Below are 225,980 nucleotides of genomic sequence, written 5' to 3'. Positions count from 1 at the left end.
CCGCGCCCTCGACGACGCCTTCCTGCGCCATGGCCGCTTCGACTACGTCATCCCGATCGGGCTGCCGGATGCCGCGGCGCGGGCGGCGATCTGGTCGCGGTACATCCCCGACTCGGTCGAAGGCGAGGTCGACCTCGCGCAGCTCGTGGCGAGCAGCGACGGCTACTCGCCGGCCGACATCGAGTTCGCGGCGCGATCGGCCTCGCAGGCGGCACTCGAGCAGTCGGTCTTCGGGGCACCGGGTGCGGGCATCCGCGGCCCCTCGACCGACGACTACCTCACGGCGATCGCCCGCACGCGCGCGACCGTGTCGCCCGAGGTCGCGAGCGAGTTCCGCGAGGACATCGCGGCCCTCGCCCGCACCTAGTCGCGGGCTCCGAGCTGCTCGTGCTCGCCTGGCTTCACGAACAGCATGAGAACGAGGCCGATGGCGATAATCACGACGATGCCCAGCACGCCGAAGATGGTGCCGCCGAACCAGGCGATGAAGCCGGCCCAGAGAAGCGGTGAGAGCGGGCTGGCGGCTCGGCCGGTTGTCGCGTAGAGGCCGAAGATCTCGGCCTCGCGCCCGGCGGGCGTGACACGTGCCAGCAGTGAGCGACTCGCCGCCTGGACAGGGCCGACGAAAGCGGTTAACGCGAGCCCGAAGATCCAGAACACGATCTTGCCCTGCTCGGAAAGCAGGAACACCGCCACGCCCGAGACCACGAGCCCGGCCAGCGCGAAGATGATGACGGCCCGCGCACCGAACCGGTCGTCGAATCGACCCGCGATGATGGTCGAGACTCCGGCGATGAGGTTCGCCCCGATGCCGAAGGCAACGACCTCGAGGAACTCGAACCCGAAAGCCACGCTCGCGAGCACTGCTCCGAACGTGAACACCCCAGCCAGGCCGTCGCGGTACACCGCCGACGCGAGCAAGAACCAGAACGTCTGGCGGCTGTCGCGGAAGATACGGCCGATCTGCTTGGCGACCTCGACGTACGCGCGGAAGAACCCGACGCGCACGCGGCCGGGCAGCGGTGGCACCTCAGGCACGTTGCGGAAGATGGCGATCGAGAACACGACCGTCCAGAGCGCGCACCCCAACGCCACGACGCGGAAGGGCAGGCCGCCGTCTTCCGGAAGCCCGAACCACTCGAAGAAGTAGGCGATCACGACGATGATGAGCGCGACGATTCCGCCCAGGTAGCCGAAGCCCCACCCGAGGCCGCTGACGCGTCCGATCGTCTTGGGGGTCGAGACCTGCACGAGCATCGCGTTGTAGTTGACGCCGGCGATCTCGCTGAAGATCGAGCCGATCGCGATCAGCGAGACCCCCAGCCAGAAGAAGCCGGGGTCGGCCTCGACGAAGAAGAGCAGCGCCGTGCAGGCAACGAGCAGGGCCGTTGAGATTCCGAGCCAGAGCTTGCGCCGCCCAGTCGCGTCACTGATCTGGCCGAGTACGGGAGCGACGAGCGCGATCGCGATTCCCGCAAACCCGAGGCCGAGTCCCAGGCCAGCGCTCAAGCCGTCGAGTGCGGCGATGAACGCGGGATCATCCTCGCCGAGCGCCACGATGTCTGCGGGAAGGAACGCTTCGGTGGTCAAGTACAGGGCCGTGAAGATGAAAGTGACGATGACCGTGTTGAACGGCTGCGTCGCCCAGTCCCACAGCGCCCACGACCACACCTGCTTGCGCGGCACGACCTTCTCAGCGAGCTCGACTCCCGCTGCGGCAACGGCCCCTGTTCGCGCGATGGTCGGTGGTGCCTGCACTCCGAGTTCATCGACGTGCGGGTGCTCAGGAGTGGATCCGACTCCGTTGTCGGACGGGTTCTCTGTCATGCGCTCACGCTACCCCGCAGGGGTAAACACGAGGTAGCGCGAAACGGCGTCGGTTTCGCTGGTGCGGATGACGGGGGTGCGGGCGAGCCCGCACCCCCGTTGGTGCTGTGCTACTCGGCCGACGTCTCGTCACGCACCATGTGCACCACGACAAGGGTCAGGATCGCGAGCACCGCGTTCTGCAAGGCCGGGTCGAGGCCGTTCCAGTCGACCGAGCGCCACATGTTGAACCACTCGCCGCCGACCGTGATGAAGGCCGTGAAGAAGACCAGGATCACGAGGATCAGACCGAGGGTCGCGAGCGAGCGAGCCGCGGCGAACGAGACCGAGCCGCGCATCGCGCGCACCCAGGCGACGACAGCGATCAGCAGCACGATGCCGGCGAGCGCCTCGGCGATGATCAGGCCGATGTAGCCGACGTTGGCCAGCACGGGGTTGTCGATGGCGCGCCACATGATGTCGGGGTCGAGATTGACGTCTTGGCCCTGACCGAAGTTCGTGGTGTCCATCGCGAGCACTCGTTCGACGAAGGCGTAGTTGGTGTCGTAATCGGTGATGTTCCCGAAGGCGACGAGCAGCATGTACAGCCCGTTGGTGGCCACGAGCACGAGTGCGGCGACCGAGAGCGAGCCGAGGCGCTGCCACCATGGGGTCGTGGCGCCGGTCGTGGCGGGGGTGGATGGGGTGGTCATCGGTGACTCCTTTCGTGAGGCATCGTTGCCTCCGCTCCACCGTACCGAGAAACCGATCCTGAGAGTTGAGCCAGAGCGACGCAGGTTTGCCCCGCTCGACTTGACAGCGGGCATCCCGAATCTCAAACTTGATACATCGCGACTCAACCTTTCGCGCCTGCAGACTTCGCAGTACTGAACCAGAAGGAGCACCACCATGGCTCGTGCCGTCGGCATCGACCTCGGAACCACCAACTCCGTCGTCTCCGTTCTCGAGGGTGGAGAACCCACCGTCATCGCCAACGCGGAAGGCTTCCGCACGACCCCCTCGGTCGTGGCCTTCACGAAGGATGGCGAGGTGCTCGTCGGCGAGACCGCGAAGCGCCAGGCCGTCACCAACGTCGACCGCACCATCGCGAGCGTCAAGCGCCACATGGGCACCGACTGGAAGCAGGAGATCGACGAAAGGAAGTACACCCCGCAGGAGATCAGCGCGCGCATTCTGGCGAAGCTGAAGCGGGATGCGGAGCAGTACCTGGGCGAGAGCGTCACCGACGCCGTCATCACGGTGCCCGCCTACTTCAACGACGCCGAGCGCCAGGCCACGAAGGAGGCCGGCGAGATCGCGGGCCTGAACGTGCTGCGCATCATCAACGAGCCCACCGCGGCCGCGCTCGCCTACGGTCTCGACAAGGGCAAGGAGGACGAGCTCATCCTCGTCTTCGACCTCGGTGGCGGCACGTTCGACGTCAGCCTGCTCGAGGTGGGCAAAGACGACGACTTCAGCACCATCCAGGTGCGCTCGACCGCCGGCGACAACCGTCTCGGTGGCGACGACTGGGATGCTCGCGTGGTCGACTACCTCGCCAAGCGCTTCAAGGAGTCGACGGGCGTCGACGTCAGCAACGACAAGATCGCCAAGCAGCGCCTCAAGGAGGCCGCCGAGCAGGCGAAGAAGGAGCTGTCGAGCTCGACGAGCACGAACATCCAGCTGCCGTACCTCTCGCTCACCGAGAACGGCCCCGCCAACCTCGACGAGTCGCTCACGCGCGCCAAGTTCGAAGAGCTGACGAGCGACCTGCTCGACCGCACGAAGAAGCCCTTCGAAGACGTCATCCGCGAGGCGGGCGTCAAGGTCGGCGACATCGCGCACGTCGTGCTCGTCGGCGGCTCGACCCGCATGCCCGCCGTCACCGAACTCGTCAAGAAGCTCACGGGCGGCCGTGAGCCCAACAAGGGCGTCAACCCTGACGAGGTCGTCGCCGTGGGCGCGGCCCTCCAGGCCGGCGTGCTGAAGGGCGAGCGCAAGGATGTTCTGCTCATCGACGTCACCCCCCTGAGCCTCGGCATCGAGACCAAGGGCGGCATCATGACCAAGCTCATCGAGCGCAACACGGCGATTCCGACCAAGCGCAGCGAGACCTTCACGACGGCCGATGACAACCAGCCGTCCGTCGCCATCCAGGTCTTCCAGGGCGAGCGCGAGTTCACGCGCGACAACAAGAACCTCGGCACGTTCGAGCTCACGGGCATCGCTCCCGCTCCGCGCGGCATCCCGCAGATCGAGGTCACCTTCGACATCGACGCGAACGGCATCGTGCACGTCTCGGCGAAGGACAAGGGCACCGGCAAGGAGCAGTCGATGACCATCACGGGCGGCTCGTCGCTCGCGAAGGAAGACATCGAGCGCATGGTGCGCGAGGCCGAGGAGCACGCTGCCGAGGACAAGGAGCGCCGCGAGAAGGCCGAGGTGCGCAACAACTCCGAGCAGCTCGTCTACTCGATCGAGAAGCTCATCAAGGAGAACGAGGACAAGCTTCCTGACGACGTCAAGGGTGAAGTGCAGGGCGATGTGGATGCTCTCAAGACGGCGCTCGCCGGCGACGACGACGCGGCCGTGAAGACGGCGTTCGACGCCCTCAACGCCTCGCAGACGAAGCTCGGCGAAGCCATCTACGCCGCGTCGCAGATGGAGCCGACGCCCTCGGACGACCAGGAGACCCCGGTCTCGAACGACGAGGACGTGGTCGACGCCGAGATCGTCGACGACGAGGACGACAAGAGCGCTGACGGCGGCAAGGACCAGAAGTAGTCATGGCGGCCAAGAAGCGCGACGACAGCCCGGAGGAGTTCGACGAGCAGGCCGAGCCGCTCGCCGAGGACGGCGCCGTGACCGATGCGGAGTCGGCCGACGACCTCGTCGCGGCGGAGGACGCCGACGTGGAGGTGTCGGAGAGCGGCAACTCGCTCGACGCCGACATCGACCACATCCTCTCCGAGGCCGGGCAGCGCGAGATCGAGGAGTATCGCGATCGCGCCGCCCGCGCCGAGGCTGAACTGGCGAACTTCCGCACCCGGGTGGAGCGCGACCGCGCTGCCAACCGTGAGGCGGTCATTGCCGACGTCATCCGCTCGCTGCTGCCCGCCATCGATGATCTCGATCGCGCGGCCGCGCACGGCGACCTCGAGGGCAGCCCCCTCGAGCTCGTCGCGCAGAAGCTGCGACAGTCGTTCGAGCGCTACGGCCTGCGATCGGTCGGTGTGGTCGGCGAGCCGTTCGACCCGGCGTTCCACGAGGCCATCGTGCAGCTACCGAGCGCCGAGGCGACCACGCAGACCGTTGCCGACGTCATCGAGGGCGGCTACGCCCTCGGCGACCGACTCGTGCGGCCGGCGAAGGTGGCCGTCTCCGTCCCCCAGGGCTAGGTGATCCATGGCCAGTCAGGACTGGTTCGACAAGGACTTCTACGCCGTGCTGGGGGTGACGAAGGACGTCACCGATGCTGAGCTCAAGAAGGCATATCGCAAGCTCGCGCGGCAGCACCACCCCGACTCCAACCCGGGGAACGCAGCCGCCGAGGCGCGGTTCAAGGAGATCAGCGAGGCTCACTCGGTGCTGAGCGACCCCGCGCAGCGCGCGGAGTACGACCAGATGCGGGCCATGGGCTCGGGCGCACGCTTCACGGCAGGCGGCGCGCCCGGCGGCTTCGACGACGTGTTCGGCGGCATGTTCGGGGGCCCCGGCGGGCGCCGCACGGCTCCCGGCGGGTTCGAGGACATCTTCGGAGGGCTGTTCGGCAACGGCGCGCCCGGTGCGGCCGGGGCCGGCCGGCGGTATGGCGCGCCCACGAAGGGCCGCGATCACACCGCGAGCGTCGGGCTCGAGTTCGCCACGGCGGTGCATGGCGACACCGTCACGCTCGAGCGGCCCGGCGGGGGCACACCGATCCAGGTCAAGATCCCCGCAGGGGTCGCCGACGGGCAGAAGATCCGCTTGCGCGGCAAGGGCGAGCCGAGCCGCGACGGCGGCGAGGCCGGTGATCTGGTGCTGACGGTGCAGGTGCGCCCGCATCCGGTGTTCAGTCGCGACGGTCTGAATCTGCGAGTGGATGTTCCCGTCACGTTCGTCGAAGCGGCCCTCGGTGCCACGATCGAGGTGCCGACGCTCGGCGGCGACCCCGTCAAGCTGCGTGTCGCGGCCGGCACCCCGAGCGGGCGCGTGCTGCGCGTCAAGGGCCGAGGGCTGACGACGCCCAAGGGCACGGGCGATCTGCTCGCGACCGTGCAGGTCGCTGTGCCCTCGCACCTGTCGGCCGAGGCGGCGAAACGCCTCGAGCAGTTCGCCGCGGCGCTGCCGCCCGAGAACCCGCGTGACGAGCTCATCGCCCGCGCTCGCGGGTGACGACGGGTGGTGATCGGAGGACAATGACCGTCATGGACGAGCACAGCCCGATCTTCGCGATCGCCGTGGCCGCTGAGCTCGCGGGGATGCACCCGCAGACCCTGCGACAGTACGACCGGCTCGGCCTCGTCTCGCCCACGCGCACGGCCGGGCAGAGCCGCCGCTACTCGATGCGTGACGTCGTGCAGCTGCGAGAGATCGCCCGGCTCAGCGCCGAGGGGCTCAACCTCGAGGGAATCCGCCGCATTCTCGACCTCGAGAACGAGGTCGTCGCCCTGCGGGCCCGCGTGCACGAGCTCGAGGCGGCGCTCGCCGACGAGCTGCTCGCCCGCCCCGGTCGGCGCGTCTTCGCCGCCGGCGTCGAGGGCGAGGTCGTGTCGATCAAGGCCGGCACGCGCGCCCAGAAGTCGAACCAGCTCGTCGTCTGGCGGCCGCTGCGGCGCAGCTAGACAGCAGTTAGACCGCAGCGGGCGCGGCGGTCGCGCTCGACTCGATCGTCTCCGCAGACCGCGGTAGCGTCACGATCATGCGCGCGCCCCCGAGTGACGAGCGCTCGATGTCGATGCGCCCCTCGAGCAGCTCGACGAGCGATTTCACGATCGAGAGCCCGAGACCCGTGCCGGGCGTCTGACGCTTGGCCGGGTCGGCGCTGCGGAAGAACCGCTCGAACACCCTCGGGCGGTCGTCGTCACTGATTCCGGGGCCGGAGTCATCGATGACGAGCAGCACCGTCGAGCCGTCGCACGCCGTCGTCACGCGCACAACGCCCCCCGCGGGCGTGAACTTGATGGCGTTCGCGAGCAGGTTCGTGGCGATGCGCCCGAGCGCGTTCGCGTTGCCCATGACGAAGGTCGGCGAGGGGCACAGGTCGGTCTCGACCGCGACGTGGGCGTCGCGCGCCGTCGCCGCCTGGTCGGCGATGGCATCGCCGACGACCGCGGTCAGATCGATGCTGCTCGACTCGCGCACGGGGTTCGGCGCGGTCATGCGACCGAGCTCGAGCAGCTCTTCGACCATCTCCGTCAGTCGGGATGCGTTGCGCAGAATGATCTCCGAGGCCTGCCGCTGCTCGGCGGCGGCGGTCTCGTGCAGCTCTTCGGCGAAGCCCACGATGCTCGTGATCGGCGTCCGCAGCTCGTGGCTCACCGCCGACACGAAGTCGTCCTTCTGCTGCGAGATGGCGCGCAGCTCGTCGGCGACGCGACGCTCGCGCTCGACCGCCGAGGCCATCGCCCGCTGCGCGGCGACGAAGTCGCTGATGTCGACGAGCTGCAGCCCCAGCACGGTGTCACCGTCGGCAGTGGGCACGCGGCGGCCGTGCACCTGCACCGTGCGGTCGTCGGCGAGCAGCACCTCGGTCGTCAGATCGTCGGTGCCGCTCACGATCCACGCGTCGATGAACGGATCGAACCACGCGGCCTCGACCAGTTCGGCCGCGACGTCGTTGATCTCGAGGATGCTCGGGCTCGCGCCCGCCGTCGCGCGCACGAACATCGACCCGACCTGCGAGCCGACGAAGCCGCCGCGCAGCATCGTCGCGCGCCGTTCGTTCTCCGCTCGCAGCTCGGCGCGCTCGCTGCGCACGACCATGATGAACAGGATCGTGAGCGCCATCGAGAGCAGGTAGATCTGCACGAGCAACGTGGCCGACACTCCCGCCTCGAGCCCCGCATAGGGACCACCGCCGAGCACGGTGAGCACCGAGGCGACGGCGCCGAGGAGCACGAGCTCGACCGTCGCGACGATCGGTTGGAAGCGCACCGCGGCCCAGCCGAAGAAGGGGAAGAGCAGGGCGCCGATGGCCTCGTTCTGGAACGGTGCGAACACGGTGAGGGTGACGAGGGTCGTCAGTGCGACTTGCACGACAAGCTCGATGCGCTGCCGCGCGGCGGGTTTCGGCAGGGGCACGAGAGCGATCGGCACGATGAGCAGCAGCGCTGACACGTGCGAGGGCACGAGTGCGATGAAGCTCGCAAGGGGGTCGGCACCGACGAGCAGGGTGAATGAGACCATGCCGATGAGCCCGACAACGACCGAGGCCGAGACGACCGCGGCGATGAAGCGCAGCAGGCCGCGCGAGCTGGCGAGCATGGCCGATCGGCCCTGGGGGCCGAGCACGGCGGTGAAGACGAGCAGCTCGACGACGACGACGACGACCGCCCAGGCGGCGAACTCGAGCGGACGCCCGATGAGGACGTTCGAGAGGGCGGCGACGGCGCCGACGAGCGCGAGCACCTGCCAGCGGGGTCCGCGGTAGAGCAGATACAGCAGGGCGCTCGTGCCCGCCGCGGGCCACCAGATCGCGGCGTTGCTGCCTGCGGGGGTGAGGTACAGCGCCGCGAATCCGAGGCCGAAGGTCAGCAGAGCGAGCGCCGCGATGAGGGCGATGTAGGCGGGCCGCGAGAGATCTCGAGAACGCTGGATCAAGCCGACGGCGCCGAGCAGCGCGGCGTCCTGCTGCTGCAGGTCGCGGGGGCGAAGGGGTCTCACACGGCTGACACTAACCCCCACGGGGAGAATTGGGGTTGCGGCGATGGCACGAGTTCTGATAAGCAAGGATCAGCCAGATATTCTCTGCTGATCGAGCGGCGGCTCGCGCGAGACGGGCGCGACCCGCGTGCTCCTGCTGACGGCGCGGGCGCAGGATTCGAACGCGGCATGCCCCCGACAGACGGACAGGCCCTAGGGTGGCGGGCGTGACCGCCGACACCGCTTCCGCCCTGGACGCCCTGCTGGGCGGACTGCGCCGGCGCCCCGATGTCGAGGCCGCCGAACTGCGGGCGTGGGACGCCGCCGACCGGTACCTTCTCGACACCGCAGCGCCGCTGCTGGCCGACGCCCCCGCCGCGGTCGTCGTCGTGGACGATACGCACGGCGCGCTCTCGCTTGGCGCGCGCACGCTCGGCGCCGCGCGCGTGCGCGTGCACCAGGACTCGCTCGTCGCGCAGCACGCGCTCGAGGCGAACGCCGTCGCTGCGGGCGTCGTCGCGATCGAGCAGCATTCCCTCGAGACGGTCATGTCGCCGGATGCGCCGCTCGCGCTGCTGCGCCTGCCGCGCTCGCTCGACCGCCTCGATGCGGTCGCCCGGCACCTGGCCGCGCACGCGCATCCCGATGCCGTGCTCATCGCGGGCAACATGCTCAAGCACATGACCCCCGCGCAGAACGATGTTCTGCGGGCGAGCTGGCAGCACGTCGACGTCTCGCTCGCGCGCGGCAAAGCGCGCCTGCTCACCGCGCGGGGGCCGCGTCGGCTCGAGCCTCCCGCACCCGCGCGCGGGTACGCGCCCGAGCACGAGCTGCACATCGTGGCGCTGCCGGGCGTCTTCGCTTCCCGCTCCCTCGATATCGGCACGCGCGCCCTGCTCGACGCGGCCGACCGCCTACCGCCCTTCGCGACCGCGATCGACCTGGCGTGCGGCTCGGGCGTACTCGCCGCGTTCCTGGCGCGGCGGGAGCCGGGGGCGCGCGTCATCGCGAGCGACGTGTCGGCGGTCGCCGTGCAGAGCGCTGCGCTCACGGCTGCCGCGAACGGTGCCCGCATCGAGCCCGTGCACGACGACGGGCTCTCGCAGCAGCCCGACGCGAGCGCCGATCTCATCGTGCTCAACCCGCCCTTCCACGTGGGAGCGGCGGTGCACACGGGCGTCGCGCTGCGGCTGTTCGCCGAGGCCGACCGGGTGCTGCGTCCGGGCGGCGAGCTCTGGGCCGTCTGGAACAGCCACCTCGCCTATGCACCCGCGCTCGAGCGGGCCGTCGGTGCGACTCGGCAGGTGGCGCGCACCCCGAAGTTCACCGTGACCGCTTCGCGACGGCGCTGAGCGCTACTGGTCGCGGTAGCGCCGCGCCTCGGCGAGCTTCTCGGTGAGCTCGGCGGCCGTGAACCGCGGTCCGTAGCCAGGCATGTCGCGCTGGATGCGCCAGCTCTCGGCGAGCCCGCCGCCGGGCACGGCATCGAAGCCGAGCTCGTCGATGAGCGCACGCACCCGCTCGACCGCCGCCGCATCCTCGCCGTAGACCATGAGCGCGCGCCGGTCGGGCGTGCCCGCTGCCTGCGCGTGCTCGGCGATGTGCAGGGCGGGAATGTGATTGAAGGCCTTGACGACCGTGGCCCCCGCGAAGTGCCGGGCCACGTACTCGGCCGTCGTGAGGCTCTCGTCGTCGAGCTCGGCGATGTGCCCGTCGCGCGCCGGGTAGTAGTTGTTCGTGTCGATGACGATGCGGCCCTCGAGCAGCGTGCTCGGGATGCCCGTGACGGCCCCCAGCGGAATCGTCACGACGACGAGGTCGCCGGCCTGCGCCGCCTGCTCGACGGTGCCCGCGGTGGCGAGCTCGCCGAGCTCGGCGACGAGCGGCGCGAGCGAGGCGGGGCCGCGCGAGTTGGCGATCACGACGGGGTGCCCCGCCGCCGTGAGAACGCGCGCGAGCGCGCTGCCGATGTTGCCCGAACCGATGATGCCGATCGTGGAGGTCATGTCGGGCTCAAGCCGTGCGGCGCACTCGGTATTCCCTCGATCGCCGCGGGGTAGCGTTCGCCAGGGGCGCACGCGCTCGTGCCCGCGGACCTGGCGCCTCGGCCCCGCTCGGCGTAAACTTGAGTCGTTACGACTCAGGTTTGTCGTCACCGACCTCTCAGGAGAGCACACGATGGCCAACATGCAGGGCGCCCCCTCCAGCCAGGAGCAGCAGAAGTCTGCCCTCGAGCAGTACGGCGTCAACCTCACCGAGATCGCCCGCTCGGGCAAGCTCGACCCCGTCATCGGGCGCGACGCCGAGATCCGCCGCGTCAGCCAGGTGCTCAGCCGCCGCACGAAGAACAACCCCGTGCTCATCGGCGAGCCCGGTGTCGGCAAGACGGCCGTCGTCGAAGGCCTCGCGCAGCGCATCGTCGCGGGCGACGTGCCCGACTCGCTCAAGGACAAGCAGCTCGTCGGCCTCGACCTCGCCGCCCTCGTAGCCGGCGCGAAGTACCGCGGCGAATTCGAAGAGCGCCTCAAGGCCGTGCTGAAGGAGATCGACGAGTCGAACGGCCAGGTCATCACCTTCATCGACGAACTGCACACCCTCATGGGCGCGGGCGGTGGAGAGGGCTCGGTGGCGGCCGCCAACATGCTCAAGCCGATGCTCGCGCGCGGCGAACTGCGCATGATCGGCGCGACGACGCTCAACGAGTATCGCGAGTACATCGAGAAGGACGCCGCGCTCGAGCGCCGATTCCAGCAGGTCTTCGTCGGCGAGCCGAGCGTGGAGGACACGGTCGCCATCTTGCGCGGCCTGAAGGAGCGCTACGAGGCCCACCACAAGGTCTCGATCGCCGACAGCGCGCTCGTCGCCGCGGCATCCCTCAGCAATCGCTACATCACGAGCCGTCAGCTGCCCGACAAGGCCATCGACCTCGTCGACGAGGCCGCCAGCCGGCTGAAGATGGAGATCGAGTCGAGCCCCGTCGAGCTCGACGAGCTCAAGCGCGCCGTGACGCGCCTCGAGATCGAAGAGCTGGCCCTCAAGAAGGAGAAGGACGAGGCCTCGAAGGCCCGCCTCGCGAAACTGCGCGACGAGCTGAAGGAGAAGACCGCCCAGCGGGATGCCCTGCAGCAGCGCTGGACCATCGAGAAGTCGGGCCTCACCGCCGTCGGCGAGCTGAAGACGCGCCTCAACGACGCGCGCATCGCGCTCGACAAGGCCATGCGCGAGGGCGAGTACCAGCAGGCCTCGAAGCTCAACTACGAGATTATCCCGGGCATCGAGCGGCAGCTCGCCGAGGCCGAGAGCGTCGAGACCGGCCCGCGCATGGTCAACGACCAGGTGACCGACGACGACATCGCCGCGGTCGTGGCGGCCTGGACGGGCATCCCCGTCGACAAGCTGACGCAGGGCGAGACCGAGAAGCTGCTGACGCTCGAGGCCGAGCTCGGCAAGCGCATCATCGGGCAGAAGGATGCCGTGGCCGCCGTGAGCGAAGCCGTGCGCCGCACGCGCGCGGGCATCAGCGACCCCGATCGGCCGACCGGCTCCTTCCTGTTCCTCGGCCCGACCGGCGTGGGCAAGACCGAGCTCGCGAAGGCGCTCGCCGACTACCTGTTCGACGACGAGAAGTCGATGGTGCGCATCGACATGAGCGAGTACGGCGAGAAGTTCAGCGTCTCGCGGCTCATCGGCGCCCCTCCCGGTTACGTCGGCTATGAGCAGGGCGGCCAGCTCACCGAGGCCGTTCGCCGTCGCCCCTACTCGGTCATCCTGCTCGACGAGGTCGAGAAGGCGCACCCCGAGGTCTTCGACCTGCTGCTGCAGGTGCTCGACGACGGCCGCCTCACCGATGGCCAGGGCCGAACGGTCGACTTCCGCAACACGATCCTCATCCTCACCTCGAACCTCGGCTCGCAGCTGCTCATCGACCCTTCGCTCGACTGGCCCGCGAAGGTCGCCGGGGTCAACGACATCGTGCGCCAGGCGTTCAAGCCCGAGTTCGTCAACCGGCTCGACGACATCGTCGTCTTCTCGCCGTTGTCGACCGACGATCTCGGCCAGATCGTCTCGCTGCAGGTCGACCGTCTCGAACGGCGCCTCACCGAGCGGCGCCTGCAGCTGGCGGTGACGCCGGATGCCCGCACCTGGCTCGCCGAGCGCGGCTACGACCCCGTGTATGGCGCGCGGCCGCTGCGCCGGCTCATGCAGCACGAGATCGACGACGCGCTCGCCCGCGCCATCCTCTCGGGCACGATCAGCGACGGCGACGTCGTGCGCGTCGACGTGTCGCCCACGGGCGACGACCTCGTGGTGGCCCGCATGGAGGACGCGCCCCTGCCCGGTGCCTAGGCTGGCCTGATGCGCGCCACGATCATCCACGGACCTCGCGACATCCGCCTCGATGAGGTCGACGACGTCGTCCTTGCCTCCGGTATCGGTGAGGGAGGGCAGCCGGCCAGCGGCCGTGACGCGATCGTGCGGATCGTCGCGGCGTGCGTGTGCGGGAGCGACCTCTGGCCCTATCGCGGGGTGACCGAGACGAAAGAGCCCCGGCCGATCGGCCACGAGTTCGTCGGCGTGGTCGAGCAGATCGGTGCTGCCGTCGCGCACGTGGCCATCGGTGACTTCGTGATCGCGCCTTTCTACGACTGCGACATGACCTGCGTGAACTGCCGCAACGGCGTGAGCGCATCGTGCCTCGACGGCAACTGGTGGGGCAGGCCCGACCGCGAGGGCTTCGCCACCGGGGCGGCGCAGGCTGAGCGCATCCGGGTGCCGCACGCCGACGGCTCGCTCGTCACCGTGCCCGGTCCGGTCGACGACGCGATGGTGCCGCACCTGCTCGCCCTGAGCGACGTCATGGGCACCGGCCACCACGCGGCCGTCTCGGCTGGGGTCGGCCCGGGTTCGACCGTGGCCGTCGTGGGCGATGGCGCCGTCGGCCTGTGCGCCGTCATCGCGGCGAAGCGACTGGGAGCCACGCGCATCGTCATGATGTCGCGGCACCCCGATCGCCAGGCCCTCGCCACCCGATTCGGTGCGACCGACATCGTCGAGCAGCGCGGCGACGAGGGCGTCGCTGCCGTGAAGGCGCTGTTCGGCGGCATCGGTCCGGATGCCGTGCTCGAGTGCGTCGGCACCGCCGAGTCGATGGATCAGGCGATCCGCAGCGCCCGCCCCGGCGGCATGGTCGGCTACGTCGGGGTGCCCAACGGTGGAGCAGAACTGCCGATTCGCACGCTGTTCGGCTCCAACGTCGGAGTGAACGGGGGAGTCGCCCCCGTGCGCAACTACGTGGACGCACTGCTGCCCGACGTGCTCGACGGCACGATCGAGCCGGGTCTCGTCTTCGATCTCGAGCTGCCGCTCGCCCAGGTGGCCGAGGCGTACGCGGCCATGGACGAGCGCCGCGCGACGAAAGTGCTCCTCCGGCCGTAGTCGGGCCCGTCGAGTCAGGGGGTGAGCGCGGCGCGCACCGCCAGGGCGATGACGAGCGCCCCGCCGACGAGAGCCGTGACGCGCGCGCCGATGGGCCCGGTCAGCACCCGGCCGACGAGCGACCCCGCCGTCGTGAGCAGCAGCTGCCAGCTGAGCGATGCGGCGAACGCGGCGAGCACGAACACGACGCGCTCGGGCACCCCTGCATCGACCGCGAGCGTCGAGCTGCCGACGAGCGCGGCGAAGTAGACGACCGTGACGGGGTTGACGAGGGTCAGCGCGCCAACCGTCACGAACAGGCGGCGGAACGTCGTGGGGCGCACGTGCGGCCCCGGCTCCGCATCCCCGCTCTCGATCGATGCCGCGGCGACGGGGCCCGTGCGCGGACGCAGACCTGGAAGAGCGAGCACGACGCCGAGCACGAGCAGCACGGCGACCGAGATCCAGCGCAGGGGCTCGGCGATCTGCGCGATGAGCGGTGCGATGACCGCCCCCGCTGTCACGGCGACGGTCGCGTAGACGCCGTCGACCGTCGCGGCGCCGAACGCCCCGCCCGCGGCGATGCGGGCTCCGTGCTGCGCGCCGAGCGTGATGAGCAGGGCCGCAATGGCCCCCACGGGCACCGCGATGGCGTAGCCGGCGATGACGCCTGCGACCAGCGCATCCAGCACGGTGCCCCTCTCGATCGACGGCCCGCAGGCCGGATCGTCGAGACTACAACAGCGCTGGCATGACCTCGTTCTCGAACAGCTCGATGCCGCTCGTGTCGTAGGCGGCCTCCGCGAAGTAGGTGATCGCGTAGGTCATGCCGAGCGCCTGCATCTGCTGCAGACGCTCGATGAGCTGCTCGGGCGTGCCCGCGAGGCCCGTGCCGTTGCGCAGGTCGGCGACGGCCTTCGTCGCCCGTTCGGCGCCGATGAAGCGCTCGAGGCGCGCCTCGATCGCGGCAATGCGATCGGCCACCTCGGCCTCGTCGCGGCCGATGACGGTGTTGTAGTTCGACGAGCGCGTGATGGCCTCGAAGCTCGTGCCGAGGCGCTCGCAGTGCCCGCGGAGGATCTCGCTCTTCGCCGTGAACTCCTCGGGGCTGCCCCCGAAGTTGGTGTACTGCCCGTACTGCGCGGCGATGCGCAGCGTCACCTTCTCGCCACCACCGGCGATCCAGAGCGGGATGCCCTCCTTCTGCACCGGCAGCGGCCGCACGATCGCGCCGTCGACCTGGAAGTAGCGGCCGTCGAGGGTCGCCGTGCCCTCTGACCAGGCCTGCCGCATGATCTGCACGCCCTCGTCGAGTGCGCGCAAGCGATCGCCGATCTCGGGGAAGCCGTAGCCGTAGGCCTTCCACTCGTGCTCGTACCAGCCGCCACCGATGCCCATCTCGACGCGCCCGCCCGAGACGTGGTCGACCGTGGCCGCGACCTTCGCGAGGTACGCGGGGTTGCGGTAGCCCATGCACGTGCACATCTGGCCGAGGCGCACACGCTCGGTCACGGCGCCGAAGGCCGACATGAGCGTCCAGGCCTCGTGCGTGGCCTCGTCGCTCGGCACGGGCACGGTGTGGAAGTGGTCGTAGACCCAGATCGACTCCCACTGGCCGGCATCGGCGTGCAACGAAAGTTTCTTCATCACCGACCACTGCTCGGTCGGGTCGATGTCGACGAGATCGTGGCGCCAGCCTTGGGGAATGAAGAGTCCGAATCGCATGAGCCCCACGCTACGCCTGCCGGGCATCCTTTCGGGCGTCGCGTTTCGCCTTCGCGACCTTCGCTGCGGCTCCTGCTCGCTTCGCGAGGTCGACGCCCTGTTGGTTGAGCTTCTTCGCCCGCTCGCTCTCTGTGCCGAGAATGGCAAGGCCGCCGAGAGCGATGAGCGTGCCGGGGCCGGGCAGCGGCATGAGCACGACGCCGAGCCCGACGGTGGTGCCGCCGACGACCTTGACGCCCGTGCGATAGGCCTGGTCGAGTTTGGGGCGACGACGGATCGCTTCGCGTGCCGACGCGGCGGCCGAGCGCGCGCCGGTGATGCGCGGCGCGGCACCCGCGGCCTCGTATCCGGCGTCGCCGGGCTGCAGGATGCGCGGGTCGGTCACGCCGTCGGAGGTCACCTTCTCAGTGTGAGGAGCGGTGCTATGAGGTCGCTGTGGTCTCCAGCCCCACTGCTACCATCGCTTCATGCTCACGTGGATTCGGTTGCGCCGCCGCTAACGGCGAGCACGCGACCTCACCTCTCTCTGACGACCTCGGCCGATGCCGAGGGTGATCGCTCTGCTCGACCGTTCTCACGGTCCTCGCCGCGGTGGCCTCTGTGCGCTGCCGGGCACCCTCTCAGCAGTGGAGCATCCATGTCTCGTCGTCACCGTTCTTCGTCACCAACCCAGCGGTCCAACCGTGAAACGCCACGGGCCGGTCACCCTCCCCGACGCCAGCACGACCTCGGTCAGAACGACCTCGTCGATCGACGAGCGATCGCGGCTGTCGTCGAGCAGGTGGTGTCGACAACCGGCCCTATCGTCGAGCTCGCCGCAGGAGCCGGTCGACTCACTGTGCCCCTCGCGGCGCTCGGCCGCCCCCTCACCGCCATCGAGATCGACCCTCGTCGAGTGGTCGCGCTACGGGCGAGACTCCCTTCGCGGGTGCGAGTTATCGAGGGTGATCTTCTGCGCAAGCCGTTGCCCGCATCACCGCATGTCATCGTCGGCAACCTGCCCTTCCATCTGTCGACGGCAACGCTTCGACGGCTGCTCGCTGCAGAAGGCTGGACCTCGGCCGCCTTGATTCTGCAGTGGGAGGCGGCGCGTCGACGTGCCGGCATCGGCGGCGGCAGTCAGCTGACCGCGCAGTCTGCGCCGTGGTTCGAGTTTCGACTCGTCAGCCGTATTCCTTCCACGGCTTTCCGCCCACGCCCCGCGGTAGACGCCGCGCTCTTGGTGATTGAGCGACGCACTCAGCCGCTCGTACCGAGTCGCGACCGAGCGGCCTATCAGCGCTGGGTTGCGTCCGTCTTCGCCGTGCCCGGTAGTGCGTGCTCGGCACTCGCGCGCGCCGATCGCCTGTCTCGCCGAGCCAGCCGCGCGCGTTGCGCTCGTGCAGGGGTCGATGCAGAGAAACCGGTCTCGCGCATCACTGCGGAGGGTTGGGCGGCGCTGTGGCGCGACTCTCGACCGCGCTGAGGAGGTCTGCCGAGTCGATCACCGAGGCGAGGGGTCCGTCGAGGCGGACGAGAATGACGTGCCGAAGCTCGCGGTCGTCGCCGGTCTGCATCTGCGCACCAGGAACGACTGTGACGTGCGGCTGGAACCCCGTTCGCCAGAACTCGGGCTCGCGAGCGGCGAAGCCCTCCATCGACATGAGGAGGTCGGCCAGCGCGTCATGGAGCACAGCCACCTGCTCGGAAGACACGAGCAGCACGGGAACACTCTGGTCCGATCCGAACAGTGCGGGCGACCCAAGAGTCACCGGTATGGGCCTGGTGCCCGCCAGCTGTTCGCGGACCACCCGTCGCAGCTCTGGTTCCTGCGCAGCTGTCGTGAAGTTGGAGGCCAGCGTCAGATGCGGCGGCCATTGTGAGCGCAAGAAACTCGTGCCCGCGCCGATCGGTGTGAAGAGCGCGACAACGGCATAGAGAGACTCTGACGACTCGCGCGCTGCCGGCGTGGCTTCGAGGTTCGACACGAAGCGCACCCGGTCAGTGGTTGAGCTCTTGGCGCACGACCTGCAGGAAGCCGTCGATGTCGGCCTCGGTCGTGTCGAACGCGCACATCCAGCGCACCTCGCCACGCGCGCGGTCCCAGTCGTAGAAGCGCACGCGTTCGCGGATCCGGTCGGCGGCGTCGTTTGCCAGGAGTGCGAAGACGGCATTGGCCTGGGTCTGCTGGCTGAAGCCGAGCGACCCGGCGGGCACCGAGCCGTCGGCGAGCATCCCCTCAAGGCCTGCCCGCAGCCGTGCCGCCATGGCGTTCGCGTGCATCGCCGAGCGGATGCCCAGACCCTCGTCGAAGAGGGTCAGCAGCTGCGCCGAGATGAAGCGCATCTTGCTCGCGAGCTGCATGTTCATCTTGCGCAGGTAGATGAGCCCGTCGACGCGCGCGGGGTCGATGACGACGATCGCCTCGGCGCCCATGAGGCCGTTCTTCGTGCCGCCGAGCGACAGGATGTCGACGCCGGCGTCGGCGGTGAAGGCGTGCAGGCTCGTGCCGAGGGCGGCGGCGGCGTTCCAGACCCGGGCGCCGTCGAGGTGCAGGGCCATGCCGTGGGCGTGCGCGTGATCGGCGAGGGCACGCACCTCGGCGGGCGTGTAGACCGTGCCGACCTCGGTGGTGTTGGTGATGCTCACGGCGAGGGGCTGCGCACGGTGCTCGTCGCCCCAGCCGAAGGCCTCGGTGTCGACGAGCTCGGGGGTGAGCTTGCCGTCGGGGGTCGGCACGGTGAAGAGCTTGAGGCCGCTCACGCGCTCGGGCGCGCCGCCCTCGTCGGTGTGGATGTGCGCCGTGCCGCTCGCGATGACGGCGCCCCAGCGCGGCATGAGCGCCGTGAGCGCGAGCACGTTGGCGCCGGTGCCGTTGAAGACGGGGAAGACCTCGGCCTGCTCGCCGAACTCGGCCTTCACCACCTCTGCGAGGCGGGCCGTGTACTGGTCTTCGCCGTAGGCGATCTGGTGGCCGCCGTTGGCCTCGGCGAGGGCCGCGAGCACTTCGGGGTGCACGCCGGCGTAGTTGTCGCTCGCGAAGCCGCGGTAGCTGGTGTCGTGGATGCGCATCACGCCTCCATCCTCCCACCCACCGCGGCCGCGCGAGCGCGTCGCCTCAGCCTTTCAGCCCCGCAGGGGCTCAGCCCTTGAGCGCCTCGGCGAGCGTGACCCGGCCGCCCGTGCGCAGCAGGGAGTTCTCGTAGATGCGCGCGCCGATGCCGACGATCAGGGCGGCGCTCGCCGCGAGCACGGCGAGCGAGAGATACGGCTCCCACCACTGGGCCTGCTCGAGGAAGATGCGCATCGGCATGCCGACGGGCGAGGAGAAGGGCACGTACGACATGATGCCGACGACGAGCTCGTTGTCGTTGAAGAAGATGATGAGGAAGTACGGCAGCATCACGAGCCAGGTGACGGGCTGCAGCACGGTTCCCGTGTCTTCCATGCGCGAGACGAGCGACGCCGAGGCGGCGAACATCGAGGCGAGCAGCACGAAGCCGACGGCGAAGAACACCAGGAACCAGATCGCGGCCGGCCCGATGTCGCTCAGCAGCACGTCCTGCCCCGTCAGCATGAGCGAGAGCGCCGCCGTGACGGCGATGAGCACGATTTGGCCGAGCGCGAGCGCCGAGTTGCCGACGACCTTGCCGGCCAGCAGCGCCCGGGCCGGAACGGCCGTGAGCAGGATCTCGACGATGCGCGTCTGCTTCTCCTCCACCACGCTCTGCGCGATGGTGCCGCCGAAGGTGATGGCGGCGGTGAAGAAGACGATGCCGAACGCGAAGGCGATGAGGAAGGCGAGCCCCGAGTCGACGGGCGCCTCCTCGAGCAGTCGTACCTCGGGGGCGATCGACAGCGCCTGCACGAGGGAGACGGGCGTCGCGTCGAGCGCGATGACCTCGATCGCGGGCGTGCCGGCCGGCGCGTCGTCGATCGGGACGACGGCGGCCTCGACATCGCCGTCGCGCACGAGCTGCTCGGCCTCGGCGATGGTGGCCACCGGTTCGACCTCGAGACCGTCGATCTCGTCGATCACCTCGGCGACGGAGCCAACGGCGGCGACCGAGGTCGGGCCGCTCGTGCTCGAGACGAGGTTCGAGATGATGATGCCCGCCGCGACGATCACGACGAGGATCGCGGTCGAGATGATGAACGACTTCGATCGCACGCGCGAGGTGATCTCGCGGGACGCGACGAGGCCGATGGCCGCGCGCGTCGAGAGTGCGGTGTGGGGGGTGGGGCTGGCGGTGGTCATCACTGCACGACCTCTCGGAAGATCTCGGTCAGGGTGGGTCGGCGGGGTGCGAACCGTTGCACCTCGCCGCGCTGGGCGGCCTGCTGCAGCACGAGCTGGGCGCCGTGCGCGTCGGCCTCGAAAAGCACGTAGCCGCCGTCGAACTCGATGACGTCGACCTCGGCGAGGGCTCGCACCCACGCGGCGTCGTCGCCGACCTGCAGCTCCCACTGCGAGCCCGCGTTGGCCTCGCGCAGGGCATCCCGCGTGCCGGCCGCGCGGATGCGGCCGTCGGCGATCACGACGATGTCGTCGCAGAGACGCTCGACGACGTCGAGCTGGTGGCTCGAGAACAGCACGGGCACCCCGCGCGCCGCGCGCTCGCTGAGCACGCCGAGCACCGTCTCGACGGCCATCGGGTCGAGGCCCGAGAACGGTTCGTCGAGCACGAGCACCTCGGGCTCGTGCACGAGCGCGGCCGCGATCTGCGCACGCTGCTGGTTGCCGAGCGAGAGCTTCTCGATGGGTTCGTCGCGCCGCTCGTGCAGCTCGAGCCGTTCGAGCAGCTCATCGGCCTTCGCGGCCGCGACGCCCGCGCGCATGCCGCGCAGCCGGGCGAGGTACACGAGCTGCTCGTGCACCTTCATCTTCGGATACAGCCCCCGCTCTTCGGGCATGTAGCCGAAGCGGCGCCGGCCCTCGCGCGTGAGGGGGCTGCCGTCGAGCGACACCTCGCCCGCGTCGGCCCCGAGCACGCCGAGGATGATGCGCATGGTCGTGGTCTTGCCGGCGCCGTTGCCACCGACGAAACCGGTGAGCCGGCCCCGGCCGACCTCGAACGACACCTCGTCGAGCACGCGGCGCTCGCCGTAGTGCTTGGTCACGTTGCTGATCGTGAGCATGGATGCCCCTTCCGTCGCTCTTCACGCTAGGCACCGCTGCGCGGCGCGGCATCCCCCGTGCGACGGGTGCGCATCCCCCGCGCGGGTGACTACGCGGTGTCGCCCCGCACGGCGACACCGTTCTCGTAGGCGAACACGACGGCGTGCACGCGGTCGCGCAGGCTGAGCTTGAGCAGCACCTTCGACACGTGGGTCTTGACGGTCGCCTCGCCGAGCCACAGCTCACGGGCGATCTCGGCGTTGCTGAGGCCCCGCGCGAGCAGGCGCAGCACCTCGGTCTCGCGCTCGGTGAGGTCATCGAGTCGTGCGTCGCGCGCGGCCGACGGCTCGCGCACGACGGCGGCGCGCTCGATCACGCGCCGCGTCACATCGGGCGCCAGCAGCGCATCGCCCTGGGCGACGACGAGCACGGCTTCGACGAGCTTCTCGGGACTCGCGTTCTTGAGCAGAAAACCGCTCGCCCCGGCGTCGAGCGCCGAGAACAGGTAGTCGTCGCGATCGAAGGTCGTCAGCACGAGCACGCCGACGGCAGGCCCCGGCCGGGCATCCCGCGCCGCGATGATGCGCCGCGTCGCCTCGAGGCCGTCCATGCCCGGCATCTGCACGTCCATGCACACGACATCGGGGTGCAGGGCGGCGACCTGCTCGATCGCCTCCGCGCCGTCGCGCGCTTCGCCGACGACCTCGATGCCCGGTTCGGACTCCAGGATCGTGCGGAATCCGGTGCGCACGAGGTCGTGATCGTCGACGAGCAGCACGCGCACGTTCACGCGGTGCCCTCCTCGAGATTGCTCTCCTTGACGCCGCGCTCCTCCACCACGAGCGGCACGGATGCCCGCACGAGGTATCCCCCACGGCTGCGTGGCCCGGCCTCGAGCGTGCCGCCGACGGCCGCGAGCCGCTCGCGCATGCCGACCTGCCCGAGCCCGCCGCCGGGCGCTGCGGAGCCGCGGGCGACCGCGCGCGCGCCGACTCCCGAGTCGGAGACCTCGAGCTCGACGACCTCCGGGGTGAAGCGCAGCCGCACCTCGAGCGCCGCGCTCGCCCCGGCGTGCTTGAGGCTGTTTGTCACGGCTTCGCGCGCCACCCGGTAGAGCGTGGTGTCGACCAGGGGGCCGAGCGGCACCGGTTCGCCGACGATCGTGAGGGTCGCCGGGCGCCCGGTGCCGCGCACTTCGTCGACCAGGGCGGGCAGATGGGCGGTCGTGCGTGTGCTCGGCCCGTCGGCGGCCTCGGTATCGCCGTCGGCGGTCGACCGCAGGGTCGACACGAGCCGGTGCAGCTCGTCGACCGCCTGCCGGGCGGACTGCTCGATCGCGGCGAGCGATTCCGCGGCCGCCGCGGCCGCGTCCGGTCGGTCGCCGCCGAGGGCGCGGCGCGCGGCGCCGGCCTGGATTCCCATGACCGAGACGTGGTGGGCGACGACGTCGTGCAGCTCGCGACCGATGCGCACGCGGTCGAGGGCGACGGCCTGCTCGGCCGTGCGCTCGCGTTCGCGGGCGAGTTCCTCGGTGCGCGCCTGCAGCTGCGCGCGCTCGCGGGCTGCCGCCCATGCACGGTCGCCGAAGGCCCAGGCGCCCGCGAAGTACAGGATGTTCGTGATGACGGTGATGAGCCCGACGGCGACGCCGGGCGCGATGAGCCCGACCCCGGCGTCGTCGGGCGCGAGGGAGGTGTCGAAGGCGGCGCGCGTCAGCTCCCAGAACAGCCAGAGGAACATGCCGCCGACGATGAGGACGCGCGCAATGAACGCTCGCCGCCGCGACGTCGACCAGGCGCCGATCGAGTACATGCCCGCGAAGATCGCGATATTGCTGAACAGCACCTCGGGCACGGCGTTGTAGACGCCGATGATGTAGACCGCTGAGACGATGACGGTGACGGTGACCGGGTAGCGCCGCCGCCACACGAGCGGGCCCGAGATGCCGAGCACCATGAGCACGGCCTTCCACGGCTCGGTCGGCTCGTCGAAGAACTCGGCAACCGAGTAGAGGGTGACCGTCGCCGAGGCGCCGATCGCGATCACGAGCGCGACGATCGCGTCGGTGCGCAGGCCGGCGCGGCCGGGTGCGGGGCGCATCCAGTGCCCGTCGGCGTCGACGGGCAGCACGGCGGGGGCGGTCGCGGTCACTCCAGCACGCTAGCCGCCGGCGACCGCCGCGGCATCCGTCGCGCGACGGATTCGCTCAGGGGGGTGAGGTCAGCGTGCTGAGGTCAGGGCGGTGAGGTCAGGACGCCGGAGTGAGTTCGACGAGCGCGCCGTTGAGCTGCTCGTGGTCGACCGACCAGAGCGCGGCGCAGGCGGCCGCGAGGTCGTCGACGGCGCCGAGCTCGTCGAGCGCTCCGACCACGAAGGTCACGGCCGCCGTCGGCGTGCCCTTCGCCCGCCAGCCGCTCGCAAGCGCCTGCACCCACGTCTCGGCCGCCGATTTGAGGGTGACGTAGTTGGCCATGCCCCACTTCGGCTGGGCGACGGATGCGGAGCTCACGATCGCCAGACGCCCAGCGCTCGACGCGCCGAGGTCGTCGCGCAGCTCGCGGCTGGCGACCCGCAGGGTCGTGAGCACCCGGCGCTCGAGCCAGTCGAAGTCGTCGGGCGCCGAGCCGCCGCGCCAGCCGCCCACGAGGTGCAGCAGGCCGTCGATGCTCGAGCGGCGGTCGCGCAGCTCGGCCGCCCACGCGGCGACGGCCACCGGGTCGGCGAGGTCGACGACCGCGGTCTCGGCCGCATCCACGTCGGCCAGCGACTCGGCTCGCGAGCCGACCGCCACGACGTGCGCGCCTGCCGCGGTGAGGGCGGCGCACACGGCCCGGCCGCCGATGCCGCCCGCTCCGGCGACGACGACCGTGCGGTCGGCGAGGGTGCGGTCGGCGAGCGGGGCGGTCACGCGGTGCGGCCGATGATGCCCGCCGTCGACTCGATGACCTGCGCCATCTTCTTGTGCAGGGCCTCGTAGAACATCGAGAGCGGGAACTCGTCGTCGAGCACGAGATCGGTGTAGCCCTTGAGCGGGCCGGCGAGCACCTCGTCGCTCAGGCCGCGCGCCCAGACCGAGGCCGGGTGCGGGGTGAGCGTGCTCGAGACGAGCTCGTACGCCTTGAGCCAGTGCACCGCCTTGGGCCGGTCGATCGAGGCCCAGTACAGGTCGTTGATGGCGTCCGAGAGCGCCACGACGACGTCGGGAACGGCGTCCCAGTCGATCGTGAGCTGGGTGTCGGTCCAGTGCAGCACGCCCTTCTGGTGCATCCACGCGAAGAGCAGCTGGCCGCCGACGCCGTCGTAGTTGCGCACGCGCGTGCCGGTGATCGCGAAGCGGAAGATGCGGTCGAAGATGACGGCGTACTGCACGAGGCGCGCGTGCTGGCGCGTCACCTCGTCGGTGCCCTCGGCACGCCACAGCGCGACGGCCTCGCGGAAGGCCGTGAGGTCGCAGCGCAGCTCTTCGAGCGTGTAGAGGAAGAACGGCATGCGCTGCTTGATCATGAACGGGTCGAACGGCAGGTCGCCGCGCATGTGCGCCCGGTCGTGGATCATGTCCCACATCACGAAGGTGCGCTCGGCGAGCGCCTGGTCGTCGAGCAGCGCGAGCGCGTCGTCGGGCAGGTCGAGCTTCGTGATCTCGGCGGCGGCACGCACGACGCGGCGGTAGCGCGCGGCCTCGCGGTCGGCGAAGATCGCGCCCCACGTGAAGACGGGCAGCTGGGCCGGCGTGCCCTCGGGAGCCCCCGCCGGCACGCGCGGCGTGACGGCGACCGATTCGGGGAACAGCACGGCCGAGTTGGTGTCGTAGCCGGGCGTGAAGTCGGCGAATCGCAGCCCGAGGTACAGGGCGTTGCCGTAGGCGCTCGCCTCGAGCTCGGCGATGAAGTCGGGCCAGATGACGTCGAAGACGACGGCCTCGACGAGGCGGTCGGCCGAACCGTTCTGGGTGTACATCGGGAACACGACGAGGTGAGCGACACCGTCGCGGCGCTCATCGGCCGGGCGGAACGCGTCGAGCGCGTCGAAGAAGTCGGGCACGGCGAAGCCGCCGTCGGCCCAGCGCTCGAAGTCGACGGCGCAGGCCTCGAGGTAGGCGGTGTCGTACGGGATCAGCGGGGCGAAGTGGCGCAGCGCCGCGACGATCTCGGCGACGTGCTGCGCGGCCTCGGCGTGGTGATCCGACTCGGGGATGCTGCCGTCGTGCACCTGCAGCGGGCGCAGGGCCTCGGCGGCGTGCTTGAGGCGCGACCAGGCAAGGTCGGCGACGATCTGCGCGCTCGTGAGCGCAGCATCCGCACCCCGCACGCCGAGGGCGTCTTCGACGACCTCGGGCTCTCCGATGATGCTGCTGCTGCGCGTAGCGGTGGTGTCGGTCATGGGGTTCCCTCCTTCGTCGAGCTCGTGCGGGCGCGTTCCCTCTCGAGCCTAGGCACGGGATCGCCGCACGTGGTTGTGATCGACGCACGAAACGTGCGCAGACGCCCGGAATCGCGCGTGCAATCGGTGTGGCGGGGGCGCGGGGGCGCAGGATGCTCGCCTGAGAATGCGCGCGACGACGCGTGTTAGCGTGACCGAGCGGGAGCCGGGCACTGCTCGCCCCGCATCGACGACGGTGCGCACGCGAGGAGACGCGGGATGGGGACGTGGCCGATCGTCGCGCGCGCCGCGATGCTCGACGAGCTCGTTGACGGCCTCACGCGCACGCCGCCACGCTCGCAGCTGCTGCGCGGTCCGAGCGGTGTCGGCAAGACCACGCTCGCCGCGGGTGTTGCGGCGGCGCTCGCCGCGCGAGGCCGCACGATCGTGCCCGTCGTGGCTCTCGACGAACTGCGCGACGTGCCGCTCGGTGCGCTCGCGCCGTTGCTCGCCTCGTCGAGCATCGGCGAGCACGACGATGTCGCCGCGCGGCTGAGCGAGCTCGTGGCGCTCGTCGGGCGGCACGCCGACTCGTACCTGCTCGTCGTCGACGACGCCCCGCTGCTCGACCCGGCCTCGGCCGCCGCGCTCTACCAGCTCGTGCGCGTGTTCGCCGTGCCCACGCTGCTGACGGCGCGCGACGAGCACCCGCTCACGGGCGCTGTCGCGCGCCTGCTGCACGAAGACCTGCTCACGGTGACCGAGCTGGCGGGCCTGTCGCTCGACGAGACGCGCACGGTGCTGCGGCGACACCTCGGGGCCGATCCCCGACCGGAGTCGCTGCAGCGCCTGCACGGTGCCACCGCGGGCAACCCTCTCTTCTTGCGCGAGCTCACGCTCGCCGCCCAGCGCGGCGATCGCGTGCGGCCCGGCCCCTATGGCATCGAGATCGACCCCGTGCGACTGCCCGACCACGTGCTCGAGACCGTGGCCGGTCGCCTCGCCGATCTGCGCCCCGCCGAGCGCCGGCTCGCCGAGCTCATCGCGGTGGCGCAGCCGTGGCCGCCCGCGGCGACCCTGCCCGACGAGCGCGCGATCGTGAGCGACCTGCTCGACGCCGGCGTGCTCATGCCCGCCGAGCCCGTCGACGCCGGGTATCTGCACCTTGCGCATCCCGTCTACGCCGAGGCCCTGCTCGCGGGGCTGCGCGCCGACGACCGCGCCGAGCGCCGCCGCGCCGCCGCCGAGCGGCTGCTCGCGCTCGACGATGAGCCGCTTCGGTTCACCGCGCTGTGCCTGCTCAGCGACGGCGGCGGCGACCTCACCCCCGCCGAACTCGTCTGGGCGGCCGAGTTCGCGCACCGCGCGGGCGACCACGAGCGCGCCGCGCAGGCCGCCGAGCGCGCACTCGGCCTCGCGCCGGATGCTCCCGCCGCGCTCGTGCGCGCGAGCGCCCTGAGCGCGCTCGGGGGCGACGCGGCCGAGGTGGATGCCGCGTTCACGCTGGCCGCCGACCTCGCGCCCGATGCGGAGGCGCGCGCCCGCGTCGAGGTGCGCTGGGGCCAGCACACCGCGCTGCGCGCGCACGACCCCGCGCGCGCGGTGCAGCGAGCTCTCGCCCTGCTGCCCGAGCTCGGCGACGCGAGCGCGCTGCTGACTCCCGACCTCGCCAAGTGGCGCCTCATGGCGGGCGACGCGAGCGCGCTCGACGAGCCCCTGGTGGCGCAGGCCGAGGCCGACTCGGCGGCGGCGCTCAACGCGGCGATCGGCATGGCCATGATGGCGACGATGGCCGGACGGGTCGACGAGGCGCGGCAGGCGGTCGACGCCGGCCGGCCGCTCGCCGATCGCTTCGCCGCCGTGCAACCGTTCGCGGGCGGACTGCTCGACCTCTCTGCCTTCCTCGTGCTCGTCGCGGAGGGGCGCATCGCCGAGGCGCGTGAGCACGCCGAGCAGCGCCGACTGCAGCCCTTCGCCGACTCGGCCGGAGTGTGGTCGTACGCCCTCGCCCTCGTGCACCTGCACGCGGGGCGGCTGCGCGACGCCCTGCCGCTCGCCCTGCTCGCGATCGAGCAGCTGCGCTGGCGCGACTTCACGGGCCTCGTCGGGGCGGCGACGGCGCTCGGAGCGACCGTGCACGCCCAGCTCGGCGAGGCCGAGCCGGCGCGCGCTCTGCTCGACGCGCTGCAGCCGGCACACCGCGACGACGTGAAGGTCGTGCTGCAGGCGGCCGAGGCCGAAGCCTGGCTCGCGGTCGTCGCCGACGAGCCCGATCGGGCGGCGGGGATGCTCGTTCCCGCGATCGCGCGCGGCGTCGAGTTGGGTCACCTGCTGCTCGTCGCCCTCACGGCCTCGGTGGCCGTGCGGCTCGGGGCGGCGGCCGAGGTGCGCGGGCCGCTCGCGGCGGCGGCCTCGGCATCCGGATCGCCGCTCGTGACGGCGGTGGCGGCGCTCGCCGCCGCGGCGGCCGACCGCGACGCGACCGCGATCGTGGAGCTCGCGCCCGACCTCGAGCGGGCCGGTCTCGTCGCGACGGCGCAGGCGATGCTCGAGCGCGCGGCCGAGTGGGCGGGGGACGACCGCATGCTCGAGCGCCGGGCCCGCGTGCGGGCGGCCGAGCTCGGGCTCACGATCGTGCCGGTGCGGACGGCCCGCTCGGCCCGTTCCGAGACGGGGCTGACCGAGCGCGAGTGGGTCATCGCGCAGGCGGCTGCGCGCCGCGAACGCAGTCGCGAGATCGCCGACCGCCTCGGGGTCTCGGTGCGCACCGTCGACAACCACCTGGCGAGCGTCTATCGCAAGCTCGGCATCAGCGGTCGATCTGAGCTCGAGAGCGAGCTGCGCGGGCGACTCTGACGGGTGTCGTCGTCGCCCGCGCCCCCGGGTCGGAAGAGCGCTTGTCGCTGGTGGGGAGCGGGCGCTACTGCGTGATCGGCGTGATCGTGTACTGCACCTGGCCCGTGCCGTCGGCGTTCGCGGCGACGACGACGTTCACCGTCCACGTGCTGTTCTCAAAGGTTCGCGACGAGGCGTCATCGCTCACCTGGAACTCCGCGACCTGCGTGAATCCCGCGTCGAGCAGGTCGGTGTACGCGGCCTCTCCGGCGGCGACGCTCGGGGTCTCGATCGCGGCGGTGTAGATGTCCGCCGTGGCGGCGGAGAACTGCACGGTGCCGCCGACCGTCGGCACGTCGGCGGGCCAGCTGTCGGGCAGGCTCGCGCCCGTGCCGTCGACGTCGACGTCGACCCCGGTCTGGTCTTCGATGATCTGCTCGACGCCGCCCTCGACGAGGCCCTCGGTGAGCTGGTCGAGCGGATTGGCGAAGCAGCCGCTGAGCGTGAGGGCGAGACCGAGGCTCAGGGCGGTGATGGCGGGAACGGTGCGACGCATAGTGGACTCCAGTCGTTCGGAATGCTGTGTGCGTCCAGTGTGCTCCTCTTGCGCGCGCGATTCCATGAGTAGTCCCTACTTGCGAGACACTGTCCCTATGGCTGGTGTGCTCATCGGATTCGCGATCATCGGAGCGGTGATCGCCGTGGGCTACCTCGTCGGCCGCCTGGGCATCCTGGGCCCGCACGCGGAGTTCGTGCTCGGGCGCTTCGCGTTCTTCGTGCTCTCGCCCGCCCTGCTCTTCACCGTGCTCGCCGAGGCCGATGCGCGGCAGCTGTTCTCGGCGCTGCTGCCCGTCTCGGCGATCGCCGCCCTCACCTGCATGGCCGTGTTCGCTCTCGTCGCCCGGCTCGTGTGGCGACGGGCCGTGCCCGAGACGACGATCGGCTCGCTCGCCTCGGGCTACGCCAACGCGAACAACATCGGGCTGCCGATCGCCGCCTACGTGCTCGGCGATCCGGCCTTCGCCGCGCCAATCATCCTGCTGCAGCTCGTCATCCTCACGCCCATCGCGCTCACGATCCTCGACGTCACGACGAGCGGCACCCTCTCGGTCGGGCGCGTGCTGAGCCAGCCCATCCGCAACCCGCTCATCATCGGTTCGGCGCTCGGCCTGCTGCTCTCGGTGACCGGGGTCGAGCTGCCCGAGGCGGTCATGGAGCCCTTCCACCTCATCGGGGCCGCCGCGGTGCCGACCGTGCTGCTGCTCTTCGGCATGTCGCTGCACGGCCGGCGCATCCTCGAACCCGGATCGGGGCGCCGCGACATCCTGCTCGCGGTGAGCCTCAAGATCGTCGCGATGCCCACCATCGCGTGGGCGATCGGCGCGTTCGTCATCGGGCTCGATGGCCTGCCGCTGTTCGCGGTCGTCGTGCTCGCGGCGCTGCCGACCGCGCAGAACGTCTTCAACTACGCGGTGCGGTTCGAGCGCGCGGTGCCCGTGGCGCGGGATGCTGTGCTCATCACCACCGTGCTCTCGGTACCGGCGCTCATCGTGATCGCCGCGCTGCTCGCGCCGCGCTAGGGCTGCGGGGGCGTCGGCGCCTCGTCCTCGGCCCGGCGTCGGCGAACGAGCCGCACGACGCGCCACGCGATGAAGGCGACCACGACGATGATCGCGATCACGAGCACCGCCCGGCTGTACCGCGAGGCGATGTCTTCGACGACCACCCAGTTCTCCCCGAGCACGAAGCCCAGCACCACGAAGAGCGTGTTCCAGATGCCGCTGCCGATCGCCGTGAGCAGCAGGAACAGCCACAGCCGCATGCGATCGATACCCGCGGGGATCGAGATCAGGCTGCGCACGATAGGGATGAAGCGTCCGATGAGCACGGCCACGGGGCCGAAGCGATGGAACCACCCCATCGTCTTCGTCACGTCGGCACCGCTCATGAACGGGATGCGGTTCGCGAGGTGCACGAGACGCTCTTCGCCGATCGCGCGGCCGAGGTAGTAGAGCACGACGGCGCCCACCAGCGAGCCGATCGTCGTCGCGATGATGACGCTCACGAGGTCGAACGAGCCACGGCTCGCGGTGAAGCCCGCGAGTGGCAGGATCAGCTCGCTGGGGATCGGCGGGAAGAGGCTCTCGATCGCGACCAGCAGCGCGGCCCCGAACACGCCGAGAGTCTCCATGACGCTGATGGCCCACTGGTCGATGCTCACGGGTGTCGACCTTACCGGCCGTGGCCGAGCGGGGCGCGTCTAGAAGATCATCGGGCGATCGTCGTCGTCGTCATCGCCGACGAGATCGACCAGCACGGGCACGTGATCGCTGGGGGCGTCGCCCTTGCGCTGCTCGCGCTCGATGCGCGCATCCGCCACCCGGTCGGCGAGGCCCGGCGAGCCGAGGATGAAGTCGATGCGCATGCCCTCGTCGCGCGGGAACCGCAGTTGCTTGTAGTCCCAGAAGGTGTAGCCGGTCGGCACGAGCGGCCGCACGACGTCGGTCAGTCCCGCCTGCTCGAGGGTCGCGAAGGCCTCGCGCTCGGCGGGCGAGATGTGGGTCGACAGTCCGGGCACGAAACTCGGATCGCCCATGTCGGCGTCGGTCGGGGCCACATTGAAGTCGCCCATGAGCGCGAGCGCGCCGCCCGGGTTCGCACCGAGCCACCGCGCGCTGTCGTCGGCGAGCGCGCGCAGGAAGCGCAGCTTGTAGTCCATGTGCGGGTCGTCGAGCCCGCGGCCGTTCGGCACGTAGAGGCTCCACAGCCGCACGTCGTCGACCGTCGCGCCGATCGCGCGGGCCTCGAGCGGAGCATCCTGACCCGAATCAGGATCGTGGCCCTTCGCGAAACCGGGCTGGCCGCTGAAGCCGATCTCGATGTCGGTCATCGGCAGGCGGCTCGCGATCGCGACGCCGTTCCACTGGTTGAGGCCGTGCAGCACGACCTCGTAGCCCGCGGCCTCAAAGGGCTCGAGGGGAAACTGCGCGGGCGTGCACTTGATCTCCTGCATCGCGAGCACATCGACATCGGCGTTCACGAGCCAGTCGACGACGCGGCCGTGGCGGGTACGGATGGAGTTGACGTTCCAGGTGGCGATGCGCATGGGCCCAGCCTACGAACTACAGTGAACGGTGTGACCGAGGCCCGCGATCAGCTCATCCAGTACATCCGTGATGAGGCCGTGTTCCACGGCGAGTTCACGCTCACGAGCGGTGCGACCGCGTCGTACTACATCGACCTGCGCACGGTGAGCCTCGACCACCGGGTGGCGCCGCTCATCGGGCAGGTCATGACCGACCTGATCGCCGACATCCCCGACATCGCCGCCGTCGGCGGGCTCACCATGGGCGCCGACCCGGTCGCCTCGGCTGTGCTGCACCAGGCCGCCGCTCGCGGGCTCGCCTACGACGCCTTCGTCGTGCGCAAGGCCCCGAAAGATCACGGCCGGGGCAAGCAGGTCGAGGGCCCCGCCGTCGCGGGCAAGCGCGTCATCGTGCTTGAAGACACGTCGACGACGGGCGGTTCACCGCTCACGGCGGCCCGCGCCCTCGAAGCCGCCGGAGCGACCGTCGTGGCCGTTGCCGTCGTCGTCGATCGAGCGACGGATGCGCGGCGCGTGATCGAGGAGGCGGGCTACGAGTACCGTGCCGCGATCGGCCTGACCGACCTGGGGCTCGCATGACCGACGAGCGCGACCGCGACGACGAGACGGGCGCCTTCGACGCCGACGAGTGGTTCCGCATGCAGTTCGGGGGCGGGGCGGAGGAGAAACCCGCGCCCGAGCCCGTGGTGCCGCCGGTGGCGCCGCCGCCCGTGTTGCCGCCGGTCGCGCCGCCGCCCGCGGCCCCGCCCGTGGCCCCGCCAGTCGCGCCACCCGTCGTTCCGTCGGCTTTCCCTCCCCCGCCGCAGAACCCGCCGCCGCAGGCCCCGGCACCGCTCCCCCCGAGCCCGCTGACCCCACCGCCGCTGACCCCGCCGCAGTTCACGCCGGACCCGCTGACCCCGCCGCCGCTCGTCGAGCCCGCCGCGTTCCCGCCGCCGACCGCCATGCAGCCCTCGTTCCCCGACCCGGGCGCGACGCAGCCCATCGTCGAGCCCGAGCCGACCCAGCCCGCCGAAATCGTGCCGCCCGTCGGCGATGCCGCGACCGAGCTGCTGCGTGAGCCCGAGCAGGGCGGCGCTCTCGACGAACTGTTCGGGGTCGAGAGCTTCCAGGAGTACGACGAGGCCCTGATCCCCGCGGCGCCGCGCGCGACGCGTCGCGCCGACGGCGAGGCAACGGCGGATGCGCCGCGCGCGCCGCTCGGCCGCACCCAGAAGATTCTGCTGTGGGTCGCGGGGTCTCTCGTGGCGGTGCTCGCCCTCGTGGCGATCTTCGCGCTCGGTACGCGCATCCCGCTGCTGCTGGGCCCTGCCCCCGGTGCCCTGCCCTCGCCGACACCGAGCCCGACCCCCGTCGAGACCGACATCGCCGCGCCCGTCGGACCTGTCGCGCCGGGAGAGTACCGCTGGGACGAGCTGCTGGGCGGCGAGTGCCTCGAGCCCTACGTCGACGCCTGGCAGGAGACGTACACGGTCGTCGACTGCACCGTGCCGCATACGGCGCAGCTGGTGGTGCGTGCGGCGTTCCCGATCGCAGAGGGCGCCGTCGACCAGGGGCCGTTCCCGGGGGAGGAGGCCCTCGCGGCCCAGATCCCCATCCTGTGCAGCGCCGAGGGCGTGCTCGACCTCGCGATCGCGGGCAACGTGACCGACCTGCAGGTGCAAGGCGCGTTCCCCGTCACGGCCGAGCAGTGGGATGCGGGCGAGCGCGACTACTTCTGCTTCGCGAGCCGCGCCTCGGGCGAGCTGCTCGGGCGCTCGATCGCGGGCCCCGGCATCGCGGGCTGACCCGGGGGCTGACGCCCGCGGGCTACAGCTCGGTCTCGATCGGCCGCGGGTCGACGAGCTCGTGCACGCCCTGCAGAATCTCGTCGGGGCGGAACGGGTAGCGCGCGATCTCGGCGTCGTCGCTGATGCCCGTGAGCACGAGCACGGTGTGCAGGCCGGCCTCGATGCCCGCGACGATGTCGGTGTCCATGCGGTCGCCGATCATGGCGGTGTTCTCGCTGTGGGCGCCGATGCGGTTCATCGCCGAACGGAACATCATGGGGTTCGGCTTGCCGACGACGTAGGGGTCTTTGCCCGTGGCCTTGGTGATGAGCGCCGAGATCGCGCCCGTCGCGGGCATCGGTCCGTCGGCGCTCGGACCGGTCGCGTCGGGGTTGGTGGCGATGAAGCGCGCACCCTGGCCGATGAGGCGGATCGCCTTCGTGATGGCGTCGAAGGAATAGTTGCGCGTCTCGCCGACGACGACGTAGTCGGGGTCGGTCTCGGTCATGATGAAGCCGGCCTCGTGCAGCGCCGTCGTGAGGCCCGCCTCGCCGATGACGTAGGCGCGGCCGCCCGGAATCTGGCTCGCGCAGAAGTCGGCGGTCGCCAGGGCGCTCGTCCAGATCGACTCCTCGGGCACGTCGAGCCCGCTCGCCCGCAGCCGCGCCGCGAGATCGCGCGGCGTGAAGATCGAGTTGTTCGTGAGCACGAGAAACGGCGTTCCCGTGTCGCGCCACTGCGCGATGAGCTCGACGGCGCCCGGCAGGGGAGTGTTCTCGTGCACGAGCACGCCGTCCATATCGGTCAGCCAGCACTCGATCTCGCGGCGGTCGCTCATGCGCGTCAGCCTACTGGCAGCGCTTAGATATGATCATTGCTGTGGATGCTGCGCACACCGTCAGCACGCAGCGCGCGATCGATCTCGTCGCGATGGCGCACGACGCGAGCCATTACCTGTTGCGCCCGCACACGGTCGCGACCCCCGCCACGATCGAGCAGGTCGCCGCGGTGCTCGCCGAGGCGAGCCGCACGGGAAGCCCGCTGACGTTCCGCTCGGGCGGCACGAGCCTCTCGGGCCAGGCCGTCACCGACCAGTTGCTCGTCGACACGCGCGCGGAGTTCCGCGGCATCGAGGTGCTCGACGGCGGTGAGCGCGTGCGCGTGCAGCCCGGCGCGACCGTGCGCCAGGTCAACGCCCGACTCGCGCGGCACGGCCGCCGTCTCGGCCCCGACCCGGCGAGCGAGATCGCCTGCACGATCGGCGGCGTCATCGCCAACAACTCGAGCGGCATGGCGTGCGGAACCGAGCAGAACACCTACCAAACGCTTGAGTCGATGACCCTCGTGCTCGCGAGCGGCGCCGTGATCGATTCCGCTGCCGCCGATGCGGACGAGCAGCTACGGGCCGCCGCCCCCGAGCTCTGGGCCGGGCTATCGGCCCTGCGGGCGCGGGTGCTCGCCGACGAGCAGTCGGTGGCGAGCATCCGTCGCCTGTTCGCGATGAAGAACACGATGGGCTACGGCCTCAACAGCCTGCTCGACCACGAGCGGCCCATCGACCTGCTCGTGCGCCTCATGGTCGGTAGCGAGGGCACGCTCGGCTGGGTGGGCGAGGCGGTGTTCCGCACGGTGCCGGTCGCGCCGCTCGTCGCGACGGGGCTGCTCGTCTTCCCGACCCTGGCGGCCGCGACCGCCGCGCTGCCCGCCCTCGTCGCCGTGGGTCTCGCGACGATCGAGCTCATGGACGCCACGTCGCTGCGCGTCGCGCAGACCCTCTCGGACGCGCCCGCGGCGATCACGCGGCTCGAAATCGACCGGCATGCGGCGCTGCTCATCGAGGTGCACGCGGCCACGGATGCGGAGCTCACGAGCGGCCTCGCCCGCGCCGAGGCGGCCGTCGCCGGACTGCCGCTCGCCGCCGAGTTCGCGTTCTCGCGCGAGCCCGCCGAGCGGGCTGCGCTGTGGCACGTGCGCAAGGGCCTGTACCCCGCCGTGGCCGGAGCGCGCCCGAGCGGCACCACGGCGCTGCTCGAAGACGTCGCCGTGCCGGTCGCGAACCTGCTGCCCACGTGCGAGGCGCTCGAGGCGATGTTCGCTCGGCACGGCTACGAGAGCGCCGTGATCTTCGGGCACGCGAAGGACGGCAACATCCACTTCCTGCTCACCGAGCGCTTCGACTCGCCCGAGGGCGTCGCGCGCTACGCCGCCGTGACGGAGGAGATCGTCGAGCTCGTGCTCGCACAGGGGGGCACGCTCAAGGCCGAGCACGGCACGGGCCGCATCATGGCGCCGTTCGTCGAGCGGCAGTACGGGCCCGAGCTCATGGCGGTCATGCGCGAGCTCAAGCGGCTGTGCGACCCGGCGGGCGTGCTCAACCCGGGCGTCATCATCACCGATGACCCGCAGGCGCACCTCAAGCACCTCAAGACCACGCCGACCGTCGAGGTCGAGGTCGACCGCTGCGTCGAGTGCGGCTACTGCGAGCCGACCTGCCCGAGCCGCTCGCTCACCCTGACGCCGCGGCAACGCATCGTCGTGCGGCGTGAGCTCGCGGCGGCCGAGGCGCGCGGCGACGCCGCGCTCGTCGAGGCGCTGCGCGTGGACGAGCCCTACGAGAGCGTGCAGACGTGCGCCGTCGACGGGCTGTGCGGCATCGCCTGCCCGGTCTCGATCAACACGGGTGACCTCGTGCGACGCCTGCGCGCGGAGTCCCGTGCGCCCGGCCGCGGCGTGTGGAACGCCGCCGCCGAGCGCTGGGACGCCACGACTCGCACGGCCTCCGTCGCCCTGACGGTGGCGGATGCGTTGCCGACCCCGCTCGTGCGCGCGGCGAGCTCGGCCGCCCGCGCGGTGCTCGGCACCGACGTCGTGCCGCGCTACGAGGCCGGCCTGCCGCGCGGCGGCGCGCGCCGCTCGCGGGTGCTCGAGGCCTCGCCCGTCGTGCGCTTCGCATCGCCCGTGTCGGCGACGCAGTACTCCGCGGTCTACCTGCCGGCCTGTGTCGGCACGATGTTCGGTCCCGAGGGCGGTGGTGTGGGTGGCGATGCTGGCGCCGGAGGAGCGACAGCCGCGTTGCTCGCCCTGTGCGAGCGCGCGGGCGTGACCCTCCTCGTGCCCGAGGGCATCGACGGGATGTGCTGCGGCACCCCGTGGAAGTCGAAGGGCCACGCCGCCGGCCACGCGTCGATGCGTGACCGGGTGCGCGGCGCGGTCGAGGCGCTCGGCCCCGCGGCGGCCGGGCTGCCGATCATCAGCGACGCGGCCTCGTGCACGGAGGGCTTCGCGGGGCTGCTGGCGGCAGAGTCGGCGTCGTCTCGCGTGATCGACGCCGTGACCTTCGCCGCCGAGACCCTGCTGCCCCGGCTGGAGGTGCTGCGGCGGCAGGGGCGGGTGGCCGTGCATCCGACGTGCTCGACGCAGGAGCTCGGTGCGACCGACGCGCTCGTCGCGATCGCGCGTGCCGTCGCCGACGAGGCGGTCGTGCCCGAGGCCTGGGGATGCTGCGCCTTCGCGGGCGACCGCGGCATGCTGCATCCCGAGCTCACGGCGGCAGCCACGGCCGACGAGGTCGCCGACCTTGCCCGGCTGAGCGTCGAGGGCGGAGACTTCGACCACGCCGTGAGTGCCAACCGCACGTGCGAGCTCGGCATGACCCGCGCCACGGGCCTGCCGTACGTGCACGTGCTCGAACTGCTCGAGCGCGCCACGCGGCCCTAGTCGCGGGAGCGGTGACTCGCGCGGGCCAAGCGGTCGCGTACGGCCACCGCCACGCCCGGCCCAGCGGGCTGCCACGCCACGACCCGAGCGATGCCCGCCTCGTCGGCCGCGCGCAGGGCGGCGTAGAGCTCGTGGGCGTAGTCGTCCACTGTCTCGGGATCGGCCAACCGCACGACGCCGGCCGGAGTGGCGTGCTCGCGCAGCGCGATGAAGCCGTCGCCGGGCTGCGGCGGGGCGTCGAGCAGCACGATCGCGGTGGGCGCGTAATGCGAGGGCAGCGACCCGCTGACGCGCACGCCGGGCGAGTGCTCGCCGAGGGTCAGTCCCGTCGTCGTGGCGACTTGCTCGGCCGAGATCGCGCCCGGCCTCAGCACGACGGGCGCCGCACCGGTGCAGTCGACGATCGTCGATTCGATGCCGACCTGCGAGCGCTCGCCGTCGAGCACGAGATCGCCGGGGAGGAAGGCGTCGGCGAGCTCTGCGTGCACGGCGGCAGCCGTGGTCGGCGAGACGCGGCCGAAGCGATTGGCGCTCGGGGCGGCGACGCCACGGCCTCCGAGGCCCTCGAACGCGCGCAGCAGCTGCACCGCGGTCGGATGGCTCGGAACACGCACGCCCACGGTCTCCTGGCCTCCCGTCACCGCGAGCGGCACGGCCGCCGATCGACGCAGGATGAGGGTCAGCGGGCCGGGCCAGAACGCGTCGGCGAGCTGCCGTGCATAGTCGGGCACGTTCTCGGCGAGCTCGGTCAGCAGGTTCGCGCTGCTGACGTGCACGATCAGCGGGTGGTCGGCGGGTCGCCCCTTGGCGGCGAAGATGCGCGCGACGGCGTCGGCGTTCATGGCGTCGGCACCCAGGCCGAACACCGTCTCGGTCGGAAAGGCCACCAGGTGCCCCTCCCGGAGTGCGCGGGCGGCGCGCAGCACGGGTTCGCTCGTCATCGCATCGATTATCCCGTTCCCGCCTCGGGATCCACCGCCGTCAGCCCGCGGTGCTCGGGCGGGGAACCACCGTGATGGGCAGGTCGAGGCGGGCGCTCACGATGCGCACGGCATCCGGGCTCTCATCGATGCTGATGCTGCGCCTGCCGAGCGCGCGGGCGGCGGCGGCGGTCGTGCCGCTGCCGGCGAAGGCGTCGAGCACCCAATCGCCCTCGCGGCTCGAGGCCTGCACGATGCGGCGCAGCACGCCGAGCGGCTTCTGGGTGGGGTAGCCGGTCTTCTCGCCGCCGCTCGTGGGCACGATCGTGTGCCACCACACGTCGGTCGGCAGCTTGCCGCGCGCGGCCTTCTCGGGCGTCACGAGCCCCGGCGCCATGTAGGGCTCGCGATCGACCGACTCGCTGTCGAACCAGTAGGTGGCGGGGTTCTTCACGTAGACGAGGATCGTGTCGTGCTTCGTCGGCCAGCGCCGACGCGACTTGGCGCCGTAGTCGTAGGCCCAGATGAGCTCGTTGAGAAAGCACTCGCGGCCGAACAGTGCGTCGAGCGCGACCTTCGCATAGTGCGCCTCGCGCCAGTCGAGATGCAGGTACAGGGTGCCGTCGTCGCGCAGCAGCCGGTGCGCCTCGACGAGGCGCGGGGCGAGGAAGGCCCAGTAGTCCCCGAACGAGTCGTCGTAGCTGCTGAGCGCCTCGACCGTGCGCGAGTAGCTCGTGCCCGTGAAGCCGAGGTGGGTGCCCTCGGGGTCGCGCACGCTGCGCGTCGTGCGGCGCTGCTGGGTGCGACCGGTGTTGAAGGGCGGGTCGAGGTAGACGAGCTGCATGCTCGCCTCGGGCAGGGCGCGCAGTGCCACGAGGTTGTCGCCGTGCAGCAGCAGGTCGGGGCCGTCGGGTCGCCACAGGGGTTCGGCGCCATGCTCGCCCTGCACCGGGATGCCCATGGCCCGAGATTAACAGCCGCCACCCGCCGCCACCCGCCGCCACCCGCTGCGGCGCGCTTCGCCGAGCCCGATCGCCCGGCTGACTCGGCCGGCCACGAGGACGGCCTGTGGCTCAGGCGAGCAAGGCGACGGCCGGCTCGGTGCGGTACGTGCGCCCGCTCGGCGCACGCCACTCCAGGGCACCCCCACCGGCCTGGTCGACGCGCCAGGCGGTGCGGTGCTTGAGCTGGTGGTGGGCCTCGCACAAGTGCGCGAGGTTGTCATGTCGGGTGGCGCCCTCGTGCTGCCAGTCGACCGTGTGATCGATGTCGGAGTTCGCCGCCGCTCGACCGCACCCCGGGAATCGGCAGGTCTCATCGCGGATGCGCAACCACAGGCGCAGGTCGCGCGGCACCGCGTAGCGCTCGCGCCCGACCGACAGCACCGTGCCCGTCTCGGGATGCGTCAGCAACCGCACGAAGCTCGGCGCGTGCGCCGCGAGGCGACGGGCGACCTCGGTGGAGATCGGACCGAAGCCCTCGAGCGTGCTGGCACCGGCAGCAGGATGCGCCTCGTCGAGCAGGGCGAGCACGGGCACCGTGACGAGCACGGTCGCGCGCACTCCGCGCCCGAGACCCGAGGTGGGCATCATGCCGTCGATGAGCAAGTCGCTGAACACGTCGGCACGGCGTTGCGCGAGGGTGCGGGGCTCGTCGGGCGCGGCCAGCGAGCTCGCCATCTCGGTCAGGCGGCGGTAGGCGCCGACCGCCTGCTCGGCGGGAAGGTAGGCGGTGAGCCAGGCCATGCCGTCACGAGCGGGCTCCAGCCGCACCGAACGCGACCCCTCGGCGTCGCGCCGGCGCTGGTCGACCGAGTCGGGATGCACGCGCTCGCGGATGGCGCGGGCCTTCTGCCGGAACCCTCCGGCCGTGCGCGACTCGGCCTCGGGCAGCGCGGCGGCCTCGAAGTCGGGCCAGACCTGGGCGGGCAGCGTTCGCGCCTCGTCGACGAGCACGCTCGCGTGCCGGTAGCTGATGCGCCCCGAGGCGAGCGCCTCGAGCGTCGGAGTGAGGTCGTGCACGAGCGACGAGCTGTCGGCCACGAGCTGCTCGGCTTCTCGCTCGCCGATGCGCAGAGCGGCGCTGATCTCGGTTGCGGCGACCCGCCGCGCGGTCATCTCGCGCGACCACCCGCTGCCGCCCGAGGGCAGGTGCGACTCGGCCAGGAGCGCGAGCCGCCGCACCTCGTCGATGACGACGGCGCGGTACGCGCTCAGCGAGGCGATCAGACGATCGGTCTCGACGATCGAGTCGAGCACCGCACTGAGCCCCGCGTCGATCGCGGTGATGGGCCAGGCCGGCGCGGCATCAGCACCCTCGGCCGCGTGTGCCGCGAGAGCGGAGGCCGAGGGGTGCGTCATGAGGGCAGTCAAGCACCGAGCACCGACATCCCGACCGGTCCACCGTCGAGCACCGATCCGCTGTGAAAACGGCTCTGATCAGGACTTCTGGTGAGGAGGGGCCACCGGCTCCGATGCCGACGCGGCCGCAGGAGCGCGGGGCGCGGCGACCCCGCCCGCCGCGGCGGCATCACCCGATGCGCCGCTCTCGTTCGCCCCCGCATCCCGCCGCCGCGGCGACCGCAGCAGCACGGCGATGAGCATGAGCGTCACCCCGATCGCCGCGCCGTACGCGGGCGTGAAGCCGGCCACGAGCAGCGTCACCACTCCGGCGATGCCGAGCACGACCTTGAGTGCCGCCATCCACGGGCCGACGGGCGCCGCGGCGGGGCGGCCGCGCGCATCGCTGCGCCGCTCGAGCCAGCCCACCCCGATGACGATCGGGATGAGCAGCAGCGCGACCGCGACGAGGAACGGCGGCCGGCTCTGCCACCACCCCGCGCTGAGCGGCTCGGGGAACGGCGCGCCCGACACGACCAGCACGACGGCGATGAGCACGATCACCGGCACGTGCCACAGGTAGATCTGCATGGCGTTCGTGTTGATCGCACCGCTCAACCCCGCGAGGGTCTCGCGCTCGGCGAGGCGCGCGAGCCACGGGCGCAGGAAGGCGAACAGCAGCGTCTGGCCGACCCCGAGCACGAGGATCGCCGCGGTCGGGGGGTTGAGGTTGTCGTACATGTCGGTCGAGTACCCGACGACGGTCGTGAGGAACAGCAGCCCGCCGAAGGCGGCGAGGCCCGCGAGGCCCAGCATCCACCGCCGGCGCCAGTCGAACCAGCCGTCGGCGAGGCAGAAGCCCAACTGCTGGATGAAGATCCAGACGAACAGCAGGTTGAGGGCGCCGATGAGGGGCTGCGCCGTGAGCAGGGCGACCGTGTCGACGATCATCACGCCGGCGAGCAGCGTGAGCAGGGTCGCCCACGGCGCGCGTTCGTGCAGGCGGGCCATGAGGGGCACGAGGCCCGAGCATCCCAGGTACACCGCCAAGAACCAGAGGGGCTGCCCGATGCGGAAGCCGACGTCGGCGAGCACCTCGTCGGGCAGGCCCACGAGGCCGAGCACCGCGAGCGTGATGCCGACGAGCCCTAGCGGCAGCAGCGCCGGGCGCGCCAGGCGTGCGACGCGGTCGCGCACGTAGTCGGCGCCCGTCACGCCCCGCTCGCGCTGGCGTCGCCAGGCGAGCAGGCTCGAGAAGCCGCCCATGACGAAGAACAGGGGCATGACCTGCACGAGCCACGTGCTCCAGGCGAAGATCGGATGCCCGTCGAGCGAGTTGATGATCGCGAGACCCTCGGTCTCGACCGTGATGCCCGCCATCATGACGTGCAGGCCCACCACGACGACGAGGCAGGCGGCGCGCACGAGGTCGACAGCGTGGTCACGGGTGGGTGAAGCCATGATGCGTTCAGGCTACGTCAGCACGCCGGGCGGCGGTAGCGGCGCCCCGTAGCCTGGGAGCATGACCGAGCCGGCCGAGCCGACCGCCGAGCCCACCGCCGAGCCGACTCTGGAGTGGACGACCCATGGCGTCGGCCCCTGGACGGGGCCGACGCCCGACGACCCGCGCCTCGACCCCGAGCTGCTCGCGCACGGCGACACCCGCAACGTCATCGATCGCTACCGCTACTGGAGCATGGCCGCGATCGTCGCCGACCTCGACGCTCGCCGGCACCCGTTCCACGTCGCGATCGAGAACTGGCAGCACGACATGAACATCGGCTCGATCGTGCGCAGCGCCAACGCCTTCCTCGCCGCCGAGGTGCACATCGTCGGCCGCCGACGCTGGAACAAGCGCGGCGCCATGGTCACCGACCGCTACCAGCACGTGTCGCACCACGAGACGATCGCCGACCTCGTGGCGTTCGCACGTGAGGCCGGCTTGCCGATCGTGGCGGTCGATAACGTCGAGGGCTCGCGACCGGTGGATGCTGCGCCCCTGCCGCGCGCCTGCATCCTGCTATTCGGGCAGGAGGGCCCGGGGTTGAGCGCCGAAGCGCTCGCCGCCGCCGACGAGACGATCGAGATCCGGCAGTTCGGCTCGACGCGCTCGATCAACGCGAGCGCCGCGGCCGCGATCGTCATGCACGAGTGGGTGCGCCACCACGCGAGCCCTTGACGAGCACCCGCCCGCCCGATGGACTGGGCGCATGACCGCGATCACCGACGATCTGCCCGCCCTTCTCATCCACCAAGAGCACGAGTTGTGGGAGGCGATGCGGCACGGCGACGGCGGCACGCACCTGCAGCAGGCGATGACTCCGGATGCCGTGCTCATCGACGACGGATCGCTCGTCGAGCGCTCGGCCGCGATCGTCGCGCTCGACGGCACGACGTGGGGTGCGGCGACGATGAGCGATCAGCGGGTCGTGCGGCTCGGCGACCGGGCCGCGATGCTCGCGTACCGGTTGCGCGGCACGCGCGGCGGGGAGCCCGTCGACGTGTGGGCCACGACAACTTACGTCTACAGCGAGGGTCGCTGGCGCGTGGGCGCCCACCAGCAGTCGCCTGCCGCCGACTAGGGACGCGCCCGACGGAGACGGATCGGGCCCTTGGCTGTCGACGGGTCGACGACCTTCCCGCCCTGCGTGATCTCGACCTCGCCCGCCGCGACGAGGCGGCGGGCGGCGCGGCGCGCGGGCTCCATCAGCTCGCGCCAGGCCTCATCGTCATCGCCCGCGACGGCCCGCGCTGCTTCGCTCGGGCAGATGGTTGCTCCCGTGGCGCGACCGCTCAACAGGCTCCGGATGCTCTCTTCCAGTTCCCGATCGACAGGCCGCACGCCCCGGGCCCGGCACACGTCACTGCACCAGCGCACGGCGTCCCAGTCGCGCGCCCAGCGCGCCCGCCACTCGATACGGCGGCCACACGAGCTGCAGACCTTGTCGGCGCGCGGGTCGGCGGATTCCTCTGCCTGTCCACGCTGCCGACCCATGCCGCAATCCTGCCCGGCGAATCCGACGACTAGCTTCGAGCGGGCGCTCCGCCGGCGCGACGCTCGCGCGCGAGCAGCAGCCCGACCGCGGCGATGACGAACACGGCGATGGCGGTGCCGCCGAACAGCAGCAGCGCGCCGCCGGCCTCGTAGGCGAGCCCCGAGACGGCGGCCGCGATCGTGGCGGCCGCGAGGCCGATGCCGCGCAGCAGCCCCTGCGCCGAGCCCGCGCGGGCCGGGTCGACGGCGTGCGCCATCGCGGCCGCGGCGCCGATGAAGGCGAGCGCCTGACCGGTCGACTCGACGAAGCCCATGCCCGTCGCGATGAAGGGGTTGCCGACGAACCCGTAGAGGGTGACGATCGGCAGCAGGATGAGCAGGCCGCGCCAGTAGGCCGAGACGCCGCCGCGGCGGTCGGCGAGTCGGCCCGCCCAGCCGGCGACGAGCACGTAGGGCACGGCGAAGAGGGCATAGCTCGCGGCCGTCAGCACCGGGCCGGCGCCGATGTCGGCCATGAAGCGCGGCCACACGCCGTCGTAGGCGCCGGTCGGCACCATAACAGCGGCATAGAGCAGCACGATGCCGACGATGCGGGGCGAGCGCAGCAGGTCGAGGCTCGTGCGGGGGGCGCTCGCGCCGAAGCGCAGGGTGCGGTCCGCATCCGTGCCGTCGAAGCCGATGACGCCCGCTGCGATGCCGCCGGTCGTGGGATGCGGGTCGTCGCCGCGGAATGCCGAGGCGGCCGCCTCGCGGAAGCCGACGAGCACCGGCACGAGTGCGAGCAGCACGATGACGGCGGCGACGGCGAGGATCGCGCTCGGGTCGGCGATCGCGAGCGCGAGGCCGGAGGCGAGCGGGCCGACGGCGATGCCGGCGAGCTCGGCGGCACCGAGGCGGCCGAGCAGCTCGCCGCTGCGGGCGTGGTCGAAGCGCACGATGAGGGCGCTCGCGGCGATGACGAAGATGCCGAAGCCGAAGCCGCCCACGGCGCGGCCGGCGATGAGCTGCCAGCCCTCGACGGCGACGGCACTGAGACCGAGCGACGCGGCGACCATGATGACGCCGATGACGGCCATGAGGCGCGCGTGCCCGCGGTCGGCGGCGGGGGCGACGAGCAGCTCGGCGACGAGCGCCGAGGCGAAGCCGGCCGCGGCGAGGTAGCCGATCTCGGCGGTCGTGACGCCGAGCGAGCCCTGTAGTGCGGGGATGAGCGGGAAGATCACGAACGAGGCCGATGACAGCAGCACCATGGCCGTGACGACGCTCGGCACGAGGAGCCGTGCCTGCCGCTGACGCGCGTTCATGGTGACGATCATTCCGTTCTCTTGTTATCCAACTGGACAATAACGCTAGCACGCCTTATCCGGTTGGACAATATCGTGCCTGCGCGGCCTATGCTCGACGCGTGGAAGCAGGCACGAGCGCAGAACGCAAGAGCCCAGAGCGCAAGTCGAGCGATCAGCGGCGCGACGAGATCGTGCGCGCCACGCTGCGGCTCGTCGCCGCCAAGGGCTTCGCCGGTGTGACGCTCCGCGAGGTCGCGACCGAGGTGGGCGTCGTGCACGGCCTCATTCGCCACTACTTCGCGAGCCGCGACGAGCTCGTCGCCGCGGCGTTCGACTTCGCCGTCACGAGCGAGCTCACGAGCGACCGCGCGCTGCTCGACGGCCTCGACCCCGTCGCGGCGCTCGCCGGCTGGCTCGCCGCGACGCCGGAAGACCACTACCGCGTGTGGATCGACGCGTGGAGCGAGGCTCCGCGCACGCCCCCGCTCGCCGCCGCGCTCGACCGGCACCATCGCGACTGCGAGCGCATCCTGACCACCGTCATCGAGCGGGTGGTGGATGCCGGGCTCGGCGCCAGCGCCGACCCCGCGGCCGACTCGCGCCTGCTCACCGCCGTCGCCGACGGAGTGGCCGTGCAGCACCACGCCGTCGGCGTCATCGACGTCGAGGAAGCGAACGCGATCGTCTTCGCCGTGGCCGAGCGCCAGCTGTCGCTCGAGCCGGGCAGTCTCGCCCGCGCGAACCCCGTGCCCGCTCGCGGGCAGTGGGCCGGCGGCACCGCTCGATAGACGCACCGCTCGATAGACTCAAGGGCAAGCCCTCCACCACGTCTCGAAGGGACCACCCATGCCTGCCGTCGTCATCATCGGCGCCCAATGGGGCGATGAAGGAAAAGGCAAGGCCACCGACCTCCTCGCCGGACGCATCGACTACGTCGTGAAGTTCAACGGCGGCAACAACGCCGGCCACACCGTCGTCGTCGGCGATGAGAAGTACGCGCTGCACCTGCTGCCGAGCGGCATTCTGACCGAGGGCGTGACGCCCGTCATCGCCAACGGCGTCGTCGTCGACATCGAGGTGCTGTTCGGCGAGCTCACGGCCCTCAGCGCGCGTGGCGTCGACGTGTCGAAGCTGCTCATCAGCGCCAACGCCCACGTCATCACGCAGTACCACCGCACGATGGACAAGGTGACCGAGCGGTTCCTCGGCAAGCGTCAGATCGGCACGACGGGTCGCGGCATCGGGCCCGCCTACGCCGACAAGATCAACCGCGTCGGCATCCGCATGCAAGACCTCTTCGACGAGAACATCCTGCGCCAGAAGGTCGAGGGCGCCCTCAACGTCAAGAACCACCTGCTCGTCAAGGTCTACAACCGCCGCGCGATCACGGTCGACGAGGTCGTGGAGGAGCTGCTGAGCTACGCCGAGCGCCTGCGCCCCATGGTCGTCGACACGGGCCTCGTGCTGCATCAGGCGCTCGAGCGCGGCGAGACCGTGCTCTTCGAGGGCGGCCAGGCGACCATGCTCGACGTCGACCACGGCACCTACCCCTTCGTCACCTCCTCCAACGCCACGAGCGGCGGCGCCGCCACGGGCTCGGGCATCGGGCCCAACCGCATCGACCGCGTCATCGGCATCGTCAAGGCCTACACGACGCGCGTCGGCTCGGGCCCCTTCCCGACCGAGCTGTTCGACGAGTCGGGCGAGTTCTTGCGCAAGACCGGCTTCGAGTTCGGCACGACCACGGGCCGCCCCCGCCGTTGCGGCTGGTACGACGCCCCCATCGCCCGCTACACCGCGCGCGTCAACGGCGTGACCGACTTCGTCATGACCAAGCTCGACGTGCTCACGGGGCTCGAGAGCATCCCGGTCTGCGTCGCCTACGACGTCGACGGCGTGCGCGTCGATGAGGTGCCCGTCTCGCAGAGCGACTTCCACCACGCGAAGCCGATCTACGAGAACCTGCCGGGCTGGTCGGAGGACATCTCGGGCGCCCGCAGCTTCGACGACCTGCCGAAGAACGCGCAGGACTACGTGCTCGCGATCGAGGCCATGAGCGGTGCGCGCATCTCGGCCATCGGCGTCGGGCCGGGCCGCGACGCGATCGTCGTGCGGCACGACCTGCTCGACTGACCATGGTCGCCGCCGACCTGCCGTTCGTGGCGCTCGAGGGGCACGGCCTGCGGCTCGAGCCCTACGACCCCGCGCACCTGCCGGGGCTCACCGCCGCCCTCGGGCGGCCCGAGGTCTTCGCGGGCGGCTGGGGCGGCGGCCCCGCCGGGGCGCGCACGGGCGACGACTTCGCCGCGTGGCTGCCCACCTACCTGCCGGTCGGGCGCGCCCACGTGTACGTGGTGCGGTCGCTGTCGGTTCCGGATGCTGCGCCCCCGATCATCGGCACCTCGACGATTCTCGACCTCGCCCCCGCGGCCGAGTCGGCCCACATCGGCTACACCGCGTACGCACCCGAGACGTGGGGATCATCCGTCAACCCGGCGGCGAAGCTCCTGCTGCTCGGCCACCTCTTCGACCACGGGTACGGCCGCGTGAAGCTGCAGGCCGACGTGCGCAACGCGCGCTCGCGGGCGGGCATCGAGAAGCTCGGGGCGCAGTTCGAGGGCGTCGCGCGCCGCGACGCGCAGCGCGCCGACGGCTCGTGGCGCGACGCGGCCGTCTACTCGATCGTCGTCGACGAGTGGCCGGCCGTCCGGGACGGGCTGCTCGAGCGGCTCGGCGAGCTGGAGGGCTAGGCCCCCGCGACCGACCCGAACCACACGACGCCGAGCGCGACGCCGCCGAGGGCGGGAACGATCGCGGTGCCGAGCGCCAGCATCCAGTCGCCGACGCTCGGATGGTTTTCACCGGGGGCGGCGGGCGTGCGCAGGGACAGCAGGTGAGCGCGTGCGGGGTGAGCCTCCCAGAAGGGGCGGCCCTGGGCATCCACGCGCCCCAGCAGCATGCGCTGCGGAGCCGCCTGCAGCAGCAGCACGAGCGGAGCGAGCCCCATCGCCACGAAGAGCAACCCGAGGATGATGCCCACGATGTCGCCGCCGAGGAAGAAGGTCTGGAAGAACACGATCGAGAGGCTCACGAAGAGCGCGGGCCAGGCGAAAGCGAGCAGCGCGACGCCGAAGCCCTGGGCGAGCGTCGACCCGATGAACACGACGGCGAGACCGCCGAGCACGCTCGTCGGTGCGAAGGCGACGATCGCATCGGTGCACTCGACCTCCACGACAAACGGGCCCCCGCGAGCACACGACCCGCCGAGTGCGGCGACCGCCAGGGCCACCTGATACAGCAGGGTGATCGCGAGCGCGCCGCCGAACCAGCCCAGCGCCGAGCCGAGCACACGGGTCGCCGCCGCATCGCGCCAGGAGCGGCGCTCGGGCGCATCCATCGTCATGGCGTCACTGTAGGGCGGGGAGCCGCCGCATTTCCAGCCTTCCGCGTGCCCGTCGGGCGATACGCTCGAGACATGGATGACGCGGCCCTCGTCGAGCTCGCCTCGCTGCGGCGCAGCATCGACAACATCGATGCAGCGCTCATCCACCTGCTCGCCGAGCGCTTCAAGTGCACGCAGACCGTCGGACGCCTCAAGGCGGCGACCAACATGGCGCCGAGCGACCCGGAGCGTGAGCGTGTGCAGATCGGGCGCCTGCGTGCCCTCGCGGCCGAGGCGCAGCTCGACCCGGCCTTCGCGGAGAAGTGGTTCAACTTCATCGTCGCCGAGGTCATCCAGCACCACGAGCAGATCGCCACGACCGGCACGATCGCGACCGACCCCGAGCAGTAGCGGCTTCGCGCCGTCGTGGTCACCGGCGGCCGTGCGCGCCAGTGCGCGGCAGTAGTCTCGCCAGGTGACCAGCGCTCCGCCTCCGCCCCCGGCCCCGCCCCGCTCCTCCGACGCCTGGATCGCGCTGCAGTTCACGCTCGCCGGAGTCGTCTGGGGCGCCAGCTTCCTGTTCATTGCATTGGCGCTCGAAGGGCTCTCGCCCGCGCAAGTCGCGACGGGTCGCACGCTCTTCGGCGCGATCACGCTCGGGCTCATCGCGCTCGTCACGCGCGATCGTCTGCCGCGATCGGGGCGCGTGTGGGCGCACCTGGCGCTGCTGTCGGTGACGTTCGCGGTCATCCCGTACATGCTCTTCGCGTGGGCGCAGCAGTACGTCGCCTCGGGGGTCGCGAGCATCCTCAACGCCACGACGCCCATCATGACGGCGCTCATCGCGGGGCTCGCCTTCCGCATTGAGAAGCTCTCGCGCGAGCAGGTGCTCGGCATCGTCGTGGGCATCATCGGCGTCGTCGTTATCGTCGGCCCGTGGCAGGGCATCGAGCCGGGTTCGGGCGGCATCGCGCCCTACCTCGCCCTGCTCGGCGCCACCGCCTGCTACGGCTTCAGCCTGTCGTACATGCGCCGATTCTTGAGTGACAGCGGGGTCAGCGCGATCGTCTTCAGCTTCGTCATGATCGGCCTCGCCGCCGTGTGGATGCTGCTGCTGACGCCCGTCATCGGCGCCGACCCGGTCGAGCTCAGCCCGACGGTGCTCATCGCCATCGTGCTGCTCGGTGCGCTCGGCACGGGCCTCGCCTACGCCTGGAACCAGAACGTCGTGCGCGCCTGGGGACCGACCCGCGCTGCGACGGTCACCTACATCTCGCCGCCCGTCGGCGTGCTGCTGGGCGTGATCGTGCTCGGCGAGACCCTCGTCTGGAACGAGCCGGTCGGCGCCGTGCTCGTCATCCTCGGCGTGCTGCTCGCGCAGCGGCGAGTGCGCCTGCCGAGTCGTCACCGCCGCGCGACACCAGACGGTGGGTGACCTCGAGCGCGACTGAGCCGATCGCGCTCGCGCCGACGGCGACCAGCAGCAGCTCGAGCGGCGGGGCGCCGAGCTGCAGGAAGTCGGTGACGAGCGGGATGAGCAGCAGCACCGGCAAGCCGAGATACGCCGCGACCACGACGAGGCTCGTGACGAGCGTGAACGGCCGCGACAGGATGACGAGCACCCACAGGGCCGTGAGCGTCAGCGTGATGACGGCCGTGGTCTGCACGACTGCCGCCTCGGCGCCGCCGAGGTAGGCGTAGGCGACGACCGAGATGAGCGTGCCGCCGACGATGAGCCCCGAGGGGATGCAGAAGCGAGCCGCGCGTCGCAAGAAGCCGGGGCGGTAGCGCTGGATGTTCGGCAGCAGCGCGAGCACGAGCGCGGGCAGCCCGATCGTGAGCCCGTCGACGATCGACAGCTGCCGCGGCAGGAACGGGAACGGCCACAGCAGTGCGCCGAACACAACGGCGAAGAGGATGGCGTAGGTCGTTTTCGACAGGAAGAGCTTCGCGAGGCGCTCGACGTTCGCGATGACCTGGCGGCCCTCGGCGACGATGCGCGGCAGGCGGCTGAACTGCCCGTCGAGCAGCACGAGGCGCGCGACCGCACGCGTCGCCGCCGCGCCCGAGCCCATCGCGATGCCGAGGTCGGCATGCTTGAGCGCGAGCGCGTCGTTGACGCCGTCACCCGTCATCGCGACGGTGTGGCCGAGGCGCTGCAACGAGAGCACCATGGCCTTCTTCTGCTCGGGGGTCACACGCCCGAAGACGCGGTGCTCGGCCATGATGGCGTCGAGCTCGGCCTCATCGGTGGGCAGGGTGCGCGCGTCGAATCCGGGCCCGTCATGGTGGATGCCCGCCTCGCGCGCGACCGCGGCGACCGTTCGCGGGTCATCACCCGAGATGACGCACAGCTCGACCTCCTGCTCGCGGAAGTAGCTGAGCGTCTCATGCGCGTCGTCGCGCACCTTCTCGCGGAACGACACGAGAGCGACGGCGCGCAGGCCGGCGGGCAGCGCGGGCTCGGGCAGCCGCTCCCCCTCGGCCGGCTCGACCGGGGGGTCGAGGATGACGTCGGTGCGGGCGAGCACCACGGTGCGCTCGCCGGCCGTCGCGCGCGCGGCGAACCGCGCGAGAGCATCCGTCGAATCGGGCACATCGGCCAGGACGATGTCGGGGGCGCCGACCACCCAAGTGCCGCGGGCGGGGCCGTCGGCGAAGGAGACGGCGCTCCACTTGCGGCGGCTCGAGAACTCGATCGCGCGCACCGGCGGTGCGACGGGCGGCGAGGTGAAGCGCTCGGCGAGGGCGCGCGCCGTGGCGTTGGCGTCGCGATCGGCGCCCATCCACGAGAGCGCGGCCACGGCGGCAGGGTCGAGCTCGGGGCCGACGAGCGGCTCGGCTGCGCTATCGAGCATCGAGCCGGCGAGCGGCTCGATCGAATCGAGCACCATGCGGCCCTCGGTGAGCGTGCCCGTCTTGTCGAGGCACAGCATGTCGACGCGCGCGAGGCCCTCCACGGCCGCGAGCTCTTGCACGAGCACCTCGCGGCGCGCGAGCTTCACGGCGCCGACGGCGAGGGCGACGCTGGTCATGAAGACGAGCCCCTGGGGGATCATCGCGATGAGGCTCGCCGCCGAGGCGACCGTCGCCTCGCGCCAGGCGCCCGTCGCGATCGCGACCTCCCAGCCGCCGACCGCCTGCATCTGCCCGTTGACGACGATCGCGCCGACCGGCAGCAGCAGTATGGTGATCCACTTGATGATGCGCGCGATGCCGCTGCGCAGCTCGCTGCGCACGAGCGAAAACTGCTTCGCCTCGGCCGTGATGCGCGCGGCGTACGAATCGGCGCCGACACGGATGACCCGCGCGAGCCCGCTGCCCGCCACCACGCTCGAGCCCGACATGAGCTCGCGCCCGGGTGGCGAGGCGACCGGGTCGGCCTCACCCGTCAAGAGGGATTCGTCGACATCGAGCCCGTGCGCTTCGAGCACCTCGGCATCGGCCGTGACCTGGTCGCCCGCGGCGAGCACGAGCACGTCGTCGAGCACGACCTCGCCGACCGCGATCTCGGCGACGGAGCCCTCGCGCAGCACGCGCGCCTTCGGGGCGTTGAGCACCGCGAGTCGGCTCAGGGTCAGCTTGGCCCGGAACTCCTGCGCCACCCCGATCACCACGTTCGCGATGACGAAGAACCCGAAGAGGGCGTCTTGCCAATAGCCGAGCACGAGCAGCAGGGCGAAGCTGCCCCCCACGATGAGGTTGAAGAGCGTGAACAGGTTGGCCTGCATGATGCGCCAGAACGACCGCCCGGTGTCGTTCGGCATCACGTTGGTCTTCCCGAGTTGCGTGCGCGAGCGCACCTCGGCGAGGCTGAGTCCTGCGGGGGAAGTCGCGCCGGTGGTCGTCACGGGCGTGAGCCTAGTGGTGCGGGCTTGGGCAGTCCTCGGGTTTAGCCCGCGACCAGCGGGCCGAAGCGCGCGGGCAGCGTGTCGCGGTGGGCGTGCCGCAGCTCGGCGAGGCTGAGCGTGAAGCGGTCTTGGATCTCGAGGCCGTCGACCTCGCTGTCGGTCACGCCGACGCGCAACACGGGCACATCCCGCCCCTCGCACAGGCCGCGGAACTTCACGTCGTCTTCGCGCGCGACCGACACGAGCACGCGGGCCTGCGACTCCGAGAGGAGGGCGGCGAGAGCATCCACCCCATCGCGCTCCATGAGCTCGGTGAGCCAGACGCGCGCGCCGAGACCGAAGCGCAGCACGCCCTCGGCGAGGGTCGCGAGCAGGCCGCCCTCGGAGAGGTCGTGCGCCGAGGTGACGAGCGCCTCTTCTGCGGCCGCGGCCATGAGGCTCGCGAGGTTCTTCTCGGCCGTCAGATCGACGCGCGGCGGGAGCCCGCCGAGGTGGCCGTGCACGACGTCGGCCCAGACCGAGCCGTCGAGCTCGTCGCGCGTGACGCCCAGCAGGTAGAGGTTCTCGCCCTCGTCTTGCCAGCCCGAGGGGAGGCGGCGGTCGACGTGGTCGATAACGCCCATGACGGCGACGACGGGGGTCGGGTGGATGGGAACATCGCCCGTCTGGTTGTAGAACGAGACGTTGCCGCCCGTGACGGGGATGCCCAGCTCGAGGCACGCGTCGGCGAGACCCGTGACGGCCCGCTCGAACTGCCACATGACATCGGGGTTCTCGGGGCTGCCGAAGTTGAGGCAGTCGCTGACGGCGCGGGGCGCGGCTCCCGTCGCGGCGACGTTGCGGTACGCCTCGGCGAGGGCGAGCTGCGCGCCGACGTAGGGGTCGAGCTGGCAGTAGCGGCCGTTGGCGTCGGTCGCGAGCGCGACGCCGAGGCCACTGACCTCGTCGACGCGGATCATGCCCGCATCGTCGGGCGTCGCGAGCGCCGTGTTGCCGCCGACGTAGTAGTCGTACTGGTCGGTGATCCAGCTCGTGTCGGCGAGGTTCGGCCCGCCGAGCACCTGCAGCGCCTGCGCGCGCAGTTCGGCGTCGTCGGCCGGGCGCGCGAGCCGGGCGCTGCCGTCGGCCTGCAGGGCGTCGAGCCAGGCGGGCCGCGCGAAGGGCCGGTGGTACACGGGGCTGTCGATCGCGACCGTGCGCGGGTCGACGTCGACGATCGTCTCGCCCTGCCAGTGGATGATGAGCCGACCCGTGTCGGTCACCTCGCCGAGCACGCTCGTCTCGACATCCCACTTGGCGGTGACGGCGAGGAAGGCGTCGAGCTTGCTCGGCTCGACGATCGCCATCATGCGCTCCTGGCTCTCCGACATCAGGATCTCCTCGGCCGTCAGCGAGGGGTCGCGCAGCAGCACCCGGTCGAGGTCGACGACCATGCCGCCATCGCCGTTGCTCGCGAGCTCGCTCGTGGCGCACGAGATGCCGGCGGCGCCGAGGTCTTGGATGCCCTGCACGAGATCGGCCGCGAACAGCTCGAGGCAGCACTCGATGAGCACCTTCTCGGCGAAGGGGTCGCCGACCTGCACCGCGGGCCGCTTCGTCGGCCCGCCCTCGCTGAACGTGTCGCTGGCCAGAATGGATGCTCCGCCGATGCCGTCGCCACCGGTGCGCGCGCCGAACAGCACGACTTTGTTGCCGACGCCGCGGGCGTTCGCGAGGTGCAGATCCTCGTGCCGCAGCACGCCGACGGCGAGCGCGTTGACGAGCGGGTTGGCCTGGTACACGGCGTCGAAGACGGTCTCACCGCCGATGTTGGGCAGCCCCAGGCAGTTGCCGTAGTGGCTGATGCCGCTGACGACGCCCGGCACGACGCGCGCCGTGTCGGCGTGGTCGATGGCACCGAAGCGGAGGGCATCCATGACCGCGACCGGCCGCGCGCCCATCGAGATGATGTCGCGCACGATGCCGCCGACGCCCGTGGCCGCGCCCTGGAAGGGCTCGATGTAGCTCGGGTGGTTGTGGCTCTCGATCTTGAAGGTGACGGCCCAGCCCTCGCCGATGTCGACGACGCCCGCGTTCTCGCCCATGCCGACCATGAGATGGGTACGCATCTCGTCGGTCACCTTGCTGCCGAACTGCTTGAGGTGCACCTTGCTCGACTTGTACGAGCAGTGCTCGCTCCACATCACCGAGTACATCGCGAGCTCGCCGCTCGTGGGGCGGCGGCCGAGCAGATCTTTGATCGCCTGGTACTCGTCGGCCTTGAGCCCCAGCGCCTCGAACGGCTGCACCTTCTCAGGGGTGGCGGCGGCGTTGGCCACGGTGTCGGGAGCGGGAATCTGCACGGGGCTCGTCACGGCATTCAGCCTACCGGCGGCCTAGGCTGGTGCCGTCGCCGCCCGAACTGCCCCTGGGAGCCCCGCATGAACGCTCGCACCATCTGGACCTACGCCGCGATCGGTGTGCTCGTCTTCCTCGGCGCCATGTTCCTCGGTCTCGCGCTCAACCAGTGATCGCGAGATGCTGAGCGCATGAGCCCGCAGACGCTGTTCGACCTCGTCGACGCCGAGGGGGTGCCCGAGCGCGGCTGGGTCTTCCTCATCGTGCTGACGGTGCTCATGCTCGCGGTCGCCGCGCTCGTCATCGTCATCGTGGAACTGGTCGTGCGGCTGAGCGCGCCGCGCCACCCCTGGACGGCGGTGCTGCTGCGCCACACGCGCCGGGCCCTGCGCCTGCTGCTCATCGTCGTGGCCGTGTGGATCGCCGTCGACCTCGCGGCACCGGAGACGCGCTTCTCGGAGGCGATCGACCGCGCCCTCACGATCGGCGTCATCGGGCTCTTCGCGTGGGTGCTCGTCGAAACCGTCGACTTCGCCTTCGAGGGCGCGAAGAGTCGGTTCCCGATCGGCGCCGACGCCACGCGCGGCGCTCGCCGCGCGCACACCCAGCTGACCTTCCTGCAGCGCCTTGTGACGGTCGTCATCATCGTGGCGGCCGTGAGCGCGGGCCTGCTGACCTTCCCCGAGATGCAGGCGCTCGGCGCGAGCCTGCTGGCCTCGGCGGGCCTCGCCGGCATCGTCGCGGGTCTCGCCGCGCAATCGACGCTGTCGAACGTCTTCGCCGGGGTGCAGATCGCGTTCAGCGACGCCATCCGCGTCGACGACATCGTGATCGTCGAAGGCGAGTGGGGGCGCATCGAAGAGATCACCCTCACCTACGTGGTGGTGCGCATCTGGGATGACCGGCGCCTCGTCGTGCCCTCGACGCACTTCACCAGCACGCCCTTCGAGAACTGGACGCGCACGGGCAGCGAACTGCTCGGCTCCGTCGAGCTCGACCTCGACTGGCGCGTGAGCCCCGCCGCGATGCGGTCGCGGTTGGCCGAGATCCTCGACGGCACGCCGCTGTGGGACCGCCGCGTCTCGGTGCTGCAGGTCGCCGACGCGGTCGGCGGGCTCGTGCGCGTGCGCATCCTCGTGAGCGCTGCCGACGCCGGCTCGCTCTTCGACCTGCGCAACTACGTGCGCGAGCAGCTCGTCGAGTGGGTGCAGCTCGAGAGCCCCGGCGCGATGCCGCGCACGCGCGTCGTCATGGTCGATCGCGCGTCCGCCGACGACGCGGCGCCCGCCGTTGATCCCGCCGACCAGTCGGCGAAGCGCCAGCTGTTCAGCGGCACGCCCGAAGCGCACCAGCGCGCCGAGCAGATGCTCGCCCCCTCGGCCGACCCGGATGCCCCGAGCCGCGCGGGAGCCTGACCGCCTCGACGCCCGCTAGGCCTTGGGAACCGGCGGGCCCAGGATCAGCAGCACGGTGAAGAGCACCACGACCGCGAGCAGAATGAGGCTCGCGAGCAGGTACGGGTGGTTGAGCATCCACCGCACCAGTCGGTCGAACCAGCGCTGATCACGCGGGTCGTCCGTCGCCTCGCGGCGCCAGTCGCCCTCGAGCTTGCCGGTGCGGTGGGCCCACATGTCGAAGGGGATCGTCGCGTAGGGAACGATCGCCGTGACGACCGCGAGCAGGCCGAGGCCGACGCTCCAGCGCTGGTTGATCGCCGTCAGCACCGCCGTGGCGCCGTAGGCGAGGAAGACGAAACCGTGGATGCTGCCGCCGATCGTCACCGCGATGTCGAGCCCGATCGTGGCGCGAAGGATGAGGCCCGTGATGAGCAGCGTCCACGTGATCGCCTCGGCGATCGCGACGATGCGGTAGAGCTTCTTCGGGGTCAGGCGTGCGGGTGCGGTGGAGGTCGTCGTCACGCCGCTAGCTCAGCACGCTCTGCTTGATCACCGATGTGAAGAACGTCAGGCCGTCGACGCCCGAGCGCATGGCCGCGGGGGTGTTGGGGCCGAATCCCGGCTCGACGGCGTGCTCGGGGTGCGGCATGAGGCCGACGACGTTGCCGCGCTCGTTGCGCAGACCCGCGATGTCGCGCAGCGACCCGTTGGGGTTGACGTCGAGGTAGCGGAAGGCCACGAGGCCCTCGCCCTCGAGTCGGTCGAGCGTCGGCTCGTCGGCGATGAAGCCGCCCTCGCCGTTCTTGAGCGGGATGGTGATCTCCTGGCCGGCCGTGAAGCCGTTCGTCCAGGCCGAGTCGGTGCTCTCGACGCGCAGGCGCTGATCGCGGCGGATGAAGTCACCGTGGTCGTTGCGGATCAGACCGCCGGGCAGCAGGTGCGCCTCGACGAGGATCTGGAAGCCGTTGCAGATGCCCAGCACGGGCATGCCGCTGTTCGCGGCGTCGATGACCTCGGCCATGATCGGCGAGCGCGCCGCGATGGCGCCGCAGCGCAGGTAGTCGCCGTAGCTGAAGCCGCCGGGCAGCACGATCGCGTCGACGCCCTGCAGGTCGTGGGTGCCGTGCCAGAGCGCGACGGGCTCGGCGCCCGCGAGGCGGATGGCGCGCTGCGCGTCGCGGTCGTCGAGCGAGCCCGGGAAGGTGACGACGCCGATGCGCACTAGCGGGTCTCTCCGGCCACGCCCTCGCCGACCCCGTCGGCGGCCGAGCCACTGACGTGCACGCTGATGACGTCTTCGATGACGCCGTTGCTGAGCATGTCGGCCGCGAGTTGCTGGGCGGTCTCGAGCAAGGCCGCGTCGATTTCGCCGTCGACGTGCAGCTCGAAGCGCTTGCCGATGCGCACATCGCGGATGCTCTCGTGGCCGAGGCGGTGCAGCGCCCCCGCGACGGCCTTGCCGGCGGGGTCGAGCAGTTCGGCCTTGGGCATGACCTCGACGACGATGGTGGGCACGGTGGACTCCCCGGGGTGGGTCGGCGGGTGGATGTCTTGAGTCTACCGAGCGGCGAGTACGTGGTCCGCGCGCTCGAGGGTTGCCGCGATTGCGGCCGCGTTGCGCTCGTCGGGGCCGAGCGCCCAGGCGCGCGCGGCGTCCGGGGTCTTGCCGAAGGCGATGTGGCGGGCGATGAGGCGCTCGTGCCGCGTGACCTCGTCGAGCACGACGCCGACCGTCACGTCGAGCAACGGCGTGACGCGGTGCCAGCCGTGCTCGCGCAGCAGCAGGTAGTTGCCCTCGACGATGATCGCGCCCACCTCCGCCGCGCCCCCGGCCGGGTCGCCGGTTCGCCGTTCAGGAAGCAGCTCGATCGCGTCGGGCACGGGCTCCTCGACACGCCGGTCGAACCCCGGCGCGCGCACCGCGCTTCCTGAACCGCGTGCATGACGCAGCCGCTCGAGCAGGGCGACGAAGGCGTCGACGTCGAAGGTGTCGGGGGCGCCCATGCGCTCGCGGCGTCCGAGCCGCACGAGCTCGGCCTGCGGCAGGTGAAAGCCGTCCATCGGCAGCACGCGCGAGCCGGGCAGCAGCGCGGCGAACTCGGCGGCCGCGGTCGACTTGCCGGCGCCGGGCGCTCCGGCCAGGCCTACGAGCAGCGGGGCGGATGCCGTGCGCGCGGCGAGCATCCCCTCGACGATCGCGGCGAGGGCGGGCAGGTCGATCGGGGTGCGACCCGCGGTCGGCGCGGCCGAGCCGCTCGTGCCGCTGCCGCTCGCGTCGCTGCCGCTCACGCCGCTGCCGCTCACGCCGGGATGCGCGCCGCGATGCCGTGCGCGACGGCGTCGTGCACGATGAACTGCGCCCACTCGCCGTAGCCGTGCGCGCTCGGGTGGAAGTCGTCCGTCGCGAAGTGGTCGGCCGCGTAGGGCGGCAGTGGCGGGGTCATGTGCGCGAGCGGGAAGCGCTCGAGAGCGCGGCGGGCGCTCACCTCGAGCGACTGCGCGTGCAGGTAGAGGGTTCCGCGCAGCGGTTCGGGCAGGAGTCCGAAGCGGTGGAAGGCGGGCAGGGCGCTCGTGAGCACGACCGCTTCCGGATGCGCGGCCGCGACATCGCGCACGATGCGCGTGATGTCGCGGCGGAAAGCGCGGTGCGAGCGCACCTGCATCGAGTCGTTCGCGCCGAGGCTGATGACGACGACGTCGGTGGGCTCGGCGAGGGCGTCGTCGAGGTGGTCGCGGATGACGTCGCGCGCGGTGGCGCCGTTGCGTCCGCGCGCCCGCCAGCGCACCGGCCGGCCGGTCGCGGCGGTGAGCTCGGCGGCGACGTGACCCGCGAGGCCCTCGGCGGCGTCGTCGACGCCCACGCCGACCGCCATCGAGTCGCCGATGACCAGCAGGCGGATGGGGTCGGTTCCGCCGCCGCCTTCCCAGGGCTGGGGCGGCTCGGGCAGCAGCGGCACGACGCGTCGCAGCTTGACGGTCTGCGGCACGATGATCGGCGCGAGGGCGAGCAGCACGGCCCGGCTGAGGCGGCGGCCGCGCAGCGGGCGGGGGCTCGAGGTCATGGGCGCGAGTCTAGGCCGCGGGTCGCGCCGGGCGGCGCGCGGGGGCCGGCGACTGCTCTAGTGGTCGTCGAGCAGGCGCCCGAAGCCGACGCTCCACGCGTCCTCCACCGCGAAGTCGGCCCAGTCCTTGTACCCGATCGCGCTCGGGTGAAAGTCGTCGCTCGCGAAGAAGCCCTCGGTGTACGGCGGCGGGGGCGGCGACATGTGCGCACGGGGGGCGGCCCCGACCAGCAGCCGCGCCTCGCGTTCGAGCGCCTGCGAGTGCCGGTAGAGGCTGCGGCGTAGCGGTTCGGGCAGCAGCTGGAACCGGAAGAACGCTGGCAGCGACGACATGAGCAGGGCGGCCTCGGGATGCGCGGCGAAGGTGCGCTCGAGAATGCGCCGGATGTCGCGGCGGAACGCCCGCGCCGACCGCAACGCGAGCGCATCGTTCGCCCCGACGGTCAGGAACACGAGGTCGGTGGGCCCCTCCAGCGCGGGCTTCAGGAAGTGCCGCACGAGGTCGCGCGCCGTCGCGCCGTTGCGCCCCGCCGCGCGCCAGTGCACGGGCCGCCCGGTGCGCGCGGCGAGCGCTTCGGCGAGCCGCCCGCCGAGGCCGAGGTCGGCGTGGTCGACGCCGACGCCCGCGGCTGTCGAGTCGCCGATCACGAGCAGGTGCAGGGTGCGGGATGCTCCGCCCGGGTCGTCGCGCCCGTCACGGTCGCCGCCGCCCTCGACGCGCCCCTCCCACGGCAGGGGCGCATCCGGAAGCCGCGGTGTCTCGCGCCGCAGCCGACGGCCCTGCGGCAGCAGCACGGGAGCCTGCGCGGCCGCGATCGCGCGGCTCAGCCGCAGCCGGCGCGGCACTCGGTACTCGTCCACGTGCGGGAGTCTAGGCGGGCGAGGGTGCCAGCCGGATGAGCGTGCCCCAGGGGTCGTCGAGCTCGAGCGTGCGGCCGTCCTCGCGCACGGCAACCCCGACGTGCCGCAGACGCTCAGCCGTGGCGCCGAGCTCGTCGGCGCTCGGCAGCACGAGGTCGACCTGGCCGAGGCCCAGGGCGGGCATCCGTCGACCGGCACCGCTGCTGCGCCACACGTTCATCGCCATGTGGTGGTGGTAGCCGCCCGCGCTCACGAAGATCGCCTGCTCGCCGTAGGCGTTCGTCAGGTCGAAGCCGAGCTGGTCGACGTAGAAGTGCCGCGCCGTCGCGATGTCGCCGACGCTGAGGTGTACGTGCCCGACAACCGCGGGCGCCGAGCCGTGCGCGGCGAGGGCGTCGCCGGTGAGGTGCTCGCGCAGGAAGGCGTTGGGGTCGAGGAAGAGCGTGGCCATCTCGACCGTGCCGTGCACCCACGACCACTGGGTGCGGTCGCGATCCCAGTAGAGCTCGACGCCGTTGCCCTCGGGGTCGTCGAAGTAGAAGGCCTGGCTGACGATGTGGTCGCTCGATCCGGTGAAGCGGTTCGGGTGCGTCGTCGCCACGGTGTAGACGGCGGCGGCAAGCGCGGCCTGCGTCTCGAACAGGATCGCCGTGTGGAACAGCCCGGCCTCGCGCGGCCCGGCATGCCGCAGCGTCGGGCTGTGCCGCAGAACGACGAGCGGGGTGGATGCGCTACCCGCGTCACCCGCGGCACCGTCCGCAGCGCGGCCGGCGCGCCCCAGCGTCACGACCGGCCCCGTCGCGTCGAGCACGCTCAGGCCCACCGCGTCGCGGTAGTACGCCGTCATCGCGTCGAGGTCGGCGACGTCGAGCGTGACGGGACCCATCGAGGTGTCGGCGGCGAGCCGGGAAGAGTCGGTCATACCCGAGTCAACCGGCTCGCGTCGCGCGTCATTCCGCCGCTAGTCGCAGTCTTCAGATAGACCACTGCTCGTCCTTAGGCGAGGAAGTCCTCCGCGTTTCGGACCACAGCAGCGTAGGCCCCGTCGACGTCCTGGAACTCTGGACAGAGCTCCAGGATTGTCCAGTCCACGAGTAGGCCGACATCTGCCCAGCCACCGGTCCACACCACGGCTTGGAAGACGTCGTCTCCTCTGAAGAGCGTCACGCCAAGAGACTCCGGGACTTCGATCGCGGTGCGGTCGGTGAGTATCGGTTGAGGCCACGATGCGCGCTCGTCGCGCCAGGTGAACGGACCAACGCGCGCGTAACGGCGCCACTCTTCGGCGGCGACAGCGAGGCGAGTCGCCAACTCATCAAGGTCAACGAGGTGCTCCATGACCCTGATCTTGCCGCACTCGCACATCGGAGTTCTTCCTCGATGTTACGAGAGCGACGATCGGTCCCAAACTGCATCTCGTTTCGGAGTGCGTCGCTATTTGGGACCGATCGTGGGGTTCAAGCCCACCTCGGCGGCAAAGGCGCGCGACGTTGGTGACTCGCCACGACAGCGACTGAACTAGGCGCAGAGGCGGTCGATGAGCTCGCGGTACCGTGCGGCCGTGCGCTCGACGATCTCGGCGGGCAGGGCCGGGGGCTCGCCCTGCTTGTCCCAGTTCGCGGCGAGCCAGTCGCGCACGATCTGCTTGTCGAAGCTGTCCATGCGGTTCGGGCCACCGGCGGCGTACAGTGCCGCGTCCCAGTACCGCGAGCTGTCGCTCGTCAGCGCCTCGTCGGCGAGGGTCAGCACGCCCGTGTCGGGGTCGGTGCCGAACTCGAACTTCGTGTCGGCGAGCAGCACTCCGCGCTCGGCGGCGATGGCGCTCGCCGCGGCGAAGATCGCGAGCGACGCATCCCGCAACTGCGTGGCCATCTCCTCGCCGACGAGCTCGATCGAGCGCTCGAACGTGATGTTCTCGTCGTGCTCGCCGAGCGGGGCCTTGAAGGCCGGCGTGTAGAGCGGCTCGGGCAGGCGGTCGCCGTCGTTGAGCCCCGCGGGCAGCGGGATGCCGCACACGGTGCCCGACTGCTGGTACTCCGCCCAGCCGGATCCGGTGAGGTACCCGCGCACGACGCACTCGATCGGCAGCATGTCGAGGCGTCGTACGAGCATCGCGCGGTCGGCGAGCTCGGCGGGCACCGCGGGCAGCTCCACATCGAGAGCGGTCACCAGGTGGTTCGGCACCTGCAGCCGGTCGAACCACCAGCGCGTGAGCTGGGTCAGCAGCGCGCCCTTGCCGGGGATGCCGGGCTCGAGCACGTGGTCGAACGCGCTGACCCGATCGCTCGCGACGACGAGCATGAGGGTTGGTGACCCCTCGCGCTCGTAGAGGTTGCGCACCTTGCCCGAGTAGACGTGGTGCCAGCCGAGCAGGGCGCCCGCATCCGTCATCAGACGACCCGCGCGGCGATGTCGGTGCGGTATTGGCCGCCCTCGAGGCCGATGCGGCCGATGGCCTCGTAGGCGCGGGCGCGGGCCTTGGTGAAGTCGGCTCCGGTGGCGACGACGCTCAGCACGCGGCCGCCCGTCGCGACGAAGCCGTCGGCCGAGCGCGCGGTGGCGGCGTGGGCGATCGTGACGCCTTCGACCGCGGCGGCCTCGTCGAGCCCGGTGAGGGGGCGATTGGGCGCGGCGGTCACGGGGTAGCCCTCGCTCGCGAGCACGACCGTGACGGCGACCTCGTCGCTGAACTCGGGGTGGGCGACGCCCGCGAGCTGGCCCGTGCTCGCCGCGAAGAGCAGTTCGCTCAGCGGCGTGACGAGGCGGGGCAGGACGACCTGCGTCTCGGGGTCGCCGAAGCGCGCATTGAACTCGATGACGCGGATGCCCTGCTCGGTGACGATCAGGCCGCAGTAGAGAAGGCCGATGAAGGGGGTCTTTTCGCGCTCGAGCTGGCGCACCGTCGGCTCGGCGACCGTGCGGATGACCTCGTCGACGAAGCCCTCGGGGGCCCACGGCAGCGGCGAGTACGCGCCCATGCCGCCGGTGTTCGGGCCGGTGTCGCCGTCGCCGATGCGCTTGAAGTCTTGCGCGGGGCTCAACGGCACGACCGTGTGGCCGTCGCTCAGCAGGAAGAGGCTGACCTCCTGGCCGGCGAGGAACTCCTCGACGAGCACCCCGCCCTGCTGCAGGTAGTGCGCGGCGTGGTCGACGGCGGCGGCGCGGTCGTCGGTGACGATGACGCCTTTGCCCGCGGCGAGCCCGTCGGCCTTGACGACATAGGGCGCGCCGAGCTCGTCGATCGCGGCCTCGGCCTCGGCGAGGGTGCCCGCGCGGATGGCGCGACCCGTGGGCACGCCCGCCTCGTCCATGATGCGCTTCGCGAAGGCCTTCGAGCCCTCGAGCTGGGCGGCCGCCTGGCCGGGGCCGAACACGGCGATGCCGCGGCGGCGCACCGCATCGGCGACGCCCGCGACGAGCGGCGCCTCGGGGCCGATGATGACGAGTTCGATGTCGTTGTCGACCGCGTAGTCGGCCACGACGTCGCCGCGCGTCGCGTCGAGCGCGACCGTCGGCACGACCGTGGCGATGCCGGCGTTGCCGGGGGCCGCGGTGATCTCGTGCGCCGTCCCCTCCCGCAGCAGGGCCGTGATGATGGCGTGCTCGCGGGCACCCGAACCGAGGACGAGGATTCTCACGCGGTCAGCCTACCCAGCGCCGGTACCCTCGCAGCATGGCCCGAGCGCGCATCGACGAGCAGACGGGGCGGGATGCTGTGCGCACGGTGCTCGCCGGTGCGGCCGAGCGCGCCGACCTCGCGATGGCCGTGCGCTACCTGCTGCAGGCGCTCGCCGAGGCCAGCCCGGGCCGCAGCGTGGAGGTGCGCGTGCCGCCGTTCGGCGCCGTGCAGGCCGTCGAGGGTCCGCGCCACACCCGCGGCACGCCGCCGAATGTGGTCGAGCTCGACGCCGAGACCTTCGTCGCGATTGCGACGGGATCGCTTATGTGGGGCGAGGCGGCGTCGGCGGGTCGCGTGCACGCATCCGGAGCCCGCTCGGATCTGTCGGCACTCTTCCCGCTCGCCTACTGAGTTCCCAGCGCTCTGCGCCACAATGAGACCGTGAGCACTCCCGACAGCCCGGCCTCCGACCGCACGACGGTGACGGTGCGGCGCGCGCCCAAGATCCCCGCGTTCATGGTCGTCGGCGGCCTCATCGGCTTTCTGGCGACGCTCGTGGCGACGAGCCTCTTCCCGGCCGACCCGCTCGTCGGCTACGCGGCGCTGCTCGGCTACTTCTCGCTCTACGGGGTGACCGCCGGGGTGCTGATCGGCGCGATCATCGGCGTCGTGCTCGACCGCCGCTCGCAACGGCAGGCCCGCACGGTCGAGGCCGAGCGCCAGGTCGTCGACGCCGCGCCGATTGAGGGCGAGCTCGAGGACTGAGCGTCTAGCTCAGCTGGTTCTGCTCGACCCAGCGCAGGTACTCGGGGCTCACCGTGCCGGTGACGTAGTCGCCCGTGAAGCAGCTCATCTCGAGCGACTCGATGCTGCTGCCCTCGAGAATCGCGGCCTGCATGTCGGCGACCTCCTGGTAGATGAGGTAGTCGCTGCCGAGCTCGGTGTTGATCTCGGGAATCTTGCGGCCGTGCGCGATGAGCTCGGTGCGGGTCGGCATGTTGATGCCGTACACGTGCGGGTAGCGCACGGGAGGCGCGGCCGAGGTGAAGGTGACCTTGTTGGCTCCCGCCGCGCGGGCCATCTCGACGATCTCTTTCGAGGTCGTGCCGCGCACGATCGAGTCGTCGACGATGAGGATGTTCTTGCCGGCGAACTCGCTCGACATGGCGTTGAGCTTCTGCTTGACGCTCTTCTTGCGCTCGGCCTGCCCGGGCATGATGAAGGTGCGGCCGACGTAGCGGTTCTTGTAGAAGCCCTCGCGGTACTCGATGCCGAGCTTCTGCGCCACCTGCATGGCGGCGGGGCGCGACGAGTCGGGAATCGGCATGACCACGTCGATGTCGCCCTTGGGCGTGTACTGCGCGATCGTGTCGGCGAGCCGGTCGCCGAGCCGCAGCCGCGCCTCGTAGACCGAGATGCCGTTCATGATCGAGTCGGGGCGGGCGAGGTAGACGTACTCGAACGAGCACGGGATCAGGCGCGGGTTCGCGGCGCACTGCTTCGAGACCATCTCGCCCGAGGCGGAGATGAACACGGCCTCGCCCGGCGCGACGTCGCGCACCGTCTCGTAGCCCGCGGCCTCGAGCACGAGCGACTCGCTCGCGACGACCCACTCGTCGCCCGTGAGGCCCGTCGTGCGGCGGCCGAGCACGAGGGGGCGGATGCCGAAGGGGTCGCGGAACGCCAGCAGACCGTGGCCGGCGATGAGGGCGATCGCGGCGTAAGAGCCTTCCACGCGCTCGTGCAGGCGGCTGATCGCGGCGAAGACCTGGTCGGGGTCGAGGTCGTTCCCCGTCACCTGGGCCTGCAGCTCGTGCGCGAGCACGTTGACGAGCAGCTCGGTGTCGCTGTTGGTGTTGAGGTGGCGGCGGTCGACGTCGAACAGCTCGCGCGTCAGCTCGCGCGTGTTCGTGAGGTTGCCGTTGTGCACGAGGATGATGCCGTACGGCGCGTTCACGTAGAACGGCTGCGCCTCTTCTTCACTGGATGCTGAACCCCGGGTGGCGTACCGCACGTGCCCCAGGCCCATGGTGCCCAGCAGGCTGCGCATGTCGCGCGTGCGGTAGGCCTCGCGCACCTGCCCCTTGGCCTTCGCCATGTGCAGCACGCGCCCTTCGGCGGTGGCGATGCCGGTGCTGTCTTGCCCCCGGTGCTGCAGCAGAGCCAACGCGTCGTAGACCTGCTGGTTGACGGGACTCGACGAGACGATGCCGACGATGCCGCACATGCGGGGCGTGCTCCAGACCGTAAGGTTGACGGTGACGCAGGCCAGTCTGTCAGACCGCGGAACGGATGAACGAATGACGAATTCTTATGCCGCCGCCGGCGTCGACACCGCGGCCGGCGACCGTGCGGTCGAGCTCATGAAGGCCTCCGTCGGCGCCACGCACGGCCCCGAGGTGCTCGGCGGGGTGGGCGGCTTCGCGGGTCTCTTCGATGCGAGCGCGCTGCTCGGCTACCGCCGCCCGCTGCTGGCCACGAGCACCGACGGCGTCGGCACGAAGGTCGCGATCGCGCAGGCCCTCGATATTCACGACACGATCGGGCAGGACCTCGTGGCGATGGTCGTCGACGACATCGTCGTCGTGGGCGCGAAGCCCCTCTTCATGACCGACTACATCGCATGCGGGAAGGTGCACCCGCAGCGCATCGCCGACATCGTGCGCGGCATCGCCGAGGCGTGCGCCGCGACGGGCACGGCGCTCGTCGGCGGCGAGACCGCCGAGCACCCGGGCCTGCTCGGCCCCGACGACTACGACGTTGCGGGTGCCGCGGTCGGCGTCGTCGAGGCCGACGAGGTGCTCGGGCCCGAGCGCGTGCAGCACGGCGACGTCGTCATCGCGATGGCGTCGAGCGGCTTGCACTCGAACGGCTTCTCGCTCGTGCGCCACATCCTCGCCGAGAAGAAGATCGGGTACCACGACGAGCTGCCCGAGTTCGGCGGCGTCGTGGGCCATACCCTGCTGACCCCCACCGCGCTCTACACGGCGCCGCTGCTCGACACCCTCGCCGAGCTGCCCGGCGCCATTCACGCCCTCAGCCACGTGACGGGCGGCGGCATCGCCGCCAACCTCGCGCGCGTGCTGCCCGTGGGCAGCTGGGTCGAGGTCGATCGCGGCTCGTGGAGCCCGCCCACCGTCTTCCGCGTGCTCGCGGACCTCGCGGGTGACACCCTCGAGTCGACCGAGGGCACGTGGAACCTGGGGCTCGGGATGCTCGCCGTCGTCGCCCACGACACCGCGAGCTCCGTCATCCGCGCGCTCGAGAGCCGGGGCGTGCCCGCGTGGGTCGCCGGCCGCGTCTCGACGGCCGCGCAGGACCTCACCGGGTTCGAGCAGGGCGCGAAGGGCGTGAACGGCGGAGCCGTGAGGCTCGTCGGCTCGTTCGCCGCGAGCTGACGCTCTAGGCGGTCTGCGCCGTCGGGTTCGCCGCGTCGTCCTCGTCGAGCTCGTCGTCGTCGAGGTCGTCCTCGTCATCGACGAGGTGAGCCCACTTGTCTTCGTACTCTTCGGCGTGCGCGGCAGCCGCGAGCTCGCGCTCGAGCGCCGTCAGGTTCGTGTCGGGAGTGAAGTACTTCAACTCGCGAGCCACCTTGGTGTGCTTCGCCTTCTGTCGGCCGCGCCCCATGCGTGACCCCCTCACAGTGTGTCGTCGGGTGAGCTAGGGAGAACCCCAGAATGCCGAGTCGGGACGGTAGAAAAACTGTGCGGAAGTTTAGCACGCACGGCCCGTGAGCCGACCCGGTTCCCCTGCCGCAGCATCCCGCGCACGGGGTAGCGTAGGGCGGGTGACTGCCCCCGACCTGACCACCTCGTGCGTGGTCATCGGAGCGGGGCAAGCCGGCCTCTCGGTGGCCTACTACTTGCGGCGGCTCGGCCTCGAGGCAGGGCAGGAATTCGTGCTGCTCGACCGCGGCCCGAGCACGGGCGGAGCCTGGCAGTTCCGCTGGGAGGCGCTGCGCCTCGGCTCGGCCCACCGCGTGAACGACCTGCCGGGCATGGACGAGCTGGGGCTGAGCTTCACGACCGCCGACCACCACGCTCCGGCGCGCGAGGTCGTGGCCGACTACTACCGGCGGTACGAAGAGCACTACGGCCTGCAGGTGGTGCGCCCGGCCTCGGTGACGCACGTGGAGGATCTCGGCCGCGACCTGCTCGTGCGGCTCACGACCGAGAACGGCCCGCTCGAGCTCGGCGCTTCGACGATCGTCAACGCCACCGGCACGTGGGGCTCGCCCTTCGTGCCCTGGTACCCCGGGCGCGACGGCTTCCTCGGCCGGCAGGTGCACACCGCCGACTACGTCGCCGCCGAAGAGTTCGCGGGGCTCAACGTCGTCGTCGTGGGCGCCGGCACGAGCGCGATCGGGTTCATCCTCGAGCTGGAGGGCCACGCCGCGAGCATCACGTGGGCCACGCGGCGCCCGCCCGAGTTCCTCGACGAGGTCGAGCTCAACCTCGAGGCCGCCGAGCAGGCCGTCGCGGCGCAAGACGAGGCCGCGCGCGCCGGACGCGCCTTGCCGAGCATCGTCTCGGGCACGGGCGTGCCGCGCACGCGCCGCATCCAGGCCGCGCTCGATCGCGGGGTGCTCGACTTCAAGCCCATGTTCGCCACGATCGAACCGGATGCTGTGGTCTGGCAGGACGGAACGCGCCAGGCCGCCGACGCCATCATCTGGGCCACCGGCTTCCGGCCCGAGCTGCGCCACCTCGCCCCGCTCAAGCTCCGCGAGAAGGAGGGCGGCGTCTCGGTGGCGAGCCACCACTCGGCGCGCGACCCCCGCGTGTTCTTCGCGGGCTACGGCCCGGCCGCCTCGACGATCGGCGCGAACCGCGCGGGTCGCAACATCGCGCGGCAGGTCGTCGCGACACTGAGCAAGATGGGGCGCTAGGCGCCCGCTGGCCGTCGGCCGTCGCGCGAGCATCCACCGATCGGGGGATGCCCGCCGGGCCGCGCACCTGCTTGCCTGGGGGCATGACCACGAGTCCTGCCCCGCGCCCTCGGTTCGTCGAGCGGCATCGCACCGCGCTCGCCGTCGGCGGGCTCGTCGTGAGCCTCGGCCTCGCGGTGCTGTGGCTGTTCGTCGTGCCCGAGCGCGCCGCGTCGACCACGGGGGTGCAGTCGTGGCTCATCCGCTTCGGGCACTCGATCTGCTGGGCGCTGCTCGCGACGACCGCGGCGCTCGTGCTCGCCCGGGCGACGAAGCGCGCGATCGACGTCACCGCCTGGGCGGCGCTCGCCGCCTACGCGGCCTTCCTCGCGGCGACGCTGCTCTGAACGACGCAGCTCGGAGCGGGCGGGCGCAGCGCCCGCGAGCGGTGCCATGCTGAGCGCGTGGATCTGTCGATCATCATCGTTCTGACTGCCGCGGTGCTCGGCGTGCTGCTGCTCGTGCTGCTGGCCGTCGCCGTGATCGTGCTGGGCCCGGCCGTGCGTCGCTCGCTCGCCGAGCGCGAGGCGTCGGGCTCGCAGCCTTCGGGCGAGCAGGAGCAGCGGTCAGAGCCCGACGTCGACCGACCGGTCGCCGATGCGCAGCCCGCGCACGGCGACGGACCCGAGGCCCCGGAGCGGTGACGAGTGCACGGTGCCGGCCAGGGCATCCGGTCGCAGCCCCAGGGCCGCGCTGAGCACGGCCACCGAGGAGGCCGCCGACCACGCCTGCGGGCGGCAGGCGGCGGGGTACGGCACGGGGAGGCCGACCTCGTCGACGGGGTCGCCCGAGTGCAGCTCGGGCATGCGGTAGTCGAAGCCCTCGGCGGCGCGCAGCAGCCCGCGCGCGAGCGAGGTCGCCACCTCGTCGTGCCCCTCGCGGGCGAGCCCGAGCACGGCGATGGCGGTGTCGTGGGTCCACACCGAGCCGCCGTGGTAGCTCAGCGGCCAGTAGCCGGTCGAGTCGGTCGACATCGTGCGCAGGCCGTAGCCCGAGTCGAGCTCGGGCGAGCCGAGGCGGGCGGCGACGAGCGCCGACTGCTCGGCGTCGAGCAGGCCCGTGCCGAGCAGGTGCCCGAGGTTGCTCGTGACGGTGTCGACGGGGCGCTTCTGCGCGTCGAGCGCGATGGCCGGATACGGGCCGAGATCGCCGCAGCGCTCGGCGTCGGTGATCCAGAACGCGGCGTGGAAAGCCGTGCGCAGGCGCTCGGCCCAGGCGCGCCACTCGTCAGCGCCGGGTCGGCCGAACGCTTCGAGCAGCGCGGCGCCGCCCATGGCCGCCTCGTAGGCGTAGGCCTGCACTTCGCACAGCGCGATCGGGCCGTCGGCGAGCGAGCCGTCGCGCCACTGCACGCTGTCGCCCGAGTCTTTCCAGCCCTGGTTGGCCAGGCCGTGCCCGCTGCGGTCGATGTACTCGAGCAGGCCGTCGCCGTCGGCGTCGCCGCTGTCGCGCATCCAGCCGAGCGCGGCTTCGAGGTTCGGCAGCAGGGCGCGCACCTCGTCGTCGGGCAGGCCCCACTGCCAGGCGTCGTGCAGCAGGCACACCCAGAGCGGGGTGGCGTCGACGGTTCCGTAGTAGAGCGGCGGCAGCGTGATGTCGTCGTCGATCACGAGCGACTGGCGGCGCAGCTCGTGCATGATCTTGCCCGGCTCCTGCGCCGACTCGGGCTCGTCGCGCGTGCCCTGCAGGCCCGCGAGCACGCGCAGGGTGCTGCCCGCCAGCTGCGTGCCGAGCGGCAGCATCATGCGCGCGGCCCACAGCGAATCGCGGCCGAAGAGCGTGAAGAACCAGGGGGCGCCGGCGGCGAGAAACGTCTCTTCCGGATGCTGCGCCGTGGTCATGCGCAGCGCGTCGAGGTCGTCGAGCGCGCGGTCGACCCAGCGCGTGAGGCGCTGGTCGCCCGCGTGCACCTCGGGGCGATTCCACGGCACGGGCCGCGCGTCGCCGCGCACGGCTCCGATCGCGTCGTCGGCGTCGAGCCGCCAGTCGACGCTGGCGCTGCCGCCGGGCCCGACCTCGATCGTCGTGACGAGGCGGATGCCCGTGGGGGTGCGCTCGATCTCGAGCGCGGTCGAGCTGACGCGCGCCGCGACGCTCTCGCCGCTCCAGCGCGCGGTCGCGCCGCCGCCGGAGGGCTCGATAACGAGCTCGGGGCTCGCGGTGGGCGCGTGCCCGAGCTTGACGTCGTCCATGCTCGAGGCGTCGAGGTCGAGCTCGATGACGACCGGCGCGCTGAGGGCGTGCTCGTGGCGGTTGCGCACCGTCAGGCGGTCGTGCACGCCGCGCGCGTCGACCGTGCGCTCGAGCGTCAGCCGCACCTCTGGGTCGGGCGTGTGGTCGTCGAGGTGGCGCAAGAGCGACTCGATGCGGGCGCCGTCGGCACTGCGCAGCGAGGTCGACAGGTGCTCCGCATCCTGATCGCCGACGCGCACGCGCAGGCCGCGCACGAGGCGCACGTCGCTCACGTAGATGCCGTGGATGGCCGCATCGCCCATGGTTCCGCGCGGCGACGACCACGCCTGCGTGGGGGCCCGCAGCACGACGAGCTCGTCGTTCAGCAGCGGTTGCAGTGATGCGGTCACGGTGGTCGGCCTCCTGGCTGAGTCGCGGGTGCCGGCGCCGTAGGGGTTGACACCGGTGTCGAATATCGGCAACACTACCGAATAATTTGATCGATCAAAACGATCGAGGCGAATTCTTCTGAGGCCGATCGATCGGGCGCAGAACACCACCAAGGGAGGCGGGGGAGATGGCGCGCATGCCCACCGTCGACGACGTGGCCGAGGCCGCGCAGGTCTCGCGCCAGACCGTCTCGAACGTCATCAACGCCCCCGAGATCGTGCGCGAGCAGACCCGCCTGCGGGTGCAGGAGGCGATCGACCGGCTCGGCTACCGCCCGCACGCCTCCGCCCGCCGGTTGCGCACCCGCAAGTCATCGACCATCGGCCTGCGGCTCGACCCGCTGCGCGACGGCATCTCGGGCGCCGTGCTCGACCGCTTCGTGCACAAGCTCGCCGAGCAGGCCGACGCGCGCGACCTGCGCGTCATGATCTTCACCGCCAACGGCGCCGACGACGAGCTCTCGCACATCCGCCGCCTGCGCGACGGCAGCGACATCGACGCCTTCATCCTCATCGCCACCTTCCACGGCGACCCGCGCATCGCCTGGCTCATCGAGCACGAGGTGCCGTTCGTGTCATTCGGCCGGCCGTGGGGCACGGCGGTCGACGACCCCCGGCACCGCTGGGTCGACGTCGACGGCCGGGCGGGGGTGCGGGATGCGACCGCGCGCCTGCGCGCGGCCGGCTGCTCGACCGTGGCCTACATCGGCTGGCCGAGCCCCTCGGGCACGGGCGATGAACGGCGCGCGGGATGGGAAGAGGCGTGCGGTCTCTCGGCCGACGACCGCTACCGCTACCAGGTCGTCACGGAGGACGGTGTCGACCAGGGGGCGATCTCGGCCCGCCACCTGCTCTCGATGGCGGAGCCGCCCGACGCCATCGTGTGCGCGAGCGACTCGCTCGCGCTCGGCGCCTCGATGGCCGCGACCGAGGACGGTCGCGGCGATGTGCCGATCATCGGGTTCGACAACACCCCCGTCGCGTCGGCGGTGGGGCTGTCGAGCATCGACCAGCCGCTCGACGAGGTCGTCGCGGCTGCCCTGACTCTGCTGTTCGGGCCGGAGGGCGACGTCGTCCTGCCGAATCCAGACAGCAACGAGGAGCCGACGAATCGGCTCCTCGTGCCTCGACTTGTCGAACGGCGGTCTACCCACCGCGCGCTCGGCGAGATCACCGGTGCCTGAGGCCCCGGCAATCACTCATCGAAAGGAAACATCGTGAGGACATCACAATGGAGTGCCGCGGCTCTCGCCGCGGGGCTCGTCGTCACTCTAGCGGCGTGCGCGCCGGCTGACGAGGGCGGCGAGGTGCAGACGGGCCAGGAGCTGACGATGCTCATCGGCTCGAGCGGCGACGCCGAGACGACCGCTGTGCAGGCGGCCGCCGACGCGTGGGCCGACGAGACCGGCAACTCGGTCGAGGTCATCGCCGCGAGCGACCTGGTGCAGCAGCTCGGCCAGGGCTTCTCGGGCAACAACCCGCCCGACCTGTTCTACATGCCGTGGGACCAGTTCCAGACCTACGCGGCGCAGGGGTTCCTCGAGCCCTACGCGGAGGACCTCGCCAACGCCGGCGACTTCCTGCCGGCGCTGCGCGATCAGTTCAGCTACGACGGGCAGTTCTACTGCGCGCCGAAGGACTTCTCGACCCTCGGTCTGCAGATCAACACCGACGCCTGGGAGGCCGCTGGCCTGACCGACGCCGATGTGCCGACCGACTGGGACCAGCTCGCGACCGTGGCGGCCGCGCTGACCACCGACGACCAGGTCGGCCTCTCGATGGGTCGTGAGTACGCCCGCGTGGGTGTCTTCATGAACCAGGCCGGCGGCACGCTCGTCGACGGCGACGCGATCACGGCCGACAGCGCCGAGAACGCCGAGGGGCTCGCGTACCTGCAGGGCCTCATCGAGGCCGGTTCGCTCAAGTTCCCGCAGGAGCTCGAGGCGGGCTGGGGCGGCGAGGCCTTCGGTCTCGGCAAGGCTGCGATGGTGATCGAGGGTCCGTGGATCAACGGCGCCATGCGCAACGACTTCCCTGACCGGAAGTTCATCTCGGTCGAGCTGCCTGCTGGCCCCGGTGGCCCGTCGACGTTCGCGTTCAGCAACTGCTGGGGTATGCCGATCGATTCCGAGACGCGCGACGCGACGCTGAACCTCATCGAGTTCCTCACGAGCGACGAGCAGCAGCTCGCGTTCGCCGAGGCCTTCGGTGTCATCCCGTCGACCGAGTCCGGTTCGGCCGCGTACGCCGAGCAGTTCCCCGAGAACGCGGCCTTCGTGGCCGGTGTCGCCTCGGCGGCGAGCCCGGTGGCGTTCCAGGGCGCGGCTGCGGCGATCGCCGACTTCAACACGCAGCTCGAGCAGATCGGCAGCGCTGAGCCGTCGAGCCTGCTCACCCCGCTGCAGGACAACCTGCAGGCTGCGTTCGACGAGGCGAACGGATAACCACTGTGGCTCGCACCGCAGTACGGCCTCGTCGCGGCGGAGGAATCCGCCGCGGCGAGGCCCGCGCGGGGTGGCTCTTCGTCGCCCCCTCGGTGGTGATCACGCTCGTCTTCCTCGTGATCCCCATCGCGCTCGCCCTCTGGGTGAGCTTCAGCGACTGGAACGGATTCCAGTCGCCCCTCAACCCGCGCGTCAACTTCGTCGGACTCGAGAACTACGCCGCCATCACCGTCGATGACGGCCTCGACCAGCAGAACTTCGGCACCGCCGTGCGCAACAACCTCTACTACGTGCTCTTCGTCGTGCCGCTGCAGACGATCATCGCGCTGCTGCTCGCCGTGCAGGTCAACCGCGCAGCGCTGCGCGGCCGCGGCTTCTTCCGCACCGCGTTCTACTTCCCCTCGGTGACGAGCACCGTCGCGATCGTGATCGTCTTCCAGTTCCTGTTCACCGCATCCGGCGCCGTCAATGCCGTGATCGGCGCCTTCGGCATCGACGGGCCCGACTGGTTCAATGACTCGACGGGGCTGTTCCACGGCTTCTTGAGCCTGTTCGGCATCACCCAGCCGAGCGGCCTGCTCGCCGAGCCGGGCTTCCTCGGCATCTCGGGATGGGAGTGGCTCGCCGGTCCCTCAGTGGCGATGAGCTCGCTCATCATGCTCGCGATCTTCACGACCTCGGGCACGTTCATGCTGCTCTTCCTCGCCGCGCTGCAGAGCATCGGTGCCGAGATCGACGAGGCCTCGCTCATGGACGGCGCGGGCCCCGTGCGCAAGTTCTTCTCCATCACGGTGCCCATGCTGCGGCCGACGCTCTTCACGGTGCTCACGCTCGGCCTCATCGGCTCGTGGCAGGTCTTCGACCAGATCTACGTGCTCGGCGGCACCTCGGCGGGCGGCACCATCTCGACACCGGCCTTCCTCGCCTACCGGTCGTCGTTCGTCGACCTCGAGTGGGGGCAGGGCGCGGCGATCGCGTTCATCCTCTTCCTCTTCATCATCGTGCTGACGCTGCTGCAGCGCTGGGCGCTCGCCGAGCGAGGACCGCGCAAGCGGAAGGCCTCGAGCTCGAGCAAGCCGGCCGAGACGTCGACCGCCGACAAGGCGGCCGCGGGCGCGGCGTTCACGGTCGACGGAGGACTGCGATGAGCGCCGTCACGCCGACCATCGAGGCCGCCGACGACCAGCAGCCGCGATCGTTCCGCCGCCGCAAGGTGCTCGGCGGTCGCGCGCGCACGACGATGCTGCTGAGCTACCTGATTCTCATCGGCCTCGCGCTGGTGTACATCTACCCCTTCATCATCTCGATCTCAGCGTCGTTCAAGACCGATGCCGAAGCGACGCAGGATGCTCTGGGCCTGATTCCCCAGACCATCACGTTCGCGGCCTACGAGCGGTTGTTCGGCGATGTGCCGTTCCCGCTCTGGGCGGGCAACACGATGCTCATCGCGACGGTCGTCACGGTGGGGCGCGTGTTCTTCGACTCGCTCGCGGGCTACGCGCTCTCGCGCCTGAAGTTCCGCGGCCGCACGGCGGTCTTCGTCGCCTACATCGCGATTCTGTCGGTGCCGGGCGTCGTGCTGCTCATCCCGCGGTTCCTCATCCTGCAGCAGCTCGGGCTGTACGACACCTACGGCGGCATGATCATCCCGCTGTTGTCGACCGCGGCGGGGGTGTTCATCATGAAGCAGTTCTTCGACTCGATCCCGGTGAGCATCGAAGAGGCGGCGCGCATCGACGGGGCGGGCACGTTCCGCACCTTCTGGACGATCGTGCTGCCCATGGCGAGGCCCGCCCTGGTGACGCTGTTCATCCTCTCGTTCCAGGGGTCGTGGAACGAGCTCGGCCACTTCATCGTGTCGCGGCAGAGCCCCGAGCTCAACACGCTCACGACGGGTGTGGCCTCGCTCGTGTCGGGCCAGTTGGGTTCGGGCAACCAGTTCCCGCTGCAACTCGCCGCGGCGGTGCTCATGACGATCCCCGTCGCGGTGCTCTTCTTCATCTTCCAGAAGCGCATCATGAACACGACCGAGGGCGGCGAGAAGGGCTAGTCGCTCATGCCGCGTCGCGCGCTGCTCGGCCTGCTTCAGGGCAGGTCGAGCAGCGCGATGCGGCCGGTGTCGACGCGCATCGCGAGGTCTTCGTCGAGGCTGGCCATCGCGACGGCGATGCGGCTCGTGTCACCCAGCACCGCGCAGTCGTAGACCCCGAGCGGGCCGGCTCCGGGGCCAGCGGCGATCGGCTCGGCGCGGTAGACGATCGTGGGCTCCGCATCCGGGCCCGCGTCGCTCTCGGTGGCAGTCGCCGGAGCGAGGCGCGCAAGGGCGCCCGCGAAGGCGAGCGCGACGTACACGGTGCCGTCGGGCGCGATCGACAGGCCGTCGGGTCCGCTGCCCGCGGCGAACCGCCCCCGCGATGTGACGCTGTTGTCATGGGACATCAGCGACACACGGTCGGCGAAGGTCTCGGCCACCAGCAGGGCGCCGGTCGCGTCGCGCTCGCAGCCGTTGGGGAAGACGAAGACGGATGCGCTGGTCGAGACCGTGCCGTCGGGCGCCACGCGCACGAGCGGCGAGGGCACCGGCTCGTCGTGCTCGGGGTCGAATCCGTAGCCGCCGACCCACGCCGTGCCGTCGGGATCGACGTGCATGTCGTTCGCGGAATGCGTCATGAGGTCGGCGAGGTCGGCATGTACCGAGACGGCTCCGGCGGCGCGTCCCGCGGCGTCGAACGGCACGCGCAGCACGCGGCGCTGCTCGCAGTCGACGACGAGCAGGTCGCCGGGGCCGTCAGGCCCGCCGGGCATCCACCCGAGCCCACCCGGCACGGTCGGCCCGCCGCCCACGGCGTCGAGCACCACCACAGCAGGCGACCCCGGCACCCAGCGCATCACGCGCGAGCGGAACATGTCGCTGAACCACAGCGCTCCGCCGCGCCACCGCAGCGCTTCGGGGAATCCGAGGCCCTCGAGCGTCGTCATGATTAGAACGTCATGGTGAGGCCGCCGTCGACGGTCACCACCTGGCCGGTCGTGTACGAGTTGTCGCGCGAGCTGAGGAAGTCGACGACGGGCGCGATCTCGGCGGGCATCGCGGCGCGGCCGAGCGGCAGCTTGCCGCTCGCCACATACTGCTGGCGGAATGCGTCGGTGTCGGTCTCGTCGGTGCCGTCGGGCAGCAGGCTCATGCGCGTGCGCACGAAGCCCGGCGCGACCGCGTTGGCGAGCACGCCGTGCGCGGCGAGGTCGAGCGCGGCCGAGCGCGTCGCCGCCTCGAGGCCCGCCTTCGATACGTCGTAGGCGAGGCATCCCGGTTGCGCCTGCCGAGCGTGCACGCTCGTGATCGTGACGATGCGGCCGAACCCCTGGGCCACCATGCCGGGCGTGAGTATGCGCATGAGGTCGAGCGGAGCATCCAGATTCACGGCCCACACCGCCCGCCAGTCGTCGAAGCCGCTGTCGTGAATCGAGCCCTGGCGAAAGATGCCGGCCACGGTGACGAGTACGTCGACGCCGCCCAGCCGTTCCGCCGCGATCGCCGCGCCGCGCGCGCGGGCCTCGGGGTCGGCGAGGTCGGTGATCACGACATCCTGACCGTCTTCGCGGTCGAGGCCAATCACGTGGTCGCCGCGCGCCCGCAGGCGGTCGGCGATCGCCGCGCCGATGCCGTTCGCGGCACCCGTCACGATCGTGCGCAGGGGCGCGTCAACAGGGGCGGTCATGATGCCTCCGATTCGTCGAGGGTGGTGGATGCCCACCGCACGCTCAGCGCCACGCTCCAGTCGAGCGTGCCGCCGGGCGGCAGTCGCACCAGATCGAGGTCGAGCGCGGTGCCGGCGCCGTGCGGGGTCGAAGTGGGTTCGATGCCGAGCGCGACGACCTGCCCGTTCCAGGGTTGCTCGGGGGAGGCCCCGAGCTCTTCCCAGAGCAGCGCGTGGGGCAGGGCGCCGCCCTGCCACTCGACGAGCACGTCGACGTGCGGGCCGCGCGCCCCGATGCGCTGGGGCTGCACGCCCGCGAGCCCGGTGACGCGGGCCGGGGTCGCTCGGTCGACGACCGTCCAGCGTTCGGCCGGGTCGCCCGGCCACGGCAGAGGCGCCCCCTCGGGTAGGCCGGCGTAGTCGAGCGGCCGCAGCTGCGTGCCCGCGGGCACGTCGAGCGCGAGGGGGGCGGCGAGCACGTCACCGCCGAGGATGAGGTGTTCGGCCGCGACGAGCACGCGCGTCGAGTCGCCCGCGTTGTGCACGCGCGTGGCGACGGCGGCACCGTGGTCGGTGAGCCGCCAGAGGCGCTCGGCGCTCAGCCCCTCGCGGTCGGCCCAGCCGAGGGCGACCGTGTCGGGCGCGCGCGAGACCTCGAGCCAGGGCGCTTGCGAGGCCGTGCCGTGAAACCCTTCGGCCACGGCGGCGAGCGGGTTCGGCTGCCCCGCGGTCGGAAAGCACAGCTGCCAGCCGCCGCGCCAGCGCTCGACCCAGGTCGATTCATCCGCTGCCGGCCGGGCTCCGGGCAGCACGGCCGAGCCCCAGGGCGTCGCGGTGAGCACGGGCCGCCCGTGTACGAGCAGGTCGAGCAGCACGCCGCCCTCATCGGGCAGCACGGTCGCGCTGACGCCGCCGTGCTCGAGGCGCACCGCGGGTTGCGCGGTCATCCCGATGCCCCTGACGGTCTACGCAGTCGCAGCGCCATCGCGCTGCTCGCTGAGGGCCTTGATGAGCGCGTTCTTGCCGTCGAGCACGACGCGCAGCATGGCCTCGGCGGCCTTCTCGCCGTTGCCGCCGTTGATGGCGTGGAAGACGGCGGCGTGGGTCTCGGCGTCTTCGGAGAAAACCTCGTCGTCGGCCGCCGTGGCCTGCTGAACCGTGAACGAGGAGTACATGAAGTCGGCGACGACGCTGCCGAACTGCCGCAGCAGCACGTTGTGCGAGGCGGCGTAGACGGCGAGGTGGAACTCGACGTCGGCGTGCGCGTAGCCCTCGCGGTCGGTGGCGTTGGCGACCATGTCGTGCAGCGCGTCGTCCATGCGGCGCAGGTCGTCCATCGACGAGCGGCCCGCGGCGAGGCGGGCGGCGGCGGGCTCCATGATCTGGCGCACCTCGACGAGGTTGCGCATGATCTCGTCGCCGCGGCCGACCTCGCTGTGCCACCGAAGGATGTCGCTGTCGAAGACGTTCCAGTTCTCGGGCTGGCGCACGCGCGTGCCGATCTTCTGGCGAATGTCGACGAGGCCCTTCGCGGCGAGCACGCGCATGCCCTCGCGCACCGAGGTGCGGGAGACGCCGAACTGCTCGGTGAGCTCGGCCTCGCGGGGCAGCAGGTCGCCGGGCGCGTACTGGCCGCCGATGATCTGCCGGCCGACCCCGTCGATGACCCGGCCCTGCAGTCCTCGCATCGAATAGCCCGCACCGCGTTCGGCATCGCCGACGATCTCTGCCATGCGCGGGCCTCCTTGCAGCTAGACGACGTGACTCACCTTATTCGGCACCTCGGGGCTCGTGTACACGCGCTCGTGGTCGATCGAGATCTCGACGTGCCGCAGGTAGGGCAGCAGACCGATGAGGTCGACCTCGATGCCGAGCCCGGGGGCCTCGGGGGCTCGCACCTCGCCGTTGGCGTCGGGGAGGATGTGGTTGCTCGAGATGGCGAGGGCCACGGGCTTCGGCTCAACTGGGTACTCGCAGATGCGGTGATCGGCGAGGCCGGCGAAGGGCTGCAGCGAGGCCGAGAGGGCGAGGTGCGAGGTGAAGGTGTGGTTGACGTAGGTGGTGCCGTGCCGCACCGCGTGGTCGGCCACCGCTTTCGAGGGGCCGATGCCGCCGATGCGCGCGGCATCCACCTGAATGAATCGCACGCCGCCGTAGTCGATGAGGTTCGTGGCCATGTGCACGGTGTGCGCGCCCTCGCCGCCCGCGACGCCGACGGTGCGGGCGCGCGATGCGAGCGCGGCGTGCGCCACGTAGGCATGCGGAACGAAGGGCTCTTCGAGCCACGTGGCGTGCGCGTTCTCGAGCGCCTCGAGCCGAGCGATCGCCGCGTCAACGTCGTCGCCCCAGATCTGACCGGCGTCGATAAGCAGCTGCGCGTCGTCGCCGAGGCCTTCGCGCGCGGCGGCCACGTGGTCGGCGTCGGCCGCGGCCGTGCCGGTGCCGTAGCTGCCCCAGCCGAACTTCACGGCGCGAAACCCGTTGGTGCGCGCCAGTCGGGCGCGATCGAGCGTCTCCTGCGGGGTGTCGCCCATGAGCATGGATGCGTACGGAAGCTTCGCGTGGTTCTCGGTGTACCCCAGCAGTCGCCAGACGGGTTCGTCGCGCACCTTGCCGAGCAGATCCCACAGCGCGATCTCGATGCCCGACCAGGTGTGGCCGGCCTGCAGCAGGTCCATGCTGTTGCGCGCGACGAGGCGGGCGATGCGGTGGATGTCGTCGGGGCCGTCGAGCCGCTCGCCGATGACGGATGCCGCGACGGGCTGGCAGACGCCGTGCGATCGTGGGGTGATGAACGCGGCGATCGAGGTGAGCGGCGAAGCCTCGCACTCGCCCCAGCCCTCATGCCCGTCGGCCGTGACGCGCACGAGCAGGGCGTCTTGACTTCCGTCGGCCTCGAGGGTGACCTCGGGCATGGACGCGTAGTAGAAGTCGACGGAATCGATGTTCATGTGCCGTGTGCCGCCTTCGCGCTGGATACGTGGTGCATGCTCCTCGCGCGGCGGCTGCGGCGTGCTGCCGTGCTCGCCACCGTGCGATGCATCGTTAGATCATACGTTACAACCAGAATGTACGGTGAAGGTGGTAACAATTCCGCATCCGGTCTTGCCAAGTGCGTGTCTAGGTATGATGTAATGACTCCACGAACATGGCTCAGGCCATCGTGCGAAGAAACGGGACGATGATGTCGCAGACGCTGAACCGCCGCCTGGCACCCGCCGGCCGCGCGCGCCTGCACGCCGCCCGCCCGCACGCCCCTCACCCTTCGGCGGGCCACCCAGCCCGCCCGAAGCTCGCCGCACAGGCGACGGCCCGGCGACGTGCCGACGCTGCGCGCGCGATTCCCGACCCGACCGGGGCCACCCGGTCGGGTGCTCCGATAGGAAGGACACAGCAATGAACAAGCGACAGGTGGGGGCACTCGTCCTCACGGCGAGCCTCATCGCAGGGCTCTCGGCCTGCGCGCCGGCTGAAGAGCCGGCTGCCGAGCTCGGCGGCGACCTCCTGGTGTGGGACACGGGCATCCTCGGCCGCACCCTCGAGAACGGCGACCCCGACCTCGAGAACTCGTTCATCGACAAGATGGCCGTGGCGTTCGAAGAGGCGAACCCCGGCACCAACATCGAGGTCGTGCAGCAGGGTGGCGACATCACGTCGGCGGCCGCGCAGTTCCAGGCGGCATCGATCGCCGGCGACGGCCCCGACATCCGCATTCAGTACGCGGGCGGGCCGACGCTCTCGTTCGGTGACTTCTTCACCGACCTCGACGAACTGATCGACGCGGATGTTCTCGACAAGCTCGCGGGCGTCAACGTCAACCGCGAGGGCTACAGCCCCGACGGCCGCCTGCTCGGCATGCCCTACGGTGCCGGCAACCTGTTCACGGTCTTCCAGAACCACGCGGTGCTCGAAGAGGCGGGTCTCGACCCGGCCAACCCGCCCACCACGTGGGAGGAGATGCTCGCCAACGGCCAGCAGGTCGTTGACAACACCGACAAGAACGGCTTCTGGGTCGCGAACCTCGAGGGCTACGTCGGTGCCTGGATGATCTCGGCGCTCGTCGGCGGTCAGCTCGGTGAGTCGGTCTTCACGCAGATGTACGCGGGCGACATTCCCGTCGACGACCCGGCCATGGTCGCCGCCTACGAGGCCTTCGCCGAGTGGGGCGCGAGCGGGCTCACCAATCCCGACGCCGGCCAGGTGTCGAACGGTGAGTCGACCGCTGGCTTCGTCAACGGCAGCAGCGCCTACTACCTCGTCGGCAGCTGGGAGAACAACAACATGCTCGACGCCTTCGGCGAAGACGGTGTGAGCTCGTTCTTCATCCCGACGCTCGAGGGCTCGGAGTTCCCGAACATCGGCGCTGGTGGCCCGGAGATCGCGCTGTCGATCACCGAGTACAGCGAGAACAAGGAGCTCGCCGCGGCGTTCCTCACCTTCCTCGCCCAGGCCGAGAACCAGGACGTGTTCGTCGAGCTCTACCAGACGCAGGGCTCGAACCACGTCGACGGCGACCCGTCGAAGATCGAGAGCCCGCTGCTGCGTCAGCAGTTCGAGCAGCTCGCGCTCGCCACCGATGGCGTCACCTTCGCCTTCGACAGCGTGATGCCGCAGGCCACGATCGACCTGTTCTACCGCGTGAACGCCGGTGTCTTCACCGGCAGCATCACGCCGGAGGACGCGGTCGCGCAGCTCAAGGCCTCCTACGAATCCGAGATCGCGAACCAGTGACCTCGGCTGCTCTCACCTCGCGCGTGGGCGCCGCTTCGGCGGCGCCCACGGGCGGGGCCCACCCGCCCCGCAAGCCCGGAGGAATCCGCCGGCGTGACCGCATCGTCGGTCTCCTCGCGGTTCTTCCGGCCTTCCTCGTCGTGGTTGGCTTCATGGCCTTCCCCGTCGCCTTCGCCCTCTTCATCTCGTTCACGAAGACCAACGGTCTGCGCTTCGAGTGGCGCTGGTTCGACAACTACATCGCGCTGCTGAACGACCCGATCGTGCACCAGGTGTTCCTCAACAACCTGAAGTTCCTGATCTCGGTGCCGCTCGTCATCTTCGTGGCGCTCATCGTCTCGGTGCTGCTGTTCGAGCGGGTGCGCGGCTGGAAGTACTTCCGCGTCATCTTCTTCCTGCCGAACGTGCTCTCGGTCGCCGTCATCGGCATCATGTTCCGCAACGCCTTCGGCTACTACGGCGGCGTCAACCAGGCCCTCGCGCTCTTCGGCGTCGAACCCATCCAGTTCTTCACCAATGGCACGACGGCCATCGCCATCATCATCCTGGCGCTCGTGTGGGCCGGCTTCGGCTACCAGTCGCTGCTGCTGCTTGCGGGGCTGACGGCCATCAACCCGGCCGTGTTCGAGGCGGCCGCGATCGACGGCGCGGGCTGGTGGAAGCGGCTCTGGTACATCACGCTGCCGAACATCCGACGCGTGCTGGGCTTCGTGTTCATCATCAACGTGATCTACACGTTCTCGTCGCTCTTCGGCTTCATCTACGTCATGACGGCCGGCGGCCCGGGCTTCGACACCACGACGATCGACTACCTCGTGTACCTGCGCGCCTTCTCGAGCACGAACCTCGGTTCGGGTGCGGCGCTCGCGGTCATCCTGTTCCTCTTCATCGGCATCCTCACCCTCGTGCAGAACCGGGTGTTCAAGCTCGGAGAGGAGGACTGATCATGGCCACCACCGAAGACGACGTCGTCATCAGCAAGCGCATCTCGTCGGGCCGCACGCAGTGGCCCATCTTCATCGCGCTGCTGCTCGTGGCGGCCACGATCGTGTACCCGCTGTACTTCGTGATCATCACGTCGTTCCGCCCCAACAGCGACTATCTGCAAGACCCCTTCGGGCTGCCGGGGGTGTGGACGTTCGAGAACTACCTCAACCTGGCCAACACCTACGGCATCGGGCAAGCGTTCTTGAACAGCCTGTTCGTCGGAACGGTGTCGGTGAGCGTCATCCTCGTGCTCGCCTCGCTCGCGGGGTACGCACTGGCGAAGCTGCCGGTGCCGGGGCAGAAGTACATCACCGCCACGTTCGTGTCGGTCATGCTGCTGCCCGGGCCCGTGCTGATCATCCCGATCTATCTCATGCTCGCGCGCCTCGACCTGGTCGGCACCTACACGGGCCTGATCCTCGTCTACGTGGCCACCGGGCTGCCGTTCGCCACGTTCTTCTTGACGCTGTCGTTCCGCGGCATTCCCGACGAGGTCATCGAGGCGGCGCGCATCGACGGTGCCGGCTTCTTCCGCATCATGTGGTCGATCGTTCGGCCCATGGGCTCGAGCGGCCTCGCGACCCTCGCGGTGCTGCAGTTCTTGGGCGCGTGGAACGAGCTGATCTTCGCGGTCATCCTCATCCCCGAAGAGTCGATGCGACTGCTCACCCCGCAGCTCGCGAGCATCGGCGAACGCTTCCTGACCGACCAGCCGCTCGTGTCGGCGGGCCTCTTCATCACGGCCTCGGTGCCGCTGATCTTGCTGGCCTTCGCGTCGAAGTACATCATGCAGGGCCTGCAGGTCGGCGTCAGCCGCTAGGCATCACAGACCTCGCGGGGCTGGGCTGCCCGAGCGCCCAGCCTCGCGAGCTATGTCCTGGACGGGGGTGTCGCCCGCGACTCCTAGGACCCGTCGAACCAGCCGCGGGCGTGGAAGGTCGCGTCGAGGGCGGGGCCGCGGCGCGTGGGGGCGGCCCACTGCACGCCGTTGGCGAGCACGCGGTGGATCCTCGGGTGGTGACAGACGGAGTATTCCTGGTCGCCGGGCGAGAAGTAGAGGGCCCGCCCGTCCCCGCGACTCAATGTTGCGCCCGAGCAAAAGACCTAGCCGCCCGAAAACGATGGGATGAAGATGAGCTCCTCGGAGGTATGAATACGGTAAGGGCGGACACCTGCACATAACGTCTCGCTAACTCGTTCGTCTGGAGGACAGAATTCAATGCGCGAGTCAACCGATCGATACATTGACCGATGGTGGCGAGCGAACGGTAGGTCCCTTTCGCTGATGCTCGGAATCTTGGCGATTCTCGTGCTCGTGTATCCGGCGGACCTGCCTGCGAAGCTCTGGTCGGCGGCCCTCCCGTTCGGAGTAGCTCTTCTGGGTTCTTTGCTCTGGGCCCCGCGTCGAAAGAAGCCCCCGACACGAAAAGAGCTATTCCGGTCGGTGGCAGAGCGAGAGTTGGGACCCCTGCCGGCGGCGAGCAAGATCGATGACACTCGCACACTGCTCGCTTTCAATAACTCGACCGAAGACCCCGTCGTGTACCTCGTTTACTTCGAGGGCCTAAAGCCACGTGTGTACCTAGTACCGGCTCACCTTCGAGGTCGCGTACGCGAGACGATCACGTTTGAGTCAATCGCAGAAGCACGTGAAGGTCTTCAGAAGCTGGGCATAGGCGTGCTCCCTCAGAGCGACTTCACGGATCGCATTGGTCGCGAGTTGCGTTTCGACGAGTAACGCATTGGCTAGAAGGTGCCGGCGCCGCAGCTTCTGAGGAAGCGGAGGGCTTGGCAGCGGAACACCGCAGCCTGCAAAGAATCCGTGCGCCGCTAGTTAGTCGAGTCGAACCAGCCTCGTGGGTGGAAGGTCGCGTCGAGGGCGGGGCCACGGCGCGTGGGGGCGGCCCACTGCACGCCGTTGGCGAGCACGCGGTGGATGCTCGGGTCGTGGTACACCGGGTACTCCTGGTCGCCCGGCGAGAAGTAGAAGACCCGTCCGTGACCGCGGGTCCACGTGGCGCCGGAGCGGAAGACCTCGCCGCCCGAGAACGACGAGATGAAGATGAGCTCGTCGGGGGTGGGGATGTCGAAGAACTCGCCGTACATCTCCTGCGCCTCGATGACGAGCGGGTCGGGCACGCCCTGCGCGATCGGGTGGGTGGGGTCGACCGTCCACACCACCTCGCGGTCGCCGTCGTTGCGCCACCGCAGCGAGCAGCTGGTGCCCATGAGCTTCTTGAAAAGCTTCGAGTAGTGGCCCGAGTGCAGCACGATGATGCCCATGCCGCCGAGCACCGCGTCGTAGACGCGGTCGACGACCTCGTCGCGCACCTCGGGGTGCGCCTCGTGGCCCCACCACAGCAGCACGTCGGTCGAATCCACGACGGACTGCGGCAGGCCGTGCTCGGGCTCGTCGAGCGTGGCGGTGCGCACCTCGACCTCGGCGCCGAGCAGGCTCGTCAGGCCCGCGGCGATCGCGCCGTGCATCCCCGTCGGATACAGCTTCGCGGTGAGCGAGTCGGGGTAGTTCTCGTGCCGGTTCTCGTTCCACACGGTCACCCGCAGCGGCGCAGTATTCATCAGAGGCGCAGCGGTCATCAGGGCTCCAGTCGAATCTCGCGGCCTTCGGCGGCCGAGCGGTAGCAGGCGTCGAGCACCTCGGTGCGGTGCAGGGCGAAGTCGCCGCGGTGGTGCTGCCACTGCCCCGACCGCACGTGCTCGATGAACTCGGCGATGACGAGGGGATGCTCGCCGCCGGGCACGTGCACGTCGGGTGCGATGTCGACAGGACGGCCCGCGACGTCGCGGAAGATGCGCAGGGTGTCGTCGCTCGCGTAGCGCGGCACGAAGAGGCGCAGGCCGCCGTCGACGCCGAGCAGCTCGATCGAGATGTCTTCGTCGTCGACCGTGTGCCCGGCCCACGTGATTTCGAAGGCGGCGCTCGAGCCGTCGTCGAAGCGGAACAGCGCACTCGCCAGGTCTTCGACCTCGAAGGCCCCGGTGTCGGAGGCCATCTGCTCGCTGCGATCCATCGCGCCGTAACCCGCGCGGCCGAGCTCGCCGTGCGCGACCGCGCTCACCGCGACGACCTTGCGCTCGCCGAGCAGGAACAGCAACGAGTCGAGCACGTGCGGGCCCAGGTCGATGAGCGCCCCGCCGCCCGCCATGCGCTTGCTCGTGAACCACGACCGCAGGCCCGGAATACCCGCCCGCCGCTTCCACGACGCGCGCGCGTGGTAGATGCGGCCGATGCCGACCTCGTCGAGGTAGCGCTTGGCGTACTGCACGTCGGCGCGGCGGCGGTGGTTGAAGGCCACCTCGAGCACGCGGTCGTGCTCGACCGCAGCCGCGACCATCTCGCGGGCCTGCGCGGTGTCGAGGGCGAGCGGCTTTTCGCAGAACACGTGCTTGCCGGCCGCGAGCGCGGCCATCGTGATGGGGTGGTGCAGCGCGTTGGGGGTGGCGATGCTGACGATGTCGAGGTCGGGCAACGCGACGAGGTCGGCCCAGTCGGCCAGCAGGTGCGGCACGGCGTACTGCGCGCCGAGCTCGGCGAGGCGGTCGACCTCTTTGCCCGCGAGGGCTACGACCTCGACGTCGGGCATGGCCGCGTAGGCCTCGACGTGCACTGAGCCCATGCCGAGGCCGACGACGCCGACGCGCAAGGGGGTGCCTGGGGAGGAAGAACGGGAGGCCGGGCCGGCGGAGGGGGAGGATGCCACGGGCGGTTTCTTTCGGTGAGAGGAACGGCTGCGGGGTGCCGCGAGCAGGCGCCCTTTAGGTATGATGTAAAGCCTACAGGTGAGGAACCGAGAATGACCGACGCAGTGTTGCGCGCCCGCCCCAACGATGGCGGGCGGCTCGATGTCGCCCTCGCCGACACCATTCTGAGCGATACCTCTCCGCTGTTGGTAGAGATCGACCGGCAGCCGGTCGACCGCTGGCTCGAGCCGAGCGTCTCGAACTCTGCTGACCTCGTGACCATCGACGGCACGCTCGCGGGCACGACCCTGCACGCCGCGTGGAGCGCGCGCCGCGTGGCCGACCAGCCCGTGTGGGAGCTCGCGCTGACGCTGCGCAACGACGGCGAGCATCCCGTGACGATCACGCGCATGGACCCGCTCTCGCTTAACGTCGGCGCCGAGTGGCGCACGCACGGATTCCACAGCGCGTGGGGCGACGAGTTTCGCCCGCTGCGCGGCCACGCCGGCCACCACCTCGTGCTCGAGAGCCGGTCGGGGCGCAGCTCGCACGGCAAGATTCCGTGGCTCGGACTCGAGCGCGGCGGCTACGTCGCCCCCGGCGTGCGCCGCGGGCCCGGCGACGGCGAACCCCCCGCCGCCCTGACCATCGCCCCCGCTTACAGCGGCAACTGGCACATTCACGCGATGGCCGGCGGGTTCGTCACCGCGGGCATCTCGCCCTGGCAGTTCTGGGTCGACCTTGCGCCGGGCGAGTCGGTGACCGCTCCGAGCGTCGTGCTGACGGTGGCCTCGTCGCTCGATACGGCGAGCCTCGCCCTGCAGCGCGCCGTCGCCGCCGACTGGCTGCCGCGCACCCCGTTCACTGACGCGCTGCCCGTCGAGTGGAACCACTGGTGGCCCTACGAAGACCAGGAGGTCGACGAGCACGTCATCGTCGACAACGCGCGCATCGCGCAGCTGCTCGGCATCGAGGTGGCCACCGTCGACGCCGGCTGGTTCGGCGCCGCCGACCCCACGAGCTACTGGCAAGAGCAGCGCGGCGACTGGTCGAGCGTCAACACCGCGCGGTTCCCCTCGGGGCTCGAGGCGCTCGGGCAGAGCATCCGCGACGCCGGCGTGCTACCGGGCATGTGGATCGAAGCCGAAGCCGTCGGCGCGAACTCGAAGCTGCGCGCCGCGCACCCCGAGGCCATGGCGCACTCGGTCGAGGGCCGACGCGCCGACCCCTCGTACCGCGTGCAGACCGAATCGCTCGACCCCGACGACCCCACCTTCTTGGGCTACGTCTGCATGGGCTCGCCCGCGGGCCGCGCCCACGTGCTCGAGTCGATGAGCACGCTCATCACCACGACCGGCGCGCGCTGGATCAAGCTCGACTTCAACATCGACCCCGACGCCGGCTGCACGCGCACCGACCACGGCCACGGCGCGGGCGACGGCCTGCTGCGGCACTACGAAGGCCTCTACGCCGTGCTCGACGAGGTGCGCGCGCGGCACCCCGAGATCATGCTCGAGGCGTGCTCGTCGGGTGGCCTGCGCATCGACCTCGGCCTCGCGCGCCACGTGCACGGCTTCTTCTTGAGCGACCCCGACTACACCGAGCACCACCTGCAGGTGCTGTGGGGCGTGCGCCACCTGCTGCCGCCCATCGGCATTCTGCACTGGTCGTGGTCGCAGTGGCGGGGCGACTACCCGCCCTCGTGGCTCGACTGGCAGACCCTGAGCGCCGACGACTTCGACACCACGCTGCGCGCGGCCATGTTGCACCGGTTCGGCGTGAGCCTGCGCCTGCCCGAACTGCGGCCCGAGCTGCTCGAGCGCCTGCGCGTGCACGTCGACCTCTTCCAGCGCGAACTCGAGCCCTTCGTGCGCGAGGGCGTGCTGCTGCCCCTGAGCGAGAGCCCCGAGCGCGGCGGGTACGGCGAGCGTGCCCCGAGCATCCAGATCACCCACCCCGACGGCCGCGTGCTCGTCGCCGGATTCGTGCTCGACGGCGGTGCGCGGCCCCGGCAGTTCTGGCCGCGCGGGCTCGAACCCGAGACGATCTACACCGTGACCGACCTGGCCGACGTTGATCCGCGACGCACCACGGGCATCGAGCTGCTCGAGGGCGGGCTCGTGCCGCTCGGCGAGTACGACCTCACGTCGTGGCTCATCGTGCTCGCCCCCCAGCCGTAGCTCCTCCCCACCCCCCGACCGGAAGCCCGCCATGCACAACGACCACTCGCTCGTCGAGGCCCGCCTCGATCGCTTCGTGCGCGATCACCTGACGCCCGCGCTGTATCGGGATGCTCGCCCGCTCGCCGCGACCGCCTGGCAGGTGGACCGCGAGCCCGTGCCCTTCGAGACCGCGGTCGAGCAGACCTTCGAGCCCGTGCCGCTCGGCTGGCGCTGGGGCCGCGCGTGGTCGACCGTATGGTTGCGCGTCACGGGGGAGGTGCCCGCCGAGTGGCTGCCGCAGCCGCCCGCGGGCACGCGCATCGAGGTGCTCGTCGACTTCGGCTACAACCGCTCGCGCTCGGGCTTCCAGGCCGAGGGCCTGGCCTACCGGCCCGACGGCTCGCTCATCAAGTCGATCGCTCCGCTCAACTCGTGGCTTCCGGTCGCGCCCGGCGAGCGTCACATCGACGTGCTCATCGAGGCCGCCGCGAACCCCGACGTCGCGGGCGAGTACACCTTCGACCCCACGCCGTACGGGCTCTGGGAGACCGCGCCCGACGAGCCGCTCTACGAGCTGAAGCAGCTCGAGGTGGCCCTGCGCGACGAAACCGTGTGGCACCTGCTCGCCGACGTGTGGACCCTGCGCGGCCTCATGGCCGAGCTGTCCGAGGGCTCGTCACGGCGCCACGAGATTCTGCGCGCGCTCGAAGACATGCTCGACGTGCTCGACCCGGAGAGCATCCCGACCACCGCGCAGGCCGGCCGCGACGCGATCGCGGGCGTGCTCGCGAAGCCCGCTCATGCGAGTGCGCACCGCGTGCTCGCTACCGGCCACGCGCACATCGACTCGGCGTGGCTGTGGCCGCTTCGCGAGACCGTGCGCAAGTGCGCGCGCACGTTCACGAATGTCATGGATCTCATGGACGAGCACCCCGACTTCGTGTTCTCGTGCTCGAGCGCGCAGCAGTACCTGTGGATGAAGGAGCACCACCCGAAGGTCTTCGCCCGCATGAAGGAGAAGGTCGCGGCCGGCCAGTTCGTGCCCGTCGGCGGCATGTGGGTCGAGAGCGACACCAACATGCCCGGCGGCGAGGCGATGGCGCGGCAGTTCATCGCCGGCAAGCAGTTCTTCATCGACGAGTTCGGCGTCGAGTGCGAAGAGGCCTGGATGCCCGATTCGTTCGGCTACTCGGGCGCCCTGCCGCAGATCGTGGCCGCGGCCGGCTCGCGCTGGTTCTTGACGCAGAAGATCTCGTGGAACCAGATCAACCGCATGCCGCACCACACCTTCTGGTGGGAGGGCATCGATGGCACGCGCGTGTTCACCCACTTCCCGCCCGTTGACACGTACATCAGCGAGCTGTCGGGCAAGGAACTCGCGCACGCCGAGCGCAACTTCTCGGAGAAGGGGCGCGCGAGCATCTCGCTCGTCCCCTTCGGCTGGGGCGACGGCGGCGGCGGGCCGACGCGCGAGATGATCGCAGCTGCGCACCGCACGGCTGATCTCGAGGGCTCGCCGCGCGTCACCATGGGCTCGTCGCGCGACTTCTTCGAGGCCGCCGAGGCCGAGTACCCGCAGGCGCCCGTGTGGAGCGGCGAGATGTACCTCGAGCTGCACCGCGGCGTCTTCACCTCGCAGCTGCGCACGAAGCAGGGCAACCGTCGCAACGAATCGCTGCTGCGGCAGGCCGAGCTGTGGGCGGCGACGGCGGCGCTGCGCACTGACTGTGATTACCCGACCGAGGCGCTCGCGCGCGCGTGGCAGACCGTGCTGCTGCTGCAGTTCCACGACATCCTGCCCGGCAGCTCGATCGCCTGGGTGCACCGCGAGGCCGAGCAGCGCCACGCGGCCGTGACCGAGACGCTCGAGGGCATCATCGCCGACGCGCTTGCGGCGCTCGCCGGCGAGGGTGGCGAGCACGACCTGCTCGTCAACGCGTCACCCTTCGCGCGCGAGGGCGTGCCAGCGCTGGGGGCGGCGACGCTCGCGGCATCGCATCCCGCGGTCACGGCGACCGAGGGCGCCGACGGAGCGACCGTTCTCGACAACGGCATCATTCGCGCGGTGGTGGATGCCCGGGGCCACGTCACCTCGCTCATCGCTCACGCCGACGGGCGCGAGGCGATCCCGGCCGGGCAGCCCGCGAACGTGCTGCGCCTGCACCGCGACCTGCCGAACCTGTGGGACGCGTGGGATCTCGACCAGCACTACCAGCGCACCGTGACCGAGCTGCTCGACGTCGACGAGCGGCACGTGCGCACGGTCGGCGACACCGCCACTGTCATCACGGTGCGCCGCGTCGGCGAATCGCTCATCGAGCAGCGGCTCATGCTGCGCGCGGGCGAGAGCGCGCTCGAGATCGAGAACCGCATCGACTGGCGCGAGCGCGAGAAGATTCTCAAGCTCGCCGTGCCGCTCGACGTGCACGCCGACCGCATCGCGGCCGAGACGCAGTTCGGGCACCTGTACCGGCCGACCCACACCAACACCAGTTGGGACGCCGCGCGGTTCGAAGCCTGCCAGCACCGCTTCGTGCACCTCGGCGAGCCGGGCTACGGCGTGGCGATCGCCAACGACTCGACCTACGGCTACGACGTCGGCCGCGACACGCGCGCCGACGGCGGCACGACGACCACCGTGCGGTTCTCGCTGCTGCGGGCTCCGCTCTTCCCCGACCCCGAGAGCGATCAGGGCGAACACCTCATGCGGTTCCGCATCGCGCCGGGCGCCACGATCGGCGACGCCGTCGCGCTCGGCTACGACCTCGCGACCCCGCTGCGGGCCGTGCGCGCGGCCGCGCCCATCGCGCCCATCGTGACGAGCAGCGACCCGGCCGTCGTCGTCGAGACCGTGAAGCTCGCCGAAGACGGCTCGGGCGACCTCGTCGTGCGACTGTACGAGTCGCGCGGCGGGCGAGCGCACACGACGCTGACGCTCGATGGCACGGCCGAGGCCATTACGTGCACCGACCTGCTCGAGCGCACCCTCGACGGCGAGCCCGCCGGCACGGGGGCCAGTATCGAGCTGCCCTTCCGGGCGTTCCAGCTGCGCACCGTGCGGTTCCGCGGGGTGAGCGCGCGATGAGCGTCGTCGTTCCCCGTCCCGCCGGGCCGCACCCGCTCGACGACCCGACCCCCGCGCCGGGGGCGCTCGCGCCCGTCTCCACCCTCGACACCGATGCGCGCGTGCTGCGCCTCGACGGGCAGTGGCGGTTCCGGTGGGCGCCGAGCGCGGGGGCGGCCGAGGCGGGCATCGAGCATCCCGACTTCGACGACAGCGCGTGGGGAACCATCGCGGTGCCCTCGAGCTACACGATGCCCGTGCACGACGCCACCGTCGGCGGCCCGCACGGCGCCCCGGCCTACACGAACGTCAAGTACCCCTTCCCGGTCGATCCGCCCTTCCCGCCCGACGCGAACCCCGTGGGCGACCACCGCCTGCGGTTCGCGCTCGAGGAGGTTCCGGCGCGCGCGCACCTGCGCTTCGAGGGCGTCGAGGGCGCGGGCGACGTGTGGCTCAACGGCATTTTCGTCGGCTCGACGCGCGGCAGCCGCCTGCCGACCGTGTTCGAGGTGGGCGACCTGCTCGCGGAGTCGAACGTGCTCGTCGTGCGCGTGCACACCTTCAGCGCCGCCTCGTACCTGGAAGACCAGGACGAGTGGTGGAACCCCGGCATCATCCGCTCGGTGACCCTGCGCGAGCGGCCTGCGCTCGCGATCGACGACGTGCACGTGGTGGCGGCGTGGGGGCAGAACGGCGCGAGCCTGCGGGTCGACGTGCGCACCGCATCCGATGCCCCGCTCACGGTCGAGATCGTCGAACTGGGGGTGTCGGTCGCGCCCGGCGTCGAGGTGGCGGTTCCGGATGCTCAGCCGTGGTCGGCCGAGAGCCCCCAGCTGTACACGCTGCGGGTCGCGAGCCCGCACGAGGTCGTGACGACCCGCATCGGCTTCCGCACGATCGCCATCGTGGAGGGGGAGTTCACCGTCAACGGCGCGCCCATCCAGCTGCGCGGCGTGAACCGGCACGAGCACCACCCCGACTTCGGCCGGGCGGTGCCGCGCGAGACGCTCGAGCTCGACCTGCTGCTCATGAAGCGCGCGAATGTCAACGCCATCCGCACCTCGCACTACCCGCCGCACCCCGACATGCTCGACCTGGCCGACGAGCTCGGCTTCTGGGTCATCGACGAGTGCGACTTCGAGACGCACGGCTTCGGCGACGTGGGCTGGCGCGGCAACCCGACCGACGATCCCGCGTGGGAGGCCGCGCTGCGCGACCGCGCCGCGCGCATGGTCGAGCGCGACAAGAACCACCCGAGCATCATCATGTGGTCGCTCGGCAACGAGGCCGGCACGGGCCGCAACCTCGCGGCGATGGCCGACGAGATGCGCGGCCGCGACGCCACGCGACCCCTGCACTACGAGGGCGACCAGGAGTGCCGCGACGTCGACGTGTGGAGCCGCATGTACGCGCCGCACGACCAGGTGGCGGCGATCGGCTGGCACGAAGAGCCGCCGCTCGACGACCCCGCCCTCGACGCCCGGCGTCGCGCGATGCCGTTCGTGCTGTGCGAGTACGTGCACGCGATGGGCACCGGACCCGGCGGCATGACCGAGTACCAGCAGCTGTTCGACGGCCACCCGCGGCTCATCGGCGGGTTCGTCTGGGAGTGGCTCGAGCACGGCATCCACCGCCCGCTTCCCGATGGGCGCACCGGCACCTTCTATGGCGGCGACTTCGGCGAGCCCGTGCACGACGGCAACTTCGTGATCGACGGCCTCGTGGCCGCCGACCGCACGCCGCGCGCGCAACTCGCCGACCTGGCGGCCGTCTTCGCTCCTCTTGTGATGTCGGTGGATGCGGAGGCCGGGGTTCTGCACGTGCACAGCCGCCTCGACCACACCGACACCTCGCGGTACCAGTTGAGCTGGCGCGTGTCGTCGGCCTCATCCTCGGTGAATGCGGACGGCCTCGACGAGGACGGCGTGACGCAGGGTCGCGCGGGCGTCTTCGCCCACCGGCCGGTGCCGCCGCGCGGGAGCGCCGAGATTCCGCTGCCGCCGCCGCTGCTCGAGCACGTTCGCACGCCGGGGCTGGTCGTGACAATCGAGGCGAGCGAGTCCGACTCGGCGGTGCCCGGCATGAGCGGCTGGGTGGTCGCGCGGGCGCAGGTCGTGACGGTGGGGGCCGAGCAGGTGCGGCCGGCCGCGGTGCCGGCGGCGGGCATCCTGTCGCTGTCAGATCTGGTGCTCGACGAGTCGACGGGTGCGGTCACCGCGTTCGGCGAGCAGGCTGTGGAGGACTGGCGGCTCGAACTGTGGCGAGCGCCGATCGACAACGACTTCGGCATCGGCTGGGATCAGCCCGACACGCGCCCCAACGCCGAGCGCTGGGCGACCCTCGGGCTCGACCGGCTCGTCTCGCGCCTCGTGTCGCTCTCGCGGTCGGACGACCGCGTCGAGGTGGTGACGCGCATCGGCGCCGCGGCGACGGATGTCGGCGTCACCGCGCGCTGGACGTGGACGGTGCGCGAGGGCGCGCTGCACCTCGCGCTCGACGTGACGCCGGATTCCGCGGTGGGCGTGGCCGTCGACTGGGCGCGCGTGGGCGTCTCGTTCGCGCTGCCCGGCTCGGCCGCGGGCGTGCAATGGTTCGGGCGTGGTCCGGGCCCGGCCTACCCCGACACGGGTCAGGCGGCGCACTGGGGCTGGTTCTCGCGCACGCTCGATGGGCTGCAAGAGCGCACGGTGCGCCCGCAGGAGTCGGGGGCGCGCGCGGACGTGCGCTGGGCGCGGGTCGCGCTGCCGGGCTCGTCGTCGTCGACGCCGGATGCTGCGCTCGAGATCGCGTCGCCTGACGGCGTCGCGCTCACGGTGCGGCCTTGGTCGACCGCGACGCTCGCCGCGACCACCCACGACCACCTGCTCGAGCCCGACAGCCGCACGCACATCGTGCTCGACCTCGCCCAGAGCGGAGCCGGCACGGGCGCCTGCGGCCCCGGAGTGCTGCCGAAGTACCAGCTGCCCGCGCAGCACGTGGTGGGCGAGCTGGAGTTTCGCGTCAGCTGAGCAGGAGGGCGAGCCCGAGACCGGCGAGCACGGCCGGGATGCCGAGCGCGAGGGTGAGGGCGACGCTCGCGGCGGCCGCGCGGTGCTTGCCCGCGAGCACGAGCTGCACCGTCTCGACCGACAGGGTGCTGAAGGTGGTGAGGCCGCCGCAGAATCCGCTCAGGATGATGAGCTGCCAGGCCGGGTCGAGGGGCATCCCGAGCGCGAGCCCCGCGAGGAACGACCCGACCACGTTGACCACGAGCACGCCCCACGGAATGCGGCCGCGGCCCGCGAGGCTCACCGACGTGAGCTGACGCGCGACGGCGCCGAGGGCTCCGCCCACGGCGACGGCGAGCAGCAGGAGCGGGGTCACTCGTCGACTTCCTTCAATTCGGGAGTCTGGCCAGGGGTGAGCCGGGCACCGAGGGCGAGGCCAGCCCACGCGGCGAGCATCCCGAACCCGATGCTGAGCACGATCGACAGCACCGCGCCGACGATCTCGCCGCTCTGCGCGAGCGCCACGACCGAGATGGCGAGGGCAGAGAAGGTCGTGAACGACCCCAGGATGCCCGGGCCGAGCCCCACGCGCACCCAGCCCGGCACGCGCGGCCAGAGGGCCGCGACGAGCAGGCCGAGCACGAAGGCTCCGACGACGTTAACGAGCAGCGTGCTGAGCGCGAACTCGTCGAGGTCGTGCACGATCGCGAGGTCGAGCGACACCCGCAGCGTGGTGCCGATGAGGCCGCCGACGAACACGGCGAGCAGATCGCGCCGCGAGGCGCCCACCCTGCTGCGCGCCTCGACCGTCACGAGCGCGAGCCTAGCGGCGAGATGCGGGACCATCGGCCCAGGGTGCCGTCGGCGTGTGCTCCGTAGACTGAGCGCGTGACCGACGCCCCGCCCGCCCGCCGTCGACGCTGGCCCTGGATCGTCGCCGCCACCGTCGTGGTGCTGCTCGGCGTCATCGCCGCGATCGCGCTGCCGATCGTGCTGCACGCGCCGCAGGGCTCATCGGGTCAGGCGCGCGTGCCCGCCGGCGAGTACCCGACCGAGGTCACCGCCACGGGCGACGACGACCGGATGCGCACCCTCGCCGTGACCACCGACGACGGTGCCCTGCCCGACCTGGGCGCCGTGGCGGCCGGCGACCGCCTCGTCGTCACCGGCGCCGGCTACGACGGCGACCGCGGGCTCTACGTCGCCGTGTGCCGCATCCCCGACGAGATCAACGGCAAGCCCGGCCCGTGCCTCGGCGGCGTGGGCTCGCAAGAGGTGGAGCAGTTCGAGGAGGGCGTCGTGCAGTGGGCGCCGTCGAACTGGATCAACGAAGCCTTTGCCTGGCGCCTCTTCGGCGCCCGCAGCTTCGACGACACCCAGTCGGGCGCCTTCACCGCCTACATCGAGCTGCCGCCCGTGACCGACGGCGTCGTCGACTGCGCGGCTGACCCGTGCGGCCTCTACACGCGCAACGACCACACCGCCGCGGGCGACCGCGTGCAAGACCTCTACCTGCCCCTGCGCTGGGCAGACTGAGCGGACCCGCCCGCGCTGACTCGACTGAGCCGGCCCGAACGGGAGCCCGGCACCCGGACCCCCGTCGAGGCGGGCCGACCACGAGGCGGGCGGACCACGAGGCGGGCGGATCAATGCTGTGGGCAGGCTTCCAGAAACGCGGAACTTTATGAATCCGATTCTTGAAGTTCCGCGTTTCTGGAAGTCGCCGTGACGGACCGGGCCGCAGGGACAGTGGCGGCCGAGCCCGATTCCGTTCGGCCGTGTCCACCCGGCCCCGTCGGCCCGGCCCCCTCGACCCCGTCCCGTCGGCCCCGTCCCGTCGGCCCGGCCCCGTCCGCCCCGCTCAGCCCACCTGCGAACCGATGTCGGCGCGCAGGCGCGAGAGGCGCGACTCGAGCTCGTCGACCGTTGCGCGCAGGTCGGCCCCACGGGCGGCAGCACTGCGGAGCTCGGTGCGCAGGTCCTGCCGGAACTCGGCCAGCAGCACCTCGGCCCGCTGCACCTGTGCACGACTGTCGGAGCGGGACTCGGAGATCGTCGAGTGCAGCGACGTCGTCGCGTCGCGCACCGCCTGCGCCGCGGCCCCCGCTGCACTCGCAGACGAACCGGCACCCCGCGCATCCGCCGCCGCGAACCGGGCGTCGTCGCGCGTCTCTCGCGCGGCCGCCGCGAGCTCGGCCCGCAGCGTCGACATCGCCTCGCTCACCGACGACCGCACCTCATCGGCCAAGCGCCGCACCGAATCGCCGATGCCGTTCTCGATGCCCTCGAGCTCGTCGCGCCGGTCGTTCAGCTCGGCGCGCCCCGCCTCGGTGATCGCGTAGACCGTCTTGCGGCCATCCGACTGCTTCGTCACCAAACCCTCCGCCTCGAGCTTCGCCAGCCGCGGATAGATCGTGCCCGCCGAGGGCACATACGTCCCCCCGAAGCGATCGCTCAAGGCCTGGATGATCTCGTAGCCGTGCATCGGCCGCTCATCGAGCACGAACAGCAGATACAGCCGCAGGTGCCCGTGGCCGAAGACCGCGGGGCTCACGCCGACGCCTCAGACGTCGAGGCAGCGGCGTCCGAGGCAGCGGCGTCGGAGGCAGACGCGCCGGCTGCACCGGCCCGGTCGGCGTGCACCACCGACACATCGCCCGACACCGAGTCGGCGCGCACCTCGGTGAACGAGCCGGCCAGCTGTCCGTAGCGTCCGGTGTACTTGCCCTTCACGCCGCTGATCTGCGCATCATCGAGCTGCAGCCGCCCGGTGAGCGTGCTGATCGAATACTGCGTCGGCCGCCCCGCATCGAGCCGCACCGTCAGGTCGCCCGACACCGTGCTGTTGCGCACTCGATCGGGAGCTCCGTGCAGATCGATGATGACGTCGGCCGAGACCCCGTCGCACGTGAACCGCGGAATCGTGCCCGACGCCGTCACGTCGCCGCCCACCGTCTGGATGCTCAACTCACCCTCGTGCGCCCGCACCGAGATCTCGGCGCTCACCGCGTGAATCGAGAGGTCGCCCACCATGCGATCGAGCACGATGTCGCCGTTGACCGTGTTGATCGAGGCGCTGCTGTGCAGGCCGCTGATGAGCCCCTCCGCCGACACCACGTTGAAGTTCAGCGCGATGCTGCGCGGCACCAGAATGCTCACCTCGGCCCGCGCCTTGCCGCTGAATAGGCGGAAGTTGTCGAAGAAGGTCTCCCACTTCAACTGCGGGTGGTCGACCACGAGCGTGTCGCCCTCGAGCGCGACCTTCAGGTCGCGACCCGCCACGGCGTGCACCTCGACGCGTGCGCCGGGCTCGTCGTGGGCGACGATATCGATCTGCCCGCCGATCAGACCGACCTTGAGCGCGCGCACGAGCTCCAGATCGATGACGGTCGGTTCGGTGACGATCCAAGTCTGCTGGGCCATGCGGTGCTCCTCGCTCGTGCCGGACGCGAACCTGCGCCGGGCATCCATGTCGCGATATATCGCGTTCTCGAGAAGTCACGATATATCGCGTCTCTCGTGAGCGCAAGCACCGAATCGACACGCGCGCTTGACCTTGACGCTGCGTCAACCTCTACCGTGAGTCGCATGCAGTGGTCCATTCAGCAGATCGCCCGGTTGTCGGGCACCACGAGCCGCACCCTGCGGCACTACGACGACCTGGGCCTGCTGCCTCCGACGAGCATCGGCGCCAACGGCTACCGGTACTACGACGAGGCGGCGCTCACACGGCTGCAGCGAATCCTGCTTCTGCGCGAGCTGGGGCTCGGGCTGCCCGCGATCGCCGAGGTGCTCGCCGGGCAGACCGACGACGCTGCGGCGCTCGAGGCGCACCTGCGCTGGCTCGAGCAGGAGCGCGATCGGGTCGACCGCCAGATCGCGAGCGTGACCACGACGATTCTCAAGATGGAAGGAGGTGAACAACTGATGGCAGAAGAGATGCTCGACGGCTTCGACCACACCGTCTACAAAGACGAGGTCGAGCAGCGCTGGGGCGCCGAGGCCTACGCCACGAGCGACCGCTGGTGGCGGGGGCTCGGCGCGGACGGCCAAGCGGCCTTCCGGGCCGAGGCCGCCGCGATCGAGGCGGGGCTTCGGGATGCCCGCGCATCCGGCGCGCCCGTCGCAGACCCGGCGGTGCAGGGCCTCATCGCCCGGCACTACGCCTGGGCGAGCGCGGGCTGGGGCGACTCAGCGCCGAGCGCGGAGGCGTACCTCGGGCTCGGCGACATGTACGTCGCCGATCCGCGCTTCGCGAAGCACTACGGCGGCGCCGAGGGCGCCGAGTACGTGCGCGATGCGATGCGGGTCTACGCGGCGAGCGAGCTCGCGTAGAACCCGTGGTGCGAGCGGACGGGTATGGGCCCGTACCCGTCCCTCGCCACCACCTCGATCGTGGCGATGACCGCCCACAGGGCGAGGCCGCCAAGCGCGATCGTGAGCGAGATCATGCGGTCACCGCCGTCGGGCGCGACGGTTCCGGAACGCGCAACAGCGGCAGCGTGACGCCCACCATGGGGCCGATGAGCAGCGCGAAGGCGACCGTGCCGAAGCCGACCGTGCCGCCGAGCAGCCAGCCGATCGCGAGCACCGTCACCTCGACGCCCGTGCGCACCTTCCAGATCTTCCAGCCGAAGCGCGCGTGCGCGCCCGTCATGAGGCCGTCGCGCGGACCCGGTCCAAAGCGCGCCCCGATGTAGAGGCCCGTGGCCACGGCGAGCAGCGCGAGGCCGCCGGCGAACATGAGCCACTGCGCCCACAGCCCCTCGGGGGTCTCGATCACGAGCATCGCCAGGTCGAGCACGGGCCCGATGAGCAGCACGTTGAGCACGGTGCCGATGCCCGGCTTCTGGCGGATGGGGATCCAGAGCAGCAGCACGGCCGCCCCGATGAGCACGACGATGAGGCCGATCGACCAGCCCGTCTGCACCTCGAGGCCCTGGGCGAAGACCGTCCACGGGTCGAGGCCGACATCGGCCCGGATGAGCAGCGCGACGGCGATCCCGTAGAAGAAGAGCCCGAGGAGCAGCTGCCCCCAGCGGCGGACGAGGATGCGGCGCGGTGCCGTGCCGGTTGCGATCATGGCCCCATCCTGCTCGCCCAATTGGACTGCCCACAAGATGCCAATTCGGGTACAGTGGCCGCATGACGACCCTGTCTGCCCGCGCATTGGCCTCTCAACTGGGGGCGTGGCGCCCGAGCGGCACGACGCCGATCTACGAGGCGCTCGCCGATCGCATCCGCCTGCTCATCCTCGACGGCCGCATCACGCTCGGCACCCGCCTGCCCGCCGAGCGCCTGCTCGCCGAGCACGAGTCGCTCAGCCGCACGACGGTCGCGAGCGCCTACGCCCGGTTGCGCGAGCTCGGCTACGCGCAGAGCGTGCGCGGCTCGGGCACCGTCGCCCGGCTGCCGCGCGGCTTCACGGACGGCGTGCCCGCGCTCGGCGAGACCGCCGGACCCGGCATGCTCGACCTCTCGAAGGCCACCCTTCCCGCCATCCCCATCGTCGCCGAAGCCGCGCGCGAAGCGGCCGAGCTACTGCCCGCCCACCTGCACGAGAGCGGATTCGACCCGGTGGGCCTGCGCGTGCTGCGCCAGGCCATCGCCGACCGCTACACCGCCCGCGGCCTGCCGACCGAGGCCGACGAGGTCATGATCACGCTCGGCGCCCAGCACGCCATCGCGCTCATCGCGCGCACCGTGCTCTCGCGCGGCGACCGCGCCCTCGTCGAAGCGCCGAGCTACCCGCACGCCGTCGAAGCCCTGCAGCTCGCCGGCGCGCGCCTCGTCACCGTGCCCGTCACGACCGACGAGGGCTGGAACGACGAGGTGCTCGAGCAGGTCGTGCCCCGCACGGCGCCCGCGCTCGCCTACCTCATGCCCGACTTCCACAACCCCACCGGCCGCACGATGCCTCCCGAGCAGCGCGCCCGACTGCACGAGCTCGCCGCCGCGCACGGCACCCTGCTGCTCGTCGACGAGACCATGAGCGAGCTCGGCTTCGACCGCGCTGAGCAGCCCGCTCCGTTCGCCGTCGGCGCGGCCGAGCGCGGGGCGAGCGTCGTCACGGTCGGCTCGGTCGGCAAGAGCATCTGGGGCGGCGTGCGCCTCGGCTGGATCCGTGCGGAGCGCGACCTCATCACGCGCCTCTCGCTCGCGCGCCTCGCCGGCGACCTCGGGTCGCCCGTGCTCGAGCAGCTCGTGCTGCTGCGCCTGCTCGAGAGCTACGACCGGGTGCTGGATGCCCGCCGCGAGCAGCTGCGCGCCGGCCACTCCCTCATGCTCGCCGAGCTGCGCCAGCGCTTCCCCACCTGGTCGGTGCCGCACGTCGACGGCGGCCTCAGTCTGTGGGTGAACCTCGGGGCGCCCGTCAGCTCGCAGCTCGCGCTCGCCGCGCGCGCCGAAGGGCTGCTCGTGGGCGCCGGCCCGCGCTTCGGCCTCGACGGCGCCTTCGAGCGCTTCGTGCGGCTGCCGTTCTGCCACCCGGCCGAGGTGACGATCCCGGCCCTCGACCTGCTGCAGCGCGCGTGGCACCGTGTGGGCACGCGCGAGCCGATCGCGGCCTCGGAGGAGCTGCTCGCGGCGGTCGTGTAGCGTGAGCGGGCATCCTGACCGATCGGTCTGATTCGGGGTGCGCATCTATCGTTCGCTGTGTGAATACTCAGCGTGCGCTGGGATGCTGACCCGCGCATCGTCGCGCATCGACCTGCCCCCACACAGCCACCTCGGGCTCTCCTGCCCGCCGTACGACCGGAGTAACCGTGCACCTCCTCTCGGTGTTCAGCCTGCGCAACCGTGCGCTCATCGCTCTGGTCACGATCGTCGTGGGCCTGTTCGGCGGGCTCGCACTCACGACGCTCAAGCAAGAGCTGATTCCCACGATCTCGGCCTCGCAGATCGTCATCGTCACGCAGTACCCGGGCGCGGCTCCGGAGATCGTCGAGCAGGACGTCTCGACCCCGATCGAGACGGCCATTCAGGGCGTCAGCGGGCTCGACGCCTCGAACGCGACCTCGAGCACGGGCTTCTCGGTCGTCTCGGCCTCGTTCGACTTCGGTGCCGACATCGTGCGCGCCGAGCAGCGCGTGCAGCTCGCCGTCAACCGCCTCGACCTGCCGGCCGACGTCGAGCCGCAGGTGATCGTCGGCTCGATCGACGACCTGCCCGTGCTGCAGATCGCCGTCACGAGCGACCTCAGCGCGGCCGACCTCGACGCCGCACTCGAGAACCAGGCCGTGCCCGACCTCACCGACCTCGTCGGCGTGCGCGAGGTCTCGGTGCAGGGTGCCCTCGGTCAGCGCGTCACGATCACGCCCGACGCCGACGAGCTGCGCAGCCTCGGCCTGTCGAACGTCGACATCACCGATGCGCTCGAGGACTACGGCGTGCTGCTGCCCGCCGGATCGATCACGGAAGACGGCCGCACCCTCGTCGTGCTCTCGGGTGTGCGCATCGCCTCGCTCGACGAGCTCGCCGCCCTGCCGCTCATCGGCGCCGAGAGCGCCGAGATCACGACCATCGCCGACGTCGCCGAGGTCGCGATCGTCGACGACCCCGTCACCAACTACAGCCGCGTCAACGGCGAGGACGCCCTGACGATCGGTGTCACCAAGACCCCCGCGGGCAACACGGTCGACGTGTCGCGCGCGGTGCAGGCAGCGCTGCCGGCGATCGCCGACGCGATCGGCTCGAACACCGAGTTCACGATCGTGTTCGACCAGGCGCCGTTCATCGAGAAGTCGATCGAGTCGCTCGCGGTCGAGGGCGTGCTCGGACTCGTCTTCGCCGTCATCGTCATCCTCGTGTTCCTGCTGTCGATCCGCTCGACGCTCGTCACGGCCATCTCGATCCCCACCTCGGTGCTGCTGACCTTCATCGGCATGCAGGTCGCGGGCTACTCGCTCAACATCATCACGCTCGGCGCGCTGACGATCTCGATCGGTCGCGTCGTCGACGACTCGATCGTCGTCGTCGAAAACATCAAGCGCCACCTCGGCCTCGGGGAGGACAAGAAGACCGCCATCCTCACGGGCGTCAAGGAGGTCGCCACGGCGATCACCGCCTCGACCGTCACAACGATCGCCGTCTTCCTGCCGCTCGCCCTCGTCGGCGACGTCACGGGCGAGCTCTTCCGGCCCTTCGCCCTCACGACGACGATCGCGCTCGCCGCCTCGCTCTTCGTCTCGCTCACGATCGTGCCCGTGCTGGCCTACTGGTTCTTGCGCGCCCCCAAGCCGAAGAAGGTCGGCGCGCACGCCGCACCCGACGAGGCCGTCGAGGCCGCGCCGCTCTCGATCGACGAGGAGTCGGCCCGCCCGACGCTGCTGCAGCGCGGCTACCTGCCGGTCATCCGCTGGACTCTGAAGTTCCCGGCCATCACCCTGCTCATGTCGATCCTCATCCTCGTCGGCACGGGCTTCCTCGCCACGGGCCTCAAGACGACCTTCATCGGCAACTCGGGCCAGAACACCCTCACCGTCACGCAGACGCTCGAGAACGGCGCGAGCCTCGAAGCGCTCGACGAGGCCGCCACGACCGTCGAATCGACGCTGCTCGATATCGACGGCATCGAGACCGTGCAGGCCTCGATCGGCTCGGGTCAGGGCTCGCTCGCCGCGATCTTCGGCGGCGGCAGCGACATCACCTTCTCCATCACGACCGACGCCGACGCCGACCAGGACGCCCTCCAGGCGACGGTTCGGGATGCTCTCGCTGACATCAGCGACGCCGGCGAGATCAGCGTGCAGGCCTCGGGCGGTGGCGGCGGCTTCGGCTCGAGCGACATCGAGGTCGACATCACGGCCGCGAACCGTGCCGACCTCGAAGCCGCGGCGCAAGACGTGCTCGACGCCGTGCGCGAGCTCGACGTGACCGCCGAGGCCACGAGCAACCTCGCCGAGACGCAGCCCTACCTGGCGATCCGCGTCGACCGCGAGCGCGCGGCCGAGCTCGGCCTGAGCGAGGTCGCCGTGGGCGGCATCGTGACCGCGGCGATGTTCCCCGCCTCGGTCGGGTCGGTCGTGCTCGACGAGAAGAACCTCTCGATCTTCCTGCCCAACCCCGATGCGCCCACGACGGCGGAAGAGCTGCGTGATTTCAGCATCCCGACCGCCATCGGCCCGCAGCCGCTCTCTGAGCTCGCGACGGTCGACGAGCAGGAGGGGCCCGCGAGCATCACGACCATCCGCGGCACGCGCAGCGCGACGGTGACCGTCACGCCCGGCACCGATGACACCGGCACGGCCTCGGCGCTCGTGCAGGCCGCGGTCGACGAGCTCGACCTGCCCGACAGCGCCTCGGCGAGCCTCGGCGGCGTCACCGCGCAGCAGGGCGACGCGTTCAGCCAGCTCGGGCTCGCGCTGCTCGCGGCCATCCTCATCGTCTACGTCGTCATGGTCGCGACCTTCAAGAGCCTGCGCCAGCCGTTGCTGCTGCTCATCTCGGTGCCGTTCGCGGCGACCGGGGCGATCGGCCTGCAGGTCATCTCGGGCATTCCGCTCGGTGTGCCCTCGCTCATCGGCGTGCTCATGCTCATCGGCATCGTCGTGACGAACGCGATCGTGCTCATCGACCTCGTCAACCAGTACCGCGAGCGCGGCATGCGCGCCCGCGAGGCGATCATCGAGGGCTCGTCGCGCCGACTGCGGCCGATCCTCATGACCGCCGCGGCGACGATCTTCGCGCTGCTGCCGCTGGGCCTCGGCCTGACCGGCAGCGGCGGGTTCATCTCGCAGCCGCTCGCCGTCATCGTCATCGGCGGACTCATCTCGTCGACCCTGCTCACGCTCGTCGTGCTGCCGGCCCTGTACTACGTCGTCGAGGGCGCGAAAGAGCGCCGCGAAGACCGTCGGGCGAAGAAGGCGGCCGCCGCCACAGGAGCCCCCGCGTAAGGGGGAGCCCGAGCCCGTTTCGTGGCCGGTCGGGGTGTTGCTAGCGTGAGCACACCCCGACCGAAAGCGATTCGCCATGACCGCTCCCGCCCCCGCTGATTCCGCCGCCACGACGGTCTCACCCGGCGTCTTCACCACCGCGACGGTGCAGCTCGCGCCGTACCGCATCCAGTGGCTCGCGCGCCTCATGTACGGCAACGCCTTCGAGATCGTCGTCATCGCGGTCATCATCGCCAACGCGGCCGCGCTCGCCATCCTGACCTACGACGATGTCGCGCCCGGCGTGGCCGCCGTCGCCATCGCCATCGACCGGGCGGCCCTCGTGTTCTACACGATCGAGGTCGTGCTGCGCATCGTCTCGTACGGGGCGAAGCCGTGGATGTTCTTCCGCAACCCGTGGAACGTCTTCGACTTCCTCATCGTCGTGCTCATCCCGTTCCTCGACGGCGGCACCGTCATCTTCCGACTCGTGCGCCTGCTGCGCATCCTGCGCATCTTCCGCTTCCTGCCCGAAGCGCGCATCCTCATGCTCTCGATGATCAAGTCGGTCGCGCCGCTCGCGAGCCTCGGCGTGCTCATCGGGTTCCTCATGTTCATCTACGCCATGGCCGGCGTGTACCTCTTCGGCGATGCCGTGCCCGAGCGCTGGGGCGACATCGGCACCGCCATGGTGACCCTCACGGTCATGCTGACCCTCGAGAACTTCCCCGACTCGTTCCTCGGCGGGCTCGAGGTCACGCCGTGGGCCCTGCTCTACTTCTTGAGCTACATGTTCTTCATCGTCTTCACCGTGCTCAACATCCTCATCGGCATCGTCATCACCGCCATGGACCAGGCGCGCGAGGAAGTCACGGCCGACCGGGCGAAAGAGGGGCTGCCGACGGCGACGGGCACCATCCACGTGCCGGCATCGGCACGGGATGCTCACACCTCGCACGCGGACCTCGACGCCCTGGCGACCGAGCTCGACGGGGTGGCGGGCGCGGGCACCGCATCCCCCGACCACATCCGGCGCATCCGCGACGAGATCGACCGCCTGAAGGCCGCGGCCCGCTGATGCGCGGGCGGCGGTTCGCGGCGGGCGCCCTGGCGACGCTCGCGCTGCTGCTGCTTCCCGCCGCAATCATGTCCCACTGGGCGACGGTGCAGCTCGCCCAGACCGAGCGCTTCGTCGCCGCGCTCGCACCGCTCGCCGAGAACCCCGCCGTGCACGACCGCATCATCGTCGAGGTCACGGCGCTCGTCGACGACCAGCTCGACATCTCGACCGTCACCGCCGAGCTGCTGAGCGGGCTCGGTGAGGCGCTCGACCTCGGGCCGCGCGCACAAGACGCCCTCGGGCTCGTGAGCGAGCCGATCGCCGCGGGCATCCGCGCGCTCGTCGAGGACGTCGTGGGTGAGGTCGTGCGCTCGCCGGCCTTCGCCTCGGCATGGGCAGGCTCGGTGGAGGTGCTGCACGCGCAGAGCATTCGGCTGCTCGCGGGCGACCCCGACTCGCTGCTGGCCCTCGATCGCGACGGCACGCTGAGCCTGCCGCTCGGGCCCATCGTCGCCGAGGTGCGCGCGTCGCTGGTCGCGCAAGGCGTGCCCTTCGCGGCCGCGATCCCCGAGGTCGACCGCGCGATCGTCATCGCCGAAGTGCCGAACCTCGCGCTCGCGCGCGCCGTCTACCAGGTGGGCATCTCGATCGGCACGTGGCTGCCGTGGATCTGCGCCGGCCTGCTCGTCGGCGCCCTGCTGCTGAGCCGGCGCCGGCCGCTCATGCTCAGCACGCTCGGCGTGCTCGCGGCCGTTGTCACGGGCCTGCTCGCGGTGGGGTTCGCGGTGGGGCGCACGGTGCTGACCGCGCTCGTCGAGCCCACGTCGTCGACGCTCGTCGGCGTCATCTACGACGCGGTGCTCGGCTACGCCACGTCGATCATCGGCGGGCTGCTCGTGCTCGCGGTGCTCGCCGCGCTCGTCGGCTGGTGGCTCGGGGCCTCGACCTCGGCGACCGCCGCGCGGCAGACCGTGGGTCGCGGGCTCGACTCGGCGCGTGCCGCGCGCGCCCGGGCGGGCATCTCGCTCGGCCGCGTCGGCGAGTGGATGCACACCGAGCGCGTCATGATGCGCTTCGCCCTGCTCGCCCTCGGCTCGCTGCCCGCGCTGCTCATCGTGCCCCTCTCGATCGCCACCGTGCTCGGCAGTGCCGCCCTCGTGCTCGGGCTGATCGTCGTCGCCGAGGTGCTCATGACGGAGGGGGCGACGGCCAGCGCGGTCGCACCCGTGTAACGTCTCGGCGCATGGGCCTGTTCCGACGCACGCACGACGATTGGCGGGCGCGCCTGCGCACGATCGACGAGTCGACGGCCGACGGTGCCGTCTGGCATCGCGCGACCGATGCCGCGCCGTATCCTCTGCCGGCACCGCAGCAGTTCGGCGACCGCGCCGTGCCCGTCGAGCAGTTCTTCGAGCCGCACATGCCCGAGCGCGGCGTGCTCGAGGTGCCCGCGGCCACCATCGTCGGTTCGGGTGGCTGGGTGCTCGATGCGGCGGGCCGAGGCCTGCACGAGCTCACGTGGTTCGGTTCGCGCGCCGACCTCATCACCGACCCCGAGGCGCCGCCGCTGCCCGACCGGCGCGCTCGCCGACGGCGGGGCACGGCGCTCGTGCTCATGAGCACGTGGGGCGAGCACTACGGCCACTTCGTACCTGATGCGCTCGGTCGGCTCGCCGTCGTTCGCGCGGCCGGCATCGATCTCGACCAGATCGACACGATCGTGGTTCCCGACCACCGGTCGGCCGAGGGCGACCGCGTGCTGCGCCGCCTCGGCCTCGATGACGACCGCCTGGTGCGCCTCGCCCGCGGCGAGCAGGTGCGAGCCGACCGGGTGCTCGCGCCGACCCTGCCGGGCTTGCGGCGGCAGTACCTGCCGATGGTTCCCCGGCTGTTCCGCGCGAGCCTCGGCGACCCCGCCCCGGGTACCCGTCGGCTGCTCGTCGTGCGGCGCGGCTACGAGCGCGAGCCGGTCGAGCAAGCGGCGATCGAGCAGCTCGCCCTCGATCGGGGCTTCGAGCTGTACGACCCCATGCAGAGCGCAGACCAGGCGGCCGACTTCGCCGCCGCCGCCGTCGTCGTGGGCGTGAGCGGCTCGGCCCTCACGGGCCTGGTGCACTGCGCGCCCGGCACCGCCGTCGTCGAGCTGTTCAGCGACGCGCACCTCTACGGCTACTACTGCTCGCTCGCCGCGGCGGGCGACCTGCGCTACGGCGCCGTCATCGGCCGCTCCGACGACGCGCCGCGCGACATGGGGCCGAGCGCCGCACCGTTCTCGCTCGACCTCGACGCGGTCACCGCCGCGCTCGACTGGGCCGTGGCCTGAGCCGCGCTAGGTGAGCGGCTTCTCCATGCACACGCTGAACTCGTCGCCCACATAGGGCCCGAAGTTCTCGATGTGGTGGTAGCCGCGCCGCTCGTAGAGCGCGATCGCGGCCAGCTGCTTCGGGCCGGTCTCCAACTGCAGGGTGTGGATGCTCTGCGCGCGCGCGGCCGCCTCGAGAGCATCCATCACCGCCGTTGCGACGCCCTGACCGCGCCCGTTCTCGGCCACGAACAGTCGCTTCAGCTCGCCTGTCGCGTCGCCCCGATTCACGAGCGCCGCCATGCCGGTCGCCGTGCCCGCGCCGTCGCGCGCGACGAACACGGTCACCCCCTCGGCGGTCAGCTCGTCGAGGTCGAGCATGTAGCAGCTGTCGGCCGGGTAGAGGCTCAGAGCGTAGGCGTCACCGGCCCGCAGCATCGCCTCGATCTCGGGCTGGCGAGGGTCTTCGACGGTCACGGTGGTCACGATGCGCCCAGAATATGCCCGTCGGGGCGTGCGTCGGGTACCCTGAAGGGTCGGCTAGAGACGAAGCGGGGGTTGCCCCGTGAACGTGTGCGTCTCCGGGCCGGTATTCCCCCGCCGATCGGCGGTGCGGAAATCACCTCGAGTTGTGACGGCCCCCAGCCTACGAATGCCTGGGATCGCGGCGTGCGCGCCGACGAAGCACCTTGCGTTACCCCAGAAAGAACCATGCCTCAGAACAACAAGGGCGGCGCTGCGCGCGCGCCCCAGAATTCCCGTTCCGCTGCCCCGCGATCGGCCGCGTCCCGCGCCGCCGCGCCCGGATCCCGCAGCCCCAAGCACCGCGGCTACCGCCCCGACGAGGCCGCCGCGCCCGAGAAGAAGGCGCGCTGGAGCCGCGACGAGCGCGTCGACCGCGGGCACGCCCCCGAGCGCGCGCGCCCCGAGCGCGACGATCGCCCGGCGCGCGACGATCGGGCTGCCCGCCCGGCGCGCGACGATCGCGCCCCGCGGTCCTTCGATCGCGATGCGCGCCCTGCCCGCTCGTACGACCGCGATGCGCGGCCGCAGCGGGACGACCGCACCGGCCGTCCGGCCCGCGACGACCGAGGGGCTCGCCCCGCGCGCGACGACCGCGCACCGCGCTCGTTCGACCGCGACGCGCGCCCGGCGCGCTCGTTCGACCGCGACGCGCGCCCGCAGCGCGACGACCGCACCGGCCGTCCGGCCCGCGATGACCGTGCCGCGCGTCCGGCTCGCGATGACCGTGCCGCGCGTCCGGCTCGCGATGACCGGTACAGCAACGACCGCGGCTTCCGCGCCGCCGCGACCGGCGGCCGCCCGGCCCGCCCCGCGCGTGACGGCGACTCGCGCGACGGCGCCCCCCGAACCGGCACCGGCCGCGCGACCCACCGTCCCGACTGGCGCCCGCAGACCGGCGCCGCCAGCACCGGGCGCCCCGCGCGTTCGTACGACCGCGATGCGCGTCCCGCGCGTGACGACCGCGCCCCGCGTTCGTTCGATCGGGATGCGCGTCCCGCGCGCTCGTTCGATCGCGACGACCGTGCCCCGCGCTCGTTCGACCGGGACGCGCGTCCCGCGCGCTCCTTCGATCGTGACGACCGTGCCCCGCGCTCGTACGACCGCGACGCCCGTCCGACCCGTGACGACCGCGCCCCGCGTTCGTTCGATCGCGATGCGCGTCCGGCCCGTTCGTTCGATCGCGACGAGCGCCCGACCGAGCGCCGCGAGTCGAGCTTCTACCCGAGCCGCGACGCGAAGGCCGCCAAGGTCGACGACGTCGTGCTCGACCGCCTGACGGCCGACGCCGTGCTCGCGACCGACGTCGAGGGCGTCACCTTCGCCGACCTCGGCCTCGGCGCCAACATCGTGCGCGAGCTCGAGGAGCAGGGCGCGAGCGCTCCCTTCCCGATCCAGGCCGCGACGATCCCCGACGTGCTCGCGGGCAAGGATGTGCTCGGCCGCGGCCGCACCGGGTCGGGCAAGACGATCGCGTTCGGGGCTCCCCTGGTCGAGCGACTGATGGAGAACGGCGGGGGCAAGAAGCGTCAGATGGGCCGCGCGCCGCGCGCGCTCATCCTGGCGCCGACGCGAGAACTGGCGCTGCAGATCGACCGCACCGTCCAGCCGATCGCCCGCAGCGTCGGACTCTTCACGACACAGATCTACGGCGGCGTGCCGCAGGGCCGCCAGGTCGGTGCGCTGCAGCGCGGTGTCGACATCATCATCGGAACGCCCGGTCGCATCGAAGACCTCATCGAGCAGGGTCGCCTCGACCTCAGCCAGATCGAGATCGTCGTGCTCGACGAGGCCGACCACATGTGCGAGCTCGGGTTCCTCGAGCCCGTGCAGCGCATCATCCGTCGTACGCGGCCGAACGGGCAGCGCCTGCTGTTCTCGGCCACGCTCGACTCGGGTGTCGCAAGCCTCGTCACCGAGTTCCTCGACAAGCCCGCCGTCTACGAGGTGGCCGGCGAGGACCAGGAGTCGTCAACGATCGACCACAAGGTGCTGCTCGTCGACCAGCGCGAGAAGCGCGGCATCATCGAGCAGCTCGCGGCCGGCGATGGCAAGACGCTGATCTTCGCGCGCACTCGTGCGTTCGCCGAAGAGCTCGCCGACCAGCTCGACGACGCCGGCATTCCGGCCGTCAGCCTGCACGGCGACCTCAACCAGGCACGCCGCACGCGCAACCTCGAGAAGCTCACGAGCGGTCGGGTGAACGTACTGGTGGCGACGGATGTCGCGGCCCGGGGCATCCACGTCGACGACATCTCGCTCGTCATTCAGGCCGACGCGCCCGACGAGTACAAGACCTACCTGCACCGCTCGGGCCGCACGGGCCGCGCGGGCAAGGTCGGCACGGTCGTCACGCTCATCACGCGCCCGCGCGCCCGCCGCTTCGGCGAGCTGCTCGAGCGCGCCGAGATCGAGGCCGAGACCACCGAGGTGCGTGTCGGCGACGCGTTCCTCGACCGCCTCGCCGCGCTCTAGCACCGCCTTCTCGGCAGCGCCTTCTCGACACCACCTCGATGGGGCCGGTCGCGCCCCCGCGCGCCGGCCCCGACGTGCATCTCTCGGCAGACTCCCGAATTGAAGGAGACTGGCGCGACCGAGTCGTCGACACTTCCTACAATTCGGGAACGAATCAGGGGAACACCCACGCCGCTGCCGCCGAGCAACGCTGGGCGCTGCCGCCGAGCAACGCTGGGCGCTGCAGCCGCGGCCGCGGCGTCCGGCGGCGCGCCGCCGCGCTCAGGCCGCCGCGAGCATCGCGCTCGCCGCGAGCGCGAGCCCCAGGCCCACCCACTGCAGCCGCGCGATGCGCTCGCGCAGCACGACCGCGGCGAGCAGGATCGTGCCGGCCGGGTAGAGCGCCGTCAGCACCGAGACGATCGTCAGATCGCCGACCCGCAGGCCGACGAGCACGATGATGTTGGCGATCGCGTCGAGCAGTCCGCAGCCGACGGCGAGCACGAACCCGCCCCGCCATCCGCCGCGCAGAGCGGCCGCGCTCGCGCGCAGCAGCCCGTCGCGCGCGGGTGCAGCCGCAGGTGCAGGTGCAGACGCAGGCCGGGCCGGCGCGGCCCCGAGGGCGTGCGGTGCTCCGTGGGCTCCGTCGAGCACGGCGAGCGGAGCATCCGTCGCCCGCACGTGACGTCGGCCCGCGATGACCGCCAGCACGACGATGAGCGTGATCATGATCGTGGCGTTCACGGTGCGGTTGGCGACGAGGGGCACGAGTCCGCTGTCGTCGGGCGTCTGGTCGATGAGGATGTAGAACGCGCCGATCAGCACGCCCGAGACCGTCGCCATGAGCAGGCCGGGAAGCGTGGGGCGCACCGCCTCCTTCGCGGGCACGAAGCCCACGAGAACGACGGCCACGAGGGCGAGCGCGAAGGCCGGGTATGCGATCGCTCCGAGCTCGGCGCCCGTGACGAGCCCCCACGTGAGCGGAACGATCGCCGAGGTCACGGCCGTCAGGGGCGACAGGATGCTCATCGGCCCGATCGCGAGGCACGCGTAGAGCAGCGCGATGGCGGCGGCGCCCGTCACGCCCGAGATCCCGCCCCACAGCAGAGCCTCGGGCGACCAGCGCCCGGGCACCACGAGCGTGCCGGCGATCAGCAGCACAACGCCCGACAGGGCGCCGACCGCGGTCACGCGAAGGGCCGAGATGCGTCGCGCGGCCAGACCGCCGAAGAAGTCGGCAGCGCCGTAGACGAGCGCGCCCGCGAGCCCGAGAACCACAGTGAGCACGTCGCGCACCTCCCGCGTCGATCTTCGCAGGTCGCGCGGGTGAACGCCGAGCAACGAATCGTCGACCACTCATGTGAGCACTCGACGCGCGCGCGCATCGTCGTCTAGAGTCGGCCGGGTGACCCCCATTCGGGGGTAAACAGATGTGTCTACATCTGACGTTGTTTCACTCAGGGGGGACTCTTCGTCATGCCGTTTTCCACTCCAGGCGGTCATCGCATCGTCGCGCCCGGCACCGCCTTCCGGCGCACCGCCGCCATGTCGACCGCGCTCGCCGTCGCGCTCGGCCTCGTCACACTGACGGCCGTGCCGGCCTCGGCCGAGCCGGTCGCGATCGCCGACGTGCAGGGCACCGGATCCGCGTCGCCGCTCGCCACCGGCACCGTCGTCACCGTGCGCGGCGTCGTCACCGCCGACCTGCGCGGCAGCGCCGCCTACCGCGGCCTCTACATCCAGACGCAGGGATCGGGTGGCGCTGATGACGCGACGCCCGGAGCATCCGATGCCCTCTTCGTCTTCCTCAACAGCGCCAACCCGAGCGTCGCCATCGGCGACCTCGTCGAGGTGACCGGCCCGGTGAGCGAGTTCAACGGCCTCACCCAGGTGACGGCGAGCGCCGCCGGCGCCATCACGCTCGTCGAGTCGGGCGTGTCCGTGCCCGCCCCCGCGCCGCTGCCGACGAGCGTCGTCGGCTCGCAGCGCGAAGCCCTCGAAGGGATGCTCGTCGCACCCACCGGCGACTACCTCGTCTCCTCGACCCACCAGCTCGGAAACTTCGGCACCCTGTGGCTCAGCCCCGGGCAGCTCGCCGTCAAGAGCACCGAGCAGATCGGAGCCGGGCCCGAGGCCACCGCTCTCGCTGCGGCCAACCGCGCGGCGCGCCTGCTGCTCGACGACGGGTACAACGCGCAGATCAGCAACCCCGCCCACGTGGGCGAGCAGCCTTACTTCACGGCGGGCGACGTGGTGCGCCTCGGCGACGCCGTCGAGTTCCCGGCCGGCGGCATGGTGCTGAGCTTCGGCTTCGACGACTGGCGCCTGCAGCCGCAGTTGCCCATCACGAGCACCGGGCCCGCCGCGCAGGTCGCGGGCTTCGATGCCCGCGGTGAGCGGCCGGCCAGCCCGCCGGCGGTCGGGGGCGACGTGCGCGTCGCGGCCTACAACGTCTTCAACTACTTCACGACGCTCCCGAGCGAGAATGCCGACGCCCGCGGAGCCGACACGGCCGAGCAGTTCGCCGCGCAGCAGTCGAAGATCGTTGCGGCGATCAACGGCCTCGACGCCGACGTCGTGGCGCTGCAAGAGATCGAGAACTCGGTGAAGCTCGGCGAGCCGGTCGACGAGGCGCTCGACGCGCTCGTCGATGCGCTCAACGCCGATGCGGGAGCGGGAACCTGGAGCTTCGTGCCCACCCCCGCCGCACTCACGGACGCGGCCATCGTCGACGCGATCACCAACGCGATCATCTACCGCACCGCGTCCGTCGACCCGATCGGCGCGAGCGCGACGCAGATCGACGAGACCGTGTGGGACATCGCGCGCGAGCCGATCGCCCAGACCTTCGACGCCGACGGCTTCGTCTTCACGGTCGTCGCCAACCACTTCAAGTCGAAGAGCGGCTCGGGAGCCGAGCCCGCCGACGGTCAAGGCCGATTCAACGCCGAGCGCGTCGAGCAGGCGCAGGCGCTCAAGGCCTTCGCTGAGGACCTGGCCGACGACGCGGAGCGCAGCGAGCACGTGCTGCTGCTCGGCGACTTCAACGCCTACAGCGAAGAGGACCCGATCGAGGTCTTCACCGACGCGGGCTGGAGCGACCTCGTCGCCGACCGCACCGACGGCCAGTACACCTACACGTTCGACGGCGAGCTCGGCTCGCTCGACCACGCCCTCGCGAGCCCCGCGCTCACCGCGCAGGTCACGGGTGCCGGGGTCTGGGCCATCAACGCCGCCGAGTGGAGTGAGCGCGGCTACTTCGGCGCCGCGGTCGACCCGTCGAGCCCCTACCGCTCGAGCGACCACGACCCCGTGGTCGTCGGCCTCAGCACGACGCCCCCGCCCGTCGAGATCGACATCCTGACGATCAACGACCTGCACGGCCGACTCGAGGCCGCACCGCCGGCCGCGGGCGTCGCCGTGCTCGGCGGGCTCGTCGAGGCGACGCGCGCCGCCAACCCGAACACCCTGTTCATCTCGGCGGGCGACAGCATCGGCGCGTCGACGTTCACCTCGTTCATCCAGAACGACGAGCCCACGCTCGACGCCCTCAACGCGATGGGGCTCGACCTCAGCGCGCTCGGCAACCACGAGTTCGACCAGGGCCGGGCCGACGTCGATGATCGGGTCATCCCGAACTCCGACTTCCCCTACCTCGGCGCGAACATCTACGAGAAGGGCACGCAGACCCCCGCGTACCAGGAGTACGAGGTGATCGAGGTCGACGGCGTCGACATCGGCTTCATCGGTGTGCTCACCGAGAGCATGCCCTCCCTCGTGAGCCCGACGGGCATCGCGACGCTCGACTTCGGCGACATGACGGCCGCCGCGGTGCGCGTGGCTGACCAGCTGCAAGACGGCGACGCGGCGAACGGCGAGGCGGATGTCGTCATCCTCATCGCGCACGAGGGTGCCCCGACGACGACGCTCGAGGCCGCCACGGGCGACACCGAGTTCGGCGACCTCATCACGGGCGTGCTCGGCAAGGTCGATGCGGTCGTGTCGGGCCACACCCACCTGCAGTACGACCTCGAGGTTCCGGTTCCGGGCACCGACGAGGTCATGCCGCTCATCCAGGGCGGGCAGTACGGCGAGGCCTACGGTCACCTCGAGCTCGCGGTCGACCCCCGGTCGAACGAGCTGCTGAGCATCACGGCCGGCGTCAAGCCGCTCGTGGGCGCCGCGCAGCCCGACCCGGAGATCGCGGCGATCGTGGCCGACGCGGTCGCCTTCGCGGCCGTCGCCGGCAACGAGAGCCTCGGTGCGATCACCGACGACTTCCTCCGCGGCATCGACTTCACGGGCCAGAACGGCGCGCAGAACGAGAACCGCGGTGCGGAGTCGACGCTCGGCAACGTCGTCGCCGACGCGCAGCTGTGGGCCACGCAAGACCTGGGAACCGAGCTCGCGCTCATGAACCCGGGCGGCCTGCGCGCCAACCTGCTCTACGTCTCGAGCGGTGCGCTCGACCCGGCGGGCAACCTCACCTTCCGTGAGGCCGCCAACGTGCAGCCGTTCGCCAACACCCTCGTGGTGATGACGCTCACGGGTGCGCAGCTGCGCTCGGTGCTCGAGCAGCAGTGGCAGCCCGACGGCAGCAGCCGTCCGTTCCTCAAGCTCGGCGTCTCGGAGTCGCTCACCTACGACTACGACCCGACGAAGCCGCGCGGCGAGCGCATCGGCACGATGCTGCTCAACGGCGTGCCGGTGGCCGCGGATCAGCAGATCCGCACCGTGGTGAACTCGTTCCTCGCGGCAGGCGGCGACAACTTCGCCACCCTGGCGCAGGGCACGCAGCGCGCCGACTCGGGCCGGATCGACCTGCAGGCGTTCGTCGACTACGTGGGCGAGTTCTCGCCCGTGAGCCCCGACCTCGCGCAGCGCTCGGTCGGTGTCGCGATCAGCGCCCCCGACGCCGACGGCTACTCCGCCGGCGACGAGGTCACGCTCGCGCTCAGCTCGCTGCTGTTCACCAATCAGGGCGACCGCGAGGCCGAGGTGCTCGTGAGCCTCGGCGGCGAGGTGCTCGGTTCGGCGCCGATCGATGCGACGATCGTCGGTCGCACCGATGAGACCGGCCGCGCGACCGTCACGTTCACGGTGCCCGAGGGCATCAGCGGAGCCCAGCAGCTCGTCATCACGGTGCCCGACAACGGCACCGAGGCGACCGTGCCGTTCGAGATCACCACGCAGCTTGAGCAGATCACGGTCGAGCGCGACCCCCGCCTGCAGGGCGGTGCCGTCGTGGGCCGCACGCTGCGCACTGACGGCGGCCGCTTCTCGGTCGACGACGTCGAGCGCAGCTACCAGTGGCTGCGCGACGGGGCGCCGATCGAGGGTGCGACCGCCGCGACCTACCGGGTGACCGCCGCCGATGCCGGTGCGCGCCTCTCGGTGCAGGTCACGGCGAGCGCTGAGGGCTTCGCCTCGGTGACCGCCACGAGCAACGATCGCGCGGTCACGGCCGCGCGCTCGCTCACGGTCGGCGCTCCTGACCGGCTGTTCACCACCACGCGGGGCACGGTCACCTACACGGTGCAGGTTGTCGCCGAGGGTGTCGAGCCGGTCGGAACGGTCTCCGTGCTCGACCGCGGCCGCGTCGTCGGCACGATCGAGCTCGAGGCCGGCGACGGCGGCCGGGGCACGCTGGCGATCAGCGGGCTCGGGCGGGGCATCCACCTGCTGACCGCGCAATTCGCGGGCACGGATGCCGTGCGCGGGTCGACCACGCTGGTTCCGGTTCCGGTGTTCGTCTTCTAGCGGTCACCACCAACGGCGGGGCGGGGGAATACTCCCGCCCCGCCGTCGTTGTCTTCCGTGGCGCCTTCGCGTCACAATCGCGCGCCGAACGGCGCGCCCCCGTACCCTGGAACGCGGCCTGCCGACGGCGGCCGACACGACCAGCCTCACCGAGGAGACCCTCATGGCTCGCATCTACTCCGACATCACGCAGGTGTTCGGCAACACTCCGCTCGTCACGCTCAACACGGTCACCGACGGCGCGGGCGCGACGGTGCTCGCCAAGCTCGAGTTCTACAACCCCTCGGCGAGCGTCAAAGACCGCCTCGGCTTCGCGATCGTCGAGGCTGCCGAGAAGAGCGGCGAGCTCACGCCCGGCGGCACGATCGTCGAGGCGACGAGCGGCAACACGGGCATCGCCCTGGCCATGATCGGCGCGGCGCGCGGCTACAAGACCGTGCTGACGATGCCCGAGACCATGAGCAACGAGCGCAAGATGCTGCTCAAGGCCTATGGCGCCGAGCTCATCCTCACGCCGGGCAGCGAGGGCATGAAGGGCGCCGTCGCAGCCGCCGAGAAGATCGTCGCCGAGCGCCCCGGCACGGTGCTCGCCCGCCAGTTCGAGAACGCGGCGAACGCCGAGATTCACCGCCGCACGACCGGCCCCGAGGTGTGGAACGACACCGACGGCGCCGTCGACATCTTCGTTGCGGGCGTGGGCACGGGCGGCACCATCACGGGCACGGGTCAGTATCTGAAAGAGCAGAAGCCCGGCCTGCAGGTCGTTGCGGTTGAGCCCCTCGAGAGCCCCATCCTCAACGGCGGCGCCCCCGGCCCGCACAAGATCGCCGGCATCGGCGCCAACTTCGTGCCCGCCGTGCTCGACCGCGAGGTCTACGACGAGGTCATCGACGTGAACATCGAGCAGGCCGTCAGCATGGCCCGTCGTCTCTCGGCGGAGGAGGGCATCCTCGCCGGCATCTCGTCGGGCGCCACGGTGCACGCCGCCGTCGAGCTGGCGAAGCGCCCCGAGAACGCCGGAAAGACGATCGTCGTCATCGTGGCGAGCTACGGCGAGCGGTACCTGTCGAGCGTGCTCTACGACGACCTGCGCGCGTAGATGGGCATGCGGGAGGACATCCGCACCGCCCGATTGCGCGACCCCGCCGCGCGCTCGGGCCTCGAGGTCTTCCTGACCTCGGTGGGGCTGCACGCCGTGTGGTGGCATCGCATCGCGAGCTGGTTGTGGCGGCACGGGTTCAAGCTGCTCGGCCGCATGGTCGCGCAGGGCGCGCGGTGGTGGACGGGCATCGAGATTCACCCCGGGGCGACGATCGGCAAGCGCCTCTTCATCGACCACGGCATGGGCGTCGTCATCGGAGAGACGGCCGAGATCGGCGATGACGTCATGCTGTACCACGGCGTCACGCTCGGCGGCCGCAGCCTCGAGAAGGGCAAGCGCCACCCGACGGTCGGCAACGGCGTGCTCATCGGTGCCAACGCCACCGTGCTCGGCCCGGTCACGATCGGCGATCGTTCGCAGATCGGCGCCCTCGCCCTCGTGACGAAGGATGTTCCGGCCGACTCCGTCGCGACCGGCATCCCCGCGACCTCCCGCCCCCTCGACCGCGGCGCACGCGGCACGGGGGCCGACGGCTTCCTCGTCGACCCGGCGATCCACATCTGATGAGCGCGGTCGGACGCGTCACCTCCCTTCTTCCGAGGCGCTCCGACTACGCAATGCTGCGCCGCACGTGGAAGGGCGACCTCATCGCCGGTCTCACGGTCGGCATCGTCGCGCTGCCGCTCGCCCTGGCGTTCGGGGTCAGCTCGGGCGCCGGCGCTGAGGCGGGGCTCATCACGGCGATCGTCGCCGGGCTCGTCGCGGCCGTGTTCGGGGGCTCGAACATCCAGGTCTCCGGCCCGACCGGGGCGATGGTCGTCGTGCTCGGCCCCATCGTCGCGGCGCAGGGCGCGGGCGTCGTCGCGCTCGTGACGATCATGGCGGGCGTCATGGTGCTCATCGCCGCGGTGCTGCGGCTCGGGCGCGCGGTCGCGGTGATTCCGTGGCCGGTCATCGAGGGCTTCACGCTCGGCATCGCCGTCATCATCTTCTTGCAGCAGGTGCCCTCGGCTCTCGGCGCCCCCGCGGGCCCGAGCCCCAACTCGCTGGTCGCCGCCGTGCAGACCGTCGCGGCGACCGACTGGGCTGCGGCGCTCGTTCCGCTCGCGATCGTCGCCGTCGTCGCGGTGATCATGGTGCTCGCACCGCTCGTGCGGCCGTGGGTGCCCGGCTCGATCATCGCGATCGTCGTCGTCACGGTCGTCTCGACGTGGCTGGCCCTGCCGGTCGAGACCATCGGCACGCTGCCCGCCGCCCTGCCCGCGCCCGCTCTTCCGAGCCTGTCGGGGGTGGATGTCGCGGCGCTCCTCATTCCGGCGGCCACGATCGCGGCGCTCGCCGCCATCGAGTCGCTGCTGTCGGCGCGCGTCGGCGCATCGCTCGCCGACACGGGCCGCCTCGACCCCGACCGTGAGCTCGTCGGCCAGGGGCTCGCCTCCGTCGCCTCGGGACTCTTCGGCGGCATGCCTGCGACGGGCGCCATCGCGCGCACGGCCGTGAACGTGCGGGCCGGAGGGCGGTCGCGGCTCGCGGCGATCATCCACTCGATCGTGCTCGTGGGCGTCGTCTATCTGGCCAGCACGATCGTCGCGACCATTCCGTTGGCGGCGCTCTCGGGTGTGCTCATGGTCACGGCCGTGCGCATGGTCTCGGTGCCGACCGTTCGGCGCATCGTGACGGCGACGCGGTCGGACGCGCTCATCTTCGTGGCGACCGCCGTCGTGACGATCGCCTTCGACCTCATCATCGCGGTGGGCATCGGCATCCTCGCGGCGGGCGTCATCGCGCTGCGCACGCTCGCCGCCTCGAGCGGGGTCATCCGCGAGCCGCTGCCGGGGGACCCGAAGCCGGGTGATGAGCGCATCGCGCTGTTCCGGCTCGACGGTGCGCTGTTCTTTGGGGCGGCCGAACGCCTGACCGACGCCATCAGCGACACGACGGGGGCGAGCGTCGTGATCGTGCGCCTCTCGCAGATCCGCGACCTCGACGCGACGGGCGCGCGCGTCATCGTCGAGCTCATCGAGGGGCTCGAGCGCCGCGGCATCACCGTCATCATCAAGGGCATTCAAGAGCGGCACCTGACGCTCGCGACCCGGGTGGGCGTCGTCGGAGCGCTGCGGCACCCCAACCACCTCGTCGCCTCCCTCGAGACGGCAGTCGAGCATGCCCGTTCGCACATCGCGCGCGAGCAGGCGGCGGGCACGGTCAGCCCTGCCGACTAACCTGGGGCGAGTGACCACGACCGCGACCACGCCCCAGCAGGTGCTCGAGACGGTCTTCGGCTACCCGGCCTTCCGCGGCGAGCAGCAGGCCATCATCGACCACGTCGTCGGCGGCGGTGACGCCCTCGTGCTCATGCCCACCGGCGGCGGCAAGAGCCTCTGCTATCAGATTCCCGCGCTCGTGCGCGAGGGCGTCGGCGTCGTCATCTCGCCGCTCATTGCGCTGATGAAAGACCAGGTGGATGCCCTCGAGGCGGTCGGCGTGCGCGCCGCGTTCCTCAACTCCACCCAGGGCCCCGACGAACGGCGGGCCGTCGAAGCGGCCCTGCTCGCGGGCGAGGTGGATCTGCTCTACATGGCGCCCGAGCGTGTCACCGTGCCCTCCACCGCCGAGCTGCTCGACCGCATCCGTGTCTCGCTCTTCGCAATCGACGAGGCGCACTGCGTATCGCAGTGGGGGCACGACTTCCGACCTGACTACCTCGCGCTGTCGCTGCTGCACGAGCGCTGGCCGAGCATCCCGCGCATCGCCCTCACGGCGACGGCCACCGCCGAGACGGCGACCGAGATCGTGCAGCGGCTCGACCTCGGCCAGGCCCGGCGGTTCGTGGCGAGCTTCGATCGCCCCAACATCCAGTACCGCATCGAGCCGAAGAACCAGCCCGTGCAGCAGCTGCTGCAGCTGATCCGCACCGAGCACCCGGGCGACGCGGGCATCGTGTACTGCCTGTCGCGGGCATCCGTCGAGAAGACGGCGATCGCGCTCGCCGAGCACGGTATCCCCGCCCTGCCCTATCACGCGGGTCTCGACGCGGCGACGCGCTCGAACCACCAGTCGCGCTTCCTGCGCGAAGAGGGCATCGTCATGGTCGCGACGATCGCCTTCGGCATGGGCATCGACAAGCCCGACGTGCGTTTCGTTGCGCACCTCGATCTGCCGAAGAGCGTCGAGGGCTACTACCAAGAGACGGGGCGTGCGGGCCGCGACGGCCTGCCCGCGACCGCGTGGTTGGCGTACGGCCTGCAGGATGTCGTGCAGCAGCGGCAGATGATCGACCGCAGCGAGGGAACGCCCGCCTACAAGCGCCGCATGAGCCAGCTACTGGATGCGATGCTCGCCCTCTGCGAGACCGTCGAGTGCCGGCGGGTGCAACTGCTGGCGTACTTCGGCCAACGCTCGCAGAAGTGCGGCAACTGCGACACGTGCCTCGCCCCGCCCGAGAGCTGGGACGGCACGGTGCCGGCCCAGAAGCTGCTCTCGACCATCGTGCGGCTCGAGCGCGAGCGGCGACAGCGCTACGGCGCGGGCCAGCTCATCGACATCCTCATCGGCAAGCGCACGCCGCGCGTCGAGCAGCTCGGGCACACCGACCTCGCGACCTTCGGCATCGGCACCGAGCTGACCGATCAGGAGTGGCGGGGTGTCGTGCGCCAGCTGCTCGCCCAGGGTCTGCTCGCCGTGCACGGCGACGGCTACGGCACGCTCGTGCTGACCGAGGCGAGCGCCGCCGTGCTGAGCGGCACGCGCGAGGTGCGGTTGCGGCGCGAAGTCGCCCGCCCGACCCGGTCGTCGAAGCGCAGTGCGCCGTCCGACCTGCCTGCGGCCGCCGCGCCCCTCTTCGAGCGGCTGCGCGCGTGGCGTGCGGCGACGGCGCGCGAGCTCGGCGCGCCCGCCTACGTCGTGTTCGCCGACGCCACCCTGCGCGGCATCGCCCTCACCACTCCGTCGACGCTCGACGAGCTCTCGACCGTGAGCGGCGTCGGCGCGGCCAAGCTGGAGAAGTTCGGGGATGCGGTGCTCGCGATCGTGCGCGGCGACGAGCCGCCCGCCGCTGCAGCCGTCGAGCCGCCCGCGGTTGCACCCGTCGAACCTGAGCTGCCCGCATACATTCCCGACGACGACATCCCCTACGACGACATTCCCCCCGAGGAATGGAACCTCTGACACGATAGGGCGGTGCTGACCTTCCTCGCCCGGGCCTTCCTCGGCCCCATCGCGCGAGTGGTCTGGCGGCCCACCATCATCGGGCGCTCGAACATGCCCGCGGAGGGCCCGGTGGTGGTCGCCAGCAACCACCTCTCGTTCATCGACTCGATCGTCATCAGCCTGCTCGCTCGTCGCCCCGTGAGTTTCCTCGCCAAAGAGGAGTACTTCACCGGGAAGGGCATCAGAGGCGCGATCTCCCGCGGATTCTTCTCGGGAGTCGGGGCGATTCCCGTCAAGCGCGGTGCCGGCCAGGCCGCGCAGGACGCGCTCGACGCCGGCCTCGCCAAGCTGCAGGCGGGCCAGGCCTTCTCGATCTACCCGGAGGGAACCCGCTCGCGCGACGGGCGGCTCTACCGCGGCAAGACCGGCGTGGCATGGCTCGCGCTCACTGCCGGGGCGCCGGTCGTCCCCGTCGCCCTGACGGGCACGCAGAACCTGCAGCCCGTCGGCTCGAAGCGTGTGCGGCTCGCCCGCATCACGATCGAGTTCGGCGAGCCGATGGACATCAGCGCCTTCGGGCCGGCCGCCTCGGGTCGCGCTCGGCGGCACGCGACCGATGCGATCATGGCGCGCATCCAGAGCATGTCGGGTCAGGAATACGTCGACCAGTACAACGAGCCGCCGCCCGCGACCGTTCGCGAGCGCGTGCGTCGCTTCTTCCGCACGCGGGCCGAGCTCTAGGCGCTCCCGCTCGAGCGCGCGGTCGCGCTAGGCGGGATCGCTGTCGGACGACTCGCCCGACGCAACCGCCGGCTCGTCGTCCGGCCGACGCCCCGTTGCCGCCCCCGGCACGGGTGCCGTCAGGCGCAGGGTCGCGAGCAGGCCGATCGCGAGGAACCCGGCCGCCGTGAACGCCGCGAACCGCGTGGCATCGCTGAAGGCCTGGCGTGCCTCGGCCGCGACCTCGGGCGACTCGGCCTCGAGGCCGGGAATCGCCGAGCCCGCGCTGTCGACGACGGCCGAGACGATGCCGTCGCGCGCCTCGGGCGGCAGGCCCGCGGCGTCGAGCCGGCTGTCGAGGGTGCTGCCGAGCGAGGTGAAGAGCACGGTGCCGAGCACGGCGATGCCGAGCGCCGAGCCGATCTGGCGGGCCGTGGACTGGGTGCCCGAGGCCTGCCCGCTCGCCTGCACCGGAACATCCTGCAGCACCACGCCCGTGAGCTGCGCGGTCGCGAGGCCGACGCCGACGCCGTAGACGAGCAGACCGAGCGCGACCGACCACCAGGGGGTGTCGACGGCGATGACGAGGCCGATGAGGATGAGGCCGATGATCTCGGCGGCGATGCCCGCCCGCACGGTCGCGACGGCGGAGACGCGGCCGCTCAGCGAGCCGCCGACGCCGCTCGCGAGGAAGGAGCCGCCGGCGAGCGCGAGCAGGATGGTTCCGGTCTGCAGGGCGTCGTAGCCGAGCACGTTCTGCAGCCACAGCGGCAGCGAGAGGATGATGCCGAACTCGCCCATCGACACGATGAGCGCGGCGACGTTGCCGTTGCGGAACGAGCCGATGCGCAGCAGCGAGAACGCGAGCATGGTCGATTTGCCCGCACGCTCACGCCGCAGCCCCCACCACACGAACAGGGCCCCCGCGACGAGCGAGATCGCGAACGAGATCGGGATGGGGCTGAGGGCGATCGGCCACTCCCAGTCGCCGAGTTTCAGTCCGTCGGCCGCGAGCCACCAGCCGTAGGTGCGCCCCTCGATGAGACCGAAGACGAGGAAGGCGCTCGTGACGACCGACAGCAGCGCGCCCGTCCAGTCGATCGATTGCGGATGCTCGTCCTTCGTCGCGACGACGAAGAGCATGAGCCCGACCAGGATGATGATGCCGAGCGGCACGTTGATGCCGAAGGCCCACCGCCACGAGTACGCGGTCGTGAGCCACCCGCCGAGCAGCGGACCGACGGCGGCCATGCCGCCGATCGTCGAGCCCCACACCGCGAAGGCGATGCCGCGCTCGCGGCCCTGGAAGGTCGCGTTGAGCGTCGAGAGTGTCGAGGGCAGGATCATCGCGCCACCGACGCCCTGCACGACGCGGGCCATGATGAGCGCCGAGCCCGAGTCGGCGAACGCCGCCCACACGGAGGCGAGCATGAAGATGATGACGCCGATGACGAGCATCCGTCGTCGGCCGAAGCGGTCGCCGAGCGTGCCGAAGACGAGCAGCAGGGCCGCGAAGACGAGCGTGTAGCTCTCTTGCACCCACTGCACCTCGGTCGAGGTGATGCCGAGCTCGTCGACGATGGAGGGGACGGCGACGTTGACGATCGTCGAGTCGACGATGATGAGCGAGACGGCCAGGCTGATGACGAAGAGCCCGATCCAGCGGGTGCGCGGTGAGGTCACGCGCTGACGCTACTCCTCTTGAGCGCCGCGGGATTACGCGGGCGCGCCGCCCGCTTCGGCCTCTGCCGCGGCGACCTGCTTGCGCACCTCGTCCATGTCCAGGCCCTTGACGGCCGTGATGACCTGCTCAAGCGCGGGCGCGGGCAGCGCACCGGGCTGGGCGAAGACGAGGATGCCGTCGCGGAACGCCATGAGCGTCGGGATCGAGCGGATGTTGGCCGCCGCCGCGAGCGCCTGCTCGGCCTCGGTGTCGACCTTGCCGAAGGTGACGTCGGTGTGCTGCTCGCTCGCCTTCTCGAAGATGGGGCCGAACTGACGGCAGGGGCCGCACCACTCGGCCCAGAAGTCGACGAGGGTGATGCCCTCGCTCGTCACGGTCTGCTCGAAATCTGCGGCAGTCAGGGTCACGGTTGCCATGCGTCCATGATGCCACAGGTCGCAGATACCCTGGGGGGTATTCTCTCGAGGCGAACGGGGCACGGGATGCTCCGCGCGCGGTGCTGAGCCTCTCCACTATGGCAACGCCCAGCTTTGTGAGGTCATCCACAAGACCCCGGCCTGGCCGCCGCGCGGCCTTCGTGGAGCGCGCACCACGAAACCCCGCGCGGTTCCGGCCGGTTCTAGCGTGACCGACATGAGCACGATCGAGATGCCTGCCCCCGAGACGACGCCGGCCACGAGCCCCGCGACGTCGCCGACCGCTGCCGCCGCGACCGCGCCGCCGGTCGCCCTCGACGTGGCCGTGCTCGGTCAGCAGCTCATGGGCCGCTGGGCCGACAGCCGCCGCGCCTCGCGCGCGCTCATGCGCGACTCCGCCTTCCACCGCGACCCCAGCCTCGGCATGGTCGAGCACCGCGAGCGCGTGCTCGGGCAGCTCAAGCTGCTCGTCGAGCGCGGCGACGTGCACCGCGCGTTCCCCGCCGAGTTCGGGGGCGACGACGACTTCGGCGGCTTCATCGCGAGCTTCGAAGAGCTGCTGCTCGGCGACCCGAGCATGCAGATCAAGTCGGGCGTGCAGTGGGGCCTCTACGCTTCGGCGATCCTGCACCTCGGCACCGCGTCGCACCACCGGGCCTGGCTCCCCGACGCGCTCACCCTCACGACGCCGGGCGCGTTCGCCATGACCGAGACCGGCCACGGCAGCGACGTCTCGGCCGTCGGCACGACCGCCAGCTACGACGCGGCGACCGATGAGTGGGTCATCCACACGCCGTTCCGTGCCGCCTGGAAGGACTACCTCGGCAACGCCGCCCTCCACGGCCGTGCCGCCGTCGTGTTCGCGCAGCTCATCACGCGCGGGGTCAACCACGGCGTGCACGCCTTCTACGTTCCGCTGCGCGATGAGACCGGCGCCTTCCTGCCCGGCATCGGCGGCGAAGACGACGGTCTTAAGGGCGGGCTCAACGGCATCGACAACGGCCGCCTGCACTTCACGAACGTGCGCGTTCCCCGCACCAACCTGCTCAACCGCTACGGCGACGTCGACGAGAACGGCGTGTACACCTCGCCCATCGAGAGCCCCGGTCGCCGCTTCTTCACCATGCTCGGCACGCTCGTGCAGGGCCGCGTCTCGCTCGACGGCGCCTGCGTCGTGGCGAGCAAGCTCGCCCTCACGATCGCCGTGCGCTACGGCACCGAGCGTCGCCAGTTCGCGGGCGGTGACGAGAACGAGGTCGTGCTGCTCGACTACCAGCGCCACCAGCGCCGCCTGCTGCCGCGCCTCGCGCAGACCTACGCCATGTCGTTCGCGCACGAGGTCTTCCTCGAGAAGTTCGACGCCGTGTTCTCGGGTGCTACCGACACCGATGCCGACCGCGAGGATCTCGAGACCCTCGCCGCCGCGCTCAAGTCGCTCAGCACGTGGGGCGCGCTCGACATCATCCAGGAGGCGCGCGAGGCGTGCGGCGGCCAGGGCTTCCTCGCCGCGAACCGGCTCACCCAGCTTCGCGCCGACCTCGACATCTACGCGACCTTCGAGGGCGACAACAACGTGCTGCTGCAGCTTGTGGCGAAGCGCCTGCTCACCGACTACTCGCGCACCTTCGCCAAGGCCGACGCGGGCGTCATGGCCCACTACGTCGCCGACCAGGTGAACGAGGCCGTCGTCAACCGTTCGGGCCTGCGCCGACTGGCCCAGTCGGTCGTCGATTTCGGATCGACCGCGCGCTCGGTGGGCTACGTGCGCGACACCGAGTCGCAGCGGCAGTTGCTCACCGACCGGGTCGAGACGATGGTGGCCGAGCTGGCGGGCAAGTTGCGCAGCGCATCCAAGCTGCCGAAGGCCGAGGCCGCCGCTCTCTTCAACCGCCACCAGAACGCCCTCATCGAGACGGCGAAGGCCCACGGCGAGCTGCTGCAGTGGGAGGCCTTCACCGAGGCGCTCGCGACGATCGAGCACGAGGGCAACCGCCAGGTGCTCACGTGGCTGCGCGATCTCTTCGGGCTCGGGCTCATCGAGAAGAACCTGGCCTGGTACGTCATCCACGGCCGGCTCAGCGACCACCGGGCGCAGGCGATTACCGACTACATCGACGGCCGGTTGCTGCCCCGCCTGCGTCCGCACGCGCTCGCGCTCACCGAGGCGTTCGAGTTCGCGCCCGAGCACATCCGCGCCGACATCGCGTCGGGGCAGGAGCGCGAGCGCCAGGAGGAGGCGCGGGCCTACTACGCCGACCAGCGTGCTCGCGGCCTCGCGCCGATCGACGAGAAAGACCTGCTGGCCGCCAAGAAGGCTCGCCGCTGACGGTGCGGCGGGCGTAGGGTCGCTCGCATGAGCGACCCTGCCGCGACGACGCCGCCGTTCCGCCTGCATCCCGCTGCGGCGTGGGCGCTCGTCGGGGCGCAGTTCGTGTTCCTGCTGCTGCTCGGCTTCCTGCCGTGGGGCGCGCTGTGGAGCCGAGGCGTCGGCACCATCGTGCTCGGGCTGGCGCTCGTCGCGCTCGGGGTGGGCATCGCGCTCGCCGCGGGTGCCGGGCTCGGCCGCACGCTCACGCCGAGCCCGATCCCGAAGGCCGACGGGCAGCTCGTCACCAGCGGCGTCTTCGCACTCGTGCGCCACCCCATCTACTCCGGGTTGCTCGTGCTGGGCCTCGGGCTCGTCGTGATCGGCGCCTCGGTGCTGCACCTCATCGCCTGGGTCGCGCTCCTCAGCGTGCTCATGGCCAAGTCGCGGTTCGAAGAGCGGATGCTGGCCGACCAGTACCCCGACTACGCGGCCTACGCCGCTCGCGTCGGCCGGCTCGTCCCGAAAGTCGGGCGCATCCGCACCTGATGATCGCGGGTTAGAGTGCGGGCATGGCCCTCACCGACGTCGTCATCCCGCAGCCCGGCGACCCGCGCGGCGGTGAGCTCACCGCGGTGCTCGGCGTGCCTGAGGGCCCCGGCCCGTTCGTGCCCCTCGTCGTCGTGCACGAGGTGTTCGGCATCGACGAAGCGATGCGCGACCACCTCGAGCGGCTCACGCGCCTCGGCTACCTCGTGGTCATGCCGAACCTGTTCAGCCGCGGCGGCGCGCGGCGCTGCCTGGTGGCCACGTTCCGCGCGCTCCGGGCCGGCACGGGCGCGGCGTTCGACGACATCGAGGCGGCGCGCCAGTACCTGCTCGCCCGCGACGACACCACCGAGCACGCGGGCGTCATCGGCTTCTGCATGGGCGGCGGTTTCGCGCTGCTGCTCGCGGGGCAGGGCGGCTTCGGCGCCGCATCCATCAATTACGGGATGCTGCCCGCCGACCTCGACGCCACGCTCGACGGCGCGTGCCCCGTGGTCGGCACGTTCGGCGGCCGCGATCGCAGCCTGCCCGGCGCGGCCGAGAAACTGGAGGCCGCCCTGGTCGCGCGCGGCATCGAGCACGACGTGGTCGAGTACCCCGAGGCCGGGCACGGGTTCTTGAACGCGCACGCCGCCGGCTCGACGCTCACGCGCGTCATGATGAAGCCCATGATGGGCCTCGGCCACCGGCCCGTCGAGGCCGAGGACGCGTGGGCGCGCATCGACGGGTTTTTCCGCCGCACGCTCGTCGGCTGACCTCAGGGCGGGGGTCTTTCGCGGCGACGATCCGACTGCAATACTGAACCGCTTTCCCCTTCGTTGCCCGATCATTGCCGAGGCCTGCTATGTCGCGTTCCGTCCGTGGTGTCGCCGCTTTCTCTCTCACCGCCGTCCTCGTGGGTGCGGGACTCGTCGCCGCGTCGCCGGCGGCCGCCTTCACGGCGCGCTCGCTGCCGCCGGGCGTCGACTTCGCGAACGTCGGAACGCTGGCCGACCCCGACTATCTCGTCGACATCGACTGCTCGCTCATTCCTGACGACGTCACCTACGACTACGACACGCAGTTCGACTACGCCGACCTGCCGATCCCTGCCGACGGGGTCGTGACGGTCTCGGTCCTGAACTGCGTCTCGGTGGAGCTCTACTCCAACAGCGACGACCCGCGAGTGACGCCGCAGTACACGCCGCTCGACGGCCCCGATGCCGGTGAGGCACAGGTGCTCGGCACCGACTGGGAGTCGGGCGACATCGACCCGCTCACCGCCACCGAGTACGAGGTCGGGCCCAACACCGAGTTCATCGTGCTCGACGGCGACGACCCCACCGGTTACTTCGTCATCGACGTCGAGCTCTTGGTCGATGTCGCCGACCCGCAGGGCGACCGTGTCGATGAGCTCGACCTCACCATTCCGGGCGACGCCGACGCCGACATGGTCGTGGCGGACGACCCGCAGTACTACGACGAGTTCGACGACCTCGAGCTCGGTGGTGTCACCGACTGCGGCATCACCGACGGCAACCATTTCTGGGCTTCGAGCGAGGTCGTCGTCGAGACGCGCGGCTTCTACAGCTTCCGAGTCTCTGACCTCGACCCCATCAGCAGCGACGTCGACTTCCGCCAGCCCGATCGGTACATGACCGACCCGTTCCTCGCGCTGTACAGCACCTTCGACCCCGCGAACGCGCACCTCGGCGTCGTCGGCTGCAACGACGACTCCGACCTCGACGACTACGGCGACTACTACCTGACGAGCAGCGGCACCGTCATGAGCGACCGCTACTCGCAGTTCACGGTCGAGCTTCAGCCGGGCACCTACACGCTCGTCCTCACGTCGTACGACGACGAGAGCGAGTTCGACGTCACGTCAGTGGCGGCCGCTGCCGCGACCCCCGGCGACGCCCTCGATGACACCAAGGGCGGGCTGGTGCCGGCGGCGTTCGGAGAAGACGAGACGGGCACGGTCGAGATCTGGTTCGAAGCGAGCAGCCTCGCGGCGACCGGTGCGAGCGAGGTCAATGGCGGGATGCTCGCCGCCGGTCTCGCCCTCATGACGCTCGGCGGTCTCGCCCTCACGACCCGACGCAGCGCACGCAGCGCCTAGCGCGCTACTTGTGGGTGGCGTTCGTCACCGCGTCGGAGTTCTGCGAGCGGCCGTTCGAGGCCTTCTTGTCGGCCTTCGCGACCCGCTTCTCTTTCAGCGTCTTCGCCGCCGCGGTCTTCGGGCTGTTCTTGCGTGCGGACTTCTCGCCCATGGGGCTCTCCTTACATTGGGGAGCCGGAACGGGCCCTTAAGCCGAGGGTACGCCGAGCACGGTGCTGATGCGCTCGGCTAGACGCCCAGCGCTGTGCTGATTGCGCTCGGCTAGAGGCCGAGCGCTGTGCGCACGGCGTCGTCGCTGGGCTCGACGAGGTGCGATCCGTCGGGGAAGACGACGACGGGAATGTTCATGCGGCCGCTGATGGCCTGCGCCTGCGCGGCGGCGTCGGCCGAGGCCTCCACGTCGACCTTGGTCCACTCGACGCCGAGGTCGTTGAGCAGGGCCTCGGTGCGGCGGCAGTCGCGGCACCAGTCGGCGCCGTACATCGTGATCGTGCCGGCGGCGGGAGCAAGTGAGTCGGTCATGTCTCAAGCCAACCACGGTCGTGCGTGAGTTCTTCCCGAACGGCCCCTGTCGAGCATCCACCGCCGTCTCTAGACTGACCGCATGAGCACCGCCGCCCCCGCGCCCACCGGCACCACCGCGCCTGTCCGCACCCCGCTCGACGTCGAGTCGGAGGCCTTCGCGGTCGCCCTCGCCGTCGGCGCCGTGACCCTCATCGTGGGCGGCGTGCTCTTCGCCGGCACGAACCCGCCGATCTGGGGCGGCGTCTCGCTCGGCGTCGCGAGCGCCGGGTCGATCCTCGTGGCGGGCGTGATCGTGGCCTACGTCGGCTACTGGCGCAGCCGAAGCGTGCTCGGTCAGCAGTGGCGGCTCGAGCTCGCGTCGTGGAAGTTCATCGTCGACGCCACCTCGGTGGCCTTCGTGCACGCCGTGCTCGCGGTGCTCGCGGCGATCGCGACGTTCCTGCTGCTGCAGCGCAGCTTCCAGGGCGTGACGCTGGATGCTCCCTTCACGACGATCGCCATGGCGACGGTCACGGCCCTCGGCGCGTACTGGATCTACCTCTCGGTCTCGTCGATCACGACCCCGAAGCTCTCGAGCCTGCTCGTGCTCTTCATGACGTTCGGCACGATCACGGCCATGGCGACCGCGAGCGACCCGGCCTGGTGGGAGTACCACTTCAGCCAGCTCGGCACCTTCGGCGACCGCTCGAGCAGCCTGTTCAACCTCACGCTCATCATCGCGGGCTTCCTCGTGACGACGTTCGCCCTCTACCTGCAGCGCGATCTGCAGCTGCTCGTCGACCGCGGCGTTCTGTCGCGGGCGAGCGCCCCGCGCACGGTGTCGATCATCTTCGTGATCATGGGCGTCATGCTGTCGTGCGTCGGCATCTTCCCGCTCACGGTCAGCATCCTGCTGCACAACCTCTCGGCCTCAGGCATGGCCGTCACGTTCCTCGTGCTGCTCTTCGCGTCTCCGTGGCTGCTGAAGGGACTGCCCGGGCGCTTCTTCCTCGTGAGCTTCGGCTTCGCGGCCGCGCTCATCGTGGGCGCGGTGCTCTTCTACCCGGTGCAGTACTGGAACCTCACGGCGTTCGAGCTCGTCGCCTTCGCGATCATCTTCGCGTGGATCGCCGTCTTCATCCGCTACATCAGCGCCTTCACCGAGCAGACGGCTCCGGATGCTGCGCCCGCGCCCGCGGTGGCCGCAGCATGACCGGCTCGGCGCTCGGCAGCTTCGACGACCCGGCCACCACGGCCGCGCACTACGCCGCGAAGCTCGCCGTCGAGACGGATGCCTCCGACGTGTGGGCCGCGCGCCAGGCCGGCGAGGTGTTCCACCTCGTCGACGTGCGCGGGCAGGCCGCCTGGGATCAGGGGCATGCGGCCGGGGCGCTGCACATCCCGCGGCAAGAGTTGGCTGCGCGCGTCGCCGAACTCGGCGAGGGCATCCCCGTCGTCGTCTACTGCTGGTCGCCCGGCTGCAACGGCGGCGCGAAGGGGGCGCTCGAGCTCGCGCGCCTCGGAGTTCCGGTGAAGGAGATGATCGGCGGCTTCGAGTACTGGGCGCGCGAGGGCTACCCGGTCGAGGATGCCCGGGGCGCGGTCGTGCGCCCGATCGACCCGCTCACCAACGTCGCGGGCTGACGTGCGCGACTAGTTGCCGAGCAGCGCCGCGATGCCGACGGTCAGCAGCGGCGCGACGATGAGCGCGGGCAGCATGTCGGCCACGGCGACCGCGCGCAGGTTGAGCAGGCGCAGGCCGACGCCGAGCAGCAGCACGCCGCCCGTCGCCGTGAGGGCCGCGATCGCCGCGCCCGACATGACCGAGCCGAGGGCGAAGGCCAGCACGGTCAGCAGCCCTTGCCAGATGCCGACGGGGATCGCCGAGAACGCAACACCCCAGCCGAGCGAGGCGGCGAAGGCGATCGAGGCGAAGCCGTCGAGCGTCGACTTGAGGGCCAGCTGGTCGATGCCCTGACCCGTGCCGTCTTGGAACGCTCCGAGAATCGCGAGGGGCCCGATCGCGAACACGAGCGACGCGTCGACGAAGCCGTTGATGAATTTCTCGCGGGGGCTGATCGCGAGGCGAGCATCCACGAGGCTGTCGGCTGTTTCTGATGCGCGCGTGGGCGCCGATTCGGCGACGGATGCTGCGCTGCGGCCGCGCCGCGTCAGCCGGTCTTGCAGCCAGCCCCCGAAGCCTTCGAGCCGGCGCTCGATGCCGGCGAGCGAGCCGACGATGCTGCCGATGAGCAAGGCGCCGATGACGACGAGGAAGGTGCCGCCGGCGCCGACCGCCCCGACGAAGTCGCTGTTGGTGAGCGAGACGAGGTTGAGGCCGCCGAGCACGATCGTGATGAGGCCGAGGGCATCGGTGACGACGCGGTTGGTGCGCTCGGGCAGGCGGTTGCCGATGAGCACGCCGATGGCGGCTCCGACGACGATCGTCGTGACATTGAGCAGGGTGCCGAGGCCGACGATCACTGGTCAAGGCTAATCGGGCGCGACCGTGCTGCTGCACGCGCGAGCATGCTCAGTCGCGCGGCGTGACGGTGCCGCGCCGGGCGCGGTGCAGGGTGAGCGCCCCGGCCAGCAGCAACGCGAGCGCGGCGACGGCGGCGGGCGGGCCGAGGGGTGACGGGCCGGTCGCGGCGAGCATCCCGCAGGCGACCGTGGCGGCGTCGCGCACGGTGACCGTCACCGCTGTCGGGTGCTCGCCGCCGAACTCGTCGGTGACGATGATCGGGATGCTCTGCTCGCCCGGCTCGGAGAGCGACCCCGCGATGCTGAAGGCGCCCCCGTCGCGCACCGGGCCGGCGTCGAGGGCGACGCCCGCGGGTGCCCCGGTGCCGAGGGCGGCCCCGCGCGCGTTCCAGGGCAGATTGAAGTCGTAGGTGAACGACCCGCTGAACGCGTCACCGGGGCATACCTCGATCGCCGCAGCCTGCACGGCGGTGACCGAGAACAGCGGGCTGCAGCCGGTGAGGGGGCACAGCTCGATGAACAGGCGCGCTTGGTAGTTGGCCGATCGATCGCTCTTGAGATAGACCATCAGCTCGTGGTTGGCCGGCTCGAGGTCGTCGACGAGCGTGCACGTCAGTTCGCCTTCGCCCGCGGCCGGAACGAACCGAGTGAACTCGCATTCGGCGGCGAAGCCGAACTCACGCGTCGACTTGCTGTTAGCCACCACGCCCAGACCCTCGGGATACGGCGGGAAGGTGAAGGGAACAGCGAAGTACGGTCGGCCGAGAGAGTCGCCCTGCGTCGGATCCATCCAGGCCGTGCCGACGGCGAAGGTCAGGTCGGTGACGGCTTCCGCCGCGGCGGGCTGGGTGTGGTCGGCGGGCGCAGCGATTGCGGCACCCGGCGCAGCGACGCTCAGCAGCACGCTGACGGCGAGAAGAACGCGAGCGCTTCTCGTTCTCGACCTCATGCCCCCAGTGTGCCGGATCGGGGCGGACTCGCCCAAGCCCCTGTCCGTCGGCCGGTCGCGATAGTGTCCCGTCACGACGTCCCGTGAACGAAAGGCAACCCCTCATGGCCATCGTGTGCCGCACCGGCTCGATCACCCGCGCTGACCAGACTCACACCCCGCTCGAGCTGCCGCTGGCCGACCCGCTCGGCGCCGACATCGCCACCACCTACCTCGAGGTGTTCTCCGGCACGGCGAGCTCGCTCGACGTCGGCATCTGGGAGACCGACCCGGGTCGCTCGCGGTGGGAGTTCACCGACAGCGGCGAGGTCATCTACGTGATCGCGGGCCGCATGACGGTGACCGAAGACGGCAAGGAGCCCCAGGACATCCAGCCCGGTGATCTGGTGATCTTCCCGATCGGATGGCAGGGCTTCTGGGAGGTCACCGAGCCGCTGAAGAAGGTCTACGTCATCTTCGAATAGGGGATGCGGCGCCGCGGTCGTCCGTCGGCCGTCGGCTCAGCCGACCGCGCGCGTGACCAGCTCGGTGATGCGCGTCTTCTCGGCCGGCCCGATCGTGGTGACCGCGAACGACGCCGGCCACATGGCGCCGTCGTCGAGCTGCGCGGTGTCGTTGAAGCCGAGCGTCGTGTAGCGGGTGTCGAACTTGCTGGCCGGCTGCACGAAGCACAGCACTTTGCCGTCGAGCGCGTAGGCAGGCATGCCGTACCAGGTGCGCGGCGCCAGCTGCGGAGCCGCCGCCATGATCACCTCGTGCAGCGTCGTGGCGAGCGCTCGGTCGCCCTCGTCAGGAAGCTTCGCGATCGCCTCGAGCAGGTCGTTGAGCTCGGCTTCGGCCTTCGCCGCGCCCTTGGCCCGCTTCGCCTGCGCGCGCAGCTCGGCCGCCCGCTCCTTCATCGCGGCGCGCTCGTCCGCGGTGAACCCGTCATTGCCGGTGGATGCTCTGCCCTCAGCCATGCGCCCCAGAGTAGACCTGGACAGGGTTGGACCTCTATGACAGCCGGGTCAGCTGACGCGGTTTCGGTGCTGGGCGATGTACTCGTTACGGGGGTGTGAAGACTCGCCCGTGAAGCCCTTGAAGTCTCCGAGCCTGTACATCGGGCCGTTCGCCGTCTGGAGTTCCTCGAGCTCGAAGTCCCGCGCCAGCACCGCCAGCTGTCGCTGCACCAACGACTCGGTCCCCACAGTCATGGCTGCTACGAGCCGTTCAAGGGATACGAAGTCAGCCGCGCGCGAGAGCTCTCGGTAGATCGGGTCGTGTAGATCGCTGACGAGCTCGGGAACCTGGTGGGGTGTCCCTTCATGCAACAGGGCGCTCTTGATCGCGCGTCCGACTGCTTCGGCAACCGGCGGCGGGAAGGCATTGCCGATCTGTCGGTATTGAGAAGTCTTTCGTCCGGTGAAGATCCAACCCGAGTCGGATCCCCATCCCTGCAGCCGAGCCACCATTGGGATTGTCAAGCGCGGCGCGCGGAGGGAGAAGTGCGGAGCGTCAGGCCCCGGGGCCTCCTCCGCTATTCCCTTTGCATCGACGCCGAGCTTGGACCAAGCAAGCTTCGCCCTCGTCGGGCCAAGGTCCGCCCCTCCGTGCTTCTTGCTTCCGCCGACGAGTGTGGGAGCAATACCGTTGGCGAAGGCGGCCCATTCCCGAGCGTGAGGCCAGCCGTTCTCCGCCATAAGGTCGCCGAGCGCTTCTCCCACGGTCAACCGTCGGGCCATTGGTTCCGGCCACCGGAAGTATGCGGCGTCTTTTGGCTTCATCGCGACAAGGACGAATCGCGGTCGAAGCTGGGGTAGGCCGAAGTCTGCCGACGTGAGCAACCGCCAGTCCCCGACGTAGCCGAACTCCGCCAACCTGTCGAGAACGTGCTGGCGGTAGGCCGCAAACCTCGGTGCAGCAAGACCGCGCACGTTCTCGAGCATCAGGGCACGTGGCTTCAAGATTCCCACTTGCTCAACCGCCCAAGCAAAGAGATCCCGTTCATCGGCGGAGCCGAGTTGCTTGCCTGCCATGGAGAACGGGGGGCAAGGTACGCCGCCGGCGAGAAGCGCAATCCCCTTGTACTCGGAGGGGTCCCAGACGGCTGGGTCCGCAACGTCGCCGACGGCAACACGCCAGTTCGAGTTTGCTTCCAAGGTCGCTGCCGCCTGTGCGTCGAGCTCGACTGCCAACGCATGATGGAAACCTGCGCGGTGGAGTCCGTAGGCCTGGCCACCGGCACCGGCGCAGATTTCGACCACTTCGAGGTGGCTCACAAGTCACTCTCCCACTCCTGAGACGCGAGGTCTCGTTGGTCCTATTGTGCTGCCACTTGCACCACTGACCCACTTCGTCGCCCACTGTGTTACGACGCTCATCCTTGGTTGGTGTGCGATTGTGGCAGGGCCAGGAGCGAGTCGAACCCGAGTTCGAATGTAGATGACCGCCCAGACAATTGAGTGATGATGCACCAGAATCCAATTGCGTCTCATGTTGATACCGAGGAGATTCCGTTGACTGTCGACCCGCTGCGCCAAAAGTCCTCCAAGGCGAGGGTCGCCGCATTCGTCGCGTCTGTCGGCGAGGGCAACAAGTTCTCGAAGCTTGAGATGTTGCATGCCGTGCCTGGGGTTGCCCAGGCCGACCGACGTATGCGCGACCTTCGTGAAATCGGCTGGACGATCGACAACTACAAGAACAACCCTTCCCTGAAGCCCGATGAGTATCTCGTGCGGACGATCGGTGTTCGCGTCGATCTGGGCGAAAAGCCGTCAGTGGCTGTCGGGCGGAAGGTGATCTCCGGCCCCAAACGCCGTCGGATCTTCGACCGTGATGGCAATACCTGTCAGGTCTGCTTTACCGCCGGCGGGAGTGAGTTTGCCGATGCACCGGGCAAGCTTGCGCGACTCACAATCGGTCACATCATCCCAGTTGCGCGCGGCGGTACCGATGACGACGAGAACCTTCGTACTGAGTGCCAGCGCTGCAACGAAGAGTCGCGCGACGCGACACTGAATCCCCCCGACAAGTACGAGGTCCTGAACAGGGTCCGGAACGTAGGAGGTCGCGCTGACAAGCTCGAGCTGTTCCAATGGATGCAACGCGGTAGTCGGCCCCTAACCGACAAAGAGAAGGTATTCACGGACTGGGCTCGACTGCCGATCTCTCAACGCATCGAGCTAATGGCGATCCTCTCCGAAGAGGTCGAACTCGACTAATCCACTCCAAGTTCCTTGAGCAACTCAGACTCGGTTTCTTCCAGACCCCATGCGCTTGCCTTCGCAAGCTCATAAAGCCTTTCCACCGTTTCGTCGATTTCGAACTGGTCCCAGACGATGGTTGGGCCACCAGTTACGTATCGGAGAACCTTGATCAGACGCTCATGACTCGGGATCTTTCTAGCGATTTCGAGTACGTAGGGGGCGTTGCCGTCATCGTCGCGAGACCGCACGAAGAAGACGAAACTCTCCGTTTCGGTCTGGTACTCGTCGTCAGACGCCTCAAATCGAGTCCATCGCTGGGACTTTGCTTCGGTGAGTTCAAGCATTCTCCCGATAGCAGATCGCAGCGCATCATTCGAAACCAAGCTCACCTCAAGGCCCCTTCCATGCGTTCAACTCAAGGTACTGCGCAGCAAGTTGCCCAGCTTCGGTGATCTTCTCCGAGGCCGTTCTTGTCAGGTCCTGCACAGGCTCACGTTTGTTCCTCGCAAGCGAGTCTTTCGCACGTCGCGCAGTAAGCGACGCGCTCTCCAGGGCGTCGGCGAGTCGCCGAGAAGCCTCGTCTTCAAGCTCACGGAGCAAGGCTGTGGATCGATCTGCTCGGTTTGCATAATCAAGCAGAGCAGCGCCAGTTGCATCTCGGTCCCTAATTCTGATCTGGTCGTCGACGCTTTCTTCAAGGGCATGTAGCGCGCCTACGAGTTCAGCCACCCGCCGCACCTGGAACGTCTCACGCAAGCTTTGCGTAGCCTGCGTGCCTTCCTTCACTGCTGAACGATTCGCCACAAGCGCGATGACGGTTGCGACGAACCCGAGGACGGTGAACAAGAGTTGCGCGGCTGAAAGGGCGTTTGACAGGGACCAGCCCCACCAAGTGTCCGGCAACTCCGCCATGAACCCGAAGGTACTTCGGCACTTCTATGTCGGCAAGGGGTTGTGGGGACTATCCGAAATCACACAACCCAAACATTCATGTGATCTCGCGCGGAAGGTAGCTGTTTTCAGCCAACCTGCTCCGACATGTCAGTCGACGGGAAGGGCCGGGGCCTCCGAAGAGACCCCGGCCCGAGCATCCTGCAGCCGGACGAAACAGCGGCTAGCTGGCCACCAGGTCGAAGCGGTCGGCGTTCATGACCTTCGTCCAGGCGGCGACGAAGTCGTGCACGAACTTCTCGCGACTGTCGTCTTGCGCGTACACCTCGGCGTACGAGCGCAGGATCGAGTTCGAGCCGAACACGAGGTCGGCGCGCGTGGCCGTGTGGCGCACCTGCCCGGTCGTGCGGTCGCGCAGGTTGTAGGCGTTGAAGCCGGCCGGCTCCCACACGTAGCCCAGGTCGGTCAGGGTGACGAAGAAGTCGTTCGTCAGCGCTCCGACGGTGTCGGTGAAGACGCCGTGGCTCGTACCGCCGAAGTTCGTGCCGAGCACGCGCATGCCGCCGATGAGGCAGGTCATTTCGACCGCCGTCAGGTTCATGAGGCTCGCGCGGTCGAGCATGAGCTCCTCGGCCGGCACCGTGTAGTCCTTCTTGAGGTAGTTGCGGAACGCGTCGTGAATCGGCTCGAGCGGAGCGAACGAGTCGACGTCGGTCCACTCCTGGCTCGCGTCACCGCGCCCCGGGTGGAACGGGATGCTCACCTCGACGCCCGCCTTGCGCGCAGCATCCTGAACCGCCAGATTGCCGCCCAGCACGATCAGGTCGGCCACGCTCACACCGGTCTCGGCCGACAGCGCCTCGTAGACGGCGAGCACGCGGTTCAGGCGCTCGGGCTCATTGGCGTGCCAGTCGCGCTGCGGCGCCAGGCGGATGCGGGCGCCGTTCGCGCCGCCCCGCTTGTCGGAGTCGCGGTAGGTGCGCGCGGAATCCCACGCCGTCATCACCAGGTCGGTCATCGACAGGCCGCTGCTCAGGATGCGCTGCGCAACGGCGGCCACGTCGTAGTCGGCCTTCCCGGCCGGCACCGGGTCTTGCCAGATGAGGTCCTCCGTCGGCGCGAGCGGCCCGACGTAGCGGTTGCGGGGGCCCATGTCGCGGTGGGTCAGCTTGAACCAGGCGCGCGCGAAGACCTCGCTGAAGTACTCGGGGTCGTTGTAGAAGCGCTCGGAGATCTCGCGGTAGATCGGGTCTTTGATCATGGCCATGTCGGCGTCGGTCATGATCGGGTTCTGGCGAGCGATGCCCTCCACGTCGAAGGGCTTGTCCTCCTCGGCGATCGCGACGGGCTCCCACTGCGGAGCACCCGCGGGGCTCTCGCGCAGCTCCCACTCGTGGCTGAAGAGCATCGTGAAGTAGCCGTTGTCCCACCGCGTGGGGTTCGAGGTCCAGGCGCCCTCGATGCCGCTCGTCATGGTGTCTTTGCCGATGCCGCGGCTCACGTGGTTGTTCCAGCCGAGGCCCTGCTCGGTGATGTCGGCGCCCTCGGGCTCGGGGCTCAGCGACTCGGCGCGGCCGTTGCCGTGCGTGCGGCCGACCGTGTGGCCGCCGGCGGTCAGAGCGACCGTCTCCTCGTCGTTCATGGCCATGCGGGCGAAGGTCTCGCGCACGTGCGCGGCGGTCTTCAGCGGGTCGGGCACGCCGTTGACGCCGGTGGGGTTCACGTAGATGAGGCCCATCTGCACGGCGGCAAGCGGGTTCTCCATGGTGCTGGGATTGTCGACGCTGCCGTAGCGCTCGTCGCTCGGGGCGAGCCACTCCTGCTCGCTGCCCCAGTAGGTGTCTTTCTCCGGGTGCCACAGGTCTTCGCGACCGAAGGCGAAGCCGTAGACCTTGTGGCCCATCGACTCGTACGAGAGCGTGCCGGCGAGGATCATCAGGTCGGCCCAGCTGATGCGGTTGCCGTACTTCTTCTTGATCGGCCAGAGCAGGCGCCGCGCCTTGTCGAGGTTGGCGTTGTCGGGCCACGAGTTGAGCGGAGCGAAACGCTGCGTGCCCGACCCGCCGCCGCCACGGCCGTCAGCGATGCGGTACGTGCCGGCCGAGTGCCAGGCCATGCGGATCATGAGGCCGCCGTAGTGGCCCCAGTCGGCCGGCCACCAGGGCTGGCTCGTGACGAGCAGCTCTTTGACGTCTTTGACGAGGGCGTCGACATCGAGCTTCTTCAGCTCTTCGCGGTAGTCGAAGTCGGCGCCGAGCGGGTTCGTCTTCGTGTCGTGCTGGGCGAGGATGTCGAGGTTGAGCCCCTTCGGCCACCACTCCTTGACCGAACCGTCCTTCGAGGTGTGGGCTCCGTGCACAACGGGGCAGGTTCCGGCAGCGGCGACGTCAGTCATGTGATCCTCTTTCTCTTGACGTCAAGGTTAACCGTCGCGAGGCGTGACAGCACCGTGAGCAGAGGTCGCCGACAAGGGCGCACGGCGATGAGAGAAGAGAGTTGTGTGGTGGCTCCGACGGGCGTCGATCCCGTGACCTCACGATTTTCAGTCGTGCGCTCTACCAACTGAGCTACAGAGCCGCAGGGCGATGATGCCCCACTACGGAACAAGCCCCCTCCGAAGAGAGGGCCCGTCGCCGTGGCGACCCTGACCGGACTTGAACCGGCGACCTCCGCCGTGACAGGGCGGCGCGCTAACCAACTGCGCTACAGGGCCAAACGTATTCAATTGTGTGGTGCTGCTGCTGGTGACCCCAACGGGATTCGAACCCGTGCTGCCGCCGTGAAAGGGCGGTGTCCTAGGCCACTAAACGATGGGGCCAGGTGGCGCGAGCCGCAGAGCAACCGAGGCACAAGCATACGGGTCGAGCCCCGGGAATGCCAAACCGGCGGCCGCCGGCGGGCGCGCGGGTTCGGCGACGATCCGACCCGCCTCCCGGGCGGGCGTGGCCGTGCGGGTTAGCGTCGCGGCAAGGATGCGGGCGCCCTGCCGACAGAGCGCCCTGTGACGCGTGCGGTGCGATGCCTGGCCGAACGCGGCATCCGTTGGTACTGTGGTCAATGGTGCTCGTGTGGAAGTTGTGACATAACGCACAAACACCGGTTCGGGGAGACATCATGCGGTCAGCAGAACGCTGGGGGAGCGCGACGATGACGGAGACGACGGCCATGCCGCCGGTCGTGACGGCACGGGATGCCGCCGACCGTCCGCGGCGCCGTCGCGCGAGCGCATTCATCGCTGCAATCGCGGCCGTGGCTCTGCTCGTGAGCGGTTCGATCGCCGTCACCGAGCATCCCGCTTCGGCCGTCGACTACCCGAGCTGGGATGACGTGCTCGACGCCCGCCGCGATGTGGCGCGGGCGCAGGCCAAGATCAAGGAGATTCGCGCGGCCATCGCCGCCATCACCGCCGAGGTCGAGCGCACCCAGGCCATCGCCCAGGAGAAGGGCGACATCTACTACGAGGCGCAGCTCGCCTTCGACGAGGCCGCCTTCACGGCCGACCAGCTGCAGGCCCAGGCCGACGAGGCACAGGCCCGCGCCGACGAGTCGCGCTCGCGCGCCGGCCAGTTCGTCGCCGAGCTCGCGCGATCGGGCGGCGGCGACCTCTCGGCCTCGCTCTTCACGAACCCCGGCAACGCCGACGAGCTGCTCTCGCGCTTGGGCTTCGCCAGCAAGATCACCGAGCAGGCCGAGGGCATCTACGCCGCGGCGCTGCAAGACCAGAACGCGGCGCAGTCGCTCACCGACCAGGCCAACGTCGCCAAGGAGATTCGCGACGAGCTGCGGCTCGAGGCGCAGGCCGCCTTCGAAGCGGCGCAGGTCGCGGCCGAGGCGGCGCAGAATGCCCTCATCGCGCAGCAGGAGAACCAGGCGCGGCTCGAAGCCCAGCTCGACGTGCTCATCAAGAACCGCGCGGCGACCGAGAAGGACTACCGCGCCGGCATCGCCGCGCAGTACGGCTCGGGCTCGAGCCTCGGCGCCGGGCAGATCAAGAACGGCTGGGCGGTGCCGACCAACGGCTACATCAGCTCGGGCTACGGCTACCGCGTGCACCCCATCAGCGGTGCGGTGCGGTTCCACGCCGGTGTCGACATCGCGAACGCGGCCGGCACGCCCATCTACGCGGCCGCGAGCGGCGTCGTCGAGTACGCCGGGTGGAACGGTGGGTACGGCAACTTCATCCGCATCAACCACGGCAACGGCCTCACCACCTCGTACGGGCACATTCAGAACGGCGGCATTCTCGTGCGGATGGGCCAAGAGATCGTCGTCGGTCAGAACATCGCCCGCATGGGCACGACCGGCAGCTCGACGGGCAACCACCTGCACTTCGAGGTGCGGCAGAACGGCGGCACCACCAACCCCGTGACGTACCTGCGCAATAAAGGTCTCGCGATTGGGTAGCCGGCTCTGATGCGACGCCCCGGGCGCCGCGTGATCGGAGCCGTCACCCTCGTGACGGCTCTGGTTCTCGCGCTCGGGGCCGCAGGCCTGCAGCGCCCGACCACCGCGCTCGCCGCACCGTCGGGCCCCTCGTGGGACGACGTGCAGGAAGCGAAGGGCGACGTCGAGGCCACCGAGATCGCCATCGCGCGCATTCTCGACACCGTCGCCGAGGTGAACGCCGAGTTCGAGCAGCTGCGCACGGCGGCGCTCATGGCCGGTGAAGAGCACCAGCAGGCCACGATCGCGCTCGACGAGGCCGAGACCACCATGCAGTCGGCCGACCGCCGCCGCGATGCAGCCCTCGAACGCGCGAGCGCCTCGGGGCAGCAGGCCGCCCAGCTCGCGGCCCTGCTCGCGCGGGCGGGCAGCGGCGACATCACGATGGCCCTCATCGTCAGCGGCGATGATGCGGATGACCTGCTCTACCGGCTCGGAACCATGAGCGCCCTCAGCGCGCGCACCGACGCCGTGCTGGCGCGGGCCCTGCGCGACCGCAACGTCGCCGACTCCCTCAGCGATCAGGCCGCGGTCGCGCGCGACGCCCACGCCGACGCGGTGGCCGAAGCCGAAGCCGTCTACGCCGCCGCCGCGGACGCCGCCCAGCAAGCCGAGGCGCAGGCCGCGCAGCAGCGCGCGCTGCTCGACGAGCTCTCGGTCAAGCTCGCCACCCTCACCGGCCGCTCGGCCGCCCTCGAGCGCGCCTACCTCGACTCGCTCGAGCATGCCGAACCGCCGTCGAACCCCGGGCCCGGCCAGCCGAGCCAGCCCTCGCCGAGCCCGAGCGCGCCTGCTCCCGGCCCGAGCCCCAGCACTCCCGCGCCCACGCCGAGCCAGCCGACCCCGCGGCCCAGCACGCCGGCGCCGGCGCCGTCGCCGAGCAGCCCGGCTCCGACACCCGCGCCGAGCCCCCCGGCTCCGACGCCGAGCCCGCCGCCTGCCGCATCCGGACCCACCCCGAAGCCGGCCATCGTCACCGCCGCGATCGCCTTCGCGAGGGCGCAGCTCGGCGAGCCCTACCAGTACGGGGCGAGCGGCCCGAACTCGTGGGACTGCTCAGGACTCACGATGATGGCCTACTCGGCGGGCGGGCTCGCGATCGGCGGGCACTCCGTCTCGGCGCAGTACAACCGGGCGGCCTCTCGCGGCCTGCTCGTGTCGTACAGCCAGGCGCTGCCGGGCGACCTCATCTTTTACAGCTACGGCGGCTCAGCATCCGGATCGAAATATCACGTCACCATCTACCTCGGTAACGGGCAGATGATCGAGGCGCCGTCGCCGGGCAAGCCCGTGCGCATCGTGCCGGTGCGCACGTACGACCGCATCCCGGTCGTCGCGCGGCCGAGCGGCTAGCGTCGCCCGCTGTTAGTGGGCGCCGGGCACGTAGGCGGCGATGCCGGCCTGCACGATCGCCTCGGCCTCGTCGGCGTCGCCCCAGCCCTCGGTCTTGACCCACTTGCCGGGCTCGAGGTCTTTGTAGTGCTCGAAGAAGTGCTCGATCTCTTTGCGGGTCTGCTCGGGAACATCCGAGATGTCCTGAATGTGCGCCCAGCGCGGGTCTTTCGCCGGCACGCAGATGACCTTGGCGTCGCTGCCGCCGTCGTCGGTCATGTTGAAGACGCCGACCGGGCGCACCTGCACGCCGACGCCCGGGAACAGCGGGAACTCGAGCAGCACGAGCGCGTCGACCGGGTCGCCGTCGAGGCCCAGCGTGTTCTCGAAGAAGCCGTAGTCGGTGGGGTACACGAAGGGCGTGAAGAGCACGCGGTCGAGAAAGACGCGACCCGTCTCGTGGTCGACCTCGTACTTGTTGCGGCTGCCGCGAGGAATCTCGATGACGACGGGATAGGCGCCCATGGGCGTGCTCCTTTGAAGAGGGGAGAGCGGAGAAAGACGGGTGCGCGAACGCGGCTCTAACCTTAGTGGATGCCCTCCGAGCCCGATCCGGACGCCCGACGGCCCCGGCTCACCCCCGCGGTCGCCGACACGCGTCGCGCGGTGCGCGAGTCGCTCGGCGACCTGCCGGCGGGCTCGCTCGCCCTCGTCGCCCTCAGCGGAGGCCCCGACTCGCTGGCGCTCGCCGCGGCCGCCGGGTTCGAAGCGCCCCGGCTCGGGCTGCGCGTCGGCGCGATGATCGTCGACCACGGTCTGCAGCCCGACTCCGGCGCGGTGGCCGAACGCGCAGCGCTGTCGGCACGGGCGCTCGGGCTCGACCCGATTCAGGTCGAGCGCGTGCGCGTCGAGCAGTTCGGCGGCGCCACCCCGGTCGGCGGTGACGAGCACATCAGAGCAACCGGCGGCGCGGGCGGGCCCGAGGGCGCAGCGCGCGAGGCCCGGTACGCCGCGCTCGAGGTCGCGGCCGTCGAGCACAATGCCGCGGCCGTGCTGCTCGGGCACTCGCTCGACGACCAGGCCGAGACCGTGCTGCTGGGGCTCGCGCGCGGCAGCGGCACGCTCAGCATCGCGGGCATGGCCGCCGTCGCGGGGCTGTACCGCCGACCGCTGCTCGGGCTGCGCCGAGCCGTCCTTGCCCAGGCGTGCGCCGATCAGGGGCTCGAGCCGTGGACCGATCCGCACAACAGCGACGAGCGGTTCGCGCGCGTGCGGGTGCGGCGCAGCATCCTGCCCCTGCTCGAACGCGACCTCGATGCGGGCATCGTCGAGGCACTCGCCCGCACCGCCGCGATCGCCCGGGAGGACGCCGAGGCGCTCGACCACATGGTCGACGAGATCGCGGAAGAAGTCGTCGAGCTCGCCGAGGGCGGCTGCGCCGTGCCGGTCGCGTGGCTCGCCGCGAACCCTGCCGCGCTGCGGCACCGGCTCATCCGGCTCGTCGCGCGCGCCGAGTTCGGGGTCGCGCTGAGCCGCGTGCAGACCCTCGAGGTGGCCCGGCTCGTGACCGACTGGCACGGCCAGGGCCCGGTGCATCTGCCCAGCATTAGGGTGGAACGCGCAGCCGGGCTGATCGTGTTCGCCCTCGCCCCCGACCGAAGTTGAGGAGTAGCCCGTGGACGTCGAAGACATCCGTTCCGACCTGACCGAGGTGCTCGTCACCGAGCAGGAGATCCACGCGAAGCTCGCCGAGCTCGCGCGCCGGGTCGAGGCCGACTACGGCGACACCCCGCCGCTGCTCGTGGGCGTGCTCAAGGGCGCGGTCATGGTCATGGCCGACTTCGCCCGCGAACTGTCGGTGCACGTCGAGATGGACTGGATGGCCGTCTCGAGCTACGGCGCGAGCACCGAGTCGAGCGGCGTCGTGCGCATTCTGAAAGACCTCGACACCGAGATCGCCGGGCGCGACGTGCTCATCGTGGAGGACATCATCGACTCGGGGCTCACGCTCTCGTGGTTGCGGGCCAACCTCGAGTCGCGCGGCGCGAAGAGCGTCAAGATCCTCGCCCTGCTGCGCAAGCCCGAGGCGGCCAAGGTGCAGGTCGACGTCGAGTACGTCGGCTTCGACATTCCGCCCGCCTTCGTCGTCGGCTACGGCCTCGACTACGCCGAGAAGTACCGCAACCTGCGGGCCGTCGGCGTGCTCGCGCCGCACGTGTACGGCGACTGAGCGGCGCTCCGCTCCGCGCGAACATCCAGCGGCTGCCAACAGACTGCGCGATAGCCTGACAGGCACGTTCCACCGGAAGAAAGGTGCGGGGCCGCCAGCCCGCCAGCCCATGAACTTCAAGAAACTCGTTCGAGGACCGTTCCTCTACATCGTCGCCGGCGCCCTCGTGCTCTGGATCGGCTTCGCCCTGCTCGGCGGCATCGGCGGCTTCCGGCAGATCAGCACGCAGCAGGGCCTCGAGTTCCTCGCCGAGGAGCAGCTGACGAGCGTGAAGATCGTCGACGGCGAGCAGCGCGTCGACATCGTGCTTGCTGAAGCCGACGAGGAGTTCGGCCAGAACGTGCAGTTCTACTATGTGGCGCCTCGCGGGGCCGCGATCGTCGAGGCCGTCGACGCGGCGAACGTCGACGACGAGTTCACCGACGAGGTGCCGCAGACCAACTTCTTCGTCAGCCTGCTCGGGCTCATCATCCCGTTCCTCATCATCGGCATCATCTTCTACTTCCTGCTCACCCGCCTCCAGGGCGGTGGCGGCCGCGTCATGCAGTTCGGCAAGTCGCGCGCCAAGCTCGTCAGCAAGGAGACCCCGCAGGTGACCTTCGCCGACGTGGCGGGCGCTGACGAGGCCATCGAAGAGCTCGAAGAGATCAAGGACTTCCTGAAAGACCCGACGCGGTTCCAGGCGGTCGGCGCGCGCATCCCCAAGGGTGTGCTGCTCTACGGCCCTCCCGGCACGGGCAAGACCCTGCTCGCCCGCTCGGTCGCGGGCGAGGCGGGCGTGCCGTTCTACTCGATCTCGGGCTCCGACTTCGTCGAGATGTTCGTGGGTGTCGGCGCGAGCCGCGTGCGCGACCTCTTCACGCAGGCCAAAGAGAATGCGCCGGCGATCATCTTCGTCGACGAGATCGACGCCGTCGGCCGCCACCGCGGCGCCGGCATGGGCGGCGGCCACGACGAGCGCGAGCAGACGCTCAACCAGATGCTCGTCGAGATGGACGGCTTCGACCCCAACACCAACGTCATCATGATCGCGGCGACGAACCGCCCCGACATTCTCGACCCCGCCCTGCTGCGCCCGGGACGCTTCGACCGCCAGATCCAGGTGGATGCTCCCGACATGAAGGGGCGCGAGAAGATTCTGCAGGTGCACGCCAAGGGCAAGCCCATGGCCGAGAACGTCGACCTCGAGGTGCTCGCGCGCAAGACGCCGGGCTACACGGGCGCCGACCTCGCCAACGTGCTCAACGAGGCCGCGCTGCTCACGGCCCGTGCGCGTGAAGAGATCATCACGAACCAGGCGCTCGACGAGGCCGTCGACCGCGTCATGGCCGGCCCCCAGCGCCGCACGCGCATCATGCGCGACCACGAGAAGCTCATCACCGCCTACCACGAGGGCGGCCACGCCCTCGCGGCCGCCGCCATGCGCAACACCGACCCGGTCACGAAGGTCACGATCCTTCCGCGCGGGCGCGCCCTCGGCTACACGATGGTGCTGCCGATCGACGACAAGTACTCGGTGACGCGCAACGAGCTGCTCGACCAGCTCACCTACGCCATGGGCGGCCGTGTCGCGGAGGAGATCGTCTTCCACGACCCGACCACCGGCGCCTCGAACGACATCGAGAAGGCCACGGCCATCGCGCGCCGCATGGTGACCGAGTACGGCATGAGCACCGACGTCGGCGCCATCAAGCTCGGGCAGTCGAGCGGCGAGGTCTTCCTCGGCCGCGACATGGGCCACCAGCGCGACTACAGCGAGAAGCTCGCCGAGCGCGTCGACGCCGAGGTGCGCGCACTCATCGAGCAGGCGCACGACGAGGCGTGGCAGGTCATCAACGACAACCGCGACATCCTCGACCGCCTGGCGACCGAGCTGCTCGAGAAGGAGACGCTCGACCACCTGCAGCTCGCCGAGATCTTCGCCGACGTCAAGCGCCTGCCCGAGCGCCCGCAGTGGCTCTCGAGCAGCAAGCGCCCGTTGCCCGACCTGCCGCCGGTGCCGATGCCGACGAAGGCGCCCGTCGAGGCCGCGGCGCTCGCGAACGCGGCGCACGACGCAGCGGCACCGGGTGCGGCCACGCACGCCACGACCGACGCCCCGCCTGCCGCGCGCGACTGAGCCGCACCGTGCCCCCCATCGACACCGGTCGCATCGAGGCGGCCGTCGCCGAGATCCTGGCCGCCATCGGTGAGGATGCGCAGCGCCCCGGCCTGCTGACGACCCCGCAGCGGGTCGCCGAGGCCTACGCCGAGTTCTTCGCCGGTGTCGGCGTCGACCCCGTTCCGCTGCTGCGGGATGAGCTCGCGACGCAGGATGCGCCGGAACAGCGCGGCGAGATCGTGCTGCTGCGCGACATCGCGCTGCGCTCGATCTGCGAGCATCACCTGCTGCCCTTCACGGGCGTGGCGCACGTTGCCTACCTGCCCGCCGAGCGCCTCGTCGGCCTCGGGAGCATCGCCCGCACCGTTGAGACGCTCGCCTCGCGCCCGCAGCTGCAAGAGCGCCTCGGGGAGGACATCGTCGCCGCGATCGACGCGGCCCTCGCGCCGCTGGGCGCCCTCGTCGTCATCGACGCGCGGCACGGCTGCGTCGGAGCCCGCGGCCCGCGGCAGGCCGAGAGCACGACCGTCACGGTCGCCGCGAGCGGGGCGCTCGCCGACCCCGTGCGCCGCGCCGAGGTGATGGCGCTCATCGGCGGAGGCGTCGCGTGACCGGGTTAAACCCGCGCCCGGAGTTGCGCGCCGCAGGAGCGGCGGCGCGCCCACAACTCTGGGGGGTCCTCAACGTCACGCCCGACTCGTTCAGCGACGGCGGGCGCTTCGTCGACCCCGAGGCGGCTCTCGCGCAGGGGCGGCGGCTGATCGCCGAGGGCGCGTCCGTCATCGACGTCGGCGGCGAGTCGACCCGGCCGGGCGCCGAACCCGTCGCGCCGGAGGTCGAGCGTGAGCGCGTGCTGCCCGTCGTGGCGGCGCTCGCCGCGGAGGGCATCCGCGTGTCGATCGACACCATGAACGCGAGCACCGCGGCGGCCGCCGTCGAGGCCGGGGCCGCGATCGTCAACGACGTGAGCGGCGGGCTCGCCGACCCCGCGATGCTCGATACCGTCGCGCAGCTCGGCACGCCATACGTGCTCATGCACTGGCGCGGGCCGAGCGAGACCTGGCACACGGTGAGCGACTACACCTGGGCGCCGCAGGACGTCACCAACGAGCTGCTGGGCCGCTGGCACGCCGCGCTCGAGGCCGGCGTGCAGCCCGAGCGGCTCTGGGTCGACCCCGGCCTCGGCTTCGCCAAGCGCGCCGAGCACAACTGGCAGCTGCTCGCCGAGCTCGGCACACTGCGCTCGATCGGCGCGCGCGTGCTGCTGGGCGCCTCGCGCAAGCGGTTCCTCGGCGCGCTGCTGCCCGACGATGCCGCCGTCGAGGAGCGCGATCTGCTGACCGCGGTGATCTCGGCCCTCGCGGCGGGGCACGTGGATGCTCTGCGCGTGCACGACGTGCGCTCGAGCGCCCGCGCTCTCGACGTGTGGCAGTCGATCGCCGCCGGGGCCGCGCAGACCCCGGTGTTCGGCGGCTCGTACACCGCGAGCCCCCCGGCCGAGGCGGCCACCCGCGGCGACCGTCCGGCGTCCGATCGAATCACCCTCACGGGCCTGCGCGCCTTCGCGCACCACGGCGTCTTCGACCACGAGCGGCGCGACGGGCAGGAGTTCGTGATCGACGTGACCGCGCACCTCGACCTGCGCGGCGCGGCCGCCTACGACGAGCTCGCCTCAACCGTGCACTATGGCGAACTCGCTGAGCAGGTCGTGGCCGCCGTCGAGACCGACCCTGTCGACCTCATCGAGACGGTCGCCGAGCGCGTCGCGGGCGTCGTGCTGCGGCACGGCGCCGTGTGGCAGACCGAGGTGACGGTGCATAAGCCGCAGGCGCCCATCACGGTGCCGTTCGCCGACGTGAGCGTCTCGATCGTGCGGGGGCGGTCGTGACACAACCGCACACCGCCACGGCCGTCATTGCGCTCGGCAGCAACCTCGGCGACCGCGAGGCCACACTGGCGCGGGCGGTGACTGCGCTCGATGCGCTGCCCGCGTCGAGCATCCTCGCCGTCTCGTCGTGGCACGGCACGGTGGCCCTGACGCTCGAGGGGCTCGACCCCGAGAAGCCCGCCTACCTCAACGGGGTCGCGCTGCTGCAGACCCGCCTCGACCCGTACACGCTGCTCGACGCCCTGCGCCAGATCGAGCTCGAGAACGGCCGCGAGCGCGCCGAACGGTGGGGCGATCGCACCCTCGACCTCGACCTCATCGCGCTCGATGAGCTCGAGATCGACTCCGACGTGCTGCAGGTGCCGCACCCCCGCGCGCACGAGCGCGACTTCGTGCTCGCCCCCTGGCTCGAGGTGCAGCCGGATGCTGTGCTCACCGGGCACGGACCGGTCGCAGCCCTCCTCGCCGCGCTCACCGACGGCGCCCCGCGCCCCGCCGACACGACCCTCGGCGGCCCGGCGTGACCCGCACCCGCCCGCTCGCGCTCGTCCTCGCCGCGCTCGTCGGAGCCGCCGCCGCCTTCGCTCTCGACTCGCTGCTGGCCATGCGCGGCGTCGCCGTGCTCGTGCCGCCCGCCTCGCTCGCCGTCGCGCTCGTGCTGATCGGCGTCGTCGTGCTGGCGCTCGCCTGGCCCGTGCGCCGCGCGGCCGCGGGCGAGCGGCGCATCGACCCCTTCTACGCCACGCGCGCGGTCGTGCTCGCGAAGGCGAGCGCGCTGGCCGGTGCGCTGCTCGCGGGAGGCGCCGCGGGCATCCTGCTCTATCTGCTCACCCGGGCGGTCGTGCCGTTAGGCTCGACCCTGGCCGCGGGGGGAACCGTCGTCGCCGCCGTGCTGCTGGTCAGCGCCGCCCTCGTCGCCGAGCACTGGTGCGCCCTGCCGCCCGATGATCCGACCGAGGAGACGCCCGCGTGACCACCACCGATCCCGACGCGCCCGACACCGCCACGACCGAGAGCGCGCCGAGTCGGCTCGAGCGGCCCGAGACCGAGTGGCAGCGCGTCTCGGCGAAGTACATTCCCGTCGACATGATCGGCACGTTCGTCTTCGGCGCCATCACCACGGGTGTCGCGTTCGTGCCCTTCTGGCTGGGCTGGGCCGAGGGCTGGATGCTCGGCGCGGGCATGGGCGCGCTCTTCATCGTGCTGCTCGCCCTCACCCCCCGCCGGGTGCGGGCCATCGGCTACCTGCTGCGGGAGGACGACCTGCTGTTCCGCCGCGGCATCATGTTCCAGCGCTTCGTCGCCGTGCCGTACGGGCGCATGCAGCTCGTCGACATCAGCCGCGGCCCCGTCGCGCGCGCGTTCGGGCTCGCCGAGCTGAAGTTCGTCACCGCCGCGGCGTCGAGCGGCGTGCTCATCCCGGGCCTGCCGCTCGCCGAGGCCGAACGCCTGCGCGACCACCTCGTCGCGGTCGCCGAGACCCGCCGGGCGGGGCTGTGACCGAGGTCGGCCCCGAGGCATCCGCCGCGGCCGTGACGCCCGCCACGACTGACTTCGCCGACGGCGCCTGGCACCGGCTGCACCCGGCCACGCCGCTCTTCCGCGGCGGGCTGGCGTTCATCGCCATCATCGGCGTGCTCATCGTCAACCTGCGCGACCGGCTCATCGAGCTCTTCTTCGGCGAGCAGGATGTCACGCTGCCGCCGTCGGGCGGCGACCTCGAGGCCGACGCGATCGACTTCATCGTGCGGGAGGAGCTCGTGCTCGTCGCGCTGCTCGCCGCTGTCGGCGTGCTGCTGCTGCTCGTGGCGGGCTTCTACTTCTCATGGCGCCTGCACACGTTCCGCATCACCGACGAGGTCGTCGAGGTGCGGTCGGGCATCCTGTTCCGCACCAACCGCAAGGCGCGGCTCGACCGCATCCAGGGCATCAACATCGGGCGGCCGTTCGTGCCGCGCCTGTTCGGCGCCGCGAAGCTCGAGATCTCGGTGGCCGGCAACGACGCGAGCGTGCCGCTCGCCTACCTGCGCGGTCGCGACGCCGACGCGCTGCGCCGCGACATCCTGCTGCTCGCCTCGGGAGCCCAGCGCGCGGGCGCCGATCCAGCCGCTGCCGCGGCATCCGGCATCGGCGGGATGCTCGACGAGCGCGTCTCGGAGCTGCTGGCTCCCGAGCTCGACGTCGACCTCGCCGAGCCCACGTCGATCGTGCGCATGAACCCCGGTCGGCTCATCGGCTCGACCGTGCTGAGCGATACGACGCTCGTGCTCGTAGCCATGCTCGTGGCGATCGCCGTGACGAGCATCACGACGGGCGAGCTGTTTCTGCTCTTCGCCATGTTCCCCGGCATGATCGGCATCGCCGGCTTCCTCGTCGCCCGCATCACCCGCTCGCTGCGCTACTCGATCGCCGCGACGCCCGACGGCGTCCGGGTCGGCTTCGGCCTGCTCTCGACCACCAACGAGACGCTGCCGCCCGGCCGCATCCACTCGGTGAAGGTCAGCCAACCGCTGCTGTGGCGGCCCGCCGGCTGGTGGCAGATCGCTGTCAACCGCGCCTCGCGCTCCTCGCAGGGCGGGGCCGCCGGCCAGCAGCAGACGACCATCCTGCCCGTCGGCAACCTCGACGATGTGCGCGCCGTGCTGCGGCTGCTGCTGCCCGAGGTCGCCGTCGACGAGGCGGCCGAGGTGCTCGAGCTCGGCCTGCGGGGCCGCGGCGACGAGGGCGGCTACACGGTCTCGCCGCGTCGCGCGCGCGTGCTGCGCTGGTTCTCGCAGCCCCGCAACGGCTTCGCGCTCACCGACACGGCGGTGCTGCTGCGCACGGGCGCCATCTGGCGCGCGCTCACGATCGTGCCGCTCTCGCGCACGCAGTCGGTCGCCGTGCGCCAGGGTCCGGTGCTGCGAGCCCTGCGGCTCGGCGAAGTGCACGTGCACACCGTCGCGGGCCCCATCAGCCCCACGATCGGCGCCCTCGACCGGCTCGACGCCATGCGCCTGTTCGACGACGTCGCCGCCTCGTCACTGCGCGCGGCCCGCACCGATACGAGCCACCGCTGGCGCCAGCGATGAGCGGGCGCGACGGGCGCCTCGGCGTCGGCATCGTCGGCGCGGGGCGCGTCGGCCCCGTGATCGGCGCGGCGCTCGCGGCCGCCGGGCACGCCATCGTCGGCGTCTCGGCGGGCACCGACGACGAGCGCGACCGGGTCGAGGGCATGCTGCCGGGCGTGCCGCAGCTCGCGGTGCCGCAACTGGTCGAGCGCAGCGAGCTCGTCGTGCTCGCCGTGCCCGACGACCAGCTCGTCGAGCTCATTGCGGGGCTCGCCGCCCTCGGCGCATGGCAGGCCGGCCAACTCGTGCTGCACACCTCGGCGCAGCACGGAACGGCCGTGCTCGACCCCGCGCGGGCCGCGGGAGCCATTCCGCTCGCGGTGCATCCGGCCCTCGCCTTCACGGGGACGAGCATTGACCTCGTGCGCTTGCGCGACGCGTGGTGCGCGGTGACCGCGCCCGGGCCGGTGCTGCCCATCGCCCAGGCCCTCGTCGTCGAGATGGGCGCGGAACCCGTCGTCATCGCCGAGGAGGACCGACCCGCATACGCCGACGCGATCGCCGCCGCCTCGCAGTTCTCGACCGCGATCATCGACCAGTCGGTCGCCGCCCTGCGCGCCATCGGCGTGGAGCAGCCCGGCCGTGTGCTCGGCGGCGTCGTGCGCTCGGCGGTCGAGAATGCGCTGCAGTCCCCCGCGGTCGATAGCATCGACCGGTGACCGACACGACCCCGCCCGCCGTCGAGACGACCATCGCGGGGCTCCGGTCCCGGCTCGACGCGGCGCGCGCCGCCGGCTCGACCGTCGCCCTCGTGCCCACGATGGGCTCGCTGCACGACGGCCACCTGGCCCTCGTCGAGCACGCGCGCGAGGTCGCTGACGTCGTCATCGTCTCGGTGTTCGTCAACCCGATGCAGTTCGGGCCCGCAGAAGACTTCGACCGCTACCCCCGCGATCTGACCGCCGATCGGGATGCTCTCGCCGGGCACGGCGTCACCGCCGTGTTCGCCCCCGCCGTCGACGAGATGTACCCTTCCGGCCCCGTGCAGACCCGGGTCTCGGCGGGTGCGGTCGGCGGGCTCTACGAGGGGCGGTCGCGCGCCGGGCACTTCGACGGCGTGCTCACGGTCGTGGCCAAGCTGCTCGGCATCGTGCAGCCGCACATTGCCGTCTTCGGCGAGAAAGACGCGCAGCAGGTGTTCCTCGTGCAGCGCATGGTGCGCGACCTCGACATCCGCACCCGCATCGAGGTCGTCGAGACCGTGCGCGCGCACGACGGCCTCGCGCTCTCGAGCCGCAACGCCTACCTCGACGAGCGCCACCGCCGGGCGGCCCGCGCCATCCCCCAGGCGCTCGAGGCCGCCCAGTCGGCCGCCGACCGCGGCATCGACGCGATCGTCGCCGCCGCCCAGGGCGTGCTCATGGGGGCGAGCGAGGTCGAGCTCGACTACTTCGCCGTCGTGCGACCCGACACGTTCCAGTCGGTCGACGACGACCACCGCGGGCCCGCGCGGGCGCTCATCGCGGCGCGCGTCGGCACGACGCGGCTCATCGACACCGAGCTGCTGCACCTGGGCTGAGCCGGGCCGCGCGCGCGCATCCCGCTCCTGTGACCCGTCGTTGCGCGACGGCGGGACCGCTCTCAGCGCTCCCGCCCGCCGGTAGGCTGGACGCCTGATGAGCGAGAACACCGCACCTGCCGAGCAGCCCGCCGAGCCGACGATCACTGAGTTCACAGAAGAGCAGATCGCCGAGCAGAAGCAGGTGCGGCTCGACAAGCGGCAGCGCATGCTCGACGCCGGGCTCGAGCCCTACGCGATCGGCCTCGCGGTGACCGACACGATTCCGGATGTCCGCGCGCGGTTCCCCGAACTCGAACCCGACACGGCCACGGGGGAGCGGGTCGCTCTCGCCGGCCGCGTCGTCTTCTCGCGCAACACGGGCAAGCTGTGCTTCGCCACCCTGCAGTCGGGGGAGGGCAGCCGCATTCAGGTCATGCTGAGCCTCGCCGAGGTCGGCGACGAGAGCCTGGAGCGCTGGAAGGACCTCGTCGACCTGGGCGATCACGTCTTCGTCGAGGGCGAAGTGATCACGAGCCGTCGCGGCGAGCTGAGCATCATGACGAGCTCGTGGGCCATCGCCGCCAAAGCGGTGCTGCCGCTGCCGAACCTGCACAGTGAGCTCAGCGACGAGACGCGCGTGCGCCAGCGCTACCTCGACCTCATCGTGCGCGAGCAGGCGCGCCAGACCGTGCGCGCCCGCGCCGTGGCCGTGGCCAGCCTGCGCACCACGTTCGCGAACCACGGCTATCTCGAGGTCGAGACGCCCATGCTGCAGACGATGCACGGCGGAGCATCCGCTCGCCCCTTCGTCACCCACTCGAACGCCTTCGACACCGAGCTGTTTCTGCGCATCGCGCCCGAACTGTTCCTCAAGCGCGCGGTCGTCGGCGGCATCGAGCGCGTGTTCGAGATCAACCGCAACTTCCGCAACGAGGGCGCCGACTCGACGCACAGCCCCGAGTTCGCGATGCTCGAGGCGTACCAGGCCTACGGCGACTACCACCAGATGGCCGACCTGACGCAGGAGATGATCCAGAACGCGGCGACCGCGGTGTCGGGCTCGCACGTCGTCACGTGGGCCGACGGCACCGAGTACGACCTCGGTGGCGAGTGGGACCGCCTGAGCATGTACGACTCGCTCAGTGCGGCCGCCGGCGTCGAGGTCACGCCGCAGACCCCCATGGCCGAGCTCAAGAAGCTCGCCGACGCCGTCGACATCGAGATCGATCACCCGCTGCCCGGCAAGTACGTCGAAGAGCTGTGGGAGCACTTCGTGAAGGGCGGACTCGTGCGGCCGACCTTCGTCATGGACTTCCCCGTCGACACGAGCCCGCTCGTGCGCGAGCACCGGTCCATTCCGGGCGTCGTCGAGAAGTGGGACCTCTACGTGCGCGGCTTCGAGCTCGCGACCGCGTACTCCGAGCTCGTCGACCCCGTCATCCAGCGCGAGCGCTTCGTCGCGCAGGCGGCGCTCGCCGCGGGCGGCGACCTCGAGGCGATGCAGCTCGACGAGGCCTTCCTCACGGCGCTCGAGCACGGCATGCCCCCGAGCGGCGGCATGGGCATGGGCATCGACCGGCTGCTCATGGCGCTGACCGGCCTCGGCATCCGCGAGACCATCCTCTTCCCGCTCGTGAAGTAGGGTCGCGGCATGGCGAAAGACGAGCTGAAGCTGCCCGGCGACGACGAGAAGAAGCCCGCCATCAGCATGAACCGGCTGGCCCTGTGGCTCGTTGTGGGCGCCATCGGCGCCTACCTGCTGCTCTCGGGTGTCATCGGCATCATCGCCAAGGGCTGAGCCGACCTCGCCCCCCGGACGGGGGACTGCGCACGCGCCGGGACCGCCTTAGCCTGAGGGCACCCGATACCCGAATTCGCGCGGATGCTTCCCCGAGCCCGCGCGCATCGCCCGACCCGAACGGCGATCTCATGATCTCTCACCGTCTCCGCGCAGTTGCCGCCGGCATCCCCATCGCGGTGCTCACCACCGTGCTCATGGCGAGCCCCGGCTTCGCGGCCGAGTCGTTGCGCATCGACACCCCGCTCGCGGGCACCGCCGTCGGCGGCGACCTCGCCATCGAAGGCACGATCGTCGGCGCCACCGAGGTCGACCTCGTGCTCGGGCTCGCCCCCCAGTCGCTCGGCGACTGCGGCTCGCCCGTCATCGAGGAGCGCCTCGAGCTCGCCGAGTCGCGATTCTCGGCGACGCTCTCGACCACGGCGGTGCCCGACGGCGCCTACTGCCTGACGGCGATCGCCGACGGTGGCCGACTCTCGACGGTCGTGGGCGACATCACCGTCAACAACGCCGTCACGAATGGCGAATCGACCGACGGGTTCCAGCTGCCCACGGAGGCGCTCGGCGGCGATGACCGCCCCGGGACCCTTCCCGCGGTGCTCGCCGCCACACCGCTCGAAGCCAGCCTCGGTCTGCTCGGCCCCGCCGTGCTCGCCACGACGGCCGTCGTCGCCCTCGTCGTGCTCGGCTTCGGCCTGTGGGCACGCCGCCGCCTCGTCAGCTGACCACGCGGTGCTGGCCTCAGCCGCACCGACGTATCCTTGATGGCATGCCGGAAGACTTCTGGGGCAACGCGATCTTCTCGGTGACCCCGACGATCGTGATCGGGCTCATCTTCTGGTTCGCCATGCGCGCGATCATCCGCGCCGACCGCTCCGAACGCGAGACCTACTCCGAGATCGAGGCCGAAGAGCGCGCGCGCCTCGCCGCGCGACCCGACCCCCACGAGTAGCGCCCCCTGGCAGGCTGACGACCATGACCGAGCTCGACCCCGTCGCCGCCACGCTCGACGCCGTTCACCGCGAGCTCGCGCCCCTCGACGAGGGCGAGCTCGCCGGCTACATCCCGCCGCTGCTGCTCGCCGACCCCAGCCGCTTCGGCCTCGCGGTCTGCAGCCCTGAGGGCCGCCTGTGGTCGGCCGGCGACCACGCCGAGCACTTCTCGATCCAGTCGATCTCGAAGGTGTTCGCCTTCGCCCTCGCGCTCGCCGACCGCGGGCTCGACGCCGTGCTCGAGCGCGTCGGCTGCGAGCCGAGCGGCGAGCGCTTCAACGCCATCTCGCTCGAAGCCGACACGGGCCGACCCGACAACCCCATGATCAACGCGGGCGCCATCGTCACCTGCTCGCTCGTCGCCGGCGACTCGGCGGCGGGGCGCTTCGGGCGCATCCTGAGCCTCATGAGCGCGTGCGCAGGGCGCGACCTCACCGTCGACGAGGGCGTCTTCGCCGCCGAGCTCGAGACCGCCGACATGAACCGGGCCCTCGGCTACCTCATGCGCAGCGCCGGCTCGCTCACGGCCGACGTCGACGAGACGCTGTGGGTGTACCTGCGCCAGTGCGCCGTGCTCGTCACCGCGGACGACCTCGCCGTCATGGCGGCGACCCTCGCGTGCGGCGGCGTGAACCCCGTCACGGGCGTGCGCACCATGAGCAGCGACGTGGCGCGGCACGTGCTGACCGTCATGGCGACGTGCGGCATGTACGACGCATCGGGCGAGTGGATGCTGCGCGTCGGCAGCCCGGCCAAGAGCGGTGTCGCGGGCGGGGTCATCACCGCGAGCCCGGCGACGTTCGGGCTCGGCCTCTACAGCCCGCTGCTGGATGCGCAGGGCAACAGCCTGCGCTCCGTGCGCGCGTGCGAACTGCTGGCCGAGCGCTTCTCGTGGCACGCGCTCGCCGTGCCGGGTGAGACGCTGCCGTCGGTGCAGCTGCCGCGCGGGCGGTAGCCGCGCTCGGTCGGCGGCGCCGATCGCGCGCTCGCAGCGCTCAGTCGCGCGGGGCTGCTTAGTCGCGCGGCCGCAGTCGCACGTCGGGCATGACCGGGGCGGGCAGCGCGTGGTCCCAGCCATCGACCGTGCCGAATCGACCGTCGAGCGTGCCGCCGTCGATCACCTCGGCCTGCCACTGCTCGCGGAACGCCACGATCTCGTCGTGGTCGCGCGCGATGAAGTTCCACCACATGACGATGGGCTCGCCGAGCGGCTCGCCGCCCAGCAGCAGCGCGCGCAGGGGGGCGTCGCCGGCCGCGATCCGCACCGACGAGCGACCGGGGGCCGCGTAGCCGAGGTGGGCGCCGGGGATCTCGACGCCGTCGAGGTGGGCGGTGCCCGCATCCACCAGCAGGCCGTGCTCGAAGCGGGGGTCGACGGGTAGGTCGACGCTCGCCCCGGCCGGCAGGTCGAGCTGCGCGCCGACAAGGGCCGTGAAGGTGTGCACGGGGCTCGCCGAGCCGGCCAGCTCGCCGACGAACACGCGGAGGGTCGCCGCGCCCACGGTGAACGGCTCGGGCTCGGCGTGCTCGAAGAAGGGCCGCGTGTGCCGGTCGCGGTCGGGCAGGGCGACCCACAGTTGCGCACCGTGCAAGCGGGTCGTCGCGGGCGTCGAGACCTCGGAGTGCTGGATGCCCTGGCCCGCCGTCATGAGGTTGACCTCGCCCGGTCGCACCATCGCGTGCGCGCCAGTGGAGTCGCGGTGCTCGACCTCGCCCTCGAAGAGCCAGCTCACGGTCTGCAGCCCCGTGTGCGGATGCGGCGGCACCGACATGCCGCCCGTCTCAGCGACGTCATCGGGGCCGTAGTGGTCGACGAAGCACCAGGCGCCGATGAGGCTGCGCTCGCGCTGCGGCAGCGTGCGGCGCACAGTCATCGCGCGCGGGCCGCCGAGCGGCACCTCGCGCGGTTCGAGCACCTGGATGCCCGCCGCGGGCCCGTCGTGGCTGACGAGCTCGGCCGGCTCGGTCTCGAGGTTGCTCACATCGACACCCTACGTCGGCCTGACCTCACTGCTCCTGTCGCCTGCGCCGCCGCCGGTGTTGCTCGTTCAGGAAGATCGAGCTGACACGGCCCGGGATGCCCTCGACACGCCGGTGGAGTACGTCTTTCGACCGTGCTTCCTGAACGAGCAACACCGCGGGCGCGGGTCCGGCCTGTCAGCGCTCGACGACGAGCAGGTCGCCGACCTCGCAGTCGAGCGCCTCGCAGATCGCCCGCAGCGTCGAGAACCTGATGGCCCGAGCGCGGTCGTTCTTGAGCACCGAGAGGTTGACGATGCTCACGCCGACGAGCTCGCTCAACCTGGTGAGCGTCATGCCGCGTTGCTCGAGCAGCTCGTCGAGCCGGCAGTGGATGCCCGTCTCCTCCTCATCGGAGACCGCTGGGCTCATCAGACCAGCCCGTCCGTCTCGCGCTGCAGCCGCTCGCCGACGCTGAACGCCGTGGTGATCAGGGCGACCACGAACGCGCCGATGGCGTAGGGCAGCAGATCGACCGCGATGACGACGTTGTCGAACTCGCCGTTCGAGATGGCCGCGAACGCACCGTTGGCCGCCATATTCGCGAAGAAGAGTGTCGACGCCGCACCGATGAGCACGGCGATGCCGGCCGTGCTCACGAGAATCGTGTTGCGCCGGGAGAAGATCGCGCCGCGGAGCACCGCGGTGCTGAGCGCGAGCAGGCAGGCGACGACGAGCGTGATGGTCGTGGCGGCGAGCACATCGCTGATGACGAGCGACACGAGCGAGGCCGTCGGCAGTTCGGTCGTGCTCAGTACAGCGCGGTCGAGTTCGACCTCGACGAGCGCGCCGTTCGGCCCTATGGGCGCCTGGGCGGGTGTGCCGGCGAACTCGGCGAGCACCGAGATGCTCGAGTCGCTGAGCGCTGCGCTGATGCGGATCACCGCTGCGGTGATCGCCCATACGACGATGCCCACGCCCGACGCCATGAAGAAGCCGATGGCAGCGCGGTCGCCGGGTGACGGCATTCGAGTCGGTGAGGCACCGAGGGTGGTCATGGTTGCTCCTTCGTATCGGTAATCGTTAATAACGATAATCGATACGGTATCGGCGGGATGCGCCCGAGGCAACCCCCGTCACGCCCACGGCGAACACGGGCAGTTCTGCAGGGGTGCGCTGGTTACCCTCGATACAGCGGCTCCGCATCCTGCGTCGGAATCGCGTGAGGAGAGTGCGAGATGTTCGAACGGTTCACTGACCGGGCCCGTCGTGTGGTGGTGCTGGCGCAAGAAGAAGCCAAGATGCTCAACCACAACTACATCGGTACCGAGCACATCCTCCTCGGCCTGATCCACGAGGGCGAAGGCGTCGCCGCGAAGGCGCTCGAGTCGCTCAACATCTCGCTCGACGCCGTGCGCGAGCAGGTGCAAGACATCATCGGCCAGGGGCAGCAGCAGCCGACCGGGCACATCCCGTTCACGCCGCGCGCCAAGAAGGTGCTCGAGCTCTCGCTTCGTGAAGCCCTGCAGCTCGGCCACAACTACATCGGTACCGAGCACATTCTGCTCGGACTCATTCGCGAGGGCGAGGGTGTCGCCGCGCAGGTGCTCGTCAAGCTCGGCGCCGACCTCAACCGCGTGCGCCAGCAGGTCATCCAGCTGCTCTCGGGCTACCAGGGCAAAGAGGCCGTCGCTGTCGGTGGCGACAGCCCCAGCCCCGACAAGGGCTCGCAGGTGCTCGACCAGTTCGGCCGCAACCTCACCGCGGCCGCGCGCGAAGGCAAGCTCGACCCCGTCATCGGGCGCGAGAAGGAGGCCGAGCGGGTCATGCAGATTCTCTCGCGCCGCTCGAAGAACAACCCCGTGCTGATCGGCGAGCCCGGCGTCGGCAAGACCGCCGTCGTCGAGGGCCTCGCCCAGGCCATCGTCAAGGGCGAGGTGCCCGAGACGCTGAAGGACAAGCAGCTGTACTCGCTCGACCTCGGTTCGCTCATCGCCGGCAGCCGCTACCGCGGTGACTTCGAGGAGCGCCTGAAGAAGGTCACGAAGGAGATCCGCACGCGCGGCGACATCATCGTCTTCATCGACGAGATCCACACCCTCGTCGGTGCGGGTGCCGCCGAGGGCGCGATCGATGCGGCGAGCATCCTGAAGCCGCTGCTGGCCCGCGGCGAGCTGCAGACCATCGGAGCGACCACGCTCGACGAGTACCGCAAGCACTTCGAGAAGGATGCTGCGCTCGAGCGCCGCTTCCAGCCCGTGCAGGTCAACGAGCCCTCGCTGCCGCACGCAATCAACATCCTCAAGGGGCTTCGCGACAAGTACGAGGCGTTCCACAAGGTCTCGATCACCGATGGCGCGATCGTCGCCGCGGTGAACCTGGCCGACCGCTACGTGCAAGACCGCTTCCTGCCCGACAAGGCGATCGACCTGATCGACGAGGCCGGCGCCCGCCTGCGTCTCTCGATCCTGTCGGCGCCGCCCGAGCTGCGGGAGTTCGACGAGAAGATCGCCGGCGTGCGCACCGAGAAGGAACTGGCGATCGAGAACCAGGACTTCGAGAAGGCCGCTTCGCTTCGGGACGACGAGAAGAAGCTGCTCGGTGAGCGGCTGCGTCTCGAGAAGCAGTGGCGCGCCGGTGAGGTCGCCGCGAGCGGCACCGTCGACGAGGGCGTCATCGCCGAGGTGCTCGCCCAGGCCACGGGCATCCCCGTCTTCAAGCTGACGGAGGAGGAGTCGAGCCGCCTCATCTTCATGGAGAAGGCCCTGCACCAGCGGGTCATCGGCCAGGAAGAGGCGATCTCGGTGCTCGCCAAGACGATCCGCCGCACACGCGCGGGCCTGAAAGACCCGAAGCGCCCGAGCGGCTCGTTCATCTTCGCCGGTCCCACGGGTGTCGGAAAGACCGAGCTCGCCAAGGCGCTCGCCGAGTTCCTGTTCGACGACGAGGGCGCGCTCATCGCGCTCGACATGTCGGAGTACGGCGAGAAGCACACCGTCTCGCGTCTCTTCGGTGCCCCTCCCGGGTTCGTCGGATTCGAGGAGGGCGGCCAGCTCACCGAGAAGGTGCGCCGCAAGCCGTTCAGCGTCGTGCTCTTCGACGAGATCGAGAAGGCGCACCCTGACATCTTCAACTCGCTGCTGCAGGTGCTCGAAGAGGGTCGCCTGACCGATGGTCAGGGCCGCGTCGTCGACTTCAAGAACACGGTCATCATCATGACGACCAACCTCGGCACGAAAGACATCACGGGTGGTCCGGTGGGCTTCACGCTCGAGGGCAACGCCGCGGCGTCGTACTCGGCCATGCGCGCGAAGGTCGTCGAAGAGCTCAAGAAGCACTTCAAGCCCGAGTTCCTCAACCGCGTCGACGAGACGATCGTCTTCCCGCAGCTGAACCAGGACGAGCTGCTGCAGATCGTCGACCTCTTCGTGAAGCGCCTGCGCGAGCGCCTGCTCGACCGCGACATGACGATCGAGGTGAGCGACGCCGCCAAGGCTCAGCTGATCAAGGTCGGCTGGGATCCGACGATGGGTGCCCGCCCGCTCCGGCGCGCGGTGCAGCACGAGATCGAAGACGCGCTGAGCGAGCGAATCCTGCACGGCGACCTCAACGCGGGCGACCACGTCGCGGTCGACTACGTCGACGGGGCCTTCACCTTCGCCACCACGCGCAAGGAGCTCGCGGCGGTCGAGGCCGGGGCGACCGCCTCGGCGTCGATCGGAGCGGACGAGCTGCCGCCCGTCGAGTAGCCCGCGCCCCGCATCCGATCGCCGGATGCTCGCACCCCGTCAGCGCCCCGTCCGGTCACCCCGGGCGGGGCGCTTCGGCGTGCGGCGGCCGTAGGCTTGCGACGTGACATCGACCGGGTTCAGCGTGCGGCGCGCGCGCACGAGCGACGTGCGCGCCATCAAGCAGCTCGTCGAGCCTCTCGTGCGGCAGCGGATCCTGCTCGGCAAAGAGCTCGTCGTGTTCTTCGAGTCGCTGCAGGAGTTTCGCGTCGCCGTCGATGATGCGACGGGCGAGGTCATCGGGTGCGGTGCTGTGCACGTCATCTGGGAAGACCTGGGCGAGATCCGCACGCTCGCGGCGAGCGATGCGTGGCGCGGGCGCGGTGTGGGCCACGCACTCCTGGCGAGCCTCGAGGACGACGCGCGCGACCTCGGCCTGCAGCGGCTGTTCTGCCTGACGTTCGAGGTCGACTTCTTCGCTCGCCACGGCTTCGCGCCCATCGACGAACAGCTGCTCGTCGACCCGGAGGTCTACGCCGAGCTCGTGCGCTCGCCCGACGAAGGTGTCGCCGAGTTCCTCGACCTCTCGCGCGTGAAGCCGAACACGCTCGGCAACACGCGCATGCTCAAGGTTCTGTAGAGACCCCTGAGCGTTCGGGCACACGCCGAGCGAGCATCCCGCCGTCGCCCCGAACCGGGCCTACCCTGGCGGCATGTCGACGATCCGCAACCCTGTCGGGCCGCTGCCGCCAGAGATCTACTGGCGCCGCCGCATCGTCGTGGGCATCGTCGCGCTCGCGGTCATCCTGATCATCGTGCTCATCATCGTGCGGCCCGGCACCGGCGCGCCCGCCGAGCAGCCGACCCCCGAGCCGACGACGAGCGAGACCGCAGCGGCGGGCGACCCGCTCACCGCCGGCGATGTCACCGCGTGCACGCCCGAGCAGGTCACCGTGACGCCGGTCACCGACGCGGCCTCGTACCCCTCGGGCGAGCAGCCCCTGCTGTCGCTGACGCTGCTCAACACGGGCACCGCGCCGTGCACCATGCAGGCGGGCAGCGACGTGCAGTCGTACGTCATCACCTCGGGCAGCGACCGCATCTGGGCCTCGGCCGACTGCCAGCAGCCGGGTGTGCCGGCCGAGGTGACCCTCGAGCCCGGTGAGCCGCTGTCGAGCTCGCCCTTCGCGTGGAGCCGCACGCGCTCGAGCGCCGACGACTGCGACGCCGAGCGCGACCCCGTCGTGGCGGGCGGCGCGACCTACCGGCTGAGCGTGAGCGTCGGCGAGTTCGAGGGCGACGGCGACCGCCCCTTCATCCTCAACTAGCCCCCGTAGGCTGTTCAGGATGCCCAAGAAGAAGCCCGCGAAACGCCCCGGCTCCTCGCAGCCGCGCCGCACCGCCTCCGGTCACCTGGCCCCGCTCCCGCCCTCGCTGCTCCCGCCCGAGCAGCGACTGGATGCCGCCCTCGAACGTCAAGACGCCGCCGCCGTGGCGTTCGCCTTGCGCAACGACCGCGTCATCGTCCCGTTGCTCATCACCGAGGGCCCGGCACAGGTGCGGGTGTTCCGCCGCGGCGAGTCCGACAAGTACATGCTGCTGCTCTTCTCGAGCCCGCAGACCTACATCGCGATGGTGCCCGACGAGCCCGAGCACCGGGTGCTGCCGTACGACGGCGCGACGCTGCGCGAATTCCTCGAGCAGAACATCGGCGTGCTCGAGGCCGTCTGGTTCGACGTCGCGGGCCCGCACGCGATGCAGGCCGAGCCGCAGGACGTGCTCGACGCGCTGCGTCTTGCCGCCGAGTAGTCGCTCGGCAGCGGTCGGATCGGCGGGGGGCTGCGTCGTCGGCCGGCCAATGCCGTGCGTTCCGGCTGGCGACGTGCGCCGCGGCGCACAGTCTCGACCGAAGTACACGTGTTCGGCGTCGACGCCCGCGCCTCGCGCCGATGTCGCGCACCCGACGTCAGAAACGTGGCACCCGCGGTGACCTGACGAGCGGGGTGAGGTGACCTGACGAGCGGCGTGAGGTGACCTGACGGGCGGCCTGCGGTGACCTGACGTGCACCGCGTGGTGGCCCGACCCGCTGACCGCTGCCCGCGGTGGCGAGGCTGGTGACACTGCCCGCGCGGGCGCGCTCAGAACTCGGGAACGTCGAGCTTCTCGTCGTGGGCGCTCGCGAACGCGAGCCGCACCGCCTCGCGCAGGTGCAGCGCCGAGGCGTCGACCACCGTGGTGTAGCCGAGGCGCGCGCCTTCCGCGGCGCGCTGCGCGGCGCCCGACACCGCGCGGATCTCGCCGGCAAGACTGATCTCTCCGATGGCGGCGAGGTGAGCATCCAGCGCCTTCTCGCGGCGGGCGCTCGCGACGGCCAGCGCGATCGCGAGGTCGGCCGCGGGCTCGGTCAGGCGGATGCCGCCCACAGTCGAGACGTACACGTCGAACCCGCTGAGTGGCATGCCGCAGCGGCGCTCGAGCACGGCGAGCAGCATGGCGACGCGCGACGAGTCGACGCCGTTGACGACGCGCCGGGGCTGGGGGGCGTTCGAGGCGACGATGAGCGCCTGCACCTCGACGGGCAGCGCACGGCGGCCTTCCATCGCGATGGCGACGCACGTGCCGCTCACGGGCGTGGTCGACCCCGAGCGGAAGAGGATCGACGGGTCGGCGACCTCGGCGATGCCGTCGCCCGTCATCTCGAAGCAGCCGACCTCGTCGGTCGGGCCGAAGCGGTTCTTGAGTGCGCGCACGAAGCGCAGCGCCGTCTGGCGGTCGCCCTCGAACTGGCACACGACGTCGACGAGGTGCTCGAGCAGGCGCGGGCCGGCGATCGTGCCGTCTTTCGTCACGTGGCCGACGAGAACGACGGGGATGTCGCGGTCCTTCGCGACGCGGATGAGCGTCGCCGCGACCTCCCGCACTTGGCTGACCCCGCCCGCGAGGCCGTCGACGAGCGAGGAGGCGACGGTCTGCACCGAGTCGACGATCACGAGGGCGGGCTGCACCTCGTCGATCTGGCCGAGGATCGTGGCGAGATCGGTCTCGCTCGCGAGGTACAGCTCGGGCGTCAGGGCGCCCGTGCGCCCGGCGCGCAGCCGCACCTGCGCCACCGACTCCTCGGCGCTCACGTAGAGCACGCGCTGGCCGAGCTTCGCGGCGCGCGCGGCGACCTCGAGCAGCAGCGTCGACTTGCCGACCCCGGGCTCGCCCGACAGCAGGATGGCGGCGCCGGGCACGATGCCGCCGCCGAGCACCCGGTCGAACTCGGCGATGCCCGTGGGCGTGTGGCTGCGCTCGCGCGGCTCGATCTCGGTGATGGGGCGCGCGGCCCGGCCCTCGGCAACCCGGGCCGGCGCGGTGTGCCGCGTCGGCGCATCCTTCTCGATGACGGTGCCCCATTGCTGGCACTCGCCGCACCGACCGGCCCACTTCAGGGTCGTCCAGCCGCACTCGGTGCAGACGAAGTTCGCGGTCGGCTTGGCCATGGTGGCTTCAGACTACGACGCACCACCGACCCCGACGATGCACCGTCAACCGCTCGGCAGCTGCCGCTCGATCGGCACAGTGCGGTCGACGACCACATCGCCCGTGTGGGCGGTCGTCACGGTCTCGATGAGCACGAGCTCGACCTCCTCGTCGGCGATCGGGTTGTGCCGCACACCGCGCGGCACGACGAAGAACTGACCGGGTTCGAGCACGACCTCGTCGTGACCCTCGAGCTGGATGCGCAGCCGGCCCGAGATGACCCAGAACAGCTCGTCCTCGTTCTCGTGCGCGTGCCAGACGAACTCGCCCAGCAGCTTCGCGACCTTCACGTACTGGTCGTTCACCTGGCCGATCACGCGCGGGGTCCAGTGCTCAGTGACCGTCGCGAGCTCGGCGGCGATCGTCGTCTTGTCGATCACAGTGACGTACTTCCTTTCTCTAGTACGGGTTCTCATCAACTCGCTGAAGGCAAGGCGCGCACTCGCTTCGCGAGTGCGCCAGCGAACGCCGACTCCCACACCCGGTAGCCGATCGCCGAGGGGTGGAACTGGTCCCACGCGAACTCCGGCCACGACCCCCAGCCGCGCCGCCTTTCGGTGACGCGGTGCAGGGGCGCGAAGGCCAGACCGCGGGCCCGCACGAGGTCGGCGATCGCGCGCGAGGCGTGCACCGCATCCCGTTCACGGTCACCGAAGTGGAAGCACGGCAGGTCGGCGACGATCGCGTGCGGCGGCAGCGCGGCCAGCAACCGCTCGAACTCGTCGACGAAGCGCTCGGCGTCGTGCGCGACCATGTCGTTGGCCCCGATCGCGACGGTCACGAGGTCGGGTTCGAGCTGCGCGAGCTGCGGCAGCTGCCGTTCGAGGGCGTCGTCGAGTCGGGCGCCGTAGCGCGACAGGTTGACGACGCGCACCGTGCGGCCCGTGAGCCGCTGCAGCCGCGCGGCGAGCAGGCCGACGTAGCTCGCGTCGATGCGGCGCGCGCCCACACCCTGCGCCGCCGAGTCGCCGATCGCCACGTAGAGCAGCTCGCCCGGCTGCCGGGCGCGTCGCGCCCATGCCCGACGCCGCGCGTTCGTGAACGGCGTGCGCAACGACCAGGTCATGCACGCATCGTAGCCACGACGAGTGGATGCTCACCCGCCGCTACCCGCCGGTTCGACCCGCCCGCCCGCCTGTACTAAACTCTCCCCCGGTGACGTGTCCGAGCGGCCGAAGGTGCAACTCTCGAAAAGTTGTGTGGGTGTTGAGCCCACCGTGGGTTCAAATCCCACCGTCACCGCCACTGCCCTGATGAAGGGCCGAGCTGTGTGCTCAGCGAAAACCCCCGACCTCGTGGTGCGGGGGTTTTTCGCTAGCGGGCGACAGCGTGCATGGTTCAGCGTGAGCGCCCCGATACCAGGTACACTCGGCGGGTCAAGGGGAGTATTCCTTCGAAGTCGACTCGTCAGTACGAGCACGCAACCGTGCTCCGGGCGGCTTGTCCTGGTTCTTCAGGGCGGAAGAGACCTTGGTCATTCGTCGATTGACCAAGGAGCACCCCTATGGGCGTCACGCCCCTCATCTGGATCATCACCATCGCGGTGACGGTCGCGTTCTTCATCTGGGAGTTCTACGCACATGTGCGTACCCCACACGAGCCCTCGATCGCCGAAGCGGCCAAGTGGTCGGTGTTCTACATCACGCTTGCCCTGATCTTCGGTGTGGGCGTCGGCATGGTGTCGGGGTGGCAGTTCGGCGGTGAGTACTTCGCCGGATACCTGACCGAGAAAGCGCTGTCGGTCGACAACGTCTTCGTCTTTCTGCTCATCATGACCGCTTTCGCGGTGCCCAAGATGTATCAGCAGAAGGTGCTCCTGATCGGCATCGCGATCGCTCTCGTGATGCGCGGCATCTTTATTGCCGTCGGCGCGACGCTCATCTCCAACTTCTCGTGGGTCTTCTACATCTTTGGTGCCCTGCTGCTCGTACTCGCGTACCGCCAGGCATTCGCCTCACACGACACTGACCCGCAGAACATCGGCATCGTCAAGTTCGCCCGCAGGCACCTGCCGTTCGTTGATCAGTATCACGGTGACAAGCTCTCGGTGAAGATCGACGGCAAGCGGTTCTTCACTCCCATGCTGCTCGTGATCGTGGCCATCGGCTTCGTCGACCTGATCTTCGCCGTCGACTCGATTCCGGCCATTTATGGCCTGACCGAAGAGGCCTACATCGTGTTCACCGCCAACGCCTTCGCGCTCATGGGTCTGCGCCAGCTCTACTTCTTGATCGGCGGACTGCTCGAACGACTCATCTACCTCGCTCAGGGTCTCGCCGTCATTCTCGCGTTCATCGGCCTCAAGCTCATCTCGCACGCCCTCAAGATCAATGAGCTGCCCTTCATCAACGGCGGCGAGCCGGTGAAGTGGATCCCCGAGATCCCCATCTGGTTCTCACTCGGGTTCATTGCGACGACCATCATCGTGGCGACCGTGCTGAGCCTTCTCAAGACGCGCAAGACGGCGAAGGCGACGCCAGAGGTGACCGAGGAGAAGACCGAGGAGGTCGCGAGCTAGCGACCGCTCCATGACGTCGCGGGCCTGACCGTCACACGGTCAGTCGGCTCGGTGCTCAACGACCGAGAGCGCTCGCGACGTCGGGTACGTGCTGGTGCTGCTCGCGCGGCGGCCGCTGATAGTCCGTGGCCGGCGGCCGATCCGGGATCGCGACCTTCTCGGGGTCGGCGCGCTCGTGGCGGATCTGACTGAGCAGGTGGCTGATGAGATTGATGCGGGATGCCCGCTTGTCGTCGCTCTCGATGGTCCACCACGGCGCCTCGGGAATATCGGTCGCGGCGAACATGGCGTCTTTCGCGCGCGAGTAGTCCTCCCAGCGCTTGATCGACTCGAGATCGGTGGGCGAGAGCTTCCAGCGGCGCAGCGGGTCGTCGACCCGCGCGGCGAAGCGGTTCTGCTGCACGTCGTCGGAGACCGAGAACCAGTACTTCAGGAGGAGGATGCCGTCGTCGACGAGCAAGCGCTCGACGACGGGCACTTGGCGGAGGAAGCGCTGGTACTCGTCGTCGGTCGAGTAGCCCATGACCCGCTCGACGCCCGCACGGTTGTACCACGAGCGATCCATCAGCACGATCTCACCTGCGGTCGGCAGCCGCTCGATGTAGCGCTGGAAGTACCACTGGCCCCGCTCGCGCTCTGAGGGCTGGGGCAGGGCCACGATGCGCGCGTGCCGCGGATTGAGGTATTCCATGACGCGCTTGATCGCGCCGCCCTTGCCGGCGGCGTCGCGCCCTTCGAAGATGACGACGACGCGACGACCGGTCGCGATGACCCACTGCTGCATCTCGACGAGTTCGATCTGCAACCGCGTGAGCTCGGCCTCGTAACGCTTCTTGGGCACGCGCGGGGGATGCCCGCCGGCTTTCTTCTTCGCCATCGTCCGTCCTCGCCTTGAGGGCACACTGTACGCCCCGGATGCCCACAGGTCGAGGGGTTGACCCATACCCAGGGGGGGTATATGTTGTGCGCATGAACACCACGCATGGCACCCACGACCAGCAGGCAACTCTCGACGAGCACGCCGGTCATCAGGCTCACGCGGGCCACGAGGCTCACGATGCTCACGGCGGTCACGGCGGTCACGCCGGCCACGGCGACCACGTCGCCCAGTTCCGCCGCCTCTTCTGGTGGAACCTCCTGCTCGCCCTCCCCGTCGTCGGCTTCAGCGCGATGTTCGCGATGATCCTGGGCTACGAGTTGCCGGGCATCCCGAGCATCGAATGGGTCTCGCCCGTGCTCGGTACCGTCATCTTCGTATGGGGCGGTCGCCCGTTCCTCACGGGCGCCGTCGACGAGCTGAAGGCCCGCAAGCCCGGCATGATGCTGCTGATCGGCTTGGCCATCACAACGGCGTTCCTCTCGAGCATGGGCGCGAGCCTCGGCCTGCTCTCGCACGAGCTCGACTTCTGGTGGGAACTCGCGCTGCTCGTCGTCATCATGCTGCTCGGCCACTGGATCGAGATGCGGTCGCTCGCCCAGACCACGAGCGCGCTCGACTCGCTCGCGGCCCTGCTGCCCGATGAGGCCGAGCGCGTCACCGACGGCGGGGTCGAGACGGTCCGCCCCGATGAGCTCGGCGTCGGCGACCTCGTCATCGTGCGACCGGGCGCGCGCGTGCCGGCCGACGGAACGATCGCCGACGGCTCGGCCTCCTTCGACGAGTCGATGATCACCGGAGAGTCGCGAACCGTGCGCCGCGAGCCAGGCGACCACGTCGTCGCCGGAACGGTGGCGACCGATTCAGGGGTTCGCGTCTCGATCACGGCCGTTGGCGATGACACGGCGCTCGCGGGCATCCGTCGCCTCGTCGCCGATGCGCAAGCTTCGACCTCGCGCGCGCAGCGCCTCGCCGATGTTGCCGCCGCCTGGCTGTTCTGGTTCGCCCTCGGGGCGGCCGCGATCACGGCGATCGTCTGGTTCTCGCTCGGGATGCCCGGCGACGCGATCATCCGCACCATCACCGTGCTCGTCATCGCGTGCCCCCACGCGCTCGGCCTCGCGATCCCGCTCGTCGTGTCGATCGCCACCGAGCGCGCGGCCCGCGGTGGCGTGCTGGTCAAGGACCGCCTCGCGCTCGAGCGGATGCGCACCGTGAGCGCCGTGCTGTTCGACAAGACCGGCACCCTCACGAAGGGCGCTCCGTCCGTGACCGCCGTCGAGGCTGCGGGCCCCCACACGGAGGACGAGCTGCTCGCGCTCGCCGCCGCCGCCGAGACCGACAGCGAGCACCCGCTCGCCAAGGCCATCGTGCGGGCGGCGACGGAGCGCGATCTCAGTATTCCGACCGCCACGGAGTTCACCTCGAGCCCCGCGCTCGGCGTCACGGCCATGGTCGACGGGCGCACCGTCAGCGTCGGCGGCCCCGGCATGCTCGAGCGTCACGGCGCCGGCGAGCTCGCCGTCGCCGACACCTGGCGCGGGCAGGGCGCGATGATCCTGCACGTGCTCGTCGACGACGAGGTGGTCGGCGCGCTCGCGCTCGCCGACGAGGTGCGGGCCGAATCGCGGCTGGCGGTGGATGCCCTGCATAACCTCGGCATCACCGTCGTCATGATCACCGGCGACGCGGAGGCCGTGGCGCACTCGGTGGCCGCCGAGCTCGGCATCGACCGCGTCTTCGCCGGAGTTCGCCCGCAGGACAAGGCGGCGAAGGTCGCCGAGCTGCAGGCCGAGGGCCTCAGTGTCGCGATGGTCGGCGACGGCGTCAACGACGCCCCGGCGCTCGCCGCGGCCGATGTCGGCATCGCGATCGGCGCCGGCACCGATGTGGCCATCGGCTCGGCCGGGGTGATCCTCGCGAGCGACGACCCGCGCTCGGTGCTCTCGGTTATCGAGCTCTCACGCGCGAGCTACCGCAAGATGCAGCAGAACCTGTGGTGGGCCGCGGGCTACAACCTCATCTCGGTGCCGCTCGCGGCGGGCGTGCTCGCGCCCATCGGCTTCATCCTTCCGATGTCGATCGGGGCGCTGCTCATGTCGGCCTCGACGGTCGTGGTCGCGCTCAACGCGCAGCTGCTGCGCCGGCTCGACCTGAGGCCTGACCGGGTCGGAGACGTCGCCCGCGAGCGATCGTCGAGCTCGACCTAGAGCTCTTGGTGCCGAATAACCCCATCCATGAGGGTCAGCACGACTCGTGCTGAGCTGATCTGCGCGGGCGGGAGATCGAACAGGTTCTTGTCCAGCACGATGAGGTCGGCCCGCTTGCCGACCTCGATCGTGCCCACCGTGTCGTCGAGCCTCAGTTGGAATGCGGCGTCGATGGTGTTCGCACGGAGGGCCTCGTCGAGCGTGATGCGCTCGTCGGCAGGCGTGAGCGGCTCGGTGGAGTCTTCCCGTCCGAGTTCTTGACGCGTCACCGCGATCTGGATCGCTTTGAGCGGCTCGTAGGTGCTGTAGTGACTGGCGGCCGGCCAGTCAGTACCGAGCGTGAGCCGCGCACCAGTGCGCAGGTGCGTGCCGAAGCGGTACGTCGAGTTCGCCCGCTCGTCTCCCCATCGCTCCCGAGTCACACCATTCCAGAACGCATCCGGAACGGCCCACTGCGAGGTGAATTGCCCGATGACGCCGAGCTCGGCGAACCGAGGCAGATCGGCGTCATTGACGACGACGAGGTGCGCCATCGTGTGGCGGCGGTCGCGAGGAGGGTTGGCCGAGATCGCCTTCTCGAGCGCGTCGAGGGTCACACGGATGCCGCGGTCGCCGAATGAGTGGAAGTGCAGATCGAGACCCTCGAGATCGGCACGGAGGACGGTCTCGTTGAGCACGTCGATCGGCAGGATCGTGTCTCCGGAGGTTGAGGGGTCATCGCTGTAGGGCTCGAGCATTGCGGCGGTACGTTGCGCGTCTCCGCCATCGATGTTGATCTTGAGCACGCGTGCGCTGACGAGCTCGGTGGCGAAACGATCGCGCAGTCCCGTGATGATCGGCACCGGGTCGACCGCGGGATCGAAATGGTAGAACGACCCGACGAGCCGGAAGGGCAGGGCCCCGCGCCGCTCGAAGTCGCTGTAGATCTCAAACCCCTCTTCTTCAGGAATCAGGATGATTCCCGCGTCGAACAGGCTGGTGATGCCCGCTGCCGAGGCCTTCGGCATCCAGTCGGCGAGAGCATCCACGATGTACTCACCGGTGTAGGGGGCGATCGGCATCAGCACACTGAAGATGGCGGCGACTTCGACGAGCCAGCCGGTCGGTTCACCCGACTCGTCGCGCTGGAAGAAGCTGAAGCCCGGGTTGGGGTCGGGTGCGTCACGCGTCACGCCCGCGAGCTCGAGCGCGCGCGAGTTAGCCCACGCCGAGTGGCCATCGATCGCAAAGAGCACGACCGGTGTGTCGGGCCAGATTGCATCGAGATCGGCCTTGACGGGTCCGGTCGGAGGAAAGGCGGTATAGCGCCACCCGAAGCCGCGCACGATGTCGACGGCGCCGATCTCGTCCTTGTACGACCGCAGCGCCGCGAGGGTCTCGTCGAGCGTGTCGAACTGCAGATCAACGCCACGTGTGATGGTGCTGCCGACGATGGGGTGGATGTGCGCTTCGACGAAGCCGGGCAGGAGCATCCGGCCGTCGAGATCGACCACGCGTGCGCTGGAGTCTTCGAAGGCCGAAGCGCCTTCGTCATCGCCGACGTAGATGATCTCGCCGTGATCGATGACGACGGCACTCTCGATCGATGCTCCCGCGACCGCGGTATAGACCACCCCGTTCCTGAAGACGATGTGCTCGCCCGAGGCGCGGGCGAGCGCGTCCGGTCGTCCGTCGAGACGCGCCGGGTCGTCGGACGACGGCCGTCTCGTGATCCACGCCTCGCGTGCATCTTGCTTCTTGACGTACTCGGCCCAATCACATGCGAGGCACATGAGACTCCCTTCCACCACCTGTCGTGGGGTCGGCTCGCGTCGTCAGGGTCGGCCCTCGCGGTCAACCTAACAGCGAAAGAAGAGGAATGCACCGGTTATCTCGAGTGAATGCGGCATGAACACTCAGCACAGGTGACACGCCGCGCCCGCTCAGGCGCGCGCCATACGCTTCTTCCATGACGACGCTCGTGGATGCCCCGCTCACCATGCTCGACGGCCGGGCGACCACGTTCGGCGAGTTCGCCGGCAAGGTCGTACTCGTCGTCAACGTGGCATCGCGCTGCGGGCTCGCTCCGCAGTACGCCGACCTCGAGCAGCTGCAGAAGACCTACGGCGACCGCGGCTTCACCGTGCTCGGCGTGCCCTCGAACCAGTTCCTGCAAGAACTGTCGAGCGAGGAGAAGATCGCCGAGTACTGCAGCACGACGTGGGGCGTCACGTTCCCGATGACCGAGAAGGCGAAGGTCAACGGCAAGAAGCGGCACCCGCTCTACGCTGAGCTCGTGCAGGCGCCCGATGCGCACGGCATGGCCGGCCCCGTCACGTGGAACTTCGAGAAGTTCCTCGTGCTGCCGAGCGGCGAGGTGCACCGCTTCCGTCCCAACGTGAAGCCCGATGCGCCCGAGATCGTGGCGCTCATCGAAGCGAACCTGCCGAGCTGAGCATCCGTCGGTCGTCGCCTTTAGGCTGACGCCATGCTGCGCACCCTGGCCGTCGAGAACTATCGGTCGATCCAGCACCTCATCGTCGAGCTGTCGCCGCTCACCGTGGTGACGGGTGCCAACGGCAGCGGCAAGTCGAACCTCTACCGCGCGCTGCGACTGCTCTCAGAGGTGGTGCGCGAGGGGGCTCTGCGCTCTCTGGCCGCCGAAGGCGGGCTGCGCAGCGCCCTGCACGCGGGTGATCGCCGCGGCCGCGACGCCGTTGCGCTGCGGCTCGGGTTCGCCGCCGATGAGCTGTCGTACGCCATCGACCTGGGGCTTCCGCAGCCCGGCGTCAGCCCCTTCCCCCTCGACCCCGAGGTGAAGAGCGAGGTCGTCTGGGCGGGCGAGACGCTGCGGCCCTCGACCACCGCCGCCGACCGCCGGTCTCTTCGGGTTCGCGTGCGCGGGGCATCCGGCACCCTCGAGATCGCGCCGTGGAGCGTGCACCCCACCGAATCGATGCTCGCGACGCTGGCCGACCCCGACTCGGCACCCGAGCTCTTCGCGCTACGGGAGCGGGCGCGCGGCTGGCGGTTCTTCGATGCGCTGCGCACGGACCCGGATGCTTCCGCCCGGCGCCCCGGCCCGGCGACCTTCACGCCGGTGCTCTCGGGCGACGGCGGCACGCTGCCGGGCGCCCTGGCGACTCTGCTGCGGGTCGGCAACGCGGAGGCGCTGCAGCGCGCCATCGGCGATGCCTTCGACGGGGCCCGGGCTGTCGTCGAGGAAGACGATCGGGGGATCGCCCGCGTCGGTCTGCAGCAGCCGGGCATCTCCCGCTCGTTCGAGGCCGCGGAGTTGAGCGATGGCACGCTGCGGTTCCTGCTGCTCGCGACGGTGCTGCTCGCACCGCGCCCTCCCGGGTTGCTCGTGCTCAACGAGCCCGAGGCGAGCCTGCACCCTCGGCTGCTGCCGGCGCTCGCCGGACTCATCGCCCTTGCCGCCCAGCAGACGCAGGTCGTCGTGGTCTCGCACGCGGACGGGCTTGTGCGGGCGCTGCGCGACGACGCCGGGGTCATCGAGCTCGAACGCGCGGGCGCGGCGACGACCGTGCGCGGCCAGCTGCCGCTCGAGGGTCCGGCCTGGACCTGGCCGAGCCGCACGTGAGGTCGAGAGCTTCGGTCGCCCGTCAGACCTCGATCGCGCCGCCGCGCTCGGCGAGGTAGCGCCGCAGGCTGAGGTCGGGCTCGGCCGCTTGTCGCGCGCGGTACGCCGCGAAGTCGAGCTGCGCCCGCAGGCTCTCGCCGCCGCGCATGCGCTCGGCCTGCGCGAGCTCGATCGCCTGAATCTGCCGCGCGGCCTCGGCCACCTGCGGCCACGCGGACGCGGCGATCACGAGCACGCCGTCGTCGTCGGCCGCGATCACGTCGTCAGCCGTCACTTCGACCCCGTCGAGCCACGCCGAGCGCATGGCGCGGCCGGCCGGGGGCACGCGGCGCGGTCCGGCCGGCAACGCCCCCCGGCTGTGCAGCGGGATGCCCATCTCGACGATCTGCGCCGTGTCGCGGTGCCGGCCCCACACGACGAGCCCGGCGAGCCCCGCCTCGCGTGCCTCGAGCGCGACGAGGTCGCCCACGCAGGCCTCGTCATCGCGCCCGCCGTTGTCGACCACGAGCACGGCGCCCGGTGGAGCGTCGTCGATCGCCTCGAGGAAGACGTCGACGCTGCCCGCGTGTGTCACGGGCATCGCCGGCCCGGCGACGGGCGCGTGCGGCGCGATCGGCCGCAGCGAGGCCGGGCCGAGGCGCAGCGGAACCCCGAGCCGCACGCAGGCGTCGGCGAGAGCGGCAGTGGGCGCGGGGTCGGTCATGGGGCTCCCTCTGATCGGTCGGGCGGTGCCAGACTCGCACACCGCCCGCGCGCTGTCAGCGGGCCAACCACTCCTGTGCGGCCTGCAGCTCGGTGCTGTCGATGCCGTGGCCGCCGGGTCGGCTGATGCGGGTCACGGATGCCCCGTGCTGCGTCGCCGTGCGCTCGAGCACGTCGACACTGCCGGCGGGGGCCATGGGGTCGCCGGTGCCGTTGAGCAGCAGCAGCTCCACCCCAGTCGCATCGCCAATCGGGTCGCGGTCGCCGAAGGGGTACATGCCCGAGAACGCCACCACTCGGGTGAGCACGCCCGGGTGGAGCAGGGCGGTCGCGAGGGCGATGTTGGCGCCGTTGCTGAATCCGACGGCGGTGAGCGGAGCATCCGCCAGCGCGTACTCCTCGCGCGCCGCCGTGATGAACGCGGCGAGCTCGCCCGCACGCACGATCACGTCATCGACGTCGAAGACACCCTCGCCCATGCGACGGAACCAGCGGGATGCACCGCCCTCGCGCACCCGCCCGCGCGGCGAGAGCACCGACGCGCGGGGGTCGAGGGGGGTGGCGAGGGCGGTGATCTCGGTCTCGGTTCCGCCCGTGCCGTGCAGCGTCAGCAGCACGGGTGCGCCCGGCTCGCCGGGCACGAACACGTGGGGCCAGGCCGCGAGCCCGCCTTCGGGCAGGGCGACGGTGCTGCCGGTCATGCGGCGACCTCGGGGTTGTTCTCGTCGGGCACCGAGATCGGGATCACGGCGTGCTCGATCTGCTCGCGCGAGGGCTCGAGCCACGGCGGCAGCTTGAGCGAGCGACCGAGCTCGAGCAGGGGCTCGTCGATGTCGAAGCCGGGGGTGTCGGTCGCGATCTCGAAGAGCACGCCGCCCGGCTCGCGGAAGTAGATGCTCGTGAAGTACTGGCGGTCGAGGATCTCGGTGACGCGGTGACCCTTGCTCGCGAGCTCGTCGCGCCACAGCTGCTGCGTGGTCTGGTCGGGCACCCGGAAGGCGATGTGGTGCACGGTGCCACCGGCGGTGAGGCCCGGCTGCACGAGGTTCGAGGCGTGCACGTCGACGAGGGCGCCGGGCATGCCGTCGCCCGCGGCGAGCCGGGTGCGGTTGCCCTCGGTCTCGACCACGCGCATCCCCAGGTCATTGACCATGAGGGCGATCGTCTGCTCGGCGTCGCGCACGGTGAGCACACTCGAGTGCTGGCCGCGGATGGCGTGCTCGGCGGGCACGCTCGCCGAGTCCCACGGGTCGCGCGGGTCGTGCTCGTGCGTCGCGACGAGCTCGATCTGCAGGCCGTCGGGGTCGTGCACGAGCAGGCGCTCTTCGCTCGAGGAGGTCGAGGTGATGCGCGCCTCGGCGCCGACCGAGGCGAAGTGGTCGACCCACCAGCCGAGCGAGCCCGCGGGCACCGAGAAGGCCGTCGAGGTCGACTGGCCCGCACCGATGCGTCCGGGCTGGATGCCGCGCCACGGGAAGAAGGTCATGAGGGTTCCCGGGCGGCCCGACTCGTCGCCGTAGTAGAGGTGGTAGGTGCCCGGGTCGTCGAAGTTGACGGTCTTCTTCACGAGCCGCAGGCCGAGGCCGGTGATGTAGAAGTCGATGTTCTTCTGGGGGTCGCCCGCGATCGCGGTGACGTGGTGCAGGCCCTGCGTGGGTGCGGTCATGACCGATGCTCCTTCGTGTGGTCGCTCGATGATATCGATGCAAACGCATAGACCGCTACCCCTATTCCCCCGGCGGCTGTTCAGGCTCGCCGCTTAGCGTGATCGCATGCTCGAACCGCTTCGGCAACTGCTGCGCCGTCCCGCCCCACCGGCGGAGTACTGCGCGACGATCGTCGTCATGAGCGCCGTGACGAAGCTGGATGCGCTCGCCATCGTCGCCCTCGCCGTCGACAGCCCCGTCGAACAGCAGCGCACGATGAGCCCCTACGTGCTGCTCGACGGCGCCCACCGCGACGGCGCGTGGGTCGAGATCGAGATCCCCAAGTTCGGCGAGCCGCCGCCGCTCGCGATCGACGTCTACTCGACGATCAGCGACGACCACGCGCGGCTGCAGGCCCTCACGCTGCTGGCCCAGCTGGAGCAGTACACCGGCTGGCGCATCCGCCCCGACTTCGCGGCCTGATCACGCGCGTCGGCGCTCGTTCGCGGCAGGGTCTGGCGGGTCGCGCGGCGGGCGCATAGCATCCCGAACAGGGTCGGCATCGTGGCCGTCCACAGACGGGAGAGACCGATGAAGTTCGAGATCGTCAAGGGCAAGAGCGAGAAGCAGCCGTACTTCTGGCGCATCGTGTCGAGCAACGGCCAGACGCTCGCGGTGAGCGAGAACTACGTACAGAAGTCGTCGGCGAAGAGCGCCGTCGAGTCGGTCATGAAGAACGCCGCGGGTGCGACGGTCGTCGACCTGACCTAGGCGAGCGTTCCGCCCGCGCCCGACCTCGCGCCCGACCTCGCGCCCGACCTCGCGCCCGACCGTGGATGGTCGTCCGCGCAATGACACCGCCCGTTCGCCATGACAATGAACGTTCACGGTCATCGCCAACGCGCCGCCTCATGGCTCGAGGCGGTGCGGTGCGGGGCGTGCCGCGCGCGGGTGGCCCCGGGCCCTACGGCAGCAGGCGGGTCGGTCCGCGGAACAGGTACGTCGTCTCGCGGATCGAGCCGAGCCCCAGCATGAGCATGAGCACGCGCGCGAGTCCCATCCCGAAACCGCCGTGCGGCGGCACGCCGTAGCGGAAGAAGTCGAGGTAGAACTCGAGCTCCTCCGGCTCGAGGCCCTTCTCCTTCGCCTGCGCGATGAGCACGTCGACGCGGTGCTCGCGCTGCGCGCCGGTCGAGATCTCGGTGCCGTTGTAGAGCAGGTCGTAGCTGTTCGTGATGCTCGGGTCGCCCTCACGGCGCATGTGGTAGAACGGCCGGATGCCCGTGGCGTAGTCGGTGACGAACACGAAGTCGCTGCCGTGGTTGGCCTTCACCCAGGCGCTCAGGCGGCGCTCGCCCTCGGGGTCGAGATCGCCGTCGGCGCGGGGGATCTCGTAGCCGCCGTCGGCGACGATCTGGCGCGCCTCGGCGAGCGGGATGCGGGGGAACGGCATCGTGGGCACGCTCACCTCGACCCCGAACGCGGCCTCGATCGCGGCACCGTGCTTCTCGACGACAGCGGTGAACCCGGCAACCAGGAGCTGCTCGTGCATCGCCATGACGTCCTCGTGCGAGTCGATCCAGCTGACCTCGGCGTCGATCGACGTGAACTCGGTAGCGTGGCGCGAGGTGAACGACGGGTCGGCGCGGAACGCGGGCGCGATCTCGAAGACCTTGCCGAAGCCGGCCGGCTGCGCCATCTGCTTGAAGAACTGCGGGCTCTGAGCGAGGTAGGCCTTCGTCTCGAAGTACTCCATCTCGAAGAGCTCGGCACGGCTCTCCGACGCGCTCGCCATGAGCTTGGGCGTGTGGATCTCGATGAAGTCGCGCTCGACCCACCAGCTGCGCAGCGCATGCTCGAAGGTGGTCTGGATCTTGAAGATGAGCGAGGCCTCGGGGCGCCGCAGGTCGAGGAAGCGCCAGTCGAGACGCTTGTCGAGGCTCGAGTCGTCGGCGATGGGGGTCTCGGGCAGGGCCTCGCTCACGACCTCGAGCGCGGCGATCTTCACCTCGATGCCGCCCAGCTTGACGCGCTCGTCGTGCTTGAGCTCGCCGGTGATGCGCACCATCGTGCCGTGGGCGAGCCCGCCGATCGTCTCGGTGAGCGCGGCGGCGGCGAGCTCCTCGGCCGAGGCGCCCTCCTCGAGGTCGCGCGTCGCCGGGTTCACGAGCTGCACGGCCCCCGACTCGTCGCGCAGGATGACGAACTGCACCTTCTTCTGATCGCGCACCGTCTCGACCCATCCGGCGACGGTCACGGGGCCGTCGGGCAGGGGGGCGAGGTGCGCGATCACGGTGCGAGTCATGAGGCCCAAGCCTACCGGCGGGGAGAGGGGCTCTCGGCGGCGGCGCTGTGCTGCCCGGCCGCCGCTCTCGGCGGCGCCAAAGGCGCCGAACTCTAGACTGGGCGCATGCCCGCCGACCTCGTTCATCTCGTGCGCCACGGCGAGGTGCACAACCCCGCGCACGTGCTCTACGGGCGGCTCGAGGGGTTCGGGCTCAGCGACCTCGGGCATCGCATGGCCGCCGCGGCCGTCACGGGTCTGGCCGGGCATCCGGTGACCGCCCTCTACGCCAGCCCCCTGCAGCGCGCGCAGGAATCGGCGGCACCGTGGGCCGAGGCGTTCGGCCTCGACATCCGCACCGACGAGCGCCTCATCGAGCCGACCAATCGCTTCGAGGGCAAGCGCATGGACGGCCGCACGATCGCCGACCCGCGCAACTGGCACCTGCTGCGCAATCCCCGCCTACCGAGCTGGGGCGAGCCCTTCGCCGACGTCGCGGCACGGATGCTCGCCGCGATGAACGAGGCGCGCGAGACCGTCGACGCGGGTGAGGTCGTCATGGTCAGCCACCAGTTGCCGATCTGGATGGCGCACCGCGCGCTTGCCGGCGAGCCGCTGCACCACGACCCGCGCAAGCGCCGGTGCTCGCTCTCGAGCGTCACGAGCTTCACGTGGGCCGAGGGCCGCTTCGCTGAGACCGGCTATCAGGAGCGCGGCGCAGAATTGCTCAACGAGGCCACCGACCTAGGAGCAGTGTGAGCACCCGCGTACGCCGCAGCACCGTCATCGCGCTCGCCCTCGTGAGCGCCGCCGTGCTGTCGGGCTGCACCGCCAACGACGACCTCGCCGAGCTGTACCGCTCGGGCAACGGTCAGGGCTACATCTCGGGCGACGGCGCGTACACGGTCATCGCCGAGGCCGACCGGGGCGAGCCCATCGAGTTCACCGGGGTCATCGAGAACGGCGACACGGTCTCGAGCGACGACTACCGCGGCGAGGTGCTCGTCGTGAACTTCTGGTACGCCGGATGCCCGCCCTGCCGGCTCGAGGCCCCCGACCTCGAAGCGCTCGCGCAGCAGTTCGCCGCCGATGGCGTGAGCTTCCTGGGCGTCAACATCTACGACCAGGCGCCGACCGCGCTGTCGTTCGCCGAGGAGTTCGGCGTGACCTATCCGTCGATCCTCGACGTCAACGATGGCGCCGTGCGTCTCGCGTTCGCCGGTCAGGTGGCGCCCACGGCCGTGCCCACGACGCTCGTGCTCGACCAGGAGGGGCGCGTCGCCGCCCGCATCGCCGGACTCGTGAGCGAGCCGAGCGTGCTGCGCTCGATGATCAGCGACACTCTGGCCGAAGCGTCGTGACCGGCCTCGCGGTCGCTGTCGGCGGCCCCCTCGCTCAGGCGGCCAACCCCATCGGCGAGATCGTGCTGAGCGGCAACCTCCTGCTCGCCCTGCCGATCGCGCTCGCGGCCGGGTTCCTCGCCTTCGCCTCGCCGTGCGTCCTGCCGCTCGTGCCCGGCTACCTCGCCTACATCGGCGGCGTGACGAGCAGTGCCGAGCTCGAGCAGAAGCGCGGTCGGCTGCTGCTCGGCGTCGCGCTCTTCGTGCTCGGCTTCAGCGTCGTGTTCGTCGGCTTCTCGATCGTCTTCGCGACCGCGGGTCTGCTGCTGCTGCCGTGGATCGACCTCATCACGCGCATCGCCGGCGTCATCGTCATGCTCATGGGACTCGTCTTCATCGGGCAGGTGTCGTTTCTGCAGCGCTCGCTCGCGCCGCGCATCCAGGTCGCCACGGGACTCGGCGGTGCCCCCCTGCTCGGCATCGTGTTCGGGCTCGGCTGGGCGCCCTGCATCGGCCCCACCCTCATCGCCGTCAACGCGCTCGTGCTGAACGAGGGCGATGTCGCGCGCGCGGCGGCCATCGGTTTCGCGTACTGCCTCGGCTTGGGCATTCCGTTCCTGCTCGTCGCCCTCGGCTTCCGCTGGGTGGCGGGCGCGACCGACTGGCTCAAGCGCAACATCCGCGTCATCAACATCATCGGCGGCGCGCTGCTGATCCTCATCGGCCTCGCGATGGTGACGGGTCTCTGGCAGCAGTTCGTCTCGAGCCTCCAGGCGGTGATCGGTGGAACCGTTACGCCCCTCTGACCATCACGACAGTGACGCGCCGGCGCCCCCGTCGTCGGGCATCGCGCAGCCCAAGCTCGACGCCGGCGGCTGGCTGCGCTTCGGCTGGCGCCAGCTCACGAGCATGCGCACCGCCCTCGTGCTGCTGCTGCTGCTCGCGGTCGCCGCCATTCCCGGCTCGCTCGTTCCGCAGCGTTCGGCCGACCCGAACGGCGTCGTGCAGTTCGAAGAGAACAATCCTGACCTGTTCCCCATCCTCGACGCCCTGCAGGTCTTCGACACCTACAGCTCGGTGTGGTTCTCGGCCATCTACCTGCTGCTCTTCGTCTCGCTCATCGGCTGCGTCATCCCGCGCACGCAGCACCACTGGCGTGCCCTGCGGGCCGCGCCACCGGCCACCCCGGCGCGCCTGAACCGGCTCGTCGGGCACACCGAACGGCGTGCGCCGGTGGATGCTGCGGCCGCTCTCGAGGCCGGCGAGCGGCTGCTGCGCCGACAGGGCTACCGGGTGGCGCGCTACGGCGACTCCCTCAGCGCGGAGCGCGGGTACCTCCGCGAGACCGGCAACCTCGTGTTCCACTTCGCGCTCGTGGGCGTGCTGCTCACGGTCGGCATGGCCGGAGGCTTCGGCTACAACGGCCAGCGCGTCATCATCGAGGGCCAGACCTTCACCAACCAGCTCACGAGCTTCGACTCGTTCAACCCCGGCCGGTTCTTCGACGAGACGCGGCTCGACCCCTTCTCGGTGCGGCTCGACGAGTTCGAGCCTGTCTACGACATCGACACCACGTCAGGCGTGCCCGTGGCGATACCGCTCGACTACACCGCCTCGGTGACGGTGGTCGAGAACGGCGTCGAGCGGTCGGGTCAGATCAAGGTCAACGAACCCATTGCGATCGGCGGCACCACGAGCTACCTGCTCGGCAACGGCTTCGCCCCGTGGATCACGGTCTACGACCCCGAGGGCACTCCGGTCTTCAGTCAACCCGTGCCCTTCCTGCCGCAAGACGCGAACCTCACGAGCCTCGGCGTCGTCAAGGTTCCCGACGGCCTCGATGAGCAGGTCGGACTGCTCGGCTTCTTCTACCCCTCGGCGGTGACGCTCGAGTCGGGCGCGCTCGCGTCGATCTTTCCCGAACCCGACCAGCCCGTGCTGACCCTCAACGCGTTCACGGGCGACCTGGGCATCAACGAGGGTGTGCCGCGCAACGTCTACTCGCTCAATGTTGACGAGCTCACGCAGATCACCGGCGGCGAGACGGGCACCGAGTCGCTCGTGCTCGCGCTCGGCGACACGGCCGAACTGCCCGACGGCCTCGGCTCGGTCGAATTCTCCAGCCTGCCGCGATTCATCAGCATCGACGTGCACCACGACCCCACGCAGGCGGGGGTTCTCATCTCGTCGGTGCTCGCGTTCCTCGGACTGCTCACGAGCCTGTTCGTGCCCCGCCGTCGTCTCTGGATCGCCGTCGAGGACGAGGGTGAGGGCGCGGGCGTCCGCCTGCAGTACGCCGGGCTCGCGCGCGGCGACGACCCGGGACTCGAACGAGCGGTCACTGAGCTCGCCGACGCGCACGAAGCGGCGCTGACGGCGCAGCCGATCGAGCCCGTGCGCTAGCCGAGCCGGCGCCCCTCGAGCGCGGTTGTGCGTCGAACGCTACGGGTCGAGTCCGGCTACTGGTCGAGCTTGGCCTCGACGAGTGCGCGCAGCTCGTCGAAGGAGGCGATCGCCGCCGGCTCGCCGTCGACGAAGAAGCTCGGCGTGCCCTGCAGCCCGAGGCCGACGGCGTCGTCGCGGTCGCGGGCGATGCGCTCGAGCGTCGCCGGGTCGGCGACGACGCGGTCGTACTCGGCCAGGTCGAGGCCGAGGTCGTCGGCGAGCTGCCGGAACGTCGCGGCCTGCGAGCCCGAGGCTGGGCTCCACTGCTGCTGCGTGCTGAACAGCGCCTCGTACATCTCGACCGTGGCGCCCTGGGCTGCGGCGGCTTCGAACGCGAGCGCCGCATCCACCGCATGCGGGTGGATGCTCGTGAGCGGGAAGTTGCGCACGACGATCGCGACACGGTCGCCGTATTCGGCCTTCAGCTCGGCGATGGCGCCCGCTGCGACGGCGCAGGCCGGGCACTGGAAGTCGAGGAACTCGACCACTGTCACCTCGGGGTCGGCGGGGCTCGTGAGCGCGTGCGAGTCGGCGCGCACCACCTCGGCCGCGGCGCTCGGGTTGGGCTCAGGCAGCGCGTCATCCGCCGCCGGGGTGCCGAGCGTCGAGATGAGGATGGCGACGATCGCGGCGAGGAACGCGACGACGACGCCCACAGCGATCAGTTGCGCCGTGCGCGGTGACATCGCCTTCTTGACGGTCTTCTTCTTGGGGGCTGCGGGCGCGGTGGCAGAGGGCGTGCGAGGCATCTGATCAGTCTGGCAGGGCTGGCTTGGCGGCGGCAGGGTCGAAGGGCCCGGATCGACCTCGTTCTCAGCATCCCGCGCTTAAGCTGGAGCCCTCATGGAGAACCTCGTCGCCCTCTCGCTCGTCGCCGTCTACTCGGCCATGGGCGTGTACACCCTCGCGTTCATCCTCTTCACCTTCGACCTCGCGAAGCGCAGCGCGGCCCAGCCCGCGCCTGCCGCCGCCAGTGCCGGCTCCGCTTCGGCCCAGCAGGCGGGCGGCGTCGCCACCGCGGTGCGGACGACGACGACGGATGCTGCGCCCACGGGCGCCACCCGCTACCAGCGCGTCGCCTTCGCCCTCGCGATCCTCGGCTGGGTGCTGCACTTCGGTGCCACGGTGCTGCGCGGCGTCGCCGCCGAGCGGGTGCCGTGGGCCAACATGTTCGAGTTCGGCCTCACGGCCACGGCGATGGGCATGGGCGTCTTCCTGCTGGCGCAGTTCTGGAAGGACCTGCGGTTCCTCGGCGCCTACATCACGGGTTTCACGCTGCTCTCGCTCGGCATCGTCACCGTCAACTTCTACGTCGACGTCGTGCCGACGCCGCCGCCGCTGCAGTCGGCGTGGCTCGTCATCCACGTGCTCGTGGCCACGCTCGCCACGGCGTTCTTCGCGATCGGCGCCGGGCTCTCGATCATGCAGCTGCTGCGCACGCAGCGCGAGGTGCGCAAGGCCGAGGGCCTGCGCTTTCTCGACACCCTGCCGGGCGCGTCGACGCTCGAGTCGCTCGCGTACCGCGTCAACGTTGTCGGCTTCGTGTTCTGGACCTTCACGCTCATCGCCGGCGCTATCTGGGCCGAGCGCGCCTGGGGCCGCTACTGGGGCTGGGACACCAAGGAGGTCTGGACCTTCATCATCTGGACCCTGTTCGCCGGCTACATCCACGCTCGCGCGACGCGCGGCTGGCGGGGCGACCGCTCGGCCTGGCTCGCCATCATCGGCTTCTCGGCGGTCGTCTTCAACTACACGATCGTCAACCTCTTCTTCAAGGGCCTGCACAGCTATTCCGGGCTGTAGGGCCGTCGTTCCGCTGTGCTAGCGTGACGCCACCGTGCCCAGCGTGAGCGTGCCATCCGGCGCGCAGCGGGCCGAAACCCGAGGAGCACCGATGGCGAAGATCGACGACGACGACGCGGCGAAGCAGGCCCGCAGCGACGCGGCCCGCAAGGCCGGCATCCAGGCCCGCAATGAGAAGGCGTTCGAAGAGGCCAAGGCTGCTCGCGCCGAGAAGGCCGAGGCCGAGGAGAAGACCGAGGCCGCCGCCGAGAAGAAGGAGGCGAGCGACTCGGTCAAGCCGATCACGCCCCTCGTCATCGACGGCGAGTGGGGCAAGCGCACGACCGAGGTGCTGCAGAAGGCGCTGCGTGTCGAGATCGACGGTGTCTTCGGCCCGGCGACCACGAAGGCCCTGCAGAAGAAGCTCGGCGTGACCGCCGACGGCGTCTTCGGCCCGCAGAGCAAGAAGGCGCTGCAGAAGCACTTGGGCGTCGACGTCGACGGCGACGTGGGCCCGAAGACGGTCACGGCGCTGCAGAAGCGCCTGAACGCCGGAACCCTCTAGTCGAGCCGGTGCGGGGCGGGCGCACGCGTCCGCCCCGCACCCTCGGTAGCCCGGCCCGGGCCTCAGCTCAGCCGGCGGGGGTCAGCGCGACCGGAGTGCGGCCGCTGCCCGTGTCGAACTGCAGCACCGGAGCATCCGGATCGGAGCAGTCGAAGGGCGCTTGGTTGATCGGGTCGCTCGCGATGATCGCGCCGAGCTCGCTCGACGCGTCTTGCGTGACGCCCGCGATCGTGACGATCGTCTCGAGGCTGTTGTCGCCGACCGTCGTCGTGATGACACCCTCGGTCGCCGAGTACGAGCCGCCGATGCTGCCCGTCGTCACGCCCTGGCCCTGCACGCCGGCGATGTCGAGCAACAGCGTGAACGAGGGCGTGTAGACGTAGCTGTCGGTCGTGAAGCTCAACCCGGTGTCGCCCTCGATCGTGAGGGCGAGGCCTTCGGTCGAGCCGGACACGGCATCGTAGAAGCTCTGCATCTGGTCTTGCGTGATGCGCCAGTCGCCGACGAGACAGGCCGGGTCGGTCGGGTCGGTGGGGGCGTCGGGTTCGGCCGACTCGCCGGCGGCGTCGGGGTCGACCTCGGGGTCGGCGTCGGCGGGAGCCGAGCATCCGGCGAGCAGCAGAAGCGCCGCGGTCGAAGCGGTGAGGGCGAGCGGGGCACGGCGCATGAGGGCTCCTTCTGATCGGCGGGGGTGAGTCGAGCGTAACTCTGCGCCGGTGCCGCCGCGTGAGCAGTTTCTGACTAGCGGGCGAGCAGGGCGTGGCACCGCGTGAGGCGATCGCGCCACCAGGCGGTGCGCTCGGAGTCGGCGGCGAGGCGGCGCAGGGCATCCGGATCGGCGGTGACGCGCCCGATCGCGATCGTGCCGTCGTCGGGGCGCAGCGGCGGGGCCGCGACGTCGTCGGCGAGGAGGGCTGCCGTGCCGAGCCCGCAGTCGTAGGGCAGTTCGGGCAGACGGGCGGCGAGCTCGGCGCCCATCGCGAGCCCGATGCTCGTGTCGAGGGCGCTCGAGACCACGGCGGGCAGCCCGGCCTCGGCGACGATCGCCAGGGCGCGGTCGATGCCGCCGAGCGGCGCCGCCTTGATGACGAGCAGGTCGGCGGCGCCGGCGCGGGCCACCGCGAGCGGGTCGGCGGTCTTGCGCACGCTCTCGTCCGCCGCGACGAGCACGTCGATGCGGTGGATGCGCCGCCGCAGCTCGGCGAGCTCGGGCACCGTCGCGCACGGCTGCTCGACGTATTCGAGGTCGAACTGCTCGAGCGCGCGCACGGCGTGCTCAGCCTCGTCCACGGTCCAGGCGCCGTTCGCATCGAGCCGGATGCGCCCCGCCGGCCCCAGCAGCCGCCGCGTCTCGCGCACGCGGGCGACATCGTCGGCGAGCGTCTCACCGCGCTCGGCCACCTTGATCTTCACGGTGCGGCACTCGCCGAACAGGCTGATGGTCGCGGCGACCCGATCGAGCGGCACCGCCGGCAGCGTCGCATTGACGGGGATGCTCGCGCGCACCGCCGGCGCGCTCGAGTCGCGCCAGCCGAAGTCGAGGGCCGCGGCAAGCCACGAGCTCGCCTCCGCGTCGTCGTACTCGAGGAAGGGGCTGAACTCGCTCCATCCACTCGGGCCGTCGAGCAGCACGGCCTCGCGGCGGTCCACGCCGCGGAACCGCGTCACGAGCGGAACGCTCACCACGTGGAGGCGGGCGAGCACGTCGTCGAGCTCGGGCAGAGCATCCATGCCCCCAGTCTGTCACCGCCGCGCGCGTAGGCTGGCGGCATGGCCGAGCCGTTCGTCTCCGACACCTTCGATGCCGCGCGCTGGCGGGTCGCGCCGGGCTTCGACGACCTCACCGACCTCACGTACCACCTCGACACGTCGGGCCGCATCGCGCGCATCGCGTTCGACCGGCCGGAGGTGCGCAACGCCTTCCGCCCGCACACGGTCGACGAGCTCTACCGGGCGCTCGATGACGCGCGGCAGAACCCGAAGGTCGGCGTCGTGCTGCTGACGGGCAACGGGCCGAGCGCGAAAGACGGCGGCTGGGCGTTCTGCTCGGGCGGCGACCAGCGCATCCGCGGGCGCGGCGGCTACCAGTACGCCGAGGGGGAGACGGCCGAGACGGTCGACCCGGCTCGCGCCTCCCGCCTGCACATCCTCGAGGTGCAGCGGCTCATCCGCTTCATGCCGAAGGTCGTCATCGCCGTCGTGCCCGGCTGGGCGGCCGGCGGCGGGCACTCGCTGCACGTCGTGTGCGACCTGACGATCGCGAGCCGCGAGCACGCGCGCTTCAAGCAGACCGACGCCGATGTCGGCTCGTTCGACGCCGGCTACGGCAGCGCCTACCTCGCCAAGCAGGTCGGCCAGAAGGTGGCGCGCGAGATCTTCTTCCTCGCTCGCGAGTACGACGCGCAGCGCGCCTACGAGATGGGAACGGTCAACGCCGTCGTGCCGCACGCCGAGCTCGAGTCGACGGCGCTCGACTGGGCTGAGACGATCCTCACCAAGAGCCCCACGGCCATCCGCATGCTCAAGTACGCCATGAACCTCACCGACGACGGAATGGTCGGCCAGCAGCTCTTCGCGGGCGAGGCGACGCGGCTCGCCTACGGCACCGACGAGGCCGTCGAGGGCCGCGACTCGTTCCTCGAGAAGCGCGCGCCCGACTGGTCGCCGTTCCCCTGGCAGTACTAAACGGGGCGGCTGTGCCGCTCAGCCGACCGGCACAGCCGCGATCGAGATCAGTGACGCGGTCAGCCTGTCGACCCACTGGTCATCCAGGTCCGCCACCGAGGGCGATGGAGCGCATTCAAGAGTGATCGTCGACCCGGGCTGAGCTGTCACAACGGTGCCCAATACGGCCGTGGTGGTGGTCAGCTCGTAGTCGTAGTCCCAGTTCTCGCTGCTCGCTGCACCGGCAGTCCAGAGGTTCCACTCGATGCTCTGAGCGTCGATCACTCCGCCGCCTATCAGGGAGCACCCGAAAGCCGGAGTTGCGGGCAGGCGGGGGGTGCTGATCGTCGCCGTCGCTCCACCGCTCGCCGTCACATACACCTGGTACGGACCCGCGGCAGGGAGGGTGACCGACACCACGTCGAATCGATTGCCGCTGCTGAGCATCGTGCCCGAGAACGAGTCGCTAATACTGCGGAGGTCTTGCCCAGCGGGACCGGGCTCACCTGCCGGCCCTGCCGGCCCTGCCGGCCCTGCCGGCCCTGCCGGCCCTGCCGGACCAGCACGGCCAGGTTCTCCCGCTATTCCTTGAGGGCCTCGGGGTCCCTGGGTTCCCCTCATTCCTGTCGCACCAGCGGGTCCTGTCGCACCATCGGCACCAGGGGCGCCGGGTGCGCCTGCCGGACCTTCCGCGCCCACCGCACCGTCGGCGCCCGCAGGCCCGGGCGCTCCACCGGGCACACCAGCGACCTGCGGGATGGTGACCGTTATGCCCACCACCACGAGAGCAGCGACGAGACCGCCGGTGACGGCTGCTAATGCATGCGACAAAAAGCTGGGCACGAGCGGTCTCCTGCTGAGTCAAGTTCGTGTTGGCGGTGTCCAGAGTGTATCGAGAGGCGTCCATCGGTCGCATATTGCGGCTGAGTTGCCCCAGCCCTGCAATTCGGGCCTGATGGATGCCCGGAGCGACGAACTCAGGCCTCGAGCCCCACGCCCACGCGGCCGAGCACCCCGGCGATGAGCATCGCGCGAGCCTCAGGGTCGGGCACGAAGTCGCGCAGGATCACGGCGAGGCCGTGCGCACTCGCCTGCGCGAGCATCATGCGGCTCGCCACGCGCTGCTCGTCGACCTCGCCCGACGGCTCGAGCTCGAGAACGATGTCGCGCACGAGGTCGGCCGCGTTCGGGTCGTCGAGTCGATCGGGCGGTGTCGTCATGGGCATCGACACGAGCGAGAACAACTGCGGCTCGGCGAGGGCGAAGGCGATGTACGACTCGCCAACCTCGCGCAGGCGGTCGATCGGTGGGCGCCCGTCAGCCGAGGCGAGTCGGGCGAACATGTCGCGCGCCATGATCTCTCGTGCCCGCTGCGCGACGGCCGCGATGAGGTGGTCGCCGCTCGGAAAGTGCCGGTAGACGGCCGCCGCGCTGACGCCGCACGCTGCCGCGATGCGCCGCACGGTCACGCCCTCGAGTCCCTCGGCGCGAGCCAGGTCCTCACCGGCGTCGACGAGCGCATCGCGCAGAGCACCGTGGTGGTAGGCGGTGCGTTCTGGGCGGGAGCCCGCCGACCCCGCAGCCTTCCGATCGCCCACCATGTTGACAGTGTACACATGAGTGCGCTAGACATGACCCGCCCATGTTAACGGCGATAACACCTGAGCAGAGAGGCCGCCCGATGGCGACACGAGAGCAGCGCATCCACCGCCTGATCGAGAAGAGCGCGGCCGACCGCCGCACCGGCGAGGTGCTCTGGCGCGTCGTGAGCCCCGACGGTCTCGACGTCGTGCACGGCGATCTCGACCGGCCATTCTTCGTGGCGAGCGTCAGCAAGCTCTTCACGGTCGTGTGCCTCGCCCAGTTGCGCGACGAAGGGAAGCTCGACTGGGACGCGCCGATCGCCGGGTACCTGCCCGACCTCGACCTCACCGGCCTCGCCGTCGACAACGGGCGTGACGTCAGCGACGAGATCACCGTGCGCGAGGTCTTGGGCCACACCGCCGGGCTCGCCGACTACTTCGAAGGCCCCCGCCCCGACGGCCCCACGACGCTCAAGCGTGCTTTGCAGAGCGACTTCGGCTGGGGCGAGGCCGAGGTGGTCGAGTGGACGCGCGCGATGACGCCCGCCCGCCGAGGCCGCGGCCTCTACAGCGACACCGGGTTCCAGCTACTCGACGGCGTCGTCGAGCGCCTCGACGGGCGCGCGTTCGCCGAGTCGGTGCGCGCCCGCATCACGGCCCCCCTCGGGCTCGACCACACCTACGTGTTCACGTCCGACACCCTCGATCGCTTCGACGAGATGGCGGTGATCCGGTACGCAGACCGCGACCTGCGGCTGCCCCTGCTGCTCGCCTCGTGCGGTGGCCAGGGTGCCGTGGTCTCGACCTTGCGCGACGGGGTTGCCTTCGTGCAGGCCTTCTTCGACGGCCGCCTGTTCGACAAGAAGCTGCTCGATGAGATGCTCATCAACTGGCACCGCATCTTCTCGCCGCTCGAGTACGGCACGGGCGTCATGCGCTTTCGACTTCCCGCGGTGCTCACGGGCTTCCGCTCGTTCGAGTTCCAGGGGCATTCCGGTGCTTCCGGCGTGGTCTTCTACCGGGATGATCGCACCGGCGTCATCGTCGTCGGCACGGTCAACCAGCTGAAGCAGCGGCAGCTGCCCTACCAGCTGATGATCCGCACCGCCGCAGCCGCGGCATCCTGACCCGACCGCGCCTCAGCCGCGCGGGGTAGCGTGGGCGCGTGACCCGCCCGCTCGCCGTCGTCGACACCGCTGACCCGCTCGCCTGCCTCGCCGCGTTGCGCGACGCGCTCGATGGTGAGGGGCCCGCCGTGCTGTTCCGTGGCGGCGGGGTCAACCCCGTGCACACCGCGCCACTGACGGTCGAGAAGCGCATCGCGCTCGTCGTCGAGACGAGCGGAACGACCGGGCGGCCGAAGCGCGTGGCCCTGACCGCCGACGCTGTGCTCGCGAGCGCCGCCGCAAGCGAGGGTGCGCTCGGGGGCCCCGGCCAGTGGCTGCTCGCGCTGCCGGTGCAGTACATCGCGGGCAGCAACGTGCTGGCCCGCTCGCTCGCCGCCGGCACCACGCCGATTCCCGTGCCACCCGGACGGTTGAGCGCCGAGCGCGTGCTCGAGGCCGTCGCCGCGATGGACGACCCGGTGCGCTACACCGCTCTCGTTCCCGCGCAGCTCAGCCGGCTCGTCGACGAGGCCGAGGCCGACGATGCCCTGCGGCGCGCGCTCGCCGGGTTCGCGCGCATCCTCGTCGGGGGTCAGGCGACGCCCGCCCCGCTCATCGACCGCGCGACCGCGCTCGGCTGGCACCTCACCCGCACCTACGGCTCGAGCGAGACGTGCGGCGGAGTCGTCTACGACGGTCGCGCGATTGGGCAGACCGAGGTGCGTTGTTCCGCCGCCGGCCGCGTCGAGCTCGGCGGACCGACGCTCGCCGAGTACTACCTCGACGACCCCGAGCGCACGGCGGCGACCTTCGTCGAGCACGACGGGGCGCGCTGGTACTGCACCGACGATGCGGGCGAACTGGTCGACGGTGTGCTGCGCGTCACCGGCCGCATCGACGACACCATCGTCACGGGCGGGCTCAAGGTGCGCCTCGGCGAGGTCGAGCGCATCGTGCGCGAACAGCCAGGGCTCACCGACGCCGTCGTCGTCGCGGGCCACCACCCCGAGTGGGGTGAGGTGCCCGTGGTCGTGACGACCGCGCGCCCCGAGCTCGACGCGCTGCGCCGTGCCGTCGGTGCCGTGCTGCCTCCCGAGGCGCGCCCCGACCGCATTGTGACCGTGGATACTGTGCCCCTGCTGCCCAGCGGCAAGCCCGACCGGCTCGCCGCGGCGCGCCGCGCGAACCCGGGTCACTAAACTCGCGGTCGTGGCCACGACGAAGAAGGCGCGCGCGAAGAAGCCCGCCAGCAAGCAGACCAAGCGCATGAACCCCGCGAAGGCGACCGCCGCATCCGGCAACCCCGCCAAGGTGCGGCAGGCGACCGCGCGCGACTGGATCGCGGGCGCGCGCCTGCGCACCCTGAGCCTGGCGATCGCGCCCGTCGCACTCGGAACCGCCGTCGCCTACTACACGCTCGGCTACAACCTGGCGCTCGCCCTGCTGTGCCTCGGGGTCGCCGTCTTCCTGCAGATCGGCGTCAACTTCGCCAACGACTACTCCGACGGGGTGCGCGGCACCGACGCCCACCGCGTCGGTCCGAGCCGCCTGACGGGCTCGGGCGCCGCTCGCCCGCGCACCGTGCTGACGGTCGCGCTCGTGTTCTTCGCGCTCGGCGCGGCCGCGGGGCTCGCGATCGTCGTGCTCACCGGCCTCTGGTGGTTGCTCGCCATCGGGGCCGTCGCGCTCGTCGCGGCCTGGTTCTACACGGGCGGGAAGCTGCCCTACGGCTACCTCGGCCTCGGCGAGCTCGTGGCCTTCCTCTTCTTCGGGCTCGTCGCCACGGTCGGCACGACCTACGTGCAGATCGAGCAGGTGCCGCTCGACGCCGTGCTCGCCGGCTGCATGGCGGGCTGCTTCGCGGCGGCGATCATGCTCGTCAACAACATCCGCGATCGCGAGCAGGATGCCCGGGTCGGCAAGAAGACGCTGGCCGTGCGCATCGGCGACCTCCCGGCCCGCATCCTCTTCGTCGTGCTGCTCGCCGGCGCCTACGGCGTGCTCGTGCCCTTCGCCCTGCTCTTCTCGTGGGCTCCGGCGGTGTACTTCACGCTGCTCATCACGGCCCCCGTCGCGCTCATCGTGCTGCTCGCGAAGACGCCGGGCGAGCTCGTGCTCGCGCTCAAGCTCACCTCGCTCGGGGCGCTGCTGACGGGCCTCGGGCTCGCCGCCGCGATCGCCTTCTAGGCGACGGTCCTACCCCAGCGGAACGCGCAGCCGCACCTCGGCGCCGGACGCCTCGGTCGAGGCATGGGCGGTGGCGGTGCCGCCGTGCGCCTCGATGATGGCGCGCGTGATCGCGAGGCCGAGCCCGGCGCCGCCCGCGAGGCCCACTCGGGGTGCTGTGCGCGCGCTCGTGCCGCGCCACCCCGCCTCGAACACGTGCGGCACGTCGCCGGGCTCGAAGCCCGGGCCCTCGTCGCGCACCGCGACGATCGCTGCGTGCGCGTCGGCCATGACGGCGACCGTCACGGTGCCACCGGCGGGCGAGTGCTCGATCGCGTTGATGAGCACGTTGACGAGGGCACGGCTGAACTGACGGGCGTCGAGCGGCGCGACCGTTCCGCTCGCCGCCGAGAACCGCAGCACGACATCGTGCGCGCGAGCGAGCTCGCCGTACTCGGCCACGACGTCGCTGGCGAGATCGGTGAGCGAGACGGTCTCGGTCGTGAGCGCGAGGGCGCCCGCGTCGATGCGGGAGAGCTCGAAGAGGTCGCCGACGAGCGACTGCAGGCGAGCGGCATGCGCCCCCAGCTGGTGGGCATGCCGCTCGGGCTCGGCCGAGAGCCCGTCTTCGAGCAGCTCGGCGATCGCCTGGATGCTCGCGACGGGAGCGAGCAGGTCGTGGGCGATACGGGTCACCAGCTCGCGCCGCGACTGCTCCGACCGCAGTGCGTCGTCGCGCGCGGCGAGCAGGCGCTCGCTCGAGGTCACGAGGTCGCCCTGCACGTCGTCGAGCTCGGCCGTGCAGCGGTCGGCGGGCTCGACGGCCTCGCCGGCGCCGAGGCGGCGGGCATCGCGGCCGAGGGCCCGGGCATCCCGCGAGAGCGCGCTCGCGAGCACGACCGAGACGCCGATCGCGACGATGCCGCTCGCGGCGGTGACGGTGAGCGCCACGGCCGTGTCGGACTCGCTGATGTACATGGCGTTGGCGGTGAGGGCGATGCCGCCCGCGACCGCGAGCACGGCGGCTGCGACGATGACGACGACGTGCACGATGATCGGAGCCCGGCGGGCCAGCCGCAGCGTCACCGCGGCGGCGATACCCGTGACGGCCGCGGCCGCGGCCGCGGTGCCGACGATCTGCAGATAGTCCAGAGCGGTCATCGGGGTGCCTCCGACGACAGCAGGGCATCGGCCTCGAGCCGGTAGCCGGCGCCCCACACAGTGACGATGATCTCGGGGGCGCTCGGGTCGGCCTCGATCTTCTCGCGCAGCCGCCGCACGTGCACGGTGATCGTCGAGACGTCGCCGATCGTCCATCCCCACACGTCGGCGAGCAGCTGCTCGCGTGAGACGGTGCGCCCCGGGCGGCGGGCGAGGTAGGCGAGCAGGTCGTGCTCGCGCACCGTCAAGGTCAGCGGCTCACCGTCGAGCGAGATCTCACGTCGCTCGGCATCGATCCGCAGCCGGCCCAGCACCACGTCGCCCGCGGGCGCTTCAGTCGGATTCGTGCGCCGCAGCAGCGCTTCGACACGCAGCACGAGCTCGCGCGGCGAGAACGGTTTGCCGAGGTAGTCGTCGGCCCCCGCCTCGAGGCCCTCGATGCGGTGCTCGGGCTCACCGAGGGCCGTCAGCATGATGATGGGAACGGCCGAGGCCGCTCGCAGTCGCCGGGCAACGGTGAGGCCATCGACGCCCGGAATCATCCTGTCGAGCACGACCAGATCGGGCAGCCGCGAAGCCGCGAGCTCGAGGGCCGTCACGGAGTCGGCGGCCGTGTCGACGGTGCCGCCCGCGGCCGTGAGGTAGGTGGCGGCGATCTCGAGCAGCGTCGGGTCATCGTCGACGACGAGCACGCGGCGCCCGTCGAGCGGCCGATCGGTGCGCGCCGGCTCAGCCACCCTGCAGCACGCCCTCGAGGTCGGCGATGGGGTCGTACCAGCCCAGGTCGAGGATGAGCGTCTGCAGCGCCTTGTCCGCGCCGATGATGACGACAATGCCCACGATGAGGAACAGCACGCCCATCGAGCGCCGGAACCAGCCGCGCGGGTCGGCGAGCCACCCGAGCCGGCGCGCCGCCGAGCGCCCGGCGAGGGCGATGAGCAACAGGGGCACGGCGAGCCCGATCGCGTAGAGCGTCACGTACAGCAGCCCCTCGGCGAACGACACCGGCAGCACGGTTGCGACGATGAGCGCGTAGGTCGGGCTGCAGCTGCTGAACACCGGGCCGAGGGCCGCCCCGGTGAGGATGTCGCCGCCCACCGACTGCCGCTGCACCGATGCGTCGAGCGCGCGATTGCTGCGGTCGCCGAGACCGAGCCGCGTCGACACGCGCTCCCACAGGCTCGGGAACAGCAGATTGATGCCGAGCAGGATGACGATGACGCCCGAGATCACCTGCCACACCTGCGTCGGAATGCCGAGCAGCGCCGTCGTCGCCTTGAGCAGCAGTGTGAACACGATGACGCTGACGGCGAGGGATGCCGCGATCACGAACGGACGCCAGCGCGCGCGGCGCGCATCCGCGTCGTCCGCGACGATCGCGCCGCCGACGATCACGGGCAGCAGCGGCAGCACGCACGGTGCCGCGACGGTCAGCACGCCCGCGAGCAGGCTGACGACGACCAGTCCTTCCACGGCCCGGCCCTACGGAGCCGCGGCGATGAGGGCGTCGAGCGTCGTGTCGTCGTAGAGCACGCCCTTCGTCAGCAGCTCGCCCTCATCATCGACGTACACGATCGTCGTCTGCAGCGTCACGCCGTAGCGCTGCTTCAGGTCGTTGGCCGTGTCGAAGTCGACCTTGAAGATCGTCATCCCGTCGGGAATCGCGTTCGCTTCGATGTCCTCATCGAGGGCGCGGCACTTCGGGCACCACGAGGCGTGGAAGAACAGCACCTTGAGGCCCGGCGTCTCGGCGATCGCGCCGTCGTAGTAGTCGAGGTACTCGCCCGGTGCGGCGACCGGCTCGGCCTCGGCGTCGTCGACGGCCTCGGAGGGTGCGGGTTCGCTCGGTTCGGCAGCGGGCGCGGTGGCGACGGGCGCAGCGACGTCGAGCGGTGCGCTGGTCGAGCATCCCCCGAGCCCGATCATCAGCGCGATGGCCGCCCCCGCGGCGATCGTGGTCCTCGTCGTCATTGCGTCACTCCTCTCGCGACCGCGCCCGCGGCCGTGATCCGACTGTAGGCCGACAGGACGGCGGTGCGCAGGGGGAGGGCCTTACGAGGTGCTTACGGCCGAGCCGCGTCCTCGGCGGCGTCGTCGGCACGCTCGTCGGCGGCCGCATCCTCGGCCTCGGCATCTGGGTCGGCGGCGGGGCGCTCGCGGCGGGCCGCGAGGTCGAGGGCCACGGCATCCCGCAGCGAGGAGAAGAAGATGTACGAGACCGTCATCGCGATGATCGTGGCGATGATGGCCGCCCACCACCAGTCGAGGCTCACGGCCATGAGCAGCCCGAAGCTCACGCCGAACAGGCCGAGACGCACGAGGGAGTACTGAATCCAGGGGCTCACGACTCCCAGTGTACGAGCGCCCTCTCGGTGCCTGCTCAGAGGGCGCGGCGTAGACTCGGGCCATGACTCGCGTGATCATCGTCCTCATCGTGGTGGCGGTCGCGTTCACGATCTACACGCTCGTCGACGTGCTGCTCACCGAGCGTGCGCGGGTGCGCGCGTTCCCCAAGCCGCTCTGGGCCGTCGTCGTCGTGCTGCTGCCCGTCATCGGCGGCGTGCTCTGGCTCGTCGTCGGCAAGGCGCGCCGCACCGGACCGGGCGCCCGCCCGATCGCGCCCGACGACGACCCCGCCTTCCTGCGCACCCTCTCGAGCGAGGAGATCGCCAAGCGGGCCGAGCAAGACGAACGGCTGCGGCAGCTCGAGCAAGAGCTCGCCGACCTCGACGATGACACCCCCGCCGACCCCGAGCGCTGAGCCGACGGCCTCGCCCTCGGGCGCCGCGGCCGCGGCACTGCTCGACGGCCTCGTGTGTGCCGGCGTCACCGACGTCGTCCTGAGCCCCGGCTCGCGCTCGCAGGGGCTCGCGCTCGCCGCCGCTGCTCTCGCCCGCGCGGGGCACCTCGCGCTGCACGTGCGCATCGACGAGCGGGTCGCCGGCTTCACGGCGCTCGGCCTCGCGGTCGAGAGCGGGCGTCCGGTCGCGATCGTCTGCACCTCGGGCACGGCCGTCGCCAACCTCCACCCCGCCGTGCTCGAAGCGCACCACGCGGGCGTGCCGCTCATCGTGCTCACCGCCGATCGACCCGCCGAGCTGCGCGGCATCGGCGCCAACCAGACGACCGTGCAGCCGGGCATCTTCGGAGAGATCGTTCGCGCCGACTGGGATGTCGCGGCTCCCGTCGGCGCCGCCGGCGAGCTCGACGACGCTCGCGAACTCGCGGCCCTCGCCGTGCACGCGAGCGCCGAAGGCCCCGTGCACCTCAACCTCGCCTACCGCGAGCCGCTCAGCGGGCCGATCGAGATCGACCCCGCACTCGTGCCCGGCGAGCCCCCGGTGCGCCCGCTCAGCGCGGAGGTCGTGATCGACCTGCACCCCGACGACGCGACCGTCGTCATCGCCGGCCACAACGCCGGCCCTCGTGCCGAGCAGCTCGCGGTCGCCCTCGGCGCCCCGCTCATCGCCGAAGTGTCGAGCGGGGCACGCTTCGGGCGGCACGCGGTCGTCGCCTACCGCGACGTGCTGCGCGGACCGCACGGCGACGCCGTCGGTCGCGCGATCGTGCTCGGCCACCCCACGCTCAGCCGCCAGGTGCCGCAGCTGCTCGAGCGCGCCGATGTCGACGTCATCGTCGTGCGCACGCCCGGCGTCGAGGACTACAACCCCGGCCGCCGCGCGCGCATCGTCGACGATGTGCGCGTGCTCGGCGCGCCCGACCCCGCCGTCGTGCGGCGCTGGGTTGGCGGCTGGGTCAGCATGTCGCGCGCCGTGCTCGAGTCGCAGGCGCCCGACGACCCGGCCCCCGACCTGTCGCTCGCGGTCTCCGACGACCGGGGTGTGCGCGCCGCGTTCGCGAAAGCCGAGCTCGCGGTGCTGCGTGCGCCTGTCGATCGTCGGATGCTCGCGCGGGCTCTGTGGGCATCCACGTGGCCCCACGACCGTCTGGTGCTCGCGGCCTCCCGTCTCATCCGGGTGGCGGACGCCCTGGTGCCCGGCAAGGCGATCCGCGTGCACGCCAACCGCGGACTCGCGGGCATCGACGGCACGGTGTCGACGGCGACGGGCATCGCCCTCGCGGCCGCCCGTGGCGAGCGATCGGGCACGACGCGCGTGCTCTCGGGCGACCTGGCCCTGCTGCACGATGCGGGCGCCCTGCTCGTGCCCCTGCCCGACGACCTGCGCCTGCACGTCTTCGTCGGCAACGATGGCGGCGGCACGATCTTCGACGACCTCGAGGTCGCGGCCACCGCGCATCCCGATGACTTCGCCACGGTCATGCGCACGCCGCACCGCGCGGACCTCGCGGCGCTCGCCGCCGCCGGGGGCTGGGCCTACCGGCGGGTCACCACGCGCGCCGAGCTCGACGACGCGCTCACCGCGCCCGAGCCGCTGCTGCTTGTCGAGGTGCCGCTCGTTGAGGTGCCGCTCGAGTCGTAGGCATCCGCGCGGCGCACGGGTAGCATCCGGCCATGGACGAACTGCTGCGCGCCCGGGCCGGATTCCGCCTCGACACCATCGACTGCTCGACGACACCGGGCATCGCCGCCGACAAGAAGCGCGCCTCGCAGCTGCTCGCCGAGGGCGCCGAGCACCTCTCCGACCTGCAGGAGCGGCTGTTCGCCGCGAGCCGCGGCGGCGACACGCGGCGCGTGCTGCTCGTGCTGCAGGCCATGGACACCGCCGGGAAGGGCGGCATCGTCCGCCACGTCGTCGGCGCGGTCGACCCGCAGGGCGTGCAGCTCGCCGCGTTCAAGAAGCCCACCGACGAGGAGCTCGCCCACCACTTCCTGTGGCGCATCGAGAAGCGCCTGCCTGAGGTCGGCATGATCGGCGTCTTCGACCGTTCGCACTACGAAGACGTGCTCATCGGGCGCGTGCGCTCCCTCGCCCCCGCCGACGAGATCGAGCGGCGCTACGGCGAGATCGTCGATTTCGAGCGGCGGCTCGCCGACGACGGCGTCTCGATCGTGAAGGTCATGCTGCACATCAGCAGCGATGAGCAGAAGGCCCGACTGCAGGAGCGCCTCGAGCGCCCCGACAAGCACTGGAAGTACAACCCCGGCGACGTCGACGAGCGGATGCTGTGGGACGACTACCAGCGCGCCTACCAGGTCGCGATCGAGCGCACCGACGCCGACCACGCGCCCTGGTTCGTCGTGCCCGCGAACCACAAGTGGTACGCGCGCCTGGCGGTGCAGTCGCTGCTCATCACGGCGCTCGAACGCATCGACCCGCAGTGGCCCGTGGCCGACTTCGACGTCGAGGTCGAGAAGGGGCGGCTCGCCGCGACGTAGCGAGGAGGTCGGCCTGCTGCGCGGCCGGTGAACGCCCCGGTGTCTATTCGACGCCCTCCAACAGAGGGCGTCTACCGGAGGGCGTCCGCGATCGGCCGGAACTTCATGCGCGTCTCGGCGAGCTCGGAGTCGGGATCGCTGTCGGCGACGATGCCCGCGCCGGCGTAGGCCGTCAGCAGCCCGTCGTCGTCGATGCGCGCGCAGCGCAGCGCGATGACCCACTCGCCGTCGCCGTCCTGGTCGATCCAGCCCACGGGCCCGGCATAGCGGCCGCGGTCGAAGGGCTCGAGTTCGGCGATGAGCGCGAGCGCCGCATCCGTCGGCGACCCGGCGACCGCGGCGGTGGGGTGCAGCGCCGCGACGAGATCGAGGGCGCTCGACGACTCGCCGAGCTGCATCTCGACATCGGTCGCGAGGTGCCACAGGTTGGGCAGCTTGAGCGTGAACGGCAGGTCGCTCGCTGTCACAGCGCGCACGTGGGGGCGCAGCGCGTCGAGCACGCTGTGCACCGCGAAGGCGTGCTCGTCGAGGTCTTTCGTGCTCGTGGCGAGCTGGGCCGCCGCGGCGGCATCGTCGGCGGCGCTCGCGCCCCGGGCCGTGCTGCCCGCGAGCACGCGCGCGCTCGCCTCGCCGCCGTGCACGCTCACGAGGGTCTCGGGGCTCGCGCCGATGTGCCCGTCGACGGCGAAGGTGAGGCAGTCGGGGTAGCGGTCGGCGAGTTCGTGCAGCAGCGCGCGGCGGTCGGCATCGGGCGGGATGCTCGCCGTCGCATCGCGCGCGATGACGACCTTCTCGATCCGCCCGGCGCGAATGGCATCGACGGCGCGACCGACGACCGCTGTGAACTCCTCGCGGCTCAGCGAGGCCGCGGCGAGGGTCGCCCGCGGGCGCTCGCCGATCGGCTGCGGATCGGGCAGCTCGACAGCCCCGACCTCCCCGCCCTGCCGGGTGATGCGCGTGACCCAGCTCACGCCGTCGTGGCGGCCGATGATGAGCTCGGGCACGACGAGCACGCTCGGCGCGCTCGAGCCGTCGGCGAAGGCGAAGGCGCCCATCGCGACGAGGCCGGTGCCGGGCCGGTGAACAGGGTCGACCACCTCGGCGGCACTGGCGATCGCGCGCCACGCGGCCGCCGCATCCCGCACCCGATCGGGGCCGCTGAACGTCAGCCGCACGACCTCGCCGATGCCGACGATGCCGTCGCCGCGGCGCAGCGCGACGAGCGGGTGCCGGGCGTCGGCGCGCGAGAGCAGGTCGTCGTGGTCGTCGACCCGCTCGGTCACCGCGCGCAGGGCCAGCCCGGTCGCGGCAGAGGGGATCACCCGCTCAGGCTACTCCGCACCCGACGCTCCCCCAGGCGCCTCACGGCGAACACCCTGTGGCCGCTCACTAGACTCGGGGGGTGACGAGAGCAGATCTGTCGAAGACACCGCGCGAGGTCGCGGCGATGTTCGATGGCGTCGCGCGAGGCTATGACCGCACGAATGCCGTGCTCTCGGTCGGCAACGCCGCGCTGTGGCGCATCGCGACCGTGCGCGCGGTCGACCCCCAGCCCGGCGAGCGCATCCTCGACATCGCGGCCGGCACGGGCACGAGCTCGGTCGCCCTCGCCAAGAGCGGCGCCGAGGTCATCGCCCTCGACTTCTCGCAGGGCATGGTCGACGAGGGCCGCCGCCGCAACCCCGGGCTGCAGTTCGTGCAGGGCGACGCCGAGAAGCTTCCGTTCGGCGACGCCGAGTTCGATGCCGTCACGATCAGCTTCGGACTGCGCAACGTGCAGCACCCGCAGGTCGCGCTCGCCGAGATGCACCGCGTGCTCAAGCCCGGCGGCCGCGTCGTGATCTGCGAGTTCTCGCGCCCGCCGCTCGGCGTGCTGCGCGCGGGCTACCACGCCTACCTGCGCCACGTCATGCCGCTCATCGCGGGGGCCGCGAGCTCGAACCCCGAGGCCTACCGCTACCTGTTCGAGTCGATCCGCGATTGGCCCGATCAGACCGTGCTGAGCCAGTGGCTGCGAGCGGCGCGCTTCACCCGCGTGGGCTACCGCAATCTCTCGTGGGGCGTCGTCGCCCTGCACCGCGGTCGCAAGCCCGCCGGTGCCTCCGCGCAGTAAGCCGCCCCGACCGCCTCGACAGATCGGCAGACCGTTGACCCGCCTCCCTCCGCTGGCTCGTCGCAGCAAGACACTGAGCGCGTCGCTCGGGCTCGGCGAGAAGCTGTTCGCCTCGAGCGAGGAGCGCCGGTTCGCCGACGCGATCGAAACCGGCCTCGTCGAGGTCGAGGAGGGCCTGCTGCGCGAGGTCGCCTTCGCCGACGACATGGCCGACGTCACCTCGCGCTATCTGCTCGAGGCCGGCGGCAAGCGCATCCGCCCCGTGCTCACGCTGCTCACCGCCCAGCTCGGCGAGGGCAACAACGCCTCGGTCATCACGGCCGCGCAGGCCGTCGAGATCACGCACCTCGCCTCGCTCTACCACGACGACGTCATGGACGAGGCCGAGATGCGCCGCGGGGTCCCTTCCGCGCAGAACGTGTGGGGCAATTCGGTCGCGATCCTCACGGGCGACCTGCTCTTCGCGCGTGCGAGCAAGCTCGTGGCGGGCCTCGGTGAGGGCGCCATCAAGCTGCAGGCCGACACCTTCGAGCGACTGTGCCTCGGCCAGTTGCACGAGACCATCGGTCCGCGCCCCGGTGACGATCCGATCGAGCACTACCTGCAGGTGCTCGCCGACAAGACGGGCTCGCTCATCGCGGCGGCCGCGCAGATGGGCGTGATCTTCTCGAACGCGCCCGAGCAGTACGCGGCTCCGGTCGTCGCCTTCGGCGAGAAGATCGGCGTCGCCTTCCAGCTCATCGACGACGTCATCGACCTCGCCGAGCCCGAGGAGGAGACCGGCAAGGCGCAGGGCACCGATCTGCGCAGCGGCGTTGCCACGCTGCCGCTGCTCTTCCTGCGCCGCGCCGCGCACACCGACCCCGAGGCCGCCGCGCTGCTCGCCCGCATCGAGCGCACGGTCGAGGCCGAGGTGGGTCACGGCTCGACCGCGATCGACGCCGTCGACGAGGAGCTCGCGGCCGCGATCGCTGAGCTGCGTGCCCACGCGGTCACCGCCGAGACCCTCGACGAGGCTCGGCGCTGGGCCGACGAGGCCGTCGCCGCGCTCGCGCCCCTGCCGGAGGGTCCCGTCAAGCTGGCCCTGACCAAGTTCGCCGAAGCGGTCGTCGAGCGCAGCACCTAAGGGCGCTCGGCCCGCTGACACCACCACCCCGCACAGAAGGAACCGCACGCGCATGACCAAGCTCAGGCTCGCCATCGTCGGAGCAGGCCCGGCCGGTATCTACGCCGCCGACATCCTGCTCAAGCACGAGCGCTCGTTCGACGTCTCGATCGATCTCTTCGAGCAGCTGCCCGCCCCCTACGGCCTCGTGCGCTACGGCGTCGCACCCGACCACCCGCGCATCAAGGGCATCATCAACGCTCTGCGCGAGGTTCTCGACTCGGGCGATATCCGCATCTTCGGCAACGTGCACTATGGCACCGACATCACGCTCGACGACCTGCGCCGCCACTACCACGCGGTCATCTTCTCGACGGGGGCGATTCGGGATGCCGCTCTCGACATCCCCGGAATCGACGCGCTCGGCAGCTACGGCGCGGCCGATTTCGTCAGTTGGTACGACGGTCACCCCGACGTGCCCCGCGAGTGGCCGCTCGAGGCCTCGTCGGTCGCCGTCATCGGCAACGGCAACGTGGCGCTCGATGTCGCCCGCGTGCTCGCGAAGCACCCGGAAGACCTGCTGCCGACCGAGATTCCCGACAACGTGTATCAGGGCCTGGTCGCTTCGCCCGTCACCGACGTGCACGTCTTCGGGCGCCGCGGCCCCATGCAGGTGAAGTTCACGCCGCTCGAGCTGCGCGAGCTCGGCGAGCTGCGCGACGTCGACATGATCGTGCACGAGGAGGACTTCGACTACGACGAGGCCTCGCGCCGCGCGATCGAGACCAATAAGCAGATCACCGTCATCGACCGCATCTTCACGCAGTGGCGCGCGCGTGAGACGGGCACCGCCTCCCGCCGCTTGCACCTGCACTTCTACGCCAAGCCCCTCGAGGTGCTGACGGATGCCGAGGGCCGCGTCGCGGGGTTCCGCTACGAGCGCACGCGGCCCGATGGCCACGGCGGCGTCGAGGGCACGGGCGAGATCCGCGAGGTCGCGGTGCAGTCGGTCTACCGCGCGGTCGGCTACTTCGGGTCGCCGCTCGACGGCATCCCGTTTGACGAGCGTCACGGCGTCATCCCGAACCACGAGGGCCAGGTGCTCGGCGACGACAACCAGAAGGTACCGGGCGTCTACGCGACCGGGTGGATCAAGCGCGGGCCGGTCGGCCTCATCGGCCACACCAAGAGCGACGCGATGGAGACCATCCAGCACCTCGTCACCGACCAGGCGTCGTGGTGGAACCCGAGCGACCCCGACGAGCAGTCGGTCGTCGATCTGCTCGACGGCCGCGGCGTGCTCTACACGAACCTCGACGGCTGGCACCGCCTCGATGCGCACGAGCAGGCGCTCGGTGCGCCGCAGGGCCGCGAGCGCGTCAAGGTCGTGCCGCGCGACGAGATGATCCGCATCTCGCGCGACTGAGTCTCACTCGAGGCCGTCGAGCCATCGCGAGCGTGGTCGGCGCCATTGCTCGCTCTCGGGTAGTGCGTCGGGGGCGCATCGCGCTGCTTGCTGCAAGGCAGTCTCAGGGGCGACGCTCCAGCGGGTGCCTGACCGGTACGCCTCGTCGGACCAGTGGATAGTGGCTAGCGCTGCGTATCGCAACCGATGACCTCGCGCCGGCCGGCACACGTGCGGCGGCTCGTCCGCGACGACATCGGCATCGATGACATCGAGAAACCGCAGCGCGCTCACGCACGCTAGCGGCCCCCCGTGCGCCCACGCGTCTCTCACGGCCGCCGGCAGGCCACGTGCGCCGTACCATCCTCGGCACAACCGGTGAAGCGTGCCGAATTGCACGCCGAGCCGCACCTCGTCAGCGCTCCACCCGGCGTCGATCAGCTCGCTGCGCGACAGCACTCCGCCCTGCTGCGAGATGTATTCGTCGAACGAATGAAAGCCGCGCATGGTGGCGAGTATGGCGTTCCGTCGCGGATCTTCAACGTCGTCGCGGCGCCATGGTGCACCCAGCTGTTGCTGTCCTGCGCAGTGGAGGACGGGCCCTGCACCGCCATCCATCGCCCGACTTCCACAACTTCGGAGCGGGATGACACGCGCCATGTCGCCAACTTCCACTCCGAAGTTGTGGAAGGAAGCTGGGGTGGGGCTAGTGGGGGTCGACGGCGGTGTCGGCCGTGACGGTCCAGCCGAGGGCGATGAGCTCGCGCAGGGCATCGAGGTCGATCGCCGAGAGCCGGGTGACGTAGACGCAATCGACTCCGGTCGTGTGCGAGCCCAGGCGCTCGAGCACGGCGGCGGCATCGGGGTGGGTCTGCAGTCCGTAGAACGACAGCTTCGCCTTGCGGGGCGAGAACGCGGCGCGCGGCCAGATGCCCTCGTGCCCGCTCGCGTACTGGTAGGCGTAGGTGCCGAAGCCGATCATCGACGGCCCCCACATGACGGGCTCGGCCCCGGTCACGGCGCGGAAGATCGCGACGAGTTCGGCGCCCTCGGCGTTGCGCCGGGCATCCAGGGTCGCGAGGTACTCGTCGACGGGAACCTCGGTGGGCAGCGTCTTCTGCGTCATGCCAGCACCGTACCGCCTGGTGCCGCGCGGGGGCGAGGGGTCGGCGGCTACTGCACGGTCGCGGTGACGCGCGCCAGGTCGTCGAAGATGCGCATGTGGGCGGGTCGCCCCAGCCATTGCTCGAGGGTGAGCTCGCGCGAGTTGTCGCGGTACGACTGCTCGATCGCCCGCAGCTCGCGGATGATCGACTCGCCGCGCACCATGATCGAGACCTCGAGGTTGAGGCTGAACGACCGCATGTCCATGTTGCTCGAGCCGATGATGGCCACCTCGTCGTCGATCGTGAAGTGCTTGGCGTGCAGCACCGTCGGCGAGCGGTACAGCCAGATGCGCACGCCCGCGCGCAGCAGCTCTTCGTAGTACGAGCGCTGCGCGTGGAAGACGAGGGTCTGGTCGCCGACCTCCGAGACGAACAGCTGCACGTCGAGCCCGCTCTGCGCGGCCGTCGTGATCGCGTAGAGCATCGACTCGTCGGGAACGAAGTAGGGGGAGCAGATCTGGATCTGCTCTTGCGCGGCGTAGACGAGGGAGTTGAACAGCCGCAGGTTGTTCTCGCCCTCGAACGCCGGGCCGCTCGGCACGACCTGGGCGTCGAGCCCCTGCCCGGGGTCGATCTCGGGCGGGATGACGGTCTCGCGCAGCAGCAGCTCGTCGGTCTCGCTGTACCAGTCCGTCGCGAACAGGGCCTCGATGCCGGCCACGATCGGCCCCTCGAAGCGCACCATGACCTCCTTCCACGCGAGCCGCGAACCATCGCGTCGGGCTCGGCGCTTATAGCCGCGCTCGATGAGGTTCTGCGAGCCCGTGAAGCCCACGGCGCCGTCGACGATGAGGAACTTGCGGTGGTTGCGCAGATCCGGCCGCTGCCACTGGCCGCTGAACGGCTTGACCGGCAGCATCGGGTGGTGCTGAGCGCCGACGGCGTCGAGTCGGCGGCGCATCCGTCGATAGCCGCTCACCCGCAGCGAGGCCACGTGGTCGTACAGCACGCGCACCGTCACCCCGCGCTGCACCGCCTCGCCGAGCGCGGCGAAGAACGGCTCGGTCTCGTCGTCGACCGACATGATGTAGAACTCGACGTGCACGGTGCGCACCGCCGACCGCACCGCCTCGGTCATCGCGGCGATCGAGCCCGAGTAGTCGGTGAAGAGCCGCGCCGTGTTGCCGCCCACGAGCGGCATGGCGCCGAGGTTGCGGTTGAGCTCGACGATGGGCTCGAGCCAGGGCGGCCACGGAGCGTCCTTGCTCACGCGATCCATGCCCTCGGTCGTCTCGATGATGTAGCGGTTGATCTCCTCCTGCTGCTCGCGCCGCCGCTTCGGCAGCCGTCGCGAGCCGAGCATGAGGAAGAGCAGGAACCCGATGAGGGGCAAGATGTAGATGAGCAGCAGCCAGGCGAGCGCCGACTGCGGCCGCCGGTTGCGCGGCACGACGACGAGCGAGATCAGCGCGATGCTCACGATGAGCACGAGCACGAGCACCGTGGCGATCAGCACGATCCAGGCGCCGGCGCCGCTGATCGTGATGTCGTCGGTCATCGCATGCTCAGCGGAAGTTCACGAACTGCAGCGCGACGTCGAGATCTTTGTTCTTGAGGAGCGCCATCGTCGCCTGCAGGTCATCGCGGCTCTTCGACTGCACGCGCAGTTCGTCGCCCTGGATCTGGCTCTTGACGCTCTTGGGCCCCTCGTCGCGGATGATCTTCGCGATCTTCTTCGCGTCATCGCTCGAGATGCCGTTCTTGAGCCCCACCTCGATGCGGAACTCCTTGCCGCTCGGGTACGGATCGCTCGTGTCGAGGCTGCGGATGCCGATGCCGCGCTTGATCATCTTCGACTCGAGTACCTCGAGCACGGCCTTGACGCGCTCTTCGGCGCTCGCCTTCAGCAGCAGCTTCTCGCCGCTCCACTCGATCGATGCCCCGACGCCTTTGAAGTCGTAGCGCTGCGCCACTTCCTTCTGCGCCTGGTTGACGGCGTTCTCCGCCTCCATCTTGTCGACCTTGCTCACGATGTCGAATGAGGAATCAGCCATGCGGCCATGCTAGCGATGCCGGGCTCAGCGGGGGCCGAGCAGGCTCTGCTTTGCTGGGCGCATGACCGCCCGCACGTTCGCGCTCGCCCTCGTGCTGGGCGCTGCCGTGCTCGCCGGGCTCATCGCGCTGCTGCTGGTGCCCCGGCCGATCACGTCGACGGGGGATGCCGCACCGAGCCCCGAGGCGACTCCGGCTCCGCGCTGGGTCGCCCCCGCCGCCCTGCCGCCGTCGTCGTCGGCGCCGAGCCGCGCGGGGGTCGCGGGCCGGGTCGATGCCGACTGGGTGACCGCCGTCGCAGCGGAGTCGGGAATCCCCGTGCGGGTGCTCGCCGCCTACGCGGGCACCGCGATCGCCAAGCACGGTGAGCGCCCCGAGTGCGAGCTCGGCTGGAACACGCTCGCCGGCATCGGCTGGGTCGAGTCGCGCCACGGCACCTACCGCGGAGCATCCACTGCCGACGATGGAACCGTCAGCCCCCCGATCATCGGCATCGCGCTCGACGGCGGGTCGACCGCCCGCATCGACGACACCGACGACGGCGCGATCGACGGCGATGCCGCATTCGACCGCGCCGTCGGGCCGATGCAGTTCATCCCCGGCAGCTGGGCGAACTGGGCGGTCGACGGCGGGGGAGACGGTGTGGCCGACCCGCACAACATCGACGACGCGGCGCTCGCCGCGGCCAACTACCTGTGCCGCGCGGTGCCGACGTTCGGCGACGAAGACTCGTGGCGTGCCGGCATCGCGTCGTACAACTCCGACCCGGCCTACCTCGATGCGGTCGCTACCGCCGCCCAGCGCTACGCCGAAGCGGCCGAGCGGTCGACGACCTCACGATGAGGTCGAACGGCAGCGGGGTGTTCTCGTCGTCGAGGTGCGCACCGCCGCTCGGCTGCAGCTCTTCCATGAGCAGCTCGACGGCGCGCTCGCCCTGCAGCCCCGGATGCTGCGCGACCGTCGAGAGCCCGAAGAAGCCCGCGAGCTCGTGGTCGTCGATGCCGATCACCGAGAGCTCGCCCGGCACATCGAGACCCATGTCGCGCGCGGCGAGGAGGGCGCCGATCGCCATCTCGTCGCTCGCCGCGACGATGGCGGTCGGGCGCAGACGCGGGTTGCCGAGCATCTGCTTGGCCGCGGTGTAGCCGCTCTCCATCGTGAACACGGCGGGGAAGTAGAGCTCGCGCTCGGGAATGAGCCCCGCTTCGCGCAACGCCGCCTCGTAGCCGAGCCGCCGGTTGGTCGGCAGGTGGAAGGCGAGCTCGCGGTCGACGTCGCCGCCGATGTGGCCGATGCGCGTGTGGCCGAGCGAGAGCAGGTGCTCGGTGGCGAGCTTCGTCACCGCGACATCGTCGATGCTGAGGGTGCGCACGCCGCTGAGCGGCCCGCCGACACCGACGAGCGGCTTGCCGAGCGCGTGCAGCGAGGTGATCTCGTCGACCGTGAGCTCGAGGCTCACGGCGATCACGGCATCCACCCGCTGCCGCAGCAGGTAGTCCTGAAAGACCTTCTCCCGCTCCCGGTCGTCGCCCGAGAGGTTGTAGAGCGTGAGGTCGTAGCCGTACTGCATCAGGCGGCGCTGCGCCCCCTCGATGACCGAGGTGTAGAACCAGCGGTTGAGGAAGGGCACGACGACGCCGATGTTGCGGTTGCGCCCGGTCGCGAGGCTCGAGGCGCTCGACGAGACGACATAGCCGAGCGCGGCAGCGGCGGCCTCCACGCGCTCGCGCGTCGCCGGCGCGACGTGGCCCCGACCGCTGAGCGCGCGCGAGACGGTCGCGGTGGAGACGCCCGCCTGACGGGCGACGTCGTCGATGCCGACCATGCGGTGCGTCCTCAGCTCTCTGCCTCGTTCGTCAGGATAACCGGTGCCGCCCGCACCCCCGCCCGCCGCTCCTCGATGCATGGTCGCCGACGCCGCGCGGCTCTTGTATTCTTGTCGAGCGCCTTCGGTCGGTGACCACATCGGTCGAGCGCGCACACGGCGAGTTACCCAAGCGGCCAAAGGGATCTGACTGTAAATCAGACTGCTCAGCATTCGGGGGTTCGAATCCCTCACTCGCCACCATGACCTCCTCATCCGCCGCCTCCGCGCCCACTTCCGAGCTGCTGTCGGTCGCCCGCGCGGTCGCCCTCGAGGCCGGCGCCCTCGTGCTCGAGGCCCGTCGCGGCGCCGTCGAGGTGGCGGCAGCGAAGTCCTCGTCGGTGGATGTCGTGACGCAGGTCGACCGCGACGCCGAGTCCCTCATCCGCGGCCGCCTCGCCGAGCTGCGCCCCGGTGACGCCTTCTTCGGCGAAGAGTCGGGGGGTGGATCCGGCACGACCGGCCTCACCTGGGTCGTCGACCCGATCGACGGCACCGTCAACTTCCTGTACGGCATCCCGCACTACGCCGTGAGCATCGCCGTGGTCGAGGGCGACGCGGACCCGCAGTCGTGGCGGGCGCTCGCGGGCGTCGTCGTCAACCCGGCCACCGGCGAGCTGTTCAGCGCGGCGGCGGGGGCGGGTGCGCACCTCGGCGACCGGGCGATCCGGGTGGCCGAGCCGGTCGCGCTCGAGCAGGCGCTCGTCGCCACGGGCTTCGCGTACCTCGCCGAGACGCGCGCGGAGCAGGGCGAGGCGGTCGCCCGGCTGCTGCCGCGGGTGCGCGACATCCGGCGCATGGGCACGGCGTCGCTCGACCTGTGCGCGGTCGCCTGCGGGCGCGTCAACGCCTACTTCGAGCGCACGCTCAACCCCTGGGACCACGCGGCCGGTGCGCTCATCGCCGCCGAGGCGGGGGCCTCGATCACAGGCCTGCCGGGCGCTCGCGCCGACCACCGGTTCCTCCTCGCCGCGCACCCCGAGGTCGCCGCGATGCTCGGCGAAGTGCTCGCCGAGGTGGGCGCGCGGCCGTCGACGGCGCCCGGTCCCGCGGCCTGACCCGGGCCTCGGCGGCAGCACCGAATCGGGCTCACGGACTTTCGCTCGCCGCGCCCAGCGGTTAGGCTTTACCAATCCGTGATAATCCACCGCCGTCGGTGGTGCGCGGATGCCCGGCCCGCGGCTCGTTCCGAGCCCGTGCCGAGCGGCTCCCTCCGGGGGCCATGACCGAACTGAACCCGACTTCTGAGGCTGACTGAGACTGTGATCGACGAGTTCCCGTGGCGCGCGGGAGGTTCCGAACCGGAACCGACGGCCGCCGACCGAGACCCTTTCCGGTCTCTGGGCCTCGGATTCACTGAGGAATCCCCGACGATGGAGGCTTCGGCTCCCGCCGCCCCCTCCTCGGCTCTCCTTCCCGTCGCCCCGTCGCCCACCGAGCTCGTCGCGATCAGCCCGACGTCGACCGAGATCGTGCCGAGCCGCCGCGCGCTGCGTGAGGCCGAGCGCGGCGATGCCGGATCACGGCGCACCCGACGGAGCGCGCCTGCGGGGGAGTCAGCCCCGCGCGCCGCGCGACCGCCCCGTCGCTCGAGCGCCGCTGTCGCCCCGGCCCCGATGGCGACTGCTGCCGTCGCGCCCACCGCGCCGACGCGACCCGCCGCCCCGCGCGTGCCCCTGGCTCGGCGCATCGCGAAGAAGACCTTCCCGCCCGTGGTCATGCTCGCCGCAGCCGCGCTGCTCGTCGGCACCTCGGTGCCCGCCAACGCGCTGTTCGATCCCGAAGCGCCGCCCGCATCCCTCGCGATGTCGTCGGTGTCGCTCGAGTTGGCCGACGCGCCGGCCCCCGAGGGCCAGGTCATCGAGGCCGAGGCCGCGGGCGATCTCGCCGCCACGGCCGCGACGCGCGACGACTGGTCGGTCACCTCCTACGCCGAGCTGCTGCGCCTCAAGTACGGCAACCGCTCGTTCTCGTACAGCACCTCGGGAACGGGCGCTGTGCGCTGGCCGTTCCCCTACGCCGTGCCGATCTCGTCGGGCTTCGGCGAGCGCGTCGCGCCGTGCCGCTGGTGCTCGAGCTACCACCAGGGCCTCGATTTCAACCCCGGCGCCGGCACCCCGATCTACGCGATCGCCGATGGCGTCGTCATCCAGTCGGAGTACAGCGGCGGCTTCGGCCAGCACGCCATCATCGAGCACGTCATCAACGGTCAGCGCGTCACGAGCACGTACGCCCACATGACCGGCGGCAGCTCGCCGCTCGTGCCGGGCCAGCAGGTGCTCGTCGGCGACTTCGTCGGCACGGTCGGCAACACCGGTGTGTCGACCGGAGCCCATCTGCACCTCGAGATCAAGATCGACGACGTCGCCATCGATCCGTTCGAGTGGTTCCGCGCGAACGCGAGCTAACAGGGGCTACTGGAGACGACTCTCGGCCCGGCGTGTAAATTGCCGAGGTTAGCCGAAACGTGTGGTCTAGTGGGACATGTGATTCCTGCGCGCATGAAGCCATCTGCGCAAGACGATTCTCGCTATTCTGGGGGCGCGCGGCAGGCGTTTGATGTCGTGACGGCACGGGATGCCGCCGACCGTCCGCGGCGCCGTCGCGCGAGCGCGTTCATCGCTGCAATCGCGGCGGTGGCCCTGCTCGTGAGCGGTTCGATCGCCGTCACCGAGCGCCCCGCGTACGCCGTCGACTACCCGAGCTGGGACGACGTGCTCGACGCCCGCCGCGACGTGGCGCGGGCGCAGGCGAAGATCAAAGAGATTCGCGCGGCGATCGCCGCGATCACCGCCGAGGTCGAACGCACGCAGGCCATCGCCCAGGAGAAGGGCGACATCTACTACGAGGCGCAGCTCGCCTTCGACGAGGCCGCGTTCACGGCCGACCAGCTGCAGGCCCAGGCCGACGAGGCACAGGCCCGCGCCGACGAGTCGCGCTCGCGCGCCGGCCAGTTCGTGGCCGAGCTCGCGCGCTCGGGCGGCGGCGACCTCTCGGCCTCGCTCTTCACCAACCCCGGCAACGCCGACGAGCTGCTCTCGCGCTTGGGCTTCGCCAGCAAGATCACCGAGCAGGCCGAGGGCATCTACGCCGCGGCGCTGCAAGACCAGAACGCCGCGCAGTCGCTCACCGACCAGGCCAACGTCGCCAAAGAGATCCGCGACGAGTTGCGGCTCGAGGCGCAGGCCGCCTTCGAAGCGGCGCAGGTCGCGGCCGAAGCGGCGCAGAACGCCCTCATCGCGCAGCAGGAGAACCAGGCGCGGCTCGAGGCCCAGCTCGACGTGCTCATCAAGAACCGCGCGGCGACCGAGAAGGACTACCGCGCTGGCATCGCCGCGCAGTACGGCTCGGGTTCGAGCCTCGGGGCCGGGCAGATCAAGAACGGCTGGGCGGTGCCGACCAACGGCTACATCAGCTCGGGCTACGGCTATCGCGTGCACCCCATCAGCGGGGCGGTGCGCTTTCACGCCGGCGTCGACATCGCGAACGCGGCCGGCACGCCCATCTACGCGGCCGCGAGCGGAGTCGTCGAGTATGCGGGGTGGAGTGGTGGTTTTGGCAATTATATTCGCATCAACCACGGCAACGGATTGACCACAGGGTACCCGCACCTTCAGAACGGCGGAATTCTGGTGCGTTTGGGGCAAGAGATCGTCGTTGGGCAGAACATTGGGCGGATGGGCACGACGGGATACTCGACGGGTAACCATTTGCACTTCGAGGTGCGGCAGAACGGGGTCGCTACGAACCCGGTTACGTATCTGCGCAATAAAGGACTCACGATTGGGTAGCCGGCACAGACAGTGATTCGGGCATCGTCGGCTGTTTTGTACAGTTCTTGGTGTACTATCAAACCATGACCACTGCGGCCCCTGTTCGCCTCGACGCAATTCGGCGAATCGGTAAGGCCCTGGCTGATCCAACGAGAGCGGCCATGTTGCTCTTGCTTCTTGATCGTTCACGCTACCCGGCCGACCTCGCAGACGAGCTCGGCATAACGAAGCAGAACGCTTCTAACCACCTCGCCTGTCTTCGGGATTGCGGGATTGTCGTCGCCGAGCCTTCCGGTCGACGAGTTCTCTATGAGATTTCGGATGCACGGTTGCGTCACGCGCTCCAGGATCTCGTCGGTGTCGTGCTCGCTGTCGATCCGGTCGACGCATGCGACGTGAGCGAGAACGATCTGGAGGCACGCTCGTGACAGCCTTGGTGGGAGCAAGACCGGAGGCGAGTCGCACCGCTCTGCTGCGCCGACGAGTGAAGATCATCGTTGCCGTCACCATTGGGTACAACGTGATCGAAGGCATCATCGCCCTCATTGCCGGCAGTGCCGCGGACTCGGCTGCGCTCATCGGTTTCGGGCTCGACTCTGGCGTGGAGGTGCTTTCGGCGACTGCCGTTGCTTGGCAGTTCACGCGTCGCGACCCGGAGCGATATGAGAAGCCGGTGCTTCGCGTGATTGCGTTCGCCTTTTTCGCTCTCGCCGCCTATACGATCGTGGGCTCCACCCTCTCGTTGACCGGGGTGACGACTCCCGAATCCAGCACCGTCGGCATCGTGCTTGCTGCCGTCAGCGTCGTCGTCATGCCCTTCCTCTCGGTTCTTGAACGACGCACCGGTCGAGAACTCGGCTCCGCCACTGTGGTGGCTGACTCCAAGCAGACCCTCATCTGCTCGTTGCTCTCGGCGGCGGTCTTGCTCGGCCTCGTCGCGAACGCCGCATTCGGATGGACCTGGGCCGATGCGCTTGCCGCCCTGGTGATCGGAGCCTTCGCCATTCGAGAAGGCATCGAAGCGTGGAACGGTGACACCTGCGCTACCGCGATCGGCGAACTCATGGAAGGCTCCAGCACCCACGAGCACGACCACGATGAGGAAAGCCACTCGTGAGCGCCGACGGGCACACTCATGCCGGCGGCACGATTAATCATCTGCGCCTGGCGATCGCTTTTGGCCTTACCGCCAGCGTTCTCGTCGCTGAAGTGATTGGGGCGATCATCACCGGGTCGCTTGCTCTGCTCGTGGATGCGGCCCACATGCTGACCGATGCGGGTGGGCTGCTCGTTGCGTTGTTTGCGGCCAAGCTCATGGAACGACCCGCAACATCACGCCGCACCTGGGGTCTTCGTCGTGCGGAGGTGCTCGCTGCCACCGTGCAGGCAGCCGTGCTGCTGGGCGTGGGCGTCTTCGTGGTCATCGAAGCTGTACAGCGATTCAGTCAACCGGCAGAGATTGCCAGCGTCGAGCTCCTCGTCTTCGGCATCGTCGGCCTCCTGGCCAACATCATCGCGATCGTGGTCCTGTCGGGCGGTCGCGGTGACAACCTCAACATGCGGGCCGCGTTCCTCGAAGTGCTCAACGATGCACTCGGGTCGGTGGCTGTCATCGTCGCTGCCGTCGTCATCATGACGACGGGGTTCCAGCAGGCCGACTCGATCGCTGCGCTGCTGGTGGGGGTGCTCATCATTCCGCGCACGTTGCGCCTGCTCCGGGACGCCGTCGATGTGCTGCTCGAGTCAGTACCGCGCGGCATCGACCTCGCCGATGTGCGACAGCACCTGCTGGATGAGGATCATGTTGTCGACGTTCATGACTTGCACATCACGCAGATTGCTACTGGGCTGCCCGTACTGACTGCCCACGTTGTCGTGGAGGCAGGTTGCTTCCACGACGGCCACGCACCCGAAATCACTCAAGCGCTGCAGCGCTGTGTCGCAGAGCACTTCCCGGTCGCGATCGACCATGCAACATTCCAGCTCGAACCAGCAGGAGCGGTCCAGGCGCACGACATGCACTGACAAACCCGATATCGCGTACCCGTAACCTCTGTTTATCCGTGGGCGCGGAATTCAACTCATCTACTTCTCTAGAACTGCGAGTAAAAATAACGCTAATGATTCACGATCACGAAGTTGTCATTATCGGGGGAGGTCAGGCAGGGCTCGCCGCCGGCCGTCACGCCCAGTCGCAGGGACTGCACTACATCATTCTGGAAGCGAGCAACGCTGTCGGGAGTGCCTGGCGTGAAAGGTATGACAGCCTGACTCTCTTCACCCCACGATCGTTTAGTGGCCTTCCTGACCTTCGGTTGTCCGGCGACCAGGATGGGTACCCGACCAGGGACGAAGTCGTCGACTATCTGCAGCATTACGTCCAAAGCTTCGACCTCAATGTCGTACTTGATCAGCCAGTGCGCAAGGTCACGAAAGATGGCGAACAGTTCACCGTCGCGACGCAGTCGGCAACCTACACCGCACCGGCCGTCGTGGTTGCCACCGGCCCTTTCCAGACGCCTCGAGTACCGGCATGGGCTTCACCTACCGACGGCGTACGGCAGCTGCATAGCTCGGCCTACCGAAACCCTGCTCAGATCCAGGGGAAGAGAGTACTGGTCGTGGGTGGTGGAAACTCCGGAGCTCAGATTGCTGAGGAGCTGGCCGCTGAGTACGAGGTCGATATGGCCGTCAATGCACCAATGCGGTTCATGCCCGCGAAGATGCTCGGCCAGAGCTTGTTCTGGTGGCTCGACGCACTGGGCGCCCTCAACGCCCCCTCTGACAGTTTCAAAGCCACGATGCTTCGACGACGGGGAGACCCAGTCATCGGCACATCCCTCAGGCGCCTCCTTCAGCGCGGTGCCGTCAAGCTGAAACCTGCGGCGATGTCCATGACAGATGGAACGGTGTTCTTCGCTGACAAGACGAGTGGAAGGTACGACACGATCATCTACTGCACCGGCTATACCGCTGAATACGGATGGATGCAGATCCCGGACGCTCTCGATCAGAACGGCATGCCCTCACACAAGGGTGGACAGTCCAAAACCGTCAGCGGGCTGTACTTCCTCGGCTTGGGATGGCTTCGTTCACGAAACTCTGCCCTCCTCGGTGGCGTCGGCACCGATGCCAAGATCATCATCGATCGGATCGCCGGCAGCGCAAAGACCGCCGCCGCGCGCGACACTTCGGAGGCACGCAGATGAAGGTCCACGTCTCCACCTTCCTCAACGCGAGTCCCACCACGGTGTGGAGCACGGTCAAGCGCAAAGAGTTGCTTCATTACGTCATCGCACCGATGGGCAAGTTCTCGCCCCGCGATGGGATAACCCGAGGCCCCTGGATTCCCGGAACGGCGTATGACGGCCGAAGCTTCATGTTCTCGATCATCCCGGTGGGGACCAGGACAATCCTCATCGAGAGCGTCGATGACCGCTCGATGACGATTCAGTCACGCGAGCATGGTGAGATCGGGTTGAAGAAGTGGGACCACCTGATCGCGGTCAAGCCGGAGGGCGACGGGTCGCGCTACTCCGACACGATTGAGATCGACGCTGGTGTATTCACGCTTCTGTATTGGTGTTACGCGGAGATGTTCTATCGGCATCGTCAGCGCAAGTGGCGGAAGCTCGTCAAGAACAACTTCCGCGATCTGCTCACTGCCGATCGTCGTCCGACACGCGAATGACAAGACCAGCGACGATGAACCCAGCGGCAGCCACGTACTGCAGGGGCAACCAGACCGCATCCGTCAGTGCAAGGGGAATCACCGGGTTCCACACCACAGCGATCACGGCCGGAAGCGGAAACCACCACCACTGGCGCGACTGAACCGCAAACCATCCGACGATGAGCGCGAGCACGGCGATCACGAAACTGACGGCGAAAAAGAACTCATGGCCGATGGCGAAGACGCCAGCTATAGCTACGATTGCGCCCAGTAGACCGGGAGCCAGGGCCATGCGGCGAAGGGCCCCAGGCTCATTCGCGCGCGACGACTGTGTCATCCGGGTCCACCGGCAGGACGGGAATCCGAGCCACCGCGGCTGCGCAGACGCGCCAGGTATTCGTTGTAGGCGTCAAGGTCGACATCTCCGTGCCGGTCTGCGCGAGCATCCGCCGCTGCCGCCTTGTCGGTGTCGTCTCGGAACCATCGATGGAGGATGTACAACAGGATGAGAACCGTTGGGCCTTCACCGTATGACCACGCCAGGCCACCTGCCACGCCTTGATCGACGAGAGGGTCAATGCCGAGTGAGGGCGGTGGACTCGCAAAAGCATCCGTGACGAGCGTGGGGCTCACCATGAGAAAAACACCGAAAAACGCGTGCAAAGCGACTTCAGCGGCGAGATCGAGAGCGCGTGCAGGGTACGACATCCGAATCGGCAGGGGATCATCGCTGAGAATCGGGAGAGTGAACACGATGCCCGCCACAAGGAACCCCACTTCGAGTGACACATGTCCGGCCGGCAGGGCCAGAATCGGGTCGACAAGCTCGCCGAGGTAGAGCCCATAGAACAACAGAAGAAAAACAGCGACGCTTAACACCGGATGCATCGCCCACCGGGCTGGCCTGCTTCGGAGAACAGAGAGGAAAGACACGAGCACGACTTTGCCCGCGCCTCGGTGCGGCAAACTGCGCAGCAGCAGGCGCCCGGGCGAGCCGAGCACGAGAAGCGGTGGCACGAGCATCATCAATGTCAGCTGCTCGAACATGAACACCGACAGCATCACCTGGCTGTAGTCCTCAAGCCCTGAACCCGTCGTTGCCGCGATCACCGCACATCCGAGAACGAAAGATACCGTGCGTGCGACCGACCACCGTCGGCCGCGAACCCACATCGAGATCGCACCGATGATGTACACCACGGAAGCGGTCAACGCTGCGATTGGCAGAGCGAACGATGACGTCGTTGACAGCCCCAGGAACTCGTCGAGCCCGGGCGGTGCCAGCGGAGTCGTCACGAGCATCATCAGAGTCGTCGCCTGATCGTCATCGCTGGAGCTCTGCCTCGATTGCCGCTCGCAAGTCATCAAAGGATGTGAGTTGCACGGGCCGATCGTTGAGGAAGAACGTCGGGGTCGACTGCACTCCGAGCGAAACGCCGTCTTCGAAGTCTGCCTTTACCCGCTCCAGTGTCTCGGGTGCAGCCACGTCCACGTCGTACTGAGTCAGGTCGAGTCCAAGCTCGTCGGCGTACTGGCGAAAGAGATCCGCCTTCGACTCTTGCGATTCGCCCCACTCGGTCTGCGTCTCGTACATACGGGCGAACATCTCTTCGAGTTTGCCCTGTTGCGCGGCCGCTTCGACGGCGAGCGCTGCGGTTGTCGAGTTGACGTGGCCCGGTAGAGGGAAGTAGCGGAAGGCGAAGGTCACTTCGCCTGCGAACTCCTCGCGAAGTTCTTCGACGACGGGATAGAAGGCGCCGCATGCCTCGCATTCGAAGTCGAGGAACTCGACGAGGGTCACCGCGCCTTCGCCGGCGTCATCGAGAATGTGGGTGTCGGGTTGGAGGACAGATTCACTCGGTGTGACCTCGTCGGTGCCGGGCGCCGCGGCGGGAGAGGGCGCTTGCACGATGGCGACGATGATGAAGGCGATGACGCCGACGATCATGAGGCTGGTCAGAATCAGGGAGATCTTGACGTTGGTGCTGGTGCTCACAGAAGAACCTTTCAGAGTATGGAGAGCGCACGAAAGAGAGGCGCCGACGTGAACGGCGCGAGAGGAGGGTGCCGCTGGCGTCGCGCGATGCGCTAAGGCGGGCGGCCCGGTGGCTCTTAAGTGCGGCTGACGCAGAGAGCTAGTCGATCAGGCCCATCACTCAGCATGCGAATGTGTGCGGGAGGCAGAGGGATTGCTTGATCCTGGCTGCGTCGTTTCGGTGAGCCCGCAGTCGGTCCAGCTCGGAAGAAGGGGACAATCAACACGAACAGGGCCACGATCGAACACGTCAGAAGCACCAAATCAGCGGTGGACCGCTCAATACCCTTGCCGGCGTCGCCGACCGTCAGCATCGACGACTCGGTTGTCACGTCACTCGCGTTTCGGACATCAACGGCCGTTAGAGAGCTGTCGTTGCCCGGTGTGCTGACGATTTCGATGTGGTCGGCTGTCATAGCTCCGACAACGACCACTATTCCTGCGACAAGAACAAGAAGAAGGCGACGAACCACGACAAGCGCGTCGAGCGCTGCACGGCGCTCTCCGACCATCGCTCTCACCCCTCGATCGTACCCGTCTACCTTCGAATCGCCTGTTGAGACACCAACCTTAGACTGGCAGCGAGAGGTGAGGTGGCGAGTGGTCGCGATACGAGACCCATCGATCGTGGAAGTTCAGGCTGATGCTCGTGTCAAGATCGATGTGCGCACCTGGATTCCGTTGTCGATCTTGTTGATCAGCGGTGGAGCCATCGGATGGCTAGCGTCGACCGCGTTGTTGATCGAGAGGTTTCGTTCTTTGCAGTACCCGCAAGAGTCTCTTGCGTGTGACATCAGTCCCTTTGTTTCGTGCGGCGCTCTCTTCGACCGTTGGCAGGCGTCACTCCTCGGATTTCCTAACCCTGTGATCGGGGTGGCCGGTTTCGTCGCCCCGATCGTCGTCGGCCTCGCGTTGCTGTCTGGCGCCAGATTCGCGCCATGGTTCTGGCGAACTGTCGTGCTGGGGCTGTTCGGTGCGTGGGCCTTCGTCACGTGGCTGTTCGTGCAGAGCGCATTCGTCATCGGAGTGCTGTGTCCTTATTGCTTGGTGGTGTGGGCGGCGACGATTCCCTTGTGGTGGACCACCGTTGTTTTCACGATGGCCCACGGGCAGTGGCGCGGGGCCGCCACGCGCACGCTTGGCCTCGCTCTCAAGCCGTTTGTGGTGGCCATCATCGTCGCGAACTACGCCCTCATTGTCGTCACGATCGTCGTACGGTTCCCCTACGTTTTCGTGGTGTGACCACCATGTCGATACGCCGCGTGATCTCTTGGTGGGACTCACATCAGGTCGCGCTCTACCTGTTGGCGATCGCTGTCGGGGCCATTATCGGACTTGTCACGCCGGGCGTGGCGCCAGTCCTCGAGAATGCGACAAACCCGGTGCTTGCTCTTCTTCTCTTCGCGACATTCCTTGGCGTGCCGGTCATCGAGCTCGGTGGGGCCTTCCGTGACTGGAAGTTCCTGAGCACCGTGGTGGTCGTCAACTTTGTCGTCGTTCCGATCGTTGTGTTTGGGCTGTCTCGGTTTGTCGAAGATGACCAGGGGCTGTTCTTCGGACTTCTCCTCGTCCTGCTCACGCCCTGCGTCGACTACGTCATCGTCTTCACTGGTTTAGCGCGGGGATCGAAAGCTCGGTTGTTGGCAGCCACGCCATTGTTGATGCTCCTGCAGATCTTGTTATTGCCGCTGTATCTGTTGCTGATCGCCGGCCCAGACCTCACCGGGCTGGTCGAGATCGAGCCGTTCGTCGAGGCGTTCCTCATTCTCATCGTCATCCCGCTTGTCGGAGCGGCCATCGTGCAAGCAGTCGCTCGTCGATATGAGATCGGTCGCCGAATCGAAGCGGTGATGGCGGCGGCGATGGTGCCGCTCATGATGGTGACCCTTGCGGTGATCATCGCATCTCAGATCGCCGCAGTCGGTAGCGAGGCGCTGATGCTTCTGAAGTTGCTGCCTCTGTACGCCGCCTTCGCGATCGTCATGCTCCTCGTGGGCGTCGGTGCGGGTCGGGTCGCAAAGCTTGACTCTCCGGGCACGAGCTCCGTGATCTTCAGTGGCGTGACCCGAAACTCACTTGTCGTACTCCCGCTGGCCCTCGCACTCCCTGAAGAACTGGCTATCGTTCCGCTGGCGGTCGTCACCCAGACGCTCGTGGAGATTGTCGTGATGGTGCTGCTCGTGCGGTTGGTGCCAGCACTGCTTCGTGGTTCTCGATCCGACGCACTCAGTGGCAAGACTGCTCACTAGATCCCGCTCATCTTCTTCTCTTACGGGTTGCAGAGGCATGACCTGTCCCGGGATCCGTGAATCATTCGTTGCGGACGAACGCCCGTGGACAGCAAGCGTGATGGCGGGTGTTTCTGGCCGTTGGGTGCGCGCGACACCTCGCGTGCAGGCGAGTGACGCCGACCGCATTCAGCTCGCGGCGATCCAGACCGTGGTGTCGCTCGGCACGGCGCCGTCGGTCAACGGCCCGCTCGCGAGCAGCAGTTCGCCCGCGGGCAGCGGCACCGGATGCGCGCCCACGTTGGCGATGACGATCACGGTGCCGTTCCGCAGCGCCACGACGTCATCGGCGAAGCCCTCGAGCCACTGCACCGATCCGGTGCCGAGGCCGTGCTCGGCCCGCAGCGCGAGCGCCGCACGATAGAGCTCGAGCGTCGACGCAGGATCCCCCTGCTGCACGTCGCGGGCGAACCGGGCGAAGCGGTCGGGCTGGGGCAACCAGCTCTCGCCCGAGGCGCTAAAGCCGAACGCCGGCCCGGCGGTCTCCCACGGGATCGGCACTCGGCATCCATCGCGCCCGTAGACCTCGCCGTTGGTGCGGTAGAAGGTCGGGTCTTCGCGCACGTGGTCGTCGAGCTCGATGACCTCGGGAAGGCCGAGCTCTTCGCCCTGATAGAGGTAGGCGCTCCCGGGCAGGCTCAGCATGAGCGCCGTCGCGGCGCGGCCGCGCTGCAGCCCGAGCACGTCGTCGGGCTTATCGGCCGACTTCGGCCCGATGCCGCTCGCGGGCGCAGCACCGTAGGTGCCGAGACCGTAGCGGCTCGTGTGGCGCACGACGTCGTGGTTCGAGAGCACCCAGGTGCTCGGCGCCCCCACCGCCGTGAAGGCGGCGATCGACTCGTCGATCACCGAGCGCAGGCGCTCGGCCTCCCACGGCGTGCCGAGATAGCTGAAGTTGAAGGCCTGGTGCATCTCGTCGGGTCGCACCCAGAGCGCGGCCTTCGCGAGGGGCTCGACCCACGCCTCGGCGCACAGCACGCGGTCGCCCTCGTACTCGGCGAGCACCTGGTGCCAGTCGCGGTACACCTCGTGCACTTCGGGCTGCGCCCAGTAGGGAACCTCGTCGGGGGCGGAGATCGCATCGGCGAGGCCGCCGGCCTCGGCCACCTGCACGATGTCGGGCAGCCCCTCCTTCTTCATGAGGCCGTGCGCCACGTCGACGCGGAAGCCGTCGACGCCGCGGTCGAGCCAGAAGCGCAGGATCTGGCGGAACTGCTCCCACACCCAGGGGTTCTTCCAGTTGAAGTCGGGCTGCGAGGTGTCGAAGATGTGCAGGTACCAGGGCCCGGGGGTGCCGTCGGCCTCGGTGATGCGTGTCCAGGCGTTGCCGCCGAAGATCGACTGCCAGTTGTTCGGCGGCAGCTCGCCGTGCTCACCCTTGCCCTCGCGGAACATGAAGCGGTCGCGCTCCGGCGAGCCCGGGCCAGCGGCGAGCGCCTCCTGGAACCACGGGTGGTCGCTCGAGCAGTGGTTCGGCACGAGGTCGACGATGACGCGCAGGCCCAGCTCGTGGGCGCGGTCGCGCAGCGCGTCGAAGTCGGCGAGCGAGCCGAAGATCGGGTCGACATCGCAGTAGTCGCTCACGTCGTAGCCGGCGTCGCGCTGCGGCGAGCGGAAGAAGGGCGAGAGCCACACGGCGTCGATACCGAGCTCGCGCAGGGCGGGAAGGCGCCCGGTGATGCCGGCGAGATCGCCGATGCCGTCGCCGCTCGCGTCGGCGAACGAGCGGGGGTAGATCTGGTAGATGACGGCAGAGCGCCACCACTCGGCGCCGGGCTCGGCCGCGACGCTGTGGTCGACGGCGCGCGCCGACGGCGTAGTCGTGTTGTGAGGCATCCCGCCACTGTATGACACCGCGGCGGGTCGTGGGAACGGTTCCATGATTCGGCCGCAGTTTTTCGCTGTTTTCCCGGCATCCGCACCGCTTCTGCGCGTTGCGGCATCGGTTTCGGCTCATTGCTTGTGGAAGCGCTTGCAGAATGCGCGACGGTGTGGCCTAATGGAAGCGCTTGCACTCGCGAGCACACCAAGAGAACGGCCTCTTCGACTGCCGGGTTCGCCGCACTGCCGTGCGGGCATCCCGTGGCGGGTCGGCCGGAGGCCGTCCGCACACGAAAGGGTGAACACCGATGAAGGTGACATCACGCAGCCTGATGATGACGGGAGCGATGGCCGCCGCGACGGCGATCGTCCTCGCCGGATGCTCTGCCGCCGAGCCCGAGGCTCCGCAGTTCGAGGGATCGCTGACCGTCTGGGTCGACGCTGACCGCGCCGGCGTGCTCGAAGACATCGCCACGCAGTTCGAAGAGGAGCGCGGCGTGACCGTCGAGCTCGTCACGAAGGAGTTCTGCGCGATCCGCGACGACTTCATCACGCAGGCGCCCACCGGCAACGGCCCCGACATCATCGTCGGCGCGCACGACTGGCTCGGCAAGCTCGTGCAGAACGGCGTCGTCGCGCCGCTCGAGCTCGGCGACAAGGCCGCCGAGTTCCAGGAGGTCGCGGTGACCGCCATGAGCTACGAGGGCCAGAACTACGGCCTGCCGTACTCGGTCGAGAACATCGCTATGCTGCGCAACGTCGACCTCGTCTCCGAGGTTCCCGCCACGTTCGACGACCTCATCGCCGCGGGCGAGGCCTCGGGCGCCGAGTACCCCTTCCTCGTGGGCCTCGACCCCAACGCCGCCGACCCGTACCACCTGTACCCGCTGCAGGCCTCGTTCGGCGCCCCCGTCTTCGAGATCACGGCCGACGGCACCTACGACCCGACCGCGCTCGCGCTCGGCAATGAGGGCGGCGAGGCCTTCGCCGTCAAGCTCGCCGAGTGGGGTGCCGCGGGCATCCTCAACACGAACATCTCGGGCGACATCGCCCGCGAGGAGTTCGTGGCCGGCAAGTCGCCGTTCTTCCTGACCGGCCCGTGGAACCTCCCGGCCATCCAGGAGGCGGGCATCAACTACTCGATCGACCCGATCCCCTCGGCCGGTGGCGAGACCGCGTCGCCGTTCGTGGGCGTGCAGGGCTTCTTCATCAGCGCTCGCAGCGAGAACACCCTCGCGGCCAACGAGTTCCTCGTGAACTACATCGGCACCGAGGCCGTTCAGACCGCGCTCTACGAGGTCGGCGGCCGCGCTCCCGCGCTGCTCACGGCGTTCGAAGCCGCGAAGTCGAACGCCGACGTCGCCGCGTTCGGCGAGGTCGGTGCCGAGGGCAACCCCATGCCCAACGTTCCCGCGATGGACGTCGTGTGGTCGGACTGGGGCTCGACCGAGGTCGCGATCATCAACGGCCAGGGCGACCCGGTCGAGCTGTGGCGCGCCATGGTGGCCAGCATCCAGTCGAAGATCGACGGCTAACCGCCGCTCGTCCCTCCCACCGGTGCCGGGACCTATCGACGCGCGCAGCGCCTCGATAGGCTCCCGGCACCGCCACGGTGCCGCGACAACGACGTTCGGAGAACCATGAGCATCCCCCCCTCGGTGACGGCCGCCGCTGCTCCGCCGCCCGCCCCCGCCGGCACCCTGCGCGCATCCCGCCGCCCCTCGAGCCTGCGCGGCACCCTCATCACGATCGGTGTGCTGAGCGTCATCGATGCGATCGCCGTCTTCGGCCTCTTCATGCTCTTCCTGCAGGAGTCGTGGATCCCCTTCGGCGTCGTGCTCGCCGTCACCGTGATCGTCAACTGGATCTATCTGCGTCCCGGCTGGCTGCCGGCCAAGTACCTCACGCCGGGGCTCCTGTTTCTCGCCGTGTTCCAGATCTTCGTCGTCGTCTACAGCGGCTACATCGCCTTCACGAACTACGGCGACGGCCGCAACGGCACCAAGGACGACGCGATCGAGACGATCCTGCTGACCGCCCAGCAGCGCGTCCCCGACTCGCCCGCCTACCGCCTCACCGTGCTCGACCAGTTCGGCGAGTACTTCTTCCTCGTCACCGACCCCGAGGGCGAGGTGCTGCTCGGCTCGGCTGACCAGCCGCTCGCGCCCGTGTCGGGCTTCGGCACCGACTCGACGGGCCGCGCCGACTCGCTGCCCGGCTTCACGACCCTGACCTTCGGAGACCTGCTCGGCAACCAGGCGGCCATCACCGAGCTCGCGGTGCCGCTCAGCGATGACCCCAATGACGGCGCCCTGCGCACGCCCGACGGCAGCAACGCCTACCTCTATCTGTCGACGCTCTCGTACGACGCGGCGACCGACACCTTCACCGACACGACGGGCACGGTCTTCCGCGACGGTGGCGACGGCGCCTTCGTGAGCGACGCCGGGCGCGAGCTCATTCCGGGCTGGACGATCACGGTCGGCTTCGACAACTTCGTCACGGCCTTCACGACCGACAACATCCGCGGACCGCTCATCAGCGTGACGATCTGGACCTTCGCCTTCGCGATCCTGTCGGTGGCCACGACCTTCGCTCTCGGGCTCTTCCTCGCGATCGTCTTCAACAAGCCCACCATGCGGGGGAAGAAGGTCTACCGGCTCATCATGATCCTGCCGTACGCCTTCCCCGGCTTCCTCTCGGGGCTCGTCTGGCTCGGTCTCTTCAACCAGGACTTCGGCTACATCAACCAGGTGCTCTTCGGCGGCGCGAGCATCCCCTGGCTCACCGACCCCTGGCTCGCCAAGTTCAGCGTGCTGTTCGTCAACCTCTGGCTCGGCTTCCCGTACATGTTCCTCATCTGCACGGGGGCGCTGCAGTCGATCCCCGAAGAGCTCACCGAGGCGGCGACCGTCGATGGGGCGAAGCCCTGGGCGGTGTTCCGGCTCATCAAGTTCCCGCTGCTGCTCGTCTCGGTCGCCCCGCTGCTGATCTCGTCGTTCGCCTTCAACTTCAACAACTTCAACATCATCTACATGCTCACGGGCGGCGGGCCGCGCGATGTCACCGCGGGGGTGGATGCGGGCGCCACCGACATCCTCATCACGCTCGTCTACAAGGTGGCCTTCGGTGAGGGCACGGGGCGCGACTAC

Annotated in this window: 217 protein-coding genes and 5 tRNA genes (2 of these 222 only partly in view); 119 read left to right on the top strand and 103 right to left on the bottom strand. The window is 70.4% G+C overall.

Annotated elements, in window-relative coordinates; all coding sequences use genetic code 11:
* Window positions 1-367, top strand: partial view of an ATP-binding protein gene (locus NNL39_RS04845; protein ID WP_255160566.1) — the end only. The gene continues 917 nt to the left of window position 1, outside the view; only the last 367 of its 1,284 coding nucleotides appear in the window; its start codon lies off the left edge, out of view; its stop codon occupies window positions 365-367.
* Here the strand turns inward: NNL39_RS04845 and NNL39_RS04840 are convergent.
* Both NNL39_RS04840 and NNL39_RS04835 read right to left on the bottom strand, forming a co-directional pair.
* On the bottom strand, window positions 364-1,827 hold the full coding sequence (locus NNL39_RS04840; RefSeq protein WP_255160565.1) for an MFS transporter: 1,464 nt from the start codon (window positions 1,825-1,827) through the stop codon (window positions 364-366). The two genes, NNL39_RS04845 and NNL39_RS04840, sit on opposite strands and share 4 nt — an antisense overlap.
* Before the next feature lie 110 nt (window positions 1,828-1,937).
* A complete protein-coding gene (locus tag NNL39_RS04835; protein WP_255160564.1) occupies window positions 1,938-2,519 on the bottom strand; it encodes a DUF2165 domain-containing protein in 582 nt (193 codons plus the stop codon).
* A gap of 196 nt (window positions 2,520-2,715) precedes the next feature.
* Between NNL39_RS04835 and dnaK the strand changes: the two genes are divergently transcribed.
* Genes dnaK through NNL39_RS04815 form a run of 4 tightly spaced genes read left to right on the top strand, consistent with a single transcriptional unit; the run spans window position 2,716 to window position 6,629 of the window.
* Window positions 2,716-4,590, top strand: coding sequence for a molecular chaperone DnaK (gene dnaK, locus NNL39_RS04830; RefSeq protein ID WP_255160563.1), 1,875 nt, complete (start codon window positions 2,716-2,718; stop codon window positions 4,588-4,590).
* A 2-nt stretch (window positions 4,591-4,592) separates the two neighbouring features.
* Window positions 4,593-5,204: a nucleotide exchange factor GrpE gene (locus NNL39_RS04825; RefSeq protein WP_255160562.1), complete on the top strand. Its 612-nt coding sequence runs from the start codon at window positions 4,593-4,595 to the stop codon at window positions 5,202-5,204.
* 7 nt (window positions 5,205-5,211) lie between these two features.
* On the top strand, window positions 5,212-6,180 hold the full coding sequence (locus NNL39_RS04820; RefSeq protein ID WP_255160561.1) for a DnaJ C-terminal domain-containing protein: 969 nt from the start codon (window positions 5,212-5,214) through the stop codon (window positions 6,178-6,180).
* Between the two features lie 32 nt (window positions 6,181-6,212).
* Window positions 6,213-6,629, top strand: a complete 417-nt coding sequence (locus tag NNL39_RS04815) for a heat shock protein transcriptional repressor HspR (protein ID WP_255160560.1) — start codon at window positions 6,213-6,215, stop codon at window positions 6,627-6,629.
* A gap of 7 nt (window positions 6,630-6,636) precedes the next feature.
* On the opposite strand, the gene NNL39_RS04810 is transcribed toward NNL39_RS04815, so the two are convergent.
* Window positions 6,637-8,670, bottom strand: a complete 2,034-nt coding sequence (locus NNL39_RS04810; protein ID WP_255160559.1) for an ATP-binding protein — start codon at window positions 8,668-8,670, stop codon at window positions 6,637-6,639.
* Window positions 8,671-8,876: 206 nt separating this feature from the next.
* Here NNL39_RS04810 and NNL39_RS04805 point away from each other — a divergent pair, with 206 nt between their 5' ends.
* The gene (locus NNL39_RS04805; protein WP_255160558.1) at window positions 8,877-10,001 is read left to right on the top strand and encodes a class I SAM-dependent methyltransferase; all 1,125 of its coding nucleotides are present in this window, start codon (window positions 8,877-8,879) and stop codon (window positions 9,999-10,001) included.
* A gap of 3 nt (window positions 10,002-10,004) precedes the next feature.
* Here the strand turns inward: NNL39_RS04805 and NNL39_RS04800 are convergent, their stop codons facing one another.
* Window positions 10,005-10,655: an NADPH-dependent F420 reductase gene (locus tag NNL39_RS04800; RefSeq protein ID WP_255160557.1), complete on the bottom strand. Its 651-nt coding sequence runs from the start codon at window positions 10,653-10,655 to the stop codon at window positions 10,005-10,007.
* Window positions 10,656-10,827: 172 nt separating this feature from the next.
* Between NNL39_RS04800 and NNL39_RS04795 the strand changes: the two genes are divergently transcribed.
* Together NNL39_RS04795 and NNL39_RS04790 are read left to right on the top strand one after the other, a co-directional pair.
* Window positions 10,828-12,996 (top strand): ATP-dependent Clp protease ATP-binding subunit, encoded by a 2,169-nt coding sequence (locus NNL39_RS04795; protein ID WP_322972927.1) that lies wholly within the window; start codon window positions 10,828-10,830, stop codon window positions 12,994-12,996.
* Between the two features lie 9 nt (window positions 12,997-13,005).
* Window positions 13,006-14,085 carry a zinc-dependent alcohol dehydrogenase family protein gene (locus NNL39_RS04790; RefSeq protein WP_255160556.1) on the top strand — a complete coding sequence of 360 codons (1,080 nt, stop codon included), beginning with the start codon at window positions 13,006-13,008 and terminating at the stop codon, window positions 14,083-14,085.
* Window positions 14,086-14,099: 14 nt separating this feature from the next.
* Here NNL39_RS04790 and NNL39_RS04785 read toward each other — a convergent pair whose 3' ends face one another.
* Genes NNL39_RS04785 through NNL39_RS04775 form a run of 3 tightly spaced genes read right to left on the bottom strand, consistent with a single transcriptional unit; the run spans window position 14,100 to window position 16,189 of the window.
* Window positions 14,100-14,756: a LysE family transporter gene (locus tag NNL39_RS04785; protein ID WP_255160555.1), complete on the bottom strand. Its 657-nt coding sequence runs from the start codon at window positions 14,754-14,756 to the stop codon at window positions 14,100-14,102.
* A gap of 43 nt (window positions 14,757-14,799) precedes the next feature.
* The gene (locus NNL39_RS04780) at window positions 14,800-15,789 is read right to left on the bottom strand and encodes an LLM class F420-dependent oxidoreductase (RefSeq protein ID WP_255160554.1); all 990 of its coding nucleotides are present in this window, start codon (window positions 15,787-15,789) and stop codon (window positions 14,800-14,802) included.
* 10 nt (window positions 15,790-15,799) lie between these two features.
* A complete protein-coding gene (locus NNL39_RS04775) occupies window positions 15,800-16,189 on the bottom strand; it encodes a PGPGW domain-containing protein (protein WP_255160553.1) in 390 nt (129 codons plus the stop codon).
* 237 nt (window positions 16,190-16,426) lie between these two features.
* On the opposite strand from NNL39_RS04775, the gene erm reads away from it, so the two are divergent.
* Window positions 16,427-17,254 (top strand): 23S ribosomal RNA methyltransferase Erm, encoded by an 828-nt coding sequence (gene erm / locus NNL39_RS04770; RefSeq protein WP_255160552.1) that lies wholly within the window; start codon window positions 16,427-16,429, stop codon window positions 17,252-17,254.
* Here the strand turns inward: erm and NNL39_RS04765 are convergent.
* The 8 genes from NNL39_RS04765 to NNL39_RS04730 all read right to left on the bottom strand — a co-directional run bounded on the left by NNL39_RS04765 (window position 17,205) and on the right by NNL39_RS04730 (window position 25,267).
* A complete protein-coding gene (locus NNL39_RS04765) occupies window positions 17,205-17,765 on the bottom strand; it encodes a 2'-5' RNA ligase family protein (RefSeq protein ID WP_255160551.1) in 561 nt (186 codons plus the stop codon). The two genes, erm and NNL39_RS04765, sit on opposite strands and share 50 nt — an antisense overlap.
* A 4-nt stretch (window positions 17,766-17,769) precedes the next feature.
* On the bottom strand, window positions 17,770-18,840 hold the full coding sequence (locus tag NNL39_RS04760; protein WP_255160887.1) for a threonine aldolase family protein: 1,071 nt from the start codon (window positions 18,838-18,840) through the stop codon (window positions 17,770-17,772).
* Window positions 18,841-18,910: 70 nt separating this feature from the next.
* A complete protein-coding gene (locus NNL39_RS04755; protein ID WP_255160886.1) occupies window positions 18,911-20,026 on the bottom strand; it encodes an ABC transporter permease in 1,116 nt (371 codons plus the stop codon).
* Window positions 20,026-20,907: an ABC transporter ATP-binding protein gene (locus tag NNL39_RS04750; RefSeq protein WP_255160550.1), complete on the bottom strand. Its 882-nt coding sequence runs from the start codon at window positions 20,905-20,907 to the stop codon at window positions 20,026-20,028. Before NNL39_RS04750 ends, NNL39_RS04755 begins: the two co-directional genes overlap by 1 nt.
* Before the next feature lie 89 nt (window positions 20,908-20,996).
* Window positions 20,997-21,677 carry a response regulator gene (locus tag NNL39_RS04745; protein ID WP_255160549.1) on the bottom strand — a complete coding sequence of 227 codons (681 nt, stop codon included), beginning with the start codon at window positions 21,675-21,677 and terminating at the stop codon, window positions 20,997-20,999.
* Entirely contained in the window at window positions 21,674-23,038 is a 1,365-nt protein-coding gene (locus NNL39_RS04740) for a sensor histidine kinase (protein ID WP_255160548.1), read from the bottom strand. The genes NNL39_RS04745 and NNL39_RS04740 overlap by 4 nt, the downstream gene beginning before the upstream one ends.
* 97 nt (window positions 23,039-23,135) lie before the next feature.
* On the bottom strand, window positions 23,136-23,795 hold the full coding sequence (locus tag NNL39_RS04735; RefSeq protein WP_255160547.1) for an SDR family NAD(P)-dependent oxidoreductase: 660 nt from the start codon (window positions 23,793-23,795) through the stop codon (window positions 23,136-23,138).
* The gene (locus tag NNL39_RS04730; protein ID WP_255160546.1) at window positions 23,792-25,267 is read right to left on the bottom strand and encodes a DUF6421 family protein; all 1,476 of its coding nucleotides are present in this window, start codon (window positions 25,265-25,267) and stop codon (window positions 23,792-23,794) included. The genes NNL39_RS04735 and NNL39_RS04730 overlap by 4 nt, the downstream gene beginning before the upstream one ends.
* A gap of 258 nt (window positions 25,268-25,525) precedes the next feature.
* On the opposite strand from NNL39_RS04730, the gene NNL39_RS04725 reads away from it, so the two are divergent.
* Window positions 25,526-28,102: a LuxR family transcriptional regulator gene (locus NNL39_RS04725; RefSeq protein ID WP_255160545.1), complete on the top strand. Its 2,577-nt coding sequence runs from the start codon at window positions 25,526-25,528 to the stop codon at window positions 28,100-28,102.
* 64 nt (window positions 28,103-28,166) lie between these two features.
* Here NNL39_RS04725 and NNL39_RS04720 read toward each other — a convergent pair whose 3' ends face one another.
* Complete coding sequence (locus tag NNL39_RS04720) at window positions 28,167-28,637, bottom strand: hypothetical protein (RefSeq protein ID WP_255160544.1); 471 nt, start codon at window positions 28,635-28,637, stop codon at window positions 28,167-28,169.
* 97 nt (window positions 28,638-28,734) lie between these two features.
* Between NNL39_RS04720 and NNL39_RS04715 the strand changes: the two genes are divergently transcribed.
* Complete coding sequence (locus tag NNL39_RS04715) at window positions 28,735-29,661, top strand: AEC family transporter (protein WP_255160543.1); 927 nt, start codon at window positions 28,735-28,737, stop codon at window positions 29,659-29,661.
* On the opposite strand, the gene NNL39_RS04710 is transcribed toward NNL39_RS04715, so the two are convergent.
* The gene (locus NNL39_RS04710) at window positions 29,658-30,302 is read right to left on the bottom strand and encodes a DedA family protein (protein ID WP_255160542.1); all 645 of its coding nucleotides are present in this window, start codon (window positions 30,300-30,302) and stop codon (window positions 29,658-29,660) included. The two genes, NNL39_RS04715 and NNL39_RS04710, sit on opposite strands and share 4 nt — an antisense overlap.
* A gap of 39 nt (window positions 30,303-30,341) precedes the next feature.
* Complete coding sequence (locus NNL39_RS04705) at window positions 30,342-31,187, bottom strand: exodeoxyribonuclease III (RefSeq protein ID WP_255160541.1); 846 nt, start codon at window positions 31,185-31,187, stop codon at window positions 30,342-30,344.
* Window positions 31,188-31,217: 30 nt separating this feature from the next.
* On the opposite strand from NNL39_RS04705, the gene pyrE reads away from it, so the two are divergent.
* Window positions 31,218-31,766, top strand: coding sequence for an orotate phosphoribosyltransferase (gene pyrE, locus NNL39_RS04700; RefSeq protein WP_255160540.1), 549 nt, complete (start codon window positions 31,218-31,220; stop codon window positions 31,764-31,766).
* Window positions 31,763-32,974, top strand: coding sequence for a hypothetical protein (locus NNL39_RS04695; protein ID WP_255160974.1), 1,212 nt, complete (start codon window positions 31,763-31,765; stop codon window positions 32,972-32,974). Before pyrE ends, NNL39_RS04695 begins: the two co-directional genes overlap by 4 nt.
* Before the next feature lie 22 nt (window positions 32,975-32,996).
* Here the strand turns inward: NNL39_RS04695 and NNL39_RS04690 are convergent, their stop codons facing one another.
* Window positions 32,997-33,794, bottom strand: a complete 798-nt coding sequence (locus tag NNL39_RS04690; RefSeq protein WP_255160539.1) for an HAD-IIA family hydrolase — start codon at window positions 33,792-33,794, stop codon at window positions 32,997-32,999.
* A 29-nt stretch (window positions 33,795-33,823) separates the two neighbouring features.
* Here NNL39_RS04690 and NNL39_RS04685 point away from each other — a divergent pair, with 29 nt between their 5' ends.
* Window positions 33,824-36,673 (top strand): FAD-binding and (Fe-S)-binding domain-containing protein, encoded by a 2,850-nt coding sequence (locus NNL39_RS04685; protein WP_255160538.1) that lies wholly within the window; start codon window positions 33,824-33,826, stop codon window positions 36,671-36,673.
* Here NNL39_RS04685 and NNL39_RS04680 read toward each other — a convergent pair.
* The 4 genes from NNL39_RS04680 to NNL39_RS04665 form a co-directional block, all read right to left on the bottom strand.
* Entirely contained in the window at window positions 36,670-37,614 is a 945-nt protein-coding gene (locus NNL39_RS04680; RefSeq protein WP_255160537.1) for an L-threonylcarbamoyladenylate synthase, read from the bottom strand. The two genes, NNL39_RS04685 and NNL39_RS04680, sit on opposite strands and share 4 nt — an antisense overlap.
* 40 nt (window positions 37,615-37,654) lie before the next feature.
* Entirely contained in the window at window positions 37,655-38,554 is a 900-nt protein-coding gene (locus NNL39_RS04675; protein WP_255160536.1) for a DNA-methyltransferase, read from the bottom strand.
* A gap of 112 nt (window positions 38,555-38,666) precedes the next feature.
* Entirely contained in the window at window positions 38,667-39,953 is a 1,287-nt protein-coding gene (locus NNL39_RS04670) for an HNH endonuclease signature motif containing protein (protein WP_255160535.1), read from the bottom strand.
* A 78-nt stretch (window positions 39,954-40,031) separates the two neighbouring features.
* The gene (locus NNL39_RS04665; protein WP_255160534.1) at window positions 40,032-41,393 is read right to left on the bottom strand and encodes an acyltransferase family protein; all 1,362 of its coding nucleotides are present in this window, start codon (window positions 41,391-41,393) and stop codon (window positions 40,032-40,034) included.
* 61 nt (window positions 41,394-41,454) lie between these two features.
* On the opposite strand from NNL39_RS04665, the gene NNL39_RS04660 reads away from it, so the two are divergent.
* Together NNL39_RS04660 and NNL39_RS04655 are read left to right on the top strand one after the other, a co-directional pair.
* Entirely contained in the window at window positions 41,455-42,111 is a 657-nt protein-coding gene (locus tag NNL39_RS04660) for a TrmH family RNA methyltransferase (protein WP_255160533.1), read from the top strand.
* Between the two features lie 31 nt (window positions 42,112-42,142).
* On the top strand, window positions 42,143-42,514 hold the full coding sequence (locus NNL39_RS04655; protein ID WP_255160532.1) for a nuclear transport factor 2 family protein: 372 nt from the start codon (window positions 42,143-42,145) through the stop codon (window positions 42,512-42,514).
* On the opposite strand, the gene NNL39_RS04650 is transcribed toward NNL39_RS04655, so the two are convergent.
* Together NNL39_RS04650 and NNL39_RS04645 are read right to left on the bottom strand one after the other, a co-directional pair.
* Window positions 42,511-42,927, bottom strand: coding sequence for a DUF3253 domain-containing protein (locus NNL39_RS04650; RefSeq protein WP_255160531.1), 417 nt, complete (start codon window positions 42,925-42,927; stop codon window positions 42,511-42,513). The genes NNL39_RS04655 and NNL39_RS04650 overlap by 4 nt on opposite strands.
* A gap of 29 nt (window positions 42,928-42,956) precedes the next feature.
* Window positions 42,957-44,231, bottom strand: a complete 1,275-nt coding sequence (locus tag NNL39_RS04645) for an MFS transporter (RefSeq protein WP_255160530.1) — start codon at window positions 44,229-44,231, stop codon at window positions 42,957-42,959.
* A 101-nt stretch (window positions 44,232-44,332) separates the two neighbouring features.
* On the opposite strand from NNL39_RS04645, the gene NNL39_RS04640 reads away from it, so the two are divergent.
* Genes NNL39_RS04640 through NNL39_RS04630 form a run of 3 tightly spaced genes read left to right on the top strand, consistent with a single transcriptional unit; the run spans window position 44,333 to window position 46,963 of the window.
* Complete coding sequence (locus NNL39_RS04640) at window positions 44,333-45,001, top strand: TetR/AcrR family transcriptional regulator (protein ID WP_255160529.1); 669 nt, start codon at window positions 44,333-44,335, stop codon at window positions 44,999-45,001.
* A gap of 58 nt (window positions 45,002-45,059) precedes the next feature.
* Complete coding sequence (locus NNL39_RS04635; protein ID WP_255160528.1) at window positions 45,060-46,346, top strand: adenylosuccinate synthase; 1,287 nt, start codon at window positions 45,060-45,062, stop codon at window positions 46,344-46,346.
* Window positions 46,347-46,348: 2 nt separating this feature from the next.
* Entirely contained in the window at window positions 46,349-46,963 is a 615-nt protein-coding gene (locus tag NNL39_RS04630) for a GNAT family N-acetyltransferase (RefSeq protein WP_255160527.1), read from the top strand.
* On the opposite strand, the gene NNL39_RS04625 is transcribed toward NNL39_RS04630, so the two are convergent.
* The gene (locus tag NNL39_RS04625) at window positions 46,960-47,616 is read right to left on the bottom strand and encodes a hypothetical protein (RefSeq protein ID WP_255160526.1); all 657 of its coding nucleotides are present in this window, start codon (window positions 47,614-47,616) and stop codon (window positions 46,960-46,962) included. The two genes, NNL39_RS04630 and NNL39_RS04625, sit on opposite strands and share 4 nt — an antisense overlap.
* 72 nt (window positions 47,617-47,688) lie before the next feature.
* On the opposite strand from NNL39_RS04625, the gene NNL39_RS04620 reads away from it, so the two are divergent.
* Both NNL39_RS04620 and NNL39_RS04615 read left to right on the top strand, forming a co-directional pair.
* Window positions 47,689-48,006 carry a chorismate mutase gene (locus NNL39_RS04620; RefSeq protein WP_255160525.1) on the top strand — a complete coding sequence of 106 codons (318 nt, stop codon included), beginning with the start codon at window positions 47,689-47,691 and terminating at the stop codon, window positions 48,004-48,006.
* Between the two features lie 64 nt (window positions 48,007-48,070).
* Window positions 48,071-49,030, top strand: a complete 960-nt coding sequence (locus NNL39_RS04615) for a DMT family transporter (protein ID WP_255160524.1) — start codon at window positions 48,071-48,073, stop codon at window positions 49,028-49,030.
* Here NNL39_RS04615 and NNL39_RS04610 read toward each other — a convergent pair.
* The gene (locus NNL39_RS04610) at window positions 48,951-51,446 is read right to left on the bottom strand and encodes an HAD-IC family P-type ATPase (protein WP_255160523.1); all 2,496 of its coding nucleotides are present in this window, start codon (window positions 51,444-51,446) and stop codon (window positions 48,951-48,953) included. The genes NNL39_RS04615 and NNL39_RS04610 overlap by 80 nt on opposite strands.
* A 41-nt stretch (window positions 51,447-51,487) precedes the next feature.
* Window positions 51,488-53,800, bottom strand: coding sequence for a phosphoribosylformylglycinamidine synthase subunit PurL (gene purL / locus NNL39_RS04605; RefSeq protein WP_255160522.1), 2,313 nt, complete (start codon window positions 53,798-53,800; stop codon window positions 51,488-51,490).
* A gap of 174 nt (window positions 53,801-53,974) precedes the next feature.
* Here purL and NNL39_RS04600 point away from each other — a divergent pair, with 174 nt between their 5' ends.
* Window positions 53,975-55,198: a mechanosensitive ion channel family protein gene (locus NNL39_RS04600; protein WP_255160521.1), complete on the top strand. Its 1,224-nt coding sequence runs from the start codon at window positions 53,975-53,977 to the stop codon at window positions 55,196-55,198.
* Between the two features lie 15 nt (window positions 55,199-55,213).
* Here the strand turns inward: NNL39_RS04600 and NNL39_RS04595 are convergent, their stop codons facing one another.
* From NNL39_RS04595 to purD, 10 genes are all read right to left on the bottom strand, one after another.
* On the bottom strand, window positions 55,214-55,702 hold the full coding sequence (locus NNL39_RS04595; RefSeq protein ID WP_255160520.1) for a DUF3817 domain-containing protein: 489 nt from the start codon (window positions 55,700-55,702) through the stop codon (window positions 55,214-55,216).
* A 4-nt stretch (window positions 55,703-55,706) separates the two neighbouring features.
* A complete protein-coding gene (purQ, locus tag NNL39_RS04590) occupies window positions 55,707-56,402 on the bottom strand; it encodes a phosphoribosylformylglycinamidine synthase subunit PurQ (RefSeq protein WP_255160519.1) in 696 nt (231 codons plus the stop codon).
* Window positions 56,402-56,695, bottom strand: a complete 294-nt coding sequence (purS, locus tag NNL39_RS04585; protein ID WP_255160518.1) for a phosphoribosylformylglycinamidine synthase subunit PurS — start codon at window positions 56,693-56,695, stop codon at window positions 56,402-56,404. The genes purQ and purS overlap by 1 nt, the downstream gene beginning before the upstream one ends.
* 42 nt (window positions 56,696-56,737) lie before the next feature.
* The gene (locus NNL39_RS04580) at window positions 56,738-57,484 is read right to left on the bottom strand and encodes a nucleoside/nucleotide kinase family protein (protein WP_255160517.1); all 747 of its coding nucleotides are present in this window, start codon (window positions 57,482-57,484) and stop codon (window positions 56,738-56,740) included.
* Window positions 57,481-58,242 (bottom strand): SGNH/GDSL hydrolase family protein, encoded by a 762-nt coding sequence (locus NNL39_RS04575; protein WP_255160516.1) that lies wholly within the window; start codon window positions 58,240-58,242, stop codon window positions 57,481-57,483. The genes NNL39_RS04580 and NNL39_RS04575 overlap by 4 nt, the downstream gene beginning before the upstream one ends.
* A 57-nt stretch (window positions 58,243-58,299) precedes the next feature.
* Window positions 58,300-59,103, bottom strand: coding sequence for an SGNH/GDSL hydrolase family protein (locus tag NNL39_RS04570; RefSeq protein WP_255160515.1), 804 nt, complete (start codon window positions 59,101-59,103; stop codon window positions 58,300-58,302).
* 10 nt (window positions 59,104-59,113) lie between these two features.
* Window positions 59,114-60,025 (bottom strand): VOC family protein, encoded by a 912-nt coding sequence (locus NNL39_RS04565; protein ID WP_255160514.1) that lies wholly within the window; start codon window positions 60,023-60,025, stop codon window positions 59,114-59,116.
* Window positions 60,026-60,099: 74 nt separating this feature from the next.
* The gene (locus NNL39_RS04560) at window positions 60,100-60,441 is read right to left on the bottom strand and encodes a hypothetical protein (protein WP_255160513.1); all 342 of its coding nucleotides are present in this window, start codon (window positions 60,439-60,441) and stop codon (window positions 60,100-60,102) included.
* Between the two features lie 180 nt (window positions 60,442-60,621).
* A complete protein-coding gene (locus NNL39_RS04555; RefSeq protein ID WP_255160512.1) occupies window positions 60,622-61,494 on the bottom strand; it encodes a phosphoribosylaminoimidazolesuccinocarboxamide synthase in 873 nt (290 codons plus the stop codon).
* Window positions 61,494-62,741: a phosphoribosylamine--glycine ligase gene (purD, locus tag NNL39_RS04550; RefSeq protein WP_255160511.1), complete on the bottom strand. Its 1,248-nt coding sequence runs from the start codon at window positions 62,739-62,741 to the stop codon at window positions 61,494-61,496. Before purD ends, NNL39_RS04555 begins: the two co-directional genes overlap by 1 nt.
* A gap of 35 nt (window positions 62,742-62,776) precedes the next feature.
* On the opposite strand from purD, the gene NNL39_RS04545 reads away from it, so the two are divergent.
* Together NNL39_RS04545 and NNL39_RS04540 are read left to right on the top strand one after the other, a co-directional pair.
* On the top strand, window positions 62,777-63,133 hold the full coding sequence (locus NNL39_RS04545; RefSeq protein ID WP_255160510.1) for a sterol carrier family protein: 357 nt from the start codon (window positions 62,777-62,779) through the stop codon (window positions 63,131-63,133).
* A gap of 30 nt (window positions 63,134-63,163) precedes the next feature.
* A complete protein-coding gene (locus NNL39_RS04540) occupies window positions 63,164-63,487 on the top strand; it encodes a hypothetical protein (RefSeq protein WP_255160509.1) in 324 nt (107 codons plus the stop codon).
* A gap of 4 nt (window positions 63,488-63,491) precedes the next feature.
* Here the strand turns inward: NNL39_RS04540 and purF are convergent, their stop codons facing one another.
* Entirely contained in the window at window positions 63,492-64,949 is a 1,458-nt protein-coding gene (gene purF / locus NNL39_RS04535) for an amidophosphoribosyltransferase (protein WP_255160508.1), read from the bottom strand.
* A gap of 73 nt (window positions 64,950-65,022) precedes the next feature.
* Between purF and purM the strand changes: the two genes are divergently transcribed.
* Window positions 65,023-66,120 carry a phosphoribosylformylglycinamidine cyclo-ligase gene (gene purM, locus NNL39_RS04530; protein ID WP_255160507.1) on the top strand — a complete coding sequence of 366 codons (1,098 nt, stop codon included), beginning with the start codon at window positions 65,023-65,025 and terminating at the stop codon, window positions 66,118-66,120.
* Between the two features lie 4 nt (window positions 66,121-66,124).
* Here purM and NNL39_RS04525 read toward each other — a convergent pair whose 3' ends face one another.
* On the bottom strand, window positions 66,125-66,349 hold the full coding sequence (locus tag NNL39_RS04525) for a DUF3073 domain-containing protein (protein WP_255160506.1): 225 nt from the start codon (window positions 66,347-66,349) through the stop codon (window positions 66,125-66,127).
* Window positions 66,350-66,509: 160 nt separating this feature from the next.
* On the opposite strand from NNL39_RS04525, the gene NNL39_RS04520 reads away from it, so the two are divergent.
* The 3 genes from NNL39_RS04520 (at window position 66,510) to NNL39_RS04510 (ending at window position 68,293) form a co-directional block, all read left to right on the top strand.
* Window positions 66,510-67,610, top strand: coding sequence for an NAD(P)-binding domain-containing protein (locus NNL39_RS04520; protein ID WP_255160505.1), 1,101 nt, complete (start codon window positions 66,510-66,512; stop codon window positions 67,608-67,610).
* 83 nt (window positions 67,611-67,693) lie between these two features.
* Complete coding sequence (locus tag NNL39_RS04515) at window positions 67,694-67,996, top strand: hypothetical protein (RefSeq protein ID WP_255160504.1); 303 nt, start codon at window positions 67,694-67,696, stop codon at window positions 67,994-67,996.
* A gap of 57 nt (window positions 67,997-68,053) precedes the next feature.
* A complete protein-coding gene (locus NNL39_RS04510; RefSeq protein WP_255160503.1) occupies window positions 68,054-68,293 on the top strand; it encodes a hypothetical protein in 240 nt (79 codons plus the stop codon).
* Here the strand turns inward: NNL39_RS04510 and NNL39_RS04505 are convergent.
* Entirely contained in the window at window positions 68,216-70,231 is a 2,016-nt protein-coding gene (locus tag NNL39_RS04505) for a glycogen debranching N-terminal domain-containing protein (protein ID WP_255160502.1), read from the bottom strand. The genes NNL39_RS04510 and NNL39_RS04505 overlap by 78 nt on opposite strands.
* 176 nt (window positions 70,232-70,407) lie before the next feature.
* Here NNL39_RS04505 and NNL39_RS04500 point away from each other — a divergent pair, with 176 nt between their 5' ends.
* From NNL39_RS04500 to NNL39_RS04485, 4 genes are read left to right on the top strand one after another with little or no spacing between them, the layout of a single operon-like run.
* Window positions 70,408-71,454, top strand: coding sequence for a LacI family DNA-binding transcriptional regulator (locus NNL39_RS04500; RefSeq protein WP_255160501.1), 1,047 nt, complete (start codon window positions 70,408-70,410; stop codon window positions 71,452-71,454).
* Between the two features lie 33 nt (window positions 71,455-71,487).
* Window positions 71,488-72,714, top strand: a complete 1,227-nt coding sequence (locus NNL39_RS04495; protein ID WP_255160500.1) for a sugar ABC transporter substrate-binding protein — start codon at window positions 71,488-71,490, stop codon at window positions 72,712-72,714.
* A gap of 5 nt (window positions 72,715-72,719) precedes the next feature.
* A complete protein-coding gene (locus NNL39_RS04490) occupies window positions 72,720-73,862 on the top strand; it encodes a carbohydrate ABC transporter permease (protein WP_255160499.1) in 1,143 nt (380 codons plus the stop codon).
* On the top strand, window positions 73,859-74,764 hold the full coding sequence (locus NNL39_RS04485; protein WP_407665150.1) for a carbohydrate ABC transporter permease: 906 nt from the start codon (window positions 73,859-73,861) through the stop codon (window positions 74,762-74,764). The genes NNL39_RS04490 and NNL39_RS04485 overlap by 4 nt, the downstream gene beginning before the upstream one ends.
* 35 nt (window positions 74,765-74,799) lie before the next feature.
* Here NNL39_RS04485 and NNL39_RS04480 read toward each other — a convergent pair whose 3' ends face one another.
* From NNL39_RS04480 to NNL39_RS04460, 5 genes are read right to left on the bottom strand one after another with little or no spacing between them, the layout of a single operon-like run.
* Window positions 74,800-75,693 (bottom strand): SMP-30/gluconolactonase/LRE family protein, encoded by an 894-nt coding sequence (locus tag NNL39_RS04480; RefSeq protein WP_255160498.1) that lies wholly within the window; start codon window positions 75,691-75,693, stop codon window positions 74,800-74,802.
* A gap of 2 nt (window positions 75,694-75,695) precedes the next feature.
* Window positions 75,696-76,433 carry an SDR family NAD(P)-dependent oxidoreductase gene (locus NNL39_RS04475; protein ID WP_255160497.1) on the bottom strand — a complete coding sequence of 246 codons (738 nt, stop codon included), beginning with the start codon at window positions 76,431-76,433 and terminating at the stop codon, window positions 75,696-75,698.
* A complete protein-coding gene (locus NNL39_RS04470; RefSeq protein WP_255160496.1) occupies window positions 76,430-77,359 on the bottom strand; it encodes an aldose epimerase family protein in 930 nt (309 codons plus the stop codon). The genes NNL39_RS04475 and NNL39_RS04470 overlap by 4 nt, the downstream gene beginning before the upstream one ends.
* Window positions 77,360-77,377: 18 nt before the next feature.
* Entirely contained in the window at window positions 77,378-78,145 is a 768-nt protein-coding gene (locus NNL39_RS04465; RefSeq protein ID WP_255160495.1) for a FadR/GntR family transcriptional regulator, read from the bottom strand.
* Window positions 78,146-78,163: 18 nt separating this feature from the next.
* Window positions 78,164-79,363 carry a mandelate racemase/muconate lactonizing enzyme family protein gene (locus NNL39_RS04460; RefSeq protein WP_255160494.1) on the bottom strand — a complete coding sequence of 400 codons (1,200 nt, stop codon included), beginning with the start codon at window positions 79,361-79,363 and terminating at the stop codon, window positions 78,164-78,166.
* A 445-nt stretch (window positions 79,364-79,808) separates the two neighbouring features.
* Between NNL39_RS04460 and NNL39_RS04455 the strand changes: the two genes are divergently transcribed.
* Genes NNL39_RS04455 through NNL39_RS04445 form a run of 3 tightly spaced genes read left to right on the top strand, consistent with a single transcriptional unit; the run spans window position 79,809 to window position 82,950 of the window.
* Window positions 79,809-81,143, top strand: a complete 1,335-nt coding sequence (locus tag NNL39_RS04455; protein ID WP_255160493.1) for an ABC transporter substrate-binding protein — start codon at window positions 79,809-79,811, stop codon at window positions 81,141-81,143.
* Window positions 81,140-82,087, top strand: coding sequence for a carbohydrate ABC transporter permease (locus NNL39_RS04450; RefSeq protein WP_255160492.1), 948 nt, complete (start codon window positions 81,140-81,142; stop codon window positions 82,085-82,087). Before NNL39_RS04455 ends, NNL39_RS04450 begins: the two co-directional genes overlap by 4 nt.
* Window positions 82,088-82,089: 2 nt before the next feature.
* Complete coding sequence (locus tag NNL39_RS04445; RefSeq protein ID WP_255160491.1) at window positions 82,090-82,950, top strand: carbohydrate ABC transporter permease; 861 nt, start codon at window positions 82,090-82,092, stop codon at window positions 82,948-82,950.
* A gap of 1,010 nt (window positions 82,951-83,960) precedes the next feature.
* Here NNL39_RS04445 and NNL39_RS04435 read toward each other — a convergent pair.
* A complete protein-coding gene (locus tag NNL39_RS04435) occupies window positions 83,961-84,728 on the bottom strand; it encodes a ThuA domain-containing protein (protein ID WP_255160490.1) in 768 nt (255 codons plus the stop codon).
* Complete coding sequence (locus tag NNL39_RS04430; protein WP_255160489.1) at window positions 84,728-85,852, bottom strand: Gfo/Idh/MocA family protein; 1,125 nt, start codon at window positions 85,850-85,852, stop codon at window positions 84,728-84,730. Before NNL39_RS04430 ends, NNL39_RS04435 begins: the two co-directional genes overlap by 1 nt.
* Before the next feature lie 93 nt (window positions 85,853-85,945).
* On the opposite strand from NNL39_RS04430, the gene NNL39_RS04425 reads away from it, so the two are divergent.
* From NNL39_RS04425 to NNL39_RS04415, 3 genes are read left to right on the top strand one after another with little or no spacing between them, the layout of a single operon-like run.
* Window positions 85,946-88,012, top strand: a complete 2,067-nt coding sequence (locus tag NNL39_RS04425) for an alpha-galactosidase (RefSeq protein WP_255160488.1) — start codon at window positions 85,946-85,948, stop codon at window positions 88,010-88,012.
* 31 nt (window positions 88,013-88,043) lie between these two features.
* Window positions 88,044-91,079 carry an alpha-mannosidase gene (locus NNL39_RS04420; RefSeq protein ID WP_255160487.1) on the top strand — a complete coding sequence of 1,012 codons (3,036 nt, stop codon included), beginning with the start codon at window positions 88,044-88,046 and terminating at the stop codon, window positions 91,077-91,079.
* Window positions 91,076-94,066 carry a glycoside hydrolase family 2 TIM barrel-domain containing protein gene (locus tag NNL39_RS04415; RefSeq protein WP_255160486.1) on the top strand — a complete coding sequence of 997 codons (2,991 nt, stop codon included), beginning with the start codon at window positions 91,076-91,078 and terminating at the stop codon, window positions 94,064-94,066. The genes NNL39_RS04420 and NNL39_RS04415 overlap by 4 nt, the downstream gene beginning before the upstream one ends.
* Here NNL39_RS04415 and NNL39_RS04410 read toward each other — a convergent pair.
* Both NNL39_RS04410 and NNL39_RS04405 read right to left on the bottom strand, forming a co-directional pair.
* A complete protein-coding gene (locus NNL39_RS04410; protein WP_255160485.1) occupies window positions 94,059-94,421 on the bottom strand; it encodes a fluoride efflux transporter FluC in 363 nt (120 codons plus the stop codon). The two genes, NNL39_RS04415 and NNL39_RS04410, sit on opposite strands and share 8 nt — an antisense overlap.
* The gene (locus tag NNL39_RS04405; RefSeq protein ID WP_255160484.1) at window positions 94,418-94,891 is read right to left on the bottom strand and encodes a fluoride efflux transporter FluC; all 474 of its coding nucleotides are present in this window, start codon (window positions 94,889-94,891) and stop codon (window positions 94,418-94,420) included. Before NNL39_RS04405 ends, NNL39_RS04410 begins: the two co-directional genes overlap by 4 nt.
* Window positions 94,892-94,933: 42 nt before the next feature.
* Here NNL39_RS04405 and NNL39_RS04400 point away from each other — a divergent pair, with 42 nt between their 5' ends.
* Window positions 94,934-95,581 carry a hypothetical protein gene (locus tag NNL39_RS04400; protein WP_255160483.1) on the top strand — a complete coding sequence of 216 codons (648 nt, stop codon included), beginning with the start codon at window positions 94,934-94,936 and terminating at the stop codon, window positions 95,579-95,581.
* A 325-nt stretch (window positions 95,582-95,906) separates the two neighbouring features.
* Here NNL39_RS04400 and NNL39_RS04395 read toward each other — a convergent pair whose 3' ends face one another.
* Entirely contained in the window at window positions 95,907-96,599 is a 693-nt protein-coding gene (locus NNL39_RS04395) for a PadR family transcriptional regulator (RefSeq protein ID WP_255160482.1), read from the bottom strand.
* Window positions 96,596-97,468, bottom strand: coding sequence for a DUF4097 family beta strand repeat-containing protein (locus NNL39_RS04390; protein ID WP_255160481.1), 873 nt, complete (start codon window positions 97,466-97,468; stop codon window positions 96,596-96,598). The genes NNL39_RS04395 and NNL39_RS04390 overlap by 4 nt, the downstream gene beginning before the upstream one ends.
* Window positions 97,469-97,633: 165 nt before the next feature.
* On the opposite strand from NNL39_RS04390, the gene NNL39_RS04385 reads away from it, so the two are divergent.
* Window positions 97,634-98,380: a MerR family transcriptional regulator gene (locus NNL39_RS04385; protein ID WP_255160480.1), complete on the top strand. Its 747-nt coding sequence runs from the start codon at window positions 97,634-97,636 to the stop codon at window positions 98,378-98,380.
* On the opposite strand, the gene NNL39_RS04380 is transcribed toward NNL39_RS04385, so the two are convergent.
* Together NNL39_RS04380 and yczE are read right to left on the bottom strand one after the other, a co-directional pair.
* Complete coding sequence (locus tag NNL39_RS04380; protein WP_255160479.1) at window positions 98,356-98,496, bottom strand: hypothetical protein; 141 nt, start codon at window positions 98,494-98,496, stop codon at window positions 98,356-98,358. The genes NNL39_RS04385 and NNL39_RS04380 overlap by 25 nt on opposite strands.
* A complete protein-coding gene (gene yczE, locus NNL39_RS04375; protein WP_255160478.1) occupies window positions 98,493-99,128 on the bottom strand; it encodes a membrane protein YczE in 636 nt (211 codons plus the stop codon). The genes NNL39_RS04380 and yczE overlap by 4 nt, the downstream gene beginning before the upstream one ends.
* A gap of 62 nt (window positions 99,129-99,190) precedes the next feature.
* On the opposite strand from yczE, the gene yczR reads away from it, so the two are divergent.
* From yczR to NNL39_RS04350, 5 genes are all read left to right on the top strand, one after another.
* The gene (yczR, locus tag NNL39_RS04370) at window positions 99,191-100,642 is read left to right on the top strand and encodes a MocR-like transcription factor YczR (protein WP_255160477.1); all 1,452 of its coding nucleotides are present in this window, start codon (window positions 99,191-99,193) and stop codon (window positions 100,640-100,642) included.
* A gap of 167 nt (window positions 100,643-100,809) precedes the next feature.
* Window positions 100,810-103,938 carry an efflux RND transporter permease subunit gene (locus NNL39_RS04365; RefSeq protein WP_255160476.1) on the top strand — a complete coding sequence of 1,043 codons (3,129 nt, stop codon included), beginning with the start codon at window positions 100,810-100,812 and terminating at the stop codon, window positions 103,936-103,938.
* 76 nt (window positions 103,939-104,014) lie between these two features.
* On the top strand, window positions 104,015-104,995 hold the full coding sequence (locus tag NNL39_RS04360) for an ion transporter (protein WP_255160475.1): 981 nt from the start codon (window positions 104,015-104,017) through the stop codon (window positions 104,993-104,995).
* On the top strand, window positions 104,995-106,209 hold the full coding sequence (locus tag NNL39_RS04355; RefSeq protein WP_255160474.1) for a hypothetical protein: 1,215 nt from the start codon (window positions 104,995-104,997) through the stop codon (window positions 106,207-106,209). The genes NNL39_RS04360 and NNL39_RS04355 overlap by 1 nt, the downstream gene beginning before the upstream one ends.
* An 11-nt stretch (window positions 106,210-106,220) precedes the next feature.
* Entirely contained in the window at window positions 106,221-107,300 is a 1,080-nt protein-coding gene (locus tag NNL39_RS04350; RefSeq protein ID WP_255160473.1) for a glycosyltransferase family 61 protein, read from the top strand.
* 6 nt (window positions 107,301-107,306) lie between these two features.
* On the opposite strand, the gene NNL39_RS04345 is transcribed toward NNL39_RS04350, so the two are convergent.
* Window positions 107,307-107,765, bottom strand: a complete 459-nt coding sequence (locus NNL39_RS04345) for a GNAT family N-acetyltransferase (protein ID WP_255160472.1) — start codon at window positions 107,763-107,765, stop codon at window positions 107,307-107,309.
* Window positions 107,766-107,990: 225 nt separating this feature from the next.
* Between NNL39_RS04345 and NNL39_RS04340 the strand changes: the two genes are divergently transcribed.
* A complete protein-coding gene (locus tag NNL39_RS04340) occupies window positions 107,991-110,276 on the top strand; it encodes a DEAD/DEAH box helicase (protein WP_255160471.1) in 2,286 nt (761 codons plus the stop codon).
* Window positions 110,277-110,537: 261 nt separating this feature from the next.
* Here NNL39_RS04340 and NNL39_RS04335 read toward each other — a convergent pair whose 3' ends face one another.
* A complete protein-coding gene (locus NNL39_RS04335) occupies window positions 110,538-111,542 on the bottom strand; it encodes an EamA family transporter (RefSeq protein ID WP_255160470.1) in 1,005 nt (334 codons plus the stop codon).
* Window positions 111,543-111,731: 189 nt separating this feature from the next.
* Here NNL39_RS04335 and NNL39_RS04330 point away from each other — a divergent pair, with 189 nt between their 5' ends.
* From NNL39_RS04330 to NNL39_RS04305, 6 genes are all read left to right on the top strand, one after another.
* The gene (locus tag NNL39_RS04330; protein WP_255160469.1) at window positions 111,732-116,015 is read left to right on the top strand and encodes an ExeM/NucH family extracellular endonuclease; all 4,284 of its coding nucleotides are present in this window, start codon (window positions 111,732-111,734) and stop codon (window positions 116,013-116,015) included.
* 163 nt (window positions 116,016-116,178) lie between these two features.
* A complete protein-coding gene (gene cysK / locus NNL39_RS04325) occupies window positions 116,179-117,114 on the top strand; it encodes a cysteine synthase A (protein WP_255160468.1) in 936 nt (311 codons plus the stop codon).
* On the top strand, window positions 117,115-117,681 hold the full coding sequence (gene epsC / locus NNL39_RS04320; RefSeq protein WP_255160467.1) for a serine O-acetyltransferase EpsC: 567 nt from the start codon (window positions 117,115-117,117) through the stop codon (window positions 117,679-117,681). It abuts the gene before it with no gap.
* A 53-nt stretch (window positions 117,682-117,734) separates the two neighbouring features.
* Complete coding sequence (locus NNL39_RS04315; RefSeq protein ID WP_255160466.1) at window positions 117,735-119,339, top strand: SulP family inorganic anion transporter; 1,605 nt, start codon at window positions 117,735-117,737, stop codon at window positions 119,337-119,339.
* Window positions 119,281-121,284, top strand: coding sequence for a DNA helicase RecQ (gene recQ, locus NNL39_RS04310; RefSeq protein ID WP_456085690.1), 2,004 nt, complete (start codon window positions 119,281-119,283; stop codon window positions 121,282-121,284). Before NNL39_RS04315 ends, recQ begins: the two co-directional genes overlap by 59 nt.
* Before the next feature lie 12 nt (window positions 121,285-121,296).
* Window positions 121,297-122,007 carry a lysophospholipid acyltransferase family protein gene (locus NNL39_RS04305; protein WP_255160464.1) on the top strand — a complete coding sequence of 237 codons (711 nt, stop codon included), beginning with the start codon at window positions 121,297-121,299 and terminating at the stop codon, window positions 122,005-122,007.
* Window positions 122,008-122,034: 27 nt separating this feature from the next.
* On the opposite strand, the gene NNL39_RS04300 is transcribed toward NNL39_RS04305, so the two are convergent.
* Both NNL39_RS04300 and trxA read right to left on the bottom strand, forming a co-directional pair.
* The gene (locus NNL39_RS04300; protein WP_255160463.1) at window positions 122,035-123,669 is read right to left on the bottom strand and encodes a DHA2 family efflux MFS transporter permease subunit; all 1,635 of its coding nucleotides are present in this window, start codon (window positions 123,667-123,669) and stop codon (window positions 122,035-122,037) included.
* A 33-nt stretch (window positions 123,670-123,702) separates the two neighbouring features.
* Window positions 123,703-124,086, bottom strand: a complete 384-nt coding sequence (gene trxA / locus NNL39_RS04295; protein ID WP_255160462.1) for a thioredoxin — start codon at window positions 124,084-124,086, stop codon at window positions 123,703-123,705.
* Between the two features lie 217 nt (window positions 124,087-124,303).
* On the opposite strand from trxA, the gene NNL39_RS04290 reads away from it, so the two are divergent.
* The 4 genes from NNL39_RS04290 (at window position 124,304) to NNL39_RS04275 (ending at window position 129,041) form a co-directional block, all read left to right on the top strand.
* A complete protein-coding gene (locus NNL39_RS04290) occupies window positions 124,304-126,412 on the top strand; it encodes an acyl-CoA dehydrogenase family protein (RefSeq protein ID WP_255160461.1) in 2,109 nt (702 codons plus the stop codon).
* Between the two features lie 27 nt (window positions 126,413-126,439).
* Window positions 126,440-126,940: a methyltransferase family protein gene (locus NNL39_RS04285; protein ID WP_255160460.1), complete on the top strand. Its 501-nt coding sequence runs from the start codon at window positions 126,440-126,442 to the stop codon at window positions 126,938-126,940.
* Between the two features lie 23 nt (window positions 126,941-126,963).
* The gene (locus tag NNL39_RS04280; RefSeq protein WP_255160459.1) at window positions 126,964-127,695 is read left to right on the top strand and encodes a dienelactone hydrolase family protein; all 732 of its coding nucleotides are present in this window, start codon (window positions 126,964-126,966) and stop codon (window positions 127,693-127,695) included.
* Between the two features lie 89 nt (window positions 127,696-127,784).
* Window positions 127,785-129,041: a hypothetical protein gene (locus NNL39_RS04275; protein ID WP_255160458.1), complete on the top strand. Its 1,257-nt coding sequence runs from the start codon at window positions 127,785-127,787 to the stop codon at window positions 129,039-129,041.
* 4 nt (window positions 129,042-129,045) lie between these two features.
* Here NNL39_RS04275 and NNL39_RS04270 read toward each other — a convergent pair whose 3' ends face one another.
* Both NNL39_RS04270 and NNL39_RS04265 read right to left on the bottom strand, forming a co-directional pair.
* Window positions 129,046-129,192, bottom strand: coding sequence for a hypothetical protein (locus NNL39_RS04270; RefSeq protein WP_255160457.1), 147 nt, complete (start codon window positions 129,190-129,192; stop codon window positions 129,046-129,048).
* 110 nt (window positions 129,193-129,302) lie between these two features.
* Entirely contained in the window at window positions 129,303-129,563 is a 261-nt protein-coding gene (locus NNL39_RS04265) for a glutaredoxin family protein (protein ID WP_255160456.1), read from the bottom strand.
* Between the two features lie 82 nt (window positions 129,564-129,645).
* Between NNL39_RS04265 and NNL39_RS04260 the strand changes: the two genes are divergently transcribed.
* On the top strand, window positions 129,646-130,758 hold the full coding sequence (locus NNL39_RS04260) for a DUF998 domain-containing protein (RefSeq protein WP_255160455.1): 1,113 nt from the start codon (window positions 129,646-129,648) through the stop codon (window positions 130,756-130,758).
* Window positions 130,755-131,189 carry a rhodanese-like domain-containing protein gene (locus tag NNL39_RS04255; protein WP_255160454.1) on the top strand — a complete coding sequence of 145 codons (435 nt, stop codon included), beginning with the start codon at window positions 130,755-130,757 and terminating at the stop codon, window positions 131,187-131,189. The genes NNL39_RS04260 and NNL39_RS04255 overlap by 4 nt, the downstream gene beginning before the upstream one ends.
* A gap of 9 nt (window positions 131,190-131,198) precedes the next feature.
* Here NNL39_RS04255 and NNL39_RS04250 read toward each other — a convergent pair whose 3' ends face one another.
* Together NNL39_RS04250 and NNL39_RS04245 are read right to left on the bottom strand one after the other, a co-directional pair.
* Entirely contained in the window at window positions 131,199-132,029 is an 831-nt protein-coding gene (locus NNL39_RS04250; protein WP_255160453.1) for a DUF554 domain-containing protein, read from the bottom strand.
* 49 nt (window positions 132,030-132,078) lie between these two features.
* The gene (locus tag NNL39_RS04245) at window positions 132,079-132,978 is read right to left on the bottom strand and encodes a hypothetical protein (protein WP_255160452.1); all 900 of its coding nucleotides are present in this window, start codon (window positions 132,976-132,978) and stop codon (window positions 132,079-132,081) included.
* Window positions 132,979-133,082: 104 nt separating this feature from the next.
* Between NNL39_RS04245 and NNL39_RS04240 the strand changes: the two genes are divergently transcribed.
* On the top strand, window positions 133,083-133,442 hold the full coding sequence (locus NNL39_RS04240) for a cupin domain-containing protein (protein WP_255160451.1): 360 nt from the start codon (window positions 133,083-133,085) through the stop codon (window positions 133,440-133,442).
* Between the two features lie 36 nt (window positions 133,443-133,478).
* Here NNL39_RS04240 and NNL39_RS04235 read toward each other — a convergent pair whose 3' ends face one another.
* On the bottom strand, window positions 133,479-133,937 hold the full coding sequence (locus NNL39_RS04235) for an iron chaperone (RefSeq protein WP_255160450.1): 459 nt from the start codon (window positions 133,935-133,937) through the stop codon (window positions 133,479-133,481).
* Between the two features lie 48 nt (window positions 133,938-133,985).
* A complete protein-coding gene (locus tag NNL39_RS04230; RefSeq protein ID WP_255160449.1) occupies window positions 133,986-135,236 on the bottom strand; it encodes a DNA cytosine methyltransferase in 1,251 nt (416 codons plus the stop codon).
* A 186-nt stretch (window positions 135,237-135,422) separates the two neighbouring features.
* Here NNL39_RS04230 and NNL39_RS04225 point away from each other — a divergent pair, with 186 nt between their 5' ends.
* Complete coding sequence (locus NNL39_RS04225; protein WP_255160448.1) at window positions 135,423-136,178, top strand: HNH endonuclease; 756 nt, start codon at window positions 135,423-135,425, stop codon at window positions 136,176-136,178.
* Here NNL39_RS04225 and NNL39_RS04220 read toward each other — a convergent pair.
* The 6 genes from NNL39_RS04220 to NNL39_RS04195 all read right to left on the bottom strand — a co-directional run bounded on the left by NNL39_RS04220 (window position 136,175) and on the right by NNL39_RS04195 (window position 139,872).
* On the bottom strand, window positions 136,175-136,507 hold the full coding sequence (locus NNL39_RS04220) for a hypothetical protein (protein WP_255160447.1): 333 nt from the start codon (window positions 136,505-136,507) through the stop codon (window positions 136,175-136,177). The two genes, NNL39_RS04225 and NNL39_RS04220, sit on opposite strands and share 4 nt — an antisense overlap.
* Before the next feature lie 46 nt (window positions 136,508-136,553).
* Window positions 136,554-137,075 (bottom strand): hypothetical protein, encoded by a 522-nt coding sequence (locus NNL39_RS04215; protein ID WP_255160446.1) that lies wholly within the window; start codon window positions 137,073-137,075, stop codon window positions 136,554-136,556.
* Window positions 137,076-137,277: 202 nt separating this feature from the next.
* On the bottom strand, window positions 137,278-139,449 hold the full coding sequence (katG, locus tag NNL39_RS04210) for a catalase/peroxidase HPI (protein WP_255160445.1): 2,172 nt from the start codon (window positions 139,447-139,449) through the stop codon (window positions 137,278-137,280).
* A gap of 106 nt (window positions 139,450-139,555) precedes the next feature.
* Window positions 139,556-139,631, bottom strand: a tRNA-Phe gene (locus tag NNL39_RS04205).
* A gap of 59 nt (window positions 139,632-139,690) precedes the next feature.
* Window positions 139,691-139,767, bottom strand: a tRNA-Asp gene (locus tag NNL39_RS04200).
* A 29-nt stretch (window positions 139,768-139,796) separates the two neighbouring features.
* A tRNA-Glu gene (locus NNL39_RS04195) sits at window positions 139,797-139,872 on the bottom strand.
* A 329-nt stretch (window positions 139,873-140,201) separates the two neighbouring features.
* On the opposite strand from NNL39_RS04195, the gene NNL39_RS04190 reads away from it, so the two are divergent.
* Entirely contained in the window at window positions 140,202-141,458 is a 1,257-nt protein-coding gene (locus NNL39_RS04190) for a M23 family metallopeptidase (RefSeq protein WP_255160444.1), read from the top strand.
* A 9-nt stretch (window positions 141,459-141,467) separates the two neighbouring features.
* Window positions 141,468-142,850 (top strand): C40 family peptidase, encoded by a 1,383-nt coding sequence (locus NNL39_RS04185; protein WP_255160443.1) that lies wholly within the window; start codon window positions 141,468-141,470, stop codon window positions 142,848-142,850.
* Window positions 142,851-142,862: 12 nt separating this feature from the next.
* On the opposite strand, the gene ppa is transcribed toward NNL39_RS04185, so the two are convergent.
* Window positions 142,863-143,354 (bottom strand): inorganic diphosphatase, encoded by a 492-nt coding sequence (ppa, locus tag NNL39_RS04180; RefSeq protein ID WP_255160442.1) that lies wholly within the window; start codon window positions 143,352-143,354, stop codon window positions 142,863-142,865.
* Window positions 143,355-143,423: 69 nt separating this feature from the next.
* Between ppa and tilS the strand changes: the two genes are divergently transcribed.
* The 16 genes from tilS (at window position 143,424) to glsA (ending at window position 157,404) form a co-directional block, all read left to right on the top strand.
* A complete protein-coding gene (tilS, locus tag NNL39_RS04175; RefSeq protein WP_255160441.1) occupies window positions 143,424-144,494 on the top strand; it encodes a tRNA lysidine(34) synthetase TilS in 1,071 nt (356 codons plus the stop codon).
* A gap of 10 nt (window positions 144,495-144,504) precedes the next feature.
* Window positions 144,505-145,059: a hypoxanthine phosphoribosyltransferase gene (gene hpt / locus NNL39_RS04170; RefSeq protein ID WP_255160440.1), complete on the top strand. Its 555-nt coding sequence runs from the start codon at window positions 144,505-144,507 to the stop codon at window positions 145,057-145,059.
* A gap of 109 nt (window positions 145,060-145,168) precedes the next feature.
* Window positions 145,169-147,178 (top strand): ATP-dependent zinc metalloprotease FtsH, encoded by a 2,010-nt coding sequence (ftsH, locus tag NNL39_RS04165; RefSeq protein ID WP_255160439.1) that lies wholly within the window; start codon window positions 145,169-145,171, stop codon window positions 147,176-147,178.
* Window positions 147,179-147,186: 8 nt separating this feature from the next.
* Window positions 147,187-147,771: a GTP cyclohydrolase I gene (gene folE / locus NNL39_RS04160; protein ID WP_255160438.1), complete on the top strand. Its 585-nt coding sequence runs from the start codon at window positions 147,187-147,189 to the stop codon at window positions 147,769-147,771.
* Window positions 147,768-149,048, top strand: coding sequence for a dihydropteroate synthase (gene folP, locus NNL39_RS04155; RefSeq protein WP_255160437.1), 1,281 nt, complete (start codon window positions 147,768-147,770; stop codon window positions 149,046-149,048). Before folE ends, folP begins: the two co-directional genes overlap by 4 nt.
* Complete coding sequence (gene folK / locus NNL39_RS04150) at window positions 149,045-149,572, top strand: 2-amino-4-hydroxy-6-hydroxymethyldihydropteridine diphosphokinase (protein WP_255160436.1); 528 nt, start codon at window positions 149,045-149,047, stop codon at window positions 149,570-149,572. The genes folP and folK overlap by 4 nt, the downstream gene beginning before the upstream one ends.
* Window positions 149,569-150,021, top strand: a complete 453-nt coding sequence (locus NNL39_RS04145; protein ID WP_255160435.1) for a DUF3180 family protein — start codon at window positions 149,569-149,571, stop codon at window positions 150,019-150,021. The genes folK and NNL39_RS04145 overlap by 4 nt, the downstream gene beginning before the upstream one ends.
* The gene (locus NNL39_RS04140; protein WP_255160434.1) at window positions 150,018-150,548 is read left to right on the top strand and encodes a PH domain-containing protein; all 531 of its coding nucleotides are present in this window, start codon (window positions 150,018-150,020) and stop codon (window positions 150,546-150,548) included. The genes NNL39_RS04145 and NNL39_RS04140 overlap by 4 nt, the downstream gene beginning before the upstream one ends.
* Window positions 150,545-152,119, top strand: a complete 1,575-nt coding sequence (locus NNL39_RS04135; RefSeq protein ID WP_255160433.1) for a PH domain-containing protein — start codon at window positions 150,545-150,547, stop codon at window positions 152,117-152,119. The genes NNL39_RS04140 and NNL39_RS04135 overlap by 4 nt, the downstream gene beginning before the upstream one ends.
* Window positions 152,116-152,817, top strand: coding sequence for a Rossmann-like and DUF2520 domain-containing protein (locus NNL39_RS04130; protein ID WP_255160432.1), 702 nt, complete (start codon window positions 152,116-152,118; stop codon window positions 152,815-152,817). Before NNL39_RS04135 ends, NNL39_RS04130 begins: the two co-directional genes overlap by 4 nt.
* A complete protein-coding gene (gene panC, locus NNL39_RS04125; protein WP_255160431.1) occupies window positions 152,814-153,677 on the top strand; it encodes a pantoate--beta-alanine ligase in 864 nt (287 codons plus the stop codon). Before NNL39_RS04130 ends, panC begins: the two co-directional genes overlap by 4 nt.
* A 97-nt stretch (window positions 153,678-153,774) precedes the next feature.
* Entirely contained in the window at window positions 153,775-155,301 is a 1,527-nt protein-coding gene (lysS, locus tag NNL39_RS04120) for a lysine--tRNA ligase (RefSeq protein WP_255160430.1), read from the top strand.
* 9 nt (window positions 155,302-155,310) lie between these two features.
* Window positions 155,311-155,457, top strand: a complete 147-nt coding sequence (locus tag NNL39_RS04115) for a hypothetical protein (protein ID WP_255160429.1) — start codon at window positions 155,311-155,313, stop codon at window positions 155,455-155,457.
* 131 nt (window positions 155,458-155,588) lie between these two features.
* Window positions 155,589-156,182, top strand: a complete 594-nt coding sequence (locus NNL39_RS04110; protein WP_255160428.1) for a hypothetical protein — start codon at window positions 155,589-155,591, stop codon at window positions 156,180-156,182.
* Between the two features lie 44 nt (window positions 156,183-156,226).
* Window positions 156,227-156,409, top strand: coding sequence for a hypothetical protein (locus NNL39_RS04105; RefSeq protein ID WP_255160427.1), 183 nt, complete (start codon window positions 156,227-156,229; stop codon window positions 156,407-156,409).
* 23 nt (window positions 156,410-156,432) lie between these two features.
* Entirely contained in the window at window positions 156,433-157,404 is a 972-nt protein-coding gene (gene glsA / locus NNL39_RS04100) for a glutaminase A (RefSeq protein WP_255160426.1), read from the top strand.
* 58 nt (window positions 157,405-157,462) lie between these two features.
* On the opposite strand, the gene NNL39_RS04095 is transcribed toward glsA, so the two are convergent.
* From NNL39_RS04095 to NNL39_RS04085, 3 genes are all read right to left on the bottom strand, one after another.
* The gene (locus NNL39_RS04095; RefSeq protein WP_255160425.1) at window positions 157,463-158,431 is read right to left on the bottom strand and encodes a pirin family protein; all 969 of its coding nucleotides are present in this window, start codon (window positions 158,429-158,431) and stop codon (window positions 157,463-157,465) included.
* Between the two features lie 175 nt (window positions 158,432-158,606).
* Window positions 158,607-158,840 (bottom strand): helix-turn-helix domain-containing protein, encoded by a 234-nt coding sequence (locus tag NNL39_RS04090; protein WP_255160424.1) that lies wholly within the window; start codon window positions 158,838-158,840, stop codon window positions 158,607-158,609.
* Window positions 158,840-159,466 carry a DUF2975 domain-containing protein gene (locus NNL39_RS04085; protein WP_255160423.1) on the bottom strand — a complete coding sequence of 209 codons (627 nt, stop codon included), beginning with the start codon at window positions 159,464-159,466 and terminating at the stop codon, window positions 158,840-158,842. The genes NNL39_RS04090 and NNL39_RS04085 overlap by 1 nt, the downstream gene beginning before the upstream one ends.
* A gap of 180 nt (window positions 159,467-159,646) precedes the next feature.
* Here NNL39_RS04085 and NNL39_RS04080 point away from each other — a divergent pair, with 180 nt between their 5' ends.
* From NNL39_RS04080 to NNL39_RS04065, 4 genes are all read left to right on the top strand, one after another.
* Window positions 159,647-162,157, top strand: coding sequence for an ATP-dependent Clp protease ATP-binding subunit (locus tag NNL39_RS04080; RefSeq protein ID WP_255160422.1), 2,511 nt, complete (start codon window positions 159,647-159,649; stop codon window positions 162,155-162,157).
* A 103-nt stretch (window positions 162,158-162,260) separates the two neighbouring features.
* Complete coding sequence (locus NNL39_RS04075) at window positions 162,261-162,776, top strand: amino-acid N-acetyltransferase (protein WP_255160421.1); 516 nt, start codon at window positions 162,261-162,263, stop codon at window positions 162,774-162,776.
* A 73-nt stretch (window positions 162,777-162,849) separates the two neighbouring features.
* A complete protein-coding gene (locus NNL39_RS04070) occupies window positions 162,850-163,464 on the top strand; it encodes a DUF4232 domain-containing protein (RefSeq protein WP_255160420.1) in 615 nt (204 codons plus the stop codon).
* Window positions 163,465-163,483: 19 nt separating this feature from the next.
* Window positions 163,484-163,945, top strand: coding sequence for an SseB family protein (locus tag NNL39_RS04065; protein ID WP_255160419.1), 462 nt, complete (start codon window positions 163,484-163,486; stop codon window positions 163,943-163,945).
* Between the two features lie 330 nt (window positions 163,946-164,275).
* On the opposite strand, the gene radA is transcribed toward NNL39_RS04065, so the two are convergent.
* The 3 genes from radA to NNL39_RS04050 are packed head-to-tail and all read right to left on the bottom strand — an operon-like array spanning window position 164,276 to window position 166,728.
* Window positions 164,276-165,622, bottom strand: a complete 1,347-nt coding sequence (gene radA / locus NNL39_RS04060) for a DNA repair protein RadA (RefSeq protein ID WP_255160418.1) — start codon at window positions 165,620-165,622, stop codon at window positions 164,276-164,278.
* Between the two features lie 45 nt (window positions 165,623-165,667).
* Window positions 165,668-166,042, bottom strand: a complete 375-nt coding sequence (locus NNL39_RS04055) for a cupin domain-containing protein (protein ID WP_255160417.1) — start codon at window positions 166,040-166,042, stop codon at window positions 165,668-165,670.
* Window positions 166,043-166,077: 35 nt separating this feature from the next.
* The gene (locus NNL39_RS04050) at window positions 166,078-166,728 is read right to left on the bottom strand and encodes an SGNH/GDSL hydrolase family protein (RefSeq protein ID WP_255160416.1); all 651 of its coding nucleotides are present in this window, start codon (window positions 166,726-166,728) and stop codon (window positions 166,078-166,080) included.
* Between the two features lie 88 nt (window positions 166,729-166,816).
* Here NNL39_RS04050 and NNL39_RS04045 point away from each other — a divergent pair.
* Window positions 166,817-166,907, top strand: a tRNA-Ser gene (locus NNL39_RS04045).
* A 259-nt stretch (window positions 166,908-167,166) separates the two neighbouring features.
* A complete protein-coding gene (locus tag NNL39_RS04040; protein WP_255160415.1) occupies window positions 167,167-168,180 on the top strand; it encodes a TerC family protein in 1,014 nt (337 codons plus the stop codon).
* 55 nt (window positions 168,181-168,235) lie between these two features.
* Here the strand turns inward: NNL39_RS04040 and ppk2 are convergent, their stop codons facing one another.
* On the bottom strand, window positions 168,236-169,057 hold the full coding sequence (gene ppk2 / locus NNL39_RS04035) for a polyphosphate kinase 2 (RefSeq protein WP_255160414.1): 822 nt from the start codon (window positions 169,055-169,057) through the stop codon (window positions 168,236-168,238).
* A gap of 92 nt (window positions 169,058-169,149) precedes the next feature.
* Here ppk2 and NNL39_RS04030 point away from each other — a divergent pair, with 92 nt between their 5' ends.
* Entirely contained in the window at window positions 169,150-171,267 is a 2,118-nt protein-coding gene (locus NNL39_RS04030) for a heavy metal translocating P-type ATPase (protein ID WP_255160413.1), read from the top strand.
* Here the strand turns inward: NNL39_RS04030 and NNL39_RS04025 are convergent.
* Window positions 171,264-173,039 (bottom strand): amidohydrolase, encoded by a 1,776-nt coding sequence (locus NNL39_RS04025; RefSeq protein ID WP_255160412.1) that lies wholly within the window; start codon window positions 173,037-173,039, stop codon window positions 171,264-171,266. The genes NNL39_RS04030 and NNL39_RS04025 overlap by 4 nt on opposite strands.
* Before the next feature lie 176 nt (window positions 173,040-173,215).
* Here NNL39_RS04025 and NNL39_RS04020 point away from each other — a divergent pair, with 176 nt between their 5' ends.
* Window positions 173,216-173,701, top strand: a complete 486-nt coding sequence (locus NNL39_RS04020) for a glutathione peroxidase (RefSeq protein ID WP_255160411.1) — start codon at window positions 173,216-173,218, stop codon at window positions 173,699-173,701.
* A gap of 33 nt (window positions 173,702-173,734) precedes the next feature.
* Entirely contained in the window at window positions 173,735-174,850 is a 1,116-nt protein-coding gene (locus NNL39_RS04015; protein ID WP_255160410.1) for an AAA family ATPase, read from the top strand.
* 22 nt (window positions 174,851-174,872) lie between these two features.
* Here the strand turns inward: NNL39_RS04015 and NNL39_RS04010 are convergent, their stop codons facing one another.
* Genes NNL39_RS04010 through NNL39_RS04000 form a run of 3 tightly spaced genes read right to left on the bottom strand, consistent with a single transcriptional unit; the run spans window position 174,873 to window position 177,218 of the window.
* Window positions 174,873-175,553: an RraA family protein gene (locus NNL39_RS04010; protein ID WP_255160409.1), complete on the bottom strand. Its 681-nt coding sequence runs from the start codon at window positions 175,551-175,553 to the stop codon at window positions 174,873-174,875.
* Window positions 175,554-175,608: 55 nt separating this feature from the next.
* Window positions 175,609-176,253: an alpha/beta hydrolase gene (locus NNL39_RS04005; RefSeq protein ID WP_255160408.1), complete on the bottom strand. Its 645-nt coding sequence runs from the start codon at window positions 176,251-176,253 to the stop codon at window positions 175,609-175,611.
* Window positions 176,250-177,218 (bottom strand): ring-cleaving dioxygenase, encoded by a 969-nt coding sequence (locus NNL39_RS04000; protein WP_255160407.1) that lies wholly within the window; start codon window positions 177,216-177,218, stop codon window positions 176,250-176,252. The genes NNL39_RS04005 and NNL39_RS04000 overlap by 4 nt, the downstream gene beginning before the upstream one ends.
* 106 nt (window positions 177,219-177,324) lie before the next feature.
* On the opposite strand from NNL39_RS04000, the gene NNL39_RS03995 reads away from it, so the two are divergent.
* Together NNL39_RS03995 and NNL39_RS03990 are read left to right on the top strand one after the other, a co-directional pair.
* Window positions 177,325-177,681, top strand: coding sequence for a hypothetical protein (locus NNL39_RS03995; RefSeq protein WP_255160406.1), 357 nt, complete (start codon window positions 177,325-177,327; stop codon window positions 177,679-177,681).
* A 108-nt stretch (window positions 177,682-177,789) separates the two neighbouring features.
* Complete coding sequence (locus tag NNL39_RS03990; RefSeq protein WP_255160405.1) at window positions 177,790-177,969, top strand: YegP family protein; 180 nt, start codon at window positions 177,790-177,792, stop codon at window positions 177,967-177,969.
* Window positions 177,970-178,162: 193 nt separating this feature from the next.
* On the opposite strand, the gene aspS is transcribed toward NNL39_RS03990, so the two are convergent.
* Window positions 178,163-179,503 (bottom strand): aspartate--tRNA(Asn) ligase, encoded by a 1,341-nt coding sequence (gene aspS, locus NNL39_RS03985; RefSeq protein ID WP_255160404.1) that lies wholly within the window; start codon window positions 179,501-179,503, stop codon window positions 178,163-178,165.
* 105 nt (window positions 179,504-179,608) lie between these two features.
* On the opposite strand from aspS, the gene NNL39_RS03980 reads away from it, so the two are divergent.
* The 4 genes from NNL39_RS03980 to resB are packed head-to-tail and all read left to right on the top strand — an operon-like array spanning window position 179,609 to window position 183,225.
* Window positions 179,609-180,241, top strand: a complete 633-nt coding sequence (locus NNL39_RS03980) for a histidine phosphatase family protein (protein WP_255160403.1) — start codon at window positions 179,609-179,611, stop codon at window positions 180,239-180,241.
* Window positions 180,238-180,843 (top strand): TlpA family protein disulfide reductase, encoded by a 606-nt coding sequence (locus tag NNL39_RS03975; RefSeq protein ID WP_255160402.1) that lies wholly within the window; start codon window positions 180,238-180,240, stop codon window positions 180,841-180,843. Before NNL39_RS03980 ends, NNL39_RS03975 begins: the two co-directional genes overlap by 4 nt.
* Before the next feature lie 50 nt (window positions 180,844-180,893).
* Entirely contained in the window at window positions 180,894-181,628 is a 735-nt protein-coding gene (locus tag NNL39_RS03970; RefSeq protein ID WP_255160884.1) for a cytochrome c biogenesis CcdA family protein, read from the top strand.
* Entirely contained in the window at window positions 181,606-183,225 is a 1,620-nt protein-coding gene (gene resB / locus NNL39_RS03965; RefSeq protein WP_255160401.1) for a cytochrome c biogenesis protein ResB, read from the top strand. Before NNL39_RS03970 ends, resB begins: the two co-directional genes overlap by 23 nt.
* Before the next feature lie 56 nt (window positions 183,226-183,281).
* Here resB and NNL39_RS03960 read toward each other — a convergent pair whose 3' ends face one another.
* The gene (locus NNL39_RS03960) at window positions 183,282-184,016 is read right to left on the bottom strand and encodes a DsbA family protein (protein ID WP_255160400.1); all 735 of its coding nucleotides are present in this window, start codon (window positions 184,014-184,016) and stop codon (window positions 183,282-183,284) included.
* 94 nt (window positions 184,017-184,110) lie between these two features.
* Between NNL39_RS03960 and ccsB the strand changes: the two genes are divergently transcribed.
* Window positions 184,111-185,070, top strand: coding sequence for a c-type cytochrome biogenesis protein CcsB (gene ccsB, locus NNL39_RS03955; protein WP_255160399.1), 960 nt, complete (start codon window positions 184,111-184,113; stop codon window positions 185,068-185,070).
* 91 nt (window positions 185,071-185,161) lie between these two features.
* The gene (locus NNL39_RS03950; protein WP_255160398.1) at window positions 185,162-185,614 is read left to right on the top strand and encodes a peptidoglycan-binding domain-containing protein; all 453 of its coding nucleotides are present in this window, start codon (window positions 185,162-185,164) and stop codon (window positions 185,612-185,614) included.
* 67 nt (window positions 185,615-185,681) lie between these two features.
* Here the strand turns inward: NNL39_RS03950 and NNL39_RS03945 are convergent, their stop codons facing one another.
* Window positions 185,682-186,281: a hypothetical protein gene (locus NNL39_RS03945; RefSeq protein WP_255160397.1), complete on the bottom strand. Its 600-nt coding sequence runs from the start codon at window positions 186,279-186,281 to the stop codon at window positions 185,682-185,684.
* A gap of 74 nt (window positions 186,282-186,355) precedes the next feature.
* The gene (locus NNL39_RS03940) at window positions 186,356-187,345 is read right to left on the bottom strand and encodes an o-succinylbenzoate synthase (protein ID WP_255160396.1); all 990 of its coding nucleotides are present in this window, start codon (window positions 187,343-187,345) and stop codon (window positions 186,356-186,358) included.
* A gap of 39 nt (window positions 187,346-187,384) precedes the next feature.
* Here NNL39_RS03940 and NNL39_RS03935 point away from each other — a divergent pair, with 39 nt between their 5' ends.
* Window positions 187,385-188,299 (top strand): 1,4-dihydroxy-2-naphthoyl-CoA synthase, encoded by a 915-nt coding sequence (locus NNL39_RS03935; protein ID WP_255160395.1) that lies wholly within the window; start codon window positions 187,385-187,387, stop codon window positions 188,297-188,299.
* An 18-nt stretch (window positions 188,300-188,317) separates the two neighbouring features.
* Here the strand turns inward: NNL39_RS03935 and NNL39_RS03930 are convergent, their stop codons facing one another.
* The gene (locus NNL39_RS03930) at window positions 188,318-188,725 is read right to left on the bottom strand and encodes a hypothetical protein (protein ID WP_255160394.1); all 408 of its coding nucleotides are present in this window, start codon (window positions 188,723-188,725) and stop codon (window positions 188,318-188,320) included.
* 530 nt (window positions 188,726-189,255) lie between these two features.
* The gene (locus NNL39_RS03925; protein WP_255160393.1) at window positions 189,256-189,879 is read right to left on the bottom strand and encodes a TetR/AcrR family transcriptional regulator; all 624 of its coding nucleotides are present in this window, start codon (window positions 189,877-189,879) and stop codon (window positions 189,256-189,258) included.
* A gap of 80 nt (window positions 189,880-189,959) precedes the next feature.
* On the opposite strand from NNL39_RS03925, the gene NNL39_RS03920 reads away from it, so the two are divergent.
* Genes NNL39_RS03920 through NNL39_RS03910 form a run of 3 tightly spaced genes read left to right on the top strand, consistent with a single transcriptional unit; the run spans window position 189,960 to window position 193,154 of the window.
* Window positions 189,960-190,988 carry a serine hydrolase domain-containing protein gene (locus NNL39_RS03920; protein ID WP_255160392.1) on the top strand — a complete coding sequence of 343 codons (1,029 nt, stop codon included), beginning with the start codon at window positions 189,960-189,962 and terminating at the stop codon, window positions 190,986-190,988.
* Between the two features lie 38 nt (window positions 190,989-191,026).
* Window positions 191,027-192,166 carry an AMP-binding protein gene (locus NNL39_RS03915; RefSeq protein WP_255160391.1) on the top strand — a complete coding sequence of 380 codons (1,140 nt, stop codon included), beginning with the start codon at window positions 191,027-191,029 and terminating at the stop codon, window positions 192,164-192,166.
* 10 nt (window positions 192,167-192,176) lie between these two features.
* A complete protein-coding gene (locus tag NNL39_RS03910) occupies window positions 192,177-193,154 on the top strand; it encodes a 1,4-dihydroxy-2-naphthoate polyprenyltransferase (RefSeq protein ID WP_322972926.1) in 978 nt (325 codons plus the stop codon).
* Between the two features lie 9 nt (window positions 193,155-193,163).
* Here NNL39_RS03910 and NNL39_RS03905 read toward each other — a convergent pair whose 3' ends face one another.
* The 5 genes from NNL39_RS03905 to NNL39_RS03885 all read right to left on the bottom strand — a co-directional run bounded on the left by NNL39_RS03905 (window position 193,164) and on the right by NNL39_RS03885 (window position 196,639).
* Window positions 193,164-194,294 (bottom strand): sensor histidine kinase, encoded by a 1,131-nt coding sequence (locus tag NNL39_RS03905; RefSeq protein ID WP_255160390.1) that lies wholly within the window; start codon window positions 194,292-194,294, stop codon window positions 193,164-193,166.
* A complete protein-coding gene (locus tag NNL39_RS03900) occupies window positions 194,291-195,031 on the bottom strand; it encodes a response regulator transcription factor (protein ID WP_255160389.1) in 741 nt (246 codons plus the stop codon). The genes NNL39_RS03905 and NNL39_RS03900 overlap by 4 nt, the downstream gene beginning before the upstream one ends.
* Window positions 195,024-195,767 (bottom strand): cytochrome c biogenesis CcdA family protein, encoded by a 744-nt coding sequence (locus NNL39_RS03895; RefSeq protein WP_255160388.1) that lies wholly within the window; start codon window positions 195,765-195,767, stop codon window positions 195,024-195,026. The genes NNL39_RS03900 and NNL39_RS03895 overlap by 8 nt, the downstream gene beginning before the upstream one ends.
* 9 nt (window positions 195,768-195,776) lie before the next feature.
* Window positions 195,777-196,265, bottom strand: a complete 489-nt coding sequence (locus NNL39_RS03890; RefSeq protein WP_255160387.1) for a thioredoxin family protein — start codon at window positions 196,263-196,265, stop codon at window positions 195,777-195,779.
* Window positions 196,266-196,357: 92 nt separating this feature from the next.
* Window positions 196,358-196,639 (bottom strand): DUF4229 domain-containing protein, encoded by a 282-nt coding sequence (locus NNL39_RS03885; RefSeq protein ID WP_255160386.1) that lies wholly within the window; start codon window positions 196,637-196,639, stop codon window positions 196,358-196,360.
* A gap of 62 nt (window positions 196,640-196,701) precedes the next feature.
* On the opposite strand from NNL39_RS03885, the gene NNL39_RS03880 reads away from it, so the two are divergent.
* The 3 genes from NNL39_RS03880 to NNL39_RS03870 are packed head-to-tail and all read left to right on the top strand — an operon-like array spanning window position 196,702 to window position 199,593.
* Complete coding sequence (locus NNL39_RS03880; protein WP_255160385.1) at window positions 196,702-197,055, top strand: PLD nuclease N-terminal domain-containing protein; 354 nt, start codon at window positions 196,702-196,704, stop codon at window positions 197,053-197,055.
* Window positions 197,027-198,736: a 2-succinyl-5-enolpyruvyl-6-hydroxy-3-cyclohexene-1-carboxylic-acid synthase gene (gene menD, locus NNL39_RS03875; RefSeq protein WP_255160384.1), complete on the top strand. Its 1,710-nt coding sequence runs from the start codon at window positions 197,027-197,029 to the stop codon at window positions 198,734-198,736. The genes NNL39_RS03880 and menD overlap by 29 nt, the downstream gene beginning before the upstream one ends.
* 32 nt (window positions 198,737-198,768) lie before the next feature.
* Window positions 198,769-199,593: a PPK2 family polyphosphate kinase gene (locus NNL39_RS03870; protein ID WP_255160383.1), complete on the top strand. Its 825-nt coding sequence runs from the start codon at window positions 198,769-198,771 to the stop codon at window positions 199,591-199,593.
* A gap of 71 nt (window positions 199,594-199,664) precedes the next feature.
* On the opposite strand, the gene NNL39_RS03865 is transcribed toward NNL39_RS03870, so the two are convergent.
* Window positions 199,665-200,912 carry an isochorismate synthase gene (locus NNL39_RS03865; RefSeq protein WP_407665162.1) on the bottom strand — a complete coding sequence of 416 codons (1,248 nt, stop codon included), beginning with the start codon at window positions 200,910-200,912 and terminating at the stop codon, window positions 199,665-199,667.
* An 83-nt stretch (window positions 200,913-200,995) separates the two neighbouring features.
* On the opposite strand from NNL39_RS03865, the gene NNL39_RS03860 reads away from it, so the two are divergent.
* Genes NNL39_RS03860 through NNL39_RS03850 form a run of 3 tightly spaced genes read left to right on the top strand, consistent with a single transcriptional unit; the run spans window position 200,996 to window position 204,237 of the window.
* Window positions 200,996-201,706, top strand: a complete 711-nt coding sequence (locus NNL39_RS03860) for a class I SAM-dependent methyltransferase (protein WP_255160382.1) — start codon at window positions 200,996-200,998, stop codon at window positions 201,704-201,706.
* Between the two features lie 34 nt (window positions 201,707-201,740).
* On the top strand, window positions 201,741-202,832 hold the full coding sequence (locus tag NNL39_RS03855) for a polyprenyl synthetase family protein (RefSeq protein ID WP_255160381.1): 1,092 nt from the start codon (window positions 201,741-201,743) through the stop codon (window positions 202,830-202,832).
* A 52-nt stretch (window positions 202,833-202,884) separates the two neighbouring features.
* Window positions 202,885-204,237: an FAD-dependent oxidoreductase gene (locus tag NNL39_RS03850; RefSeq protein WP_255160380.1), complete on the top strand. Its 1,353-nt coding sequence runs from the start codon at window positions 202,885-202,887 to the stop codon at window positions 204,235-204,237.
* Between the two features lie 3 nt (window positions 204,238-204,240).
* Here the strand turns inward: NNL39_RS03850 and NNL39_RS03845 are convergent, their stop codons facing one another.
* The 4 genes from NNL39_RS03845 to NNL39_RS03830 form a co-directional block, all read right to left on the bottom strand.
* Entirely contained in the window at window positions 204,241-204,723 is a 483-nt protein-coding gene (locus NNL39_RS03845) for a type IV toxin-antitoxin system AbiEi family antitoxin domain-containing protein (protein ID WP_255160379.1), read from the bottom strand.
* Between the two features lie 199 nt (window positions 204,724-204,922).
* A complete protein-coding gene (locus NNL39_RS03840) occupies window positions 204,923-205,342 on the bottom strand; it encodes a DUF1801 domain-containing protein (RefSeq protein ID WP_255160378.1) in 420 nt (139 codons plus the stop codon).
* Between the two features lie 47 nt (window positions 205,343-205,389).
* Window positions 205,390-206,880 (bottom strand): cardiolipin synthase, encoded by a 1,491-nt coding sequence (gene cls, locus NNL39_RS03835; protein ID WP_255160377.1) that lies wholly within the window; start codon window positions 206,878-206,880, stop codon window positions 205,390-205,392.
* Window positions 206,881-206,887: 7 nt separating this feature from the next.
* Window positions 206,888-207,376, bottom strand: coding sequence for a YajQ family cyclic di-GMP-binding protein (locus NNL39_RS03830; RefSeq protein ID WP_255160376.1), 489 nt, complete (start codon window positions 207,374-207,376; stop codon window positions 206,888-206,890).
* Window positions 207,377-207,437: 61 nt separating this feature from the next.
* Between NNL39_RS03830 and NNL39_RS03825 the strand changes: the two genes are divergently transcribed.
* Window positions 207,438-208,217 carry a lytic transglycosylase domain-containing protein gene (locus NNL39_RS03825; RefSeq protein WP_255160375.1) on the top strand — a complete coding sequence of 260 codons (780 nt, stop codon included), beginning with the start codon at window positions 207,438-207,440 and terminating at the stop codon, window positions 208,215-208,217.
* Here the strand turns inward: NNL39_RS03825 and NNL39_RS03820 are convergent.
* Window positions 208,162-209,199: a LacI family DNA-binding transcriptional regulator gene (locus NNL39_RS03820; protein WP_255160374.1), complete on the bottom strand. Its 1,038-nt coding sequence runs from the start codon at window positions 209,197-209,199 to the stop codon at window positions 208,162-208,164. The genes NNL39_RS03825 and NNL39_RS03820 overlap by 56 nt on opposite strands.
* Before the next feature lie 158 nt (window positions 209,200-209,357).
* Here NNL39_RS03820 and NNL39_RS03815 point away from each other — a divergent pair.
* The 9 genes from NNL39_RS03815 (at window position 209,358) to NNL39_RS03775 (ending at window position 216,702) form a co-directional block, all read left to right on the top strand.
* Window positions 209,358-209,442, top strand: a tRNA-Tyr gene (locus NNL39_RS03815).
* Window positions 209,442-210,296, top strand: coding sequence for an inositol monophosphatase family protein (locus NNL39_RS03810; protein WP_255160373.1), 855 nt, complete (start codon window positions 209,442-209,444; stop codon window positions 210,294-210,296). The genes NNL39_RS03815 and NNL39_RS03810 overlap by 1 nt, the downstream gene beginning before the upstream one ends.
* Before the next feature lie 315 nt (window positions 210,297-210,611).
* Window positions 210,612-211,646, top strand: coding sequence for a M23 family metallopeptidase (locus tag NNL39_RS03805; RefSeq protein WP_255160372.1), 1,035 nt, complete (start codon window positions 210,612-210,614; stop codon window positions 211,644-211,646).
* 156 nt (window positions 211,647-211,802) lie between these two features.
* Window positions 211,803-213,029 (top strand): peptidoglycan DD-metalloendopeptidase family protein, encoded by a 1,227-nt coding sequence (locus NNL39_RS03800; RefSeq protein ID WP_255160371.1) that lies wholly within the window; start codon window positions 211,803-211,805, stop codon window positions 213,027-213,029.
* Between the two features lie 65 nt (window positions 213,030-213,094).
* Window positions 213,095-213,439 carry an ArsR/SmtB family transcription factor gene (locus NNL39_RS03795; protein ID WP_255160370.1) on the top strand — a complete coding sequence of 115 codons (345 nt, stop codon included), beginning with the start codon at window positions 213,095-213,097 and terminating at the stop codon, window positions 213,437-213,439.
* A complete protein-coding gene (locus tag NNL39_RS03790; protein ID WP_407665149.1) occupies window positions 213,400-214,128 on the top strand; it encodes a cation transporter in 729 nt (242 codons plus the stop codon). The genes NNL39_RS03795 and NNL39_RS03790 overlap by 40 nt, the downstream gene beginning before the upstream one ends.
* The gene (locus tag NNL39_RS03785) at window positions 214,125-215,036 is read left to right on the top strand and encodes a cation diffusion facilitator family transporter (RefSeq protein WP_255160368.1); all 912 of its coding nucleotides are present in this window, start codon (window positions 214,125-214,127) and stop codon (window positions 215,034-215,036) included. Before NNL39_RS03790 ends, NNL39_RS03785 begins: the two co-directional genes overlap by 4 nt.
* A gap of 95 nt (window positions 215,037-215,131) precedes the next feature.
* Window positions 215,132-216,220 (top strand): flavin-containing monooxygenase, encoded by a 1,089-nt coding sequence (locus NNL39_RS03780; RefSeq protein WP_255160367.1) that lies wholly within the window; start codon window positions 215,132-215,134, stop codon window positions 216,218-216,220.
* On the top strand, window positions 216,217-216,702 hold the full coding sequence (locus tag NNL39_RS03775) for a hypothetical protein (protein WP_255160366.1): 486 nt from the start codon (window positions 216,217-216,219) through the stop codon (window positions 216,700-216,702). The genes NNL39_RS03780 and NNL39_RS03775 overlap by 4 nt, the downstream gene beginning before the upstream one ends.
* On the opposite strand, the gene NNL39_RS03770 is transcribed toward NNL39_RS03775, so the two are convergent.
* Genes NNL39_RS03770 through NNL39_RS03760 form a run of 3 tightly spaced genes read right to left on the bottom strand, consistent with a single transcriptional unit; the run spans window position 216,671 to window position 218,680 of the window.
* Window positions 216,671-216,976 (bottom strand): DUF6804 family protein, encoded by a 306-nt coding sequence (locus NNL39_RS03770; RefSeq protein WP_255160365.1) that lies wholly within the window; start codon window positions 216,974-216,976, stop codon window positions 216,671-216,673. The genes NNL39_RS03775 and NNL39_RS03770 overlap by 32 nt on opposite strands.
* A gap of 41 nt (window positions 216,977-217,017) precedes the next feature.
* Complete coding sequence (locus NNL39_RS03765; protein WP_255160364.1) at window positions 217,018-217,989, bottom strand: cytochrome c oxidase assembly protein; 972 nt, start codon at window positions 217,987-217,989, stop codon at window positions 217,018-217,020.
* 19 nt (window positions 217,990-218,008) lie between these two features.
* The gene (locus tag NNL39_RS03760; RefSeq protein WP_255160363.1) at window positions 218,009-218,680 is read right to left on the bottom strand and encodes a DsbA family protein; all 672 of its coding nucleotides are present in this window, start codon (window positions 218,678-218,680) and stop codon (window positions 218,009-218,011) included.
* Between the two features lie 666 nt (window positions 218,681-219,346).
* Between NNL39_RS03760 and NNL39_RS03755 the strand changes: the two genes are divergently transcribed.
* Together NNL39_RS03755 and NNL39_RS03750 are read left to right on the top strand one after the other, a co-directional pair.
* Window positions 219,347-219,961, top strand: coding sequence for a vitamin K epoxide reductase family protein (locus NNL39_RS03755; protein ID WP_255160362.1), 615 nt, complete (start codon window positions 219,347-219,349; stop codon window positions 219,959-219,961).
* Window positions 219,962-219,966: 5 nt separating this feature from the next.
* Window positions 219,967-220,968 carry a bile acid:sodium symporter gene (locus NNL39_RS03750; RefSeq protein WP_255160881.1) on the top strand — a complete coding sequence of 334 codons (1,002 nt, stop codon included), beginning with the start codon at window positions 219,967-219,969 and terminating at the stop codon, window positions 220,966-220,968.
* A 168-nt stretch (window positions 220,969-221,136) separates the two neighbouring features.
* Here NNL39_RS03750 and NNL39_RS03745 read toward each other — a convergent pair whose 3' ends face one another.
* Window positions 221,137-222,843 (bottom strand): glycoside hydrolase family 13 protein, encoded by a 1,707-nt coding sequence (locus NNL39_RS03745; RefSeq protein ID WP_255160361.1) that lies wholly within the window; start codon window positions 222,841-222,843, stop codon window positions 221,137-221,139.
* Between the two features lie 293 nt (window positions 222,844-223,136).
* Here NNL39_RS03745 and NNL39_RS03740 point away from each other — a divergent pair, with 293 nt between their 5' ends.
* Entirely contained in the window at window positions 223,137-224,363 is a 1,227-nt protein-coding gene (locus NNL39_RS03740; RefSeq protein ID WP_255160360.1) for a sugar ABC transporter substrate-binding protein, read from the top strand.
* 105 nt (window positions 224,364-224,468) lie between these two features.
* Window positions 224,469-225,980: the 5' portion of an ABC transporter permease subunit gene (locus NNL39_RS03735; RefSeq protein WP_255160359.1), read on the top strand. Its footprint extends 99 nt past the window's final position; 1,512 of the gene's 1,611 nt are visible here — the first part of the coding sequence; it begins with the start codon at window positions 224,469-224,471; the stop codon falls past the right edge of the window.

This window comes from Microcella humidisoli (genome assembly GCF_024362325.1).
GTDB classification, from domain to species: Bacteria; Actinomycetota; Actinomycetes; order Actinomycetales; family Microbacteriaceae; genus Microcella; species Microcella humidisoli.
The sequence above is the reverse complement of the archived record's forward strand: the minus strand, read 5'-3'. Positions and strand labels throughout refer to the sequence as shown.

Coding starts and splice junctions, on each gene's coding strand:
- NNL39_RS04840 (WP_255160565.1), bottom strand. CDS start 1,827: ATGACAGAGAACCCGTCCGACAACGGAGTCGGATCCACTCCTGAGCAC.
- NNL39_RS04835 (WP_255160564.1), bottom strand. CDS start 2,519: ATGACCACCCCATCCACCCCCGCCACGACCGGCGCCACGACCCCATGG.
- dnaK (WP_255160563.1), top strand. CDS start 2,716: ATGGCTCGTGCCGTCGGCATCGACCTCGGAACCACCAACTCCGTCGTC.
- NNL39_RS04825 (WP_255160562.1), top strand. CDS start 4,593: ATGGCGGCCAAGAAGCGCGACGACAGCCCGGAGGAGTTCGACGAGCAG.
- NNL39_RS04820 (WP_255160561.1), top strand. CDS start 5,212: ATGGCCAGTCAGGACTGGTTCGACAAGGACTTCTACGCCGTGCTGGGG.
- NNL39_RS04815 (WP_255160560.1), top strand. CDS start 6,213: ATGGACGAGCACAGCCCGATCTTCGCGATCGCCGTGGCCGCTGAGCTC.
- NNL39_RS04800 (WP_255160557.1), bottom strand. CDS start 10,655: ATGACCTCCACGATCGGCATCATCGGTTCGGGCAACATCGGCAGCGCG.
- NNL39_RS04795 (WP_322972927.1), top strand. CDS start 10,828: ATGGCCAACATGCAGGGCGCCCCCTCCAGCCAGGAGCAGCAGAAGTCT.
- NNL39_RS04790 (WP_255160556.1), top strand. CDS start 13,006: ATGCGCGCCACGATCATCCACGGACCTCGCGACATCCGCCTCGATGAG.
- NNL39_RS04780 (WP_255160554.1), bottom strand. CDS start 15,789: ATGCGATTCGGACTCTTCATTCCCCAAGGCTGGCGCCACGATCTCGTC.
- erm (WP_255160552.1), top strand. CDS start 16,427: ATGTCTCGTCGTCACCGTTCTTCGTCACCAACCCAGCGGTCCAACCGT.
- NNL39_RS04760 (WP_255160887.1), bottom strand. CDS start 18,840: ATGCGCATCCACGACACCAGCTACCGCGGCTTCGCGAGCGACAACTAC.
- NNL39_RS04755 (WP_255160886.1), bottom strand. CDS start 20,026: ATGACCACCGCCAGCCCCACCCCCCACACCGCACTCTCGACGCGCGCG.
- NNL39_RS04750 (WP_255160550.1), bottom strand. CDS start 20,907: ATGCTCACGATCAGCAACGTGACCAAGCACTACGGCGAGCGCCGCGTG.
- NNL39_RS04730 (WP_255160546.1), bottom strand. CDS start 25,267: ATGACCGACACCACCGCTACGCGCAGCAGCAGCATCATCGGAGAGCCC.
- NNL39_RS04725 (WP_255160545.1), top strand. CDS start 25,526: ATGGGGACGTGGCCGATCGTCGCGCGCGCCGCGATGCTCGACGAGCTC.
- NNL39_RS04720 (WP_255160544.1), bottom strand. CDS start 28,637: ATGCGTCGCACCGTTCCCGCCATCACCGCCCTGAGCCTCGGTCTCGCC.
- NNL39_RS04715 (WP_255160543.1), top strand. CDS start 28,735: ATGGCTGGTGTGCTCATCGGATTCGCGATCATCGGAGCGGTGATCGCC.
- NNL39_RS04705 (WP_255160541.1), bottom strand. CDS start 31,187: ATGCGCATCGCCACCTGGAACGTCAACTCCATCCGTACCCGCCACGGC.
- NNL39_RS04695 (WP_255160974.1), top strand. CDS start 31,763: ATGACCGACGAGCGCGACCGCGACGACGAGACGGGCGCCTTCGACGCC.
- NNL39_RS04690 (WP_255160539.1), bottom strand. CDS start 33,794: ATGAGCGACCGCCGCGAGATCGAGTGCTGGCTGACCGATATGGACGGC.
- NNL39_RS04685 (WP_255160538.1), top strand. CDS start 33,824: ATGATCATTGCTGTGGATGCTGCGCACACCGTCAGCACGCAGCGCGCG.
- NNL39_RS04680 (WP_255160537.1), bottom strand. CDS start 37,614: ATGACGAGCGAACCCGTGCTGCGCGCCGCCCGCGCACTCCGGGAGGGG.
- NNL39_RS04675 (WP_255160536.1), bottom strand. CDS start 38,554: ATGGGCATCCCGGTGCAGGGCGAGCATGGCGCCGAACCCCTGTGGCGA.
- NNL39_RS04670 (WP_255160535.1), bottom strand. CDS start 39,953: ATGACGCACCCCTCGGCCTCCGCTCTCGCGGCACACGCGGCCGAGGGT.
- NNL39_RS04665 (WP_255160534.1), bottom strand. CDS start 41,393: ATGGCTTCACCCACCCGTGACCACGCTGTCGACCTCGTGCGCGCCGCC.
- NNL39_RS04660 (WP_255160533.1), top strand. CDS start 41,455: ATGACCGAGCCGGCCGAGCCGACCGCCGAGCCCACCGCCGAGCCGACT.
- NNL39_RS04655 (WP_255160532.1), top strand. CDS start 42,143: ATGACCGCGATCACCGACGATCTGCCCGCCCTTCTCATCCACCAAGAG.
- NNL39_RS04650 (WP_255160531.1), bottom strand. CDS start 42,927: ATGGGTCGGCAGCGTGGACAGGCAGAGGAATCCGCCGACCCGCGCGCC.
- NNL39_RS04645 (WP_255160530.1), bottom strand. CDS start 44,231: ATGAACGCGCGTCAGCGGCAGGCACGGCTCCTCGTGCCGAGCGTCGTC.
- NNL39_RS04635 (WP_255160528.1), top strand. CDS start 45,060: ATGCCTGCCGTCGTCATCATCGGCGCCCAATGGGGCGATGAAGGAAAA.
- NNL39_RS04630 (WP_255160527.1), top strand. CDS start 46,349: ATGGTCGCCGCCGACCTGCCGTTCGTGGCGCTCGAGGGGCACGGCCTG.
- NNL39_RS04625 (WP_255160526.1), bottom strand. CDS start 47,616: ATGACGATGGATGCGCCCGAGCGCCGCTCCTGGCGCGATGCGGCGGCG.
- NNL39_RS04620 (WP_255160525.1), top strand. CDS start 47,689: ATGGATGACGCGGCCCTCGTCGAGCTCGCCTCGCTGCGGCGCAGCATC.
- NNL39_RS04600 (WP_255160521.1), top strand. CDS start 53,975: ATGAGCCCGCAGACGCTGTTCGACCTCGTCGACGCCGAGGGGGTGCCC.
- NNL39_RS04575 (WP_255160516.1), bottom strand. CDS start 58,242: ATGACCTCGAGCCCCCGCCCGCTGCGCGGCCGCCGCCTCAGCCGGGCC.
- NNL39_RS04565 (WP_255160514.1), bottom strand. CDS start 60,025: ATGACCGACTCTTCCCGGCTCGCCGCCGACACCTCGATGGGTCCCGTC.
- NNL39_RS04560 (WP_255160513.1), bottom strand. CDS start 60,441: ATGGAGCACCTCGTTGACCTTGATGAGTTGGCGACTCGCCTCGCTGTC.
- NNL39_RS04555 (WP_255160512.1), bottom strand. CDS start 61,494: ATGACGGATGCGGGCGCCCTGCTCGGCTGGCACCACGTCTACTCGGGC.
- NNL39_RS04545 (WP_255160510.1), top strand. CDS start 62,777: ATGGCCCGAGCGCGCATCGACGAGCAGACGGGGCGGGATGCTGTGCGC.
- purF (WP_255160508.1), bottom strand. CDS start 64,949: ATGTGCGGCATCGTCGGCATCGTCTCGTCGAGTCCCGTCAACCAGCAG.
- purM (WP_255160507.1), top strand. CDS start 65,023: ATGACGAATTCTTATGCCGCCGCCGGCGTCGACACCGCGGCCGGCGAC.
- NNL39_RS04525 (WP_255160506.1), bottom strand. CDS start 66,349: ATGGGGCGCGGCCGACAGAAGGCGAAGCACACCAAGGTGGCTCGCGAG.
- NNL39_RS04515 (WP_255160504.1), top strand. CDS start 67,694: ATGACCACGAGTCCTGCCCCGCGCCCTCGGTTCGTCGAGCGGCATCGC.
- NNL39_RS04500 (WP_255160501.1), top strand. CDS start 70,408: ATGCCCACCGTCGACGACGTGGCCGAGGCCGCGCAGGTCTCGCGCCAG.
- NNL39_RS04485 (WP_407665150.1), top strand. CDS start 73,859: ATGAGCGCCGTCACGCCGACCATCGAGGCCGCCGACGACCAGCAGCCG.
- NNL39_RS04480 (WP_255160498.1), bottom strand. CDS start 75,693: ATGACGACGCTCGAGGGCCTCGGATTCCCCGAAGCGCTGCGGTGGCGC.
- NNL39_RS04475 (WP_255160497.1), bottom strand. CDS start 76,433: ATGACCGCCCCTGTTGACGCGCCCCTGCGCACGATCGTGACGGGTGCC.
- NNL39_RS04470 (WP_255160496.1), bottom strand. CDS start 77,359: ATGACCGCGCAACCCGCGGTGCGCCTCGAGCACGGCGGCGTCAGCGCG.
- NNL39_RS04465 (WP_255160495.1), bottom strand. CDS start 78,145: ATGGCAGAGATCGTCGGCGATGCCGAACGCGGTGCGGGCTATTCGATG.
- NNL39_RS04460 (WP_255160494.1), bottom strand. CDS start 79,363: ATGAACATCGATTCCGTCGACTTCTACTACGCGTCCATGCCCGAGGTC.
- NNL39_RS04455 (WP_255160493.1), top strand. CDS start 79,809: ATGAACAAGCGACAGGTGGGGGCACTCGTCCTCACGGCGAGCCTCATC.
- NNL39_RS04445 (WP_255160491.1), top strand. CDS start 82,090: ATGGCCACCACCGAAGACGACGTCGTCATCAGCAAGCGCATCTCGTCG.
- NNL39_RS04435 (WP_255160490.1), bottom strand. CDS start 84,728: ATGACCGCTGCGCCTCTGATGAATACTGCGCCGCTGCGGGTGACCGTG.
- NNL39_RS04425 (WP_255160488.1), top strand. CDS start 85,946: ATGACCGACGCAGTGTTGCGCGCCCGCCCCAACGATGGCGGGCGGCTC.
- NNL39_RS04420 (WP_255160487.1), top strand. CDS start 88,044: ATGCACAACGACCACTCGCTCGTCGAGGCCCGCCTCGATCGCTTCGTG.
- NNL39_RS04415 (WP_255160486.1), top strand. CDS start 91,076: ATGAGCGTCGTCGTTCCCCGTCCCGCCGGGCCGCACCCGCTCGACGAC.
- NNL39_RS04405 (WP_255160484.1), bottom strand. CDS start 94,891: ATGGTCCCGCATCTCGCCGCTAGGCTCGCGCTCGTGACGGTCGAGGCG.
- NNL39_RS04390 (WP_255160481.1), bottom strand. CDS start 97,468: ATGGCCCAGCAGACTTGGATCGTCACCGAACCGACCGTCATCGATCTG.
- NNL39_RS04385 (WP_255160480.1), top strand. CDS start 97,634: ATGCAGTGGTCCATTCAGCAGATCGCCCGGTTGTCGGGCACCACGAGC.
- NNL39_RS04380 (WP_255160479.1), bottom strand. CDS start 98,496: ATGATCTCGCTCACGATCGCGCTTGGCGGCCTCGCCCTGTGGGCGGTC.
- yczE (WP_255160478.1), bottom strand. CDS start 99,128: ATGATCGCAACCGGCACGGCACCGCGCCGCATCCTCGTCCGCCGCTGG.
- yczR (WP_255160477.1), top strand. CDS start 99,191: ATGACGACCCTGTCTGCCCGCGCATTGGCCTCTCAACTGGGGGCGTGG.
- NNL39_RS04360 (WP_255160475.1), top strand. CDS start 104,015: ATGACCGCTCCCGCCCCCGCTGATTCCGCCGCCACGACGGTCTCACCC.
- NNL39_RS04355 (WP_255160474.1), top strand. CDS start 104,995: ATGCGCGGGCGGCGGTTCGCGGCGGGCGCCCTGGCGACGCTCGCGCTG.
- NNL39_RS04350 (WP_255160473.1), top strand. CDS start 106,221: ATGGGCCTGTTCCGACGCACGCACGACGATTGGCGGGCGCGCCTGCGC.
- NNL39_RS04340 (WP_255160471.1), top strand. CDS start 107,991: ATGCCTCAGAACAACAAGGGCGGCGCTGCGCGCGCGCCCCAGAATTCC.
- NNL39_RS04330 (WP_255160469.1), top strand. CDS start 111,732: ATGCCGTTTTCCACTCCAGGCGGTCATCGCATCGTCGCGCCCGGCACC.
- cysK (WP_255160468.1), top strand. CDS start 116,179: ATGGCTCGCATCTACTCCGACATCACGCAGGTGTTCGGCAACACTCCG.
- epsC (WP_255160467.1), top strand. CDS start 117,115: ATGGGCATGCGGGAGGACATCCGCACCGCCCGATTGCGCGACCCCGCC.
- NNL39_RS04315 (WP_255160466.1), top strand. CDS start 117,735: ATGCTGCGCCGCACGTGGAAGGGCGACCTCATCGCCGGTCTCACGGTC.
- recQ (WP_456085690.1), top strand. CDS start 119,281: ATGCCCGTTCGCACATCGCGCGCGAGCAGGCGGCGGGCACGGTCAGCC.
- trxA (WP_255160462.1), bottom strand. CDS start 124,086: ATGGCAACCGTGACCCTGACTGCCGCAGATTTCGAGCAGACCGTGACG.
- NNL39_RS04290 (WP_255160461.1), top strand. CDS start 124,304: ATGAGCACGATCGAGATGCCTGCCCCCGAGACGACGCCGGCCACGAGC.
- NNL39_RS04285 (WP_255160460.1), top strand. CDS start 126,440: ATGAGCGACCCTGCCGCGACGACGCCGCCGTTCCGCCTGCATCCCGCT.
- NNL39_RS04280 (WP_255160459.1), top strand. CDS start 126,964: ATGGCCCTCACCGACGTCGTCATCCCGCAGCCCGGCGACCCGCGCGGC.
- NNL39_RS04275 (WP_255160458.1), top strand. CDS start 127,785: ATGTCGCGTTCCGTCCGTGGTGTCGCCGCTTTCTCTCTCACCGCCGTC.
- NNL39_RS04270 (WP_255160457.1), bottom strand. CDS start 129,192: ATGGGCGAGAAGTCCGCACGCAAGAACAGCCCGAAGACCGCGGCGGCG.
- NNL39_RS04265 (WP_255160456.1), bottom strand. CDS start 129,563: ATGACCGACTCACTTGCTCCCGCCGCCGGCACGATCACGATGTACGGC.
- NNL39_RS04260 (WP_255160455.1), top strand. CDS start 129,646: ATGAGCACCGCCGCCCCCGCGCCCACCGGCACCACCGCGCCTGTCCGC.
- NNL39_RS04255 (WP_255160454.1), top strand. CDS start 130,755: ATGACCGGCTCGGCGCTCGGCAGCTTCGACGACCCGGCCACCACGGCC.
- NNL39_RS04245 (WP_255160452.1), bottom strand. CDS start 132,978: ATGAGGTCGAGAACGAGAAGCGCTCGCGTTCTTCTCGCCGTCAGCGTG.
- NNL39_RS04240 (WP_255160451.1), top strand. CDS start 133,083: ATGGCCATCGTGTGCCGCACCGGCTCGATCACCCGCGCTGACCAGACT.
- NNL39_RS04235 (WP_255160450.1), bottom strand. CDS start 133,937: ATGGCTGAGGGCAGAGCATCCACCGGCAATGACGGGTTCACCGCGGAC.
- NNL39_RS04225 (WP_255160448.1), top strand. CDS start 135,423: ATGATGCACCAGAATCCAATTGCGTCTCATGTTGATACCGAGGAGATT.
- NNL39_RS04220 (WP_255160447.1), bottom strand. CDS start 136,507: ATGCTTGAACTCACCGAAGCAAAGTCCCAGCGATGGACTCGATTTGAG.
- NNL39_RS04215 (WP_255160446.1), bottom strand. CDS start 137,075: ATGGCGGAGTTGCCGGACACTTGGTGGGGCTGGTCCCTGTCAAACGCC.
- katG (WP_255160445.1), bottom strand. CDS start 139,449: ATGACTGACGTCGCCGCTGCCGGAACCTGCCCCGTTGTGCACGGAGCC.
- NNL39_RS04190 (WP_255160444.1), top strand. CDS start 140,202: ATGACGGAGACGACGGCCATGCCGCCGGTCGTGACGGCACGGGATGCC.
- NNL39_RS04185 (WP_255160443.1), top strand. CDS start 141,468: ATGCGACGCCCCGGGCGCCGCGTGATCGGAGCCGTCACCCTCGTGACG.
- ppa (WP_255160442.1), bottom strand. CDS start 143,354: ATGGGCGCCTATCCCGTCGTCATCGAGATTCCTCGCGGCAGCCGCAAC.
- tilS (WP_255160441.1), top strand. CDS start 143,424: ATGCCCTCCGAGCCCGATCCGGACGCCCGACGGCCCCGGCTCACCCCC.
- ftsH (WP_255160439.1), top strand. CDS start 145,169: ATGAACTTCAAGAAACTCGTTCGAGGACCGTTCCTCTACATCGTCGCC.
- NNL39_RS04130 (WP_255160432.1), top strand. CDS start 152,116: ATGAGCGGGCGCGACGGGCGCCTCGGCGTCGGCATCGTCGGCGCGGGG.
- lysS (WP_255160430.1), top strand. CDS start 153,775: ATGAGCGAGAACACCGCACCTGCCGAGCAGCCCGCCGAGCCGACGATC.
- NNL39_RS04115 (WP_255160429.1), top strand. CDS start 155,311: ATGGCGAAAGACGAGCTGAAGCTGCCCGGCGACGACGAGAAGAAGCCC.
- NNL39_RS04110 (WP_255160428.1), top strand. CDS start 155,589: ATGATCTCTCACCGTCTCCGCGCAGTTGCCGCCGGCATCCCCATCGCG.
- NNL39_RS04105 (WP_255160427.1), top strand. CDS start 156,227: ATGCCGGAAGACTTCTGGGGCAACGCGATCTTCTCGGTGACCCCGACG.
- glsA (WP_255160426.1), top strand. CDS start 156,433: ATGACCGAGCTCGACCCCGTCGCCGCCACGCTCGACGCCGTTCACCGC.
- NNL39_RS04090 (WP_255160424.1), bottom strand. CDS start 158,840: ATGAGCCCAGCGGTCTCCGATGAGGAGGAGACGGGCATCCACTGCCGG.
- NNL39_RS04085 (WP_255160423.1), bottom strand. CDS start 159,466: ATGACCACCCTCGGTGCCTCACCGACTCGAATGCCGTCACCCGGCGAC.
- NNL39_RS04080 (WP_255160422.1), top strand. CDS start 159,647: ATGTTCGAACGGTTCACTGACCGGGCCCGTCGTGTGGTGGTGCTGGCG.
- NNL39_RS04070 (WP_255160420.1), top strand. CDS start 162,850: ATGTCGACGATCCGCAACCCTGTCGGGCCGCTGCCGCCAGAGATCTAC.
- NNL39_RS04065 (WP_255160419.1), top strand. CDS start 163,484: ATGCCCAAGAAGAAGCCCGCGAAACGCCCCGGCTCCTCGCAGCCGCGC.
- radA (WP_255160418.1), bottom strand. CDS start 165,622: ATGGCCAAGCCGACCGCGAACTTCGTCTGCACCGAGTGCGGCTGGACG.
- NNL39_RS04050 (WP_255160416.1), bottom strand. CDS start 166,728: ATGACCTGGTCGTTGCGCACGCCGTTCACGAACGCGCGGCGTCGGGCA.
- NNL39_RS04040 (WP_255160415.1), top strand. CDS start 167,167: ATGGGCGTCACGCCCCTCATCTGGATCATCACCATCGCGGTGACGGTC.
- ppk2 (WP_255160414.1), bottom strand. CDS start 169,057: ATGGCGAAGAAGAAAGCCGGCGGGCATCCCCCGCGCGTGCCCAAGAAG.
- NNL39_RS04030 (WP_255160413.1), top strand. CDS start 169,150: ATGAACACCACGCATGGCACCCACGACCAGCAGGCAACTCTCGACGAG.
- NNL39_RS04025 (WP_255160412.1), bottom strand. CDS start 173,039: ATGTGCCTCGCATGTGATTGGGCCGAGTACGTCAAGAAGCAAGATGCA.
- NNL39_RS04020 (WP_255160411.1), top strand. CDS start 173,216: ATGACGACGCTCGTGGATGCCCCGCTCACCATGCTCGACGGCCGGGCG.
- NNL39_RS04015 (WP_255160410.1), top strand. CDS start 173,735: ATGCTGCGCACCCTGGCCGTCGAGAACTATCGGTCGATCCAGCACCTC.
- NNL39_RS04010 (WP_255160409.1), bottom strand. CDS start 175,553: ATGACCGACCCCGCGCCCACTGCCGCTCTCGCCGACGCCTGCGTGCGG.
- NNL39_RS04005 (WP_255160408.1), bottom strand. CDS start 176,253: ATGACCGGCAGCACCGTCGCCCTGCCCGAAGGCGGGCTCGCGGCCTGG.
- NNL39_RS04000 (WP_255160407.1), bottom strand. CDS start 177,218: ATGACCGCACCCACGCAGGGCCTGCACCACGTCACCGCGATCGCGGGC.
- NNL39_RS03995 (WP_255160406.1), top strand. CDS start 177,325: ATGCTCGAACCGCTTCGGCAACTGCTGCGCCGTCCCGCCCCACCGGCG.
- NNL39_RS03990 (WP_255160405.1), top strand. CDS start 177,790: ATGAAGTTCGAGATCGTCAAGGGCAAGAGCGAGAAGCAGCCGTACTTC.
- aspS (WP_255160404.1), bottom strand. CDS start 179,503: ATGACTCGCACCGTGATCGCGCACCTCGCCCCCCTGCCCGACGGCCCC.
- NNL39_RS03980 (WP_255160403.1), top strand. CDS start 179,609: ATGCCCGCCGACCTCGTTCATCTCGTGCGCCACGGCGAGGTGCACAAC.
- NNL39_RS03960 (WP_255160400.1), bottom strand. CDS start 184,016: ATGCCTCGCACGCCCTCTGCCACCGCGCCCGCAGCCCCCAAGAAGAAG.
- ccsB (WP_255160399.1), top strand. CDS start 184,111: ATGGAGAACCTCGTCGCCCTCTCGCTCGTCGCCGTCTACTCGGCCATG.
- NNL39_RS03950 (WP_255160398.1), top strand. CDS start 185,162: ATGGCGAAGATCGACGACGACGACGCGGCGAAGCAGGCCCGCAGCGAC.
- NNL39_RS03945 (WP_255160397.1), bottom strand. CDS start 186,281: ATGCGCCGTGCCCCGCTCGCCCTCACCGCTTCGACCGCGGCGCTTCTG.
- NNL39_RS03940 (WP_255160396.1), bottom strand. CDS start 187,345: ATGGATGCTCTGCCCGAGCTCGACGACGTGCTCGCCCGCCTCCACGTG.
- NNL39_RS03935 (WP_255160395.1), top strand. CDS start 187,385: ATGGCCGAGCCGTTCGTCTCCGACACCTTCGATGCCGCGCGCTGGCGG.
- NNL39_RS03930 (WP_255160394.1), bottom strand. CDS start 188,725: ATGCTCAGCAGCGGCAATCGATTCGACGTGGTGTCGGTCACCCTCCCT.
- NNL39_RS03925 (WP_255160393.1), bottom strand. CDS start 189,879: ATGGTGGGCGATCGGAAGGCTGCGGGGTCGGCGGGCTCCCGCCCAGAA.
- NNL39_RS03920 (WP_255160392.1), top strand. CDS start 189,960: ATGGCGACACGAGAGCAGCGCATCCACCGCCTGATCGAGAAGAGCGCG.
- NNL39_RS03905 (WP_255160390.1), bottom strand. CDS start 194,294: ATGACCGCTCTGGACTATCTGCAGATCGTCGGCACCGCGGCCGCGGCC.
- NNL39_RS03890 (WP_255160387.1), bottom strand. CDS start 196,265: ATGACGACGAGGACCACGATCGCCGCGGGGGCGGCCATCGCGCTGATG.
- NNL39_RS03880 (WP_255160385.1), top strand. CDS start 196,702: ATGACTCGCGTGATCATCGTCCTCATCGTGGTGGCGGTCGCGTTCACG.
- menD (WP_255160384.1), top strand. CDS start 197,027: ATGACACCCCCGCCGACCCCGAGCGCTGAGCCGACGGCCTCGCCCTCG.
- NNL39_RS03870 (WP_255160383.1), top strand. CDS start 198,769: ATGGACGAACTGCTGCGCGCCCGGGCCGGATTCCGCCTCGACACCATC.
- NNL39_RS03850 (WP_255160380.1), top strand. CDS start 202,885: ATGACCAAGCTCAGGCTCGCCATCGTCGGAGCAGGCCCGGCCGGTATC.
- NNL39_RS03845 (WP_255160379.1), bottom strand. CDS start 204,723: ATGCGCGGCTTTCATTCGTTCGACGAATACATCTCGCAGCAGGGCGGA.
- NNL39_RS03840 (WP_255160378.1), bottom strand. CDS start 205,342: ATGACGCAGAAGACGCTGCCCACCGAGGTTCCCGTCGACGAGTACCTC.
- cls (WP_255160377.1), bottom strand. CDS start 206,880: ATGACCGACGACATCACGATCAGCGGCGCCGGCGCCTGGATCGTGCTG.
- NNL39_RS03830 (WP_255160376.1), bottom strand. CDS start 207,376: ATGGCTGATTCCTCATTCGACATCGTGAGCAAGGTCGACAAGATGGAG.
- NNL39_RS03825 (WP_255160375.1), top strand. CDS start 207,438: ATGACCGCCCGCACGTTCGCGCTCGCCCTCGTGCTGGGCGCTGCCGTG.
- NNL39_RS03820 (WP_255160374.1), bottom strand. CDS start 209,199: ATGGTCGGCATCGACGACGTCGCCCGTCAGGCGGGCGTCTCCACCGCG.
- NNL39_RS03810 (WP_255160373.1), top strand. CDS start 209,442: ATGACCTCCTCATCCGCCGCCTCCGCGCCCACTTCCGAGCTGCTGTCG.
- NNL39_RS03805 (WP_255160372.1), top strand. CDS start 210,612: ATGGAGGCTTCGGCTCCCGCCGCCCCCTCCTCGGCTCTCCTTCCCGTC.
- NNL39_RS03795 (WP_255160370.1), top strand. CDS start 213,095: ATGACCACTGCGGCCCCTGTTCGCCTCGACGCAATTCGGCGAATCGGT.
- NNL39_RS03790 (WP_407665149.1), top strand. CDS start 213,400: ATGCGACGTGAGCGAGAACGATCTGGAGGCACGCTCGTGACAGCCTTG.
- NNL39_RS03780 (WP_255160367.1), top strand. CDS start 215,132: ATGATTCACGATCACGAAGTTGTCATTATCGGGGGAGGTCAGGCAGGG.
- NNL39_RS03775 (WP_255160366.1), top strand. CDS start 216,217: ATGAAGGTCCACGTCTCCACCTTCCTCAACGCGAGTCCCACCACGGTG.
- NNL39_RS03770 (WP_255160365.1), bottom strand. CDS start 216,976: ATGGCCCTGGCTCCCGGTCTACTGGGCGCAATCGTAGCTATAGCTGGC.
- NNL39_RS03765 (WP_255160364.1), bottom strand. CDS start 217,989: ATGATGCTCGTGACGACTCCGCTGGCACCGCCCGGGCTCGACGAGTTC.
- NNL39_RS03750 (WP_255160881.1), top strand. CDS start 219,967: ATGTCGATACGCCGCGTGATCTCTTGGTGGGACTCACATCAGGTCGCG.
- NNL39_RS03745 (WP_255160361.1), bottom strand. CDS start 222,843: ATGCCTCACAACACGACTACGCCGTCGGCGCGCGCCGTCGACCACAGC.
- NNL39_RS03740 (WP_255160360.1), top strand. CDS start 223,137: ATGAAGGTGACATCACGCAGCCTGATGATGACGGGAGCGATGGCCGCC.